The following is a 221,844-nucleotide window of genomic DNA, read 5'->3' on the forward strand; positions in this document are numbered from 1 at the left end:
ACGTTGGCGAATTTGTCGTCCGAAATCACCTCGTGGATCATCATGTCGCATCCGGGCATACGCGAGTGCTTCCTTCCCATTCAGCGACAGTTCTCCTTTTGGGAATTGCATTTCATAGTACGAAAAGTTGATATCGTTCTTGACGGTAACGCCATCGACCGCATTCACGAGATCTGTAAAGCCTGCTAAATTAATTTCTGCGAAGTAATCGATTCGGATATCGAGCAGATGACTCACCGTATCAAGTGCCATCTGTGGACCACCAAAAGCATAGGCATGATTGATTTTATCATTCGATCCATTACCGATGATTTCCGTCTTTAAATCACGCGGAATACTGATCATCTGACTTTTATTCGTCTTCGGATCAATCGTCACGACGATGATCGTATCACTACGTCCTGTCTCGTTTTTTCGTTGGTCAACGCCCAGTAAAAGAAACGAGAGTCCTTTTTTCTGTTCGACGGCTTTCTCTGTCTCGACACTCGCCTTGACTGGCACTTGGACTTCTTTCATCGTCTGACTCGCTTTTTGATAGACGTATCCGCCTGAACCGAAGAGAAGGAGCAGGCATATCCCCGTTAGTGTCAATACAATCCATTTCCACTTCTTCATCATCCATTCTCCTTTTCTTCGGTTTGAATTCAAGACGGTCGTTGTGCTTCGAGTACAAGCAAGGCATTGCGCCAGCTACCGAACAACGCGGTAATGACGCCGATACTTGGTGTATCACGGCCGATACTGAATCGTTGGTAACTCGCGATTGTCAGATGTTCTGTTTCTCGCGCGGCTTCGGCGAGTACATCAAGTACCTCCTCTTCCCGCCAGCGTTTTCGTGGGAATTCGATGCCGATGATTTCCAGTGCATTTGACCAAGAGCCGTACCGGCGCGCAATCGTTGCGACGGTTGGGCGATTTTGACCAGCCGCCCACTTCGTGTAGGTCTGGCTCGTCAAGACCGGCAAGGCACCTTGCGCTTCAAGTAACGACTCGATGATCCGTTGTTCCATTTCCTGTACGCGTTCCTTCAAGATATCTGCTTCTGACAATGCTTGCTGCCACGAGTTGAATTGATGGACGATATCCGTCAGGCTAGGTGCTTGCTTTCGCTGAGCCCATTCGCGGTACGTCGCGCTCGTGAAAGGATCGAGTTCCTCTCGTGCCTGACGCAAAGCGTCGATGATTTCCGATTTCGTGAACGTCAAGCGGGCATGTCCGATGCCAGCTCGTTCCAAGGCGATTTGCCACGATCCAAATAGCATCAGGATTTCCGCAACGCTTGGATGCGTAGTATTCAGTTGCCAGCGGAAATAGGTATTGGCCGTCAATTCATTCTTCCCGTTCGCAGCGAGACGGAGTGCGTGGATCGCTTCCTCCATATCGCGCATGACGATGTCCCCTTCCCATATATTCATGACTGGACGTTCCGGCGTACGGTCGTCTGCAAGGCTTGACGAACGTTTCGGATGACGACGGCTTGTTCGGTGAACGTCATTTGTGAAGCAGACGGAAGGCAGATACCGTCTTCAAACAAGTGACGGCTGACATCCATTCCTTCTGCTGTAACGAATGGTACGTCTCGGTAAACAGGCTGCAAGTGCATCGGCTTCCAGACCGGGCGGGATTCCGCGTTCACTTGTTGCAGTGTCTGAATCATCGCATCGCGTTGCGCTTGACCACCCGGTAAGAGAAAGGCACTAAGCCAGCGGTTAGCGAATGTTCCAGGCTGCTCGACTTGTGACGTGACCGATTGCGGTGCAAAGGCACGGTCGTAGCGATTAAAAATCTTTCGCCGTGCGTCGACGCGTTGATCGAGAACTTCAAGTTGTCCCCGTCCGATGCCAGCAGCGACATTACTCATCCGGTAATTGTAGCCGACTTCCGTATGCTCATAATGCAAGACTGGTTGGCGCGCTTGTGTTCCAAGATAAAAGGCACGTTCAATCAAAGCGGGATCATTTGCGACAAGCATCCCGCCACCTGACGTCGTGATGATTTTGTTGCCATTGAATGAATAAATCCCGAACGTCCCAAACGTCCCTGTCATCCGTCCATTGACACGGGTCCCGAGCGATTCTGCTGCATCCTCGATCAACGGAACATCGTACTCTTCACATAAAGCGGCGATTTCCTCGATTTGTGCTGCGACGCCGTAAAGATGAACGACGATGACCGCTTTCGGAAGTCTTCCTCGTGTTGCTGCCTGCAACAACGCCCGACGGAGTGCAACGGGTGACATGTTCCACGTCTCTTCTTCCGAATCGATCAACACCGGCTGCGCTCCAACGTAGCGGATCGGATTCGTCGAAGCGATGAACGTCAAGGACTGACAGAAGACGTCATCTCCGGCAGTGACACCCAGTGTCGCGAGTGCCAAGTGAATCGCTGCCGTGCCACTGCTTGTCGCAAGTGTGGCGCTAGCTCCTGTATAGGTCAGCATATCGCGTTCGAAGGCATCGACGTTCGGTCCAAGTGGTGCGACCCAGTTCGTCTCGAGTGCTTCGGTAACGTAACGTGCTTCTTGACCACTTAAGTGCGGGATGGAGAGCGGGATGTGTTTCATGATGTTTCCTCCCTTCGAGGTGACAGATGACGGATTGGCGTTCGGTAGAGCGGAAACCATTGACCTGTTTCGACTTCTGGATGTTGTCGTTCGAATTGTCGCGTAAGTCGTTCGTAGATCGTCGCATCAAGAATCGATGTTCCGAGTCCGAAGAACGTCAGATTCGCTTCACCGAAAGAACGTTTGTAGGCGAGTAAGCTATCCTCGTCGGATCGTGTCGTTCCTCCACCGAGATGGAGGGCTTGAAAACCAGCTTGTTTCGCCCAGCGAATCATCTCCGCGAATAACAGATGATTCGGGCGAAGAGACAAGTATGCTGGATCCGAAGCACCGAGATGATAATGCGCGAATTGTCGACCCGTCAGTACGATACAGCCAGCGATGATGTGTCCGTCTTGTTCGGCAAGCAAGAGGACATTTTTGATCTGCCCTTCTGCGAAATAGTCGAAGTAGATCTGATCAAAGTAATACCGCGCATCGGCATGATGTTTATCCATTGTCATCTGATAGAGACGTGCGAAGTCGCGATATTCTTCCGGACGCCCAAGGCGAATCGTGACACCTTCGCGCCGCGCCTTCCGGATGTTGCGACGTGTCATTTGTGAAAATCCACCTTCGATCGTCTCGAACGGATCGGTCAGTTCGAGTGTCACGGTCGGCTGTAGAATATTCGTTTGATGACACCAGTATTGTCCGAGCTCTTGATTGTGCAAAAGTGGATGAAAGCGAACCGTCTCAGTGACGATCCCTGTTTCGTTGCAGTACTGTTCAAATCGCTCCCGCGCTTCGCGAACTTGATCAAGTGACCAGATGCCTGTGAAATAAGGACCACCGTATCCGTATGGTGTCGTAATGTCTTCAAAAAGTGTTCCTGGAACCCGTCGCCGCAAGTACGGATAGATCAACGTACCGAACTCTGTCGGATAATAAAAGAGTTCAGGAATCTCATCAGGCTCTTTTGCAAGTTCGAAGTAAGCATATTCGTAGTAACAATCGAGCTGGTAGGTTGCAACGAGTGCATCCCATTCGCGTGGATCCCGAATCAACCGTTCATCGCTTAGCGACATCATGGGGAACACCTCCGTCGAGACCCTTGAACTCACCCATGCCAGTCTGGTGAGCTGTCGAGTTCCCTTCTGACGAGATGACCATTTTGAACGTCTTGAACAAGATATAAAGATCGATTCGGAATGTATGATGTGCGGCGTACCATTGATCTTGCTCGAGACGTTGTTGCCACGTCGTTGCGTTCCGACCGTGAATTTGCGCCCAGCCAGTTAGACCAGGTAAGACGTCGTGGCGTGTCATCTGCTCCTTCGTATAGTGGTCCAAGTAGCTGACAAGTAACGGACGCGGTCCGACAAAACTCATCTGTCCACGAAGGATATTGACGAACTGTGGAATCTCATCGAGACTCAAGCGACGAATCCACTCGAGCGATGCTGGAATCCGGTCAGCATCGGGAAGGAGTTGTCCTTCGGCATCTGTTTCGTTCGTCATCGTGCGGAACTTATAGATTTTGAACAGCTCCCCCTTATAGCCAGGACGGACTTGGTTGAAGAAGATCGGTCGTCCGAGTTTCGTATAGATGAATAAGGCGACGACGACGTAAACAGGAATTAGGATGAGGATGGCAATGAGACTAACCGTGAAGTCAAATGTGCGTTTCATGATGACGTCCTCCTTTTACATAGCTGAAAAGAGATCAAGTTGTCGTTTGATGACGTCGGCTTCGTTGAAATGTTTCATAGCACGGTCAAATCCGTTCCGTCCCATCTCGTTGGCACGGTCAGGTTGTTCGACAAGTGTATTCATCCGTTTGGCAAGTTTCGCGATGTCGCGGACTTCGACGAGGTAACCCGTCTTCCCCTCAACGACCTCTTCGCGGCAGCCCCGGATGTTTGTTGCAATGACGGGTTTTGCACTCGCCATTGCTTCGATGATCGAACGTGGTACCCCTTCGCGATGCGACGGTAAGACGAAAGCATCGACTTGTTGGAACAAGTTCGGTACGTCTTCGACGAATCCAAGATAGTCGACGTTCGGGATCTCGCGAATCCGCCGTAAGAAGAGATGTTTTGTCGTCTGATCCCGTTCGCTTGCCATCATCTCACCCGCGATGACGAGTCGCGCTTCCGGGTGACGGTAGACAACATCTTCGAACGCCTCGAGGAGTTCGAGAATCCCCTTTTCTTCGACGATCCGACCAATGAATAAGAAGGTAAACGGTGCGCCTGCTTCGCGCGGCCGTGGATAAAAGCGCGTTAAGTCGATCCCATTTCCAAGGTGCATCAAGCGGGTATTCGCTTTGAAGCGTTTCCGCTGAGCGAGCTGATAATCTTCTTCACTTTGGAGGAGTAAATAATCGGTTGCGAAACGTGCCAGCCACTTCTCGACGGAATACGTCAGTTGATACGTCACCCGCCCCATCTTCTCGTGGAAGTAAAAGCCGTGTGCTGTATAGACGATGTGCTTCGTTCCTGCTCGCTTCGCTGCGACCCGTCCAAGGGCAGCAGCGACTGGTGTGTGAACATGAACGGCATCGTATCCGTCCTCTTTGAGGATGCGCGTGATTTCTCGGATCGTCCGCCAGTTACTCGTCCAGTCGATCCGTCGCTCAATCGGGATGTCGTGCATTCGGAATCCTTTGGCTGCGAGTTTGATTGAGGCTCCCGTATCAGCACAAGCGATGCCGACGTCGTGTCCAGCATTCTGTAAAGCCAGTAAGAGCGGCTGCAACATCGTCTCTGCCGTCGTATCAAGGGCACAGACTTGAAGAATTTTTAGAGGCGCCATACGTGGACCCCCTCAGGCTGTTCTGCTCGTGGTAACATCCCTTTGATGTCGACGACGATACCGCGTCCGACTTTGAGTAAGTGTTGTGCAAGGTTCCAGCCACCCTCGACGTATTCTTCGTGCGAGACGGCGAAGATGACGACGTCGGCTGGTTTAAGTTCGCTCATCTCGAGTAAGTCGATCCCGTATTCGCGTTTCGCTTCGCTCTTTTCGACGAGTCGATCCGTCACTTGGACATCGATCCCGAACTCTTCGATTTCGCGAACGAGATTCGCGACTTTCGAGTTACGGATATCGCTAACATTTTCCTTGAACGATAGACCGAGGATCGTGACACGAGCGCCGAGGACCGGCATGTTTTGTTTAATCAAGTTCTTAACGAGTGCTGTTGCGATGAAGCGCCCCATCGTATCGTTGATCCGACGACCCGCGAGGATGACTTCCGGGTGGTATCCGAGCGACTCCGCTTTCATCGTGAGATAGAATGGATCGACGCCGATACAATGCCCACCGACGAGACCCGGACGGAACGGGAGGAAGTTCCACTTCGTGCCGGCAGCTTCGAGAACTTCGAGTGTATCGATGTCCATCCGGTCGAAGATGATTGCTAGTTCGTTCATCAAGGCGATGTTAAGATCACGTTGTGTGTTTTCGATGATTTTCGCCGCTTCCGCGACCTTGATCGACGAGGCCCGGTGGACACCAGCTTCAACGACCGCTTCGTAGACTTCAGCAACGATGTCGAGCGTCTGATCATCCTGGGCAGAGACGATTTTTTTGATCGTCTTAAACGTGTGCTCATGGTCACCCGGGTTGATGCGCTCTGGTGAGTACCCGACGAAGAAGTCAACGCCAGCACGTAATCCAGATGCTTCTTCAAGAACCGGAATACAATCTTCCTCTGTCGCCCCTGGGTAGACTGTCGACTCATAGACGACGATGTCGCCTTTATTGAGTTGACGACCAACGAGATGTGAAGCCCGTAAGAGTGGCGTTAAGTCTGGTTGATTCTGGGCATTGATCGGTGTCGGGACGGCGATGATGATGAAGTCGCTCGCTTGGAGCGCTGCTGGATCAGAGACATAGTCGACGGTTGCGTTCTTCAGTGTGAACGGACTGAGTTCAAGCGTCGCGTCGATCCCTTCTTGTAGTTCTTGAACGCGTTGTTCCTTGATGTCAAAGCCGACGACGTCTGTTTTTTCGCCAAAGGCGACGGCGACAGGAAGACCGACGTATCCGAGTCCGACGACGGCAATCGAACGGTTGGCAATGGGAAGTGCACCGGTTTGGGCTGCTGTCGTATCTACGATGTGTTTGACTGCCTTGTTCATGGTGGATTCCTCCTATTTCATCGACTGTTTGACGATCAACGTTTTTCCGTTCGGTTCTTGTTTGACTTGTTCGACTGGCTCCAGAACGATTTTCATATCAGACCCAAGCAACTTGCGCATCTCGTTTAAGAGAATCTGCTCGTGTTTTGGATGGAAGCGTTTCGCATCTGGAATATACCGGAGTGTTACGTGATTGAGTGCATGCTGCTCGACTTGGAGACGCAAGACGGAGTTCGGAAGTTCCCGAGCAATCGTCGTGATATCCCCTTCGAAGACTTTGCCACGCTTCTCGCTGACGATGTAACTCGTTCCCCGTCCATCGATTGAAGCGATGACTGGTCCGTTCAATCCACAGCTACATGTCTCGTCACTGAGTGTCATCCGATCACCGATCCGGTAACGAATCAGCGGTGTCCCGCGTGTCGTAAAGCAGGTGACGACGACTTCTCCGTCCTCTCCATACGGTTCGATGATGCCTGTCTCATGGTGGAGATGTAATTTTCGATGACTACATTCCGAGATGATTGGTGCACCTTCCGAAGAACCGTATTGATCGAAGACTGGGACACCGAATGCTTCCTCAAGAATCGAGCGCATCTCTTCTGTTACCGTTTCTGATGTCGGGAAGATAGCGATCAGCGGGATATCCAGCTGGATGTGATGCTTCAACATGTAACGAGCGATTTCGACCATCGCTGTCGGTGTTCCGTCGAGCGCTCTCGGTTGAAAACGATTCAGTTCTTCGAGATATGCCGGGAAGTTCTCTTCTTTCATATGAAAAATCGATAGTAACAACTGATTGAGTGGTCGATTCATCCGCCAGAAGATCGGTTTCTTTTGATCGACGGCGGTCAGCGTCCGTCCAGTAAAGCTCGCCCGGCGCATCCCAGCGTGGAATCCATGACGTTCTTTGAAGTAATCGAGATGCGCCATTCGTTCCTGGACATCATCACGCATGAAGGCAACTTGAAGTGACTTCCCGCTCGTTCCACCCGTTCTCCCTCGAACCGGCGCATCGACGCGGGACATGAAGGCATCATTGTTTTGACGAAGTGTTTCTTTTTCAAGGATTGGAATCGTCTTTAGCTGCTCCAGTGACGTGAACGGTAATTGGATATCATGTTCGTGAAAGAGTTGCGCGTAATATGGCGTATGCGTTGCAACGAAAATGAGGAAGGCATTCAAACGATCAAGTTGCTCCTCTTTATAATCTTGCGTCCGGTCCTTCTTCCGAAGCTCCTTCATCTTCTGTTCATAGAGAGGGCCGTATCGTTCTTGCATTAACTTCCGACCGTATAAGGAGGTCAGCCAATTTTGGATGAAGATTGGAGAGCGATAGTAGAATTCCTCTTTAAGCGCCATCTTGAATTTCCTCCTTCAGCAAGTAATGACTCTCATACCAATCGATAAATGCATTGACCCCCGCTTCGACCGTCGTCTGTGGTCGATAGCCGATCGTCTCAAACAAGGAAGTGACATCAGCGAAGCTTTCCGGAACGTCGCCTGGTTGAAGCGGCATCCCGTTTTTAATTGCTGTCTTCCCAAGTCGCTGTTCGATCAAGGCAACGAATTCATTGAGTCGAATCGGACTGTGGCTACCGATGTTGTAGACACGGTACGGGACGTTACTTCGATCCGGTAAGGGCTTTGAAGCGTCGAACGTTGCGTCGACTTCCGGTTCGGTCTGGAAGAGACGGTAAATGCTTTCGATGATGTCGTCGACGTAAGTGAAGTCCCGTCCCATCTCGCCGTAGTTATAAAGATCAATCGGTTCGCCTTTTGCGATCGCTTCCGTGAACTTAAACAGTGCCATATCCGGGCGTCCCCATGGACCGTAGACACTGAAGAAGCGAAGGCCCGTCGTCTTGATCCCGTAGAGGCTGCTATAAGTGTGTGCCATCAATTCGTTCGCTTTCTTTGAGGCGGCGTACAGGCTGAGTGGATGATCGACGGCGTCCGTCGTCGCGAACGGCATTTTCGTATTCGATCCGTAAACGGAACTTGAAGAAGCGTAGATCAGTTGTTCGACTGGGTGATGGCGACAGGCTTCAAGAATCGAGAGAAAACCGACGATGTTTGATGTCATGTAGACATCCGGTCGATCGATGCTGTAACGCACCCCTGCTTGTGCTGCGAGATGGAGAACGAGATCAATCGATTCTTGTTCGAAGATCTGCGCGACTGCTGCTGTTTCTTCGAGTGAGACCCGGTAGAATGTATAGTTCGTTCCTAGTTCAGCGAGCCGTGCTTCCTTTAACGTCGGGTCATAATAGTCATTCACTTCATCGAGTCCGATGACTCGGTAACCCTCTCGGATGAAACGACGTGCGGCGTGAAATCCAATGAAACCAGCGATACCAGTGATTAAGATTGTTTTATTCGGCACGGTGTTCGACCTCCTCGAAGTAATGGCGCGCTTGTAAGCGCATGTAGTGGACGGATGTGTAGACGATGAGTATCATCGGGAACAACTTATACCGGTGTCGAATGGCCGTTCCGACGTTGCCGGTTCCAAGACCGAAGATGACGGCGTTGAGAGCAAAGAGAAGGAAAAAGAAGAAGAGGACGCTGCCGAACGGGTGCTGACGGATCAATTTGAACGACCGGACGATTGCAAAACAGGCGATGAAGTAGAAGATCGCGTCAAGGAAGAAAATCAGGATGTTCATGACACTCGACCATTGCCACGGGAACGGTGAGAATAAGAAGTAAATCGTTCGGATCGGTGCGTAGAGAATCATGTCCGCTGGACCCGTTACCGTCAATCCGTTTAGATAAGCCGAGCCGCCACGATCGTAACTCATCCCGCTGAACAACTGTCCGTTTTCTGAAACGTGGGTGAACTTCGCGAACAAGACGTCTTGGAAGCTATAGACGATGAAGCCGACGATGAGCACTTGGAAGATTAGTCGCTGCACCTTGGTCGGTTCAAAATCCATTCGTCGTGTCTCATGACTGTAAAACGAGAAGTAGACGAGTAAGACGATGATTCCGACGGCAAGACCGGAGTGGAACATCGTACTGACGAAGTAGCCGAGATACGCGAGAATCATATACGATCCGGATTTCTCTTCCGTCCAGCGCACCATGTAGTAGAGCGTATAGACGATACCGAGTGCAACGATTTGGTCGCGTAAGAGAATCGGTGAGAGTAACAATCCTTGTGGGAAGAACGCGAAAACTAGTGTCGCTCCGAACACGTATCGTTCTGGTAAGCGTAACCGTTGAAGTGTCTTCGCTAGGATGACGACGGCGACGACGCCGAGGATGACGTTGAAGAACTGAGCGAGTATCCGTTCTGGACCAAACATCAGGTAGAAGATCCCAAGAAACTTGGAATAGGTGCCACGGACGACATCATTGAAGGTCGACGGATCGGTGAAGATTTGGACACCTTCGAGATGAAAAGCCTCAGTATCGTCACCACTGTGTGGCGGTAAGCGAAACAACTCGAGATCGATGAACATCAAGACCAGTCGGACGAAGAAGGCGGTGATGAAGATGAGAAAGAGTGGTGTTGTCTTTGACTGGCGAAGTAGGTAGTAGAGAAACAGGACTGAGTTCAGGAGCAGTAAGGCGGTCACGTACGTGTCCGGGAAGAGCGACCGGGCGAATTGACAAACGAGCGCTTCGAGCACGATGAGTAGTAGGATTGGTCGCATCTTCTTCCCTCCTTAGCTGCTTTGTTCGACGACGAGAGCGACGTCCCGTGGATATAAGGACCGATACAGTGCTGGTAAAAGTAGAACGATCTGAGTGACGGCGCAAAGTGTGTACGCAATCGTTGCTCCGTATAGACCGTACAGCGGAATCAATAAGCTACAAGCGATCAGATTGACGACGACACTACCGAAGATTGAGATCGTCTGGATCCGAAACTGTTGGAAACCGGTCAGGAGTGCTTGGATGACGGTCGAATTGTAGAAAAAGAGTGAGGCAACCATCATCAAGACGAAAATCAGATGGTATTGAACGAACGACGCGTTGTAGAAAATCGTCAAGCCCCACTTTCCGAAGAAAATGGCTCCGATAATCAACAAGATACCGACGATATTCGTCATGAGTAACATCGATCGGGTCAGCTTGCGCAACTCTGGCAAACTTTGTCGTTCACCAGTCTCAGACGAGAAGTTCGGTAGCAAGACGGCAATCAAGGAGTGGATGAATAGACTACCGAGTACGAGTAGATAGGCGATACTAGCGTAGTACCCGAGCTCTTCTGTTCCGATTGCGTGCCCGACGAACAATCGCGGAATGTTCGCGTTCAAGGCAATCAAGAGAGCAACGAATCCGAGTGGCATCGCTTTGAGGAATAATTCCTTGCCTGACCGGTATCGTAAGTCGAGCGCTTGATTGTCAAAGCCACGACCCACACGGCGAATCGTCGGTAAGTCGTATACGAGTAGCATGATCAAGTTCCCAGCAATCAAGGCGAGCACGAATCCGTGAATGGAATGGGTCGTAAAGAGGACGAGTGCTGCACCCGAGACATTCAAGAGACTACGAAAGATCTTCGAGACAGCAACTTCCTTGAAGGCGGTGTGTCCTTGCAAGAAGCCGTATGCGAGGTCCGCGAACGATTCCATATATTTATTGAGATACACGAGTAACGTTAGGAGTAAGATGTCCGCCTCACCGAAGAAATAATAGATAACGAGTAACACGAATACGCCTGCTGAGAGAAGCGAAAAACGGGTCTTGATGAAGAGCCAGAAGTTCGTCAGTCCAGCCCGTTCTGCCGTCAGGATCGTACTGGCGTTCAGCCAACAGAACATGACGATCGGTGCGGTGATGGCAAGGGCGTAGTTGAAGTAACCGATGTTGAGCGGTGTACTCCATTTGATCAAGAGCGTCAAAATCATCCATTGATGTAGCGAATACGCTGTATCAGCAATGAAGATGAGATTGAAGCGGGACAGTCGGGCCGTTTTCATCGTTCTCCCTCCTCTCTATTCACGAGCGATCCGCATCGTCGGTGCGACTGGGTCGACGTCGGTCTCATTCGTAATTCCTAACAAATACTGGCGAAGGACCTCATCCTGCCCAAGCGCTTGGGCAATCTCACGCAAGTACGGGTCGACGGATCCGAAGGGGCGTGTCTTCCCGACGAGGATTTTATCAAAGACAAGTTCGTCATGGACCTCATCTTGAGCGAGCAGTTCCTCGTACAGTTTTTCGCCTTTTCGAATAGCGCTATAGACGATTGGGATTTGCTCTTCTGTAAAGCCACTCAAGTGAATCAAGTTCTTCGCCAGTGTCGTGATGTGGACCGGTTCGCCCATATCGAGCACGAACACTTCGCCCCCTTTTGCGAGAACACTCGCTTGAATGACGAGCCGGCTCGCTTCTGGGATCGTCATGAAATAGCGTGTCATCCGGGGATCCGTGATCGTAATCGGTCCGCCTTTCGCGATTTGTTCTTTAAAGAGCGGGATGACGGAACCACGGCTACCGAGGACGTTCCCGAACCGGACGACGGCGAACGTCGTCTCGCTGTTACGAGCCATCTGCTGGATAACCATCTCAGCGATTCGTTTTGTCGCCCCCATCACACTCGTCGGATTGACGGCCTTATCGGTCGAGATCATGACGAATCGTTTGACACCAGCTGCTTCTGCTGCTCGAGCGACGTTGCGTGTGCCGTAGATGTTGTTCTTGACAGCTTCGCTCGGGTTATCTTCCATCAGCGGCACGTGCTTATGGGCTGCTGCATGATAGACGAGATCCGGTTCGAAGCGTCGCATGACCTCAAGCATCCGGTCACTATCTTGCACATCAGCGATGACGGATTCGAACTGGATGTCCCGGCTGAGACACTCGAGTTCTCGACGAATCAGATAAATGCTATTTTCGCCGTGTCCGAGAAGAACAAGCCGTTCGGGACGAAAACGAATCAACTGTCGGCAAATCTCTGAACCAATCGAACCACCAGCACCGGTGACGAGGACGGTCGCCCCGTGGACACTTCGTTCGATTTCCGTAATATCGAGCTCGACGGGTTCGCGACCAAGTAAGTCAGCGATTGAAACTTCACGGATTTGTTTGATGGAGACTTTTCCAGATGCCAGTTCGACAAGCATTGGTAACGTGTGCGCTTCGACTTGGGTCTGCTTAATCCGGTTCAGCAATTCAACCCGTTGTGGATACGGTAAAGATGGAATCGCTAGGACGACCGCTTCGATCTTCTGCTCTTCGATGATGCATTCGAGTTGATCGATCGCGCCGATGACAGGAACACCATGAATCCGCATTCCGCGTAGTTCGAGCGAATCGTCGAGGAGTCCGACGACGTTTAAGATATGCGACTTCTTTTGCTTCAGCTCTTTTGTGATCATCTGACCGGAAGCACCGGCACCGATGATCAGTGTTCGTTTTCCGAGCGTCTTATGGTCCGGAACGAGTCTTAAACTACGTCCACGAATCAACAGGCGGACGAATAAGAGACCGTTTAGGACAAGTCCTGTCTGTAAGAAGATCGCCCGTTCGACGGCAAAGTCGAACAACGCGTATTCGAGACCGAGTAAGACGAAGCTACTAGCAAGAACGACGACGAGTAAGACGGCAAGATCACGTAGACTTGCGTAGCGCCAGATGATTTGATAGAAGCGCATCCAATGTGCGACGAACGTAAGGGCGACCCACTGGATGAGGGCGATTTCGAGTGCATCCTGCAACTCGAAGTTGACAGTGAGATGGAGTGGATTAAAGAAATAGAACGTCACTACGGTCGCAAGTGCGATGATTCCGGCGTCGATCAGGCGAAGGAGTCCGATCTTCAACTGCCGACGATACGGGGTGAGCGGGGAATGCTGCATGACGGTGTCTCCTCTCCTCTCTCATGAATGGGTGCGGGGAATGGCTTTCGGATAACTGTCTGTCGCTTCACGTGTCACTTCCTTTTTGCTTAACGATCGAGAATAGACGATCAGAAGTCCGAGCATCAGACCAAGAACACCACCGATACCTGTATTCATTAAAATGTTCGGAGATACGGGGTTCGTTGGGATCCGTGCACTCGAGAACACTTCCGTTTTACTCGTGTTGATTAGTTGTGGTAGATAGTCCTGGAAGACTTCCGTCATCGTGTTCGCCTGGATTGCTGCCTGCTCCGCCGAACGATCCGTGACGGATAAGGCGATAACTTGCGAATCTAGATTGCTTGAAACCGTTAGACGATCCGTCAAATCGAATAGTCGCTTATCGGTAACGTTCATTTTTTGAGCAACCTGATCAACGACCTCTGGGCTTCGTAGAATATCTTGATAGGTACTGACGAGTGTCGGCGTCGATGTCGCCTCTGTATTCTCTTGAGGAACGACGAGGATGTAAGCCGTCGCCTCGTATGTCTTCGGAATGACATACGTGCTGAGAGCATATCCGGCACCTGCGAAGAGAATCATGAAGAGTGCGAGTAGCCACCAGCCGCGTCGGAGTGTCGTCAGATGATCTCCGAAAGTTTTTCTTTGATGCATCGAGCTCACTGTTGTTCACCTCTTTCTGGCTTGACCGAATGGATGGACATTGGTTATGTCTACACCTTATTTCCAATCGACTCCCAAAACAATTAGAGCTTGGTGGAAATGATTATATTTTTTTCGGTAGCTATCTCGCTTGCGTGACGCTAGTTCACAGCATGAAATCATGTCACGAAAAAAACGCGATTCACGAAAAAATGATCACGTTTTTCTTAATATTGTTTCATTTATCTGCATGATATTTTGAAAGATAAGGGTAAATACAAATTTGATGATTAAAAAGTTCTCAAATCGGTAATAAGTCCTATATGAAGGGTGGATAGACTTTAGAAATCATGTTAAAATCAGCCAATATACCCACATCGTTTGCCTTATCCATCCTAGTCGTTTGGATCATGCTCGATGCTTGGATTCGTCCCTTATCCTTCACGGACGAAGTGTTGCCGAAACAGTGGTCCTTTTGGTTGCTTCCCGTTTACACCATTCTATTTAGCGTCTGTTGGTTCATCTTACAACCGTTCTATCGCGTCAATCGGGCGGCTGGGCATCAAATCGTACTCATTTTTCTGATTTATCTGACTTTTCATATCGTATTTTTCTTTTTCAACGCGAATACGGATCGTATTCTTGCTTCGCTTTACCTCATCTCGACTTGGCTTTTCGTTGGCATCGTCTCTTCGCTCTCGCGTACATCGATTAACCAATGGCATCGTCTTCTATGTTATTTCCTTTACGGGCAAGCCGTCTTTCTTGCTTCCTACGCCCTCATCGTCTCATTTGGATCAGAGTATGTCCCGGTCGAAAACCTGCAATGGCTTCGAATCGGTCCTTTGTCGTTTCCTCAGTTGTACGTAGGGGAACAAGGCTCATTCCTTCGTCTCGCTGGACTGATGAACAATCCGAATACGTTTGCAGCTTGGCTCGTTCCAGGAGGACTATTTGCTTGGTTTTATCTGCTCAAACAGTTTCCTCGTCGGCACAGCCTTCTGCACGCCGTCTTTCTACTTCTGATCATCATTGCTTTACTCAAAAGTGGTTCGCAGACCGGGATCTATTCTTTTATTCTCCTCGCCCTTTTGACGAGTATTCGAATGGTTCCGGGAACGAGACGTCGGTTGCAAGTAACGGCCTGTTATGTGACGGGAAGCCTGATTCTCCTCATCGTCTTTTCGTTTCAAGGTCTGTTTCCCCGTTTGCTGAGTCTCAATGGACGATTTACGCTATGGGAAGCAGGTTGGCGGGCTTCCGCAGATGCACTCTGGTTCGGTCACGGCATCGGGAGTGCACCACGCGGACTACAAGAACAGCTAAACGAACAAGTTCTCTATACGTTCCACAGTACACCGATCACCTATCTCTACGAATTCGGACTCATCGGTTGTCTGCTATACATCGCGGTTTTTCTTTATCTGTTTTACCGATTCTTTCGTATTCAAATGACGGATTTCGCTTTCCTCGCGCTGTTGCTTACCGGCTGGCTCGGGTTGCTCCAATTCACGGAAAGCGTTCTCGTCCGACCGAGCGGATTTTATTTTATTTGGCTTAGCCTTCTCGCTTATACGTCGCTTCGTCGACTTCCACCTCACGACAGTACCCACACCTAGAGCACCTACACGAAAGGGGTATGACATCATGAAGAAATGGACAGAACAACAAGTCATCGATAGCCTAATCGAAGCTAGTATCGAATATCCCGCTCTCGACGCAAAGACGTATGCGCGCTGGTCGATTGGAAAAGACATTCCATCGATCACGACGATCATTAATGTATTTGGCTCTTGGCGTGAAGCACTCCAAGCCGCTGGTCTCTCATCAATCCGTCCTTATTTCTCTGATGAGGAAATCCTTGCTTTCATCAAGGAAGCATCAACGCGTCTCCACCCTTTCCATAGCAACAGCTACCGGGAGTGGGCAAAGGCGAAACATGGACCCTCCTTGACACTGATCAACTTACGCTTCGGTTCTTGGTCACGTGCACTCGAAGAAGCACACATTGAAATGACACGTTCTATCTCGATGACAGAAGAACGCATTATCACGGCACTGCTCGAAGCTTCAGATGTCCTTCCACGCCTGACGACACAGACGTATGCGATTTGGGCACAAGAAAACGGACATCCGACAGTCGCGACGATTGCCCGTAAATACGGTTCATGGGCAGATGCTCTTGCTTGCCTCGACATCGCACCTCCTCGCCGAAAATGGGTCGAAGAAGATGTCCTTGAAGCACTACGACAGGCACAAGAAGAATTACCTTCCCTCAGCATTATTCATTACCGAAAATGGGCAGAAGATCGCTCGGTTCCGAGCACTTCAACGATTAACGCTCTCTTCGGTAGCTGGACCTCTGCCGTGCAGTGTCTCAAGCGTGCACGCGTCTCTCTTTCCTGATCATCCCCTTCCACCTAAAAAGAGTGATCCGGCATCACACCGGATCACTCTTTTTTCGTATGCCTACGGTTTTTTGATTTGCTTAAGCAGAGATGCCGGTAAGAGCGTCAACGTGTCGTGCTTCAATAAATAGATGTCTTCCGTATATGCACCGATGCGTCGGGGATTACGTTGCCCTTGCAAATTGTTTCGGATCGCTTTCGGAAAGTTGACGCCACATTCGTAAGCATGTGGATATCCACCACCGAATCGCGGATTGATTTCTGATAAATACAGCGTTCCGTCGACATCGAAGAGATCAAAATCAAGCGGACCGACGAGACCTGTTCCTTCTAAAACGTGCTCGATCAGTTCAAAGACGTCGTCGCGTTTGATGGAGCGACTCTTGTCGGTTTCTCCAGCGCGCATGACGAGTTTCTCCTTGATGAAGATATCAGTGACTTCATGCGTTAGCCAGTCGACATAGACATCCACCCCAAGCTCTTGCCCTCTTAAGTATTCTTGAATCAATAAATCCGAATGGACGGCAAACAATCCTTCGACGACTTCAAGTGAAGAGACGACCTGGACATGAAGACTAGCACTCCCGTTACGTGGTTTTACGAAGACCGGAAACTGGACTTCCCCTAGCGTAAGTGCACTTCGAAACGCTTCGAGCGTCACATATGTCCGCGCATGCGCGATACCTTCCGTAACACAGTACGTATACATCGCGTACTTATCAAAACAGAGATGACACGCGTCCATCGGTGAGACGAGTACGGTGACACCGATTGCTTCAAACCGTTCTGTTGCCGCTGCAAGTAACTCGAGTTCAGGATCAATCAATGACAATAACGCTGTCACTTGTTCCCGCTGGCACAGTTCAAGTAAATGCTCGATATAGTCCGGTGCATCGATGCGTGGTACGAGATGATGGCGTTCAGTCATATAGAGACCCGGTGCGAGTGGACTACAATCCGCGGTACTGACATGACCGTTTGGCATCTCACGGACGAAATACTCGACCAGTTTCGTCCGGCGCCCGACGCTCGTCATCAACAAATGGGAAGTCTTCATAAGGCAGTCTCCTTCGTTAAAAGTGATGCCTTCTCTTTTCGTGCCGGAAGGAAAGACTTCCTGCTTGGCGTCGTACTTTTTTCCTATAGACGAGTAGATAACATCCGATTCCAATCAATGCCCCGGTTCCATCGAGTAAGACATCTTGGATGAGTCCCGTCCGATCTCCCGTCAAAATCTGATGAAACTCATCAAAGACAGCCACCATGATTGCTAACGAATAAGCGAATAAAACAGCAAGTCCTGTTGTCAGGCGGCGACGTGTCAAATCAATCAATGCCACACCTAACACGAGAAACGTCGAGACATGCGCGGCTTTTCGGATGAAAAATTCAATGAAGCCACTTCGTCCGAGTGCATCAACACTGACTTCTCCGTGATACGAGAAGGAGATGAAACGCAAATGATCGACAAATCCTAACGGGATATATCGAGATAACCCTGGCTTGATGGATTGTGCCTGGTATGGCATCGAACTTGAGATAAAGAGAACCAATAGAACAGCGATGACAACGTAGCCGGACCATGTAATTTTTTTCATGAAGACACTCCTTTTTTCACATACACCTTAGAATAACATGTGGTATCCAAAAGAATAATACCACCTTGAATAATCCACTTTTGGAATTTCAATCTTTCTTTATTTCCTTATTCAAACGCTTTTTTACAATCAAAAGGTTTCTTCTATACCATAAGTGGTTAATTAGTACTATACACGATGACCTGAGGAATAGGAGTGAAGCGCTATGAATCGCGCACTTGGAAAAAAAATCATGCAACTACGAAAACAGCATAAGTACACCCAAAAGTATCTAGCCGAAAAATGCGGTGAAACTGCGACGACGATTTCCGCATATGAACGCGGACAACGGATGCCGACTCCCCAATCCCTCGAACGCTTAGCACTTGCTTTAAATACGACGATCATTGATTTGATTGATCCAAAGCATGTTCAGCACCCATCTCTGAATGAATTCATACAACAGGCGCTCGAACCGACGAAACCTCTTGATTTAAAGCTCGTATTAGAGGATTTACTCGTTCACTTGAGTTTATCTAAAGAAATTTATTTCGATGGTAGACTGATCTCAACTACAGTTCGAGAAGAGATGGCGACTTCGATTGACCATGCGTTAAAACGTGGATCAGCATCGATTGAAGCTTAAAAAGAGAAAAGGCATGGGGCGTAATCGCTCCCATGCCTTTTCTTTGGATTAATCGGTTTTTACGACATGATCGATGTACAATTGATTTTCTTCATATGTTGCCTCCAACAGCCTTCGAAAAAAAGTGTTTTGTTCGGTTTTCTCCGAAACAAACACGCGATCGTATCGTTGATGTGTCTGTTTGAGAAGACTGAATTTTAGCGTTCGAAGTTCTGAAGAAAAAAACAATTGAATACCGTGATGTCCGAAAGCATCCATTGCTCTCGATTCTTCTAAGAAGTGAAAGGATTCGTCTGGAAACAAAGTCTCAATGAACGATAGACAGCTTTTTTGAAAGGTAGTTTCGTTCTGATTTTCCATGATGGTCCGGCTCCTCTTTCTCATGATGTACTTTGAATCGTAATACAAAACTTCTGTATCTCAATACCCTGTCTTTAGACCCATTCAAACTAAACTAGGAGATATATTTTAAAATTACTCTCCTTCTATTCTATCAAAAGCTTATTGTTTATTGAATTCAAGAACGACGATTGTTTTTCCTTCATATATTGATTGCCCTTCATAACGAGAGAGTTTCGCGAATTCAAACAAGGTTTCAGGTTTGTATAAGTAATCGATCGCATAGCTTACTTTTTCTTCGCTACCTGATTTTAAATACGCATTAAATAAGAGTCGTTCGCTATCTACATGATGACCAAAGAACATTAAAGTATCATGAATCCGTCGAGTCGAAATGGACTGCTCTGATTCTCTTAGATAAGGAATATCGTGCAACGAAACGAGAAGTCTTCCATGTACACCTAAAAGTTGACGTATGTTCCGAAAGAATAATAGCAGTTCCCCACGGTTGTAATGCATGATGGTCGTACCAGGAAGAACGATCCGATCAAAGAATTCAGGACCTACGACGTCTGTCACATCATGGCTCCAGCCATATACTTTATGACGGTACGGTGTATCGATTTGATGTGTCCGAATCATTTCTGACTCGATCAAATATAAATCGTACCCCTCGTCGGATAACAGATTAAAGAGTTTTGGATCGAAGGTGCCGTAAAACAGAACCGTCTCTTCTTTTTGTAGATAACGTCGATAAAACGTCAACTCATCAATTTCTGTGATTTGCTTCGCTTCTTGATACAGTTGTCCAAAACGTTCATCTGCATAAACGTGATCGAGTACTTCAACACGTGAGTAGCTTCCTTTTCTTAAAAACGGACCAAATAATACATCACTCATGATACATCAACTCCTTGTAGTATCGAATCGCTTCCGCATAGTCTGCTCCAAGTCGTTCTGGTAACACATCAAATTGTTCTTTTTGATCGGCTTCAAGAATCCACAAAAATGCTTCGTTCGTTTCGAATAGTTGCATCGATGTTAAATCGAAAGCGAAATATCCTTCTTCATTTTGAATACCAATCAACGTCAGTGGACCGATACGTCCGATCGTTCGTGGTAATTCTAAATCTGAATAGGGTGTAACGAATCGACTTTCACCTGAAAATGATCCTGCGAGTTGATAGAGTAACGGAAATAACTCAAGTTCCTTTGGTGTGGCAAGTGCCTCAAACTGTCCTACTCTTTTCTCAATCATTAGAGAAATGTCCGAACTCAACCGATCAGTTTTCTGACGATCCGCATAGATACCATCTTCAAAGAAAAAAAGACGATATGAGCTGTTTGAGCCAACTTGTGTCGCATAATCCAATATACCGGCGAATCGTTCGTTCTGAATCCATCCGGTATCCTTCCAGCGATCCAACTGACGAGCGAGCTCTGCCCGAGATAACACCTCTAGTCGTGCTTCAAGCGGAGGGGACAGGGTATCAACGAAAGCAAGAAGGACTGGTGTTCGACTCATTAATTCAATGATTGGTAAATCGTGACGCATCGGGTGATCGAAATACACGATACTATTCACTGTCATCGATGTGAAAAAGGATGCTGGAATACGATTCAAAAGCGAACTATCTTCGATATAGACATGCCGCAACGGTTGCGGTTGGAATGGTGAAGCATACCGATGAACACCAGTCATCAAAGACAATAACTCGTTTTGAATGATGGGTAGCACGGACTTTTCATCTTCAAATATGAGAGGTAGTTCTAAACCATTTAGAAAATCGGGTTGTCCAAATACGATACCACCTTCCGATCGAATTAAATGAAACTGGACATGAAGCATCTGCTGCTGCAAATAAGCAACCAAGCGTAATGTCCGTTCTCCTTCACCCTGTAGAATAAAGAGATAATGTTCATATTCTTGAAAATCCATATAATCCAGTAAATCCTCAAACGTATGCATATCATAATCAAAAACATCTAAAGAAAAACGATGGGTTTCACAAAAGTGTCTCATCGCTGAAGAGGGACGTGAACGTTGTAACCAACCATCCTGTTCTGATACGATCGTAATTCCTATCATATGATTACTCCTTTCTGGTGAAAATCATGCAAAAAGGACTTCATCCCAAATACGAATGAAGTCCTTAGAATGATTCAAGCAGTCTTGTTTCTATCTTTCTTAGACTTAGCAATGGTTTGATCCATTTCCCGATGAGCCAAGGGGGCGACTGAGACGGTAGCAGCATTGAGACACCAAGCGCACGAATTCATGTTACGTCGCGTTTCTTTTAAGATGAGTGTCATGGGTGTACCCCTTTCTGAATCAAATACGGCGGGCAATGAAACATTGATATGAAATCAAGTAAATCTATGGTATCCCTCTGCATTCACTTCTATAATAGAAATGGATACTGAGTAACAGTTCAATTTTCATGAAAGGACGAGGATCCAATGGATCATTTCACGTCACCACAAATTGGTTTAGCGTTACGTCGTCTGCGAAAAAAACATAATCTAACGCAAAAGGATTTAGCAAACGGTATCTGCAGTCAAGCAGAAATCAGTAAGATCGAGAGTGGCACGCATTCCCCAACGATCGAATTGTTATATGCGCTATCCCGAAGGTTACAAGTTCCGATTTCTGCATTTTTAGATCCCAATCGTCAACAAGATTCATTAAAGACGATCGATGAAGACTTACTACATCGTTTTAGAAATCAAGACTTTGAGTCGATCTATAAAGAGAGTCAAAAGATTTTAGAGCAACATGATTCTTCTTTTGAGTTTGTACTATTGTACAAATACTACTATTACCTTTGTTCGTATCGGCTTCAAAAAATTGATTATCGAACCTGTATCGTTGAACTTCAAAATTTATCAGCAGATTATCTAACTTCTCATTATTCACCCAGTATGCTGATTCGTATTAAGTCAGCTATCGCGAATCTATACTCTGAAAATAAAAGTTATCAGCATAGTATTAATGTTTATGAGGAGATCCTCAAATTAAATTTTGATAGCGATGATTTAGTAACAGAAAAAATTAGAATCACCTATAATTTTTCTAAAATCTTATTAGATTTCTCTAAATATGAACAAGCTCTGCAATTGATTGATGAAGCAATTGAAGAAAGTCTTAATTTTAAAGACATGTCGGTATTAGGACAGTTATACGCTCAAAAGGGAGATTGTCTTGAGAAGTTGGGCGCGACTAAAGAACAAATTATCGGTGCGTATGACAAAGCGTATTTTTTGTTCGAACTACTCAACATGAATCAGTATAAAAAAATCATTTCTTCTATTCGAAGTGACTTTTTAAAAAATATTGTTAGTCAAAATAGTTAATTATGCTCGTGTTGTAGAGTATTCAAGTGGGATTCGCTCGATCGCTACGTCACGTTTAACTGAGTATTCAAGTGGGATTCGTTCGATCGCTACGTCACGTTTGACTGAGTACTCAAGTGGAATACGCTCGATCGCTACGTCACGTTTAACTGAGTATTCAAGTGGGATTCGCTCGATCGCTACGTCACGTTTAACTGAGTATTCAAGTGGGATACGCTCGATCGCTACATCACGTTTGACTGAGTACTCAAGTGGGATACGTTCGATCGCTACGTCTTTATGTCCAATTTGATTTGCAGCACTTACACCGAAAGTAGCAGTCAATGATAAAGCAGCAATTGCTAAACCTAGTTTCTTTTTCAAGTTCATATAAATAACCTCCTAATTTTTTTCGTCTGGCTTTGTAACAACATCATATATCCTTAGACCCCCTCTAAATATTCGAATACGAATATTTATGTTATTTTACACATTATTCATTATAACTATTACTTTTGACACGTATCATATGTCCTGAATACTGTTCTTTTTTTACAAACTATCCATCAAAGTGTTGAATTTGTGTATGAAAATAGATTCTTTTGAATATTCTATCGCTTCATTTCTTCAAATCTAAATAAAAATGCTCGTTCAACTCATTAGAGTCGAACGAGCATTTTTATTTAGATGATTGTCGCAACGCAACGACATAAAATATTCCGAGTATTAGAATCAATCCTAGTAATATTGAACTAATCGTCGTCCGAGTCGATGTATCGGGCATCCATATCCCAAGTCCTAAATTGATTGCTGCGATGATTAGGACGAGCCAAACAATTGTACGTGGTCGCATATCGATCTCCTTTCTATTCTGCCTTCCCATCGTCGAATATGCTATGGTTGAAACAACGAAGGAGGTTCTTTCATGAATAGACTTGCTGTATTCTGTGGTTCCAAAGATGGTGCCGGTCCACTCTTTCGAGAGGCGGCAGGAAAACTCGGTCAAGCGCTCGCCGCGCGCGGCATCGGACTTGTTTATGGAGGATCACGCGTTGGAACGATGGGAGCAGTCGCAGATGCTACGCTCGCTACTAAAGGTCAAGCAATCGGTGTTCTTCCCCACTTTCTTCAGGAAAAAGAACTTGCGCATCCTGGACTAACTGAACTGCATCTCGTCCACTCGATGCATGAGCGAAAAGCCAAAATGTCAGAGCTCTCTGACGGATTCATCATTCTCCCAGGTGGTCCAGGAACGATGGAGGAATTTTTTGAAGTCTTCACTTGGGCTCAGCTTGGACTTCATGAAAAGCCATGTGGTGTACTGAACATTGATGGCTACTATGATGCCTTGATCGCCTTGTTCGATACGATGGAACAACAAGGTTTCCTGATTCCAGAACATCGATCCATGTTGATTGTCGAATCAGATGCTGAACGTCTTTTAGAACGTTTTGCAACGTATGAAGCACCACGCGTCAAAACCTATATGGATCGTTCACAAACCTGATGAAAACGGAGTCTTGGACTCCGTTTTTTTTATGAATACATTTCTTGAGTTACGATGATTCCTTCTTTTTCCACTCACCTTTAGCATTCTTCATTCCTTTTACTAATTCCTACTTACATGATACAAAAAGCCAGATACCGATTGGTACCTGGCGCAGAGAATCAAAAGAAATTTAAGATAGCGTCGCTTAAATTCGCCAAAGATGGCGTCTCATCAACGACCATTAAGCTACCTGCTGCAAGTACAAGAATACCTAGCGCAGATAAGATCAATGCCGGATGTTTGATGTTTTCATCTGAATCCGTGTTTTGTTTCCCGGAACGAGCATTAGCAGCCTGTGCTTTTAAACGGTCACGCCGAAATTGATGTTGTTCCTCTTTCGACCATTTTTTATACTCCGCAAGAAACTTTTTGTATTCCGGTAAGACATCTTTCGTCGTTCCGTCGAGTCGGACTTGACCGTATTCGAGCCAAATAACGCGCTCACAAAAACTCTTAATTTGTGACAACGAGTGACTGACGAAGATAATCGTCTTGCCTTCATCCTTAAACTCGTTCATCTTATCGATACAACGATTATAGAAAGTTTGGTCACCAACGGATAGGGCTTCGTCAACGATCAGAATGTCTGCGTCGACATTGACGGCAATCGCAAATCCAAGTCGAGATTTCATCCCGCTCGAATACTTCTTGATTGGCTGATCGATGAAGTCGCCGATATCAGCGAAATCGATGATTCCTGGCATACGACGCTCGATTTCCGCATCATCCATCCCAAGCATGAGACATTTCAATCGGATATTCTCCCGCCCTGTCAGGACATTCTTTAACCCTTGTGAGACGGCGATGATCGCGACTTCACCATTGATGGCGACGTCTCCTTCGTTTGCGTAGATGATTCCTGAAATCAAGTTCGAAAGTGTGGATTTACCGGAACCGTTGATTCCGACGAGTCCAACGACTTCACCCGAGCCGATTTCAAGCGAGATATCTCGCAGTGCAGTGAATGTTTTAACGCTCTTGCTTTGATTCTTGAACAAGAGCTTGAATTTTTCTTTTGTAGTCGTAACCATGTCGAAGCGTTTCGTGACATGGTCGAGTTTAATCATAGACATGGCGATTTCCTTCCCTTAGACGAGCTCAGTGAATGATTTACGGAATTTGATATGCAAGAATGTTCCAGCTGTGAACAACAAGAGCGTGACACTCCAGAAGTATAATCCAGTTGGCCATTCCTGCCAGACCCAATGGCCACCAAGCAAACTTGCCCGGTATCCCTCGACGAGATAGTAGACCGGATTCAGGCGAAGAACTCCATGCAGAGAATCTGGGAATCGCTCGATATTCCAAAGAATCGGTGTCATATAAAAGAGCATCCGCATCATCGATTGTAAGAAGAGCTGAATATCTTTAACGAGCGTGATGAGCGTTGAAAAACAAAGTGAGAATGCGTAGACGAAAATGTACGTCGCAATCATATAGTAAGGTAACTGAAGTAGTTTCCATGTAATCGGAATCCCATTTGCGAGGATGACGATGAATACAATCACAAGCATTGCGAAGTGTTGATACATCCGTGACAAAATAACGTACGACGGAATGGCACTCATCGGGAAACGCATCTTCGTCACCATCGCAAGTCGACTATTGATCGAGTTCGATCCACGTAATAAAGCATCGTTGATAAAGAACCAAACGACGATCCCGCATAGAAGCCAGACGATGAATGGAATGTTTCCATCCACATTTTCATTCCCTCGAAGACCGATACCAAAGACGAACCAGTAGATGAAAATTTGGAGACCCGGATTGAGGAGCTCCCATAAGAGACCAAGGCGTTGTTCTGCGTGCGCGGACTTAATTTCATATCGCGCGAGCCGGCGAATCAAAGGAAAGTTTTCAACCTGTTCCCGGATGATACTTTTCATTTCTTTCAACATAAGTGTAAGTTCCTTCCGATTTCATGGTACATGTATTTGTAATTCAATGAATTCTGGATCAAATTCAAACAAAAAAACGGGTTCTGTTCGCGATTCCTCAAACGAACATTCCTCCGATCGACATGATGTATCATGTCTAATTATCCATCCCCCCTCGTTTATCTTTTAATTGTATATACACGAAGTACACTTAATCAATTCTAGCCATCCGTAAAAAGCGTGTCAACGTATAGCGTGAACCGACACCAAACTGTAGCTTTCCTAACTAAACAAATAAGAATCGACAAGGGATGCTTGTCGATTCTTCATTAAAATTAAGTATGAGTAAAATAGGGGAACTCAATTGTCGTTGGTGGAGAGGCCAGCCCCCAAATAATCAAGAAGCCCATTATACAAAGAATACCTACGAGTAGACTACCGCGCATCTTTTCATTCATTTAAACTCTCCACCTCCCCATCGCATGTGTTTTATACAATAAATTATACAATATCTTGAAAATGTTGACTATGGACTTATCTCAAAATAAGGGCAATATGTGTGCTTTCTTCATAAATAAAGTTTCCTTTGATAGAATAAAAAGATATAATGTAAGCGCAATCATTTTCTATCTTTTTTACTTTAAAGAAGAAAGCAAACGACTTGCTGGGGTTGTCTTGTCGTCGGACCTAAGAATTTACGCATTTTACAAAAGGTTCATGACACGATTGTCCGTTAAGCATTTATAGTAGAAGAAGAGGTCATCGATCGCTAGTCGACCTCATACCATCTCGAGGGAGGATTTTTATTTATGTACAAATCAAAACCGCTTTACGCGGCAGCTGTAGCTGTCGCATTGACGACATCGGCAATCGTGCCGGCTGCACAAACGACCGTATCTGCTGCTACTCATGTCAAAGTCAAAACGGTCAAATTGAAGTCACTCACTTTCACAAAAGGTGAACCCGTTAAGCTTCCGGCTACATATAAGGGAGAAAAAATTTCATGGGGTGCATACAACAAGCACATCTTCAATCGCTACCAAACGGTTCATGGCACATATGGTAAGAAAAAGCTCCCAATCGAAGTAAAAATTCACGTCGAAAACTATGTAATCAAAATCATCGAATCCGTAAAGGAACAAGTGATTTCAGTCGATCAAAAACCAGTCCTTCCAAAAAAACTAGCTGTTCTTTACGCAAACGGTAAAGTCTACAATAAAGAAATCAAATGGAGTAAAGTCGATACAAGTGAGTCAGGTACTTACTACGCGACAGGTAGCTTAACGCATAAAGGTAAAACAGTCACAACAAAAGCAAAAATCATCGTCCGTGACATCAATACAGATGATTTCAGCCTCGCCTTACTCCATACGAACGATACACACGCTTCACTTGATAACGCTCCAAAACGTGCGACTGTTATTAAGGAACGCCGTGCCGCTTACCGTGCAGAAGGAACACCGTCTCTTCTTCTTGATGCCGGTGACGTCTTCTCAGGATCACTTTACTTTAATGAGTTTAAAGGACAAGCTGATCTCGAACTCATGAACTACATGAAATATGACATGATGACGTTCGGTAACCATGAGTTTGATTTGGGTGACCAAGATCAAGGCGCCGCTTTGCAAGCCTTTGTTGCTGGCGCTGACTTCCCATTCATCACAGCCAACGTTGATTTCAGTAAAAATCCGCTCTTCAACGGAATGCAAAAGAAGACAATCACGTCTGGTCCGGAAGATGGACACATTTATCAAGGTGTCATCAAAAAAATCAACGGTGAAGAAGTCGGATTCTTCGGCTTGACGACGGAAGAGACGGTTGGAATTTCGAGTCCTGGTACAATTGCGTTCTCGAACTACATCAAGAGTGCTCAAGCGACAGTTGATAAATTCAAGGCTCGTGGCATCAACAAAATCGTTGCGTTGACACATATCGGTTACGACGATAATCCAGAAATTGACAACGACCCATTACTCGCTCAAAATGTTGACGGCATTGATGTCATCATCGGTGGTCACACACATACGAATCTCACTAAACCTGTATTGATTCCTGCAAGTGAAGAAACAAAGAAAAAAGAACCAACTGTCATCGCCCAAGCATATCAATATAGTGAATTTCTTGGTGATGTCAACGTAACTTTTGACTATAAAGGAAAAATTAAATCGTTCAATGGTTCGACAATTGAAGTAAAACCTTATGCAGCAGATCCTGGAGCAGCTGCTATTCTCAAACCTTACGCGGATAAAATTACGGCAATCAAAAACCAAGAAGTCGGTGTTGATGTTGTATCTGCACTTCCAAACCCACGTACAAGTAGTACAAATACAGTAAGTGTTCGAAACAGTGAAACTGCCCTTGGTAACTTAATTACAGACGGTATGCTTGCAAAAGCGAAATCAATTAACCCAGAAACCGTTATTGCTGTTCAAAACAGTGGTGGTATTCGCGCTGCTATCGATGCAGGTCCACTTACGACTGGTGAAATCTTAACTACTTTACCATTCGGTAACACACTTGCCTTGGTGACAATGAATGGTTCACAACTTAAAGACCTCTTTGAAATCAGCGTTGGACTTGCACCACTTGAAAATGGTGGATTCTTACAAGTATCAGGCATGAAACTTGAGTACGATGGTTCAAAAGCGAAAGGTCAACGTATCACGAAAATGACGCTTACGAAAGATGGCGGTGTAGAAGAGGCCATTGATCCAGCAAAAACGTATACAGTTGCTACAAATGCTTTCACAGCTAAAGGAAGCGACTTCTTAACACCGTTTGAAGATGCTTACAAATCAGGACGTGTGAAAGACCTCGGTCTCTCTGACTGGGAAACGTTCCGCGACTACGCGATTTCTAAGAAAACAATCGATTATAAAATTGAAGGACGTATCCTTAACGTAGATCCGGCTCTTCAAGGTAAATAAGTTCATAAAAAATGCTCCTCCCCGACGCGGGAAGGAGCATTTTTCTTATAGTGTTTGAGACGTATGTTGCTTTAACAATCGAATGATATCGTCTAATTCATATTGTTGCGCCAACATTAAAGGCGTCAAACCATCTTTATTCTTGATTGAGACGTCTGCCCCTTGTTCTAGCAATACTTTCACGGTCTGAACGCCTTCTCCTTCTACTGCATGGTGTAAAGGCGTATATTTTTGATCATCAAGCTGATTGATGTTTTCCCCATGCTTCAAATACAGTTCTACTAATTCATTATTGTTACTATATACTGCTGTGATGAACGGTCGTTCTCCAAAGTCATTGATCGCGTCCACATCACTTCCCTGCTTAAGTAACGTATCAAAGATTTCCTTCAGTCCTTCACTTGACTTCCGATACCCTAAATAGTGAAGTGCTGTATCACCATCTGCATCCACGGCTTTCATATCTCCGTCCGGTAACTCCTTCTGGACTTCTTCTAACGTGCCTTTTTGGATGGCAGCCATCAATTTCGTTTCCTGCAATCCATTCACCTTTGACTCATCCGATGAAGTGACGACAGCTTTTGCGGTTTCATTTGAAAACGAAACGTTCTGGACACTCCAGCCAATCAAAACGAATGCTACTATACTTGATGCTACCAACAAGAAACGAACAGCATGCTGCCCAGTAGGAGTCTCGCGTGACACCCAGCCTAATTCAATCAATCGTCTTTCTGTCGTTGGTGTCGCGTAGACCATTTCGCTAACGACTTCAGCTAGCGTGATCTGCCTCTTTTCAGCTAAGTATGCTGGTACATCGATTTCATCGATCAATTGATGCCGCCCGTTTTCTTTTAGAATACTCCGTATGATACTATCTGGGTCATCTACAAGATGCATAGCTTGACGATCCCGATACAAGGATACAGCCCGCAAATAAGCTGGTCTTAGAAATGGAATCCAACTGCCTAATAATAATGCGAATCGTTTTTCCTCGTCATTGTGTTTCAGACGAAGCAACTCCCGAACTCGTTCGAACTCATTTCGCTCTCTCATGGCTTTCTCTGGTAAGAAAAACACGTTCGTTCGGAACAGACTGACTCCTCTAGTGGGCGATACGTTGTCTCCGACGATGTAGATGCGTGGTGTCTTTAAATTCAAACGTTCCGATAACGCTGCGATATCATGATACAGTTCCGGAAAACGATGTTCAGTTACCTCAATTCCTTCTTGTTGCAATCGGATCACCGAAGAAAATAATCGTAATACTTTCCAAGCAAGCCAGACGACTGTTAGCCCCATTAAGACAATGCCGAAAGCGCCCAGTTCAAAAGACAGGTAGACAAGCGCCCCTACTGTCGCAATCGCATTTAAAAACAGAAGCCAGAAGTATATTTTCCCTTTCATACTAGTCCTCCTCTCTGCATATATCTATTCTCTATTCTTTAGTTTAGAATAACATTTCCAAATTTGTCGTGCCTATATTTTTCCATTCCTTACTCATTATCGGTCAAGTTTCTGTGAATTCAACGAAAAAAGCACCTTATCTTAAAAAAGATAAAGTGCTGCTGATTCAAAGTGATGATGGTTTCGGTTCACGCAGGAGATGCTTAATATCCTGGAATGTGACAAACGTCTTATTTTTAGCATCGTACAGTTTATAACGTAAAGATTTTAAGCTAGAGAACAAGCCGATCGTCGTCGCCTTTTGAAGCGGTGGCGTCGAGACGTGTGCCTTCTCTAGATGATAGTTCGGTACACGTGGACTCAAGTGATGGACATGGTGGAAACCAATGTTTCCTGTCACCCACTGTAATACTTTAGGTAGTTCATAATACGAACTGCCTTCAATTGCAGCCTTGACGTAATCCCATTCGCTTTCATCTTCAAAGTAAGAATCCTCGAATGTATGCTGGACATAAAATAACCAAATACCGAGTACGCCTGCTGTAAACATCGTTGTCCCTTGGATGATCAAGAATGCTTGCCAGCCAATCCAGTAAATCAAGAGACCGTATAAAACGATCAGTGATACGTTAATCAGATATGTGTTGAGACGCTCTTTCTTCCGTGCGTCTTTCCGATTAAAACGACTTGTCACCAAAATCAACAGTAGCGGACCCAGTCCGAACATGACGAGTGGGTTCCGGTAGAGACGATATTTCAATCGCGTCCATTTTGATGACTCGATGTATTCTTCGATCGTCATTACCCAGATGTCACCGACGCCTCGCTTGTCCAAATTACCACTTGAAGCGTGATGAATCGCATGTTCTCGTTTCCACTTTTCGTACGGAAATAGAGTTAGCACACCTGTGATGGTTCCTACGATCGCATTGGCTTTTTTATTTTTGAAAAACGAACCATGTGTACAATCATGGAAGATGATGAACATCCGCACGACGAATCCAGCGGCAATCATCGCGAGAGGTACTGCGAGCCAGACTGAAATATGAAGTGCTTGATACGCCAAAAACCAAATGACGAGAAACGGCAGGATCGTATTGATCATCTGTCGAATGCTGGCCTTGATATCTGCCTTTTCAAAAGGCGAAACATGTTTGCGCAGCTGTGCGATTTTTTCTTTACTCATGTATTACTTCCTCCTCGAGTTGTTCCAGCGTTCACGACGCTAATGATGATGATGCCTAAAAAATGAAAGAATTGAGCGGCGTACGTGACGATGTCCTCGGAGATTCGAACGTAATCATGCCCGTATTGATTAATCGCTTGAATATTTTTAGTACCAAGTAATGATATCATATCACATATTGTCTTGGATTTTGATTTATTAAAAAAGTTTTTAAAAAAATAGCCTTTCCGATTGGAAAAGCTACCGTCGTGTTTTAGACAATTGGCGGTGACACCAAAATCTGTTCAGCATTCCATTGTAGTCGATCGACGACACTTGCTCCACACCGTTGTTCAATCTGATGATACGCTGGCATAAGCCCAAGACGATCTGTTGCTTTTTTAGCATTCGATGCAATGAAATGGGCCCATCCCTCTTGCAGCGCACGCTGACAAAACAGCCTCTTCTCTTCTCCGTGATGTCCAAGAATACTGTGTGTCGCTAGTTGACAGCGTACACCCTTTTCCATCAATCGAATCAAACGTTCTGGATTTTGAAGAAGTTCCGCGTTATCTTCCGGTTGCGCAAGGATCGGCAGGTATCCGTCTTCGAGTAGTCCTAGCATGATTTCTTCTGTATATATGGGTAACGGATCATCCGGACAATCCACTAGTAGATACGCCGTATCCGCTAACGTCAAGACGTGACCTTGATGAACAGCATCACGTAAACCAAGTGTTAAGCGGACCTGATGTCCCGGATAGACTAGAACGGGAATCTGTCGCTGGGCGAGTAAAACATTCAACTCCGCTACGATCAATTGCACTTCTTCTGCTGTCGCATGCGTCGCATAAGGTGTCGCGATGATTCGGCGCACCTCTTCCGCAGCAGCACGTTGTGCCATCCGAATCGTCTCTTCGACATGAGTCGCGCCATTGTCCGTCAGCGGTAAAAGATGGTTATGAATATCGAGCACCGTCCTACCTCCTTTTCCATTCGTCTCTACAGAAAAAATGATATCATAAAAGCAAACGGAAAATTCATACAAATCTTGACGTTAGAAGGAAGGAGGCCGTCCTATGCATCGTGCCTTATCCGCTTTACAATTTTATACCTCTCATACGGAAGTCGAGATCAAGCGCCTCCATGAACGCATCCTGCTGTCCTTATCTTCATCTTCTTCACTTCATGCGACCTGCCTTCATCTTACAGGTACAGCCCCCTCTCGACATTTTCAACAAGATACGGTTCGGCCGGAAGAGTGGAAACGATTTTTAGAAGGTCATCCAAACGAGAGTATCGCTGACTTTTATGGATTCATCACCTCTGTTCCTTTACTCGATGAAGGAGACGAGATGCCACTTCCTCAGACGGAATCACCTCTTCAGGTGTCGAAAAAACGATTCTTCTCCTGGCGAATCGTATATCTCGCGCTCGCTTGCTTTTGTTTTGGTGCGCTTGCTACATGGGGGTACCAGACATGGATGAAGAAAGACGTGATCTATCATTTTGTATCAACAGAATCGAGTCCGATCTATCGCCATGCTGACTCTTCGACCGTTCTTCAATCCGCAGTATTTGGTGATGCGTTCCCTGTCCTAGATATCGTCAAGGATCGCGCGCGTATTCAGCTTCCTGATCGGACACAAGCTTATATGAAAGTGAGCGACCTGTCCGAAAAAACGATCGGTTCGATGATGACGGATCAAGCATTGTTGACATGGACAAACGAATACATGGCGCTCCCGAAACAAACACAAGCGACAGATCTATTTGACGATCCTGCTACGACATGGGCGGGTCTCGGATCTCCGAAACAAAAAATCAAAACGGCTTTGGACGAAACGTGGACGTATGATTCATTTACCGTACACATCATCGATGATCGGGCATACGCCATCGATTGGAAGAACCCTCGTCTTTCTCAAAAAGAATTGGCGCGTCTTGGAACGTTCCAGCGGACGAATACGGCGGGACGACTGCGGTTAAGCACCCATTATCATTTACAAATCATCGAGTCCGAGTCGCGTATTCAACTGATTCGTTTAACGAAACGGATGTAAAGCAAAATCCAGAAAAAACCTCTCTGTTTATGCTATTATTAGATAAATAATGGAATTAATCGGAGGGTACAACATGAATATTTTAGTAACAGGAGGCGCTGGCTATATCGGAAGCCATACCTGCCTCGAACTGCTGCGAGAGGGTCATGAAGTCATCGTCGTCGACAATTTAAGCAACAGTCATCGAAGTGCTCTTGAACGCGTCGAGCAGATCGCGAAACAGACGGTCACATTCTATGAAGCAGACGTACGGGATGAATCGGCACTAGAGCGGATCTTCCAAAACCATGCGATTGACGCCGTCATTCACTTTGCTGGTTTAAAAGCAGTTGGTGAATCGGTATCTCGACCACTGTTCTACTATCAAAACAATCTGATCAGTTCCCTCGTCTTACTCGAAGTAATGGAACGTCATGATGTCAAGAAGCTCGTCTTCAGTTCATCTGCGACAGTTTACGGTGTGCCTGAGACGACACCAATCACCGAGTCTGCTCCGCGCTCTGCGACGAATCCTTACGGGGCGACGAAACTGATGATCGAGCAGATGCTTGAAGATATCGCCCATGCTGATCCGACCTGGGACATCACGTTACTCCGTTACTTCAACCCGATTGGGGCGGATATGAGTGGTCTCATTGGTGAGGATCCAAACGGTATCCCGAACAATCTGATGCCTTACGTAACACAAGTCGCTGCTGGAAAACTCGATACCCTTCAAATCTTCGGCAATGATTACGATACGGAAGATGGTACAGGTGTCCGCGATTATATCCATGTCGTCGATCTAGCAAAAGGACACATCAAGGCGCTCTACCACGATCATTCCGGTATCGAAGCGTTCAATTTAGGAACGGGTCAGGGAACGAGTGTGCTTGAACTCGTTGCGACGTTCGAAGACGCGACGTCTTTGCAAATCGATCGAAAAATCACGGTGAGACGTCCGGGAGATGTTGGTTCGTGTTATGCGGACGCTTCCAAAGCAGAACGTTTACTCGGATGGAAAGCAGAAAAAAACTTGTATGACATGTGTAAGGATGCTTGGCGCTGGCAGTCTAAGAATCCGGACGGCTATCAAAAATAATAGGTATGGCAAACTGTTTTATCTGCAAGCTAAAAAGGGCGATCCATTTCCGAATTCGTATCGGAAGTGGATCGCCCTTTTAAATTTAACGACATCCTCTTTCTCTGCTTAAAAGAAACCTTTCATTACTTCACATCCAGGAGCGATTCAATCGTTCACTCCATCGTGTAAAGCGCATCGAGCGTTGCGGTAAGACCATTCGACAAAACGTATGATAATCAATGTCTGAGACGTACTGGATGAGTCGAATCAGCGCAAATGCAAACGTTAGTGTCGATCCGATCGCAAAGCTGAGACCGTACCCGGAAAAACCGAACGGTGCGATCAACAAGGCTAAAATCCCGTTAGAGAAGAAGAACACGCATGAAATCCATGCTGCCCCTTTTTGATCTTCAAAATACAGTAACAAGAGTGTCAATACGAGAACCATCGCATTCGAGAACGCACCAATCGTCGTCATTTGGAAGATACTGATCGTTGCTTCCGGTAATGCGAGATAACCGAGTAACGTCGAGGCGAACAATAAAGTGAACAGCGTAAACAATCCTTGATTTCGAAACAGTCGTTGTAACTCCTGACGTAAGACAAGCAACATGGCGTCCCGCGCTTTTTCGACTTGATCCAGCGTTCCGCCTTCATTCGCGTATCCATAAAAAATGCGATATCGTTCATAAAAACGCGTCTCGACGGAAACGACGAAAATCGTCATCGTCGGAATGACCGTCAAATAGGATAAGAAGATGGCCGTATCGTATAACGGATGATAACGGAATGTCCCAAGATGAACAGCACCTCCATCTGAGAACCAGATGACCCAGTTCCCGACCCACACACCGATATTGTAGAGAAAGCTCGTCCAAAAGAGTGCTGGGTAACGATCAAAGTAACTCAAGTAGGTAAACTGATTTTTCGTCCCGCGTTGCGGGAACGTCAGCAACATCGAGGTGAATAGACCGAATAACGTGACGACCATACCGAATGTAAAGCCTGCTGTTAAGGCAAGACTTGGTGTAACGAGTCCCGTTACATACTCCATCAAATATCGATCAATGAGTAAGACCGATCCGACAGCTACGATACCGCCAATCAAAAAACTGTACGCGACAGCTTGATAGAACTTCGCGGCACTTAAGAACAAGAAATGGACCCAAATCAGATTAATCGTCATGAACAGAATGAAAATCAGTCCGTTCAACAAGAACGGAAGTTGTGAGAAACTGAGGAAGATGAGAAAGACGATACTGCCTAACGCCATCGTCATCTTTGTCATTCCTAAAAATGCAGGAAACAGATCTTCATATCGCTTCTCATAAAAACAATCTGCTAAATATCGAGTGACGACGAGTTGCTGAATACCGAGCAACACTTGTGAAAAAATGAAGCTATATGAGACGACCAGATTGAAGGTCGTCCGTTCTTCAAAAGAAGCAATCGACAGGAACGTCGTCAGCCACTGGGTCACAGCGATGGTCAAGATGACGATTAACCATGGACCGGACGTGACGAGCCCCGCAAAGGCGTATGCTTTTAGTCGTGATGAGAAATAGTCTTCTTGAAATAATTTTTGAAGCTTAAACCCGATGCCCGCCATACGTCAGCCCCCTCTCTTGATACAATGTTTGATACTCTGAGATGAAACGGTGCGTCTGATAATATGCAAGCGCGCGCTCTTTCCCATTTTGGCCGAAACGAATCGCTTCTTCGGGATGTGACTGGAACCACGCACACCGCTCCGCGATCCGACGCGGATTGACTGGTGGTACGACGAATCCAGCCGGACCGTAAGGATCATCCTCACGTCCATTGATCAGCTCGGAACATGCACCGACATCCGTCACGACCCACGGTATCCCTGCAGCCATGCCTTCTAAGACAGCAAGCGGTTGACCTTCTGAAATACTCGTCAATAAACAGACATCAAACGATGGCAGATAACTCCGAATATCGACCTTTCCGACGAGTTTTACACTCGCAGATAGTTCAAAGAGATCGATTTGTTCTTGGCACTCACGGGCGTATTCCGGATCCTCTTCGAGCGGACCCATGATCGTCATTTCGAATGGAACCTGCATTTCCTGTAAGACCTTCGCGGCATGAATCATCGTCTTGATATCCTTGATCGGAACGATACGGACGATCGCACCGATTCGGAGTACATCTTGCTTCGGAGTATGTCCTAATGCAGCAAGCCCCGTCGCATCGATTCCATTCGGGATAACACGAATTTTTTCAGCAGGCGCACCAAGTTCGCGTTGCAATTCTCCATTTCGGTCAAAGAGCGTAATGATATTGTCTGCTCCCGCGTAGGCTTCGCGCGATAAATGATGAAAGAACTGGACCCAGTGCATGCGGTATTCTTGTGGAATCCACATCGCTTGGACGAGTTCTTCCTCCCGTTCTCGTGAATAAATCCCATGCTCCGTCAAGACGAACGGAACATGCTGTCGCTGTTTGATCGCTGCTGCGACGAGTCCTGCATATCCAGTCGATGCGGAATGGATCAGATCGACAGTTGGTAAGTCGGCTTGTAACAGTTCAAGAACGGGTGCATACATGCTACGCCACATCCATAAATAATCGATGAAGGAGCCGGCTTGTCGTTCTTCCCGGTAACTCGTCTTAACGAGATCAAAAAAGAGACGGCTTGAGAAAAATTGAGTCGACGTGCCGATCGCTTGACCAAAAAGCGGGAAAATCGATGTGTTCGTCGCCTGAAATCGCATCCATCGTTTAATATCTTCTTCCTGTTCCGGCGTCAACGTCTGTTTTAACGGACGTGTCTCATGCGTTTGATCAAGTGCAAGATTCGTCACACCGACGACGTTCGCAGGAAGGGTGTACCGAAAGTCCGCTTCGGTCATGCGTGTAGGTGTAATCGTGATCAGTTCAAACTCATGCTCTGTCATTTGTTGGATCAACATATGTGCCCAACTGGCGACGCCACCACTGACATAGGGATAACTCCCTTCTAACACTAAACCAATCTTCATTGGGATCCCTCCAGTACCGGTATGCGCGCGAAGTTCTTCTTGAGTTCTACTTCGTATAAATCGTCCGCATCTCCAAGTTTTCGCACCTGCCCGTATGCGAAGGACCCGGTCTCAAGTTTTCCTTCATTGACACGAACAACCATCTTCGAAGGAAGAAGCATTTGACTACCTGAAATCTCAATCGCTGTTTTAGAATAACGAACATCGATTTTCGATTCTTGATACAGCTTCATTTTTTTGTATCCATCGTACTGCGTCATACTCTCGAGATACGGATAATCCGTATGGATCGTTTTGAACATCTTTTCAATCGAACGTTCCATCTTCGGCCACCCTTGCCCTTTTGAGCGTCGTTCATCGAGGACGTCATCCGGGTGAATGAAGTGCGAGACAAGTCCGAAGTTCGCGACAGCATCCGCTAAGACAAACATGTCTTCAGGCGATTCATTATATCCACTTGTGATCCGTGGGAAGTTATAGAGATTCTTATAAGTCGAATCTGGCTCGAACTCTTGAATGTAACTTCCTTTTGAGGGGTCTCCGATATAAAGAGACGCGATGATCAATCCATCAGGAAATGCTTCATTTAAGACGGATAAGCCCGTTGGACCGATAATGTTCGAAGGTGGTACATAGCTACGCAGTTGCTCCTTCGGGAAGAAATACTGATGTGCTGCTTTTACTTTCTCGATGCCTTTCACCATCTGTTTACGGTTCACCCAGGTGATATATCCGAGACTTGGATCCATCGTCTCACCGTTAAGAACGAGCGGTTGGTGGTTGTATCCGTGTAACCCAAGTTCTCCACCCATCTTCAATAATCCCCGTCCGAAGTTCAGCATCGGAAAACGAATATTTTCAATCAATTGTTTTTCCGTATCATAAATCGCATTTTTATAGCTTCCGATAATAAATCCAGAATAAATGAGATCTTGTTCCTTTGCGATCCGTTGCATGTCTTTCCACCAGACTTCTGCAAAGAAATCTTTGACGGTCAAATCATAGTTTTTCTGAATCGCTGGATTGGAGGCATCCGGTACGGGTGCCGGGAAATCATCGAAGTGCGCCAGCTTCACAGCGACTTGCTGACTGACGAATGTCGGAAATAGCAACGAAAGTGACTGAACGAGTAAACCGCGCGAGTTTTTTTCGAGCAACGAAGAGGTATTCCAGAACAAGACCTCTCCTTTTCCATATTCATGGGTCCATAAGATCGGATTCCCGTCTGCCTCGATTTTGACATCGGCATCTTTTAATGTCACATCCGCGATACTATGGACGAACAAGTTAGAAGTCTTCGGTAAATCGATATACCCGGGAAATAAGTCTTTTTTAAACGTCATCCCGTTGACATCCTCTTTAAAATCACCAAAGCGCTTTACCCCTACTAAGTCGCCCCATTTCGGATCAATGAATCGACCAGCGATGTATAAGCGACCACCTTGTTGGACGAATTTCCGAATGGTCTCGTACGGCCATTCCTTCGTATGTTCGCCGGATAAGACAAGCACTGTCCGGTCACTTGGTTGAAGTGTCTTAATGTCTGATGTACGAATCCGTTGGTGATCGATTTTCGCATATTTCAACGCGTACGAGAAATTTTCGATTGCGCCTTTTGACAGGTCACTATCGTTTTGAAGCAAGTAGACACGAAGTGCCTCTCCTTTTGCTTCAGTCGTTTTCGTATTTGCCGTCTCGAATGAACGGACCTTCGTTTCTTCAGAAGGAATCAGTCGATGCGGGTAATCGAGACGAAACAGCTGTACGATACCCATCGTCACGAATAACACGGCAAATAATCCAATGAGATAGCCGTAAGGTTTCTTATTCATTGGTCTCCTCCCTCCAAACGTTCCAATATGAAGCGATGTTCTTCTAAAATATCTTCAACTGCTACTTCTGTTCTTAACTGACGGAGCACTGGTCCGATCGAAGTCCAGTCATTTCGTCGAAAGTAATAGCGGATTAACGCGAGATATCCGTCTGGCAACGTCGGATGGATATGAATCATCTCTTCATACGACGCGATCGCCTTCTCATTTTTTCCGTGTCGAAGCGCCAACTCAGCTTCTGCTTCGATCCGAGTAAGGTCAGTCGGATAAAAGGCTCTCATTTGCTCAAGTACAGCATCGAGCCTGTCATCCAAACGATGAATACCACCTTCGTCCAATAAACCGCTCTCGAGGAAGGTTCGACATTCTTGAATGAAGAGATGATACGTCGTCACGTCTATCGGATTGAGTTGTTGTTCCCGTAGCCGAAGATTAGCTTCATAACGGTCGAACAGAGAGTTTCGAACCGTTGCTGCGTAGTGAACGGTTTCCGAGTCGTCATGATCGAGTCCGTATTGCAAATACTTTCCGGTCTCCTTCAAGGATGATGTCGTCAAATGAATCATCGATTGCTTCCGGCGTTTCGCATCCATGTTCAATGCCTCCTTGATCGGAACCATCTCCATATTGTCTGCTGCTTGCTGTTGAAGTCCTTCGAGATTCATCACGTCGAACTGCACATATTCATCGTAATCCAGTAATGTATCGGAAGAAGCAAAACGACGCGAAATCAGATACGCGAGTCCCCCTAGTAGTTCGCCAAGAAGCGGTAGGACGGCACTGAACAAGCAAATGAATGTTAAAATCCCTCGCTCTTGCTCTGGCAATCGAAAGACGAGTACGCGATAAGCCAACACGATCAGCAAAAGATGAAGGACATAAAGAACGAGTAGGAGTGTCGTCATTGGACACGTCCTCCTTTTTGAACGTACACAGCCTTGATTCGTTCGAGGAATCGGTTCGCATGTTCTTGAGGTGTTCCAGGTAATAAGAACTGAAGGTGTTCCGTGTCTTCATCAAAACCGATTAGATCAATTTCACGCATCGATTGCCGCAAAATCAATTCTAGTTCAATCAGAGAAAACGGTGTATTTCGAATATCAAGCTGAACGAGACTATAGGGCTGACCATAATGTTCGCGTCTATATTCTTGGTATTTCACTTTTTCATCAAAGTGCTCTCGCTTGAAAATATGCGTCCCTTCAATTAATTCGTGTCGTGTCTCGATCCATTCCATCAGCATCGCTTTTTCGATACGCGATCCTGTCCAATCAACGATCAATTGCATGACGTGCATCTCATAGTTCGTCAAGCGCTCAAAAGCAATCGATTGAATAACGACGACTTCCTGGATGCGTCCATCATAACGGATCGGTGCTAAGAGTAACGGCACATCCGTCTCATCAATTGTTCGGATGGCAATCGCCTGTTTTTGGAACATCCGTTGGTAGATGCCTTGTTCTGGGTCGATGAACATTGTTTGTGGCAACAGTTCCTTATCACCGAAACGAATATGCAACCGAAGCGTACGACGTGACGCATCAACGTGGTAGATTGCAATTTCCTTCGCATCAAAGGAGTCTTGTAAGATTTGCACGAGTTTATCCCGTACAATGTCCGCAACGGATTGATCAAGTTCTGTTCCAATCCGGTAAATGTTCGTCAACGTGTGATTGGATTCAAGTACTTTGTTACGCATTGCCTCTTGCGCAACGCGTAATTTTTCGAGCGTATCGCGCAACCGTTCGTTCTCTTCTATCACTTCCTCTTGGCGTAAACGTAAGGATAGATAACGTTCTTGGAAAGAAGTACTGAACATACCGCAAGAAATCGCGACTAGGAAGTGCAGGATGATCCATGACAATTCACCTCGGTCATAAACGAAGAGTAAGACGTCTTCGCCCGCCCAGGCGAGAGAACTCAAATGATAGATCATCGTAAATAGGAAACTCGCGAAGGCCCCGAGGAGTCCGTAGCGGAGAGAAAAAAGCAAAATATAAAAAATAAGTGGGTCAATCGTCCATTTTAAGATTGAAAGGTTAAACATATAGTCTAAAGTGCCGATAATAAGAATACTAACGATCATCTCAATCCACTTTATGCCTTGTCGGTGCTGAGTATATATCATTTTATTCACTCCTTTTGTTGTTTATCGGTATGAAGATGGAAGAAATGTATCGTTGGAACACTACAATTTCATATCGAGAAGGGCAAACTTACTGAAAAGTAAGGGCGCAAAGACATGGGTCGTCGATCTTCGGATACCGATCGCCAGTCTGCAATGCCGCAGCCGCTCTCTGATAATTAATCAGGAGGCTATCAACATGGGTATTATCTCACTCAAGCGCATGACGTCTATTTTGTGCATTCTTTTATTAGGAGTGTTCTTCATGTCGTCATTAGACGCAAAAGCAGAAAAATCCAATCCATTAGACACTGCGAAGTCGTACAAAGTCTACTACGACGCACCGTCAGCAGCGAAAATCAAAAAGATGCAACAGTACGATGTCATGATCATCGAACCGGTCTTCTATTCCGCTGCACAAATTAAACAGATTCAACAAAACGGTACAAAAGTATACGGCTACATCAACACGATGGAAGCAGATAACTGGAATACGGATTTGATGGGGCAACTCGTCGAGTCAGACTTTTTCCACCGCGATGGTCAGCGGATTCATTACGCTGAATGGGATTCGTACTTAACGGACATCACATCGAAACACTACCAAGCTGTTTTAATGAAAGAAGTCGAGAAACAAATCGTCCAAAAAGGGCTAGATGGCGTTTTCCTCGATACAGTCGGCAACATCGATAACGAACATGCCGATCAACCCGTCATTCTCGAACAACAACGGGTAGGAATGACGAACTTCTTAAAATCACTTAAAACAAAACATGCGTCTCTTTCGCTGATCCAGAACTGGGGATTTGGAACGTTGAAATATCATACGTATCCTTATATCGACGGTATCATGTGGGAGAACTTCAATTATTCAACGGTCGCCAACGATCAGTGGTCAAAGGATCGGATGACGGACCTCCAAAAATTGAGTCAATCTCAAGACATTAAAACATTGACGATTTCTTCTGTACAAGGAGCTAAAAGTGCGACACTCGCTCAAAAAAATGGATTCCTTCACATGAAATCAAACGTCGATTTGAATTACAATAAATTCTAAACACTTTCATATACCACCTTATAAAATGACAGTGACTCCCATCACTTGTCAAGTATCTGGCATATGCTTTACTTCGAAGATGAAGGACCATTTCCCTCTAAAATCTGAGGAAAATGGTCCTTTTCGTCTCCACAAAAATCCATTATGTCAAATACTGATATACAGTATTTGACACTAGCTGTTTTTAATTATATATTTTAGAAAACTATTTGTATAGATTGGATGTCTTATATATGATTCAAGATTGGATGATTCAAGGGTGCATGATTTTCGCACTGACGTATCTCCTTTTAGCCACATACCAACTGATTCGTAGTAGAAATAGTGAACGTGTGGGTACCATAATCCTCATCCTCTGGTTCGGGACTTACATGTTAACGATTGATGTTTTACTTTCATCACAGTCTTTGATTTGGCAGGTCATTCCTTTCGTTCTATTAGCATATCATCGAGAAAAAGGACCGTTTCTTAGCCTGACGCTCATCACGCTTATCCATACATGGATCAACGCAAACATCGATGCTGTACTTCTTGTGTCAGCAGGGATCGTGATCCTCACGTTACTTTTACGTCAAAAGACACATCTCGCTTTACGCTTTGGTGTACTTCATCTTTTCATCGGAAGTACACTACTGGTTTTGCTACCGGATCAAACACTACCACTCGTCGTTTTTCATGGGAGCCTTACGCTTTTGATGTACGGCATATTCCTTTATCTATTGCCACTCCAACAACGTCACCGGAAGCAGCTTGAAGTCTATCAACATCTAGCGGAGTATGACGCGTTGACAGGTCTTGCTAATCGACGGGCATGGGAATTACGCGCCAAGACGCTAGCCGGTCAATCTTCGACCTATCACTTGATCATTCTCGATTTGGATCAATTCAAGCAAGTAAACGATCAGTACGGTCATTCGAATGGCGATGCGGTCTTAGAACAATTTGCAAAAATCCTTGAGCGCAATACCCGTCCGGAAGATTTGGTCGCCCGTATGGGTGGAGAAGAGTTCATCGTACTCCTAACGGATTTGACGCCAGAACAAGCGACTACCATCGCAGAACGAATTCGCCAAGAAGTCGAACGGCATACGTTCCGTCTATTAGATGGCTCTTCGATTCATGTTACGACGTCAATCGGACTGTCTTCCGGAAAGCGAGACATCCCTGTCCAGCACTCGATGGAACTATCCGATAAAGCCCTGTATCAAGCCAAAAAATCGGGACGAAACATCGTTCGAATCGCTAGTCATCTGTTGTGAAAAGACCTTTAAGGGGTCTTTTTTTAGATTCTCCTCTAAAAAATTCAGCTATGGAGACCATCTCATACTTTCTTATACTTTTGTAACTATCAAAAAAACGTGTACACCAACTCGGGTATACACGTCTGATTCACTGGAATCGTTTCAGAAATTCTTTTAATTCTTCATGCATTTCAGGATCCTTCATTGCATATTCAATCGTCGTCTTGACGAAACCGAGTTTCTCACCGACATCATGACGGCTCCCTTCAAAATCAAACGCATAGACTGCTTGATCCGCGTTCAATCGTTCGATTGCATCAGTTAATTGGATTTCGCCTCCGGCTCCTTCTGATTGATTTTCTAAATAATCAAAGATATCAGCCGTCAAGACGTACCGTCCCATGATGGCAAGATTCGAAGGGGCGGTTCCCGGCTCCGGTTTCTCGACGAATCGGCGAACCGGATAGAGTCGTCCATCTTTATCGACCGGATCGATGATCCCGTATCGGTGTGTTTCACGCGGTTCGACTTCTTGGACACCGATGACGGACTGACCGGTCTCGTCATAGGCATCCATTAATTGACGAATCGCAGGTGTCTCCGACTCGACGATATCATCGCCGAGTAAAACGGCAAATGGTTCGTCCCCGATGAATTGACGAGCTGTCCAAATCGCATGACCGAGTCCTTTTTGTTCTTTTTGGCGGACATAAAAGATATTTGCAAGATTCGTCGAGGCACACACTTTCTCGAGTAAATCTGTTTTTCCCGACGCCTGAAGCGCAGCTTCTAGTTCATATTGATGATCGAAATGATCCTCGATCGCACGCTTGTGTTTTCCGGTAACGATGATGATATCTTCGATTCCTGCAGCCGCAGCTTCTTCGACGATGTATTGGATCGTCGGTTTATCAAGAATCGGTAACATTTCTTTCGGCATGGCTTTCGTTGCCGGTAAAAAGCGTGTGCCAAGCCCCGCAGCTGGAATAATGGCTTTTTTAATTGGTTTTTTCATTGTATTCGCTCCTTCGATCATTCAGTATGCAGCCAGTTCAGCAGGTTGCGGTAATTTTCAATACCCTTCGTCTGATATAACGTAGGTTTCGTTTGTACGTGTGTGAGCGGTCGTTCGACGATGTCGACCATTTTTTCTGCAAATCCCGTGACATCCCCTTCAGGTACGAGGTATCCGTTTTGACCATTTTCGATGATTTCACGCGGTCCGTACCGAACGTCATAGGCAATGACAGGACAGCCAACATTAATGCTTTCCATGACGGTTAGCCCAAATCCTTCAAATCGACTCGTCAATAACGACGCACGGGAAGAAGCAAAGACTTGGTCCGGTGTCGACGTAAAGTCATGAATCAGAACATCTTCTTCGATGTTGAGCAAGTACATCATCTGTTTCATCAAGGCGAGTTGTCCATCCTCATCTGCTCCGTAAAGCGCAAGTTTCGTCGGGTGACCCGATCGTTTGAAGATGGCATAACTGCGGAGTAAATGCTCGAGTTGCTTTTGTTTTCCAAAACGTCCGATGAAACAAAACTGGTCCTCTACATGCGTTCGATCGATTTCAACTGGTTCGATTGAATGCGGAATGACTGCGAACTGATCATCCGGTATCGTAAAACGCGCTTGAATCTCGTCTTTTTGATGTGTCGTCAAAACGAGATACTTCGATACGCGTGCCGAACCTTCGAGCGCAATCTGATAGGATTTTTTGATTCGTTGCTGATTCAATTCCAAATGGGAATTATGGAACACGAGGATATTTTTCGTCCGCGCCTGACAATGGAGTAAAGGCCAGTCAAGCAAGCGCGCATCATTGAAGACGATGTCCCCATCAGTCAAACGATGATTAAAATAGTGCAAGAACAGATCCTTTTCAGTCTGAAATGTATGGACGGGACGTTCGTGTTGGTAGGTTTGAATCGAAATCAATTTATTAGATTTTTGCTCCTCATAATGCTTTTCACAATAGATGCGACCTTCTTGGTCATAAAATTGTTCATGAATTTTTTTGTGTGTTCTCGGCGAGTATCGAATCTTGCGATGTAGTCGACCGTTATCGTTATATTGCCAGCGTTCGACTTTTTTCTTCGATGCAGGACTCATGAAGTCTTCAAACGAAAGACGATCACTCTTTTCGTGATACTTTCGGTACAAAACGTACGTCTCATCCTCATAATAACGGACCGTATTGACGTCGCTCTCTACTGCGCGTAATCCTTCAATTTCTCGAGGGGTTACATCGGATACCTGTTCATCGAATAATCGATTGCCAGAAAGCCATTCGTATACATTCTCAATTCGCGTCGTCTCGCTTAAAATATTTTTTTCTCTAAAGGTTTGTACGATACGATCGTATGCTGCATCATAGTTAGTCGTAAGGATCGTCGTCGCATAGCCAAGGTGTTTTTCAATCATTGCAATTCGACTGAGGAGCGACTTCGTGCGTCCCCCATGTTGCGCCGGCAATGTCGAAGTCATCGTATACAGCATGATTCACACTTCCTTTTTTCCGTTCTCCGAACTACTCTCTGTTAAGACAGACAATCGTCTGTTTCTTGCTAATGTTTTAGCATCTTTTATTATTTCCAATCCGCCTCTCTCAGAAACTTCAACGAGCATATTGCTTACTCTTCCCTCTTTTTCAACGGTTTGACAGCCGGTCCTTCCATCACTGACCCGTCGTGCGCAAAGCGCGAGCCATGGCAAGGACAGTCCCATGAGCGTTCGGCCGCATTCCACTTCGTATCACATCCCATATGGGTACACGTCGTTGAGACGAGATGAAGCCTTCCGGCAGGATCACGATATCCCCCGACTGTCTTTCCATGATGTCGAACAAGTCCTCCTTCGTCAGGCTGAAGATCTTTTGCGTCACGGTGTGCTTTTGATAATTTCCCTTTTACGAGTTCGATTGCAACATCCGCGTTATTCTTAACGAATTGGGTCGCATCCACTGCTTTTAGTTTTGATCGTGTAGGATCAAACAAATGTCGAAAACGATTCGGTGTTCCGGTTAAAAGATCACTGAGTAACAGTCCTGCCGCAATACCGTTTGTCATGCCCCATTTTGCAAATCCAGTTGCGACAAAGACATTCGGATTATCTGCTGTCATTTGACCGACATACGGGATGTGATCAAGTGTAATTAAGTCCTGCGCCGACCAAAAGCGGTCGAACGTGTCCACTTGAAAGGCGTTCGTTGCAAAATCGGCTAAGTGCTGATAACGTGCCATCGTTTCCGTTTCGTGACCCGATAAATGATTTTCACCACCAAACAGTCCTAATTGACGACCGTCCGAAGTACGTGTATGTCGTAAAGAACGACTTGGTTGATCGGCACTCATGAACATACCGTCAGGAAACGAATCGTCGACGAATCCTGAGACGATGTACGATCGATGAACTTCAAGCTTCGAAAAATATAATCCTTTAAAGTCGTGAAACGGAAAATGGGTTGCGATTACAACCTTCTTAGCTTCAATACGATGTCCATTCTCAAGGACGATTGTCGGTGTTCGATTACTTTCAATCGTTGTCGCCCGTGACTTTTCATACAGTGTCCCACCTTGCCGGACAAAATGTTCTGCTAAGCCCTGTAAGTACTTGACGGGATGAAACTGTGCTTGATTGCGCAAAACGACCGCTCGTTTAACGGTGTACGGCAACTTCTTCTGTACTTCGTCTGTCGCATCGCCACCGTTCATCTCAAGACGAGCATACGCTTTGATTTCGCGATCCAGTGCACTCTCTTTTGAAGAAGAGACATACAGATACGCGTCTTGGGTTTCAAGCTCACACGCTAGATCAAGACGTTCGACTTGATGACGAAGGAACGTAATGGCTTCTTCATTTGCTTGATAGTAGAGTCGCGCTTTGTCCTCTCCTACACTTTTGATCAATTGATCATAGATCAGACCGTGTTGAGACGACACCTTTGCCGTCGTGTATCCAGTCGTACCAGCGGCCACCTCTTCTGCTTCAATAACACCTACGTCATACCCTCGTTCTGCGAGTTGCAAAGCGGTGACTAAACCGGCAATGCCAGCTCCAACGATGACGACATCGTGTTTTGTATCTGTCTCAAGGGATGGATACGATACACAAGCAGATGATGCTTTCCAATACGATGACGGGAAACCGGATAATTCAGACATACAAAAACTCCTCTCTCGAAACAAGCACAACGATCAACTTCGATAGTATTAGTGCTTCCCTGTCTGCGATAAAACATGCACAAAAGATATTTTTTATATGAGAGAGTAGTCCGAAGTTTTTGGATCTTAAAGATGAGCAAAGAAAAACAGCCCCTTTTTAATTAAGAGGCTGTCCATATTCATGAGCTTAATTTATCCGCTTGACGTTCCAGTAGTCCAAGGCGACGAATCTTTTTCTCTTCGACGACCGCGACAATTGCGAGGGCAATCAATCCGAACAGTAACGCGGCATTGAAGATAACGAATGTGTCACTCCAGCCGTGCAACGTAACGGAACCGATCGTTAGACCGTTCGTTTCCGGGTCAGCGATTTTTGCTAGACCGACTTTCGCGATTGAATCACCAAACAAGTAGCCGAACGTTCCGACCATCCCGTTCGTGACCGTTGTCGCTTGTTTCGGTGCGAAGCTGATGACCGAGACACCAATCAAAAGCTGTGGTCCATAAATGAGGGCACCAAGAGCGAACAGTGACGCATAGATAATGACTTCACTCGTACCGTAACGATAACCGAGGACCGCGACTCCTGTCAGCAAAAGACAGATCGCTGCGACGAGTGCGCGACGTCCTTTGAGTAAGTCGGACACGTAGCCCCAAATCATACTGCCGCATAATGCACCGATTTCAAAGAAGAAAATCGTATTAACGGCGCTCTCCGTGCTGAAATGCAAGTGTTCCGTGACATAGAGTGGTGCCCAGTTATCGATCCCGATCCGGACGATGTAGACGAAGACGTTTGCGATACAGAGCGTCCAAATCCATGGGTTTGAGATGACGTACGTCTTGAAGATTTGCCACTTCGTCATGCTTTCAGCAGCGATGTTCTCTGGTTCGATCGGTTCCTCAAAAATTTCCTCACTCCGGTTCCACCCGAGTTCCTCCGGATCATCCTTCCCGATGAACAGACCGACGATCCCGATGACGAGTGCGATCACTGCCGGGAAGATGAACATCCCGACGACACTTCCGTTGAAGAAAACGTTTGCTCCCCAAAGCGCAAGACCCCCGGCAATCGCTCCACCGATGTTGTGCGAGACGTTCCAGAACCCAAGGTAGCGTCCACGTTTTTCAAACGGTGTCCAGCGGGCAATCGTCGAATACGACGATGGTCCCCCGACCGATTGGAAGAAACCACTGAGTCCCCAAAGGACCATCAAGAGACCAACCGGACTTCCACCAGCGCTCATCAAGAGTCCCATCGCGGTGACGATCAATGAAGACAAAATCAATAAGAACGAGATGACACGTTTCGTATTTTTCCCGTCAACGAAGTACCCGAGTAACGTTTTCCCGATCCCGTACGTAATCGAGAAGGCAAAACCAATATATCCGAGTTCTGTCGTCGTAAAGCCGAGTTCTTCCTTCAAGAGCGGTTGTGCTGCCTTGAAGTTGTTCCGGATGAGGTACATCGCCATATATGAGAAGAAGACGACTAAAAAGGCCTTTAAGAATTGCTGTAACCACTGTTTGCGTTGTACTTCGATTGGTATGCCGGCATTCGGCAATTTTTTGATGCTGAAGAAGCCCATCTTCCATTTCCCCTATCCTGAATCAGAGTCTTCGCATCATTTGTCTTGAAGCTGATTGAATCGACGGAGATAGTCCCGGTAATCGGCGACGATATCCTGCCCGATATTTTGCTGGATCGGTTGTGTCTTCGCAATCGCATAGGTCGGCGTACCGAACGAAACTTTCCGCAGGATGGCTTGACCGTCAGTCGAAAGTACAAAACGCATGAAGGCATTCGCCTGCTTCTGTTGCGTCCGTCCTTTAAGCTTTGAGATTGCGTTGATCGAATACGTATCGAGCGGGATACTTTTGACCGGATAATACTTTTCGCGTAGCGATTGTTGATCGCCGATGAAATTGACCCCAAGCATGGCTTCCCCACTGGCGACATACGACGTTGGTGCAAAGCCGTTTGCCGTGAATAGTCGCGTTCGCTCGATTAGCTCGCGTAAGACATCTTCCGCCTTCGTCCCGTATCCGTCAAAGACCGCTTGTAGAATCGTCGCGCCGGTACCGGAATGGTTCGGGTCCGGCAAAATCAACTCGTCCTGATACCGCTTTGCCGTTAAGTCAGCAAGCGTCTTCGGATACGGCTCTGCCCCGAACCGATCGTTCCAGACGTCGGTATTGATGACGATCGCTAAGCGTTCGACTTCATAACCGATCCAGTAGCGATCCGGATCCTGCAGTTCCGCTTGATCCATGTCGCTCGGAAACGGTGTCGACAAGCCGCGTTGTTTGAGCGTCTGGTGGGCATCCCACGTTCCCCCGATGATGACGTCGGCGCGCGGATGATCCGCTTCCTTCGTCACGCGACGAACGAGTTCTTCCGTCGAGAGACGCACGAACTCATACGTACACCCCGCCTGTTCACAATATGACGATAGCAAGGCCCGACCAATATCCTCTTTCGCGGAAACATACGCCGTCAAATGCGGAACGGTTTCTCGCGCGGCTGTTCCTTGCTTCGTCTGTTCATTGTTGCGGACGATCCAAGTACTCATGAGACAAATGATACTCAGCAAGAAGAGCATTCCTTTTCTCATCGTTTCGCCTCCTTCCCTGTTGGTAGGAGTTGTCCTTTCAAATAGAAGGTGTTCCCATTGTCATCATCCATGTACTGGACACTAAACAACGTCTCGTATACCGTGATGTTCAGCAGATTGGCACGCGTGTTCTGCTCATCCTTGAACCGCTGGAGCTTGAGAATGCGCGGCTGCCCCTGACTCGCATCAAGTGCCTGACCGACTTCTTCATAGTCCGTCATCGGCTCTGCTTGCGCCAGGCGACGCTTGACGTCTTCACGCTCGCGAGCGGTTAAGGTACGCGACCGTCCCGCTGCATACCATGTTACGACTTCCGCCTCAGCAAACTGACGCGCGAGCTGTTCCGGTTCGTGGTAGGCGTTTAAGAACCGTGCTTTTAATGTTGTCGTTTGGGTGCTGGGACGTTTTGCGACACATTGTCCATTCAGTGTCATGCTTTCCCCGAGCGAGAACGTCCACGTCGTTCCGTTCAAGAAACGAAGCGTCCCGTTAAATGTCGCAGTATCCGCTGGACAGGTCCCGTTTGTCGCCGTCTTCATTTGCTTCAATAGCGTCGTGATGCGCTGGACTTCCGTTCCGTCTTCTACCGTCTGCTCCCCCCATGCCCGGTGACGTAACGTCAACTCGGTCGGGAGCGAGTCATCGGAAGCATTCAGTCGTTTTGGTCCATCGAGGACATGTAAGCGTCCGAAGACCGTCTGCTGAAGCAAAAGAAGACCGAGGGCAAACAAGACCCCCATCAGGAAGAGATAGGCAATGGTCGATGCTTTCATGATTCCTCTCCTTGCTTGATTCTTAGATTACGGGGCAATTGTTTCGTAAATCCGGTCGAAATGTTTCGTAAATGTATCATTTGTAAGCGATTACATCATGTCTGGTTCGCTAACCGGAAGGTCAATGTGATACGTGTTCCGCTTACATCACTTTCAAGTGTGAACTCACCGCCTTGTTCCTGCATCAAACGCCGACAGAGCGGTAGACCGAGTCCATTCCCACTCGCCGTCGTCAGACTATGTTGCTCCTTCTCCCATTCGGCAAGCACCGCTGGATCAACGCCGATCCCGTCATCCGTCATGATAAGTCGGAGGGTCGTATCCGTACTGACTACTGCGAACGTCACCGTCATCGCGTCACTATATTTAACGGCATTCTCGAGAAGATTCAACAAGACTTGCTTCGTCTGATCCGGTTGCCCGAGTACATAAATCGGCGGAACATCCTGTTTGACTTGAACCCCTTGTCCGTCAAGACGCAACTGCATGATGAATAAAGCGTCTGCGAGTAGAGCATCGAGTGCGAACATCGTCGACGTCGCGTGGCGTTCGTTGCGTTGTTGTTTCGCCTGTTCAAGATTATGTGAGACGAGTCGCAGCAAGCGCTGACTCTCGACTTCGATGTAGTGATAGCAGTGTGCCGCTTCGTCCGGTGGCAGTTTCGGGATCAACTCAACATAGCCCATGATCGCCGTCATCGGCGTTCGCAGTTCATGCGTGATGTGATCGATGAACGTTTGTTGGTCATTTCGTTGTTGCTCGAGCTGTCCGATATTGTGCTGAATTGCGTCAGCAAGTGTCGAGAAGTCTGCTGCTAGCCGGTTCAGTTCCTCATACGGATAAGCTGGAAGTGCGTTTGCGTAATGTCCTTTCGTCAAGGCATGCGAGACGCTACGTAAATCGTCGATCGGTCCGATTAACGTCTTCGCCATCCGCCGCGCTGTCCAAACGGCAATCACGATTAACATCAGAAAGACGCCAGTGAAGACATAGGTGAATTGCCGCAGCAGTTCAGCTTCCGTCCGAAGATCGACGAGAAAGCGGACGGACCCGATGATATCGGTCTTGCCGTACAGTGGACTCGAGAAGAACAGTATGGGAACATCAGTCTCCTTGAGGAACAGATAACTCGATTTTCCTTTTAAGGCTTGATCGATGTCTCCTGCAAGTAACGGCAATTGATCGCGCTCTGAATCCGCGAGCAGTTCCGCGTTTGGTCCGAACAATTGAACGCGTGCGTCAAACCGGTCTGCTAAGTAAGAAGCAATCGGCACCGCCGTATCGGCGAGCGAATCCGTCTCTTCGCTTGCGAGGTAATTCGTTGTATAGAGCTCCGCTTCCCGACTCAGTTTTTGGACCGACTCGACGGCGTTCTCATAAAGATTGGATTGGATGAAGGCATAAAGAATCAAAAACAGAACGAGCAGTGCCGGAACGAGAAGCAGGACGAAGTTTTCCGTGATGACTTGGCGTAGCTTCATGCGTCGACCCACTTGTAGCCGACACCGTAAATCGTCTTAATCCGCTCTCCTTGTGTTCCGAGTTTCTTGCGCAAGCGTTGGACCATGATGTCGACGGCACGGGTCTGACCAGAGTAGTCAAAGCCCCAGACCTGTTCGAGCAATTCGTCACGCTCGAAGACCCGTTTTGGATGTGTTAGGAAGAGTGCGAGCAACGCATACTCCCGGTACGTCAGCGGCAACGGTTGTCCGTCGAGACGAATGACTCGTTCTTCCGAATCAACAGATAAGAATGGATCGGTCACGACAGGCACAGGTGGTGCGACCGTCTTCGCGCGTTTCAATAAATTTTTGACGCGTAAGACGAGTTCCGTTCCATTGAACGGTTTTGTCATGTAGTCATCCGCTCCGAGCTGCAGACCGATGATCTTATCGTTCATTTGATCACGTGCCGTCAGCATCAAGATCGGTAAGTCAGGCGTCTTTTCCCGAAGCCGAGGAATTAAATCGAAGCCGGTCGTATCCGGTAGCATCAAATCGAGGACAACCAAATCAAAGGTCTGCGTCGCCTGCAAGGTGAGTGCCGCTGCGCCGTCGGCCGCCGTCTCAACCGTTTGACCATCGAGCTCGAGTTGGAGTTTGACGAGATGCCGGATGCTTGCCTCATCGTCAATGACAAGAATGTGCATAGGAATTCCTTCTTTCTGGACAGGTTTTTCTGTTCCCTAGCGTATCATGGAATCGCTTGCAATCACACCGGATGGACAAACGACTCAAAAAAGAATGACGCGTCTTTTCACACCCTTTCCTCAGGCGAAACACAAGCCAGTTTTCCTGCTTCATTCAAGCAGAAAAGCGGGTCTTGTTTGTCTCTGATAGCGCAAACATGCGTTTTTCCTGTAGGAGTTGTGTGAACGCGTCATTCTTCTTGTTACGAGATGAGGGTGGCTCATGATCTGATATGCTCTCCAAAAAGTATACAGTTGAAATAACAAAAATTAGCTACTTTAATCAATAATCGACTAAGAAAGTGTTTGGATTGGAAAACTGCATACGAGGTCTTTTCTAAAGAGTGAAAGGAGGGAGCGAAGCGGTTCCACTCGACGTTCCGCAATACGGTAGCAATCTTCAATTCATTTTTTTTAGATATGCTTCTTCGAGAATATCTTTCAAGTTTTCACCTCTTTTAGAAATAAAGGAAGTCCAAAATTTTTCTCCAATTTCAGCTAGTTGATTTGGAGAGTATGTTTCTTTATCGAACTTACCCCAGCAACCATCTTCGGTTAATTTATCCCAAAAAATATAGTCAGCAAATTTTCTGTTTTCTGGAGGCACATCAGAACCCATAGATTCCAGCTTAACTAATTCCGGACATAGCCACATTGCAGCACAAACAGATAATAACCCTGCGTGCATCTCATTGTGACCTTCTAAATTTACTTCTTCTAACGCTTCTTCCCACGCTAAATAACGATATGTAGTAATTACAAGTAGTTCTGGATATTTGTAGTTCATATGTTTAACGAATGAAGATTCCCAATATGCACCTCCGTGTCCATTACAAAGGACGAACTTTTTGAATCCTTGTCTGCTCAAATTAACGATTATTTCTTCTAGCATTGTTGTTAAGACTGTTGGACTTACTGTAACAGTACCTTTGCAATTGGCATGTTCTTCTGAAGTATTAAATGGAATAGTTGGTAACACATAAGCGTTTAATACTTCTCCATAGTGCTCAGCATATTTTTCTGCGACCAATGTATCTAAATGCATTGGCAGGTATGGTCCAAATTGTTCTGTCGCTCCAACTGATAAAATAGCAATATCTGTTCCACTGTCACTAACTTCTGTTGTTGAATTTTTAAAACTTAGCATAAGTACCCCCGTTGATGATTTTTATAAAAGTCCTATTTAGAAAGACTGAATAATTCGACTATACCATCAAAAAACCATTTATTGTTAATACGATGTCACACCAATAGTATGGTGTTCTTACATATCCAAATAAAAAATCATCATCCTTGCATGACGATTTCTCACAACGTTACCGTTGCTGCAGAGCTAAGCACGAAAAAACGGTCGATTCCGACCGTTTTCACAAACTTTAACTGATTGATTTGTAGTCATTTGCAATTTTATATTTCCATGCTCCTGATGCATCATATTCTTTGTAGATGACCCCTGATAGGTCATTAGGGAGATCTACGTTTCCTTTTTTAATGCAACCACATTCTCGATACCAAGTTTTGCTACAAAATATCAATGTTCAAAAATGACATCTTCTCGTGCGCGTGGTCTTCCTTCTTGGACACTTAAAGCTCTTCCTAAATCGCATAGAGTGTATAAAACAATAGCAAATCTTACATCTGAGTGAATGGAAAATTGACTTATAATTGTTTGACCTCTATCTGATTCTTCATGACAACGAGAATGCCAATTTCCAAAGAAGTGTTGCGCTTAATTTGACAAACCGTCGTAAAAACGAGTCAACTCAGCCGCAACAAGGCTTCGATGTCTTGATTCATCCCTTTGTACAACTCATGGATCGAAGTGACGATTTCATCGTTGCTTGAAAAGGAGTCTCCAATGATTTGATTCGTATTATAGGAGTTCGCTTGAAGATGATTTTTGAATGCAATCAGATACGATCGCTGCTTTTCATTAAAGTACTCCGGTTGATATCTGACGTGATGTCCTATGCTTTTCACTAAACCGTTCATGTCATTCAATAATTGTAGTACATCCGCTTTACGTACATCTTTCTCATTTAATGCAGAAGAAGCGAGAACGTTCTCCACCTGCGCCTTTATTTTTTCATTGTATTCTTCATCTTCCGACAGAGTCGGAACGTGTGAAGACAACTTTTGAAGGTTGTTGTGATAACGACTCATTGTTTGGTCCGAATCCACTTCAACTTTTTTGTTGATGCTGAGAGTGCTGTACGGATACACATAACGAATGGCTATGGCAGCAACAAACAGTACGATGATTGCAATCACCGTATACCTCATCATATTCTTTTTCAAAATTTGCACCATCCTTGTTGATATAACTGATAGATTATTCAAAAATATACCATTCTTTCACCACTTTATAAAGCTAACCATATTAATTATTCAAGAAACTATTCCTTCAAGAAATAAGCCTATTTTCACCTCGTTCACTACAAAAAAACTACCGAACACCATTGATAGATGGTATCCGGTAGTCTGAATAAGCTATATTGCAGTATATCGCTTATTCCCCTTCATCGATCCGTCGCTGAAACACCAAATGCGCGGACATAGCCTTTAGTATCGTAATCAAACCACAGCAAAGCTTTTTTACTTACGTTGTAATAGTACGTACCCTTTTGGTCGAATCGGAGATATTCTTCTTTTTTAATTTGGAAGCGCATCTTTGCTGGAACTTCATCCTTTTGTAGCGTTTCGTGTTGACTCGGTTTCCCGAGCGTACGTTTGACTTCACTCAGCTTGATTTTACGGTCGTTAAGTTGCGGCAATGTCATCAAGACTCCGACATGTTCCGGGTACTTCGCGCTAAACCGAAAATCGGAATACAGATACGTTCCTTTCAACTTCCCAAAGACGCAACAATCAGTCTGATCGACCCCATAGCTAGCGTCTTTCCCTTTGATCGTAAAACGATCATACAGCTTCGCCTTCGCATCAAGCAGTGTTCCTTTTTCTGCTGCTGCGAATTGTTTCTTCAAGTACGCGGCATTCGACATCGTTTTCGCATCAACCGTCATTGGAACAAGTAATACAAGCACTAGTAGTAGCGCCATACATCCTTTCATCCATTTCATTCGATGTTCCTCCTTTGTCGTGGATTACCGTTACCCTAACACAACTTCTTCATTTTTCCAAATCCATCCATCTGTTTAATTCACATGAATCAAACGTGCTACTCCTTTCGCGTCAAAAGCGAATTGGCAGGTCACTTGTCCGATACGATATTCGTAGACGCTACGAATAGCGTACGTCGCGCGTGTCGTTTTGCCTTCGATGACGCGTTGCGAGTAGGACGTCGCATACGTTTCCTTGAACGTTAGTTTCCCGAATACGGCGCTGACTTCTGCTTTCGTCAGCGTCCGTTTCTCAAGCGATGGTGCGAGCGTGACGAGATCGATCCGATCGATTTGACTGCCGAAGCGCGGATAACGGGCTACAAAATGACGACCTTTCCACTTTCCGTTGAGGACCTTTTCTCCTGTTTGAACGAGGCTACCGGACGTACCTGTCCACGAGACATAACTAGCTCCAACGCGTGGTGATCCTTCAAACCCTTGCTTCTCTTGCATCGCTTGCTTTTGACGTTTCAACCAACTGCTGTCGGAGACAGTCGAGAGCTTCGGTAACGGGATGACTTTTCCTTTGAGTGTCGCAGTGTAGCCCCCGTAAGATGCTCGTAACGTGTAGACTCCCGCTTTTTTCCCATACAGTTTTCCGGACGAGACGCTCGCGATCGTTGGTTGATCCGAGACCCACTTCACTTTTGCCGTGACTTGTTTTTTCTTGCCGTCTGCTTGCGTGACATTGAGAAGAAGCGGCTCAGGTGATCCGACCTTCACTTCTTTGAAGGAAGACGGGATCGAGAGCGCGACCGGTCGCTCGACTAACAGGCGACCATCGTACATGTTCGTCCGCTCACCACCATCGGCATTCGCGATGAGGTAGCGGGCTCCTTTCGTCATGCCGAGCACAGACGAGTAACTGACGGAATCATCCCGATCCAGCGATGTCTCGATCCGGTGACCGTTTTTCTCGAACAAGGAGAAGTAACCGTCCCGTCCCGTATACAAGGCACCGATGAACTTCCCACTCTCATCGACCGCGATATCTTTATACGTTCCGGTCATCCCCGTGATGAACTGTGAGGAGGTGCTTTCCTTAAATTGATGCGCTCCATCATAGACATACAGACGGCGGTCATTCGCCTTCGCGAGTACGAGTGTGCCCTCGCGTCCCATCTCATAGGCGGCGTAGCCGGATGGATGCGTGAGACGTTTTGCGAGCGTTCCGTCTTTCTCGTAGACGTCAACGCTTGTCTCGCTGATGATTGCTAAATAAGCAGTCGACGTCCGGATCGCTTTTGCCCCTGTCGTCTCCTGGACAGAACGGACGGTTGCTGAATCTAAATCGTAAACGGCTGTCTGCTCGACGCCCTCTTGTTTCGCACTCACTGCAAGGAGATGTGAGTCTGGGAAGAAGCGAGCACGAGTGAACGACTGGAGCGTTCCTGCAGGTGTCTTGATCTGGTCGATGACGCGCAGTACGTTCCCCGTCGCATCGCGTACCTCAAGCACTTGATCCTTCACAAAGACGAATCGTTGTTGATCGTCCGATACCGTGAAGTCTTGTATCGGTGCTCCTTCTTCAGTTGACAGTACCTGTAAGTCACGCGCTTGCTCGAAATCGAAGAGTCGTGGTGCTTCATAAGTCCCCCAGCGCCAGACACGCGACTCATCCGGTACGACTTGAAAAGCGGATGACGGAGTGAGTGACGTGACGAACGGGATTTTGACTTCTGCCGACGAATGGATCGACGTCGCAGAATACAATACGGTCGCAGCAAGACCGACGATGATTTTTTTCATATGTAGCTTCTCCTTTTTAGTAGCGTCTTATTCATAAGTATAATGAAATTCTCAACCTTTTCCTTCTTTTTCCAAAAATAAATCTTTTTTCGAACACGTTCGAGGATAAGTAGAGTTATCCGATACAGCCGTCTGATTTCATGCGGTTTTTCTCGATTAAAGAAGAGGATTTTTTCTGTATTTAAGGGTGAACGCATCGTAAAAGATGAGAAAACCGTTGGCACGATTCAAAAAAGTGACGTTGAAAGCCGAGGATAACTCTACTTATACTGAAACTACCGCGGAATACATAGCAGATATGCATATCTCGTAAAAGGACTCCCTCCGATGAATGAACTTCTTCGCAACTGGCTCCCCCTCATCAACTCCCTACTCTCCCGCCTGTCGATCCACCCGAATGAACAGGATGAATGCCGGCAAGCCGCTTTGCTCCGTCTCTGGAAATCGATCGAGGATGGCAAGACGTTGACCGTCACTTTCGTTCGGATTCGCGCGAAAGGCGCGATGCTTGATTACCTGGCAACTCGTAACCGGACGCTCGCAACAGAAGTCGTCTCCGACGCGTTACCGGAACGCCCGCGCAACCCACATTTGTCGTTCACTTACCTGATGAATGAACTCAAGCGTGACTTATCGACGACCGAGTTCACGTTTCTTGAGTCCTTGATGAATGGGACGGAAGAGACGCTCGGGTACTCGCACGCCCGGCTCCGGTCCTTGAAATCCGAACTCCGTAAGAAAGTCGAGTACTTGCTCGGATGATGGTGTTCTATGAAGAACGATTATTAACGTTGATCGAACAAGGACCCTACAGTCCATTGACGAAAAAAGCTTACCGGAGCGACGTCCGTCATCTGTGTCGTAACGTGAGCCGAATCGATGTTCCTTCGTTGCAACGGTACGGCACCTTACTACGAACGTCGTATGCTTCGACGACTGTCGCCCGTCGTCTCCACGCCCTGTCGACACTGTTCGACCAACTCGTTACTGAACGCGCCTTAGCACACAATCCCCTCGCACAAACGAAACGTCATCCCCCGATTGCCCGTCGACGCCCCCGCTTTTCGTATGATGATGTTCGGTCCGTCCTCGAACGGATTACGGACGAGACCGTCTACGCGTTCTGTTTCTTACTGCTCCATACGGGACTTCGTTTCGCCGAGGCACATGCTTTACGCCTGACGGATGTCGATTGGGACACGAAGCAACTATTTGTTCGACATGGAAAAGGAGGACGCATGCGTCATCTGCCGTTACATGACGAATTGCATCGCGTCTTATTGCGTTATCTTGAGACGACGTCCGTCTCTTCGCAGGAATTGTTTTCAACGGAGACGGGTCGTCGCTTCCCGGCAGAACGAATTCGGTCGACGTTACGCGAAGCGAGTCTAACGCAGCTCGGTCGGATTCTTCGTCCGCACGATCTTCGTGTGACCTTCGCGACCACGCTCTACCACGAACATGAGACAGACGTATTGACGATCATGCGTCTACTCGGTCACCGGGACGTCCGGACGACCCAACACTATATCTTGCCTTCCAGCGATATCGATCGTGCCTCGGTCAACCGACTCAAGCCGACAACGTATTGAGGATCTCTCGGATTCGGTTCGTACGACTCCGGATATAGCCGACGGTCGTCGTCGGATGCGCATGACCGAGTAAGCGCTGAATCTCAACGATCGTACAACCTCCTTCATGATGCAGATAGGTCGCATATGCGATCCGGAGCGCATGTGGTCGGAGCGGTGCACCGCTCAAGCGCAGGGCGGTGTCCCGAAGAATCACACGTGCCGTCTGTTCATGCAGATAGCATCCGGTCACAGACTGAAACAGAATGCCCTCTTTACGCTCACCGAGGAAATGCAGTAGACGATGCGACAACATGATCCCGATTGGAATCGTACGTAGGCGGCGTCCCTTGCCGTAACGGACGAACAGCGTATGCGTTTTGAAATCAATATCCGCAACGGACAACAGACGTGCCTCAGTGAAGCGGAGACCGGTCTGGCAAATCACTTCGAAAAACAAACGATACACCGGGTCTTCGATGCTGCGGACAATCGATAGTCCTTCTTGTAAATCGTGATAGGTCTCGTCCGGAAAACGTTGATGCGTGATCGGTGACACGTCATGCAGTGGATTCCGTTGCAACCTCCCGGCTCGGACAAGCACATTCCCGAGTGAGCGCAAGGCATGGAACCGTCGTAGAATCGTCGACGGCTGATAATTCAGACGCATCTGATCGAAGTAGTGCTGGAGCGACGCGATCGACCACGAGACACCGGCACGTTCCATATGCCGGACGTCACTACGGTAGGCTTTGATCGTCGGTTTTGCGAACGTCGGATGTGAGATGAGATATTCGTGCAAGTACTCGTCGTGTTGCATGGAAATTCCCCCTTCAGCCAAGTAGTTTCATCTGCTCAATTGCATCAGTTTCTGACCTGCTTAGACAACAGGAGTCCATCTTTTGCTAGATGGACTCCTGTATGTATTCATAGTGACATATGATCTGCGACTTTGAAGGTTTTTTTCTTATAGTCGTAACTCATGAGGACCATCTTCCGTCCACCCGTCGAAGTCGGGAAAACATACGTCTTATACGATGACTTCTCTGCACCGATCGTAGCGAGGTCCGCTTTCGATTGAATCGACGACCAATCCGTCGCCTCGAGTCCTGTCCACTCCCCAAGTCCTGTTCCAGAAAGAATCGCATCGAGTTGCTTCGCTGTCATTCCTTTTTTAACCTTTGCGCCCCTTGCCAGCTTACGTGTGCTTTCACGTGCAGCAGACTTCGTATTTTCACGATAGATATCAAATGACTTTCCGATCAACCGATAGACCGAACTGTTCTTTTTCGTCATGAAGATGAGTGACGTATCGCTATCTCCGTTCTTGCCATTCGTGAAGTAGTAGAACTTCGTTTTTTGACCGTACGAGATTTCCGTCGACTCGGCTTGTTTCTTCAAAACCGTACTGCCACTCTTTTTCACCAGTTGTTTTTTATAATCTTTACCGTATAAGACTTTTGCCGCTTCCGTCATCGTCATACCGGTCTTTAAGTTCGTATACTGTGTCGTGTACTTCGTTTCCTCTTTCGTAGCAGCCGATGCACTTCCAGCACATACTGTTGCGCCTGCAATCATTGCTGCAAGTAACGTTGTTGTCATGCGTTTCATTCAATCATCCTCTTTCTTCTGTTCATTTCATGAATGCATCATTCACACCTCATCTCATTATAATGGATTTAATGGTTTTTTCTATCTATTTTTCCTTTTTAGTTTTTATTTTTACATTTTTATTCAATTTTTATCGTTTTTTCATGACCTTTATTTCAAAATAACACTCAATTCATACGCTGGATGATCGAATTTAGTACTTTTTGAAAATAAAAGAAACAAGTATGTCATATATTTGAAATTTAGACCAAAATTACTATTCACTGAAACTTTATGAGTATATGTTCCTTAAATTGTTGAATATTAATTACATGTTTTAAACTAACCTATACCAATGATTCAGAACTATAGACCTACATAATATACCTAATAAATACCATTTAATATAACTATGTTAAAAATATTACATATTTTCCATAATAAAAGGGTAATTTTATTTTATACACCTGAGATGCACGTTCATCCATGCACACTTTAGTCTATTGATTTAGAGGAGGTTGTATTGATGAAAAAAGGGTTGGCGATTGTTCTGAGTCTTCTTCTCATCTTGTCTTATGGGTTGACCCCATTGGGTGCTTCTGCCGCTTCTTCGAGTAGCGTCAAGACCGTCTACTCACCGAAGTATCTCGTTCACTACGGTGGCGTGAAGTATGCCAAGAAAAAATTGACGTATCCAAAATCCGTCAAGGTCAAGCTCTCGAACGGGAAGTATGCGTATCGATCCGTCAAATGGAATAAGGTCAGCTTTGATAAGAAGTACATCGGAAAGAAACAGAAGATCAAGGGAGATGTCTACGGTACATCAAAAAATGCGTACTGGTATGTCAAAGTCAAAAACTATCCAGCGAAGGTACTTGCTCCGAATGTCATGACCGTCGGAAAGAATCAACCAGCGAACTTGCCGACACGTCTTTCAACGATTTTCGAGGGTGGACAACGCTACTCGTATCCGCTCAAATGGAGTAAGGTCTCAACAGCTTCATTCGGTACGAAAAATCTGACGTACTCGACAGTCGGACGCAACCTCGAAATCTACGGGGCTGCCAAGCTGAAAGTATCCGATGTCGTCCAGTCGATGCAGAAGTACTATCTCGTCTCGTATGGGAAAAAGATTCGGGCAACCGGCAAAATTCTCTATGAAGCAAAAGGTATGAAGAGCTACCTCGTCATTATGGATAAAAAGACGGGTGAGAGCACGAAGATGTATCTCAAGCTCGACAAAAAAGGTCACTACTACGTGACAAGTCAGGAACTCGCACCAGGAGACTACACGGTCTACATCCTGTCGGGTTCGAAAAAGACGAAATCCGTCACGATTACGATCAAAAAACCGATCACGGAACCAACAGATGAACAAAAACGGGAACTGCTTCAAAAGTTACTTCTCGTCATCAACGTCTCGAATCCCCTATTAAGTGACATCGAGTTCCCAGAAGTCGATGGTGTCACGTTCGCGGTCGATTCAGACAATCCAGCCGTCTCAAGTAGCGGAAAAGTCACGCGTGGTGCGACCGATCAAACCGTCAATTTTGCGATCAAGGCGACATTTGGCGGTGTGACGGAAAGTAAATCGTTCTCGAACATCCTCGTTCCACGAAAAGATCTATCGGACGAAGAGTTGATCGACTTTACACTTCAGAACTTCACGATTGCCAATCCACTCAAAACGAATATCACATTACCAACGGCTGAAGGAATCTCGTTCTCGCTGATTTCGTCGAATGAAGCCGTCGTCTCAAGCAACGGAATCGTCAAACGCGGAATGGAAGATAAACAAGTCGACTTGACGTTACGCGCGACGAAAGGCAGCTTGACAAAAACGAAGAGTTTCCCGAACATCCTCGTCCCGAAAGTCGACAATGCGACAGATAGCCTGTTGCAAGACTACCTTGATAAACTCGATATCAAGAGTCCGGTGACGAAAAATATCATCCTTCCAGCACTTCCGGGTGCTACAGTATCCATCACATCAACTAAACCTAGCGTCATCTCAGACACAGGTATCGTCACACGCGGTATGACGGATCAAACCGTCTCGATCGTCGTCTCGGTCACAAAAGACGGTATCACGAAATCACGTGATTTCTGGAACTTAACGGTTCCAAAACAAGATGCAACGACAGATGAATTACTTGATCTTTACTTGTCTGGTTTGACAATTAGCAGTCCGTTGACTACGAACTTGTCGCTCACTCCACCAGCTGGTGTAAACTTGTCAATCAGTGCATCAGATCCAAATATTTTATCGAACACAGGTATTTTGACGCCACCAGATGTCGATAAGACGATTTCTGTGACAGTTAACGTCTCTAAAGACGGCATTACGAAATCACGTACGTTTACGAATATCCTGGTACCGCTCAGTCTTTCAGCAGAGTTAGATGCTGCACTAAATGCAATCAATCTGAATCTGTTGAACTTAACAGGTAACGTCAATCTGCCAAGTAGTTCAAAAGGTATTGCCGTTCAATGGACATCAAACAATCCAGATGTCATCTCGAACGACGGTGTCGTGAAAGGTGCATTGAACTTACAAAACTTCACGCTCAAAGCAAGCGTCACAAAAGGTGGCATTACAAAATCGAGAACGTTCTCAGGAACAGTCGCAGCCAATCTTGGACTATCGTTTAAAAACGATATCGCAAAAATCAAGTCGAGCGTCGGTACGCTGAACGTTGGCTACAACCTCAACCTTCCGACTTCACTGAATGGTTCAGCGATTACTTGGACTTCAAGTGCACCATCGCTATTAAGTAGTACAGGCGTCATCTTGAACGACTCTAGTTCAACGCCATTTACTCTGACAGCGACATCTGGAGGGACGTCAGAAACGTTGAATCTCGCTATCCAACGCCCTTCTGGTGGTTTGTTAAGTGGCGTCGTTGATTTACTTGGGAATGTATTAAATCCTGTCGTCAACACTTTAGCTAGCGGTCAAGGAACAGCAACACTTCCGAAAAGTTACGGTGGTCTTCTTGGTATTGGAGCACGTGATATTACGAATTGGAGTAGTTCACACCCAGATCTCGTGACGATTCAAGGTTATAACTTAACTGTAAAACGTGACGATTTTGACCATCTCGTCGTGCTCTACGCAGACTATGAGGGTCTCGACAAACCCGTTCCGGTTCTTGTCAAAATTCCTAAACGTTAATTTTCAAATCTGTTTTTCTGAATTTCATATGCGATGAACCTAGATTTCCTATCAGGTTCATCGCATATTTTTCTACTTTCTTTTATCTACATACAACATGGGAATTTCAACACCTGAGAGCCATTCATTTGCCTGGACACTATACTTTCTAGGGAGGTTTGGTCATGCGAAAAAGTCTTATCGTTCTTCTCTGTCTGTTGCTTTCCTTCCCCGCCTCGTTCCAATCCGTTACTGCCGCTAAATCAAGCAGCGTTAAAAAGGTATACCGCCCTACCTCGACCGTACATTATGGCGGTGACGTGTTTGCGGTCAACCCCCTTTCTCCACCCAAGACCGTCCGTGTCAAACTTGCGAACGGTAAAAAAGTAAAACGATCCGTAAAGTGGAATAGTGTTCGCTTCGATAAAAAAATGATTGATCGAAAACAAAAAATTAAAGGGAATGTTTCGGGAACCTCTAAGAGTGCCTATTGGTACGTCACGATTAAAAATTATCCGAAATCGATTCTCCCTCCTGTCGTCAAGACGGTCGGGAAAAATCAATCGACCAAACTTCCAGAACGGCTATCAACGATTTTCGCTGGTGGGCAGCGCTATTCGTATCCACTCAAATGGACACGTACGACGACGGCGTCCTTCGGCAAGAAAAGTGTCAAGTACACAGCGGTTGGACGAAACGTCTTGATTACTGGAAAAAATACATTACGCGTCTCAAACGTCAAGCATGAAAACGTGAAGTATACGACGTTTGAAAGTGGTCGCCGAATGCTCGTCACCGGTCGTATCCTTTATCCGGCAAAAGGTATGACACATCATCTGTATCTGATTGACGATAAAGACCGTGTATCCATGTATCCGTTAAAGCGTGATCGACAAGGGTACTTCCGGATTGAAACGAGCGTATTACCAGTCGGTCGCTATGATGTCTCGATTTTAAGTGGGTCGCAAAATGCAGCGTCTTCGACCGTAACGATTCGAAACGTCGTCACACCTCCATCACCAGACGATTCAAGAAAACTCTTAAAGGTATTACTTGCCGGCCTCACGATCCCAAGTCCACTCCTTCAAGATATCCATCTGCCACAAGTGGAAGGTGCTACATTTAGTATTCGTTCCACCGATAGTAATTTGTCGCCTACCGGACAAGTCACTCGCACGGATCAAGAACGTGATGTCGCATTCACAATCGTAGGGAAATTAAATGGTCTTGAAGAAACACGTTCCTTTTCAGGTATCACGGTTCCAAAACGTGATCTGACGGACGAGGAACTGATCGATTTCACACTCGACAAATTCAAACTGGCAAGTCCGTTGACGAAGGATATTCAGTTACCACAAACAGAGGGCATCTCGTTTCAATTGTTGTCTTCAAACGAAAAAGTCGTCACGTCTGATGGTAAAGTACGTCGTGACCTGGCGGACCAACTCGTCACGCTGACATTGAAGGCTTCAAAAGGCAGTCTCGAAAAAACACGTCTCTACTCGAATATCACCGTTCCGAAAGTCGACAATGCAACGGAATTGTTCTTAGACGACTACTTGAGTCGTCTGACATTCCCGAATCCTTTAACAAGAGATTTAGTCTTACCTGCCGCTACGGGAACGACACTTTCTCTGACGTCTTCACTTCCGGATGTCCTCTCATCGACCGGGAAAGTGACACGCGGTCTGACCGACCAATCCCTTTCATTCCTCGTCTCTGCAACAAAGAACGGTGTGACACGCACACGCAGTTTTTGGAACTATCAAGTCCCAAAAAGAGATACAGCAATCGATGAATTATTGACAGACTACTTGAATAAGCTCGACATTCCAAGTATATTGACGCGTGATGTAAGTCTTCCAACAGTAGAGGGAATTCAAACGACTCTTTCTTCAACCAATACCTCTATTTTGTCAAATACAGGTCAAATCACTCGTGGTTTGACAGATAAAGTCGTTTCGTTTACAGTCATCGCCACGAAAGACGGTGTCACTAAATTGCGTACTTTTTCGAACTTGACGATTCCAAAGAAAGAGAATGCGACAGCCGACCTGCTTGATGATTACTTGAAAACGGTCGAAATCCCGTCACCTTTGACGGCTGATTATTACTTGCCGACCCCGATGACACCGGGAATCGAAACATCTCTCTTTTCAACGAACACAGCTGTCCTTTCGAATACAGGAAGCGTGACGCGCGGTCTGACTGATCAGCTCGTATCCGTGATAGTGACAGCGTCAAAAGACGGGGTCATTCGCAAGAAGGAGTTTCCGCTGATCACGGTCCCAAAACAAGATGTATTACCGGATGCTTTGATTGACACTTATTTAAATCAAGTCGAGATTGCTAGTCCGTTGAATCAAAACATTCAGTTGCCTCTCGCACCGGAAGGAATGACCGTATACCTGACCTCTTCTCAACCTGATGTCGTGGCAACATCAGGCGTGATTAAACCTGCAGACACTGATCGATCTGTCACAGTCAGTGTGACTGCTGTGCTGAACGGTGTTTCAAAGACGAGGATGTTTTCAAATCTTTCAATACCCGCACGTCCTCTGACAGTCTTAGAAGAACTGACGACTTATATAAATAGCCTTTCCCTACCGACATCACTCGTAAATAATCTTTCATTGAACCCACCTTCAGGTATCACCGTTAGTGTCGAGTCCTCCGCTACTTCGTTGTTATCGAGTACCGGTGTTCTCACACGCGATATCGTAGATCGAACGACTGATATTACGGTCCTTGCTTCAAAAAATGGTTTATCGCTCTCTAAACAATTTGAAAATATTTCAGTACCGAAACGTGCATTGACAGATACCGAAGAATTACAAAAGTATCTCAACCAACTGTCAATTCCTTCTTTAATAACCGAAAAGCTTAAATTAATCGACGAAGCGAATGCAGAAGGAATAAAAGTCACTTTGTCATCCAGTAATCCGACTGTACTTTTAAATGATGGATCTATTGCTCCAGCTGCAACCAACACTACTTTATCGTTAACAGTGACTGCTGAGAAAGGAACTGCTACGGAGATCAAAACCTTTAATCAGCTAACGGTTCCGATGAAAAATCCATCTCCTGCTGACATTGTCCAGTCTTATCTTGATAGCCTGAGCATTTCAAACATTTTAACGAATAATCTGGTTCTTCAAGCACCAACTGGAATCACTGTTTCGATTAAATCCGACAAGCCTTCCGTTGTAGCAAGTGGCGGAGTCGTCACTCAAGGTATCGTTGACGAAGTCGTCGATATCACAATAACTGCGACGAAAGACGGCATTACTAAAGATCGAACGATTACAGGTATCAAAGTTCCCTTGAGTCCAACAAAATTAGTAGATAAGGCGTTACAAGATCTATCCCTCAGTTCACTAACAGATTTGACGTCTTCACTCAGTTTGCCGACTCAAATCAATGGATTACCAATCACGTGGAAATCGAGTAATACGAATATCATCAGTAATACCGGTACTATCATTCCAGCCATTTCGTCACAGGCGTTTTCTTTGACGGCATGGATTACGAAAGACGGTATCCTAAAGAGCAAGACATTCGATGGAACGCTTGCCGGGAATCTCAGCCTCATCCTTAAAGAAGATCTCGCTCGCATCGCAGCTGTTAGTCCGACATTGAATGTCTACCTTGACTTAAAGTTACCGACGACGTTGAACGGGATACCACTTACGTGGAAATCAAGCAATGAAAGTCTTTTAACGAGTCTCGGGATCGTTAAAAATCGATCACAAATTATGCCTTTCACGCTTTCTGCGACGACTGGCAATACTTCAAGTATCCTGTCGCTCGCTACGCAAGATACTCAGATATCCTTACTTTCAAGCTTACTGAATGTCCTCGGAGGCATCGTCAATCCGATCGTCGATTCACTCTCGATAGGCAAGTCAGCGTCACTTCCTCAAAGCTATGGTGGCCTCCTTGGTATTGGTGCAAAACCAATCACCAATTGGACATCTTCGCATCCTGACATCGTGACGGTTCAAGGAAATCAAGCCGTCGTGACGCCAGACAAATATGAACACCTCGTCGTCTTGTTCGCAAAGTTTGGAGACGTTCCTAAACCGGTACCATTCATTATCAAGGTCCCTGCTAAAAAATAAGGCTTCCTCTCCCTCTGTACATTTTCAGTACAGAGGGGTTTTTTTTTTGAACTCTCTGTATGTTGACGTTTTTTAAAATCTCATTTCTTTATCATTTAAAACTGAAAATATATCCAGTAATTTCCTTGCTATACTACAGAAAAAGGAGGCATTCTGCGATGAAAAAAAGTATGACATGGACGGCACTCGTGACGCTTGGTCTCAGTAGCGCGGTCTATCTCTCGCCTGTTGGAGCGGCGACGGACGAATTCACAGTAGAAACGAAAAACATCAACACACGGACGGAAGTTTTAAAAGGGAAGGCACCTGCTGGATCAATCGTTGTCTTACAATCAGATGACACAGAGGAAGAAGACCTACAAGAAGTCGCCCATGCAAAAGCCGATACGAATGGGAACTATTCAATCGAATTGCCTGAAGAAGGATTGATCGGCGAGGATTTCTATGACTATCATCAATCCGACTCGGATGAATACGACTATGACGATGAGGATGAAGACAGCTCTTCAGACGTCACACCAAACTATTTCCTTGAAGTCGTAAGTGTCGATGATTATACGGGTGATGATGATGGAATGAACGACGGGTGGGACGAGTATTACGTAACACGTGCTGATTCTTACGGAGATGACGATGGGGGCGACGAACCCGGTGATGGTGATGATGACGGGTATGATGATGGAGATGAAGGGGACGAGCCGGGAGAGGATGATGGCGATACAACGGAAGAGCCACAAGATCCGATTTCGTACGACTTCGCTCCAATTGACCTCACAGTGCGTACGTTCATTCCAAAAGCAGCAACGGTCGATACGAAAACACTGACACGTACGACTCGAACCGTAACTGGATCTGTATCTAATAAAGATGTTCGCGTCGAAGCGTATGTCTATCATAAGTCGAGCAAATCATGGAAATTGCTCGGTAAGGCGAAGCCGCGCAGCAATGGTTCATACAAGATGTCGATCAATAAGAAATTGTACAAGAAAGATGCGAGCGTCGACTTCTATGTCGTCGGAAATCGTGATGCGGATGGTTTTAGTAAAGCGCTTCGTAAAAAATACAAGTAATCAAACTATAAACAAGTAATCAAACTATAAAAAGGAAGTGCGACATCGATATGTCGTGCTTCCTTTTTTGATACCTCTCCTCTTATTTTCTCAAAACTCCAATTCTGTAATCTCTCAATTCATAAGTCATAATCTAAAAAATTTTCTTAAATTTGAATTAATCTAAAAACACATTTCCATAAAAAGTTAATCAGAGCCTATAACGAAAGATTTTTTCCTTTAAACTAAAGAAGGTTACATTATTTGGTTTTAAACCGAATTTAATTCCTCAATTTTCTAATTAAAAGGAGCTACTATTCATGAATCGTCTCACGCGTTACCTACCTTCTTTAGCTGTGATTATCTTTAGTATCCTTGTCTTCTTATTACCCTTCCGTTGATCAATCTTTCCCTATGTCAGATACAATGAAAAAGCTGTCTCGACATACGTCGGGACAGCTTTTTGTAATCCTATTCTTATCTTTCTCTCTTTATCCTTCGCGTTGACTCTTTTTTCTTCTATTTAGAGACAGTAGAAGAATTCCGAATACCGCAAGCAAGAATCTAATAGGCTGAGTACTGAATGGCTCGGACTCACCCGTTTGAGGAAGACCGCCTGAATTCGATAATCTTGTCCCATCATCATTTGGTGTATCTGTTCCTCCACTTGGTACGTGAGGTGTTTTCGGATCATCAGGTTGTGTAGTGTCCTTTGGGTTACTTGGATCTTTTGGATCACCTGATCCACCTGGAGTATCTTCATCTTCAAATTCATAATCCGGATCAATCGTGTTCGTTACCGTGACACGAACGACGGCTTCCCCTCCGCTTTTCAGACGAATGATACGTGGTTCAGAATCTAACAAATAACCGACAGGTGCTTGCGTCTCGATGAGAGTATACTCACCGGAAACAAGATTCGGAATACGTGCTTCACCCTTCTTGTCTGTTTTAAAACGAGCAACACGCTTTCCTTGCGCACCCTGTAATTCAAACGTTGCATCTTTCAAGGCTTCACCGGATTCATCATCCACTTCATGAACAAGGAACGGCTTGAGTCGTTCATTAATGAGGACGAGTTGCTCCGCATCAGCTTGATTCTTCTCGATCACGACATCATGTGGTGTAGGGTCGAGCTCATATCCTGCAGGTGCTTTCGTTTCGATGAATCTGTATGTTCCTGGCGTCAGTCCTGTTACTAGGATTTCATCAGACGCATCTGTCACGAGGTTCGTCAGAATCGCCGTCTCGTTCGAATCATAGAGTGTAAATTCAGCACCCGCAAGAGGTTGGTTCGTGTTCTTAGACTTTTTGATCAACGTGACGTCTTGTCGAATTTTTTTTTGGTGATACTTGCACTTGATTCCAGCTGAGACACCGTGATCGCTTTATCAGCTTTGTCGATAAGATATCCTGGAGGTGCACTGATTTCACGTAACGTGTACGCTCCATATAAAAGACGACTGAAGATTCACGAGGCTCCATGTTGGATTCTTTGCCCTTAAAATGTTCTATATAAATGCTGTGAAAAATAAAGGTACGATGAACTTATAATGAAACGATATACATTACATATTATGAAATAAACTGACGATTTTTCATTTTTTAATTTACACATAACCCTTTATATTCCATTTTTTTATTTCGAATTAAATAATAATACATTTTCGGAGCATTCATTAGTTCTTATTCTTTTATCATTATACATTATGGGAAACAATGTGATTATGCATGTAATCCAAATACCATTATTTGCTTCCAATTCGGTATGGTGTTCGTGTACTCCAATTCTTGAAAGGACGTGGCAATATGTTAGTCAAAAGAAAAACCATTTATAAGTTCTCTATGATTATGATTGCGTCTATCCTCCTTCTCTCGTTGGTTACGACACTTCCGAAAAAATCATCTGCTGCTAGTGCCGTCATTACAATTGGTTATGGAGGCGCAAAAGATGTCGGAGACAAATTTAGTACGACTGAGACTGTTTCAAGAAAAGAACTCGTCAGTTTCTTGGAACAAATCAAAAAAGCCGAAAAAAGTGATAACGATTTAAATAATATCCGGTTTACGATCGCAGGTACGCTCGTGACGCACCCTATTGCGAAAACACTAAAAGCAAGCCTATCTTCTGGTCTTGCTTCTTATGTCATTTCTTCACTGGTCATCGATAAGGATTTGGGTTCAAAAAAAATCCAACAAATTTTAAATGCTTCGACGGCAAAGAAATTCAAGGTGAAGATCAGATATGAAAAACACACACGTGGTGCTTGGGATAAATGGTATGAAGCATATAGCTCTACCGTGGCTCCTGTAAAATAAGCTATAGCGATGATTGTTTGATTCTCAATTAAATCGTATAAATATGTTATACTAAATATTGTAAAATTAGTGGTTATGCCAAATCTTTAAGGAGTGAACGTATGTCGAATCGAAAAAAAGACTATCTGATTTCTTTATTGATCGTCATCTTCGCATCCATTGTCATCTTTACACTCGACTTACCAAAAGGAACTAGTTTTGCTGCGATTCTGATCGTCGTGATTCTTTCCGTTTTCTTGTACGAATTTCGCTTGCTCACTCAAGATAAAGCAAAACATAAAAATTAAAATTCCTATTAATGACTAACGACCTAAATCCTTTTCTATAAAGGGTTTAGGTCGTTTTTTAGTTTCATCTATCTATAGTTACGAGAAGACTTTCATTATTTCAAATAGAAAACTCACTCAAGTAAGCTCGGAGTATTATTTTTTCTTTACCTTATAATTAGATTTTTCGTTTAAATTTTTCAGACGCTTGCTTACTCACCGTCATGAACCGTACCGTACCCTTTTTGTCAAAATAGACTTCTATGGAGAGATCGTTCAATCGATAGCGATCGACAAGTTTGATGGTGTATTTCGCTAATGTCTTATCTGATTTTGAAAACTGATGCGAAATAGAAGGAGCGTACGTTTTTGAGGTAACTGGTTTACCAAAGACGGCCTGCATCTCCTTTTTTGAGATCGAGCGCTGTTCGAGTGCCGGGAGCATCGTCAGCAACTCAATCCGATTCGGCTGACGTTCTAAGGGGCGTGGATACCGTGAAGCAAGGACACTCCCCTTCCATTTCCCGTTCATGTTCATTTTCTCTTTCGGAATGAGCATCTTCCCCTTCGTTCCTTTGAGCTTCGAATACGATGAGGATAGGAGCGGTAAGCCTTCAAATGATTGGTGATCGAGTAGTGATTGTCGATGACGCTCTAACCACGGTATATCTTTTAGCGACGACAACTTCGGCGGTACGGCCTTACCCGTGACAGTCGTCGTGAATCCCTCGTAGGTCGCGGTTAAGATGTAGTCGCCTTCTGCTGCACCGTACAGTTTCCCCGATTGAATGAAGGCTGTTTCTGGATGATCCGTCTCCCAGGTGACTCCATTTTTGACGAGGACTGTCTTTCCGTCAGCTCGCGTGACTTCAAGTGCTAACGTTTCTGAAGAGCCCTTATCTACACGTTGACGAGCTTTTGGTATCTGAATCGCAATCGGTCGTTTCGATAGTTCTTTTCCACTGTAAATGTTCGTCTGGTTCGCGCCTTCAACAATGATAGAATGCGCTTCGTTGCTAAGTTCAACACCTGATTGATAAGAAAAATCCTGATTTTGATCGAGAGAGGTATAAATACGCTGTCCGGTCTTCCGTTCAAATAACGAGAAGGGTCGATCACTTCCGGACGAGGTGACCGCGATGAATGCCCCTGATTCGTCAATCGCGATGTCACTATAGGACACGTCACTTCCCATTACAAACTGCTCACTCGTCTGTGTCTTTTCAAGACCATGATTCAAATCGTAGACGTCAATCTGCGGTAACCCCTGTTCTCCGATGACGAGAAGTCCCTCATCGTTCATGTCAAATGCCTCGATACCATCTTCTTCTCTCGCATGGATGACGCCTGTATACGTCAAGTCAGAGGTGTAGAGATATACAGTAGACGAATAGACGACAGCAACATGATCGCGTGCGGTTAACAATTGACCGTATGGACTTGTTCCACGACTACTAATGAGTTGCTCCGCATCCAAATCATATGAGAGAAGTTTAGCGCTCCCTCCATTCTTTGCCAGCAACACGACCGTGTGCGTATTCGGAATGAACTGGACATCAACAAACTCGGAAAACTTGTTTTCGTTGTCGACAATCATCGATATTTCTTGAACTTTTGTTCCAAAAGCATTATAGACATGAAGCACTCCCTGCTTTACCACGACACGTCGTGTTTGATCGTCCGAGACATCGAATCCTTCAATCGAAGATTCCCTACCAGAAAGCGACTGAATGCGTTCCCCATTTTGAAGATCAATCAGACTGAGTTGTTGATAGGAAGACCACTCCCAAACACGTTCTTGTCCTTTGACGATTTGAAACTGTCCTGCTAATCCGAACGATCCTGTCAATGGTAGGGTGACTTCTGCTGCGACAGGTAATGCCCCTCCAAAAGATATGATTCCCCCAAGTAAAGCCATCATTATTTTTCTCATGCCTATCATCCTTTTTTATCTAACTTTCATTCATAGTTTAACGTATTCAAGGATAATAAAATTCCATTTTTTAAAACAAAAGAAAATATTTACAAGCATTTAAAATGATTTTGTTGATAAAGCTCTTTCCTTTTATTTGTTAAATAGAATGCATTAAAAACGTACATATTAAACGAATAGAGACAAGTATGTAATCATTTTCAACTCAATTTTTCTAACCATTCTATTTTGACATGACATACAATAATGGTAATACCATGAAATATTTTAAAGGAGTTGAATTGTATGATCGTTTTATTCAACAACGTAAAATCACCTCGCATGATTCTACCAAAAGAACGATTACATTTTTACATCGAATATGCTCAGCACTTAGAACAACAGGTAGCCAGTTGCACGATCGAAGATGTTGATTTTGATGCTCAAGTCATTCAAGCAGAAGTATATGATGGGGAGTGGCATCAACAATCGATTCCGTTTCCGTCTTTACTCTTAAATGAAAATTGTGTTGTTCCTTCACAGTCAGCGCATCCCGAAGAGGATCTACGCCTTCAGCAAGTCATTCCTCATTTCTTTCACCTGATTGATGATAAGTATGTCCTTCAACAAAAACTCGAAGACGCTGGATCATGGGGAACCTTATTCATCCCGACCGAACGATTAACAGGATTCGATCTATTCCTAACAAAGTTGAAAAAACATAATGTCACCGTCTTAAAACCAACGAACGCTTCTAAAGGAGCAGGGATATACAAAATCACCAAAGCGGCGGGGGTAGGCTATTCTGTAACCATTCAAGATCAGCGTCATATCTATACATATCAACAATTAAGAAAGTTGATTCTATCGTTGGTCGAACAAGGCAACTACATCATCCAACCATTCGTGACATCACGCACAGCAAGTGGCGAAACTTTTCATCTGCGCACACACTTAGTTCGAGACGCCTCTGGTCAATGGACGGTGCTCGCTTCCATTGCGGACGTTGCAAAAAAAGGACGGTTCATCACGAACTTAAGTGGCTATAAGACAGAACGAGCTGACGCGTTTCTTCAAAGGTTACATCCAGACGGAGACTTCATACATCGTGCACTCGTTGAGCAAAGTCTTTTACTAGCGAAGGCCATCGATGCCTTATATCCTTTCACCTTGCCGGAACTGGCTCTTGATTTTGCATTAGACGAAACATATGCCCTTCGATTCTTTGAAGCCAATACAGGACCAGAGATCATAGCTTATAAGGAAGAACGGGAACAATGTCGAGCAGAAGCCTTGATTCCTTTTGCTGACGCTGTATCGAAGGCGATCGAAGGAGTTCCTATCGAACAACGATTTGGACGATATTTTAAAGTGGGACAATGAACTTTCATTTAAAATTAAAAGACCTGAATCCTCTAAATCAGATTCAGGTCTTAAGCCAGTTCTGTTTTTTTACATAAATCATCATTGTAAAAAGATATAGGTATTCCATCTACCTTTTACATACAACAGCTAACTAAAATTTATAGTAGATGTCGAAAAGCTTTATAAAATATCTATAAAAAGCATCAATTTGAACTGCCCTATAAAAGGTGGATATGAAAATCCAATTTTTATAGAGCAGTTTTTAAATCAAGTTCAAAGCAAACACTTCGTTTCCGCTTCATTACACAGTCTTTTATACCGGACGTTTTTTCTGATCGAAGAACAAGTTCAAATCTGTCTTGTCTGTATCAGCAGCCAAGGCGTTCTGAATAATTCCGTTTAAGGCTTGCATTTTTGATTTTTCGAAGAACGGCACCTGGATTTCATACGGCGTACCTGATTTCTCAATTCGTAATGTCGTCTGAACGCTACTCAACACGATACACACACCAAACGCAAACACAACTAAACCAGTCAAAAACGAACTAGCAATCGTTGAAAATCCAAAAAGCGCCACAAACAATCCCACAATCATCGGCTTAAAGCGATATTTAGTCGATAACATCGAACCCGAAATGTTTTTTAATGGAATGCTTTGCTGATCGCGACCAGCAGGAATAATTCCGAGGATTGTGTTCGTCAAGTTCGTTTTAACGAAACGAGAATCGACTTCAACCTCACCTTTTAACCAAAAGAAGATGAGACTGATGGAAAATACAACTTTGTTCATAATTTTCTTACTCCATTTCTTTATTGAACTTTTATTTGAAAAAACAATGATTTCATATAATCAGAATACCATTTCCATTTTTTTCTTTCTTCAATAATTTTATTAATATAGCAAACTGTTTTATCACAATCCAATTTCCCTTTTGTTTAGAAACGATAGACTCGTTTACAGCACACTGATAACTCTTAAACCAACTCAACAGAAACAATTTTTCTAACTCGCGCTCTAATCTGCGATGAGTCATCTTATCTTTTTTCCCTAAATAAATGAAGGTGATATCAATTGCTCCCCTCGTTGACTCAAGAAGACATACGGACTCTCTGACGCCTGACGATGTTTCGTTCTATCTTCTTCCACATACTGACGTAGACAACGTAATGTATCTTCGCGTAATGGGACTTCACGGACCTTATCTCCCTTCCCATGGACCTCGATGCTTCTTCCTATCCAGTCGATTTGCCATAAGCATAACTCGACCAACTCACTTGCTCGAAGCCCTGCATACAATAAGAGATGAATCAGCGACTGGTTCCGATAAGACAGGGACGGTAGGACTTGTTGGACCCGATGCAATTCTTCTTCCGTCAAGACGTCGACCTGATGACTTCCCTGCGCTACCTTGATACGGTCACTCCAGTAAATCCATCGTCGATCCAGCTTGCCTTGTGCCATCAGAAAGTCATTGTAGGCAGTCATCGCATTGAGAAACTTATTGATCGTCGCCGCCTTTCTCCCATGGTCGAGTAGATGTTGTTTATACGACAGGATGTCCTCACGTGAAGAAAACGTCCCTCTCTCACTGAACTTCTCGACTTCTGCGACATAGCTATCAATCGTACTCAGTTGCCGTCCTTGTTCATAGAGGAATCGTCGGAAGGATTCGCGTTCCCCGTTTGCTATTCCCGATGTCATTGGTCCATCCCCTCTCGATTATTTTCGGGGTTTCGGGGGTAAGAAGACGAAAATCCCCGAAACCCCGTTTTTTTACGCGGAGATACATCTCTATATCTGGTGAAAACAGAATCGGGGAACGGGAAATCTCCCCACCGTTCTACTAGGCGTCTCTTCGAAACTCCCGGCAGTTCTACTTTTGTCTTCTGTTCCTTGACTGAATATCTACCGAAACCGTTGGTATACAACACTTCTGTTCCTTTCTTTACTCCTAGCAGTCTTAATGAACAGTCAGGAGTCACAGACCACGACACTTGCACGCGACACTACGTCTAGTCCTGAAATAGGACAAATAAAAAAGACCTTCTCACTCGAAAAGCTCTACGACTCGTTCTAGATATTCGACGTAAGACTGGATGACCAGCCGGTCATCTTCGTCCATGATGTTCTTGATACTTCGTTGGACACGTGACCGATCGACATGAATGACGTCTTGTACGACATCCTCTAATACCTGTTCGATGACATCTTCTTCGGTCAATAATTCTCCCTCATAACAATCTAGCGTCTCATCATATTGACGATAATAGTCCTTTCCTTCAAGCACTACTCGATGATATTTTCGCATTCTGATTTCCTCCTTTGTTATTCTCCACGACATCGCATCTTTTTACATACACTTAGTGTCGTCATACCTAATCAATCCTCATCATGACTTCTATTCGTCGTATAGTTCATAGGCAATCGTTCTTCCATCACATATCCATACCTCATAGACCAGCCGATACGTATGCGGATCATAACCCATTCCAGCAATCCATTCCTTTCCTCCTTCATCGACATAAACGAACGTATCGAACTGTATAGGATCAGGAAGCGACGAAAGATGTTCCGACGGAACCACAGACGGATCAATCTCCGAATGCTCGAACAGGTAAGATTCCATCCCGAATTCATCGACGGCTACTACCTTACCAAATAGCTGCTTGATCCGAACGACAAACCCGATTCTTTTATCCAATGCAACCTCTCCTTTCTCAAAGTAAATGAAAAGAGCATTCACTCCGGATTGGAATGAATGCCCTTTATCGTTCTTACAAGGTAATAATATATATTTGAAAAGATAATAAAGACCCATCAAAATTCGATGGGTCTTTATTATCGAATAACAGAATCACAAGAAGTAGATTCTTATATTCGAGGAAAGGAATTAGTTGTTAGAAATAACAACTTTATCGCCAACTGAAAGTTTGTTTCCAGCTGCATCAACGATGTCAATTGTTCCAAGAGCTTTTAATGCAAGACCTTTTGTTAATTGGTCTGCTGTTACTACAGCTCCTAATTCAATTGTAGCTGTTTTTCCATCAACTGCTAAAGCAACATCTTCGTTAGATGCTAATGAAGTAGTCTCAGAATAAACATCAAAGTCAGCTGCTGTGCCTGTCTCAGATACAACTTCACTGAAAGTAAGTGTAATTGTTTTGAGATTTGCGCCTAATTTAGCAGTTACAGTAGGTGCAACGTTCTCTTTCAATGTGATTGGAAGAGTTGTAGTGTTCATAGCAACAGAAGATCCAGCCGCTTTTACGTTCTGAACAGTTACGTTACGTGCTCCAGTGAATGTGTTTGAATCTGCTTTCAATTTCAGCGTAACAACTTTAGTGTTAGCAGAGTTTACTGTAGCCGATTCAACGATTGCGCCACCTACGATGTAGTTCGCTGCGTTTGTTGCAGTAGCTGCATCAACGTTTTCAGCAAATGCTACAGTGATTTCATTGTTGTTTGTAAGTGATTGAGCAATTGGAGTGTATCCAGGTACACCTGTATCATTAAGTGCTTGAACTGTCGTGTTAGCTGCAACACCGTCTTTTCCGCGTGTGAACGAAGAAGTTCCAGAAGTGACAGCTACGCCGAACTCACTTGTTACTCCAGTAAGTGCGAAGTTCAATGCATATTTTGCACCTTCTACATCACTCGTTGCAAGTAATGTATCTAATTTAACACGAAGGACTTTTTTGTTGTCTGCGTTTTTATAAGCAATAGCAGTTGGGTCAAACGCAGCTACATCTCCGTCAATTGAAGTTGTTACGAAATCTTTTACATAAGAACTATCTTGAACATCGATAAGTGGAGTTACAAGATCAACATTTTTATCGAATGTTAATTCGAGATATTCTGCTTTATCAGTTGCATCAACAACTACAGCAGAAGAAACGATTTTAGGTGCAACAGTATCGCTGACAAACTTGACAACACGGTTAGTCGCAGCTTGTACTTCGCCACTTCCATCGACAGCACCAGAGATTGTGACAACTTTATCTCCAGATAATACTGCGCTAGCTTCTACAACAACTTTCTTAGCATCTTTAGAATCGATTGAAATTTTACCAGCAGCTACAGGAGCGCCATCGATTGATACAGAAGGTTTAGTTGAAAGTGCTTCAGAGAAAGTGATTTCGAACGTTTTAGCGCCAGACTGAACTACAGAAGAAACAGTTGGAGCGACGCCATCTTTATCACCTTTTTGGATTGATACTGTAGCTGGGTTTGGAGTCAACAAGTTACCCGCTTTATCAGCTGCACCGATGATTGTAGCGATGATCTCTTTACCAACTGGAACAGATACGTTCGAGAGGTCGAGCTCAACAGCCATACCGCCATCAACTAGTACACCTTCGCCAGTGATACCAGAAACAACAGTACCGTCAGCAAGTTTGAATGTAGTTGAACCAGCACTTGTCATAGGCTCAGAGAATTTTAATTTTACTTTTGTAGCAGTAATACGTTCAGTGCCAACGATTGAAGGTGCGACAGCATCTTTTTCAATTGTTAAGATTTTACCGAACTTCTCTACAGATGCGCCAGTAACAGTTTTTACTTTATCAACTTCTACATCGTAGCGTTTTTCAAGCAACTGAGTTGAAGTAACAACCAATGTCTTACCATCTTCACTCAACTTACCAGTTAATGTACCGTCTGTAACAGAGTCGATCGAACGGAATTTAAGAACTCCAGTTGCTAATGTACCTGATACGCCATCAGCGAATACTGATTTAGCATCTACAGCTTTATTGAATGCAACTTCAAGTTGAGTAGCGTTAATCGCCTAATCTCCAGAAGATTACCCCAACTCGTGTGATACTACGATTTCTGAACACCCCCAACGAAACCCGTCCCCTATACGCTTTCCACTCGTACGATTCCTGAACGAATCCTCTAAGAATCGATCTCCTCTCTGACAGATTCCCATATGAAATACTTACGAGTCGCGTCATCTTTTATCAGGGTAATACACTATCTCTGAAGATTACTTACAAGTAACGAGTTTCTTCTATAGTAATAGTTTTTCGTACCATGCCTCTATTCGGGTCAAATCACCGGCTTATCCGCGTTTGATGCATTCGTCCTCCCATTTATACCTTTCTGACTTATCTCCGGCTTTCCGCGCCTATTTGATACCAAATTGACGGTGTTCTCTGTCTCTCGACAAAAAAAAGGAGCGACTCTCCGCTCCTCCTAATCTTGTCTTCTATTTTTCTCTGGGAGTGATGTTCGATAGGTCGGCGCATAACGCGTGATGAACTCGATCAATCCGATCGTTACGATCTCTCCTTGGGTCATGTTCATGTCTTTTGCCAAGAGCGGAATCAGTTCCGACATGGACTGGGGCAACGTGACCGTCTTATTTTGCCGAAGAGGTCCGAAGCTATACCGAGGGACTGGCTGTCCTATCTCTTCCTCTTGCATTTTTTCTTCGAGCAATCGGCGTAAAGGACCTACATGTTGGAGCAAGTACTGGATGAGGTCACGTCCTGCCTCGCTCGTAACGAGCGCATCAGGTGTCGGTATTCCCTCTTCTTTTGCCTTAAACAGGACGGAAGAATCTGCTTCTTCTACAACGGGGTTCGTATGTGTAACCGAAGGAAGGGCTACCGGACAATATGTCTGCTCCTTATCCGACCAGACATAGCCTGCTTGCCGCATCATTTTTCCGAGTGCTTCCATCGTCTCGAAACCATATTTCTTGGCTACTTGATCGACTCGAACGTTACTACTCCGAAGAGACTGGATAACTTGTTTGGGAAGATTCGTCTTTTCCCATGTCTTTAGTCGTTCTTCGGATTGTTCCTCTTCTTTGACGAATTGATCGTTCTTCAGTCTATATCCTTCCCGACGCATGAACATGTCGATGCTGGAGAAGCTCTTATACCCATACCGTTCTGTGATCTCCGTCCGGGAGACACCCTCCTCCATCATCTGTACAATCATTGCTATCTTTTGTTCCTTTTCATTCATCAGATGCAACTCCCTTCTCAGGTAAGAATCGAACATTGGAAATCGCCTCTTGAAGGTCGTCTTGATAGACATGCATATACCCGGAAGTCGTTCGAACAGACTCATGACCAAGTACTTTCTGAATATGGACGATGTTGACGTTTTGTTTGACCAACCAGCTGGCATAGCTGTGTCGTAGAATATGCGACGTCACATGTTTGTCGATTCCTGCTTGTTTCGTCGCTCGTTCGAGGACCAAGTTGATGTAAGCAATCGAGATCGTTCCGGTTCGTTTAGTAGCGAAGAACAACAAGGACTGTGTAGCAGGGCGATGATGCATCAGATAATCTTGCAACGCGCTCATCAGTTCCTCATTGATCGGGACGGTTCGCGCTTTGTCCCCTTTTCCATGCCGGACCCGAATGCATTGACCATCGAAGTCCACATCGTCGAGTGTCAATTGGATCGCTTCGGATACACGTAATCCGGCAAGAGCTTGGACCAAGGCAATGTATCGGACGATGGGGATATCAATACACGACACGAACAAATAGAACTCATCTTGTGTCAGGTGCTCCCGTTCCGTTTTCCGGACACGCGGCAGTTGGAGGCGTGCCGTCGGGTCTTTTCCGACTACATCTTGAATCTCAAGGAAACGGAAGAAGCTACGCATGGCAGAGACATATCGTTTTGCACTTGCAACTTGTAGCTTTCGTTCTTGGAACAAGTGGGTGAAGTAAGGCTGGATGTGTTGATGAAGCGTAATGTCTCGGCAACGAATCGGTCCATTCATCCGTTCTGAGAAGTAGCGGTTGGCATCGAGTAGTGATAAGCGATATCCCCGAATCGTCTCACGACTTTTCTTTTGGAAGGCAAGAGACTCGACGAACGCTTCGATGGCTTCTTTCATTGTGATATTTTGATCCAATCCGTACTGAGTAAGAATATGAGCATCCATTGGTCGAATTCCTTTCATGACGCGTACTTTACGCCATTTGTTTTGTATTTTGGACTAGAAGACCAGACCGATAATAAGGAGCGGACTCCTTCTCAATCATCGGAATGGGTACAGCTATAGCAACAAGCGATTGGGTCTCGTACACTGGATGGACTGCATCCATCTGATCCAGATGTGTTCGGGATGCGTGATGCCATGTAAGAAAAGGTGTATGACTCTATCCATCAGTTGTCGAACTCGAATTCATCTTCATCCGGTGGCGTTTCGAGTTTAGGCTTCTTCTTAACAGTGGAATGCACAACGTTACGCCGGATTTCAGGCTTTTTACGGATGACCGTATGGGTGACTCCTGGTGGATTCAGTTCACCTAACGTCATCTCGGAAATATATTCATCCAGAATGTCTTCTTCGATTTTAAATAAATAGCACGAATCTTCTGACTTTTTTACCTTCTTTTCTGTCATCTTCTCTCGTAACTCTTCTTCCATCTCATCAAAAATCCGAATACGACGTTCGTTACGATCACTCTCTCCGATGATCCACCCTCGTTCTCGCCATTCACGTCCTAGTACGGTTATACTTTGATACCCATCGGTTGTCATCCAGTTCTGGACAATATTACGAAGAATCGCTACTTCATAATGCTTTCCTTTTTTGATGACTTTACCGTAGATGGCTGTCCGATCTGGCGTCTTTCCTTTGATTTTGAAGTGGTTCAAGTTCTTAATCACCAATTCCTGAATCGTATGATAAGCGTTCTGGGCAATATCGAGATCCTTTGTTTGTTCCAAGAAAGAATCAATCAACATCTCATCGATTCGTGTCATCCCTTCGTGCAAACTCTTACGCGCAACATCAAAGGTATCCGGCATCGCTTCTGCCAGGAGTTCAAGTGCGAGAGAGACGGCTGACAACATGTTCGTTGCTCGGTCCCGATAAGCGGAAGAAGGCAATTGGTTCCGGAACTGCTCCCGTCGTTTGTCAAAACGTTCGCTCACCTGAATCGGATTTTGACGGAGAAGATAGACGGCAAGCGTCACACCGAGGTGTCCATGATAGGACTGAATCATCCGGGAGACCTGTTCGGCAATCGCGGCATTCGGCATGAAATCGAGATTGATAAATTCGAGGTAACGGATACTAACACCAGCACTCTTGAGTTCGGTCTTCTGCGCTACATTTTGTCGGATACCTTGCTCACCTGTTGATAGGAAAACGGTACTCCAATCTCCTCCTTGTCGGGTTTCCATGTCACCGTTCAGTCGAAGACGTTCCTCCCCTTGTGAAAACTCATAGATGATATTCGTCATGCTGCCTTGGAAGATACTTGCCTCATCCAGAACCATCGCTAGTCCATAGTTCCGGTTCGCAAGATTGATGATGGCATTCTTCGTCGAGACCCAAGAGACGGATAACGGTTGCTGATACGGATTCCCATTCATGGAGACAGCGAACCGAGCGGCGGTCGTCTTCCCACGGGACGAGTTACTGTGCAAGTGAATCAGAAAAGGCATCAGGTCCGGTCGTGTCAGACGAAGGTAACCGAGTAAGATGCTTGATACACCAGCACCCATCATCAGACGGATCGTATCGTATTTCAGGAGTGGAGTCAGTTCTTCCATATACGCGGATAGATCCCCTTTGATGGCAATCGCCTTCTCATACTTCTTCGAGAGCATACTTGGCTTAAGAACGATTTCCGTTTTCTCCTCATCATTTGTAAATCGACCAGGAGCATGACCAAATTCGTAGCGTGCGATGTTGTTCTCCTCTCGAATGAGCCAGCCAACAAAATCATGACGATACATGGGCTGGAAGCGAGTAGCTGATAGCATTAGATAAAAAGCAACAGCGCTGCGTGTATGTTGGTTCGGATACATCACGACTCCTTCAGAAATCAGCTTTTCTATTCCTTCCTCTACCAATTTACTATTCGAGATTCGTGTTTCTCGATATCCATGGTTCACTGCATAAATGATGGATAATTCTCGTGCGTTAGTACCTGCCATTTCCCGTACTTGACTGACGAAAAGGCAACTGCATAAAGAATTTTTCTCACGAACATATTCGCTAGCCTCTGTGTCCCAGCGTAAACTATACACGCCATCTTCTAGAACGACATATAAAGGAGATCCATCAGCTTTTCGGATGAGATATTCTTTTTTCGCACGCAACCCCTCGATCGTGATAGAGTCACCTTTATTCTTCCGCTCTGTTTCGGAATCGATATCCTCCACTCGATCAATCAAAGAAAGGACAGTTGGATACCGTGATTCTAGTGTAGAAGACCAAGAAGATAGCTCATCATTCCGATCATTGGCATCAACATCTCCTTCTGAAGAAAGATCATCTTCTTCCGAAAGCATATGCTCTTCACATTCATCATAAGAAGCATGCTCTGTTTCGTGTTCAGGTCCCGCTTCTTCATGATGTAAGTCATGATTTACGACTTGATTTGTTTCTTCTGAGGATTGTGATTCTTGCAACTCGTTGTAATTTTTATCCATATCATTCTCTCCTTGATTCATCTACTCAAAGATGAATTAGAGCTTTGAATTACTCATTCGCTTCCGATGAGTTGGCTCATGCTAAGGAATATACAGTAAAAATTCTTTATTATGCAAGCCCCTAAATCCCATCGTAGAGGCATTTTATGAGTTATTGTAATTCCATTAAATATAAATTAATTGAATATATATCAATTTTAGAAGCGAAGGGTGCCCTTAGCTTAAAGCATCAAAAAATATTTTAAGGGAAGGTCTTCCTAGGGTAAAATTTTAGCTATTTGGACCCCTAAAAAGCGAAAAAAGGAATAAATTACTAGTAAATATGCTCGAAAAAAAAGTTAATCTTTTTTTGAAAATGCCTATTTTCATCTCGATTAGACCTAAAAAAGAGCGAATCATCCGTACATTCGCTCTTTTATTTCTACTTATTTTTTTCATCCGTCATACTTTAGCGACGAATTTGTTTAATATTAACGACAATACGAATGACGACACGCACGATAGGATGCATCTTCTCACGTCCTTTCTCTTTAACAGACTTTGTATGTTGTAATACAAATACAGATACTTCTCTTACGATTTACAATCGCTCTACTGCCTGTTGCTTCTCTTCTTTCGAGGTCTGAATGTAATAACGATTCGTTTGCTCGATCGAATGATGACCGAGTAGGCGACTAATAACGGTGATATCCACGTGCTTCTGTGTCAATCGTGTCGCGAATGTATGACGAAAAAGATGCGGATAGAGATGACGACCAACAGTGTCATCAAGCGTCTTTAGAATGTCTAATAGACCACCTCGTGTTAATCGCTCGCCTCGTTGACTCAGAAAGACATATGGACTCTCTAACGCATGACGATGTTTCGTTCTATCTTCCTCCACATACTGGCGTATACGACGCAACGTATCTTCACGTAATGGCACTTCACGGACCTTATCACCCTTCCCATGGACCTCGATGCTTCTTCCAATCCAGTCAATCTGCCACAAGCGTAGCTCGACCAACTCACTGGCTCGCAGCCCGGCATACAACAAGAGATGAATCAGTGCTTGGTTCCGAAAAGACAAGGACGGTAGGACTTGTTGCAAACAGAGGACTTCCTTTTCCGTTAAGACATCGACCTGATGACTCCCTTGCGCTACCTTAATCCGATCACTCCAGTAAATCCATCGTCGATCCAGTTTACCCTTTGCCATCAGAAAGTCATTGTAGGCAGTCATCGCATTGAGGAATTTATTAATGGTCGCTGCCTTTCTCCCCTGGTCGAGTAGATGTTGTTTATACGACAGGATGTCCTCACGTGAAGAAAACGTTCCTCTCCCACTGAACTTCTCGACTTCTGCGACATAGCTAGCAATCGTACTCGGTTGTCGTCCTTGTTCATAGAGGAATCGTCGGAAGGATTCGTTTTCCCCGTTTGCTATTCCCGATGTCATGGGTCCATCCCCTCTCGATTATTTTCGGGGTTTCGGGGGTGTGAAGACAAAAAATCCCCGAAACCCCGTTTTTTTACTCAGAGATACATCTCTATATCCAGCGAAAACAAAATCGGGGAGCGGGAAATCTCCCTACAGTTCTACTGGACGTCCCCCCGAAATTCCCGGCAGTTCTACTTTTGTCTTCTACTCCTTTGCTGAATAGCTACCGAAACCGTTGGTATACAATACTTCCTTTCCTTTCTTTACTCCCAGCAGTCTTAATGAACAGTCAGGAGTCACAGACAAGAATATTTCCACAACGTGCTACGTCGAGTCCCAAAACAGGACAAATAAAAAAGACCTTTTCACTCGAAAAGCTCTACGACACGTTCTAGATATTCGACGTAGGATTGGATGACCAGCCGGTCATCTTCGTCCATGATGTTCTTGATACTTCGTTGGACACGTGACCGATCGACATGGATGACGTCTTGTACGACATCCTCTAATACTTGCTCGATGACATCCTCTTCGGTCAATAATTCTCCCTCATAACAATCTAGCGTCTCATCATATTGACGATAATAGTCCTTTCCTCCAAGCACTACCCGATGATACTTCCGCATTCTAATCTCCTCCTTTGACATTCTCCACGACATCACATATTTTACATACACTTAATCAATTCTCATCACGGCTTCGTTTCGTCGTATAGTTCGTAAGCAATTGTTCTTCCATCACACAGCCATACCTCATAGACCAGCCGATAGGTGATCGGATCATAGCACATTCCAGTAATCCATTCCCTTCCGTCTTCCTCGACATAGACGAACGTATCGAACTGTACAGAATCAGGAAGCAAAGAAAGATGTTCCGACGGAACGATAGACGGATCGATTTCTGAATGCTCGAACAAATAGGATTCCATCCCGACTTTATCGACGGCTACCACTTTACCAAACAGTTGCTTGATACGACTAACGAACCCGATTCTTCTATCCATCACATTTTCTCCTTTCTCCAAATAAAAAAGAGCATTCACTCCGAAGTGGAATGAATGCTCTTAGTAAAATCATACAAAATAATAATATATATTTGAAACTAATTCAAAAACCCTCTCATGCATAAGCATAAGAGGGTTGAATGGAATAGGCAAATCCATTCTATATTAATCCTTTATAGGGAGGATTAATTACTTAGAGACCGTAATTTCTTCTTTTTGAGCAACGTTGTTAGCATCAAAGATGTTAGCTACGCCATTTTCACCCAATTTAACTGTAGATACGCTCTTAACAGCAGTAGCATCAGTTACTGTAAGAACAATTTTACCGTCTTCAGTGACTGTGTAGTCAGAGAATGTAACAACATTTCCTTTAGAATCTAACAATTTCAATTCATCAGCGATAGCAGCTGCAGGATCTACATTTTCCTCAGGAACTGCAGGAATATTAGGCATTACTTTTACAGCTTCAGAGTAAGAAAGAGTTAACTTAGTCAAATCAGTTGCTACGATTGATTTAAGTTCTGGAGCAGTGTTGTCCTTGATATCTACTGTTACAAATTTAGATTCAGAAGTTTTACCATCAAGTGATTTAACTCCAGTGATACGGAATCCAGCTTTCGCATCATTAGCTTTTACGAATCCTTTAGGTAACTCGATTTCTACTTTTGTTTGGTAGCCGTTGTCACCTACATTACCAGCTAAAGTAATTTTTGTATCAGCAGGTAATGTAACACCGTTGATTGTGTAAGCTGAAGGGTTGAGAGCAGAACCATCACCGACAACAGCAACTTTAGTACCGAAGTCTACAGCCAGCGTGTTAACTTTGTTTTCAACGTTAGTTGCTGAAACAATCGCAAATGAAGTTTGAGCTGGTGGAACGATATCGTTAATTGTTACAGAGAAGCCATACTTAGCAGATTTATTAGCAACTAATGCATTATCAGTTACGAATCCTTCTGGTAATTCAAACGTATACTTGCTAGATACAACATTCGCTTTGAATGAGAAAACAACTTTCTTAGAGTCTTCTTCATCAATTGTAGGAGCGTTGACTACATCATTAACAGCAAGGATTTCACCTTTAGCATTAACTACTTTTAATCCAGTCAAAGATTGTCCTTTTACATCTTCAGTATAAGTTAAAGCAAATCCAGTTACTTTACCGTCTTTGTCTTTTACTTCTTCTACTTTAGAGACTGCTGGTGCAGTTGCATCTTTAGTTACTGTAGCTGTTTTTTCGATTTTAACGAGGTTAGTGTTACCAAGTGAATCTACAAGTGCTTTTTCAGCAAATTTCAATGTAACAACGTCAGAATTTCCTGTTTTGAATAGGTACTGATCGTTAAGAGTGATGATGTATTCTCCATCTTTCTCTCCAGCGTCTACCGACTCAATGATTGATGTAGCAAAAGTTCCTACTGTTGCAGATAGCATAGAAGATTTTTTAAGCTCAGCGATATCAACTTTTTTAGAAAGTGTCAATTTAAGCTTATCTTCTGAAATAGCTACAACGCTAGAGACCTCTGGTGAAACATTATCTACCGAAACTGAAAGAGGAGCAACTTGTACGTCTTTGATGTTTCCAGCAAAGTCAGTAGCATTGATTACTGTAACATCATACTTTTTCGAAGCGTCAAGTGGTTGTGCGAAAGTAATAGTCGCTTCTTTACCGTCTAGAACAACATTGTAGTTAAGACCATCGATTTTGATCGTATCTACAGATTTAACATTCTCATCGAAAGTAACAACTACTGATTTGATACCATCTTTAACGTCTTTAACAAGAGTAGTAGCTTTGACAAGTGCAGGTGCAACTTTATCATCTACAGAAACTTTAGCGTTAATAGGCTTAACGAAAGTACCTTTTACATCTTTAATCATTTCGAAAGGAACTTTGACTGTGTAGTCACCTTTGAAAATTTTAGTGTTAGCTGTAGTAAGCGTTAAAGTCATACCATCAGTGCTAAGTTCTTGCTTGATAGCACCAGTTTCGACAGCGCCTGATCCAGCTTCAACTTTAATCAAATCTTCGTTATCAACTTTCAACGTTTTAGCATCAATAGCCTTGTTGAAGTGTACTTCAACTGTTTGAGCGTTAATCGCCTTAACTTCTTTAACCATTGGAGCTTCGATTACGAAGTCTTTAGCAGGTGAAACAACATCACCGACTTGAACTGCGAATGCGTGAGTTCCAGCTGGAAGTACGCCTGATTTAGCAGTCAATTTGCCGTCTTTAAGTTCAGCAGCAACTTTGATTGGCTCTTTAGTCATGTCTTTGAATGCATAGACAAGAACTTCAACTTTCGCGTCTTTTGCTGGGTATTTAACGTCAGCAGAAACTGAAAGCATATCGTCTTTGATTTCGTTCATGACGTTTGTGATTTCAGCAGCTTTGACTTCATAAGCGATTGAACCCTTGATTGAAGAGTTTTTGCCCATGTAGTTGTAAGACAATTTCATCATGCCAGCTTTGTCTGTTTTTTCAGCCGTGAGGTTGAAAGATTTAGCAGAACGAGCAATGACTTTACCGTCTTTGTATTTCACGTCGATTGTTGAAGGAAGGTTGAGTTTCTCACCAACTGCGACAGGAGCGAGCTTTGGCTCAACAACGTCAACTGGATAGTTGTTCAACTTCACTTTGATCGAAGCTTTTTTCGTAGTACCTGAAACAGTACCAGAGATCGTTTGGTATTTACCGATGTATTTTTTGTCGTAAGAGACTTTGCCCCATTTGACTGAACGGTTTTCGTATTTCTTGTTTGAAAGCAATACTTTGACCGTTTTTGGAAGTGACAATTTTTTCACTGCGAATGTGTAACCACCGTAGTGTGAGATTGAAGCTGGGTTTGTAACAGATTTAACTGTGACTTTCGATGCAGCATCCGCCGTAAGGCCTGGTGCTACTGCTGAAGCTGTCACTGCAAGAGCAGCTGCTGCAGCGTATAATTTGTTCGATTTCTTCGTGCCCATGTGTAAAAATCCTCCCTTAATTAAACTACTAGTTGACTTGACGACTTGCCTCCAATAAAAGACAAAAGACAAACTTCAGGATCTCCTTCATCTATCCTTTTCTCGTCCATACAATGGTAATTGAATTGATATTTCTACCATAAAAATTTCAATTGTATTTCAGATCCAAGTCAGATAAAGGAAGAAGTCTTACGTCCTGACGAAAATTGATAATTAGATAAAACAGGTAATATTAGTAACCTAATTTTTCCTTTTCTATCGAATCAGTATGTAATCGTCATTCCATATTCCTTATCGACACCTGATACTCCAATGTTTAACGATTTCTCGAAGAAAAATCGTTTTTCATGAATTTGCAGGTTAATCCCACTGTTTACCAGTTGTCTCGACCTACAAGAATAAATATACCGAAAGTGTTTCATTTCAACAACCCTAAATTTGTAACTAAAATGCAATCTAATGGTCTTATTAAAAATTTTTTACATGGTGTCTTATGGAAAATGATTTTCCGGTTACCCTACTGTTAAAAAACACCTTTTTTTCGACAAAAAGTGACACAATTTAACGACTGGGTGTCGAATGATTTTTTTATCAAAAAAGCTAGACTAACTTCTCTGCTTTTAGTCTGATTTTAAAAAACGCGGAAATGATTCGAAAGTCACGCTCTGATTTTCGATCCAAAAGAGATCAAAAAATTTTTTTTTAGATGTTTTTTGGTCCTTTCATCGCTTTTCCTCTGATTGTGCCCACACACAATTTGTGTCGAAATTATGAAAACGCATTCCTCAAACAATAAGGAATGCGTTTCTTCTATAGATGACAAGCCTAGTTTATTACTTCACGTATACCTGCTCCGTCGTTTTTCCGTATCGGTTCTCAGAAGAGACGGTGATCGTTGTACCACGCTTTGCTTTAGGGATTGAAAATGTATAGCGACCTGTTTGATTCGATTTTTGGGTATACGTCCGCTGATTGATCGTTAATCGTACGGTTGCGTTTCTCTCCGTCGTTCCGCTAACCTGTCGCGCTCCGACTTTCACCGAGTTGATCTGTAAGACTGGAAAGAGGTGACTCGCTGTCAACCGGAAGTGATAGTATCCACTATAGTACGTACTCCCAATCCGGAAGTAGTAAGTCCCTTTCGGAAGCTCAAGACTGTCCTTCCATCTCCCTGGCGTTTTCTCATTTCCGCTCAGACTCCGGTAATAGAGTGACTTGTTCATCGGGTCCGTCCATTCAATCGTCATGGACGGATCGATCATCGCCGTGACGTCGAACGTCACCCGACTCTTTTTCGGTAGCGTCACACGGTAGTAATCGTGATGATCCTGCCAAGTCAGCAGACCACTGTAGTCTTGTGCAAACAATAAACGTGTTGCCTCGAGCACTCCGTCATTCGGTTCCTGTTCATTCGTCGTTATCGGTTGCATCGCTGCCTGGACCTGATAACGACCAGTTTGTGTACTCGTCCGTGACAAGGTCAGAAAGTAGTTTCCCGCTTCTACATAAACGGAGCGACGAAATTTTCCAGGCGACTTCTCTTCACTGACGAGGTAGCTCGAGAAGACGTTCTCGTTTAAACTGTCTGTCAGACTGATTATTGCGTTGCCACGCAGGTATGTATCGATCGCTAGTGACAGCTTGCCGCTTTTCGGGACATTCAGTTGATAGATGTCTTTTTCATCTTGCGCAGACAGCATGCCACGGACCGTTTTTTGAAACGGTAGGACCTGCGCTTCTAGCGTACCGTTATTCGGTTCCCGATCATCTGTCGTGATGGTCTCTGCTGTCGCGCTCAGCGTATAGGCTGCCGCTCGTTTACTCAAGATGTATTCCGATACGATCAGACGGTAGTTGCCCGGCTCAACGTATTCAGACAGAACAGCTTGTTCCGGTCTGACGCCGTCACTAGTTAAACTCTGATAGAGAACTTGTTTGCTGCGTTCATCCTGTAAGGTCACGCGTGTATTTTCACCGAATCCACTGACGTCGAAGGTCAACTTACTCGGGCGCGTCACGGTGAGATCGTACTTCTCCGCCTCATTAGGTTTTAGTACACCGGATACCGGTTGATCCCATACGAGTGGACCATCTGCTTCGACCGCACCACCTAAGCAGATGATTAATAGTAGGCTCAACACACTGGCTCGTCCGATCATACGTATTCCGTTCATCGCCTTCACTCCTTGTTTTTAGGTCATGCCTTCCTCAGTATACGAAACCACCTGCTGGAGAAGGTTTGTGCTTTTGGGGAGAACGGAAATCGATTCTTGAAAATCAGCGATATGATACAAAAAAAAGAAAGCCACGTGGGCTTTCTTTTTCAAGTCGAGCTGCTATTGTCCGTCCGAGCACAGCCTTCTTCTCCGACGCGTTGGCTACTTTCCACTAGATCCTTTCTTATAAAACTCATGGTAAGGCATATATCGACTTTTCCAGTGCTTCGAGAAACGGACGCTCGGCAAAGGCATGGCTCCGTTCTGCTGTGACGACGATTGTCTCCTTCTCGCGCCTAAAACGAACCGGTAGCCCTTCCGCGATCCAGTCGAGCTGGGCTTGCATCTTTTGGCGGATGCTGCCGCCCTTGCGTTCGGCTTCCATGAACTGACGTATGTACTGCAGGACATAGCCGAATCCGAACTCGATCGGAATTCGGAGTTCCGTCCCCCGTTGACGGATCCGGATCAGTCCTGCCCCGTAATGGACTGCCCGTTCCCACTCTTCGTTCTGTCGTTGATTCCATCCGGGATATAACACGTGTGCCTCGAGCGCTCCTTTTGGACCGCTCGGTTGAACCGCGAAGTAATCGATCTGCATGTCGCCTCGTCCTTTCGTTTATCAAAATAGGGATGACACCATGACTGGTCTCATCCCTAATGACAGGTCGAACTTAGCGTTTGTTCGAAAATTCTTTTCCCGGACGTCCGATTGCTTCATAGGCGACGCCTGCTGGGGCATCGACATACTGCCAACAGTTTCGTCCGTCAATCAAACGCGGTGTCTGCATGACGCGCGTCAACAGTTCTGGCGCCATTGCCTTCATCTCCGGCCACTCCGTCATGATGACGGCTACGTCCGCTCCGCGCAACGCTTCTTCAAGCGTCGGCTTCTGATCGAGCAATGTCCGCGCTGCTGGGTCATAGCCGACAACGACGACACCGAGTTGCTCGAGCCGTTCCGCGAGGCGTAAGGCTGGCGCATCCCGTAAGTCGTCCGTGCCCGGCTTAAAGGCAAGCCCGAGTAGCGCGACACGCATCCCCCGCTCCGGCCGGACCTTCGCTAGGACGTAGTCGAGCTGGGCTTCGTTCGTCCGGTCGGCTGCTTCGATGACGTGCAGCGTCGTCTCGTGCGTCCGCGCAAGCGTCGTCAATGCGGCGATGTCTTTCGGGAAACAAGATCCGCCGTAGCCGGCACCGGCTCGCAAGAAGGCAGAACCGATCCGGGGATCGAGTCCGATTCCGTGGGCGACTTCCGTCACGTCGGCACCGACTGCGTCTGCGAGGCGAGCGATCTCATTAATGAAACTAATTTTGACAGCGAGGAAACTGTTCGCCGCATACTTCGTCAATTCTGCTGTCGTCGAATCGACGACAACGACCGGGGCTGTCGTCTGAAACAGCTGTTCGACCGTTGCTGCAAGAGCAGGATCACTTGTCCCAATGATCAAGCGGCTCGGCTGACGATTGTCGGCGAGTGCCGTTCCTTCACGCAGAAACTCCGGTACCATCGCGAAGCGTAACGTCGGGTGCGCTGCTTGCAGACGTGCCGTCGTTCCCGGTGGCACCGTCGACTTGACGATGACACTCGCTCCAGGGTGTGTTTCTTCGATTAAGCGCGCGACTGCTTCAACAGCCGATAGATCACAACTGCCGTCTGCCCGTTCCGGTGTCCCAACGGCGATCAAGTATAAGTCGGACGCCGGATAGTCCGTCGTGAACGTCAACCGTTCTTGATTGAGACGAAGTGCGTCTTCAATTCCTTCTTCGGTGATCGGTGCGATTCCTTGCGCTAACCGTTCCATCCGTTCTGCGTTCAAGTCGACACACGTCACCTCGTGCCCGTTTTCTGCGAGTCCGATCGCGGTGACGAGTCCGACATATCCTGTCCCAATCACTGTTGCTTGCATCTCCATCACGTCCTTGTCCATTTTTCTCTGTCTTCACTATACGGGAGTCCAGCCGATTTGTGCATCGAAAAAGCTTTCCGAATACGCTATACTGAGTACGGAATGGAGGAATGCATGTGGCGATCATCATTTTTAGCCTCATTTGTCTCTTCGCGTATCGGATCCGTAAGCTTCCAGAAGTCCTGCGGTCGATTTTACTCGTCCTCGGTTTAATCAGTGGATGGTTCGCGTTATTTGAGATCATTGGATATATCGAAGCCAATCCGTACTTGGCGGCGATCCCGATCGCACTCGGGCTCGGCTATTGGTACTGGAAACGTAAGCAACGTTCAGTCAAAAAGACGCCTTCGGATCAGTGAAGGCGTCTTTTCCTGTGACATAGGAAAGCGCACGAGGGAGATGTCCCTACGTGCGCTTTGTTTTAGGATTGTTGTTTGCGTTCCATCGACGCGATTTGTTCCTCGATATCGAGCAACTTCAATTCGTGTTCGAGCTCAAGGCGACGTTTCTTCCGTTTCAAGCGGGCGAGTTCCGCTTCCATCGAAGCTTTCGAGGCTTCTGGTGTGGCTGTCGTCTCACTCGATTGCATCGTTGCTTGAAGTGGATCAAAGACGTTCGACTTCGCGAACTGGGCTGCTTCCGGTCCGAACATGTCTTGGATGATTGGGAGGATTTTGTTCAATGCGGTTCCTGGAATCTGTGATTTCTCATCGACTAACCGTTTCAACGCTAATTCATCGACACGGTAGCCTTTGCCGTCCTGCTCCGCGTGCAATTCCCCTGTCCGAATCCAGCGCCGGACCGTCTCTTCTGATACCCGTAACAATTCACTGATCTGTTTCGTCGTCAACATCGAATCCCTCTTTCCTGTATTTTGATACTACTATTATGCGCATATGTGTGCGTGTGTGTCAATCAACACACATCATTCCATAAAAAGAACGCCTCCGCTCGGGAGACGTTCTGTTGTATTCTAATCCTTATCGTTTTCGAATGAGCAACCATAATCCGGCAACAGCACTCATACTACCGACGATCGCGAACGGAAACGGCTTATCTTCCCCTGCTTGCGGTAGACGTTCTGCTGTAACGGTTGGAGTCGATGGAGCAGTGTCCGCTTTTGTTGCGACCGGTGCTGTCGATTTTACTGGACTGACGACTTTTGTCGGTGTTTCTACCGGTTTCACAGGTGGAGCGAGTTCGACGGCAACCATTGTTCCGCCACCATCGCGTGTTAGATCAAGGACAGCGTCAACCGATTGACGTTTTAAATGCTTCAAGAGATGCGCCTGAGCATCCTTTGCCTCACTCATATCCTCTTCAAAGGCGATGTAATCAAGGTGATGCATCGCTTTGACCGTATAACCAGCAGGCGCTTTGACTTTTAAGATGTACGTGCCGACCGGGAGGCTATCTCCCGATAGAATCTGATCATCACCTTCGTCTTCGAACGTCCATGCTGTTTCCCCTGTTACTGTATCCAGTAACGTGTACGTCATCGGGACGGTCTCTTCTTTGTCCTGTGGCTGTTGATCACCATTTGCATCAACGAAGTTCGTCAGCGTCAAGAAGTGCGATGGTTCCGTCATCTCGTCACCTTCCGTCATACCAGCATCGATGACACGAACATCTCCAGCTTGAATTGTCACGTTCGTTGTCCCGAACGTGTTGACGTCAGAATCCTGATGCGGCTTCGTGAACGTATACAAACCGATGTCATAGCCATCAATCTTGACTTGATACGTGCCTGGTGTCACCTGTTCGAATATGTAGTTTCCTTGCTCCGTGATTGCCATATCCGTGACGTCGCCGCGCGGCGTGATCAAGAAGACACTGACGTCATCAAGAAGTGCTTCCGTCTCTTGGCGAATCCCGTCATTGTTCGCATCATACCAAACCGTTCCCGAGATTTGCCCCTTCGTCGCTTTAGCGTTCGTCGCCGGAGCCGGTTTTGCTTCCGTGATTGGTTTCTCCTTCGTTGGCGTCGTCGGTTTTGATTGATTTGGTGTGACCGGTTTTGTGTCCGGCTTTACGTCTGGTTTGACTTCTGGTTCCGTGACCGGCTCTTCCGGTGTCACGAGATCGTCAGTTGCTGGTTCCTCTGCGTCAACTTTCGGAAACTCGAGGATGGTCGATTGCTGTGTCGTTGGTTCCGTGACGACGATTCGTGGTGCTGTCTCTGCCGTGAATGTCACGGTCGGATGCGCAGCGATGTCGATGCCACTTCCCGTCAGCCCGTCTGAGAACGTGAGCGCCGTCTCACTCGTCACATCAACGACTCCTTCGCCTGTGAAGGTCAACGTATACGGTCCTGTCCCGCTTGCTGTTACGTCCCATTTCGATTCGGCTTGGACCGGAGCGATGCCCGTCCCACTCCACATCAGGAGTAACAAAAAGATGATGATTTTTTTCATGATGTCTCATTCAGCTCCGTTTCTAGTAAGAAAAACATATCTAAATTTTAAACAACAACGTAAAATTAAACCAGATAATTTTGTTTGAACTGTTCTTTTTTTCAACTTTCCACCATTTTCCGTAAAGGTCGTGATTTTTGATGAAACGTATCCTTCCACTCCTCCTTGGTGTCAGTCTCCTGACGCCGTCCGCTGTTTCCGCTGCGACGACACCACTTCCGGTGACGAGTCAGACGTTACGCGGTACATACGATGCTTCCGGACGCGCTGTCTTCACCCTGCCGTCCGCTCTTTATATCGAACGGGCGACGCATCTCGAATTCGATCTAGATCGCTCAAAAGGTTCCATCTATACCTCAAAGACGAATTTCAATAAAGGGGCCACTTACAGCCGGTATCGCCAATTGCAAGACGAAGCGTTGATCTTCCCGCTCAGCTGGTCCGATACACAGTACGTCGTCTTTGAAGGAAAACCCGGTACCCGCTACCAGATTCCCTTCATCCTCCGTAAACTCCAACCGCTCTTACCGATGAAGCCGAGTGCAAAAACATCAAAGAAGGCGAGTCTCCTCGTCAAGATGAAACACGGTAGTCTGAAACAATCGGTCTCGACGTCCCTAAATGCGTCACGGTCTTCGCTTTCGGCCCTGTCACTTGAAGAATGGACGTTCAAGACGAAAGCAGCCGCAACTCAGGCAAAACGTTACTTAGAACGATCCGCTGCCGTTGACTACGTCGAATATACGCAAACCGTCCGGACAGCAAAGGATATGTATCGTCCGTACCAATGGTCGCTTCAAAACACGGGACAACGAAAAGGAAAAGTCGGGGCTGACATCCAGTATGCGGGTGCAATGAAACGCCTCTCAGGAAAGACGTTACATCCGACACTCGTCGCCGTCGTCGATACCGGCATCAACTCGACCTATGCCGATTTCGCAGGACGCGTCCGAACCGATCTTGGATACGACTTCGTTCGCGGAAAGACATCGGTCACGGATCCGGATGGTCATGGTTCTCACGTCGCCGGCATCATCGCTGCAAATGCCGATAATCTGTACGGCATTCAGGGCATCAATCCATCCGCTTCCTTGATTCCGATTCGTGTGCTCGATGCACATGGGCAAGGCTCTACATCGGACGTCGCACGCGGAATTCTCCATGCTGTCAAAAAAGGCGCCCGCGTCATCAACCTCAGTCTGGAAATGGACGAAAAATCGCGCGCCATCGAGGATGCAATTGCATATGCCTATCAGAAAAAGGTGCTCGTCGTCGCCGCTTCCGGTAATGACGGTGCAACAACGATCAGTTATCCTGCACGCTATGCGCATGTCCTATCTGTCGGGGCAACGGACCGAAAAGATGTCCGCGCTCCGTTCTCAAATCGTGGAAAAGGACTCGACCTCGTCGCACCAGGCGTCGAGATCCCCAGTTATATCGGTGATGGCGAACTCGCCTATTCGAGTGGTACATCGATGGCGGCTCCTCACGTCGCTGCTGTCGCAAGTCTCTTGATGAGTTTGAAGCCGAGCTTGTCGCCGAGCGCGACAGAGAAGCTTTTAAAATCGTCTGCCCGAGATCTCGGAACAAAAGGCTGCGACACCTCATACGGATACGGTCGACTTGATGCAAACCGTGCCGTCTCGCTCGTCAAATAAACGACAAAGCGCCGATTCCTGTGACAGGAGTCGGCGCTTTGTCGTTCATCGGATAATTTCGAGCGGAATCTCAATCCCGCGTCCTGCTCCGGCGTCAATGACGAGGACAGGCAGGCGATTTTCGTTGAAGACTTCATCTTCAACGGTCGTATCTGAGGTATACGTGCGAATCTCACCCATTTTTTTAGCGGAAAACGACACGAATGGGAACGGAATCGATTGATTCGAGACTTCAAGACGAATGTCGACTTGTTGATCGTCAAGACGAATGTCGTTCGTCGTCTTGATCGTTAAACGCATCCGATCCTTACTCGTCAAGGAAATCTGGGCGGAGATGTTCTCTGTCTGACCAGCCCGTTTGATCGGATCGACGATGACCGATGGGGAAGCGGTCTCGACCTTTTCAGCACGCTGGCAGCCAGGAATGATCAATAAGGAAATCGCGAGAGGGAGCAACCAGCGTTTCATCTGGTCGTCACTTAATTGCGAATGTCAATTCGGCAGTGCAGGCGACTTCCCCGTCTACCGTCGCTGTGGCACGACCTTTTCCAATAGGTCCACGTAACTTCGTCAATTCGACTTCAAGGCGCAATTGATCGCCCGGCACGACTTGACGTTTAAAGCGGCAGTTCTCGATGCCAGCAAAGAAAGCAAGCTTTCCTTGGTTCGCTTCCATCTTGAGGACAGCGAAGGCACCGACTTGCGCGAGCGCCTCGACGATGAGAACGCCGGGCATGACGTTATAGTCAGGAAAGTGTCCATTGAAGAATTCTTCGTTCGCAGACACGTTTTTCATTCCGACCGCACGTTTGCCTTCTTCGACCTCTAAAATCCGATCGACGAGCAAAAAGGGATAACGATGCGGAATGACTTCCTTGATTTGTTCGATTGTATACATATTAAACAGCTCCCATCACTGACAAATTAAGATTTCATCCAAAAATCGGTGATGCGGGTCCATGTGTCGAGCTTTAACACATCCAATGCCTCGCCACCACCAAACGTTGCATACCCTACCATTGCACCGACGACCAGTGCGACGATGACGAGAACGAGAACGATCAACAACCGGACGAGAATCGGGACACGTCGCGTCGTGTACTGACGAAGACGTGGTGTTTTCTTTTCAGATGCTCCAGCGTCCTTGCCTTGTTGATGTCGCTTTGAACGTTCACGCGTTGGCTGTTCCGTACCTGCTTGGTCTTGTACCATTTTGATCACCTTTCATTGATTCAGTCTAAGCGTAGTATAGCACATTAGTACCAGGTAACAATATCAGGAATGACTTTGTTTTCTCCCGGCTCCTAGCTAGTGTAACACGAGCAATCGTCAAACATTTAAAAAAAGTTTTCTTTTGTTATATAAGGAAGTAAAAAATTCGCAACACATTATTTCCGTAAATCTCACATTTTTTTAAATCCAAATGCCAACCGCCCGCGTAAGCCTTACAGATTCACAAGCAACACTTACAAGCACAGGATGACACGGGCCCGGTTTCATCCCTCTATTCAAGTTTAGATCAACGCTTCCAAACGTTTTTCATATTAAAAACCAAAGCAAGCGCTCCACTACCTTAAAATCGAGAGGATGGATTCAACATGAAACACACTAAAAAATTCGCAGCATCAGCAATGGCAGCAGCACTCGTACTTCCAGGAACAGCAGCATTCGCTTCTGGTGGCGCAGATGACATGAAACAAGAAGCACCGAAGAACGTCACGGTCAAAACAAAAGCCGCTGACCTTCGTGCAACACTCGATCAGTTACTTTCAGAGCACTTCGTCCTCGCTGTCATGGACATGAAAAAACAATATGACGGTTCAAAAGACGCAGAATATTACGAAGCAGCACTTAAACAAAATGCACTCGATATGACACCAGCCATCGCTTCAGTCTACGGCGACGAAGGCGCAAAACAATTCGAGAAAATTTTCGTTGATCACAATAAATACACAACAGACCTCGTCAAAGCAGTTAAAGCGGACGACCAAGACGGCATCAACGCTTCGAAGAAAGAAACAGAAGAGTTCGTACAAGATCTCTCAAGCTTCCTCGATACAGCAACGGAAGGTAAACTCCCGAAAGCAGCAGCTGAAGAAGTTCTCCGTGCTCACGAAGCAGACGTCTACAAAACATTCCAACAATATGCAGCAGGTGACTACGAAGGATCGTACAACACGTTCCGTGAAGGATACAGCCGCATGTACGATATCTCTAAAGCACTCTCTGTTGCGATCACAACACAGATGCCTGAGAAATTCGACAACACGAAAGCTGATTCTAAAGCAGCAGATCTTCGTTCAACACTCAACAGCCTTGCAGCTGAACACGTTGCACTTGCGAACCTCAGCATGACAGCTGGTGTGGATAAAGCGAAAGATTACGATGCAGCAAACTGGGCTGAAGATATGCACACTGCTGACTTCAAAGCAGCGATCAAATCAATCTACGGTCAAGCTGGTGCAGATCAGTTCGAACAAGTTTGGACGAAAAACCACATCGAAGCACAAGCAAACCTCGTCACAGCAGCAATCAATGACGACAAGAAATTGATGGGTGACGCACAAGACATGCTCAAAATGTTCTCGAACGATTTCGGTGCATTCCTTGGTGCAGCAACAGAAGAAAACCTTCCAACAAAAGCAGCACAAGAAGCCGTATCAGGTCACGAGACTTACGTCCAAGATACGTTCATGCAGTATGTTGAAGGCGACTACAAAGGTTCTACCGACACATTCCGTGAGTCTTACGCTTACATGTACGGCGTAGGTGAAAACCTCGGTGAAGCAATCGTTAAACAATCACCTGAGAAATTCATGGATGGTACACCAGGCTCAATGCCGAACACTGGTAACGGTGGTATGAGCGACAACAACACAGCTGCAACAACAGGTGCAATCGCAGTATTCGGTCTCGCACTCGGAGCAGTTGGTCTTGTCCTCGCACGCAAACGTCAAAACGCCTAAGAAATTGGGTATACTCATAACAGGATAGCGCCATGCTATCCTGTTTTTACATAGAGAGATCCTTCTCTCGGAAAGGAGTTACACGTCATGCGAAAATGGTTATTGCCGACAAGCATCGTTTTGATGGTTGCTTCCGTCGGAACGCTCTTGTTCTTACTCTTTAGCACACCCGAACAAGCAGCATCTAACATCACCCAAGGAACGGCGTCACCCAAGACGGTGACTTCTTCCGAGAACAAGAAGGAGGCTCCAGCAGAGGATCCGTTAAAACCATCTGATATCTTCAAAAAAGAGTTCAAGGATCTTTCGACGAATGAAGTCGAATTACCAAAGACCCTCTCGATTCCGACGCTTGACGTCAAGACAAAGGTCGAGCAAGTCGGTCTCGATAAAAATGGTGCCATGGCGACACCTAAAAATGAACAACAAGTCGGCTGGTATAAGTTCGGTCCACGTCCAGGGGATGTCGGCAATGCTGTCATCGATGGTCATACCGATACGAAAACAGGTCCTGCCGTCTTCTATGAACTCCGAAACTTGAAGAAGAACGATCAAATTAAGATCAAGGATGCTTCCGGACGGACACTCGTCTTCCGCGTTAAGAAGCTCGTTCAATACGACCACTTGGATGCACCACTCCAAAAAATCTTTGGTGCTTCTGAGAAACGCAACCTCAACTTGATCACGTGTATCGGAACGTTTGATCAAAGTGCCGGCACGTACGACAACCGACTCGTCGTCTTTACAGAACTCGATGAGAAAGCCTCTGATCCCGTCAAGACACCACCGAAACCAGCCACGAACGTCCGTGTCAGTGGCGGATTCGTTAACTGGTATGCTTCTACGGATAAAGACGTGACATCGTATAACGTCTATCAAGAAAAAGACGGGAAACGGAAAAAACTCGGTTCAACAGACGTCATCGAACGGAAAGCTTTCCCGCTTCCGGAAGATGCGACGGGTCGCTTCATCATTACAGCTGTCAATAAAGCAGGTATCGAATCAGAAGAAGCTTTCAGTGCCGTACGTCGCTAATGTCCACACAAAAGCCAGAGTCCAATTGCGACTCTGGCTTTTGACGTTCCTCAATAACGAATATGCTGTTTGCTCCAGCGAATCGATTCCTTGAACTGACGGACGAGGTCTTCTGCTGGTGCCGTTAAATAATAGGCTAGTCCGTGCACTTTTTCTGACATCTGCTGGATGACGAGTCCATCTTCGATCAGCTCCTGTAACTGTTCGAGGATTTGACCGTGTGACTGATCGATCCGTTGTTCGAGTTCCCCGATCGTCAACGCACCATCACGCAAGAGATAAATGATGCTCGACTTGAGGCTATTCTCGAAGTTGTGCTGAAATTTCTGCAATGCGAGTAAGTCGGCTTGTTCTTCGGTATGACGTGAATCCATCTGATTCCTGCCCCCTTTTTCTTAACTACTTCTTCAGTATGACGCACTTTTACGTGAATTTCAAAACTCAATCGCGCTCGGTGATGATCGTATCGAATGTCTTCTCTTCTTCCGTGATGACCATCTTCTTCTGTGACCGGAGATGATACAGACGACGGATATTCAAGATGACGACTTTCATGACGGCGTAGAATGGAACCCCTAGCAAGACACCAAAGAAACCAGCGATGTTCCCTGCGACGAGTAAAACAATGATGATCGTCAACGGGTGGACATCGAGCGTTTTCCCTTGAACGAGGGGTGACATGATGTGTGAGTCAATTTGTTGCGCGACCGTCATGACGATGATCGCATAAATCGCAAGAATCGGATCTTGAATGAAGCCGACGATCAACGCTGGAATGACACCGAGCACCGGGCCGAGGAACGGAATGATGTTCGTCAACGTCGCAAACAAGGCGAGTAGCAACGCATAATCAATCCCGATGATCAGATATCCGATATAAGCGATGATCCCGACCCCGATACTGACGATGACCTGCCCCCGGATGTAGCTCATGATTGTCAAGTGGACGTCGCCAAGGATTTTTTTCGTTTCCTTATGATACTCGTACGGCATCAGCTTGACGAGATTGCCTTTGAGCTTATCCCCGTCAAGCAACATATAGATCAACATGATCGGGATGATGACGATCGTCACGACCGTCGTCGTCACGACACTGACGAAGCCACCGACACCCGTACCGATGTTCTTTAAAAATGTCGAAGCGTATTCCGAAATGTTACCGGAAAACTTATTGAACAGGTTATCCGGTCCTGACAAGAAGCGTGAGAAAACCGAACTGTTTTCGAGTTGCTCCCGGACATCGATCAATTGACGCTGGAACTGTGTCGCAAGCGTCGGAATCGAGTTGACGAACTGTGTGATTTGCTCCGACAGCATCGGACCAAAGATGAAGCCGAGCGTCGTCAAGATCCCGATTAGACCGACGAGGACGATCAAGACGGCAGGTCGTCGCTTCATCTTCTTCTCGAGCAACTCAACGATTGGTAGCAGGACATAATAAAGAATCCCCGCAATCGCAAGCGGTGGGACGACCATCTGAAGCAAAATCGCGACCGGTCGGAACAAGAACGTGACATGATCGCCAATCCAGACGATGATGAGTAACGTCATGATCCACCACGCGAATCGGTACCATTTGTTTTCGAACATTTTTTGCATCTAACCACTTCCCTATTTAAAGTATAAAGTTCCATATCCCCTATTGTTTTCCTTAAAATAAAGCTTCTTAATCCTTATTCTCAGAAAATATATAGTTCGTTATGCAACTAAGAAATATATGATATATTTGTTTTAGTGATTTTTGCAGATTCAAATTTGATGATGTGTCTGTTTCTGCGTAAGATGAATATACTCGGACTTAAGCAATCTTTTTGATACATGTAAAAATAGAATACGGAGGATACCCCAGTGAAATGGATCAACCATACGATCGGTCGCCAATTGATGTTCGCCTTCTATATGGTGTTTGTCGCTCTCAGCATCACGTCTGCGATCGTTTACTTCTATACGGAACAGAAGATCGATCAAGCGAACGCCACGTTTGATGATTTGCGCGAACGCCGTACAAATGCGAATGCCCTTGCTAATGAGTGGACCGTCGCGCAAAGTAACGTCAAATCTTACTTATTGACGGGCTCACAAGAAACTCTTGATGCCGTCAAGACGAATCAACAGGAGATCAATCGTCTCACGTCATGGTTCGAGAAATACGCCATCTATGAGCAAGGAAAAGAATATGCAACGGCAACCCGTCAAATCTATGACGATTATTTCGGAACGTCACTTCCCCTCCTCAACGAATACGTTGAAGGAAAGAAGGACGGAAAAATCAATGAAGACTTCGTTGATCCAAACACACTTGCTGCTCTGTCGAACGGAAAAGATCTGTTCACGACGAACGGAACGTTACGCGGATCAGTCAGTCTGTCAGACGCCGATGTCGATATGACACGGATCGATACATTGCTTGGTGATTATCTGACCTTGATCCAAGGGAAAGAAGTCGATGCAAAGAATGATCTTCTAGGCGAGATGCGCGTTGCGCAGTTCATCTGGCTCTCAAACCTCGTTGTTTTAATTCTTGTCCTCTTCTCACTTGTGCGCCCATTCATCAGCCGGGTGACGAAGCAGGTCAATACGTTATCTCGTGATAGTGCATTACTCGCAACAGGTGAAGACATACACGCGATTCCATTGCCAAAACGTAAGGACGAACTGCATACGCTGACGGCATCATTCAATCAGATGGCGGCATCGATTGCCGACAATAAGGTCCATATGCTCGCGAAAAACGAAGAGCTTCAGGCGCAACAGGAAGAACTCGTTGCTCAGCAAGAAGAACTTCAGGCACAGCAAGAAGAACTCGAGGAAGCACTCGAGATCACGCTTCGGAGTGAACAACACTTGAAGTACCGGAATGAATTAACAGAGACGCTTGCCTCCCGCGAAACGCTGACGGCGTATCCGGAAATCATCGAAAAACTCGTTTCGATTACGCATTCTGAGATCGGTGCCCTGTTGTTCCTTGATCAACAAGAAGTCCGCTCGACGATCGATTACGGAATGACGGAAGAGATGGTCGGTCGTCTCGTCTCTGACGATCAATCGCTCTTGCACCGGGCGCGCCTCTTAAAGCGTCCCGTCCATTCATCGAAACAGGTTGCACACGAGAGTCCGCTTCCGTACCCATACTATATGTATGAAGTCGCAGTACCGGTACTTGATCCGACGAAAGAGCATATGATCGCCTGTATCTATCTCGTTCGTTATCGCGATGCCTTCACGACGGAGCAGATGAACGACATCCTATCGTTCTCGCATCAATTGTCTCTCTCGCTCTTACGGATGGGGATTTATGAGGAAATGATTCGCGAGAAGAACAAAACGACGCAACTGTTGAACTCGATTCGCGAAGCTGTCGTCTATATCGAACATGAGACAGATGAATTGCTCGTCAACGAACCGTTAATGACGTTGTTCCCGGAAGTTCCGACTCAGTTCGAAGACGAAGAGCGCTCTGCTTTTGAGCAAGCAATGCAGGCATTGGCTGACATCATTGATGAACCAGCACCGTTTGAACGCTATATCGAACAGATCGTTGAGCTGAACTTGCCAAAAGATAGTTTGATCGTCTCGATTCGGAAACATAGTACCTATATTCAGATTTATGCCGAGAAGATCGAAGTCGACGGTATGTGGGTCGGTACAATGCTCGTTCTGCGTGACGTCACGAAAGAAACGGAAGCTGAGCGGATGAAGGAAGAGTTCGTCTCAACCGTCTCGCATGAGTTACGAACACCACTCTCTTCCATTTATGGTTTCACGGAATTGATGCTCAATAAACGGTTTGAAGAAGAACGGCAACGGAAGTATCTCCAGACGATTCACTCGGAGACCGGTCGCCTGACGACACTCGTCAATGACTTCCTCGACGTTCAGCGGATGGAGTCGAGTGAGCATCGCTATGAGATGTCGACGTTTGATGTCGTCGAGCTCGCACAAGACTTGATTGAGTTCTATGATGTCTCGCATGAAACGCACAAAATTGATTTTGATGCACGAGGTCCGATCATGATCGATGGGGATGCAGAAAAGATGAAGCAATTGCTGAACAATCTGCTCAGTAATGCCGTCAAGTATTCGCCGAGTGGCGGTACGGTCTTGATACGAATTTCAAACGAACTCGGTTTCGCTCAAATCCGAATTCAGGATGAAGGTATCGGGATTCCGCAAGAGGCTCTTCCGAAATTGTTCGATAAATTCTATCGTGTCGATAACTCCGAGACACGAAAAATCGGCGGTACCGGTCTGGGTCTGTCGATTTGTAAGGAAATCGTCAAGCACCACAATGGAACGATTGATGTTGAATCGGTCGTTGGTGTCGGATCAACCTTTACGATTCGTTTCCCGATTGCTGTCATTTCGACGATTCTCATGTATGAAGATTAATCATTCGACCGTTCACATCACGTGGACGGTCTTTTTTGTCGTTAGATTCGGGATCGCGTGGGGTATAGTCAAAAGCGCATTATTTTAAGGAGGAATCGACATGCAACTTGGATGGATTGGTTTAGGACATATGGGTGTACCGATGGCAAAACGTCTACTTGATGGCGGTCATGATTTGATCGTCTACAACCGGACGTATGAAAAAACAGCTCCTTTAGTAGAGAAAGGAGCAACAGCGGTTGAAGAGGCACGAGATGCGGTCCGTCAGAGCGATATTCTATTCGTCATGTTAGCCGATGGACCGGCTGTTGCGTCCGTTCTCGAAAATGTGAAAGAGGACCTCAGTGGTAAGACGATCGTCAATTTGAGCACAATCTCACCAGACGAAACGAAGGAGATGGCTCGTCTCGTTGAAGACAGTGGCGGTACGTATCTCGAGTCTCCTGTTTCGGGATCCGTCCCGGTCGCTGAAAACGGACAGCTCGTCTTGCTTGCTGGTGGTGACGCAGAAGTCCTTGCAACTTGTCATCCATATCTCGATTTACTCGGCAAGGAAACGATCCACTTCGGTGCACACGGTACAGGAAGTGCCGCGAAACTTGCGATTAATCTATTGCTTGCTGTCGTCGGTCAAGGAGTCGCGGAGACGTTACTTCTTGGTGAAGGTGCGGGTCTTGAGAAAGAGAAGCTGATTCAGATGATCAGTGCTTCCGGTATGAATACGCCACTCTTCACCGGGAAACGGGACATGTACAAGAAGAACGATTTCCCGTCTGCCTTTCCGCTCCGTCTGATGGCGAAGGATCTCGGTCTCATCACGGCAGAAGCCCGACGTCAGCAACTCGATTTGCCGCTCGCTCAAGCAGCAAACGCCAGTTATGCAAAAGCGAAGCCGGATCATGGGGACGCGGATATGGCTGCTATTTATAAATCTCTACAAGACTAAACGTAAAAAGCAGATCCGCACTCTGATGAGGCGATCTGCTTTTTCATGTTATTTCAGTGATGTGACGATTCCCATCATCTGATCGGTCGTCATTAGCGCTTTTGAGTTGAATTGATACGCCCGTTGAATCTGCGTCAGATTCGTCATCTCCGTCGCCATATCGACGTTCGACGACTCAAGTGTACCGACCGTCAATGGATTCCCACCGACTGCTTGATATTGTTCCGGCGTCGTAAACAAGCCGGATCCATCTTCCGTCAACTGATTCGGATTGTCGATATACCCGACACCGATCCGTGCGAGGACACGGCGCTCTCCATTCACGATTCCCGTGACGTTTCCGTCCTTGTTCAACTCGACACCTGTTGCATCCGCAGGTAAGAGAATCGGTTCGTTTTGACCGTTGATGACAGATCGTCCTGTATCATCCGTCAATCGAATACGACCGTCCGCTTGCGGAGATAGCTGAAAGTTCCCATCCCGCGTGAATTTCGTCACGCCATCCTGGTCGATGATACCAAAGAAATGATGCGGATCTGATAAAGCGGCATCAAGTGCCCGGTCCGTCCGTTTGAACGTTCCCATCGAAAAACGCGTCGCTTCATTGGCGACATATCCACCAACACCGATGCGTAAGCCAGCTGGTGTCGATAAGGGACCCGTCTGTAAAGAGGCCGGTTGGTTCTGGATGTTACGTGTCAACAACTCTTTGAACTGGGCGTCGCGACGTTTATATCCATTCGTATCGACGTTCGCTAAGTTATGTCCGGTCGTATCGAGTTGCTTTTGTAATTGTGCCATCGTACTAGCTGACGTATAGAGTGATTGCATGGTGCTCCCCTTTCATTATCGGACGCGACCGATTTCAGAAACTGCCTTTTCGGCAGTCCGGTCATAGGCTTGAATGACTTTTTGATTCGCTTCGAATTGGCGAAGACCTGCATTCATCTCTGCCATCGTCTGTTCGATTGCGACGTTCCCGAGTTCAAGCACTCCTTGATCGACCTTGACGTTTCCTTGTACCAGTGCTTCAGGTGCCCGGTAGAGGCCGTTCTCGACCCGTTCAAGCTGTTCCGTATTATTCGTCGTCACAAGTCCAAGTCGTCCGACTTGCTCTCCGTTCCCACGTGTTACGACACCGTCTGCTGAGACTTTGAAATCATCATTGCCGACGTTCATGAAGTTACCTTCTGTATCGAGCACTTGATCACCGTCGGTCGTCCGTAAGATTCCATCCCGATCGACTGCGAACTGTCCGTTCGTCGTATACAATGTTTCTCCTTCGATTCCTGTTCCTTCTCCCGTATTATGGAAAATCGTAAACATTGGCACACCTTCCGCCGAACTGATCTGTAAATCCGTCGCATTTCCCGTCTCCGTAATCGATCCGGGCGCGAAGTTCGGTGTTGCTGCCTGCATGAACACACCTGTTGCGAGCGTACCGACGTTTCCAGCAGGTCGAATTCCCGTCCGTTCATTCGTCGCCGCTTGATGGATCATCATCTCCGGAAACGTACGCAGGGATGCTTGATCGGCACGAAAGCCGGGCGTCCGTGCATTCGCTAAGTTATTACTCAGCATCTCTTGTTGGCGTTGCAATGCCTGCATAGCACCGGATGCCGTATACATTCCGCGTAACATCTATGGTTTCATCTCCTCATTGACTTCATGTTCAATTCTATCTTTTAGTATATCGGTCCGTTTGCTTCAGATTATGAGTTTTTTTCAAAAAAAGGGAATAAAATTCTGAGTTGCATCTAAAGTACTACAATTACTGTCAAAAAATCATTCTCCTTCTTTTGAATTCGCTTCATATTCATAATTATTCCAATTCGGTATAATTAGAAGTAGTTCATATCGACCAGTTGAAATGAGGTGATAACGATGTCTTTCTTTAAAAGACGTACGAACCCATCGACCACTCCTTCTTTGGATTTCACACTGTTGACAGACATGACCCACTTCCTTGAAAATCATCCGGATGCCGTCTATACGATGGATTTGAAAGGAAATTTCATCGCATTTAATAATAAGCTACCTCTTTTGCTTGGTTATCATACCGACGCGATCCGTGGTATGCATTTCAGCGAGTTGCTTATAGGATCAGAAGCTGAACGCATCGCCCCATTGAAGCATCGTGTTCACGAAGGCGAAACGATTCATTTCACGACGGATCTTCAACGAAAAGACGGTCAAATTCTGACCGTCAATGTCACGAACATCCCCCTCTATAATCAACACGTCATCATCGGACTGTATGGGATTGCGCGTGATGTCTCCCAACAAAAAGAATTACGTACTGCTTATAATCGTCTACTTGCAAAGGAACAGTTGACGACGACGCTTGAAGGTGTCACATTCCTTGAATACATTCCTTCGACGAAACAATTGACCGCAGATGCCGCACTCAGCCAGTTGCTCGAATGGTCACAGCGCCATGTCGCACAAATGGATGCATATGAATTGCTCGATGAAATTCATCCGGAAGATCGTGATCAATTTTTACAACAGAGTACTGCCTTGTGTGACGAGCACATCACCGAATTCTCGATGTCACTTCGGATGAGCAAACGACGTCACTATACGAAAGTCGTTCGTTGTGATGCTTTGCTTCAACAAGATTCTTCGCCTCGTTGTGTTAACTTCATCCTGCACGATGCAACGGAGCTGACGAGTCTTGAACGCGAACGGGACCATGCCATTCAGTCCTTAAAGGATGTCTTCGGCTCACTCGATACGTCTATTTACGAACATATCTATCATCCACAAACCGTCACGTTTCAATCAGCCGGTTTTTTAGCTCCTTATCAGCACATCCTGAATCGCATCGAAAAGGAACCTCAGTTATGGCGAACACTGATTCACCCAGAAGACCTACCCCATTTAGAACTCTCCTATCCTGAGATTCGTAACGGTAAGGTCGTCCGTCACGTCTATCGTCTCCAACTCCTCGACAATGTCTTTTGGATCGAGGAAATCTGTATTCCGATTCGTGATCGCAATGGAGAGGTCACGGGTCATTACGGGGTCTCGTCTGATATTACGATCTTAAAAGAGCAACAACATACGATTTGGCATCTCTCCATGCATGATTCCTTGACACAGTTACCGAATCGCGCCTTTTTACTCGAGGAAATCACGAATTTATTGAAAACACGAACATCGTTTACATTGCTTGCCGTCACGTTTAAGCAATACAATGTCATTCATGAACGTTTCGGACACGATGTCGGAGATGAATGGATTCGCCAGACAAGTGCTGCAGTTCGTCGTTTTGCAGATCAAGATCATTTCGTCGGTCATCTGTTTGGTGACAAGTATCTATTCATCATCAAAAAACCGATCGATGAGACCGCCATCGTGAAATTGAGCCATCAGCTACTAAAGCTGTCTGAAAAACGTTTTGATGTCTTATCCTATGAGTTGTTCACGAACGTCTACATCGGTATCACGTACGTCGTCAACGATAAACAATCAGCCGATGAATTATTGAAACAAACGTATACAGCACTTCGGCGTGCGAAGTCACGAACGAAGAGCAATTATCAGTTTTACTCGTCGACGCTCGACATCGATATGTATCGCCGTTATGAACTCGAACGTGATTTACGGTACGCCATTCAAAACGAGCAACTCGTCCTCGAATATCAGCCGAAAGTTGACGGTTGGAATGGGAATATTCAAGGAGCCGAAGCCTTGATCCGCTGGAATCACCCTGAATGGGGACGCTTGACACCAAAGGACTTCCTGTCCTTGTCGGAAGAAAGTGAGATGTATCTTCATATTGGCGACTGGGTGCTCGATCAAACATGTCGCTTTCTCCATGCGCTTCGTGAGCAGCACCATCCGAACATCGTTCCGATTTCCATCAATGTCTCTCCGAAGCGCCTCTTTTATGGCGATTTCGCAAAAGTCATTGAAGAGTACCTGCAGCAGTACCGGATACCGGGACACCTCCTCGAGATTGAATTACTTGAGTCCGACATTCTTCTCGAAAGCGATAAAATTCATGAGATTCTAGCGCGTATTTCTGCACTAGGGGTCCATATTTCGTTAGATGACTTCGGTACCGCCTACTCTTCGATTTCTCACGTCCAACGCTATCCGATCAATTGTCTGAAGATTGATCGTTCTCTTGCACAGCTGATCGAGCATGATTCAAAAAGTCGTTCCATCGTCAAAAGTATTCTCTTCATGGCAAAGGAGTTTCAATTGACTGTCGTTGCAGAAGGTATTGAAACGATTCCGCAGCTCGATTTTTATCGCGAATTACAGTGTGACTTGATTCAAGGCTATTTGTTTAGCAAGCCCGTGTCAGAGAGCACTTTTGAAAAACTACTGACAAAAGGGATGTTATATCCACAACACACCGGTACAGCTGCTCCTGTTGAAGCGATCGTATCGCTGTTTGCCCAAGTGACGATCACAAAATTGAACGGTCGGGCAATCCAAGTCGGGTCCTCTGATATCCTAATCAATCGGTGTACGAATAAGACGTTGTTCTTCTACTCCTCGATTCGTCTCCCGATTCATCAAAAAATTGAATTAAGCATTACGCTCTCGTCCTTGATACACCCGGAGATTCTTCTCGTTCCTGTATCCATTACCGAGCTCGATAACGGTCTTTTCCATTACGCTGCGGACTTCAACATCCGTGCGCTCTCCACTCTTGTGCAAGAACAGTTGAAACATTCACAACCCTCTTTCTTAGAAGAAGTCCTTGATCCACCCTCTTGATACAAAAAACACGCCGACTCTTTCGCTCGAGTCGGCGTGTTTTGACTTACCCATTATTTTTACTTAATACGGCTGTTTGTGTCCGTTCGAGTACGGCATTCGTGATGACGATCAATCCCGTGAACAGGAATAAGGCTTCAAAGCCGAAGTGCCCGGCAATTTGACCACCTGCAAGTGGTCCGAGGAAGTTCCCCATGAACTGCGCGGATTGATTGTATCCGAAGATCCGTCCCGACGCATTGGCTGGTGTATTCTTCCGAAGCAACGTTTGAACAGATGGCATCAAAGCAGCTGTCGCAAATCCGATTCCCATCCGTAAGACGATCAATTGACTCGTATCCGTGACGAATGCTTGCGGAATCAAGAAGGCAGCAAAGACGAGCAAGGCAAAGAACAAGACGCGTTCTGCCCCAATCTTATCTGAGAGACGACCGAGTCGTTGCGCCGCAATCAACGCTGCAATCCCAGGTGCTGAAGCAACGATCCCGGACAGTAACGCGAGACGTTCTGTCCCTGGACTAAGTTCCCGGACGTACAACGATAGAATCGGACTAATCGATTGTGCTGCGAACTGAATCAGGAACGTCGTCAAGAACAAACTTAAGATGAGTTCCGGATGACGAAGCGACTGGATGATTTCTTTCGCGGACGCCATTTTTTTAACTTCCATTGGGACGAATTCTTCTTTGACTAAGAAGTAAGTCACGAGGAAGGTAATGAAGAGCGGAACGCTCGTAAAGAGAAAAACGGGTCGAAGCCCAACAACGTCGGCGAGGAATCCTCCAATGAGAGGTCCTAGCAATCCACCGGCAATCCCACCGGTCGACAGGGTGCCGAGCGCCCAGCCACTTTTCTCTTTTGGGGTTTGAGAAGCAACGAGTGTAATACCGGCTGAAATGAATCCGGATACGGCTCCCATGACAAGACGTAAGAATACGAGTTGATAAACGTCTTGGACGAAACTGATTAAAAACATGACGATCGACATACCAAGGCTTGCTCGAAGTAACATGAGCTTACGACCTTTTCGATCGGCGAGACGTCCCCAGATCGGTGAGACGATCGCAGCGACGAGGAACGTTGCACCAAAGGCGATACCGGACCAAGTCGTAATATCTTGTCGGCTGTCGACACCGAGTTCTTCAATGAATAAGGGCAAAAACGGTAAGACGAGACTGAGGGCTGCAGCGGTCAAAAAACTACCGAACCAGACGACAACTAAATTTCTTTTCCACAATGGCATTGTGGCATCACTTCCTTTTATTTGACAATTCGTTTCAATACAACAACTTCTAATATACACTTCACAATGTGAAATGTCTAGCGTTTGAATCGTTTAAGTGTTTCTTCCATTTGTCCTCTACTCTTTTCTTTATTGATAAGCAAAATGAATGCTACAAAAAAGGGAAGCATTCTCCCATGAGAATACTTCCTTCCTATTATCACTTGCCTAGATTATCGAGCATGATGCCTGTACCGCGTGCGACACATAGCATTGGATCCTCTGCGATCAGAACCGGTAATCCGAGTTCTTTTGCAAGTAATTGATCGATTCCATCAAGGAGTGCGCCCCCACCTGTCAAAATAATACCGCGGTCAATGATATCCGCTGCAAGTTCTGGTGGTGTCTTCTCGAGCACACGCTTCGTTGCTTCGACGATTTCCATCGCTGCTTCCGCCAGTGCCTCATGCATCTCTTCGGATGTCACCGTGATGTTATGCGGTAAACCCGTCACAAGATTGCGTCCGCGGATGTCCATCTGTTCACGACGTCCGTCTTCTGACACTGTTGCAACTGTCGTCTTAACGGCTTGTGCTGTCCGTTCCCCGATGATCAACTTATGCGTTTCCTTGATTGAACGAATGATGTCATGATCAAAGCGGTCACCCGCGACCTTGATCGTCTCACCGCAAACAATATCACCCATTGAGAGAACAGCAACATCCGTCGTTCCACCACCGATATCAATTACCATGTGTCCGGCTGGCATCCAGATGTCCATACCGGCACCGACTGCTGCGACCTTCGGCTCGACTTCGAGGAAGACCGTCTTCGCGCCTGACTTCTCACCGGCTTGGCGAATCGCCTTCGCTTCAACCGTCGTGATGCTTGCTGGCGTGCAAATCAACATGCGTACTCCACCGAACATCTTCCGGACGTCAATCTTATCGATGAAGTGACGTAACATCGCTTCCGTCATCTCGAAGTCCGCGATGACTCCATCTTGTAAGGGACGAATCGCGACGATATTGCCTGGTGTCCGACCTACCATCAAGTGTGCTTCTGTTCCTACTGCATGAATCTTACCTGTTGCCTTATCGATCGCGACGACCGACGGCTCATCGAGGACGATGCCTCTCCCTTTGACATGAATGACGACATTCGCCGTCCCTAAGTCGATTCCGATATCTTTTGAAAACATCTCGTGTGCTCTCCTTTACCCGATGGCTATTCTTCCAAAATATAGAACGTCGTTTGGACGTCTAACCCATTTATGTATACATACTTTTCAATTCTAGCATACGCCTCATAACGAAACGACTTTCTTTTACGCTTTTCTCATTTCATTGTCATCTTTTTGAAAATACAGCAAAAAAGCATCATCTCAGAAACCTGAGATGATGCTTGGAATGATAAGAATTAAAGCTTTGTTGCTGCCGTTTCTTCGACGACTGCTGATTCTTCTGTCACACGTTCAACGTCTGCACCAAGCGCTTGAAGCTTGAGGTGGAAGTCAACGTATCCACGATCGATATGGTGAAGTGCGCCAACGCGTGTTTCACCTTCAGCAATCAATCCTGCTGTGACGAGTGCTGCACCTGAACGAAGGTCTGTCGAAAGAACTTCTGCCCCTTGCAACTGTACGCCACCGTTGATGATCGATGAACGACCTTCAATCTTGATGTCAGCATTCATGCGACGGAATTCTTCAACGTGCATGAAGCGGTTTTCGAAGACTGTTTCCGTGATGACGGATGTTCCGCCTGCTTTGAGGACGAGTGCCATCATTTGTGCTTGAACGTCTGTTGGGAAACCTGGGTGTGGCATTGTCTTCACGTCAACTGCTTCGAGTTTCGCTGGACCAACGACACGGAGACCTTCTGCTGTATCCGTAATCTTAACGCCCATCTCTTCCATCTTCGAGATGAGTGGACGAAGGTGTTCACGTTCTGCGCCGATGACTTCAACGTCACCTTCTGTGATCGCTGCTGCGATCATGAACGTACCTGCTTCGATTCGGTCAGGAATAACGTAGTGTGTTGCACCGTGAAGTTTTTCGACGCCTTCAATGCGGATTGTTTCCGTACCTGCTCCACGGACTTTCGCGCCCATCGCGTTCAAGAAGTTTGCAAGGTCAACGATTTCAGGCTCTTTCGCAACGTTCTCGATGACTGTTGTTCCTTCAGCGAGTGTTGCAGCCATCATGATGTTTTCCGTCGCACCGACAGATGGGAAATCAAGATAGATTTTAGCGCCTTTTAAACGACCATCTACGTGGGCTTCAACGAATCCGTTTCCGATGATTGTTTTCGCTCCCATCGCTTCGAAGCCTTTCAAGTGGAGATCGATTGGACGTGATCCAATTGCACAACCACCTGGCATCGCAACGCGTGCGCGACCGAGACGTGCGAGTAATGGTCCCATGACAAGGATTGATGCTCGCATTTTACGAACATACTCTAATGGTGCTTCATCTTTAAGGTTCGGTTCTGCATTGACCGTCACTGTATTTGCTTCTGCATCGAAATCAACTTCTGCATTTAAGTTGCGTAACACGTTATTGATCGTGTAAACGTCCGCTAAACGTGGTACGTTTTGAAGGACTGATTGTCCTTCTGATGCAAGCAATGTTGCAACGAGTGTTTTTAATACGGCATTTTTTGCACCTTCTACTTTGACTGTGCCAGCTAATTTACGTCCGCCCCGGACAACGATTTTTTCCATTCCCCATACTCCTCTGCTTCGTTTCTGTTCTATTTATAATGGCGTGATAAGTGCGTATGCGGTTCATATACGAACCGATAGAAGAGAAACTCCCAATAGTTAAACTACTACGCGACTGTTTCGATGATTGATCAATTGACTGTGTTCTTTCATTAAAGAACAGTGTCCTTTTCCATGGTAATCCAGTTTCACGATACAAGGTTTACAATGAAGTTACAAGTTCAGCTGAATAAGAATTTCAAACGTTGCGCAAAACCAGCATATTCAAGTAAAAAGCGCGCCAGACTGGAACCAAGAGCAACAGCAAGCAGGACACGTAGTAAAACCGCCTGTGGACCTCTAGGATGTTGCAGGAATTTATCCCATTTGATTGGTAACATCACCCACCAAGCAAATAAGATGGCGATCACATACATCAGCATGCTGATTAAAGCACTTATACCAATTGACGTCACTACCCTTGCACCTCTTCTTCATAATTTCTTCAACTTTACCATGATTTCATAAAATGAATGATTGCGCAAACAAAATGACACAAGCTGCATTTATTTTATCGCATAAAATATATTTATTGAAGAGCAAATGAGGAAAATCATGAGCTTTCTGTTGAAGAAATCGTGAAAACAAGGCATATATTGTTCTTTTACATATTTTTCGCTTCCTAAACCTGATTCCAAGCGCCTCGCTCTAAAAACGCTTCTTCGCACTCATTCATTGATGCGCCGTACAAAAAAAAAGACCCGATTCCATAAAGGAATCGAGTCTTTTATCGAAATCAGTCGCGACCGTAGTCTTTCAAGCTGAGACGGTTAATTGCTCGTTTCAGTGAAAGTTCAGCACGCTTGAATTCGAGTTCTGATAATTTCGTGTCCTGGAGACGACGTTCTGCACGAACTTTCGCAGCTGCAGCACGGTCGTAGTCGACCTTGTCTGCTTGCTCCGCAGTTTCCGCAAGAACCGTTACAGTATCCTGGCGCACTTCCATAAAGCCACCGCTGATAGCGATCAACGTGCGTCCGCCATCTTCGTGGCGCAACTTCAAGATGCTGATATCGAGTGGTGTTACGAGTGGGACGTGGTGCGGGAGAACCCCGATCTCACCAGAAATCGTCTTCGCAACGACCATACGGATATCGCCATCATACACTTCGCCATCCGGGGTGACGATATTGACATGAAGTGTGTTCATCTCAAGTCCCCCTTATGCTTTGTCACTTAGACAAGCGCCTTCGCTTTTTCAATCGCATCTTCGATCGGACCGACGAGACGGAATGCTTCTTCCGTTAAATCATCGTGTTTACCTTCGAGGATTTCTTTGAAGCCGCGGATCGTGTCCTTAACTGGGACGTACGATCCTTTTTGTCCTGTGAACTGCTCAGCTACGTGGAAGTTCTGCGACAAGAAGAACTGGATACGACGCGCACGGTGTACAGTCAATTTGTCGTCTTCTGACAACTCGTCCATACCGAGGATCGCGATGATATCTTGAAGTTCTTTATAACGCTGAAGTGTTTCCTGAACTTGACGAGCGATACCGTAATGCTCTTCGCCGACAATTTCCGGTGAAAGGGCACGTGATGTCGAAGCAAGTGGATCCACGGCAGGATAGATCCCCATCTCAGAGAGACGGCGCTCAAGGTTCGTCGTTGCATCTAAGTGAGCAAACGTCGTCGCAGGAGCCGGGTCAGTATAGTCATCGGCTGGTACATAAACCGCTTGGATCGATGTAACCGAACCTTTGTTTGTTGATGTGATCCGCTCTTGAAGCATACCCATCTCTGTTGCGAGTGTTGGCTGGTAACCAACGGCAGATGGCATACGACCAAGAAGGGCTGATACTTCAGAACCTGCTTGTGTATAACGGAAGATGTTATCGACGAAGAGAAGAACGTCTTGTCCTTGCTCATCACGGAAGTATTCTGCCATTGTCAAACCAGTCAAGGCAACACGAAGACGTGCACCTGGTGGTTCGTTCATCTGACCGAAGACCATCGCTGTTTGTTTGATAACGCCTGAATCCGTCATCTCGTGGAACAAGTCATTTCCTTCACGCGTACGCTCACCAACACCTGCGAATACCGAGATACCGCTGTGCTCTTGAGCGATGTTGTTGATCAATTCCTGAATGAGGACGGTCTTACCTACACCGGCACCACCGAAGAGACCGATCTTACCACCCTTGATGTAAGGAGCGAGCAAGTCGACGACTTTAATTCCAGTCTCAAGAATTTCAACTTTCGTTGAAAGGTTATCGAAAGTCGGTGCTTTTTTGTGGATCGGAAGACGTTCCACGTCAGCAGCGATTTCTTTTTCATCAATTGGGTTACCGAGTACGTTGAAGACGCGACCAAGTGTCGCTTCTCCGACGGGTACCGAGATTGGAGCATTCGTATCGATTACTTCAATTCCACGGCGTACTCCATCCGTTGAGTCCATCGCAATGGTACGGACGACGTCGTCACCAAGGTGCAGGGCGACCTCAAGCGTCAAGTCGATAGCCACTTCTTCTACAGTTTGCGGCGTATATTGAATACGAAGCGCGTTGTAGATGTTCGGTAAGTGTCCTTCGAACTTAACGTCGATGACAGGTCCCATGACCGCGACGACGCGGCCTTTTAAACCGAGTTCGTTCATCGTGTTTCCTCCTACCTATCGTTACGTCAGTCGGGATTACTGCTGCGCAGCAGCCCCACTGACGATCTCTGTGATTTCTTGCGTGATTGCAGCTTGTCGAGCTCGGTTGTAGACGAGAGTCAATCGACCGATCAAGTCATCTGCGTTATCTGTCGCACTTTGCATTGCTGTCATACGTGACGCATGTTCTGCTACTTTCGCGTCAAGAAGCGCACCGAAGATCAAGCTCTCCGCATAACGCGGGAGGAGTTCAGCAAGGATTTGTTCCTCACTTGGCTCGTACTCATAAGTCGTCGAAGACGAAGCTTCGATTTCTCCGAGTGGGAGAAGGGTTTCGACTTTCACTTCTTGGCTGATGACAGATAAGAAGTGGTTGTAGCACAGCTTGAGCTCGTCGATTTCGCCGAGCGTGAACGCACTCACTGTGCGCTTCACGATTTCAGCGACGTCGACATACGAAGGAGAATCGTTCAAGCCTGTGATCGCATCCGTGACCGTAATTCCGCGTGAACGGAAGAACTGGACACCGACTTTACCGACCACGAAGAGAACGTAACTGTCCGCAGTATGCTTTTCTTTGATTTCCCGGTAGACTTCACGCAGCACGTTGGCGTTATATGCACCAGCTAAGCCGCGATCCGATGTGATGACGATATATCCTGTCTTTTTGACGGGACGTTTCTCGAGCATCGGATGGCTCGCACCTGTCGTGCCATTCGCAATGGTTCCAAGTACCTCTTGCATTTTCAGCATATAAGGTTGGAACTTCGCGCTATGTGCTTGAGCGCGGTTCAGTTTCGACGCCGAAACCATGTTCATCGCTTTCGTGATCTGTTTCGTACTTTTCGTCGAGTTGATCCGCGTTTGTATCTCGCGCAACGATGCCATTTCGATTCACCACCTTGTTAGTTTCAAGAGCGTTCCGCCGGATTAAACCGTCGCTTGGAACGTTTTCTTAAATTCTGAGATTGCTGCTACGAGCTCTTCGTCTGCTGGAAGGTTACCTGTCTTACGGATCTCATCGCAAAGTTGTTTGCGGTTTTGATCGAGCCAGAGGTTGAGTTCCTTTTCAAAACGACGAATATCCGTTACAGCAACATCATCAAGGTGACCACGAGTCAAGGCATAGATGATGATGACTTGCTTATCGACAGTAAGTGGTTGGTTCAAGTCTTGTTTTAAGACTTCAACTGTCCGCTCACCACGGTTAAGCTTCGACTGAGTCGCTTTATCAAGGTCAGATCCGAACTGTGCGAATGCTTCAAGCTCACGGTAGGATGCGAGGTCAAGACGGAGCGTACCCGCTACCTTCTTCATCGCTTTTACTTGAGCCGAACCACCTACACGCGATACCGAGAGACCCGGGTTGATCGCGGGACGGACACCTGAGAAGAAGAGATCCGATTGAAGGAAGATTTGACCATCCGTGATCGAGATAACGTTTGTCGGGATGTAAGCTGAGATATCCGACGCTTGTGTTTCGATGAACGGAAGGGCAGTCAAACTACCTGCGCCAAGCTCGTCATTCAACTTCGCTGCACGCTCAAGAAGGCGTGAGTGGAGGTAGAAGACATCCCCTGGGTAAGCTTCGCGGCCTGGTGGGCGTTTCAAGAGAAGTGAAAGCTCACGATAAGCAGCTGCTTGTTTTGAAAGATCATCATAGATGACAAGAACGTGTTTGCCTTGGTCCATGAAGTGTTCACCCATCGCGACACCTGCGAATGGTGCGAGGTAAAGAAGTGGCGCTGGCTGTGAAGCCGCTGCCGAAACGACGATCGTGTAATCGAGGGCACCGTTTTTACGGAGCGTCTCGACGACGCCACGGACTGTTGATTCTTTTTGTCCGATTGCGACGTAGATACAGATCATGTTTTCTTCTTTTTGGTTGATGATCGTATCGATTGCGATCGACGTTTTACCCGTCTGACGGTCACCGATGATCAACTCACGCTGTCCACGACCGATTGGAACGAGGGCATCGATTGCCTTGATTCCTGTCTGAAGTGGTTCGTGTACCGATTTACGCGCCATGACGCCAGACGCCTTACGCTCGATCGGGTTGTAGTGTTCTGTTTCGATTGGACCAAGACCATCGATTGGCATACCGAGTGGGTTAACGACACGTCCGAGGAGTGCGTCTCCCGTTGGTACTTCCATGATGCGGCCCGTACGGCGAACAGAGTCGCCTTCTTTGATTTCAAGGTAGTCACCGAGGATGATGATACCGACGTTGCCTTCTTCTAAGTTTTGCGCCAAGCCCATTGTGCCGTTAGCGAATTCTACGAGCTCTCCCGACATGACGTTGTCGAGTCCGTGTGCACGAGCGATACCATCACCGATTTGGATGACCGTACCTGTCTCGTTCACTTCCATCGTAGAACCGTACTGCGCGATACGCGCTTTAAGCAGGGCGCTGATTTCTTCAGCTCTAATGCTCATGCGTTTCACCCCTATTTTCTTACGCTTTTAACAGCTCACGCTCAAGGCGCGTTAGTTTAGTTTCGATCGTACCGTCATATGTCGTGTAACCGATTTGGACGCGAAGTCCTCCGATGACACGCGTGTCGACGACGTTCTCGACTTCAAGCGTTTTACCTGATTTTTGGCCAAACGTCTCTTTCACTTTCGTGAGTTCCTCGTCCGACAATTTGTATGCACTCGTGACGATTGCCGTCGCGACATTGCGGTGTTCATTCAACAATGCAATGAAGTGTTCCGGTAATGTAACGATTTCTGCTGCCCGGTCATTTTCGACCATGACGAGCAGTGTGTTTAAGACGATCGAGTTGAAACCAGTGAAGCTTGTTTGAAGAACTTGCTTGAGCTCTTCAGCAGAAATCGATGGGTTATCTAAAACCGAAGCGAGCTCTGGTGTTGCGTGGAGCACTTCGCCGAGCGTCCGCACATCAGCTTCTGCTTGCTCGAGCACATGGTGCTCAAGCGCAAGATCGAAGAGCGCTTTTGCGTAGCGTCCCGCTACGTGATCACGCATTAGTTCGTGCCCTTAGTATCAGCAAGGAATTGATCGACGAGTGCTTTTTGAGCAACTTCGTCCGTCGCAAGCTGTGTTTTCATGACGTGGCGTGCTGCAGCGATTGCTTGAAGAGCGACATCGTTCTTCAAAGCAGCTTGTGCTTCAGCGCGTTCACGTTCGATTGCACGGCGAGCTTCTTCCTTACTCATTTCGGATTCAAGACGTGCCTGCTCCATCGCACGTGCTTGCTCTGCTTCTGCCTGACGGCGTGATGCTTCTAAAAGGTCGCGTGCTTCCGTACGCGCCTTGTTTAATTCTTCGCGTTGTTGTTCTACGTAGACTTCAGCGTCTTTACGGCTCTTTTCAGCCGAGTTGATCTCGCTAGCCACATGCTCTTCCCGCGCTTTCATCATGTTGACGAGCGGGCCCCATGCGAATTTCTTCAAGAGGATGAGGAGCAAGAGGAAAACGACGATCGTGACGATCATGTTGGCTAATAAGAGATGGTTGCTTTCGCCACCAGCCTCTGCCGCAAGATACGTTAGATTCATTCGATTACACTCCCCTCGTGGTTGGTTCAACTTCAATATCTACATAAGGGAGCCTAAGCTCCCGTGACGGTTCACTCAAACGTTGAACGAATAGCGCCCTATGTAGTCCGTTCTCGTTAATCGTGGATTAAGAGTTGAGAAGAAGGAAACCGACCGCTACACCGATGATTGGAAGTGCCTCAACAAGACCGATACCGATGAACATTGTTTGACGAAGTTCGTTTTTGAGTTCTGGCTGACGTGCTTGACCTAATACTGTACCGTTTACGATAAGACCGTTACCGATACCTGCGCCGAGTGCGCCGAGTCCGATGATGATCGCTGTTGCAATAAGATTCATGATAAATTGCCTCCCTAGAGTATGTTCATTGATTTGTCGTGCTGTTATCGGAAAAGCGGATGCTTTACCTTCGAATTAATGGTCGTGCGCTGCCTTATGTCCGATGTAAACCATCGTCAGGATAAGGAAGATATACGCTTGGATACCACCGATGAAGAGTGAGAATCCTTGCCAGATCAACATCGGGATACCCGAGATGATCGCGCCGAGTGGTCCGGCGAATTGGAAATCGTTCGTACCAGAGACGATACCGATCGAAAGGATGATTCCGATCATGATTTCACCAGCGAAGATGTTTCCGTAAAGACGAAGACCGAGTGTCAACGTGTTTGCGAACTCCTCGATGATGGTAATGATAAACATCGGCGTCATGAATGTTTTCGCATAAGCGCCGAAGCCGCGCATCTTCACACCGTAGTAATGGCTCATGACCACTACGAGAGATGAAAGTGCTAGTGTCACGTAAGGATCTGCAGTTGGTGAGTTGAACCAAATGTAGTGTCCCGTCACGACGTTGAATGGGAGACCCATGATGTTGGACACAAGGATGAACAGGAATAATGTCATTCCGAACGTAAGGAAGCGACCCCCTGTTTTCCAGTCCATCGTGCTGCTGATGATACCGCGAACGAATTCGAGGAACATCTCCATCACGTTTTGAGCACCGGTTGGCTTCATCACAAGACGTCGCGTACCGGCCACGGCAATCAAGAAGACGAGAGCAGCAGCAATCAATACTGTGATCAAGTTCGTCCAGCTACCGTACAGAACGAAGTCACCCCAGAGTGGGATTTCGTAAAGTGGCATTTCGTGGTTCATTTGACTATTCACCTCTTTTCCCGCTTGAGTTCGTGAGTCAAGAACTCACAAAATTGTATGACGTGGCCGGCGAGAAGGCCTATTACCACCGCAGTTAATGACAATTCAGTTTGATATTTCAAACCGATCATCACACAGAGTACCGCGACCGCCATGCGTGAAACGGTCCCTCGAGACATTGGCTTACGCCCCGTCTCAATTACACGATACATACGATCGACGCTTAATCGTTGAAGCGTCAAAATCAGAAAGCTGCCAGTTCCACCAAGTGCTAGTCCATAGATGACTGGATCACTCGGGCGTCCGATGAGCAGCAGGACAGCCAGGATTCCGTAAAAGAGTCCAAACCATCGTAAGTACGCACGATACAACGCATCTTGAAGGATGATGTTCATGTCTTCTCCCCTAACAAGTGCCTGATCATGGCGATCATGCAAAGAATGCCGATGAAAATCCCGATGAACACGGCGAATGTCGCACCCATTTTTTCCCACCATTGTTGTTGTTCCCCATAGTTCCCAACCAAAAAGCCAATGACGATCGGTGCAGCCAGTGCCGTCGAAATTTGCGAGGCCATGACCATACTCTTCGCGAGCCCACTTTGGCGCACTAGAGACGACCCCCTTTTTTCCCAATTGCGAGTTCTTTTTCTTTCCCACAATTTGCGGATTTTCATACTAGTCAAGAATACAATGAAGCAGCTTTCATAGTCAAATGAATTCACAATAAAAACAGAGCCGAAAAACCTATACATATCAACGAATGATAAGGTTTTCACAGATGTCATCCGTGCAAGTCATTTCACGAAGATGTGAAGAAAATATGTAGTACTATCAACGGTTATAGAGATTGTTCATATGGTGAACAAAACCGTTGAATAGTAACGTTATATCGTGCTACCTCAACCGAAACAAGACCTCTAAAATTGATTTGTGTCGATTTTGTGAAAAAACATTTTTCGTTCACAATTGTAAACGCTTCCGAATCGGGACGCAAAAACGGCTCTGACATCTGTTTGTAACAATAGATTTCAACGATTTCCAGTTTTTCAATCGTGAGGTGCGTCACAGCTTAATTCGTCATTGTTTATCTTCCAGTTTCAAGGTCATCTGGTTTTACATTTTCTAAACAAATGGGTTGATTTTAGTGGAATTGGTAAGATTTAAAGATATTATCCCTCTAAATCAATCGTTCCGATACGATGGATTCCACGACATGAAAAAGAATCGCTTTCTTCACGCGACACCTCAGGAAAAACACGAGTCTTCGTGCTGTCAGAGACAAGTGATCCTGAGGCGAGCATGTGAATATCAGCGATTCGAATGATAATAGTAGCTTATTGCGTGAGTAACGGCGCAGGAGCTTCCCCTTGACCGAAATGATGCAAGATTGCTTGAACGATTCGTTCTGATGCATGACCATCACCATATGGATTTGAAGCATGTGACATCTCTTTATAGAGTGTCTCATTCGTCAAGAGTTCTGTTGCCATTTGATAGATCGTCTCTTCTTCCGTTCCGGCAAGTTTCAACGTGCCAGCAGTAATTCCTTCTGGACGCTCCGTCGTATCTCGCAAGACAAGAACCGGAACACCGAGTGACGGTGCTTCTTCTTGTACCCCACCGGAATCCGTCAAGATTAAATGAGCACGGCTCGCGAAATTATGGAAATCAAACACATCGAGTGGAGCAATCAACGAAATCCGGTCATGCCCTTCAAAGACGGTCTTCGCTGCTTCCTGAACGACTGGGTTAAGGTGGACCGGATAGACGATATGGGTATCCGGGAACGCGTCGACGAGGCGACGAATCGCGCGGAACATCTGATGCATCTTCTCGCCTTGGTTCTCACGACGATGTGCCGTCATCAAGATTAATTTTCGGTTCCCGACCGTCTCAAGCATCGGATGCACGTAATCGGTTTGAACAGTCGTCTGCAACGCATCGATTGCCGTGTTTCCTGTGATGTAGACGCCAGCATGTCGATTCTCAGACGCAAGGTTCGCTGCCGCTTGTGCGGTTGGAGCAAAGTGCAAGTCGGCAAGCGTCGACGTTAACTGACGATTGACCTCCTCCGGGAACGGAGAGTATTTATTATAGGTGCGTAGCCCCGCCTCGACGTGACCGACCGCGATTTGGTTGTAATAGGCAGCAAGGCTTCCGACGAACGTCGTCGTCGTGTCGCCATGGACGAGGACAAGATCCGGCTTGACCTCTTTCATGATGGCATCGAGTCCTTCGAGACCACGCGTCGTGATATCGACGAGTGTCTGACGTTGTTTCATGATATTCAAGTCGTGGTCTGGTTCGATCTCAAACAGTTCAAGCACTTGATCAAGCATCTCGCGGTGCTGGGCAGTAATCGTAACATGAACATCGAATGCAGGGTGTTGCTTCAGGGCGTTGACGAGCGGTGCCATCTTGATGGCTTCCGGTCGTGTCCCGAAAATCGGCATGACTGTAATCGGCATGGTGACTTCCTCCTTTTTTCCTTTTTTCATTAAAGCATATTTCAGCAGTCTTGCGCAGTTTACGAAATAGCAACGAAAAGACCGCAGATCATCGTCTGCGGTCTTTTTTATATATCTTACTGTTTTTACTTCGTTCCGAAGAGACGGTCTCCTGCATCACCGAGTCCTGGGACGATGTATCCGTGGTCGTTCAACTTCTCGTCAAGTGCCGCGAGATAGATGTCGACGTCCGGGTGTTCTTCTTGAACGCGTTTAACGCCTTCAGGTGCTGCACAGAGACATGCGAGCTTGATGCTCTTTGCCCCTTGTTTTTTTAACGAGGAGATGGCGTCTGCCGCCGAACCACCTGTCGCAAGCATTGGGTCAACGACGACGAAATCACGTTCTGCGACGTCTGTTGGAAGCTTGAGGTAGTATTCCGTTGGCTCGAGTGTCTCCGGATCACGGTACAAACCGATGTGACCGACTTTGACGTTTGGCATCATGCGAAGCATACCATCAACCATACCGAGACCAGCGCGGAGAATCGGGACGATCCCGAGCTTCTTGCCTTCGATCATCTTTTGCGTCGTCTTCGTGACCGGTGTCTCGATCGCGACATCTGTGAGTGGAAGGTCACGTGTGATTTCATATGCCATCAATGAAGCCACCTCGTCGACAAGTTCCCGGAATTGTTTCGTTCCTGTTTCGACCTTACGCATGATCGTCATCTTGTGCTGAATCAATGGGTGATCAAATACATGTACTTTACTCATTGTTTGCATCTCCTCTCCATTCTCTTTTCGCATTGTACTCTAAAAGCGTACTGCTTGGGAACTGTTTTTTCGTCAGTCCCCAAGCGTGCTCTTGCCAGAAAGAATTGCCTTCGCTGCATAAGACCATTCATTCTCGGGTTGTTCTGCGAGTTCTTGAAGGGTTGCTCGGTAGTCGCCTTTTTTATATTTTTGTTCATAGACTGCTTGCATCCATAACACGTCACTCATATAACCCGATTTCGGGAAGTCTTCCCGGTAAGCGATATAGTCTGCTTGTGTCGTCTTTTTCAATTTTCCAGCTGCGATCAATTTATAGAATCTTGCCATACCTGCCGTCTCTTTATTTTTTAAGACATCTTCACTCAACAGGTCATCGGCTTCTTTATAATCCTTTGCTTGTACGGCCGCAACTGCTTCCTTCAATGCGACTTCTGGCTTCAGATTACTCGTTTTCGTTGTTTTCTTCTCTTTAACTGGTGTCGCTTCTTTTTGCTTCACTTCTGTCTTTTGCTTCTGATCCGTATTCAATTTTTCATTTTCTTTTTTCAACTGCTCGACTTCTGTTTGTAAAGCTGCTAACTGTTGCGCAACTTTTTGGTCAGTGTCTTCTTTTGGTGCAGCATTCTCTGAAGCGGGAGACCATGCTTGAATCCCTACGAATAAGAGACCGGCTGCCGCCACTCCTGTTGCCGCCATCCACCATTGATTTTGATTCACCGCTTGCCGCCACGGTTTTAATTTGGCATGTTTTTGAATCGCTTCTGGCAACGCTTTGAACCGTTTCTTTGCAAGACGGCGTCCCCCTGCCTTAGAAGCAATCGCAAGACGATATGTATAATATTCAACCGGCATCGGTAGATGTTTCCATTGTAGAAGCCGTGCATCTGCTTGTTCGTAAAAACCCGCTTGTTGCATGATGATGATGGTTTTGAAATCTTCATATAGTCGTTTGTATTCTGATTTCGTTGTACTCTTCTTCTCCAACCATTTCACCATTTGGCTTCCTGTCGTCGACGCGAGCTCGGCTTGGGTCAACTTCGTAATATTCATAACGCGTAAACTCCTTCATTTCCTTTTTTAAAAAGTATAGCAAATTTTTGGAATGACATCGCCCTCTCTTATTAAGATCAAAAAGAAAAAAATCGCTTTCCCTTTACCCGAAAGCGATTCCTCTAATTTTTTATTTTGAAAGGATTTTTCCATCCTCGATGCGCCAGATGCGATCACAAACATCAAGCATCCGTTCATCATGGGTGATGACGATGATCGTTTTGTTCCCATTGTGTGCTTGTTGCTGCAATAACTCCATCACACGGCGCCCATTCGTATAATCGAGACTTGCGGTCGGTTCGTCCGCTAGGATGAGTTGCGGATCGTTGACGAAGGCTCGGGCAATCGCGATTCGCTGGCGTTCACCACCCGATAAGGCATGCGGTAAATGATCTTTTCGATGTTCAAGTCCGAACATGGCGAGCGCTGCGACCGCATCGACTGTTCGTCCTGCTTCTTTCGCGACCAGTTCAAGTTGCTCACGAGCTGTCAAAAATGGAACGAGGTGGGATTCTTGAAAGATGAATCCGACTTCCTCGAGTCGTAAACGCCGACGTTCTGCGTCCGACGCTTCACTGACGCAAGTGCCATCAAAATAGACAGCACCGTGCGTCGGCGTTTGCAATAAGCCAAGTAATTGCAGCAACGTACTTTTCCCGCTCCCACTTGGTCCGACGAGGGCAATCAGTTCCCCTGCTTCTGCCTGTAAGTTGATATCATGCAAAACGGTCATCTCGCCATAACTCTGTTTGATCTGTTCTAACTGAATCATCCGTTCATTCCTCCCATCGCATCTGCCGCCTCGAGTTTCTTGACCATCCGTAACGGAACGAGTGCACCGAGGATCGCCGTGACGAGTAGAATGCCGCCGTACATCAGACTCGTTGACCATTCAAAACGGAAGGGAAGATCCGTCGGTAGGAAACGACTCGTCACATAGGTGATGGCGACACTGACTCCAAAGGCAAGGCTCGTCAGAATGATGACTTGAACGAGGAGACTCGCTCCCATCGTCCGGGTCCGGATACCGATTGCTTTTAGGACACCGAGCTGTTTCATCTTCTGCATCGTCAAGATATAAAAGAATGCTGTCAGAATCAATGCCCCGATGACAACGAGTGCGATGCGCATCATCTGAAAAGAATTTTGCTCTGCTGCATAGCCGGGTACGTTCTGAACAATCTCTTGTTTTGAAAAGACGGCTTGATCGGTCTGCAGTGATTGTCCGATGTACGCCGAGACATACGACGCGCCCATCTTTGACTGCCATGCTTGCCAGGATTCATCCGTCATCCAAAGAACAGGGGCATGACTATAACGACCGTCTGTTACCGTTCCAGCAATCCGAAACGTCTCTTTCGTCCGAAAATCTGTGATCGTATCGCCGACACGTGTTCCCCGTTGTTCCGCGTATGCGGCATCGACGAGCACCTCACCTTTTTGCAGCGCTTGAAGTTGTTTCGGACCATATCGTGTCGCTTGCGGTAACGCAAAGACCGTGACATCGTCCTTCGTTCCGTTCTTCTTCTCAAGCACCATGTTCTGGACACCGAGTGCTTCCGCTCCCTTTGGTGTCTCGTCAGCTTTTAAAAAGGAGCGTGTCAATTGTCCTTCTGCGTCTTTGCTCAGCGCAAACTGTTCGACCGGCAGATTACGGACAGCAGCACCATTATCATAGGCAAGTCCGTCCGCAAGACCGGTAATCATTAAAATCAATAAGACGATCAACATCGTCACGATTGTCATCCAACTGAATCGTCCTTTCATCCGGACGAGTTCTTTCCATCCTAATTTCATTGCGTATCCCTCCTGTATGTTCGCTACAGGATAGATGATACAACCGCAATATGAACGGAACATGAACGCAGATGTCACGCGCGTAAAAAAGTTAACGTTACGGTCAGACCGGATGTGTCAGTCGACAAGCTTGCATCCCCACCGAGTTGACACATCGTCTCTTTGACGATGGCGAGACCAAGTCCCGTACCGCGTGACGACCGGGCAGCATCCCCTTGATAAAAACGTTCGAAGGCGTGTGCGATCTGTTGTTCGGTCATGCCCGGTCCTTCGTCCTGGATTCGGACAATGACCTGATTTGCTTGTTCTCGCGCTTGAATGTGAATCGTCGCTCCTTCGACTGAAACCGAGATGGCATTTCGAATGACGTTCTGGAAGATATGTTCAAGCGCACCAGCGTCTGCTTGAATCTGTAATGTTGCTGGTACATCAAGCGCGACCGCAATCCCTTGCTCATCAAGTTGAAAAGCAAGTGTTGTTAGTGTCGTTTCAAGACTCGTTCGTAGATGAAGGGCTTGTCGTTTGAAGCGTCGTCCTTCATCGAGCTTCGCTAAGATCAACAATTGACGCGTCAACTCTGACATCCGCTCCGCTTCTTGTTGAATGATCGTCCGTTTCGTGACGTCTTCTCCGGTCACATGGAGTTGCCCTGCGTACCCTGAGATTGTCGTCAGTGGTGACTGAAATTCATGTGAGACGTTCGCAACGAACCGGCGTCGTTCTGTATCGGACGCATCGACTGCTGTTGCCATCTCATCAAACCGGCGAGACAGTTCACCGATCTCATCGCGCGCTTTCGTTCCGACGCGAATTCCGTAGTCCCCGTCCGCCATCTGTTCCGTCGCTTTTGTCAGTCGACGGATTGGACGAACGAGATAACGAATGGAGAAGACGAGCAAGAGGAAGCTAATGACGACAAGCAGTGCGAGAAACAGACCGACGAACAGATGCAGTTCGCGGATTTGTCGACTCAAGTCCGGGCGAACGAAAATCGCATCCGTTCCTTGCGCCGTCTTGACTGACGTCCCGTACGTATTGATGACTTCGTTATCAAACAAACCGAGTAAGAAAAGATGAAACGGGTACTCACGCATGCCGTAGTACGGTTGTCCCTCCTTCACTTGCTTGACGACTTGATTCGAAAGAGCTTCATCACGAAACGTATTTCCATACCGCTCGATTCCGTCGTCGGTTCGCACATACAGTTGAAAGCCGGTCGCTTGCAACATCTGATAAAACGATTCCGTTTTTCCATCCCCGTGCGTCTCGTAATAATCGATTGCTGTCTCGACCGCTTCCTCGACTTTTTGGCTATAGCTGTCCTGCCAGAATGAATAGTAGGCAATGTTACTGATTAAAAGTGCGAGTAGTGCCGACACGAGTAAGACGACGCAGACGAGTCCAACAATCTTCGTATAGAGGGATCTCATGCGTCGACCTCCAACCGGTACCCGAGTCCGCGGACCGTTTCGATCTTCACTTGCTTCGTTTCTTTCAAACGTCCACGGAGTCGTTTGATATGGACATCAATCGTTCGATCGTCCCCCATGAAATCAAGACCCCAAACGTGTTCGATCAATTCCTCTCGGCTGAAGACACGTCCTGGAAAACTGGCCAACTGATGTAATAATTCGAACTCACGCCGTGGTAACGTCCACTCGGTTGACTGGATCGTGACGAGTTGGCTACGTTTATCGATCGTGACGTCCCCGAGATGTAAGACGGGTTGTGCCGCTTTTTGATAGCGCCTAGCAACAGCGTGGAGCCGAAACAGCAGTTCTTCCGGATCAAACGGTTTCGTGATGTAATCATCGGCACCTGCTGCAAAACCGTCCCGCTTATCTGTCAGTTCACCGAGTGCCGTCAGCATCAGGATCGGGATATCCCCGTTTTGCCGCAACTGCTTACATAGAACAAGACCGGTCTGACCCGGAATCAAGACGTCGAGCACTGCTGCTTCAAACGTCATCGTATCAATCCAAGTGAGCGCCTCGTTTCCGTCTGCTGTCGCTTGCACGGAATGACCGTCAGCTTGTAACGTCGATACGACGAGTGCTTGAATATGCGGGTCATCTTCTACGACTAGAATATGCATCGTGCTCCTCCTTTCTTTTAAGACAAATAAAAAATCCCCTTCCCCCTTCTCATAACGAAAAGGACGAAGGGGATGACAATCATCCGCGCTCTGGGTAGAGTGGGAAACGACCTGTCAAGGCAACGACACGCTCACGTGCTTGTGCGAGAACGTCTGCTTCTTCTGGGTGATTCAAGACGAGTTCAATCAACTCTGCGATTTCTTTCATCTCTGCTTCTTTAAAGCCGCGTGATGTCATCGCTGCCGTTCCGATCCGGATACCGCTCGTAACGAACGGGCTCGCTGGGTCGAACGGAATCGTGTTCTTGTTGACTGTGATACCTGCTTCATCAAGCGCGTGCTCTGCAAGTTTTCCTGTGATACCGAGTGGTTGCAAGTCGACGAGGAGCAAGTGATTGTCCGTTCCGCCTGAGACGATTCGGAGACCACGCTTCGTCAATTCTTCACCGAGAACTTTTGCGTTCGTGACGACTTGACCGATGTAGTCCTTGAACTCTGGTGCAAGTGCTTCACCGAATGCAACAGCTTTTGCAGCGATGACGTGCATGAGTGGACCACCTTGGATCCCTGGGAAGATGGCTTTATCGATCGCTTTCGCATGCTCTTCTTTACAGAGGATCATTCCACCACGTGGACCACGCAACGTCTTATGCGTCGTCGTCGTGACGAAGTGTGCATGCTCGACTGGGTTCGGATGCAGACCAGCTGCGACGAGTCCCGCGATATGCGCCATGTCGACCATCAAGTAAGCACCGACACTGTCCGCGATTTCACGGAAACGTTTGAAGTCGATGACGCGCGGATACGCCGATGCGCCCGCGACGATTAATTTTGGTTTATGCTCTTCTGCTAATTTCGCGACGACATCGTAATCAATCATCTCTGTCTCTTGATCGACACCGTATTCCACGAAGTTATACTGGACACCGGAGAAATTGACGGGACTACCGTGTGTCAGATGGCCACCGTGTGACAGATTCATCCCGAGGACCGTATCGCCTTGTTCAAGAATCGTGAAGTAAACCGCCATGTTCGCTTGTGCACCAGAGTGTGGTTGCACGTTTGCGTGTTCTGCACCGAAGATTTCCTTCGCGCGGTCACGTGCGAGATTCTCAGCGAGATCGACGTACTCACAGCCACCATAATAACGGCGACCTGGATAACCTTCTGCGTACTTGTTCGTCAAGACGCTGCCTTGTGCTTCCATGACAGCTTGCGAGACGAAGTTCTCGGATGCGATCAATTCGATGTTATCGCGTTGACGACCTAGTTCCTGGCGCATTGCCGAAAAGAGTGCCTCATCTTGTTGTTTCAGATACGTAAGCGGTGTTTGTTCCATCTGAATTCCCCCATTTCATTTCGATAGACCTATCTTAACACGAATGTTTCGTTCCCGGCATCCCCTAAAACAACATCAAAAAAGCAAGGGGTGCGCAACCCCTTGCATCAATCATTCGTATTTAGCACGTGCGCCACCGATTAATTTCGGTCGTGTCACGGCTGCCGTCACGTGTGCCTCACCAATTTCCTTGTGCGGCAAACGCACCGGAATCGCAACAGCCTTCAAGTGCATCCCGATGAACGTGTCACCAATATCAATCCCGGCATCTGCCTGAATCGTTTCGACGACGACCGGTGCCGAGAACCGCTGATAGGCAGCACTCGCCATCGATCCACCGGCTTCTGGTACGGGAACGACGGTTACTGGATCGAGTCCGAGTCGCTCTGCCGTTTGCCGTTCTAATGTCAACGCCCGGTTGATGTGCTCACAACCTTGGAAAGCGAGATCGACTTGATGCGACCGACGGAAGGCATCGAAGACGTCAAATAACGCGTCTGCGACTTCTGGTGAACCGGCTTTGCCGATCTGTTTACCGATGACCTCACTCGTCGAACAGCCAATCACGAGCAATTTTCCTTTTAAGGAAAATCGTTCATCCAGAGCGTTCAGTGCTTCTTCTAAATCGTGCTGGATGCGTGTTACGTCCATTACTTCACCTCATAATCTGAGATTTTGCAAACGCGGTTCTCATGACGACCGCCTTCGAATTCTGTTTCAAGCCAAAGTTGTGCGATCTCACGTGCCAGTCCTGGACCGATGACGCGTTCGCCCATCGTTAAGATGTTCGAGTTGTTGTGTTGACGCGTCGCTTTCGCACTGAACGTATCATGGACGAGTGCTGCTCGAATGCCCTTGACCTTGTTCGCTGCGATACCGATTCCGATTCCTGTGCCACAAATCAAGATGCCACGATCAAACTCTCCGTTCGCGACTGCCTCAGCGACGGGAATCGCTACATCCGGATAATCAATTGAGTCGGACGAATACGTACCGAAGTCCGTATATTCGATGCCGAGCTCTTGTAAGAGATCGTTGATTTCTGCCTTTAACTTAAAACCGCCATGATCCGCGCCGATTGCTACTTTCATCTCTACTATTCCCCCGTTTGTTTAGGTTGTTTTTTCGGAAGTTTCCGTGTATCCGGAGCTTTTCTTCCGTTTCCGTTCTGCGTCAATTTTAACACAAGACGGTTGACGAGGGGTTCGAGTTCATTGCGTACTTGACGATAGACGTTCATCGATCCGCCGTACGGGTCGTTGATATCTCGTTCAAGCCCTGTCACGTATTCGTATAAGGTAAACGTCCGTTCTTTCAGTTCCGGATACCGTTCACCGACTTCTTGCTTGTGCTGACGCGTCATCGTCAAGATGATGTCGGACCAGCGTCCGAGTACATCATCAAAGACTTGCGTATAGTGCTCGAGTTCGATTCCGCGTTCGCGTAACACTTGTAATGCGTTCTCGGACGCATCGAACCCTTGCATCGAACGTAGTCCTGCTGAACGGACGTCAAATTCCTGATCAGCGACTTTCGAGCGTAGTAACGCCATCGCCATCGGGCTACGGCATGTATTTCCTGTACAGATGAATAAAACGCGACGTGTGCTCATCTCCGTATCCTCCTTCTTCAAGGGCGAATGACCCGACCACCTGCTGCTTTATGGAGGCGGTTGCGGACCGCAAGCCCCACCCCTTCTTCTGATAGGTCTCGTACAAAAATCTGATCCACCGTCGTCTGATCAAATCGCCGTAAACAATCGTAAAGACGTTGTGCCGCCGTCTCCATCGAATTACCAAGGGAGCAGCGAACATCTGCGTCGACGTCCTCCCCATCAAACAAAAGAACGCCCGTCTTGTGTCCGGTTTGTCGTGCATCATCGATGAGTTGCTGTAAGAATGAGAGATCCCCTTCAACGACGGACAGTGTGGCTTCCGGCGCATAGTGGGTATATTTCATCCCGGGTGCCTTCGGTGTAACATCTTTCATCGATAAGGCAGGATCGAGTGTGACAGGACCGATGATTGTCTCGATTTGTTCGCGTGTCACGCCACCCGGTCGTAAAATCGCCGGCGGCATCATCGTACAATCGATGACAGTCGATTCGACCCCGATGCCCGTTTCCCCTCCATCGACGATCGCAGCGATGCGTCCCGAGAGGTCATGTGCGACATGCGCAGATGACGTCGGTGAAGGTTTTCCGGAACGGTTGGCACTCGGTGCTGCGAGACCCAACCCTGTCGCTTCAATTAACTGAAGCGCGAGCGGATGGTCTGGCATCCGTAATCCGATCGTATCTAGTCCTGCTGTGACGAGTGTGGATGCGGTGCCGTTCGATTCAAGGATGATCGTCAAGGCTCCTGGCCAAAACGCCTCCATCAAACGTGCCGCGACATCTGGAATGTGCGTGACGAACTGATGTGCCTGTTCTACGGATGCGACATGGACAATCAACGGATTGTCAGAAGGTCGACCCTTCGCGGCGAAGATTCGCCGAACAGCCGCTTCGTTCGTGGCGTCCCCTGCGAGACCATAGACGGTCTCGGTCGGCATCGCTACGACCTCTCCTTCCTGCAATAACCTCACTGCTTCATCCATTGTCTGTAAGTCAATCATTTCCGTCTTCACGCTGTACAATCCTTTCGTTCCGCATACACGATACGGTCTTTACCGTTTATATCTTTTAAAATACCCGTTTCCGCATTTGGATAACGTTCTTTTAACATCATTTGCACTTCTGGTCCTTGATTGTGTCCAATTTCAAACGCAATCAGTCGAAAATCATGGCGTAGGACCCGTCCACTCTCTTCGACGAGACGTCGGTAAAAGACAAGACCGTCTTTTCCGCCGAACAGGGCGAGATGTGGTTCATGGTCGAATACGACCTCACTGAGTAATTCTTCTTCCTCGATATAAGGAGGATTCGAGACGAGTACCCGCACGGAATCGTCCGCAAGTGGTGCTAGCAAGTCTCCTTCAAGGAATGTCACGTCTCCACCAAGCGTTGCTTGATTTTTCTTTGCGACCGCGATTGCAGCTGGTGAGATATCGACGGTCGTGACCGGTTGTTCGAGTTCAAGCGCAAGCGTGATTCCGATCGCGCCACTGCCCGTTCCGATATCGACGATCTGTCCTGTCGTGAACGTCTCATCTTTCAGACGCTCCGTGACGAAGACGATCAATTCTTCCGTTTCCGGTCGTGGAATCAAGACATCCGGTGTGACACTGAAGTCTCGTCCATAAAAGGGTTGATACCCGATGAGGTGTTGGACGGGAACCCCGTGGACATGAGCGAGCAAGTATTCACTGAATCGTAAATCCTGTTTCGGCGTCAATTCATCCGATAGACGGACAAGGAGTCCCGTCCGGTCGACTTCTAAGACGTGCATGAGTAACCATTCGGCACTCGAACCCTCGCGTCCTGCTTGTTCCATCATCGTTTTTGCATCATTTAAACGTTTTGCAATCCGCATCAGTTTGCCGCCTCCGATGCCCGCGCCTGATACTCCATGACGAGCGTATCGATGACTTCATCCATCTCTCCTTGCAGGATCCGGTCGAGCTTTTGGATCGTCAAACCGATCCGGTGATCGGTCACCCGGTTTTGGGCGAAATTGTACGTCCGAATCCGCTCCGAGCGGTCACCTGTTCCAACAGCCGATTTCCGTTTTTCATCGTATTCGGCTTGTTGTTCACGTTGAATTTTATCGTAGACACGCGCCCGTAAGACCTTCATCGCTTTTTCCTTGTTCTTGATCTGCGACTTCTCATCCTGACAACTCGCGACGATTCCAGTCGGCACGTGCGTGACACGGACAGCGGATTGCGTCGTATTGACAGACTGTCCACCCGGTCCACTCGATGTGAACGTGTCGACGCGGACATCCTTATCGTGGATTTCGACTTCAACGTCTTCTGCTTCCGGTAAGACGGCGACGGTCGCCGTTGACGTATGGATCCGTCCACCGGATTCGGTCGACGGGACACGTTGCACGCGATGTGCGCCGTTCTCGTACTTCAGCTTCGAGTAAGCACCGGTTCCTTTAACGATGAAGATAATTTCTTTATAGCCACCGAGCTCCGTATAGCTCGCATCGATGATTTCGATCTTCCAGCTCTGTTTTTCCGCGAACTTCGAATACATCTTGAAAAGATCCCCGGCAAACAAGGCTGCTTCGTCTCCACCTGCTGCACCACGAATCTCAACGATGACGTTCTTATCATCATTCGGATCCTTCGGTAAAAGTAACGCTTTCAGCTTGGCTTCGAGTTCTTTAATCTCCGGCTCAAGCATCGCGACTTCTTCCTTTGCAAGGTCGCGCATCTCCGGATCCGTCAACATTTGACGTGCTTCTTGATAAGCTTCCATCTTCTCGCGATAGATGCGGTACGTTTCGACTGTCGGAGCAAGTTGCGACTGCTCTTTTGAAACCTCACGCAATTGATTCGTATCATTAATGATGGCTGGATCAGCCAACATATCATTCAGTTTTTCATAACGGTCCTCTAAGGCACTCAATCGATCCAACATCTCGGTCATCCTTCCTGGCGATTCTTCTGTCGTCAGTATAGCAAATATTATGATAGAGGGTGTCATCGTCTTCTCGAAAAGAAGCATTGACAGATTGGTATCCACTTCCTATAATTGGTGTATTAATTGAATTAGTACACTTAAGGAGGTGAAGAAATGTTCACCGTCGATCCGAAAAGTCCGTTACCGATCTATGAACAGTTGGTCACGCAAATCATCCGCTCGATTGCCCGTGGTCTACTCCGCTCTGGCGAACAGATGCCATCCGTCCGTGAACTTGCCGGTACACTCCTTGTCAATCCAAACACCGTCTCCCGTGCCTATCAGGAACTCGAGAGCCGCAACTTCATCGTCACGATGCGCGGCAAAGGCTCGTTCATCTCAGACATCCCCCTCAGTGAAGTCAAACAAGCCGCTATTCAAGATCCACTCATCCGTCTTTGTTCCGTCGCCGACGAACTCTCTATTTCAAACGAAGAACTATACCAACTCATCTTACACATAAGGGAGGATTCCTCATGTTGACCGTTTCTCATTTAACGAAACAAATTGACCGTACCATGATTTATGAAAATGCATCCTTCACCCTTCCAGCAGGAACAATTACTGCTTTGATTGGTCGTAACGGTGCTGGAAAAACGACATTACTCAAGACACTCGTCGGTGCTCTTGAGCCGACACGTGGAAAGGTCGAATGGAGTGGCGAGTCGATCCACCACGTCCCAAAGACGCGAGAGCATCTCTTTCTCGTTCCGGACTCGGTCTCCGTCTATCGTCAGATGACGCTCGGCGAATTAATCAACTTCTACAATGCGTTCTATCCGAACTTCGAAAAGACGTATATTGAAAACTACTGTCGTTCCTCAAACCTTGATCGTGGACGTCGCGTCACATCTTTATCGAAGGGACAAGCACAATTGTTCCTTCTCCAACTGGCGTTCGCGACGAATGCACCCGTCTTATTGCTCGATGAACCGACGGACGGACTTGACCGGATCAACAAACGGGATTACTTAAAGCAGCTTGTCTCGTTACTTGCGGAGCGCCAAACTGCCGTCTTGATCGCCTCACATCAACTCGAAGAGCTCGATTCACTCGCTGATCGCGTCATGACGATCGAAAAACATATCGTCCGCGAACCAAAGGCACTCGACGATGCTAAAGCCAGTATGCAAAAATGGCAAGTCGTCTATGAAGATGTTCCAGAACTTACGCACGCCGATCTCCATGTCTTATCCCAAACGGGTCGCGTCGTGACATTACTCGTCTTATCGGATGAAGGCGCACGTTATCTTGAAACGACGGATCCTTTATTAAAAGATGCACTACCGGTACAGATGGAAGATTACTTCTTAGGGACATTTGGAGGAAAACGACATGGTTAAGCAATTGATCCGCTATCATATCAAGCAAGGCATTTGGCCACTCGCTTGTTTCATTTTGCTCGCGATCTTCAGTTATGGATTTGGTAGTTATACCGTCATTAATGAGTTCGAGAAATACGACCCGTCTCAGCAACCTGATTTACTCAACACTGTACTCGTCAGTCCATTTTTTGCTGGATTCGCAGCAATTCTGATTGCCGTCTTCGCCATCCTGATGCTCGGGTCGGAGCGCGGAAGTGGTCGGAGTGTGATCTTACATGCGTTGCCATTCCCAAAGGTCTGGCTCTTTTGGATCAAATGGGCGATTGGTGTCGTGACATTGATTGTTTTCCCACTCATCGGCTTCTTCATCAGTTGGTTATTGCTACAAGCATTCGGCGATATCAATCCGTTTGATTACGTCACATGGTCGTCACTCTTCCAAGATTTTGGTCTGTTCCTTCTATTTGATGTGACGATTCTAACGATTTTCTTATTCGCAGGAACAATCGCAGGTGATATCATCGGACAACTATTACTCGGAACGTTTTTCTTATTCTTGAACTATTTTACGTATTTCAGCGTCTATGCCGTTGCCTTGCTCGGTTTCGGAACCAAAGAGACCGATTTATCGAAACCGCTCGATTTTCTGATGACGATTACAGCACCGTTCGCCTTACTATTCCAGTATGAGAATACCCTTTATCCTGTCTTGTTCAATTTTGCTTTAACGATCGTTTTACTCTTTTTCGGAAGCCGGTTGTATGTTCGCGGAGCAAACGAACGGCTCGGTCGTTTCACGATTTTCCCAAAGCTTCATCCGGCACTCATCATCACGTTCTCCATTTACACGACGATCTTGCTCGCAGGTATCATTGGTCTGATCGCATCCGAGAATCAATTGCTTTACTGGCTCGCCATCGTGATTCTTGCCTGGCCAACATTCAGTTCCTACCGTCGAATGATCGGGTGGAATCGCTAATAAGACATATGCCTCTTCTGAAACGACTTTTCAGAAGAGGCATTTTTTGTCATCGTTTCTTCACAAAGCTTTACACACGATAAACATGGTTTTCATATTTCACCCGTAATGTGGAGTTTGTAGGTCGTATCGATTATCAAACCCCATCACCTTTCGAGGAGGAACCTGTATGAAATTAAAACGTATCATTCCGATTTTTGCCTTATCGACTCTTTCCCTCAGCACGATGTTCTCGATGCCAGAAGCAGAAGCAAAGACAAAACCTGTGAAATCACCGGAAATCCGTAACGTCATCTTCTTGATCGGCGACGGAATGGGTGTCTCGTATACATCCGCTCATCGTTACTTAAAGAACGATCCATCGACACCAGTTGCTGAAAAAACAGCGTTTGATCAATATCTGGTCGGTCAACAGATGACTTATCCGGAAGATTCAAAGGAAAACGTCACCGATTCCGCTTCTGCAGCGACGGCGATGTCTTCTGGTGTAAAGACGTACAATGCAGCGATTGCGGTTGATAATGATAAATCGGAAGTTAAGACCGTCCTCGAAGCAGCAAAAGAACGTGGTAAATCAACAGGACTCGTCGCAACGTCTGAAATCACACATGCGACACCTGCTTCGTTTGGTGCCCATGATGAGAACCGGAAGAACATGAACGCCATCGCAGACGATTACTTCAAGGAACGCGTCAACGGGAAACATAAAATCGATGTCATGCTTGGCGGCGGAAAGTCGAACTTCGTCCGTCCGGATGTCGACTTGACGAAAGCATTCAAGAAAGACGGGTACAGTTACGTCACGGATCTTGATCAATTGAAAGCCGATAAAAATAAACAAGTCCTTGGTCTGTTCGCAGATGGCGGGTTACCAAAACGGATCGACCGCGAAAACTCGGTCCCATCGCTGGCTCAAATGACGAACTCTGCGATCAAGCGACTCGACACGAATAAAAAAGGATTCTTCCTAATGGTTGAAGGAAGTCAAGTCGACTGGGCTGGTCATGACAATGATATCGTCGGTGCCATGAGTGAAATGGAAGACTTCGAGCGCGCATTCAAAGCCGCAATCGCCTTTGCGAAGAAGGATAAGCATACGCTCGTCGTCGCAACGGCTGACCACTCAACTGGTGGATACTCGATCGGCGCGGACGGCATCTATAACTGGTTCGCCGAACCAATCAAAGCGGCAAAGAAAACACCAGACTTCATGGCGCAAAAAATCGTCGATGGTGCGGATGTCCGTAAGACGTTGACGACGTATATCGATCAAGACAAACTCGCCTTAACGGATAAAGAAATCGATAGCGTCTCTCGCGCTGCTGAATCGAAAAAATTACTCGAGATCGATAATGCGATCGAAGAAATCTTCAACGAACGTTCGCACACTGGCTGGACGACAGGTGGACATACAGGTGAAGACGTACCCGTCTATGCGTTCGGTCCTGCTAAGGAACGTTTCGCAGGACAAGTCGATAACACCGATCACGCGAAAATCATCTTCGATCTCTTGAAATCGAAAAAATAAGGGGAATGTTCATGAAACAGATACTTGCTACTTTGATGCTCGGGACGGTGCTCGCAGGTTGTGGCACTTCCGCATCACAAGACACACCGAAAGAACCATCGTCTGCGAAACAGGAGCAGCCGGTATCGCTTGAAAAAACAAGCGCCTATGTCCCGAACCCACAAATCCCGGACGATCGTGAACTAACGAAAATCGACCAGACCGTTACGGATGATAAGGGTGAATTGACGCTTAAACAATTCAAACGGGTGAATAAAACGCAAAAGATTGGTCCGATTGAGATGACGATCGAAGAAGTCAAAGTTTTTCATGCTCGTCCAAGCTACGGCATGATTGATTTCTTCCATGGTTTCACGCACGATGAATCCTTCGATTTGATCAAGACACGTGTCACAATCAAGAATACAAGTGATGAACCGGTCACGTTCAATCCGGTCGCCCACTTTAAACTCGATGCTACGACCGAAAAGACACTTGAAGACGACGTCTATTTAGAGTCGCTCGCAAAGACGTATGCTCCGTCCGAATCACGAAGCGGTAACTTCGGCTTCATTTTGGAACGACCGGTTGATTCGATTGAGCTTTTGACAAGTGACGTTCTCGACGAAAAACAAGATGTCATCCAAAAAGGAACAGCGTTTTCGACATCCCTTCGTTGACACTCATTCCTACTTCTACGCTCCATCTGTTTTCCGGATTATGCCCGGACGACAGGTGGAGCTGTTTTGATGCCTGCAATCGTTCCATGCTACACTAAAAGCACTATTTGAATGCAAAGGACGGATGATATGCCGAAGTATTTAACCATCTACCATGAGCTCGCGCAGCGTATTCAGGAAGGGACACTTCCTGCTGAGACAAAGTTGCCGTCAGAAACAGAGCTGATGCAGGAGTTCGAAGCAAGTCGCGGGACGGTCCGAAAAGCGATTGATGCCCTGCAAGAGAAAGGCTTCGTCCGCAAACACCAAGGGAAAGGTGTCTTCGTTTTGTCGCAAGAAGCGATTGAGTTCCAGTTCAATGGCATCGTCAGCTTTTCGGAAGCCCATCGCCGGATGGAGCGTCATACCGTCGAGACGGATGTCATCTCGTGTGAGGTCCTCTCCGCCTCTGCTGAGCTCGCTGCGTTATTACATGTGGCACAAGGAACAGACGTGACACGCGTCGAGCGGATTCGTCAAATTGACGGTGAACGCGTCATTCGTGATATCAATCATTTCGTGACTGATCTCGTTCCTGGATTAACGAAAGCTATTGCTGCTGGCTCGATCTATCACTACATCGAGGAGACACTCGGACGCCAGATCAGCTACGCGAAACGAAAAATCGAGGCTCGCCCGGCTACAACTGAAGACCAAGAACGACTCGATCTTCACGATATGACACATGTCATCGTCGTCACGAACGATACGTATTTCTATGAAGGACAGCATTTCGAACGGACTGAATCACGCCATCGTCTCGATAAGTTTCAATTCACTGATATTGCTCGTCGTTGAATATCCGCTGCTAGATGAGGGAATCCGTACATGACGGGTTCTCTCTTTTTTCATTCCATTCAACTTATCTATATAAGTTCTTGACCAACTTATATAGATAAGTTAAGATAAACATGCGCAGATAAGAAAACGTTTTCATTTCAAAAGTGGTCGAGTATGTCACTTCCAAAAAGGAGCATCGAGATGAAACCAAACTATCGTCAGATTGCAGAGCAAATCATTGAGAACATCGGGGGCAAGGAGAACGTCGAACAGGCAGCTCACTGTGTCACCCGTCTTCGTTTAACGCTTAAGAACCAAGAGCTCGTTGATCAAGAAGCCTTACTTGAAGTCCCACTCGTCAAAGGGGCGTTCTTAAACGCTGGTGTTTATCAAATCGTCATTGGAGCTGGAGATGTCGACCGAGTCTATGCCGAATTCATTCAATTGACCGGCTTACAGGCGACGACGATCGCAGATGTCAAATCGTCTGGTGCCGCAAAAATGAATCCATTCCAAAAATTGATCAAAGTCTTTTCTGATGTCTTTATGCCAATCATTCCTGCTATCATCGTCGCTGGTCTCTTGATGGGGATCAATAATCTGTTCGGCATCGAATTTGGTGGTAAGACGATGATTGATCGGTACCCGAATCTGCAAGGATTATGGGACCTCATTAATATGATGGCAAATACTGCTTTCGTCTTCCTCCCAGCACTCGTCGGCTGGTCAGCAACGAAACGCTTCGGTGGAAGTGAGATTCTCGGGATTGTCATGGGTTTAATGCTCGTACACCCAGACCTCTTAAACGCTTGGAACTACGGACAAAGTGCCCTAAAAGGTGAAATCCCGACGTTCAATATCCTCGGTCTCTTTGAAATTGAAAAAGTCGGCTATCAAGGACAAATCCTTCCGGTTCTCGCAGCTGCTTATGTTCTCAGTACGATTGAACGGTGGCTTAAACAACGGGTACCGAATGCGATTCAATTACTCGTTGTACCGATTACGACGATTACGTTGACAGGATTCCTCGCTCTTGCCGTCATCGGACCGGTCACGCGTCAAGTCGGTGACTGGATTACGATCGGAGTCGTCAATACGTTCGAAGCTGTTCCGTTACTTGGTGCCTTGCTCTTTGGTGCACTTTATGCGCCACTCGTTATCACCGGCATGCACCACATGTTCATCGCCGTCGACTTACAATTAATCGGACAAAGCGGAACGACGTTCATCTGGCCGATGATCGCGATTTCGAACATCGCCCAAGGTTCAGCAACACTCGCGATGCTTTTCCTTGCGAAAAACGTCAATGATAAGAACATGGCATCGACATCTGCCCTATCCGCCTACTTCGGAATCACGGAACCCGCCATGTTCGGGGTCAATCTCCGGTTCAAGTATCCGTTTTACGCGGCACTCGTCGGCTCAGCCATCGCGTCTGCCTTCATCGCTGTCAGCGGTGTTCTCGCTCCTGCGATTGGTGTCGGTGGGCTACCCGCTTTCATCTCGATCGTACCAGGCTCGATTTTATCGTTCATCGTCGGTATGGTGATCGCGATCATCGTTCCTGTCGCCTGTACGTTCTTGTTCCACTATGTCTCAACGAAACGCGCAAAAAAAGCCGCCCTAAATAAAGCGGCGTAATTCTAGAAAGGTGTGTATCTGATGATCACGACAACCGATTGGCGCAAATCCGCCGTTTATCAAATCTATCCAAAGAGTTTCTACAGTCCGGAAGGCAAAGCGACCGGTACGTTACGCGGCGTCACTGCTAAACTCGATTATTTGGCGGATCTTGGTGTCGATTACCTCTGGTTGACGCCGGTCTATGCCTCACCGCAAAACGATAATGGCTATGATGTCAGTGACTACTACGCGATTGATCCGTCTTATGGAACGATGGATGATTTTGAGACGTTACTCGCTGAAGCAAAGCAACGTCATTTGTCCGTCATGATGGACATCGTCGTCAATCACTGTTCGACGTCGCATGTCTGGTTCGAAGAAGGACGTCATCCGGATAGTCCTTACCATGACTACTTCATTTGGCGCGATACGCCGAACGACTGGGTCTCAAAATTCGGTGGTCCTGCTTGGTCATTCGACGAGACAGCTGGCAAGTATTACTTGCACCTGTTCGACAAAACGCAAGCGGATCTGAACTGGGAAAATCCACGTCTTCGGGAAGACATTTATAACATGATGCGCTTTTGGCGCGATAAAGGCGTCAGCGGCTTCCGACTCGATGTCATCAATTTGATTTCAAAGACACCAGGTCTTCCGAACGACCCTAGTGGAGACGGACGTGCGTATTATACGGACGGACCGAACGTTCATGACTACCTGCAAGAGATGAACGAACAAGTCTTTGCTGGGCACGACCTCCTGACCGTCGGTGAGATGTCGTCGACGTCGCTTGAGCACTGCCTTCGTTATTCATCGCTTGAGAATCAGGAACTGAAGATGACGTTCAACTTCCATCATTTGAAGGTCGATTATCCGAACGGCGAAAAATGGGCGGCAGCACCGTTTGATTTCAAGCAACTGAAACAGATTTTCTCGGATTGGCAATCGGGTATGAACGGACAAGCCTGGAACGCGATCTTTTGGTGTAACCATGACCAACCACGCGTCGTCAGCCGGTTCGGTGACGACGTCACGTATCGCGTCGAGAGTGCGAAGATGCTCGCGACGACACTTCACGGCTTACAAGGTACACCTTATATCTATCAGGGAGAAGAGATCGGGATGCCAAATCCGGACTTCACGGATCTGTCTGACTACCGCGATGTCGAGACGTTAAATGCCTATCAAGAAGCTCGGGACAAGGGTGTCGCGGAAGAAGAGATTCTTGCCGCGATTCGTCAAAAATCGCGTGATAATGCGCGGACGCCAATGCCGTGGTCGGATACACGTAACGGTGGTTTCAGTACGAGTGAACCGTGGATTCCGGTCTCGCCGACGCATGATCAAATCAACGTTGAGACGGCTGTAGCGGATCCGGACTCGGTCTACCACCATTACAAACGGTTGATTCAGCTCCGAAAACAGTATGACGTGCTCACGGACGGTACGTACCGGCTGTTGACACCAGACGATTCGTCACTCTGGGCGTACGAACGCGAAACGGACGAGGAAGAATTATTCGTCGTCTCGAACTTCTACGGGACGGAGACGACGTTCACGTTACCTCGTGATGGATCGGATTATACGGTGTTGCTTCATAATTATAAGCAGATGCAGACGGACGAACAAAGACTCATGTTACGTCCATACGAGTCACTCATGCTCTATCGCAAGAAATGATTCGGTAAAGCTGAAGAATCAATGGTCTCACCGCTAGTTTTTACAATGAATGTCTCATCCTCGCTTTACACTAAACAAAAGAGGCACGCTTCCGAGTCTATCTCCACGGAAGCGTGCCTCTTTCTTTTAATTTAGTTGAAACACTTCCTGCATAGTTGTGCTTCTTCTATCCATACGATACTACGAAACTTTCCGATTCGCTTCTTCTCGTTTCAACTGTTCGCGGAACAGTCGTGTCTCAGCAATGACGACGCCAGACAATCCAATCAAGCCGATCAAGTTCGGAATCGCCATCAAACCATTAAAGACATCGGAAATCGCCCAGACCATGTTCAAGTTCGTCGTCATCGCACCTGCTCCAGCGACTAAAACGAATAAGATACGATACGGTAAGATCGATTTTTGACCAAATAGATAATAAATCGACTTTTCACCATAGTATGACCACCCGAGGACAGTCGAATAAGCAAACATAACGAGCCCGATCGTGACGATGTACTTTCCAGCAGGACCGAGGAAGACTTCAAAGCTTGCTGTCGTCAACTCAACGCCTTCTAGTTTCGTGTCCAACTGTCCACCCATGACGAGTGTCAGACCCGTGATTGAACAGACAACCAATGTATCAAGGAACACTTGCGTCATCGAGACGAGTGCTTGACGTCCCGGAAAGTCCGTTTTTGCGGCTGCTGCCGCAATCGGAGCGGAACCGAGTCCTGCTTCGTTCGAGAAGACACCACGCGCGACACCATAACGAATCGCCGCCCCGATTGCCCCACCTGTGATGGCTTCGTTTGAGAACGTACTGCTGAAAATCGTTGAGATCGCACCTGGAATCAAGTCATAGTTCATGACGAGAATCAGTAGACCACTTCCGACATAGAAGAAAATCATGAACGGAACGAACAAACTAACAACTTTCCCGATCGATTTGACCCCACCGAGAATAACGACTCCCGTCAGTACCATCAACGCAATCCCCGTCACGTAAAGTGGTACATCAAACGTCGATTTCATTGCGAGTGCGACCGAATTCGTCTGGACACCGTTCCCGATCCCGAATGCGGCGATCGAAGCGAATGCGGCAAATAAGACACCGAGCCATTTTTGCTTCAGTCCACGTTCAAGATAATACATCGGTCCCCCTGCCATCTGTCCTTTTTCATCAACGACGCGATATTTGACGGCAAGAATCGCTTCCGCATATTTCGTCGCCATTCCAAATAAACCGGACAACCACATCCAGACGATCGCGCCTGGTCCGCCAAGGACAACAGCGGTTGCGACACCGACGATATTCCCTGTACCGACGGTCGCAGCGAGTGCTGTCATTAATGCTTGAAAGTGACTGATATCACCTTCTGACTTGTCATCCTGATGTTTCGAAAACGCAAGCTTCAGCGCATACGGCAGTTTGGTAATTTGAATGAATCCTAAGCGAATCGTCAAGTAAATCCCCGTACCGACCAACAGGATGAGTAACGGTGGTCCCCAAACAAAATCGGACACCTTACCAATCCAGTCACTAAATGAATTTCCCATTCGTGTTACCCCCTCTATGTAATCTATAGTTCTTTACCATTTTTTCAGAATTTACTGATAATTGTCAAACTATTTTTTCATAAAACTATTTTGATACTTATTTTTTTCAATAATAAGTAAATTTTTTACTTGTGACGATATAATCAAGAAAATGAATAGTTCATCTCGCAAAACAAAGGAGCGAATCACATGAAGATTAAAACGAAGCTTATCTTATTGTCCTCCATCCTTTTGCTTAGCTTAATCGGGGTCGGATTGTACGGTGGATTCTCATTAAGTCGTGTCGATCAAGAGAGTCAAACGATTACTTCTTCCTGGATTCCTGGTCTGAACTTGTCGCACGAAACGAATACAGCGTTATCCGATTTACGGCGTGTCGAGTTGTTGCATATTCAAGAAAATGATCCAGAAATCAAAGCAGGCTATGATAAACGTGTCAAAGACGGTTTAGCGACCGTTGACGCGAATCTGGCGAAATACGAAAAAACGATCTATTTGAAATCTGATCGTCAATTATTTGATGATCTTGCGAAGAAATGGCAAACATTTAAAGAGACGACCGATCGTCTTCTTGCCCTCAGTACACCAGAAACCCAAAAAGAAGCTGTGACGTATTATGAAGGAGCCAGTCGTGATTCCTACTTCGCTGTTTCCGATCAATTGACGAAAATCGTGAAATTTAACAATCAACAGGCTAGCACAAATGGTGACACGATTACGCAAGCTGCTAATACTGCCCATCTAATGCTATTTACGATCATTGGTATCGTTGGATTGCTCGGTGTCATTTTTACTGTCTTGATTTTACGTTCGATTTTTGGTCCCCTTCGTCAATTGCAGGCAAAAACACATGAACTCGCAACGCAGGGTGGCGACTTCACATACGATTGAAAACTTATCGGCTGGTATGCAGGAGACAGCTGCTTCTGCCGAAGAGATGAACTCGTCTGCTGTCGATATGGAAGCAACGATTCATGAGATCGTCTCTGGCGCAGAAGCGAATGGAAAACGCGCCCAAGAAGTTGGTGGTCGCGCTGAATCGCTTCAAGTCGTCGCCACGGAAGCGAAACAGACCGCTACTCAAATTCTCTCTGAAACGAAAACGCGACTTGAGGATGCGATGACACGAGCAAAAGCCGTCAAGGAAATTTCCGTTTTGTCTGACGCGATCCTCTCAATCGCGGCGCAAACGAATCTATTATCCCTTAACGCTTCGATTGAAGCAGCACGAGCCGGCGAAGTCGGTCGAGGCTTTGCTGTCGTCGCGGATGAAATCCGGAAACTCGCCGAGAGTAGTCGGGACACTGTTGAACAAATCCAAGATGTCTCGTTATCGGTCATCGATTCCGTCGAACACTTGAATGCCGCATCCGGTGAGATGCTCTCTTTCATCGATACGAAGGTCGTCAAAGACTATGATTTGTTTGAAGATGCCTCGATTCAATACCGTGATGATGCGCAATTATTCGGTGATGCAGCAGAACATTTTGCTGCTCAAGCCGGTCAACTTCAAGAACTGACAGCAAACATGCTCGGTGTCATTCATGACGTTGCGGTCACCGTCAATGATGGGGCACAAGGGACACAATCGATGTCGGAACAGATCAATCATTCCGTCCAAGCGTTCCGGGATGTCCATCAACAAACTTCCGTCAGTCAACAGCAAGCAGAATCACTAAAAGAGGTATTACGTCAATTCCAAGTCTAAATAATAAGCCCCTCGCTTCTGGTTGGAAGCGAGGGGCTTATTATTTATTGTGCAGCACCTGTGAGTGGTTGCGCATCTTTTGTCTCTGCAGGGAGTTTGATTTCGTTGATTTCATTGAATTTCGAGAATGTTGATTGATTTTTCATCGTGAAGTCCGTATCTTTTTCAACTGCGAAGACCATATCCATATCGAGTGATTTCGGATAGAATGTCTTCGCATCATACGTCATCGTATAGTTCATTTTCTTATAATCAATGCTGTCCATGGCGTCTTTCATTTGCGCCATTTGTCCTGTTTGCTCTAGCGAATCCTTCATAAAGGCTTTGAGGTCGTCACCCTTTAGTTTGACGTCGATTTGATAGACGTCACCCTCTTTTTTCGCTGTCCAGTTGTCTTTGTACTTTTTCAACAGCTTGAGATTTTGATCCGTCGATGCCGATGACTCCATTGCTTCGACCATATCGCCTAGTTCCGAGACATCTTGAACGAGCCATTGTCCGTTTTGCGATAAATACATCTTATCGTCGACGATATAGCTCTCAATCGACATGTCTTTACCGTCCTGTGGATTTTTCATCGTCATCGTCTGGTGCATCGCAAGCGGTTTTTGAATGATATCAGCTGATACCTTTTGATCCATTGTCATCTCACCTGCTTTTGAGTTGACTGTCCCTTCCATGTGGAACGATTTAATATCTTTTTGAGCGGCTGTCGCTTTATTCAGTAATTCCGTATTCGAGAGTTCCCCCGACTTCGTCGAACCAGACCCACTGCCACTACCTGTATCTGTCTGTCCATCTTGACATCCAGCAAGCCCAATCGATGCTGCGACGATTCCGGCTGCTACCCACCTTGTTTTCTTCATATTCATTTCCTCCTTCATGCGCGTTACCCTGATTTACGAAAAACATTGGAAAATGTTTCAAAGTTTCTTTATTACACCATTACCGTTCTCCTTGAAAACGAATCCTCAAATTTCAAATCTACTATCCTTTTTTTGAAATTTGATTCATTATCCGCACGTTTTCCGCAAAAAAACAGGATGACGGAATATACCGTCACCCTGTCTCTGTTCCATTAGATCGTCCGTAAAAGATTTGCCATCTCGATTGCTGAAACTGCTGCTTCGTAACCTTTATTCCCAGCTTTCGTACCGGCACGTTCAACCGCTTGCTCGATCGAATCTGTTGTCAGAACACCGAAGATGATGGGAACGCCGGTGTCGCGTGACGCACTCGCGACACCTTTTGCGACTTCATTACAGACATAGTCATAATGCGACGTCGCCCCACGGATGACGGCACCAAGCGTGATGACAGCATCATATTTACCGCTTTTCGCTAACTTTTCTGCAACGAGTGGAATTTCGAATGCTCCAGGAACCCATGCTGTATCGACAGCATCTGCTGCAACACCGTGACGACGGAACGCGTCGTTTGCTCCTCCGACGAGTTTTGATGTAATCAATTCGTTAAAACGTGCAGCGACGATCGCGACGCGTAGTCCTTCTCCTGTTAAGAAACCTTCGTAAATCATGATGTGTGTCCTCCTTGGATGTCGAGCCAGTGCCCGAGTTTTGTTTGTTTTGTTTTCAGATAACGCTGATTTTCCGGCTCGACCGGTACTTGATGTGGGACGCGTTCGATGATTTCGATGCCTTCTTGTTCGAGCACCCGTTGTTTATCCGGATTATTTGTCATTAAACGGATCTTCGTCACGCCAAGATCACGTAACATGTTCGCTGCGACCGTATAGTCACGCATGTCCGTCGGATAACCAAGCGCATGGTTCGCTTCGACCGTATCGAGTCCTTGTTCCTGCAACTCGTAGGCTTTTAACTTCGCCATCAGACCGATGCCGCGGCCTTCCTGACGTAGATACAAGACAGCTCCGCCTTCTCGCTCGATCCGCTCGAGTGCCGCATCGAGTTGTGGACCACAATCGCAACGCTTCGAACCGAAGACATCCCCTGTCAGGCATTCTGAGTGCAGACGGACGAGCATTCCGTCGTGCGCTTCACCCGACAAGACGGCGACATGTTCCTTCTTGTCTTGTGTCGTATAGCCGATCATCCGAAACGCTCCGAACGTCGTCGGAAGTAACACTTCCGCTTCCCGTGTCAACGGGCGCTCAAGATAAGCGACGAGTGCCTCGATCGTGATTAGTTTTAAATCATGTTCTTCCTTATAAAGAAGTAAATCGTCAACGCGCGCCATCGTGCCGTCTTCCTTGATGATTTCACAAATGACGGCGATTTCGTCACTACCCGCGAGACGGGCAAGATCAATGCCTGCTTCTGTATGTCCGCGACGTTCTCGGACGCCACCCTCTTTTGCAATCAACGGAAAGATGTGTCCTGGTCGTTTGAAACGCTCCGGTCCATCCGTTAACATCCGTTGAATCGTCAGCGAACGTTCATCGGCACTGATGCCGGTCTTTGCTTCTTCATGATCGATACTGAGCGTGAATGCCGTACCGTGCGGATCGGTGTTGTTCGCCGTCATCGGTGCGAGTTCAAGTCGCTGGGCAATCCGCGGACTGACCGGTACACAGACGAGCCCTTTTCCGTATGTGATCATGAAGTTGATGTTTTCTGGTGTCGCATGTTCTGCGAGCATGACGAGATCCCCTTCATTCTCACGGTCCTCGTCATCACAGACGATGATCGGTCGTCCTTTTTTTAAATCTTCTATCGCTTCTTCAATCAAGTCGAATCCATTCATTACATGTCGCCTCCTAAGAATGCTGCCCAGTCCGTCTGCTTCTCGTGTTGCGTGAAATGATAAAGATGTTTCGCCATCATGTCACACTCGATATTGACGACTGCGCCGCTTGCCAATCGATCGAACGTCGTTACTTGACGGGAGTGCGGAATCAGTGAAATCGAGATCGTTTCCGGCGTGACACGTTGTAAGGTCAGGCTCGTGCCGTTGATCGCAATCGATCCTTTCGGAATACAATACTTTTGCCACGACCCGACATCAAACGTATAGACCATCGCTTCCCCGTCCGGTCGTCGACTGATCAGTCGCGCCGTCCCGTCGATGTGTCCACTGACGAAATGTCCACCAAAACGACCGTCTGCTGGCATTGCTCGTTCAAGTTGTATCGGGCTCCCGACACGATATGTGCCAAGTGCCGTTGAACGAATCGTGTCATGGACGGCATCTGCCGTGAAGCCAGTCGGACTCATGGACGTGACGGTCAAACAGATGCCGTCGACGGCGATGCTATCACCAATCTTCGTTCCTTCGAGCACCCGGTGTGCTTCAATTTCAAGCGCTAAACCGTTCGGTCGCGGAATCTTTCGTTTTAACGTCCCGACTTCTTCAATCAATCCGGTGAACATGGCGTCTCCTCCTTTCGGATATACGTCAGATGAAGATCCGGTCCAACCGTTTCGATCTGATCGATTTGAAAACGATCTTCGATATCGTGTTGACCGGTCCACGCCTCCCCTTCAAAAATCGATGGTGCCTGGTAAACTTCGATTCGGTCGACAAGATCTGCTTCAAAGAACGCTGCTTGGATCGTTGGTCCACCTTCAATCAAAATGCTCCGGATATCTTGTTCGTATAACCGCTTTAAAATCGCTTCCGGCGTCTCATACTCACCGACTAGAACGGTCACTTGATCGTGACTAATGCGCGGTACACTCGTTAGCCAATAGGTTGGATTTTTACCATCCTGGAAGACTTGTGCCGTCTCCGGAACCCGACCACGACGGTCAACGATCACTCGAATCGGTTCGATTCCCATTTCGGTACGTAATGTCAGTGCCGGATCATCGACGAGCACTGTCTCACTTCCAACGAGAATCGCATCATGGCGACCACGCATGGCGCGACCATGTGTCCGCGCCTGTTCTGATGTGATCCAGCGCTGTTCACCCGTCGCAGCGATCCCGTTCATCGTCTGAGCGATTTTGACGGTCACGGTCGGACGTTTTCGTTCGATCGTTTTCCAGAACGTGTCGTACAGTGCTTCCGCTTCGCGTCGTAATAATCCGACCTCAACTTCGACACCAGCATCCTGGAGCCGCTTAATTCCTGAACCAGCGACGATCGCATGTTTGTCTTCCGTAGCGACGAAGACACGTTTGATTCCTGCTTGCAGAATCGCTTCCGTACATGGCGGTGTCTTGCCATGGTGATTACATGGCTCGAGCGTCACATAAAGATCAGCGCCACGAGCAGCTTCTCCTGCCATCCGTAGGGCTTCGACTTCCGCATGTGGACCACCGGCAAATCGGTGTGCACCAAAACCGAGAATACGCCCTTGTTTGACGATGACACAGCCGACACTTGGATTCGGACTTGTTTGTCCGTTTAACATCTGTGCTAATTGCATGGCATAACTCATCATCTGTGACATCGCGTTCACTCCTTTCAAATGAAAAAAGACGCCCCTTGAAAAGGGGCGTCTGTATAGAAGGGTTCACGAAATACACGGTTCGCTTTCTGCTTTTTTGCATGCAGAAAGAGACCATCTCCTGAAAACATTTTTTCAGAAAACAGCTTGAATCGCGTCGTTTCGTTCTTCTCCCATCCGGACTTTACCGTCGGCCTTGGAATCTCACCAAGTCAGCCATGATGCGTACATCACAGGTCGCGGGCTCATCGATCAATCGATCGCATCACCGCCGGTTGGGATTTTCACCCTACCCCGAAGAACTGGATTATTGAGTTATACAATTTTAGCCTAGCATATCTTTTTCAAGAAAACAAAGCGGAAATGCTTCTGTCTTGTCACTTTTTTGATTTCGTTCCACTTCTGTCACCCATCGCCAATTCCTGATCGACTACATCCCAAAAACGACTGGAGCACTTGATATCAGTACGTCCAGTCGTTATTTTTTACTTACAAATAGCCGTTCTTCCGGTCATGGAATTCTTGGGCAATCGCCCCGCGCGTCCGTTCATCGGCAAGGACACGAAGTGCTGTTCGAGCAAGGATTTTCGCTCCTGCAATCAATGCCTCATCCCCTGCTTCTGAACGAGCCGCTTCTTTGAACGCTTCCGTATGGGCAACGAGATCGTCTGGTCCAATCTTGATGTACGGATGGATCGTTGGGATGACTTGACTGATGTTGCCAGCGTCCGTCGATCCGAGACCTGGTCGTTCGTCGAGGTGCACGACTTGGCCAAGCGCTTCTGCTTCTTCTTGGAAGAGACGATCAAACGTCCGGTTGAAGACGAGGTTGTCGACTTCATTTTGGAACGCGATGACGTCAAGCGTCGCCCCAGTCGCAAGTGCCGCACCTTGTGCGACCGCTTTGACTTTCTCCGTGACGGCATTGAGTCGTTCCCGTGTCGTCGCCCGGATGAAGAAACGTGCTTTTGCATATTCTGGAATGATATTCGGTGCATCGCCGCCATGGGTGATGATCCCGTGGATCCGGACATCGTCCGGCAATTGTTGCCGCAGAGCATTGATCCCATTAAAAAGCTGGATGACCGCATCGAGTGCGTTGATCCCTTCTTCCGGTGACGCCGCTGCGTGCGCCGGACGACCGGTAAAAGCAAAATCGAGTGGATCGACCGCAAGGGAAGAACCGGTGATCCGCGTTTGTCCCGACGGATGAACCATCAAGGCTGCATCGATCCCTTCAAGCAACTGATGTTTGACGAAACTGCCTTTCGCACTGCCGTTTGGTCCCCCTTCTTCAGCCGGAGTCCCGAGGACGACGACACCCCCACCGACTTCATCGAGTACTTTACTGAGCGCAATCGCTGCTGCGACACTCGTCGTTCCGATGATGTTGTGCCCACATGCATGACCGATGCCTGGCAACGCATCATATTCGGCTAGAAAAGCAATCGTCGCACCTGGTCGGTCACTCGACTTTTTCGCAAAGAACGCTGTCTCGTGCCCAGCGACGCCAAGTTCTACCGTAAAGCCTTCAGCCGTCAGGCGTTCTGCATGTAGTCGCGAAGCAAAGAATTCTTCGTTACCGATTTCCGGTGTCGCATGAATCCGGTGACTCGTCTCAAGATAGGATTCCCGTTTTTGTTCGATGTCCTGTTCAATCGTCTCTACCCATGTCGTGCGTACTGGTGTCGTCATACTGTCCACTCTCCTTTTGAATTTATTCGCCGATGTCACTTAGTGGAACGAACGTCGGGATTGAGCTGCCTTTATACTCTTTTTTAATGAAAGCCGCGACATCTTTTTGTTGGTAAAGCGACGCGATCTTTTTCAGTTCTTTTTTGTTCTTGTCTTCCGTCCGTGTTGCAATGATATTGATGTATGGTTTGGCTGTTTCGTTCTCATGGACAATCGAGTCCTTGATCGGATTGAGTCCTGCGTCAACAGCAATACCGTTATTAATGATCGACGCAGCGACGTCCGGTAAGACGCGCGGTGTTTGCCCCGCAACGATTGGGACGATTTTCAGTTTCTTCGGATTTTCGACGATCTTATCGACTGAACCATTGCCGTCAAAGTCGTCCGGCAACTTGATTAGACCTGCTTCTTGCAGTAATAAGAGGGCGCGTCCCATGTTTGTTGCTTCGTTCGGAACAGCGATTTTGCCACCGACTGGAATGTCTTTGACGTCCTTGTATTTATCTGAGTAAATGCCCATCGGTGCAATGACAGTCGTTGCGATCGGTGACAGCTTCAACTTATGTTCCTTCTTGAATGCGTTGAAGTAAGAAATCGTCTGGAAAGCATTGGCGTCGATCTCGCCCTCAGCCAGTGCCATGTTTGGCTGGACATAATCAGAGAACTTGACGAGCTCGATTTTGATGCCCTCCTTCTCTGCTTTTTTCGCGACGTAGTCCCAAACTTGAGTATCCGAACCGCTGACCCCGAGTTTGATCGTCTTTTCGTCTTCTCCCGATGCTGAGCACCCGGCAAATAAAATCGTCGTTAGTGTTGCTCCAATCGCTACTGCTTTTTTCATGGCTGAATCGCTCCCTTGATTAATGTCTTCTAATTTTTCGTGCGACGATGTTACCTGTCGTCTGTAAGCCTTGAACTAAGATGACGAGAATCCCGACCGTGATGATCATGACTTTCGTGTCGAATCGTTGATAACCATACGTGATTGCTAAATCGCCCAGTCCACCGCCACCGATCGCGCCTGCCATCGCTGACGCCCCGATCAACCCAACCGTCGCGATCGTTAAGTTAAGAACGAGTGAACCGAGTGCTTCCGGTAAAAGGAAGCGGAAAATCGTTTGGAATGGCGTCGCGCCCATTGCTTCTGCTGCCTCAAGGACACCTTTATCGACTTCAAGCAAGGAACTTTCGATCAGCCGTGCCATGTACGGTGCGGCGTAAAAGACGAGTGGGACGATGGCGGCTTCGGTTCCGATCGACGTCTGAACGATCAACCGTGTCAATGGGATGATCGCGACGAGTAAGATGATGAACGGAATCGAGCGGAAGATATTAACGATGCTATTGAAGAACGTGAATAGCGGGACGTTCTCAAGTAATGCGCCTTTTCGTGTGACGACGAGCAAGATGCCAAGCGGTAAGCCGATCAAGGTCGAGAATAAGAGTGAGACGGATACCATCGTCATCGTTTGCAAAAATGCTGTCCAGATATCACTGTAATTAACTAGCATCAGCTAGCACCTCCTCGACCGTCACTTGTGCTTGATCAATGTACTGTAAGGCTCGTTTCACTTCAGTCGCTTCACCAATTAATTCAACGAGCAAAGTGCCGAACGGCGTCTCCTGCAACTCCGTGATGCTACCGTGCAAAATGTTGACATCAACATCAAAACGTTTCGCAACTTGTGACAAGAGCGGCTGCCCTGTGTGATGACCGAGGAAATGAATCTTATAGATTGGATTCGCATTCCGTGATTCGATCAACTGGCGAATCGATGCTGGAATCTCGTCATGCATGACGGACCGGACGAAGTTTTTCGCTGTCTCAGTCTGCGGGTTTGAAAAGACATCAAAGACTGTTCCTGACTCGATCAGCTTCCCGGCTTCGATGACGGCGACGCGGTCGCAAATCTCCCGAATGACGCCCATCTCATGGGTGATCAAAAGAATCGTGATCCCGTATTCGGCATTGATTCGTTTCAATAATTGCAGAATATGATGTGTCGTCTGGGGATCGAGCGCTGACGTCGCTTCGTCACATAAAAGGACGGATGGTTGCGTCGCTAGTGCCCGAGCGATACCGACACGTTGCTTTTGTCCGCCGGATAATTGATCCGGATAATGATCCGCCTTGTCCGCGAGATCGACGAATTCGAGTAACTCCGTCACCCGGCGGCGAATCTCATCTTTTTTGATGCCTGCGAGAACGAGTGGCTTCGCGACATTCGTAAAGACCGTGTTCGCATTCAATAGATTGAAGTGTTGAAAGATCATCCCGATCCGCTGTTTTGCTTGACGTAGTTTCTTCGGTGATAGTTGTGTCAAATCTTCCCCGTCGACCGTCACGGTTCCTGACGTCGGTCGTTCTAAGAGGTTGACGCAGCGGAGCAATGAACTTTTCCCGGCACCGCTAAAGCCGATGACACCGAAGATTTCGCCTTTCTCGATCGTCAGGTCGACACCGTCGAGCGCTGCGATCGTCTGATCCTTCGTGACGTACATTTTTTTGACTTGATGAAATGCAATCATTCCGTTTTCCCCCTTCATTCAACAAAAAAAGGTCCCTTCTTGAGAAACAAGAAGAGACCTGGATCCGCACAGTGGCAGAATCCACTCCACTCATCTCTCAGACATTTGTCTGATGGAATTGGCACAGTGCTCATAATGAGTCTGTTGCCGAGGTTTCGCAGGGCCAGTCCCTCCACCTCTCTGGATAAGTATTGCGGTATGAAATTCGTATGTGTGTTGTTGCGTTGTTGCTTATGTCGTAAAACTAATTTTTACATTACGGGTCGAACCTTTAAAAGTCAACCAACTTTTCAAAAATAATCCATTTGGCGCATATCGATTGATTGACAAGTTATGGATTAGCTTAAAGAACGAATCATGATTCGTCAAGAACGATTTGACAAGTCATTTTCGAACGTGCTACCATCGTTTCAATGATTAATCCGACAATTCCAATATGATATTTATCAAGAGTGAACGAGAGACCTGGCTCTATGACTTCACGGCAACCTGCAATCTGTAAGGTGCTCCGACCAGCAAAGCGCGGCTTTGGATGATACGGTGAAAAACTCGTGGGCGTCCAAGCAGTGACGTCGACGAGTTTTTTTCATGAATGGAGGAAAAATAGTAATGATGAACTATCCTGTATTGACTGGTGCTGAAGCATTTTATCTTCAAGGTGGATCGATCGGAATCCTGCTCTGTCATGGTTTTAACGCGACTCCTCAAAGTGTTCGGGACGTCGGTGAGGCATTTGCTGCTGAAGGTTTTACCGTCTATGCGCCGCGTTTGCGTGGTCACGGAACGAACGTCCGCGAGTTCGAACAATCGACTGCACGATGTTGGAAACAAAGCCTGCAAGACGGTTATTCACGTTTACAAGAAACATGCGACCAAGTTTTTGTCATCGGTCAATCGATGGGGGCGACGCTCGCGTTATCGCTCGCTGCTGACGGGATTCCGTTTGCCGGCATCATTACGATCAACGCCGCACTTTCCGTTCCGTCGTATGAAGCACTCTCGTTTGATGACGGTCCTCAGTACTTACCGGAAGGGGCACCGGATATCAAGCGGTCCGCCTTTGAAATCATCTACGATCTCGTTCCAAGTCGTTGCGCGTTCGAACTCGTCCGCTTGATGGATGAGACGAAAGGACGCTTGGGATCGATTCTCCTTCCGACGTTGATTCTTTATTCCGCAACCGATCACGTCGTTCCACCGTCGAGTTCAGATTACTTGCACCGTCATATCGGAACGAATGATAAACGAAGCTACTGTCTACTCAATTCATACCACGTCGCGACACTTGATCATGACCAAGATGTAATCGTCCGTGAGACGATTCGCTTTATCGAACAATCGTGTCAGTTTTCGCAAGAAACAGGATAAATTAAAAAGCAGCTATTCGTTTCCGGATGGAATTGAACAGCTGCTAAATCAAAGGACGACCGCAAACGGTCCGTCTTTTTTTAATTTTCTTGGTGTTGCACAGATTGAAGTGGCTTCGGCTTTCCAGGTACCTCATGGCAATGGCGACACCGTGGCTCATACGACTCTGAAGCACCGACTAGGATGATCGGGTCATCATAGTTCGCTGGTTTTCCGTCAATCAAACGTTGTGTCCGAGAAGCCGGATCCCCACAGGAGAGACAGATTGCCTGTAGCTTCGTCACGAATTCTGCACGTGCCAGTAATTCAGGCATCTTGCCGAATGGCTCTGCCCGGAAGTCTTGATCAAGCCCTGCACAAATGACGCGTTTTCCGTCTTGTGCGAGTGCTTCGATGACTTGTACGATTTCATCATCAAAGAATTGAACTTCATCGATACCGACGATCTGTGTCTCTTCTGCTACTGCTGCGTAGAGATCACGACTCGTCGCCATCGGAATCGCTACGACGGAATTACCAACGTGAGAGACGACATGTTCTTCGTGGTATCGGTCGTCGATCGCCGGCTTGAATACTTGAACAGGCAGTTTGCCGTACTGCGCCCGTCTGACACGACGAATCAACTCTTCCGATTTCCCGGAAAACATACTGCCACAAATTACTTCGATCCAGCCGTACTGATTTATTACATGCATCATCGTCCGACACCGTCCTCTAAAAATAGTCACTTTAACGAGTATAGCTCGAAACGGTATTGAGAAAAAGGGTTGACTTCCGGAAATCAAAATTCATTTTTTCTTTCCCTAGAATTTTTGTCCTTTCATTCCAACGGTCCCCTATTTCCTGTACACTGAAGAAGAAGATTCTCACGAAAGAAGGTGTCCCCGATTCATCATCTCTTACATGACATCCTGCACCAATATGGTGCCCTTGGTCTCTCCGTTCTTCTCGCAGGTGGTATCGTGGGATTACCGGTTCCCGATGAGACCCTACTCGTTTTGTCCGGATTTTGGATGCATCAAGGTAATCTACCGCTGTTCGGTACGATTCTTGCCGCTTACGCAGGAAGTTGTATCGGTATGACGATTAGTTATTTACTCGGTTTAAAACTCGGTATGCCACTACTGCACCGCGTCGGACCGAAAATGCGTATCTCAGAAAAACATATCCTTTCCGCTGAAGCTGGATTTCGACGTTACGGAAAATCCGTTTTGATCATCGGTTACTACATACCTGGTCTCCGTCAGCTTTCTGCCTTTTTTGCAGGTGTCTCGAAAATGCCGTTTCGCGTGTTTGCGAGTTACGCGTATACAGGTGCTTTAATCTGGATCAGCGTCTTCTTAGGTGCCGGTTATTTCGTCGGTCGTCATCTCTCGTTCCATAAAGTCGTGGATTATATCTTGGCACATCCTGAAGTTATGCCGTATCTAATTGGGATCGCTGGTGGAATCGCCTTCTCATTTGTCTTGAAGACATATCTCGCTTACCGTTCACAATTCAGTCTATACAAAAACAGCCTGCTTCCGTAATGGAGGCAGGCTGTTTTTTAAGAACCGACAAGTCATTACTTGCGGCCGTATTTTTTGTTGAAGCGATCGACACGACCATCTGCCGCGTTGAACTTTTGACGACCTGTGTAGAATGGGTGCGAGTCTGAAGACACATCCACACGGATGAGTGGGTACTCGTTACCATCTTCCCAAGTGATTGTTTCGTTCGAAGAACGAGTAGAACCGCTTAAGAATTTGTACTCAGTCGTTGAATCCATAAATACTACTTTGTTGTAGTTAGGGTGAATTCCTTGTTTCATGGTTGATTTCTCTCCTTCCGCCCTGGTTCATTTGCTGAGCCAGAGTAAGTTACCTTCCTATACTAAACGATTTTTTTATGCGTCGCAATAGTTATTTTTCGGTCGGTATTTCCTTCTTGACGGTACGCGGTTTTGCTGGTGCGCGTCGGACCGCTTTCTTCTGTTCTTTCTCAAGTTCGACGAAAAATTCTTCATTATTTTTCGTATCACGAATCTTACGCAGGAACGTATCGACAAACTCGTTCGACTCGTTCATCGTCCGGCGAATCGTCCAGAGCGCATCAAGCTGCTCTTTTGGAAGCAACAGTTCTTCCTTACGTGTACCCGATTTCCGGATATCGATCGCTGGGAAGATTCTGCGTTCCGACAACTTACGATCGAGATGAAGTTCCATGTTCCCCGTCCCTTTGAATTCCTCATAGATGACATCATCCATACGGGATCCTGTCTCGACAAGTGCTGTTGCAAGAATCGTCAAACTACCACCATGCTCGATGTTTCGCGCCGCACCAAAGAACCGTTTTGGTTTATGGAATGCAGCTGGGTCAATCCCGCCTGAGAGCGTTCGTCCGCTTTGCGGCACCGTTAAGTTATAGGCACGTGTCAGACGCGTGATTGAATCCATCAAGATGACGACATCTTTCTTATGTTCGACGAGTCGCATTGCCCGCTCAAGCACGAGTTCTGAAATCCGAACGTGGTTGTCTGGTGTTTCGTCAAACGTCGAGCTGACAACATCCGCTCCCGGAACCGAACGCTCGATATCTGTCACTTCCTCAGGTCGCTCATCAATCAAGAGAATGATCAGTTCGACATCAGGATGATTCTCTTGAATCGAGTTCGCGATTTCTTTGAGTAATGATGTTTTCCCTGCTTTTGGTGGTGCGACAATTAAACCACGTTGACCAAATCCGACCGGTGCGATCATATCCATGACACGAACAGATAGATGACGCGGTTCGGTCTCAAGACGCATCAAACGATCCGGATAGATTGGTGTCAGTGCCGGGAAGAATAAACGATTACGCGCTGTATCCGGTGCTTCACCGTTAACGGCTTCCACGCTAAGTAGTCCTTGGAAACGTTCGTTTTCCTTCGGTGGACGGACTTTACCTGTAACGACATCACCATTACGTAGATTAAAGCGTCGGATTTGAGAAGCTGCGATATAGATATCTTCAGAGGATTGGGAATAATTGATAGGACGAAGGAAGCCGAAGCCACCATCGTTTTGCATTTGTGGATTGCCAGGGATGACTTCGAGTACCCCTTCGAGGAAATAAAGACCAGTCGATTCAGCCTGTGCTTTGAGAATCTTGAACATCAACTCACGTTTACGAGCTTCCCGATATTGTGGGACATTTTTCGTCTTTGCGATTTCATACAGTTCTTTTAGTGTCAGTTGGCTTAATTGAGCCAGTGTATAGGAACGTTCTGGTTTATCTTTTTTATCAGTTGTTGGCATGTTCTTCACCTATTCTTTATAAATTCAACTGCATTCAGTATACTTCCATACATACATTAGGAGGTATCTAATTTCTTTCGTGAACTAAAGGTATCATATTTTTTTTGATTCGTCGTCAACAATCCTCTGCGTTTCTTACTTTGTAATATTCGAAGATATTATTTCAGTTATGTTACAAAAACATCTATTTTGTCTTCTAACTGAAAAAACGTTTTCAAGTGCGCACATGCTAAGATATTCCTGCAGACAAAATTCTTACACAGTTGTAAGGTTTACTGCTTAATCACACACTTAATGATTTCATCATATAACTTACGGACGCAACACACTACATTAAACGGAGGAATTCTTAACATGAAACGTTTTCTAGCATCGATCGCGACAGCAGCCTTAGTGGTTTCAGGTTTTACATCAGTGGGTACAGGTAAAGTTGAAGCAGCGACAGTCACAAAGGTCAAGATCACGGACAACGGTCTTCGTGTTCGAACAGCACCTTCTACGAAAGCAAGCATCGTTGGAAAAGTCAACGCTGGTCAAGTCTTTACATATAAAGGCAAGTCAGGTAGCTGGACTAAAATCTCATACGGTGGTAAAACACGCTATGTCTTCTCACAATACACAAAGACATATAAATCATCTTCAAGCGCTAAAAAAACAACAAGCACATCTTCTAAACGGACGAAAATCTTAAGCGAAGCAGCGAAGCACAAAGGAACTCCATATGTATGGGGTGGAACGACAACTCGTGGATTCGACTGCTCTGGTTTCACAAGCTATGTTTACAAAAAAGCAGCAGGTAAAACATTGCCACGTACGTCGTCTTCACAATATTCTTCTTCTAAGAAAGTCAGTGTTTCTAAAGTACAACCAGGAGATCTTGTCTTCTTCTCACACGGTAGCGGCATTCAACACGTCGGGATCGCAACAAACAAGTCAAGCATGGTTAACTCAGAAACAGGTGGCGTTAAATACTCAAGCTTCAAATCAGGGTACTGGGGTTCACGCCTTGTCGGCGCAGGATCTTACCTTTAATTCATCATCTCAAAGCGGTTGAGCATTGGCTCGATCGCTTTTTTTCATCTAATCGATTACACGAGGAGGAAACATGATGCATGTCTTAATCACAGGTGCTTCAAGAGGTCTTGGTCGCGAATTCGCTTATCTTCACGCTCAGCAAGGTGATCACGTCCTGCTTGTCGGACGCGATGCGACGTCTCTATTTGAAACGAAGTTCCATGTCGAACGACTCGGCGGAACGGCAACGGTCTTCCCTTACGACTTAACGAAGCTAACACATCGTCTCGCACTGTTTCGTGCAACAGAACAGATTCCGGTTGATTGTGTCATCAACAACGCTGGAATCGGCGTCTTCGGCTCCTTCCTTGAAACTTCGTTCGAAGACGAATCACGGATGATTACCTTGAACATCGAAGCGTTGACACACGTGACGAAGGTCTATGCCTCTCGCATGAAAGAGTATGGCATCCAAGGACGCATCATCCATCTCGCGTCAACGGCTGCGTTTGAAGGTGGTCCATGGATGAGTGTCTACTATGCAACAAAAGCCTACGTGCTTCACTTCTCGGAAGGATTAACGGAAGAGCTCGCGCCAGACGGCATTCAAGTCAGCGTCGTCTGCCCAGGTGCGACACACACCGGTTTCGAATCGGCAGCAAAACTCGAACAGTCACGTCTTTTCTTGCGACCAGGCATCATGGACGCCCCAACAGTCGCGCGGATTGCCTATCAAGGCTACATGAAGGGAAAAACGTTCATCGTTCCTGGTTTCGGAAATGCCTGGTATATCTTTTCAACACGTTTTCTTCCCCGTCGATACGTCACGAAACAAGCAGGAGAAGTCCAGCGTCCTCGATAAAAAACATACAAAAAAGCGGAGCAATAGACTATACGTCTGCGGCTCCGCTTTCGTTTTACTTAATGACGAGCTTCGGTTTTTTCTTGAACGAGTGAATGCCTTCGACGAAACGTACCGTTCCGGACTTCGCACGCATGACGACAGAGTGTGTCTGACCGCCTTGTGCTGTGAACTGGACACCTTTCATCAACTCGCTGTCTGTAACGCCTGTTGCAGCAAAGATACAATCGTCTCCTGCGACGAGATCGTCCATCATGAGAATCTTCGATGGATCTTCGATGCCCATCTTCTTACAACGCTCGACTTCTGCCTCGTCTGCTGGTAACAAGCGTCCTTGGAGCTCACCACCGAGACATTTCAAGGCAACGGCAGCAAGAACACCTTCTGGTGCACCACCCGAACCGAGGAGGATATCGATCCCCGTATGCGGGAAGGCTGTGTTGATTGCACCCGCAACATCACCGTCACCGATCAAGCGAATCCGCGCCCCTGTCGCCCGAATCCGTTGAATGATTTCTTCATGACGTTCACGATCAAGGATCGAGACGACGACGTCTTCGATTTCCTTGTTCTTCGCCTTCGCGACTGCTGCGATGTTTTCTTCAATTGTTGCGTCTAAACTGATGTGTCCTGCTGCTTCTGGACCCACCGCGATCTTATCCATGTACATGTCCGGTGCGTGAAGCAAATCGCCCGCATCCGCGACAGCGAGGACAGCAAGTGCGCCCCATGTTCCTTTCGCGACGATGTTCGTTCCTTCAAGCGGATCAACAGCGACATCAAGTCGTGGTCCATACCCATTTCCTAGCTTTTCTCCAATGTAAAGCATCGGTGCTTCATCCATCTCGCCTTCCCCGATGACGACGGTTCCTTTCATCGGAATCGTATCGAAGACGTCACGCATTGCGCTTGTTGCCGCATCATCCGCTTCATTCTTCAATCCTTTTCCCATCCAGCGTGCAGAGGCAAGTGCCGCTGCCTCCGTGACGCGTACCAGTTCCATTGATAGACTTCTCTCCATGTGTATGTCCCCTCTCCCTTGTTACAAATCGGTCAAATCGTTTCACGCCATACGAGGGCGCCAAGTTCCTTCAACTTCTGATCAAATCGTTCGTAACTCTGGTCAAGCATTTCTGCATGGTGCAACGTCGTCTCCCCTGAAGCGAGAAGTCCCGCCAAGACAAGTGCTGCACCACCGCGTGGGTCTGGCGCCTCAATCTCAGTACCAAGTAAGGATTCACCGCCACGAATGATAATCGAGGCATCTTCATGCGTAATTCGAGCATTCAAGCGTCGTAACTCTTGCACATGCCGGAAACGTTGCGGATATAACTTGTCAACGACGATACTTGCTCCCTTCGCTTGCAACAACGCTGCCGAGATGACAGGTTGGAGATCGCTCGGGAAACCACCATAGTGGAAGACACGAATATCGACAGGCTTCGTTTCGTGCAACGTCGCCGTGACGGAATCATCTGTTGCTTCAATCACAGCACCGTATCGTTCGAGCTTTTGGATGACACTCTCGAGATGAAGGGGAATGACGTTATCGACGGTGACACGTCCAAGTGCTGCTCCCATCGTCAAGAACGTTCCTGCTTCCATCCGGTCGGGAATCAAAGTATGCCGGCAACCACTTAGTTGTGCAACCCCTTTGATGCGAATCTCATCTGTCCCTGCTCCTTTGACGTTTGCCCCCATGTTCGTCAGCATCGTACTGACGTCGATGACTTCCGGGTCATAGGCGGCATTTTCAATGACTGTCGTTCCTTCGGCAAAGACGGCGACGAGTAAGGCACTAATCGTTGCTCCAAAAGACGGAAGATCAAGATAAATCCGATTTCCAACGAGACGTTCGACACGCATGTAATGGACGCCTTGCTCATTGCGTACGGAAACACCGAGACGTTCGAGTGCTTTAATGTGTAAATCGATCGGTCGTGGTCCGATGGCATAACCTCCAGGCAGACCGACGACTCCTTGTTTAAATCTAGCTGCCAGAACGCTCATGAGGTAGATCGATCCGCGTAACTTGCGCGTTTCCGCACCTGTCAACGGCATCGATTCGACCCGACTTGGATCAATCGTCACCATATCGCCTTGACGTGTCACGACAGCGCCGAGCGTCTCCAAAATCTCGATCATCGTCGCGACGTCGCCAATCTCCGGCACGCCTTCAAGAACGACCGTCTGATCCGTCAGGAGGGCTGCAGCAAGACACGGAATGGCGCTTTGCTTCGAACCACTGATTGATACGGTTCCTTCTAGGCGTTGTTGCCCTACGATATGCAAAATGTCCACGTTCCATCAACCTTTCTCTTCGCTACGATTATTGCTGCGTTTTTTCCCAGTCTGCGAGGAATTTTTCAATGCCTTGCGTCGTGAGTGGGTGGTGTGTGAGTGATTCGATAACCGAGAATGGAATCGTCGCGATGTCCGCGCCTGCAAGAGCAGCGTTCGTCACGTGTACCGGGTTCCGAACTGATGCGGCGATGATTTGTGTCGGAATATCATGAACGACGAAAATTTGGGCGATCGTCTCAACGAGTCCCATTCCATCTTGCCCGATGTCGTCTAGGCGACCGAGGAATGGTGATACGTATGTTGCACCGGCACGTGCTGCAAGTAATGCTTGGTTCGGGTTGAAGATCAACGTGACGTTCGTCGTGATCTTTTCTTTCGAAAGTGCTGCGACCGCTTCGAGTCCGGCTGGAGTCATCGGGACCTTAACCGTAATGTTCGGTGCGATCTGAGCAAGTTCCTTCCCTTCGCGGATCATTCCTTCTGCATCAAGCGCGATGACTTCGGCGCTGACAGAGACGTCCCCAACGATTTCACAGATTTCACGAAGTCGTGTGTGGAAATCGACGCCTTCCTTAGCGACGAGTGACGGATTCGTCGTGACACCGTCTAAAATCCCCATTTTATGTGCTTTCTTGATATCCTCTACGTTTGCTGTATCAATGAAAAATCTCATCTTTCTCGTTCCCCTTTCATCCCTTGAAATCGCTTACGACTCTATTATAGGTTTTTTTCACGAGAAGTCCTACTGTTTTCCATTGAAGCTACACTGATACGATATGAAAAAAGCACGGTAGACCGAGGTCTACCGCACTTTAAAGAGAAGTCGATTAAGCTTTGTTGCTTGAACCGAACTCACGCATCTTACCGATGACAGTTTGTTTGATTGCTTCACGACCTGGTGCGATGAATACGCGTGGGTCATATGCTTCTGGTTTCTCAGCTAACACTTCACGAACGACTTTCGCGAATGAGATTTGGTTCTCTGTGTTAACGTTGATTTTTGAAGTCCCGAGTGAGATCGCTTTTTCGATATCGTGTGTCGGAATTCCAGTTCCACCGTGAAGAACGAGTGGGAGGTTTGTAGCGTCACGGATTTCTTCCATCTCTTTGAATCCGAGGTTTGGTTCACCTTTGTATGGTCCGTGAACAGAACCGAGTGCAGGAGCAAGCGTGTCGATTCCAGTTTCTTTGACGATGCGTACACACTCGTCAAGTTTCGCGTACATGACATCACCGATGACGTCGTCTTCTTGTCCACCAACTGTACCAACTTCCGCTTCAACTGAAACGCCTTTAGAGTGTGCGTATTCAACGACTGCTTTAGTTGTTTCGATGTTTGTGTCGATCGGGCTGTGCGAATCATCGATCATGACAGATGTAAATCCAGCGTCGATCGCTTCTTTACATTTTTCAACGCTCGAACCGTGGTCGAGGTGGATTGCAACAGGAACTGTTACTTTCATGTCGTGTACGAGACCTTCAACCATTTTCACGACAGTGTAGAATCCGCCCATGTGGCGTGCTGCACCTTCAGATACTCCAAGGATAACTGGTGACTGCTCTTCTTGAGCCGCACCGAGAATCGCTTGTGTCCACTCGAGGTTGTTGATGTTGAATTGACCTACTGCATACTTACCTTCGAGAGCTTTGTTTAACATGTCTGTCATAGATACTAATGGCATAATGACATCCTCCTCTGTTTTGATCGCTGCTTACACGAACTCGTGCAATTTCAGACTGATTATAACATACTGATTCATCGGAACGTACAGCATTTCGCTCGGTTTTTTGGTTTGTGACGGCGACGTGAAAGATTAACCGCTTACATCGTGAGAAATTTGCACAGTCACTTCTTTTTTTAATTCGAAGATGTCAAATGGCTTCCCGAAGAAGGCGACGACCCCTAATCGTTTCGCTTCTTCCATCGCTTCTTTTTCGCCGAGTGCCGTCATTAAAATCGTCCGGACGCGTCGTCCGATCCGGTCCTGATGACGCAATACTTCGATGCCGGTCCGCCCCGGCATGTTGACATCCATCAACAATAAATCATATACCGCTTCTTGTAAGTAGACGATCGCTTCTTCTCCATCGACGGCGACGTCCGTTTCATACCCTTCCGCCCGGAATAATTGCGCAAGCAAATTCCGGATTCCCGGCTCATCCTCGACGATCAACAATCTGCCTTTCATCTCTGCCACTCCCCCTCTAGTTATTTCCATTCTACACTAAAGCAAAACTTGCTTTATACTGTCCTTGAGAGAAACATAGAAAGGATGAAGAAAAATGATGAAAATCTTAGCTACACAATTCAACGGAAAATTGCAAACGCTTGCGAAACAGGAAGAAGAACTGTTCGATGTCGTTCGTCTGCTCGCACAGGCACTCGTCGGGGAAGGGACGGTCTACGTCGACGCCTATGGTGAATGTGAAGGACTCTACCCGATGCTATCAGAAGGTCCAGACCAGATGAAACGTGTCACGAAGATCAAGGACCGAAAGACACTGCATGCTGTCGATCGCGTCTTAATCTTCACACCAAATACGGAACGCTCAGATCTGCTCGCTTCCCTTGCGCGTTATGACGCATGGCATACGCCTTACGCCATCATTACACTGAGTGACGTGACGGAAACACTCGAACGCTCGATTGCTCCACTTGCGCTGAAGTTCAATAAAGGATTGCTTCCGGCAGAAGATGGTTCACGTCACGGACTCCCGAGTCTTGCGCTATGTGCATTCTTGTTAACGCATATCTTGACGCAACTACAAGAGATGACGGAAGAGTGGGATTGACGTTTTTCTTCTATAGTATGTAGTTCCTAAGATAACGAATAAAAAAACGCGGTGACCTTCATGATGTTGAAGGTCACCGCGTTTTTGATTATCTTTCTCTTCATTCACCAAGTGATGCTTGGATGAAGTCATGGAAAAGTGCTTGTGGACGTTCTGGACGCGAAATCAATTCTGGGTGGAACTGACATGCGACGAACCATTTGTGTTCTGGAATCTCGATGATTTCAACAAGACGACCGTCTGGGCTCGTACCTGAGAAGACCATGCCGTTTGCTTCGAACTGCTCACGGAATTCGTTACCGAACTCATAACGGTGACGGTGACGTTCGTAGACAAGCTCGCTTGAATAAGCGGCACGCGCTTTCGTTCCGTCTTCGAGTTTACATGGGTAAAGTCCGAGACGGAGCGTACCACCGAGGTCCTCGATGTCTTTTTGTTCTGGCAACAAGTCGATGATCGGGTATGGTGTCGCTGGGTCGATTTCCGCTGAGTGTGCGCCTTCAAGGTTGAGGACGTTACGGGCGAATTCGACTGTCGCGAGCTGCATACCGAGACAGATCCCGAAGAACGGTACGTTGTTTTCACGTGCGAAACGTGTCGCTTCGATTTTCCCTTCGATTCCGCGTTCGCCGAATCCACCAGGAACGAGGATTCCGTCTGCTGAACCAAGTAATTCGTTGACGTTTTCACGTGTCACGTCTTCTGCGTTGATCCAGTCGATTTCGATGTCACTGTTGAAAGCAAATCCAGCGTGTTTTAATGCTTCTGCAACTGAGATATATGCATCACGCAATTCAACGTATTTCCCGACGAGTGCGATCTTCGTCGTCTTCTCGAGGTGCGTCACTGTGTGGACGAGTTGTTTCCAAGCCGTCATATCAGCAGCTGGTGTATCAAACTTGAAGTAGTCACAGACGAGTTGGTCCATGCCTTGACGTTGCAAGTTGAGTGGTACTTCGTAGAGTGTTGATGCATCTTGTGCTTCGATGACTGCTTCCGGACGTGTATCACAGAAGAGTGCGATTTTATCTTTCATCTCTTGTGGGACTGGGTGTTCCGCACGTAAGACGATGATATCTGGCTGAATTCCGTAGCTACGGAGTTCTTTGACACTGTGTTGTGTCGGTTTCGTCTTGAGCTCACCTGCAGCCGCAAGATACGGAACGAGCGTACAGTGAACATACATGACGTTTTCTTTTCCGATATCGTTTTTCACCTGGCGAATGGCTTCGATGAACGGAAGCGATTCGATATCCCCTACTGTTCCACCAATCTCAGTGATGACAACGTCAGCGCCCGTTTCTTTTCCGGCACGGAAGACACGGTCTTTGATTTCGTTCGTGATGTGTGGAATGACTTGGACCGTTCCACCGTTGTAGTCTCCACGGCGTTCCTTCTTGAGGATCGTCGAGTAGATGCGTCCAGACGTGACGTTTGCGTTCTGGCTCAAGTTGATGTCGATGAAGCGCTCGTAGTGACCAAGGTCAAGGTCCGTCTCTGCGCCGTCATCCGTGACGAATACTTCCCCGTGTTGATACGGGCTCATCGTACCTGGGTCGATGTTGATGTATGGGTCAAATTTTTGGATCGTGACGTTAAGACCACGGTTTTTTAAGAGACGAGCGAGCGATGCAGCGGTGATCCCTTTACCGAGTGACGACACGACGCCACCTGTTACGAAAATATACTTTGTCATGATAAATATTGCCCCTTCCCTAATTCACAACTCAACAAAAACAAACAAAAACAGAGGTGGTAAAAACAAAAAAGCAAAAGTGCCCCCATTGGAATAGGAGACACTTTTGCTGAAATAAGCACGTTGCTTAAAGAAGCCCATGACTAACTTACGTCATTCCGAAAACTTCGTCAAGCCTAATTTTTCAGAGAAAAATTTTCGTGCTCGTTCGTCAGCCGTCAACGAAAAAACTGCCATTTCTATAGGGAAATAGCAGCTGTACAGTTGTGGTTGATCGTGCTTAGACTTCCTCTTCTTCTTCTTCGAAGTCTTCTAAATCTTCTTCGTCAAGATCGTCATCAAGATCGTCGATCGCTGCGACTTTTTTGAACGTATCGTCGTCTTCGCTGTCGTCAGCTGAATCATAGTCCGCTGTCTTCGCGAATGTATCGAGATCATCTTCGATCGTCTCGAACTCATCTTCTTCTGCATCGTAGTTGAACTCTTCTTCAAACTCATCGAGTTCTCCGCGTTGACGTGCTTCGATGACGAGATCCTCATCCGACTTATCGAACGGATACCAAGCGCGGAGTGACCAACGATTTGCTCCGACGTTGACGAAGTTTCCGTCGATGTTCATGTCTGTATAGAGTTGAGCAAGTTTTTCGAACTTGTCTTCTTCATCTGTAAACGTATGATACTTTTCGATTTCTGACGTGATGTCATCGAACGTGATTGGCTGTTCGCCAGCTTCTTGCAACATTTCGTTGACGAATTCGATCAGCGAAAGATCAGTAATCTCTTCTTTACTTAAACGGCTGAGGCTCATTGTGACGGCCACTTCCTTTCATTTGCGTTCAATCCATTACTTCTCATTATACGCAAAACGGCTTTTAAAAATCCAGTCTCTATTTAAAAAAAGCTCGAATTGATTCTCAAATCGTGTTTTTTCCGCTCTCGAAAAAGGAATATGCAAGGGAGAAGAAGGAGGAATGACAGATGGAGATGACAATCGAACGGGTAAATAATTTTGATGACTTCAACTGGTTACCGATCTTATCAAAAAGTACACAAGAAGGCTATCCCTTCATCGAACGGATGTTACGCGAACGCCGGAATGAGACGTTTCGAGAAGACGGGGAAGCGTTGTTTGTCGTCTTATCCCTCTCTGGGCACGTCATCGCGTGCGGTGGTTATATGAAACAAACCGGTACAGACGACGTTGGTCGGATTCGTCATGTCTATGTCTTACCGGAAATGCGCGGTCACGGTGTCGGTACGCATCTGCTTGAGAAAATCATCCCAGAAGCACTGTTGACGTACTCCGAGCTCTGGCTTTATACGGATGACGCTAGTATGTTTTATGAACGATTCGGCTTTGAGCCTTATACGGCAACCAAGGTGACACATCGACTTCTGAAGCATGCATTCGTTCAACCGTAAGTGTCTTGGATTGACATATCGAGAATCATCGATTAGTTTAAGCGTATGACAAACCAAGTGGATCTGTTCAAGGCATTATCGAACGAGGTACGACTTGATATTTTACGCTGGCTCAAAGATCCCGAGACTCATTTCAATAAGCCGACGGCCCATCTCGCGACGAACTTGTCGGAAAAGGGAGGCATTTGTGTCGGAGATATCCAGGAGAAGGCAAACTTGTCCCAATCGACCGTCTCCCAGTATCTTGCGATGTTGCAAAAAGTCGGATTGCTCGAATCCGAACGTCACGGCAAATGGACGTATTACCGGCGAAATGAAGAAAAAATCCAAGAGCTCGCAACGTACCTCAAGGGAGAACTGTGATCCGTTCTCCTCGCCTTACATATCGACATTTCTCGATATTTAGATTCATGAAAGGATGAATTGTGTTGAAAATCATTTATTACGTACTGGCATTACTCGCCGGTATCGCACTCAGTGTCGAAGGGGCCATCTATGGTGAGCTGGGCAACTTCGTCGGAAAACTCGAAAGTAGCTTTTATAATTTCTTCGCCGGTACGATCATCATCGGATTGATCGTTCTCTTCTTTGGAAAAGGCTCACTCGGCTATACATTCCGTGCTCCGAAATGGACCTTGCTTGGCGGTCTACTCGGTAGCATCTACTTGACGATCCTGATCATCAGTATCCCGCTCGTCGGTGTCGGTCTCGCCATGATCAGCGTTATTCTCGGTCAGATGGTCGCTAGTATGGTCATCGAACATTTTGGATGGCTCGGTAGTCCAAAACGCCCAATCAATCGCGACAAGCTGATGGCTTCCGGTTTGATGGTCGTTGCCCTATTTCTTATCTTTTAAGGAGGTTCGCTTGTGAATATTCTATTACTTGGTTTTACATTACTCGGTGGCGTGATGCTTAGCGCACAGTCGTCCATCAACGGTGCCTTTAGCCAAAAGGCAGGTGCCCTTGAAAGTACGTTTCTAACCTTCTTCACGGGGATGCTGATTCTCGCTTTAGCCATCCTCTTCTTCGGACAAGGAAACGTCTTACTTTTACTTGAAGCACCTCGGTGGCAACTAAGTGCCGTCCTATTTGGTGTCAGTTATCTATTCCTGACGATTCTTGCTGTTCCTCAAATCGGTGTCACGGCAGCTAGTATTGCGACCGTCATCGGTCAACTCGCGGCGGGGATGGTCATCGATCACATCGGTGCGTTCGGTGGCGTCGTCGTGCCACTCGACGGAAAACGTCTACTTGGTTTGCTTGTCATGTTAGCCGCCCTTTACTTCGTTTACCGCGGGAACACACGTAAAGACGTATCGGCTTCTTCTGATTCGATGGCATCGTGACGATCGTTCTCACGATTCGTTCACGCGCTTTTCTCAGGCGAGACACAAGCCCGTCTCGACTGTCACGGACATTCGAGTCGGGTCTTGTTTGTCTCTGACAGCGCAAGATCATGCGCTTTTTCCTGTAGAAGTCGCGTGAACAACGTGAGTCCTACTATTTCTTAAAATTCATTCGAACAAAACAGAAAAATCCGAAATACTGAAGTAGATGCACTTCGGTATTTCGGATTTTTTAGTGTAGAACAATTATTTGATGAACGTGAAAAGCGAAATAGCTAAGACTCTATAAGTGCGATACTTGTCATAGGAAAGCAATTCGAGACAAATAGAAAGTGTACTTTTTATTCAGTCAACCGGCTTATCAATAACGACCTTACCTTCCTTGTCTAGTAGCGGTGTCATTCCGTTTAACCCAAGCCCACTTGTCATTAAATAATTTACACCTGTTTCAGTATCTACAACAATTTTGATAATACCACCACTTAGGTGTTGTTTTGATTTAAGTATGAATCGTTTGCTCATTATTTTCTATGACCCCTCGTTCTTTCCGATTTCCATGCAAAATCACAACTTACTGTATAAGGATAGGTTTAACGCTTTTTTTACCAAGGTGTTGCCTATCTACCTAGTACAGTCCTCACATTCCCACACGACTCCTACAGGAAAACGCATGATTCATCGTGCTGTCAGAGACAAACAAGCCTGATAAAAGCGGGTAGGAAATCGTGAGGACGTCTTATCAAGTCCAGTACTTCACTGCTCCAACTGTTGTCTTTTAAGTAAACGCAATGCTTCCGTCGCGAGGCGATGATCGGCTTCCTGAGATAGACCGGAAACGGTGATCGTACCGACGACACCGACTCCTTCAATCCGGATCGGAAACGACCCACCTGCATCAGCATAATCGGCTGGAGAAACAGCATACATCGTATGATACGAGCGATGCTTACTCTCATTATAACGACGCATGTAGAGCGAACTATAGCCATGTCGTAAGACGACGTTCGATTTTCGGCGGATCCATTCTTCCTGATCGGGTGCCGTACCGTCGAGCGCCGCGTAATACAAGCGCTGTCCGTTTCGTTTGATCTCAACGGCAATCGAAAGATTCTCTTTCATCGCCCGACCGATCAATTCGTGCCCCATCCCGATCGCTTCCGTATTCGTCAGTGACGTCAGGACGAGTTCTTCTTCTTCAGCCAGCAGTACCTTCAGCTCTTCCATTCGTCCCATTCCTTTCGCACGAGGCGTCGTCCTTCATCACTACTGACGCGAACCGCTTCAATCAAGCGCATTGTTTTTTCAGCATCTCGTAAATTGACAGGCACTTGTCCTTTGCGAAGTCCTTCCGCCAATTGTTCGTAAAACGTCGCATAACTGCCTGGAAGTGTCGCGAGACGCTCGACAGGCTGATCCGCGATCTGGAGGTAGCCATAGGAATCTACTTCATCTTCTCCGAGTTGCGTATCAACAGGATATCCTTTCGCAAGCCGTCCTTCCTGCGGATCCATTCCGTATTTGATGTAACTGCCACGCGTTGCATGGAACTCGAAGCGTGGTGTTGGTCCTTGAATGAAGGACGTCGAACGGAGAATGACGCGACGTGTTCCGTAGTGCAACGTGACGTGGAATCCGTCATCGACGACCGCTCCGTCGCGTTGTAGATAGACATCTCCTACCAACGCATCCGGTTCTCCGAACAAGGCAAGTGCTTGATCGAGCAGATGTGACCCGAGATCAAATAGGATGCCAGCACCACTACCCTCTTGTTCCCGCCATCGTTCGCGAACGACCGGACGATAGCGATCGAAGCGTGACTCGATGACTTGCCAATCGCCAATCTCGTTCATCTCCATCAGCTGTTCGAGTGTCAGGAAGTCACCGTCAAAGCGACGATTCTGATAGACCGCGACTTGAACACCGTGCTGTTTCGCTAAATCTTGCAGCGCGAGTGCTTCTGCGATTGTTACGACCGCCGGCTTTTCGAGTAAGACGTGTTTCTTTGCCTCAATCGCTTGTTTCGCCATTTCGAAATGCAGTGCCGTTGGTGTCGTAATGATGACGAGTTCCGTGTTGTTGTCTTGCAACGCCTCAGCGAGTGTTGCGACGACCGTCGCTTTACTGAAATGTCGCGCTACTTGTTCTGGTCGGCTCGAGACGACCTGTGTCACTTCAAATGCTGGTAACGCTTGTAAGAACGGGACATGGAACGTCACCGCTGAAAAGCCGAAGCCGACGAGTGTCGTTTGAATCGGGTTCATCCTTTTTCCTCCTCTGTCACGTCGAGTTCGACGTTGTAGTGGTGTAGTCGTTCCTTCCATGATGCGTCTGGTGCCTGATCCGTGACGAGCACATCGATTTGCTCCCAGTCACAGACCTTATGCAAAAAACGCTTATTGAATTTGGTATGGTCTGCGAGGACGATGACACGGGTCGCACTTCGAATCATCGCTTTCTTTACGACCGCTTCTTCGAGCTGTTCTGCAAAAAGTCCTTCCTCCGTTAATCCACACGCTCCGAGAAAGACACTGTCGACTTGATAATTCAAGATATCGTCTGCCGTCTTGATCCCGCTCAGACTGCGTGCATGCCGATCAAAACGTCCACCTGTAACGTACAGTTCAATATCCGTTCGAGCTCCGACATAGTCTGCGATATCGAGTGAGTTCGTGATGACTTGTAGCGGATACGGTGGAAGTGCCCGAGCCATCTCAGATACCGTCGTTGCCGCGTCAAGCAACAATCGATCGTTTGCGTGGACGTGCCGTGCCGCGCGCTGTCCGATCCGTCGTTTTTCCGGTTTTTCTGTCCGCTGTTCGTAGGCAAGCGTTCCACCAGCACGGACCAATCCGTTTTTGACACGGATGATTTCCCCTTCTTGTTCGAGCAAAATGACATCACGCCGTGCAGTATCTCGTGAAATCTGATATTCCTGCATTAGCTGGTCGAGCGAAATTTCCGGACTCGTCTTGATCCATTCCCGCATCTGTTGCAATCGTTCCATTTGCCCCATCGATCCATGCCTCCTTTTTCTTTATTTTAAGTTTTTTCATTACAATACGCAATTTTAACGCAAATAGTTCTACTGAATTCGGGTAAATAATAATAACAACTATTTTTAGAACGGAGGAATCTGTATGCAAACGATGTTGATCACTGGCGCCTCTTCCGGTATCGGTCTTGCGACGGCGCGTCGGTTTGCAGAAGCCGGTTGGTTCGTCTACGCGGGAGTCCGGAGTCCGGACGAGATGACTGTATCGTTACCGACGCTCATCTTCTTACCGCTCGATGTGACCGATGAAACAAGCGTTAAAGCAGCAGTCCGTCAAATTGAACAGGAAGTCGATCATCTTGACGTCGTGTTCTGCAATGCTGGTCAGGGTTTATTGCGTGCACTGGGACAAGCGACGAGTTATGAAATCAATCGCTTGTTCGAAACGAATGTCTTCGGTGTCATCCGAACGATTGAAGCTTGCCTTCCCCTACTCAAACAAGCACCGGAAGGTAGTCACTTACTCGCGACATCAAGCGTCAGTGGGCTCGTCGGTCAACCAATGAACGAACTGTATTGTGCCAGTAAATTTGCGATTGAAGGGCTGTTTGAAAGTCTTGCCACCTACTACAAACCGTACTTCAATATCGACGTCACCTTGATCGAACCAGCTGCTGTCGAAACGAACTTTACGGCGAATGTTCTCGATCAACTCGAACAGACAGGTGGCTTACACGAAGACGACTTCAAACCGATCATCAGTGCCTATTTGCAGACGTACCGAACACGTCATGCCAATCGCCAATCGGCAGAAGCTCTAGCTGAAGTAATCTTCGAGGTCGTCCATGGTGATGACCGTCCTTTACGCATTCGAACGACAGAAGCCGATGAACACTTCGTCGCGCATAAAACCCGTCATGATCCATCAGGACTCGAGGGGGTCGCTAAAATACGGCGTCTGACATTAAATCTCGATTGATTCCCCTTCTTTTAAAATTTCGTTCCGTCTAACGAAGGTACGCCTACTATACTGAGACTATCTACCTAAATCTCAAGCAGAAGGACGGAACGCTATGCCATCTTTATTTCTTTTTACGATCGTTTATCTGATTCCGACCTTCATCATGTTTTACATGTCGGTCGATATTTTTTTACGCAACCCATCACGCCCACAACATCGACTGCTCAGCTTATTCACATTCGCATACGGGATGTTATTCCTCGGTGAATTTTTCCGAAACGCCTCCCCAATCGAGTCGAGTCCAGCGTTCGTGACCTACTGGTTCGGTAATGCTGGTCTGATCGTCTTTAGTACGTCGCTTCACTTTATCTTTCGCATCTCGAACTTGTGGAAACGGATGCCACGACTCCTCTATCCGTGGCTCTTTTATTTACCGATGGGGATCGTACTGGCGACATATCTATTTCAGACGAACATCATCAACAGTCAACAATTCACGCAAGTCGGACAGTTCATCTATCCCGCCTTCAACACACAGTATTTAGTGACGATGACGGTCGGAAACGTCTTCCATCTTCTCGTCATCGGTCTGCTCGTGTACGCTCGGACTCAGTTGAAGGATGCCCGTCGCGGCATCATCAACGTCTTGCTGAGTGTCGCCGTTCTCGTCCTTGCGTGGGATGTCATCTTCGGCTACTGGTCGTTCTATGGCATCATGCCACCGTATGCTTATATGTATGGTGGTTTATTCTGGGCAGGAGCACTCGCGATCGCGATGCGTCGATTTGATTATCTCGCTTCCTATCAAAAGCGCTTCGCGACGCTTTACAACTTGAATCCTTCTGCCATCCTCTTACTCGACCGGGAAGGAAGAATCGAGAGTGCCAACCCAGCTGCCCATCGCCTGTTCGAAACAGATGATCTGACGGCGTGTACGTTTTCGACCTACTTACCAGAGAAAAAACAAGCCGATTGGACACTGCACTACATGACGCACTTTTTATCACACCGTAAGTTCAACGAATTCGAGACGAAGATTTTGACGGCACAGCAACAAGAACGCTACGTCGTCATGGACGCTGATTTCGTCTTCATCGAACAGGAACTGCACGGGATGCTGTTGATTCGTGATATCCAGTCCTTCAAGGAAGCGGAGCAGACGATTCGTTTTTTCGCCTATCATGATCCGCTAACGAAGATTGCCAATCGCCGGAGCTTTTACGAACGAGCGGCGCAAGAATTACTCGAGCTTGATCGCGTGGCGATCATCGTCGTCGATCTCGATGGTTTCAAAGCAATCAACGATACGTACGGGCATCAGATTGGCGATGCCTTTTTAATTCATATCGCTCGCCTTCTTGAAAAACATGCAGAACAACATGGTTTTGCTGCCCGAGTTGGGGGAGATGAGTTTTTCTTACTCTATCGTCATCCGACCGTTGCTGCGCTACATGCGTATGCGACAGATCTATTGATCTACTTGCACGACAATCCTTACCGGTTCGCTGAAGAAATCATTCAAATCCGAACGAGTATCGGACTCAGCTACTCACCGGATCATGGTGTTGACCTCGATACGTTGATTCAACATGCTGACCAAGCGATGTACCGTGTCAAACATGACGGAAAGAATGATTATTTCATTCATGATACGATGGACTCGACGCAACGATCCTAAAGGAGAGATTCCATGATTTCTGTACTGACGATTTTTTCACGCTTATTCAAGGGATTGCGCCGCGCCTTTCATCTGTCTTACTTTCGGGGACTATTGATTCTTTGCCTATTGACGCTCGTCTCCGGTACGATTTTCTACAGCACCGAAGAAAATCTTTCAATCGTTGATGCGCTTTACTTTTGCATCACAACACTGAGTACGGTCGGGCATCCTACTTTCGTTCCGACGACGACGCTCGGTAAGGTCTTTACAATGGGGTATATCACGATTGGTTGCGGACTATTTTTAACACTGATCGCCACGTTATCTTACGTTCTGATTAAACAACCGGAGGATGAATAAGGGGGAAACGACTTATGCGCCAAGCTGCCATCCAAAATAATTTTGACTGGTGTCGCCTCGTCTGTGAGTTAGCGGGCTGTCAGGTGACGGAAACCGAGGCGACCTGGCTTGCTCAAGGCAGCGTACCAAGCTATTATCCGGAACTGATGGTCCGGATGCCTCATCAGCGGATTGGTGCTACGGATATCTACAGCATCAAGGACTGCACAGCGAGCTATGATTTCTCGAGTGCCGGCCTCAGTCATCTGTTCACAGCAGAATGGATGACACGTCCTGCCATACTTGATCGTCGCGCCCTTCCTGTCGATTGGTCCGTCGTGACGGATCCGGTACAGTTTGCACGCTTTCAAGCCATTCAAGCGACAGCTGAATTACCAGATACCCTCTGGCAACACCCCGACGTTCGGTTCTTCTATTCCGAAGCCCAACAAGCGAGTTGCATCGCTTATTCGAATCAAGTAACGACTGGTTTAACATACGTCAGTTCTGATTATCTTGACGAACGATTGTGGGATGACATTGCGCGCTTGAGTTCAGCACACTTCCCCGGTCAACCGCTTGTCGGGTATGAGTATGGCGATCATTTGATCACAGCGCTCGAAGCTGGCTTTGACGACGTCGGTCCACTCGCCGTCTGGATTCGCACGACAAATGATCACGCATGAAAAAAACCGAACCGATTTCCTTCTTCTTAGCGAAGGCGAATCGGTTCGGTTTTTTTTACATCAAGCGACTAATGAACGCTGTCGCAATTCCGAAGTAGACAAGGAGCGACAGGATATCGTTCAAGGTCGTGATGAGTGGTCCGGATGCAATCGCTGGGTCAATCTTTAAGCGATGTAAGATGAGCGGAATGATCGTTCCAGCTAACGTTCCGAAAATCAACGTAATGACGAGCGAACTTCCGACGACAAGACCTAAAACGGCACTACCTTGCCAGACGTAGGCAATGATTGCAATCAAGATACCACAAATGACACCAATGATCAGACCAACCCAGAGTTCCCGCAGGATCAACCGTGTTGCGACCCGTTTATCGACTTCACGTGTGATTAACCCACGGACGACGACCGCCAGTGATTGGGTGCCGGTATTCCCGGTCATTCCGGCAATCATCGGCATGAAAAACGCGAGCGCAACGACTTTTGAGAGCGTCTCTTCGAACTGACTGATGATTGATCCGGAGACGAGGCCGATGAAGAGTAGCAGGACGAGCCACGGTAAGCGCCGCGTTGCCGCAATCCACGGCTTCGTCTCGAAATCGATCGATTTACCGGAAGCCGAGAGTTTCTCGATGTCTTCGTTCGCTTCCTCCCGTAAGACGTCAAGCGCGTCATCAACCGTAATCAGTCCGACGAGAACATCCCCTTCGACGACTGGTAACGAGACGAGGTCATAACGTTCGAATAATTGCGCGACTTCTTCCTGATCGGTCTCCGCTGCGACGCGAATCACCTTCGTCTCCATGACGTCACTGATTCGTTCCGTATTTTCAGCTAAGATGACATCCCGATATGAGATGACACCGACGAGTTCACTGAGTTGATTGACGACGTAGACGTAGTTGATTGTCTCTGAGTATTCGATGTAGTCACGCATCTTCTCGACCGTCTCGCCGACCGTGAAGTCCTCACCGACCCAAATGAATCGATTCGTCATCAAGCGTCCGGCCGTTTCCGGTGGATACGTCAAGAGATTACGGACAATCAGCGCCTCGTCCGTTCGCATGCTACCAAGCAACTGGTCAGTCTCTTCTGGTCCGAGTTCCTCAAGTAAATCCGCGACATCATCGTTCTCCATTAAATCAAGAACGTGTCCGGCGCGTTCGACATCTAAGCGACGTAAGACGGCTAGGCGTTGCTCCCCTTCGAGTTCCTCGAGCACATCCGCTAACCGTTCGTGATCAAGATAATCGAGGAGTCGTGCCTGATCGTCTTCTCCTAATTCTTCGTACACTTGCGCGATATCGTACGGATAAACTTCTTCGATGACTTGCTGTGCCTGTTCGCGTTTTTCCTTCGCGAGCGCATCGAGCAATAGCCACTTCCATTGTTGTTCTGCTGTCTGACGCAAACTCCTCACCCCCTGCATTCTGCCTTTTCATCTTAGCACGAGTTGATTCGCGATCGATATCGAAAAACAGTTGACATCTGTTTCCTATGGCTTTAAAGTTTGCCTTAAGGAAACATTATTAGTAGACCGAATCTTTCTCCATCGACATGGAGATTAAAATTTTTACACTATTTTTTGCCCTAAGGAAACTTTTCTTCTATATACCACAAATTAAAGGAGTGATCATTCATGTACGCCCTTGATGTTGAACGCCTCACGGTATCCTATTTTGATACGCATGCACTCGACGGGGTATCCGTCCGCATTCCAGTCGCTTCTCTGATTGGCGTCATCGGACCGAACGGCGCTGGTAAATCAACATTCTTAAAAGCCGTCCTTGGTTTAATCCCAGCTCGAATCGAGCAGTTACGTGTGCTCGACCAACCACTTGAAACGGTTCGGTCGCGTGTTGCTTACGTTCCACAACGAAGTGCCATCGATTGGGACTTTCCTGTCCGTGTACAAGATGTCGTTCTAATGGGATGTTATCCGAAACTCGGACTCTTCAAACGACCATCAAAGGCACAAAAGACCTTCGCCATGGAGTGCCTTGAGCGCGTCGGGATGGTCGACCATGCCGAGCGACAAATCGGTGAGCTGTCAGGTGGACAACAACAACGAGTCTTTCTCGCGCGTGCTCTGGCTCAAGAAGCAGAGCTCCTACTTCTTGACGAACCGTTCGTTGGCATCGATATCGCCAGTGAGCAGATGATCATCGAACTCTTACGGACTCTTCGCGCTGAAGGACGGACAATCATCGTCGTCCACCATGACTTGCATAAAGCGGAGGATTATTTTGATACCTTGATGTTGTTGAACAAACAACTGATCGCTGTCGGTCCCCCGTCTGATATCTTGACGCCAGAATGGCTCGAACCCGCGTACGGCTTACCACTATTTGAACGACGGAAGGAGGGACAAGGATGACATTCATCGAGGCATTACTTCACTATGACTTCTTACAAAAAGCGATGATTACGGCCGTCATGGTCGGCATCATTTGTGGTGTCATCGGCTGTTTCATCATCCTCCGCGGCATGTCGTTGATGGGCGACGCGATCTCGCACGCCGTTTTGCCTGGCGTTGCGATTTCTTATCTACTTGGAATCAACTTCTTGATTGGCGCTGTCGTCACAGGACTCGTGACGGCACTTGGAATCGGCTTCGTCAGTCAAAACAGCCGCATCAAGAACGATACGGCAATCGGTATCCTATTCACGTCCGCCTTTGCCCTTGGAATCATCCTGATTTCGTTCCTGCGCAGTAGTAGCGATCTTTATCATATCTTGTTCGGAAACGTCCTCGCGGTCCGACCGAGTGATATGTGGATGACCGTCGTCATCGGACTTGTCGTCCTTGGTGGAGTTTTCTTGTTCTACAAAGAGTTGTTGATCAGCTCGTTTGATCCAACGATGGCGCAAGCTTATGGTCTGTCGACACGCTGGATCCATTATGGACTGATGACGCTCTTGACGCTCGTCACGGTCGCTTCCCTTCAAACGGTCGGTATCATCCTTGTCGTTGCGATGCTCATCACACCAGCGGCGACCGCGTATTTACTGACGAACCGCCTCTCGCGGATGCTGTTCCTCGCGGCTGGCTTCGGAACATTGTCCGCTATCGTCGGGCTGTATTTCAGCTTTACGTATAACTTATCTTCCGGTGCTTCAATCGTCCTTGTCGCGACGACGCTGTTCGCACTCGTTTTCGTCTTCTCACCACGTCACGGTCTGATGCGTCACCGGAAACGAAAGGAGTCTACTGTATGAAACAAAAACTATTGCTATTCGTTCTCCTCAGCACCGTCTTACTCGCTGCCTGTTCGACGCCAGCAGAAGATAATGGCAAGCTGAAAGTCGTTGCGACGTATTCGATCCTTGCTGACCTCGCGCGCGAAGTCGGGGGTGAACATGTCGACGTCCACAGCATGGTCAAGATCGGGGCAAATCCGCATGAATATGATCCACTCCCGGCAGACGTACAAGCGATGGCGGATGCGGATGTCGTTTTCTATAATGGTTTGAATCTCGAAGCCGGTGGTGCTTGGTTCGATAAACTGCGGGCAACGACCGGCAAAGACGCGTCTGACGCACCGGTCTATCGTTTAAGCCAAGGCGTTGAACCGAAGTATCTGACGACAAAAGGCAAGGAATCCGAAACCGATCCACACGCGTGGCTCGATGTAAGTAACGGCATCCGGTACGTCGAAAACGTCAAGCAGGCATTAGTCAAGGAAGATCCAAAGCACAAAGCGGACTACGAGAAAAATGCCGATGCTTATATCAAGAAACTGCAGACGCTTGATCAGGAAGCGAAAAAACAATTTGCTTCCATCCCGAAAGCAGAACGTCATCTCGTCACGAGCGAAGGAGCCTTCAAATACTTCGGGACTGCCTATGACGTCAAAGCCGACTACATCTGGGAAATCAACTCGGATAATCAAGGGACTCCGGCACAAGTTCGCCGAATCGTCGACACAATCAAAAATCAAGATATCCCTGTCTTATTTGTTGAAACGAGTGTCGACCGCCGGAGCATGGAAACCGTTTCCCGTGAGACGGGTGTCCCGATCGGTGGTACGCTTTTCACTGACTCACTCGGTGCACCTGGTAAGGACGGCGACACGTACTACAACATGATGCAAGCAAATATCGAGACGATCACAACAGCCCTCGCAAAGTAAGCGTCAACAAATCGTCAAGCTTTCTAGGTGCAGCTTTCCTTATAATGAAAGCAAGACGATGAAAGAGAGGCTTACTATGCAGACACGACTGTATCGTTTCGCACTTCCACTCAGTCTCAGCCTGCTCCTTGCCGCGTGCGGAACAGCTGAGCAAACCGATGCGCCGAAAACGAAAGAAACACAACACGCAGACCACACCGATCACGCGAGTCATGGTGCTGGTGATCAACTCGAGAAAACAGCAGGACCGGACACGTTACCCGCTTTTCTCGATGAGCAGGATCAATCGATTCAAACGATTTATCACTCCGTCGCTAAATATCCCGATTTGTTGAAGAAGATGCCATGTTATTGTGGTTGCGGTGAATCTGCTGGTCATACGAGCAACTATGATTGTTTCATCGAAGAGCAGACTGCTACGTCAACAACTTGGACGACACACGGCATTACGTGTGGTACGTGCCTTGATATCGCGGCACAGTCAATCGTTGCCTATCAAAAAGGCAGTTCCGTCAAAGAAATTCGAACCGCAATCGATCAAGCTTATGCAAAGACTGGTGTCAAGCCGACGCCAACACTTTAACAAACAGTCCGCCCTTTCTCGCGATGAACGCAAGAAAAGGCGGACTGCTTTTTTCTGTCTTATTTTGCGCGCTCTTGACTTCGAGCGCGTAAGACGAACGGTCGACCCGACAATAACTCATCGAGTTGATAATACGTATGTGCTCGAATCGGTCGATCCGTTCGTGGAAGATGACGGAGTTCATACGCCACTTCGAGTAAGTAGAATTTATATTCCTCTGCCTCATCAAAACCGAAGCTCGCTCGCCGTTCCTCGATATACGCTAGAACACGTTCTTGTTGCGAGAAGGAGAGCCGCTGGACTTGAGGTGCGAGTGCTTCGTGCACAGAGAGCACGATTTCCCGTTCCGTTCGGTACAGCCGATGCATGACGCCACCGCTTTGACGTAAGGCAATCAAACGCGCGGGTCGATACGGACGTGGGTGCGGATGCGCATGGACGAGGTAACGTTCAATGGTCACTTGAGTCGGTCCTGCCGGTAAAGAGATGACGTCATACATACAAAATCGCTCCTTCTAAAAGTGATAGCTACTCTCATATGCTACCATATATATCCATGATTCTTACGTTGACGACAGAAGGGGAATCCATTTTCAAAGTTTCGCAACTGGTTTTAAGACGAAGCGAGCGTGGAACAGATGGAGAGAACCGATTCACATACAGAAAGGATGATTGTCGATGTCGAACATGTCCGCTGTTGGTTTCCACCGACACTTACCGTTAACAGAACAAGAGAGTCTGATTGATTTGGAACTGCCACGCCCGAAAGCATCCGGATACGATCTATTAGTTGAGATCAAAGCCGTCTCCGTCAACCCAGTCGATACAAAAGTTCGTGCCCACGGGAAAGATGAAGATGCCCCGAAGGTCATCGGGTATGACGCATCAGGAGTCGTCGTTGAGGTCGGTGATGGTGCTTCCCTCTTCCAAGTTGGTGATGAAGTTTATTACGCCGGTGCGATTCAACGTCCTGGCTCAAACAGTGATTTTCAACTCGTCGATGAACGAATCGTCGCTAAAAAACCGGAACGGTTGACCTTTAGTGAAGCCGCCGCTCTGCCTTTGACGACACTAACCGCCTACGAAGCATTGACTGATCGTCTCGGATTGACGTTTGATGCTAAATCGAATCTCGAGAAAACGATCCTCATCATCGGAGCAGCTGGCGGTGTTGGTTCGATCGCGACGCAACTCGCGAATCACGCTGGACTGACAGTCATCGGAACGGCGTCGCGTGACGAGACGATCGACTGGGCGAAAGAACATGGTGCACATCATACGATCAATCACCACGAGGCATTCCGTCCGCAGCTAGAAGCACTCGGTTATCAATATGTCGACTACATTTTCTGCTTGAATGCGACAGACCAACATTTCGAGACGATGGTCGATGTGATTGCACCGCAAGGGAAAATCTGCAGCATCGTCGAGACAGATCAAAAACTCGATTTGAGTGCGCTGCAACAAAAGAGTGCAACGTTTGTTTGGGAGTTCATGTTCACCCGTCCGCTGTTTGAGACAGATGACATGATTCGTCAACATGAAATCCTAACGCAAGTCGCAGCTTGGATTGAAGAACACACGCTCGAGACGACGGTAACTCAGACATTGATCGGCATGAACGCCGAAAATCTAAAAGAAGCACATCGTCTCGTCGAGAGTGGAAAAACGATCGGGAAAATTGTCGTTGAACATCATTAAATGAATTAAAGCAGGATGGGACGATGCTCTCGTCCTGTTTTTTGTCGTTCTTTGTGAACATGAATCTCTTACTTTGAAGATAATTTTGACATTATGACTATATTTATCCGTCTAAAAAATGTACGATTACGGTAACAAAATATTCTAAAGAAATACATCTAATTCGGATTGACTCTAATATATAAAGGGGCATCGATAATCTATATGAAAAAATGGTTCAACCAAAAAATCAGTCGACAGATCATGTCGTCGTTTTATCTGATTCTCATTGCCCTATCCATCTCATCCATCGCCGCCTATTTTTATACAAATCATCAGGTCGCACAGGCAAAACAAGAACTAGATGCGATTAGTGTGCGCGAAGACCGGGCGACGAAACTTTGGGACGATTGGCAATCACTTCAGTACGAAATGCGCGGTTATATCGTCTTTGGAGATGACGCGGTACTTGACGTCATCGATGAGAAAAAAGTGTCACTTGAACAACAGACCGCTTGGTTCGAGAAAAATCGTCTGTACAAAGCTGATGAAGTCTATGCGTCGGATATTCGGTCGCTCTACAACTCTTACACGAATTTCGTCATGCCAAGCTTGATTAAATACGTCCAGGCAAAACAAGAAGGAAAGATTGACGAACGCTTTCTGCAGATGCCAAGTCTGAAAGCGATGATGCCAGCAGTACCACGAGACCCAAATCGGAAGTTCAAGATGAATGCCTCGAACAGTGAGACGATGCGTAAAAGCGTCAACACGATGGAGAGTACGTTCACAAACTATCGGAGCAGTCTCCGCGTGAAAGAAATCGGTGCGAAAGAGCAACTCGTCACGCAGACGAAGTATGCCGAGTGGATCTGGCTCGTCAACCTACTCGTCCTGTTCCTCGTCATCTTGTTGATCGTCCGCCCGTTCATCGAACGGACGACGCGACAAATTCATCTCCTCAGCAAGGAAAGTAAACTACTTGCGAGTGGTGAGCATACGTTACCTTTGATTCCACTCAATCGTGCTGATGAAATCGGTGAATTGAGTAAATCGTTCCATCAAATGGCGACAGCCTTAATCGAAAATAAACACCAATTGATGTCGACGAACGTCAATTTGGAAGATGCCTTGAAACTGACGCAACGGAATGAATCTCACTTGCGTCTACGGAACCAATTGACGGAAACACTCGCATCACGTGATAGCATCAGCGCTTATCCTGCCGTCATCCAAAAGATGGTCGAGATTACGAATGCGACGCAAGGCGCCTTGATTTTCAAGGATGGTACGAAAGTAATCGATATCGTCTTTTATCCGAAGACGAACCTGACGATCGACGACTGGATGCCGACGATCGAACCGTTACTACGTGAAGCACGACAAGACAAACGACCGCATACGCAATTCGAACACGAAGTCGCACGCGCCGTCACACCGGTCCTAGATCCGAGTCAAAACGAAATCATCGCCTATATCTTCTTATCTCGTGGTCAAGCTCCGTTTGATCGTTACGAACAAGAAGAACTAGCAGCCTTTGCGCGCCAGCTGGCGTTATCCCTACTTCGGATGCGGACGTTTGACGAGATTGAACGCGAACGAGAGAAAACGGCACGACTGCTGAACTCGATTCGTGAATCGATCGTGTATATCGAACCAGACGGTGACATTCAGTTGATCAACCGACCGCTCCTTGATCTGTTTGATCATCCAATTGATGAGAGTATCGATGAGAACGGACTGATGAACATCACATCGTCTGTCGTTCAACTTAAACATCGCGTGGATCAACTACCGGAATTTGAACGTTACTTGAAAAAGACATTCGTTCAGCGGGAAATCGGCGAAGGCATCACCTTCTCGATTGATCACGAGCGCCGCTTCATCAAGACATACTCAGAGAGTATCCATTATGGCGGGCAGTTCCGCGGCATTTTGCTCGTCTTACGGGACGTGACAAATGAAGTCGAGATCGACCGGATCAAAAACGAACTCGTCTCGACGATTTCGCACGAACTCCGGACACCGCTCTCGTCGATCTATGGCTTTACCGAGCTGATGATTCAGCGCGATTTGCCACCGAAACGTCAAAAGACGTATTTAGAAGCGGTCCACTCGGAAACAGAACGTTTATCGCTGTTGATCAACGACTTCCTCGACTTGCAACGGATGGAAGCGAACCGTCAGGAATACGAAATGGCACCATTTGATATCGTTGCGATGATTCGTGATTTGAAACAGTTGCATAGCCTATCATCTTCGTCCCACGTGATTCAGATTTCACGGAATGTCGAACCGTTGATCGTCGAAGGAGATGCGAAGAAGATTCGCCAACTGTTCAGTAACCTGATCAACAATGCAATCAAATATTCACCAGCTGGTGGAACGATCCAGATTCAGCTGACGCAACAAGAGACTCGTGTCACAGTTGCGATTCAAGACAATGGAATCGGTATCCCGGCTTCAGCAATGAGTAACCTGTTCCAAAAATTCTATCGTGTCGACAACTCGGATACTCGCCAAATCGGTGGTACCGGACTTGGACTCTCGATTTGTCGCGAAATTGCTCGTGGACATGATGGGGAAATCCATGTCGAATCAATCGAAGGACAAGGCTCGACGTTCACGGTTGAACTTCCATTAACACAACATACATGATGCATACGAAAAAGCGCCAGAATGCGAATCAGCATTCCGGCGCTTTTTGAGTTAGGTAATTTTATGAGTTGAGACGGCTCGCGACTTCCACCGTCCGTTTCGCTTGATGGCGCACAGCTGGTTCGACCGATTCGACCATGTTGCCTTCTTGGTCGACCGTGACCGAGGTACCATATGGATTTCCGCCTGCAGCAAACAAGACAGGATCCGAATACCCAGGTGCCGCAACGATTGCGCCCCAGTGGAACATCGTCGTATAGACCGCGAGAACCGTCGCTTCTTGACCGCCATGCGGGTTCTGTGCCGACGACATCGCACTGACGACTTTATTGACGAGTTTGCCTTGTGCCCAAAGTCCGCCTGTCGTATCAAGGAACTGTTGGAATTGTCCCGGAACATGACCATAACGTGTCGGAACACTAAAGATGATTGCATCTGCCCAGTCGAGTAGATCCGGTGTCGCTTCTTCGATATCACGCGTTGCATCCGTATGTTTTTGCCACAATGGGTTCGAAGCGATCGCTTCTGCTGGGGCTGTCTCCTTGATTTTCGCAAGACGGACTTCTGCCCCTGCTGCTTCTCCTGCTTCTTTTGCCCATGAGGCAAGTTGGTGGTTCGTTCCGGTTGCGCTGTAATAAATGACCGCTAGTTTCACGTTTGACATGACTTCTCTCCTTTTTTAAAAGACAGTGACGGACGATGGACGTACACGCTTTCTATTCCCGCTTTCCATTTAAATTAACGCCAATTGTTTGAATTCAAGAGAAAATTTAGACCAATTCTTTGTCTACATCATGGAACGAGCAAACATGACTGTCCACATCCGAACGTTCCGTCATCAAACGTTTAGGGTAAAGAACGTGTGACGACACACGTAAGGAGTACTGACCATGGCGATTCGCTACACCCTTTATCTGTTACTCGGCATGCTGAAGTTCATGCTGTTTAGTTACTTTACAAAGACCGATCTTTCGCTCCATTTAACACTCATGAACCTGGCCGGGATACTGATCCTGTCGAGCTGGACGTTACTGATTCCGTGGAATAAACGCCGCTGGGTCTGGCTCGGTTTGCTGCTCGCTCATAGTTTCTTGCTTGCTTCCGACATGTGGTACTACCGTTACTTCGAGGACTTCCTCTCCGTCTCGCTCCTCTCACAGATGACGCAGATGAGTGACGTCAGCAGCGGCTTTACCGCCTTGATCGTACCGCAAGATTTCCTCTTGTTCGCTGATAGTTTGATTTTCGTACTACTACTCTTTGTCTTCCGCAAACGACCAGAAGTGACGACGAAGCAAACACGACGCCGGACGGCTGGGCTACTCGCAATTAGTGGCATCGTCTTGTCTGCTTCACTGCTGACGTACCGGACGCTAACGGAAGATTGTCAACCAACGGCAACAATCTCCGATATGCGTGACTACTACCTGTTTGGTTTCTGGGGATACCACGGGTGGGATGTGTTCAAAGGTGTGACCGGACGACCGAGCGACGGACTAACGGCACAGGAACAACAGCGCATCAATCAAAAGGAGAAGACGAATCCGACCGGTGCGAAGCAGACGCCGAATATCATTTTGGTGCAGCTTGAGTCGTTCCAGGCTTCTGTCATCGACCAGACCATCAATGGCGAGGAAGTAACGCCGAACCTGAATCAGTTGAAGAAGGAATCGCTCTACTTTTCGTCGCTCTACCACCAGACGCATGAAGGACGAACTTCGGACGCCGAGTTCATTACGAACACTTCACTTTATCCATTAAAATCAGGCTCTGTCTATACGCAATATCCAACGAATGAATTCGAGCCACTTCCTGCATTGCTTGAGAAAAACGGATACGATACGGCCGCGATGCATGCCTATGAAAAAGGCTTCTGGAATCGTGACGATGTCTACAAGAACATCGGTTTTAAGCACTTCTTCAGTCAAAAGGATTATTCAAAAGAGAAGAAAATCGGGATGGCGCTAAACGATCAACAATTCTTCCTCGAATCGATTGATCACATGAAGACGCTGCAAGAACCGTTCTTCTCGTTTTTAGTCGCGTTGACGAGTCATACGCCGTATGAGATCGACAAGGAAGACCAGAAGCTTGATCTGTCCGGCTATGAGGATCCGATGCTGAAACGGTATTACCAAACCGTTCATTACGTCGATACTGGTATCGGAAAGATGATCGACGAGTTGAAACAACGCGATCTTTGGGATCAGTCCCTCGTCATCTTTTATGGCGATCACGATAGTGGACTCGTCAATGAAGGCAGTGAGATGCGCAAAAAAGCAGATGTCTCGTCTCCAGTAGCAGCTTTCGAACTCGAACGACGCATCCCACTCTTCATCAAAAAACCCGACCAGCAAACCGGTCGGGTCATGAAAGAGAATGGCGGACAAATTGATATCGCACCTACGATCATTGATCTGTTGAATCTCAAAACGTCCTATATGATGGGACAATCCCTCATCGACGACAAGCCGAATCTGACAGGTTTCCGTGATGGTTCGTTCCGCTATAAAGACTATTACTATGAAGCGGATTTGACGAAAGCATCAGGCGAAGGCACTTGTTATGATGTACAGACTGAGAAAAAGGTCGAGATGAAGTTCTGTCGGAATCAGGTCAAAGATGTGAGTAAACAGTTAAAACTGTCGGATAAGATCATCGAAGAGAACGAACTGAATTAATCACATCGTGTCTAATTTTCATAATAAACAAGCCTGACTTCGTTCATGTCTCATGATTAGTCAGGCTTGTTTATTCGTTGCGTTACTTTTACGAATCCATCAGTAGCAAGTAAAATGATCTTCGAGCCATTGCCATTCTTCGTCAAACAAGACCCCTCTTTTTGTTTGAATGATCCAATGAAATAGTTTAGGAATCGTCTGACAGGAATGCTGATAGCGATATAAAAATCGAAGAGCGATCAGGACTTCATCCGTTTGTATTTGTCGCGTTTGCTTCAACAATGTTTGTAAACGTTTGATTACCGGTTCAATCGCTACTTCATTACCATGTCGCTCAATTGCGACCAACGCATACTCTCTCACATTGCTGGATCGATCTTTTAGTCCATGCAAAAATATCGAAAGATCTAATCCATTTCCAAGTTCACTCAGTGCAGCTAGAGCCGAATGCCTAACGTCGCCTCGAGAATGATCTAACAAAGGAATCAAATAAGGAACGGCTCGTTCTGTTCCAATCGTTGCTAAAACAAAATTAGCACTCACGACATCAAAAGAGTTATTTGATGTCGTAATCAAACGAATTAATGCATCCTCTGCTACTTCACCTCGACACACTCGTAATGCTTGAATCGCAGCCTCTCGAACAGACGACCGAGAATCGTCTACGTATTTTACAATTTGTTCTGCATCATAGATGTATTGTTGTTTTGCTAGTTCTTCTAAAATGCTTTCGAGAAATATTGGCTTTGTCTCCTGCTCTAGTTTCTCAAGTAATAACATACCTGCACGAATATCTCTCGAATTCACACCAATCGTTCCAATCATAAAATAAAGATGTTGTTTTTTTTCTGCTTGTTTTACTTTGTCGAGTAAAGTGTTCAATATTGGAAGCATATTCGCACCCTTCAATTGACTCACTCTTTCATACGCTAAGTCAGATGGTGAGCCTTCGTTCGTATAGCACTTCAATTCTTCATTGTAGAGGTACTCTTCTTCAGACATTTGTTCAACTACATTTAGAATCTCATCATCCTTCATATTTTTCAGTTGCTCCTTATTCCGTTAAATATCTTTTTAACTTTTTTCTAAAGCAAACTGAATCAACTGATACGATAACCAAAACATCAAACATCCTATTCCAAAATCTAATATTTTCCAAGCTTTTGGTTTTTTAAAGATAGGAATTAACCATCTCGCTCCGTATCCTAAACTGAAAAACCAGACAAATGAGGCAATCAGTGCTCCGATCAAGAAATTAACTTTTTGATCAAATGTCAAAGTTCCAGCTATTCCAGCTATTCCACCTATCACGACGACTGTATCTAAATACACATGTGGATTTAAAAGTGTAATTGCTAATGTGAGTAAGATCGTTTTGTGAATGGGGATGACTTTAGGATTTGTTGAAATATCAATTGTATGTGATGACGATAATGCACTACGGAAAGATTTGAATCCGTATAAGAGTAAAAATAGTCCTCCGATAATCGCAAGACCAACATTTGCAAACGTATTATTCTTAATAACAGTACCGACGCCTAGTACACCTGTACACATCAACAACACATCACATAAGAAACATACTAGCGCTACCCAGAAAATATTATTTTTCAGTAAACCCTGTTTAAGAACAAACGCGTTTTGGGCACCGATTGCGACGATGAGCGTACCTGACGTTACTATGCCTTTTAAAATTTCATTCACTTAATTGTCGACCTCTCTTCTTATTCTTAAATGTGAGGAATACGCTGTATGTAATTCTTCCAAATATTAAGTATACTATTGCAAACAAAAAGTACCGAACCCTATTTACTAGGATTCGGTACTTAAGACGAAAATAGCTTACATCATTCCGCCCATTCCACCCATACCGCCCATATCAGGCATTGCAGGAGCAGATCCAGCTGGTTCTGGTTTATCAGCGATGACTGCTTCCGTTGTTAAGAACATCGCTGAAACCGATGCTGCGTTTTGAAGTGCTGAACGCGTCACTTTCGCCGGGTCGACGATTCCTGTCTCGATCATGTCGACATACTCGTCTGTTGCCGCATTGTAGCCCATTCCTGGTGCTTCGTGCTTGAGACGCTCAACGATGACCGAACCTTCTTGACCCGCGTTTTCCGCGATTTGACGAAGTGGTGCTTCAAGTGCACGAAGAACGATGTTGACACCTGTCGCTTCGTCGCCTGTTGAAACCGACAGAATCGATTCGACAGCTTTCGTGACATGAATGAGAGCTGTTCCCCCACCTGCGACGATACCTTCTTCGACCGCTGCACGTGTCGCGTTGAGTGCATCTTCAATCCGGAGCTTACGTTCTTTGAGCTCTGTCTCCGTTGCCGCCCCGACTTTGACGACTGCTACGCCACCTGCGAGTTTCGCAAGACGCTCTTGTAATTTCTCACGATCGAAGTCACTTGTCGTCTCTTCGATTTGCGCACGGATCGTACCGACGCGTGCTTCGATCGAATCCCCGTGTCCGTGTCCTTCGACGATCGTCGTGTTGTCTTTTGAAACGACGACTTTTGAGGCGCGACCGAGTTGCGTGATTTGTGTTTCCTTCAGATCAAGACCGAGGTCTTCTGTGATCAACTCTGCGCCTGTGACGATCGAGATGTCCTCAAGCATCGCTTTCCGACGATCACCAAAGCCTGGTGCTTTGACCGCTACCGCGTTGAACGTACCACGGAGTTTGTTGACGACGAGTGTTGCGAGTGCTTCACCTTCGACGTCTTCCGCGATGATCAAGAGTGGTTTGTTTTGTTGAACGACTTGCTCAAGCACCGGAAGAATCTCTTGAATGTTCGAGATCTTTTTGTCCGTGACGAGGATATAAGGGTTCTCAAGGACCGCTTCCATCTTATCTGAATCCGTGATCATGTATGGTGACGCGTAACCACGGTCGAACTGCATCCCTTCGACGACGTCGAGTTCTGTCGTGAAGCCACGTGATTCTTCGATCGTGATGACACCATCTTGACCAACACGTTCCATCGCTTCTGCGATCAATTGACCGACTTCTTCGTCTGCTGCTGAGATGGCTGCGACTTGTGCAATCGCTTCTTTACCTTCAATCGGTTTAGCGATTGTATGCAACTCTTCGACAGCACGACGGACCGCTTTTTCGATTCCTTTACGGATGACCATCGGGTTTGCGCCCGCTGTGACGTTTTTGAGACCTTCCCGAATCATCGCTTGTGCGAGGACTGTCGCTGTTGTCGTACCATCCCCTGCAATCTCATTCGTTTTTGAGGCAACTTCTGCGACGAGTTTTGCACCCATGTTCTCGAAGTGATCTTCGAGTTCGATTTCTTTCGCGATCGTCACACCATCATTCGTGATAAGTGGTGAACCGAACTTCCGCTCGAGGACGACGTTGCGTCCTTTTGGTCCGATCGTGACTTTGACTGCATCCGCTAATGCGTCGACCCCGCGGAGCATTGCCCGACGTGCTTCTTCACTGAATAAAATCTCTTTTGCCATGACTGAAATCCCCCTTTAGATGATTGACTGAATTACTCGGCTACTGCCAAAATATCGCTTTCGCGTAAAATTAAGTATTCATTGCCGTCGACTTTGACTTCCGAACCGGCATATTGTGCATAGATGACGTGATCTCCGACACTCACTTCAAGTGGTACACGTACGCCTTGCTCTGTCACACGGCCTGTACCGACAGCGACGACTTTACCCTCTTGTGGTTTTTCTTTCGCTGACCCAGGAAGAACGATTCCTCCGAGTGTTGTTTCTTCTTTTTTAACGACTTCGATCACGATGCGATCACCAAGTGGTTTTAACATGCGAAACATCCTCCTTGAAAATGACTGTTTTTTAGCACTCACTTTCGTTGAGTGCTAACATATTTTTATCTTATACGCTTTCTCTCCTGAATTCAAGCCTGAACCTTTATCCGTTTTCCCGAAATCGACACCTTTGAATCATCGTCAATCGTGCGCCCGGACCGTTTGTTTGTTACAATCGGGACAGTACCTTCATTACAAAGGAGTTGTGTCCTGTACGATGAAAAATCCAATCAGTCTGCCTTTCCTGATGGCGGAGAAATGGCAAAAGCGTCACGTCATTCCGATCATCATCTATCTGATCGTCCAATTGGTTCCGGGTTCGTTCCAGTATTTCCTGCCGAAGAACATCATTGCTGACGTCGCCGGCTGGTGGCTTGCAATCGGCTTCACGGTTGCCGTCATCGTCTCCTACTACTGCTTACGCCCTGATTGGCAGAAGTGGAAGGCAGAAGGACGTCAAACCGATCCGATGGATACCTTAAAATGGATCGGGATCGGGATTGCGCTCCTGTATGCACTCTTGATCAGCGTCAACTTAATCGATGCCTGGATGGCAGGTGGAATTGAGAATGTCGCGAAATCACAAAATACGGATCAGATCATCCAAGCAATCCAAGTCATCCCACTCTTACAAGTCATGGTCGTCTTGCTAGGACCCATCATGGAAGAGTTCTTGTTCCGGCACATCATGTTCGGCAATCTTTCATCGAAGCTCGGCTTCTTCTTTAGCTTCATCCTGACGGGTGGCTTATTCGCCCTGATCCACCAAGATAACAAGTTTTTGATCTATGTCGCGATGAGTTTCGTCTTCTCGCTCGTCTTCGTCAAGACGCGCCGGATCCTTGCTCCAATCGCCATTCATGTCTTTAACAACGGAATCGTCGTACTCGCCATCTACGCGATGTCTTAATTTACGAAAGGTCGTGTTTTCATGCGTCAAAGCTCGAACTTCATGGCAGTGTTCTATGCCATCTTCGGTGTTCTCTTTATGTTCCTCGCCTACAACAACTCAGTCGAGGCAGGAACGGTCTTCAACTTCTGGACGATCCTCCTGACGTTGTTCGCCGCAATCGACTTCTATCGTCTCTACCTGATTTTCCGCTTCCGCTCAGCAGCAAAGAAGATGATCAAGAAGGAACAAGATAAAAAGAACGATAAGCAATAAAAAAACGAGGTTTCCGTCATGCGGAAATCTCGTTTTTTGGTTTATTCTTTCGCTTGTCCTTTGCGGTAGGAATCGATGATCGTTTTCGCCACATCGAGACTTAACCGCTCATCGAGGACCAAGTTCTTGATCATATTGACGAATTCGACATCTTCCTGTTGCACCGAATCAATCCGCTCGATCAACTGGTTCAACTTCGCCCGGACGGTCGGATAAGACACTTGATAGGCGCTTGCCATGTCCTTCAACGAACCGGAGCTTAAGACGAACTTCCGGATGAACTCGAGATGCTCCTGTTCAAGTGCCAGTACCCAGGCAGGTACGTCTTGTCGTTCCATCGTGTTCCCTCACTTCTCTTACAAATCTTGAATCTCCATCCGCTCTTTCTCACGCTTCAATTGTTTGCGACGCGAATCGACGCCCATCTCAGCCATTGAGATCATCAAACATATGCCGGCAAACGTCCCCATCCGAATCACTGATTCTCGATCCGATGTGTGTGGTCCTGTTCCGTAATACCAGTAAATTCCGAGACCGATGATGATGGCTGGAATGATGAGACTAAAGAGTCTTCCACGTCTCGCCAAGTAAAATTGTACGATACAGACTGTGACAATACCAATGACGATTCCTACCATTTGCATCCTATCGCCTCTTCTCTATGATTATATAAATAATATTGACTTTAAAATTAATAATATTAAATATAAATTTAATTATAATCAAAAATAAGAAGTTTTCTTTAAAAACAATCTACTTTAATCTATTTTTACATACGAAAAAAAGAAGGACTGACAAGTCAGTCCTTCCCAATACCTACGACGATCACGCACTGCGGACGTCGTCTTTCTTATTTTCTGTCGACATGAACGTATCGAGTTGGTCTTCATCAAGAACACCTTCCCACTTCGCGATGACAAGTGAAGCGAGCGTGTTTCCTGTGACGTTGACAACCGAGCGCATCATATCCATGATTCGGTCAATCCCTGCGATGAAGGCAAGTCCTTCTGCCGGGATACCGACCGTACCGAGTGTTGCAAGTAACACGACGAATGAGACGCCTGGAACGGCAGCCATCCCTTTTGATGTCAGCATCAAGACGAAGACGAGTGTGATTTGAGTCCCAATCGAAAGATCAATGCCGTACATCTGCGCGATGAACAAAGCTGCGAGCGCTTGATAGAGTGCTGATCCATCGAGATTAAACGAATAACCCGTCGGTACGACGAAGCTGACGATTGATTTCGGAACGCCCATCTTCTCCAATTTTTCCATGATTCGTGGAAGAACTGTTTCTGAAGAGGCTGTCGAATACGTCAGTAGCAATTCATCTTTGAAAACTCGGACGAAGTCCGATACCCGAACACCAACCCACTTCATGATGCCACCGAAGACGATGACCATAAAGAGAAGAGCAGTGACGTATAATGTCGCGATAAGCTTAAATAACGAACCAAGCGAGTCAATCCCAAACGTCGAGACTGTCACACCGATTAAGGCAAAGACACCGATCGGTGCGAACTTCATAACGATGTTAACGAGATTGAACATCGCCGCTGCGACACCTTCAAAGAAACGAATGACCGGTTGACCCTTCTCTCCTGCAAAACCGACACCGAGTCCGAATAAGACTGAGAAGAAAATAATAGCAAGCATATCCCCGCGGACCATCGCATCGAGAATGTTCGTCGGCACGATGTTGACGATTTTTTCGACGAGTCCTTCGTCTTTTGTCGTTTCTTCTGTTGCGACATACGATGAGATATCCGTTTTATCGAGTGTCGACATATTGATACCAGCACCCGGTTCAATCAGATTTGCTGCAAATAATCCCGTGAAGATGGCAATCATCGTCACGATCGTGAAGTAACCGAGCGTCTTAACACCGAGACGTCCGAGACTTTTCGGGCTACCGACCGATGAGACACCGAGGACGATCGTCGTGAAGACGATTGGGACGACAATCATTTTCATCATCCGGATAAAGATGTCACCGATTGGCTTGAGCCACTCCGCGACATGGGGATTCCCATAAAATACACCACCGACTGTGATCCCGAGAATCAAGCCGATTAAAATCTGCCAGGCAAGGCCAATTGGCTTACGTTTCGTAGTTGTCATACTCTTCCTCCTTATACATCCGTCTTACTTGTATCCTACATGTAGTGGAACATAACTAGAATTTTGTCTTAAATACAGCACATTGTCAAATCCTCCTGTTATAGTACAAAAACGAAATATATACAAAAAAACATCCAAAATCCGCTTGTTTCCAAGCATTTTGGACGTTTTAACATTATTCAATATTATTGATTGACGCGTTCCTCAATCAACGCGCGGTTGCGTTTTTTAAAGACTTCATTGTGTGACGAGACCATCGCTACTTTTGGTGCTTCCGGTTCGATGAAACGTTTCGCTCGGTTGACGGCGTTTGCCGCATCTTGGAAGGCACCCGAGATCAAATGGACTTTCCCGTCGTGCGAAAGAATATCTCCTGCTGCATACAAACCCGGTACACTCGATTCACTCGCCGCATTTCCAGCGATGTAAAAATCATCAGCCCGTGCGATATCTAGATCACAGGCGTCAAGCAAGGCCGCATCCTGTTCATACCCATGATTGATGATGACTTCATCAATCGGAATCTCAACGATTTCATCCGTTTGACAGTCGATCAATTCAACCGACGCGATCCGTTGATGATCGGGACTTGCGATCAACTTGTGAATCGTCGTGTTCAAGAGGCAAACAGCTGAGCTTTTGACGAGCTGGTCGACTTGCGCCTCGTGCCCTGAAAAACAATCTCGGCGATACGTGACGTAGACTTTTTTTGCGACCGGTTCGAGCTCGTTCGCCCAGTCAATCGCCGAGTTCCCACCACCTGATACGATGACGGTCTTTCCTTTAAAGCGTTCAATCGATTTAACGGTATAGTTCAAGTTCGAGACTTCAAAGCGTTCCGCGCCCTCGACTTTTAATTTTTGTGGATTGAGGATTCCCCCACCGACTGCGACGATGACCGTCTTCGAATAATGAATCCGACCCGATTCGGCTTCTAAGACGAAGTTTCCGAAGACGTCTTTTGCAATCGAGATGATCTTTTCATTCAATTGAACAGTTGGTTGGAACGTCAATCCTTGTTCGACGAGTTGAGCCATGAGTTTTTCACCGGTGATCGGCGGTTGTCCACCGACGTCCCAGATCATCTTTTCCGGATAGACGTGCAGTTTTCCTCCGAGTTCTGCTTGATACTCGATCAATTTCGTCTTCATACCCCGAAGACCACTATAGAACGTCGAATATAACCCTGCTGGTCCTCCACCGATGATCGTTACGTCGAACAACTCTTGTTCCCTCATCTCACTCACTCCTCATCCTCGATTGTTATTGATTATCATTCTCACTCCCTCATGATAACGTGAACATCTCTTGAACACAAGAAAAAATGTTGACAGCGTTTTTATGGGACTGGTATGGTTAGTGAGACGATAGTGATAATCATTATCAGTGAAAACGGAGAGAAAACGAAGGAGTCGTCGCTCATGGTACGTCTAGCAACAGAAGAAATCAATATCGGCTACGGTGATCGTCCCATCGTCAAAGACTTATCCGTCCAGATTCCCGATCGTCAGATTACGACGATCATCGGTGCGAATGGATGCGGTAAATCGACTTTGCTGAAAGCGATGACACGGATTATTCCCCATCAATCGGGACGTGCGTTGCTCGATGGTCTCGATATCGCGAAGGAAAGCACGAAGCTGCTTGCTCGGAAAATGGCTATTCTGCCACAAACTCCGGAAAGTGCAAGTGGTCTAACGGTCGCAGAGCTCGTCTCATACGGTCGTTTCCCTTATCAAAAAGGATTCGGACGCTTGACGAAACACGATTACGAGATCATCGATTGGGCACTCGAAGCAACGGATACGATGGCGTTCAAACATCGTCCGGTCGACGCGTTGTCGGGTGGTCAACGTCAACGGGTCTGGATTGCGATGGCACTTGCCCAAGAGACGGACATCATCTTCCTCGATGAGCCGACGACTTACCTCGACCTCGCCCACCAACTCGAGGTGCTCGAGCTACTCGAGCATCTCAACCGGACCGAAGGACGGACGATCGTCATGGTCTTACATGATTTGAATCAAGCGGCACGCTTCGCCGACTACATCATCGCCATGAAAAACGGCGAAGTCGTCAAAGCCGGGACGTGCGAGGAAGTCATCGCAAAAGATGTCTTACAAGAAGTATTCCATATCGACGCTGAAATCGGACGCGATCCGCGGACGAACAAGCCGATGTGTATCACCTACAACTTAATTAAGGGAGATTGAATCATGAAGAAACTACTTTTACCGGTTTTACTCATTCTCACACTCGTCATCGCAGCGTGTGGCAATACAGAGAAGAAGAACGATGCAGCATCTGGTTCGAAAAACGAGACAATCACGTACAAGTCGGAGAACGGCGACATCAAAGTTCCGGCTAATCCAAAACGTGTCGTTGTCCTCGCAGGGTTCGCCGGCAACGTCATGGCACTCGACGTACCTGTCGTTGGTGTCGATTCGTGGTCAAAAGCGAATCCGAAGTTCGACAAGCTCAAAGATGTAACGGAAGTTTCGGAAGAGAACGTTGAAAAAATCATCGAACTCGAGCCAGACTTGATCATCGGCTACTCGACAACGAAAAACCTCGATAAAATCAAAAAGATTGCGCCGACGGTCACGTACACATACGGAAAAGTCGACTACTTGACGCAACATATCGAAATCGGTAAATTGCTCAACAAAGAACAAGAAGCACGTGACTGGGTCAAAGACTTCAAAACACGCGCTGCTGCTGCCGGTAAAGACATCAAAGCAAAAATCGGTGAAGATACAACCGTGTCTGTCATCGAAAGCTTCGATAAACAACTTTACGTCTTCGGCAACAACTGGGGTCGTGGAACAGAGATTCTTTATCAAGAGATGAAGTTGAAAATGCCAGATAAAGTTACGAAGATGGCATTAAAAGACGGATACTACGCGTTGTCACCAGAAGTCCTTCCTGAATACGCAGGTGACTACCTCGTCTTCAGCAAGAGTGCGGAAGCAGACAACTCATTTACAAAAACGGATACGTTCAAAAACATTCCAGCTGTCAAAAACGATCGTGTCTTCGAAGTCGATTCGAAGGAGTTCTACTTCAACGATCCTCTCACGCTCGAACGTCAACTCGAGTTCTTCAAGAAAAGTTTCCTTGGCGCATAATGAATAAGGGAGGGAACCTGCGGGATCCCTCCCTTTTTTTGCGGCTTACTCCCTGAATCAGAAATGGAGGCGACATTCATGTCAGCTGGTCGAATTCCGTTCGGCATTAAAATCACACTCGGTCTCGTCCTCTTTTTAGGGATGTTCTGGATCGCGATGACGTTTGGCGCTGCCGATACGACAATACGCGAAGTCTGGAATGCCTTGACGTTCGGACCGTTAAATGAAAAAGCAAAAATCGTCCAAGAAATCCGTTTACCTCGCGAACTGGCAGCCATCCTCGTAGGGGCAGCTCTTGGTGTCTCTGGTGCCATCATGCAGGCGATGACACGGAATCCCCTTGCTGATCCCGGTTTGCTTGGTCTGACAGCAGGTGCGAACGCGGCACTCGCGCTCGTCATCGTCCTGTTCCCGAAGATTGACTACTTCGGCATCATGCTTGCGTGTTTCGTCGGAGCAGCTCTTGGAGCAGCACTTGTTTTCGGAATCGGGGCTTCAAAAAAAGGTGGTTTCTCGCCGCTCCGGATCGTACTTGCTGGTTCCGCTATCTCCGCTTTTCTATATGCAATTGCCGAAGGGGTTGGGATCTATTTCAAGATTGCTCAAGACGTCTCCCAATGGACGTCTGGCGGACTCGTCGGTTCGACCTGGGGACAACTCCAAGTCATCGCTCCGGTCATTGCGATTGGAATCGTGATTGCGTTCATCTTCTCACGACAATTGACGATTCTTAGTCTATCGGAAGAAGTCGCGCTCGGACTCGGACAGAATATCCAGCGCATCAAGGCGGTACTTTACGTCGTCGTCATCCTGCTTGCGGGTGCTGCCGTAGCACTCGTCGGCAATATGGCGTTCATCGGGCTGATGATTCCGCATATCGTCCGCGCAATCGTCGGGACGGACTATCGGTTCATCCTGCCGATGACCGCGATCTTCGGTGCGACATTCATGTTGCTTGCTGATACGATCGGACGGACATTATATGCGCCCTATGAGACTCCGGTCATCGCAATCGTCTCGATGCTCGGACTACCGTTCTTCCTCTTGATTGTTCGGAAAGGAGGGCGTGCTTTCTCATGATGGAATCTCGCTTACGACGTCGCCAGCAACTGACGTTTTGGACGTTACTGGCACTATTGATTGCAACACTCATCGTCAGCATCGGTCTTGGACCCGCATCGCTATCGTATGATCGTCTGCTCCCGACGTTACTTGGAAACGGGTCGTTCAAAGAGGAATTCGTCCTCTATTCGCTCCGTCTACCACGCTTGCTCATCACCGTCATGGCCGGGATGGCACTCGCCTTATCGGGTGCGATCTTACAAGGAATCACCCGAAATGAACTGGCTGACCCGGGTATCATCGGTATCAACACGGGTGCTGGCGTCGCCGTCGCCTTGTTCTTCCTTTACTTCCCGACCGATGTCGGATCATTCATTTACCTGTTACCGATTGCTGCCTTTCTCGGCGCACTCGTAACCGCAACAGCAATCTATCTTTTCTCGTACGACCGTGTCCAAGGACTCCAACCGATCCGCTTGATTTTGACCGGTGTCGGCTTCTCGATGGCGTTATCCGGCATCATGGTCATCCTGATTTCATCGACGCGTCGGGAAAAGGTCGACTTCATCGCCAAGTGGCTTGCCGGTAATATCTGGGGCACGGACTGGATTTTCGTCTACTCGCTCTTACCGTGGTTACTCGTCTTGATTCCGCTGACGTTCTATAAGGCGAATAAGCTCAATCTGCTTGCCTTGAATGAACCGGTCGCGATCGGTGTCGGGGTCGCGATTGAAAAAGAAAGGATCCAGCTCCTGTTGACGGCCGTCGCGCTCGCTGCTGCTGCTGTGTCCGTGACAGGTGGGATTTCCTTCATCGGTCTGATGGCACCACACATCGCCCGCGCCCTTGTTGGACCACGACATCAATTTTTCCTGCCAATTGCCCTGTTGCTCGGTGGCTGGTTGCTTGCATTCGCTGATACGATCGGACGCAACATCGCTGGACCGGATGGCGTACCAGCGGGTATCGTCGTCGCCTTGATCGGCGCACCGTACTTCATCTATCTTTTGTTAAAAAAATAATCAAAAATCCGCATCAAACAGCGTCTTTCGCTGATTGAGGCGGATTTTTTGCTTTACCGTTTCCACCACGCGCGTTCGATTTCCCCCATCGTGACGTACGCCGGATCGATTTGTTTGGCTAACCGGTTCAGTCGAGTGACGCCAAGACTGACTCCACCAATCCAAAAAAGGAAGACGACGAATAAATACCCAGGGGCACTTGGAATCGACAGCATGACGACGGCGATCAGCCATGCCACGACATAACCGATGATTGTCAGACGGGCGACCTTTTGAACAGTCTGTTGATAGATAGATGGTGTTAAATACGACTTCATGAGTCGTAGCCGAACGATTTCCCGAGCGACTGCCGTCGCGCAGAGAAAAAAGAACATGACTGGGAGAAAGACGGATGAACTTTCCGGCATAAACCAAGCAGGTACCGCAAAAATCAATCCAGGAATCAAAAAGAAATAAGCGATGACACGCACAGGACGTACCAATAGATTCAGACGTGCTTGTCGCTCGAATAAGTGTTCCATTGCGAAGTTCCTTTCTGTCTGACGAAGCGGGCAACTTCAACGTCACTGATATAATCTGGATCACGTTTTCCGTCGCGTCGGATGATCCATTCACTGATCAAGTAAAGCGGTGTTAAAATCGTAAAGATTGCCACAAACATCTGCCAGAATGGTCTATCGATCGTCTGAATGATGACGATCGTCAATACGGTATACAGCAAGACGTGACTACCGATCCGAAGTAGAAATTGCCGGCGAATCTGTGCTTTTGATGAGATATAACCTTCTAAAATTTTTCGTTTTTTTAATTGATAACGAAAATCTGATCCGAGAAAGACAGCGGGAATCAATAGAATCAAAGCTCCAATATTGCTCCACTCAATCAAGATACCAACCGTCACGAACATAAATACGTTCCAGTACCAGCGTACTCCCAGCCACTCGACGTCCCGGTACGCGAGGGCTAGTTTTTGTAGACGTTCTTCACGAGCCGTTTGCATAAAACCATCTCCTCTAACGGGCTTGATTAATTTCTTTTTCCGTCACATATGTTGGATCGATTTTTCGTGAGACGAACTCTAGCGTTTTTCGACAAATCCAGTAGAACGGGATGACAACGATGATCAGTCCGATCAAGAAGGATGTATTCGGTCGATCGACTGCCCAAACGATTAACCCGGCGAGTGCCCCATATTGTAAGATACCGATTAACACATGCACCTGATAGAGCCGTCTTGCTGAAGCCTGTGAGGTATACTCTGCTACAAGCGCGAACCGCTTGCGTTGTACGAACATGTCATAGCTAAAGTACAGTAATGGAACGATCATGGCGTAGACTGGTTTTTCCAGTGTGTTGCTAAGTGCTAGAAATGCCGCAAGCATGATCCACATGCCGGTCTTCGTCTTCTGGTGCATCTCTTCGTATAGCGTCGCTAATGCTTCCGTTTGTGTATGTACGTGTTCCATGATCTCCCGCCCCCTATACTGTCATATACTTACATTTTACTGCATCGGTTTCATCTTTAGTACGATTTCCAAAAAAAAAGACGTCCTGCCGCTTCGGACAAGACATCTTTCATTAGAGACTACGCACTGACCTGGATGATCAGATAGATGACGCTATAGGCAACAATCGCGAGCGGTATCATCGCGACGCCAATTAACCAGCCGTTTCGATCACGGATACCAAGATATAAGACGAGACACCCTACGATGAAGGCGATTAAGGTCGTAAACGGATTCATGGTTGTTCCCCCTCTGACTTGTTTCTGTTTTTAAAATTCCCCCTCCGCTCGTCTGATAAACCCGTCAAAGCGCTTCGTTACACAAAGAAAAGCCAGACGGATCCCCACCTGACTTTATCTTCAGTTACTTATTTTTTCGTAATGACGACTGTTTTCGTAACAACGTGTCCACCGAGATCCTTCAGTTTCAAGTTGTACGTGTTTTTACCTTTTTTGAGCGTCACTTTTTTCGTGATCGTCTTTTTAAAGGCTCTCATCTGATATGGTTCCTTGAATGTATGACGATATACGGCATTATCATTCATATCAAATCGAATCTCATCATAGTTATCTTGGAGAACAATTTTAAGGGATGCTGTCTTTGTTTTGGCTGATACTGTTTTTGGTGCTGTCACTTTTAATGTCGGTAATGTCGAATCCAGAATGACTTGGCGGCTAAATACTAAGCGATTTCCTTTTCCATCATAGGCTTCAACCTTAAACGATTTGACACCATCTTTCGTATAGGTCACATCGTGGCTGAACACATACTGCTGTTTTGCTGCGTCAAAACGGAGCTGAACCGTTTTTCCGTTAATCTTGAATGATTTGATGCCTGACTCATCTGATACATGACCGGCAATATTAACCACTTTAGATGTCGAAAGACCGAGTGCAACTGGTGTATCAATTTGGACAGTCGGTACTGCTTTATCGATTCCTGTCGTGTTCACGGACTTCATCACTGTGTTTCCAGCGTAATCCTTTACGACGAAATCAATCTTCGCAGACTTTGAGAGACCTTTGAGTTCATATGCTTTTTCTGTCGGTGCAAGCGGCTGTTTTAAGACACTTGTTCCATCGACGAGAATATCATACGACGCTACACCGGTTCCTTGATCGCCTGCTGTCCACGAAAGTGTTTCTTTCGCAGTATCCCATTGAACTGTTGCTGCTGGTTTTTTCGTATCGATATAGACTGGGAAGAGATTCGACTGCCACTTCGCATTCGGATAATCGATGACTGATTTAACTTGGTAATAGTAAAGACCGTCTTTGACTGATTTTCCGTTGACTGTCCCATCCCAAGCCGCACTTGTGACTGGTGTGAATCCATCTTCCGAACCGCTATCATAATAGTTCTTCACGACGTCTGTTTGTAGATCTAATTTACGGAGCGTTGTTTTATTACGATCAAGAATCGAATACTCGACTTTTCTTGCATTACGCAGGAACGAGAGAACTGGGAACGCTTCATCCACGCTTCCATCATTGTTCGGCGAGAACGCTACCTTGTTTTCAACGACTTTTCCTGCTGTATTCGTTCCGAGAAACTCGAAATCATCTTTTACTTCTGTCGCTAGCCCGGTTAATCCGTAGAATGTTTTCTCTTCGTCATAACGCGGCGCATCGACGATTGGTGCTTGATCCCATTTTCCTTTGAATCCGACGTATGGAACCGTCAATTCTGGATTTTTACTCTTCGTATCGATCAAGCGAACGAAACCTTCAACGAAGTACCCATTTTCAAAGACTTGCTCAAGTGGAAGACCGTTTGCCCAATCGACTGTATCTTTCAAATCGACCGATACGCTTACTTTCGTTGAGCTCTTAGGATTGATGGAGACAGAACTTGCTTTCTTCGAACCGACTACGAATGAGATTGGGAATGTTCCTTTATTCGGATCGACTGCATCCACTGAATTTTTCTTGAAAATACCGTTTGCTTCAAGGAAGTTTGTTCCTTCTGCACCGAGATCCGATTGAACCGTACCGGCTAATTGATACGTCACTTTTTCGCTACTGTAGTTTTTCAAATCAAGCGTAAACGTGAATTTCTCACCGACTTCTTTGAGTGCAGCCTTTCCTTCACCTGATTTCGTTTCCGTGACGACGACTGGTGTTTTCATCGCAGCATGAAGATCCATTAAACCAGCGCCTTCGCGACGTGGCGAATAGAAACTACCTGTTTTTGCTTCAGCGTTATATTGCCCTTTATCAAGCTGTGGACGTGATGTGTTCATGAGAATATTCTTCGCTAATTTCACGCGTGTCGCGCCATTGACCTTAAAGTCTTTTGCGATTCGCTGCATGACGAGTGCTGTTCCTCCTGCGACGTGCGGTGCTGCCATCGAAGTACCACTCATGACACCATACTCGTTATCGTTAAGTGTCGAGTAGATTTTCCCACCTGGTGCCGTGATTTCTGGCTTGAAATCAAGGTTCGGTGTCACACCCCATGACGTGAAATCAGACATCTCGCCCGCTACTGGGTTATCTGCTGAGACTGCTTTTCCATCGAACGTCACAGCAATCGCTTTCCCTGCTTTTGCTTTTGCTTCAAGATCGTTCCCGTCCGCGATACTGAGCGTCACCATCGGAATCGTCGGATTGTTGAGTGCCATACTGACATAATCCCCGTGATCAACTCGTCCACGAACGATGACCCCAGCTGCCCCTTGCTTCTCCGCTTCTGCTTGGATCATGCCGTAGTTAAAGCTGCCATTACGCACGACAAAGACGACTTTGCCTTTGACATCTTTTCCTTCGTAGTTCGATGCTTGACCATCACCGACATAGATGACGTCTTGCTTCTCCTTGTTGAACACCTTAATCGGATTCGGCGAGTCCTGCTTTTGATACGCCAAGTAACCAGCATCCTGTCCGTCGATCGTCAGTGCCATGCCTTCAAGCGTCAATTTCGTATTCTCTAGCGATGCGACTTGTAACGCTTGGCTGATCAGCCCTGGAGATCCTACGACACCGATGTCAGGATTCGCTGTATACGGATTGCCTGCACCATGTCCTGTAAATGCCGAGTTCCCGGCAGAGATCGCGCATAAAATCCCGTTGTTCATCGCGTTGACGATTGCGCGTTGTTCCGGATCATCCGCATTGACGAACGATGCCGTCGATCCGAGACTCATGTTGATGACATCCGCACCGAGGGCAATCGCATCATCGATTGCTTTGATGTAGATATCGCTAAATGTAGATGGCATTCCTGGGTCGTTTCCGAATACCTTCATTGCTAGCAATTGTGTCTCAGGAGCAACCCCCTTGATACCACCGTTTGCTTCATCCCCGTTTGCTCCGACCGTACCCGCAACGTGCATCCCATGCATCGATGCGCCTGCCCCTAAATCACGGATTTCACTATCGTGATCAGCGTAGTTATAGCCGTACGGTACTTTTTCCGTAAAATACTTTCCCTTTAGTCCTTTTGTTTCTTTGGCACTTTCGACTTTAGAAGATGTCAAATCCACATTCGTCTCCGGGCTCAAGACCATATCTTTATGCGACGGATCAATCCCCGTATCGATGACAGCTACGATCGTCCCTTCCCCTTTGAAGCCGTAGTCCTGCCATGTTTCCTTTGCATTAACCATATCTTTGCTGTATAACATGTCTGGTTTTGCGCCTTTATCGACTTTCGGGCGCGCATATTCGTGCGCAATATGTACATCCTTGACCCCGTCTAACTTTTTAATATCTTGAATATCCCCGAACTTTACTTCTCCACTAAATCCATTCAAAACAGTCGTGAAGCTTTCTTTATACGTCACCGGAATCGCTTGTTTCGCGATGGCAGACTTGACTGACTTCTGAACGGTAACAAGACGATCCTTAATCGACTCTTTTTCGGCATTGCTCAATGTGCTATACCGCTTGTTTTGTGCCTGTGCGATTTGAATGGCTGGCTTCTGCTCCATCTCGATGACGACACGAACCTTATCGGACTGCTTATACACCTTCTCCTGTCCTGTTTTCTTTAGTGAGAGGGCTTGAGGTTTTTGACCGCTTGCCTTGTCTTGCGAAGACAGTGCTCCTTGAGCACTGACTAAGTTGGAAGACGTCATCAAGACGGCTGCCATAAGCGCAATCTTCTTCTTCATGCTTCTTTTCCCCTTTTCTGAAAAACCATAATAGTACTACTCACAAAACAGTTAAACGAAAATTCTGTATATTTAGTTTAATGAAATAGATGGAAATAAACAATTCAGTTTTGTCTGTTTTATATAATTATTTGTTTTTATTGTCATGTTATATTTCATTTCCATATTTCGAGAGCAACAAAAAAACTCTTGAATCCTCAAGAGTTTAAAGTGTACGAATTTGGTGGAGACTATCGGGATCGAACCGACGACCTTTTGGCTGCCAGCCAAACGCTCTCCCAGCTGAGCTAAGCCCCCATGAATTATCTTTAGTATACGCATCACTAACTGCTTTATCAATATAAAAATAACGCTTTCATAAAAAAGAATTCCTCCCAAAATCGTCGGAGGAATTCACGATTCATTTATTCAGTTCACGCATCAAATCCGCCTGTCGTTCAAGCTCTGCCTGTTGCTCGAGGATCAAGACCTTTTTGTACGTTCGCGCAGAAATCAAGATGCTGATCTCATAGAGAACGAACAATGGAACCGAGATCATCAAGTGTGACGTCACGTCCGGCGGTGCAATCAATGCTGCAACGACGAACAGCGCAAAATACGCATATTTCCGATTCTTTCGCATGAAATATGGCGTCACGAGACCAAGACGTGTCAGGAACATTGTCACGACCGGCAATTGGAAAAGAAGACCGAATGGCATTGTCAGCCGGATCAAGAAACTGAAGTAGTTTTCAACCCCGATGACTTGTTCGATCCCTAACTCTTTCCCGAGATCCGTTGAGACTTCAAGCAAGAAGGGCAGCAACCAGAAATACGAGAAGGCTACGCCAGCCAAAAACAGAAAGAAGATGACTGGAATATACGTCAGTGTCGCTTTTTGCTCCTTGTCATAAAGTCCTGGTCGGACGAATGCCCAGAGTTGATACATCCAGAACGGTGACGCTAAAATCAACGCGATGATGAACGCTAGATTCAAATACAACATTAAAGGATCGGCGACGTTGAAGGCATTCAAACCGATGCCGAGCTCTTTTAAGTCCGCTTGTAGAAAACGAACGAGCGGTCGGACGAGCGGAAATGCGACAGCGAACAGGACGACGACGATGATAAGCGACCAGACGATCCGTTTCCGGAGTTCGTCAAGGTGCGACGTCATGCTTTGCTCTTGATCAACCGTCATGATTCAATCACTTCTCTTTCGGTTCGTCCTTTTTATCGTCGTCCATGATACCGTTCGTGGCATTCTTGAACTCTTTCAATGTCTGACCAGCAGCACGTCCGAATTCTGGTAACTTCTTCGGTCCGAAGATGATCAACGCGACGACTGCGATTAATCCGATGCTCGCAGGTCCGATACCTAATGTGAGCGGGATAAGGTTTTCCATTATGATTTCACTCCTTCAGCTGATTGCGAATAATGCTTCATGAAATAAACTAACGACTGCAACTCGATCGATAAATCGATGTGATGGACCCGGACGCTCGCTGGCACGTTCAACCGTGCAGGCGTAAAGTTCAGAATACCTGTCACACCATACTCGACTAACTCATCCGCTACTGACTGTGCGAACTGCGATGGAACCGTCAAGATGGCAACATCGACCTGATTCGCTTCGATTTGTTCTTTCATGTCCGAAACATGATAGATTGGAACGTCATGCGTCGTTGTTCCGACCTTCTCTTCGTCCGCATCAAACGCAACGACTATCCGAGTACTATTATTCTTTAAAAAGTTATAATTTGCAAACGCTGTTCCGAGATGACCGACCCCGATTAAGGCAACATTCGTCACCTCATCTTGATTCAAGGTTTTCCGGAAAAACGTTAAAAGATGTTGAACGTTATATCCATACCCCTTTTTCCCTAGTGCCCCAAAGTAGGAAAAATCGCGACGAATCGTTGCTGAATCAACCTTCACCGCCTCGCTTAACTCAGCAGAAGAGACGCGGAGCTTACCTGAATTGTATAAACTTTGGATGAAGCGATAATATAGCGGCAACCGTTTTGCTGTCGCTTGTGGAATTTTTGTGTCTGGTCCATTCATCCTGCAGTTCCCCCTTCGGCCACATCCATCGTGGCACCCAAATCTTTGCAAAAAGCTTTCTACTCTTCTTGATTGTAAACCACTTCACATAGAGTCACAAATAATATATTCCGCACGACCTCGTGCTTTTGTTCGTGATAGACTAAAGGGTGGAAGGATGGATGGAAATGATACTCTTACAAGTCAACCAACTCTCGAAATCATTCGGCGTCGAGCCGATTTTAGAAAATATCAAACTAGAAGTACAAGAACGCGACCGAATTGCGCTTGTCGGGCGAAACGGTGCCGGAAAATCGACCTTGCTCAAAATCATCGCTGGCGAACTGAGTCACGACTCGGGCGACATCATGAAGGGCAAGGACGTCAAAATCGGTTATCTCGCGCAAGACAGTGGTCTTGAATCGAATGAATCGATTTGGAACGAGATGCTGACCGTCTTTGAACATTTACAAGAACAAGAACGGACACTACGCCGGATGGAAATCGAAATGGGGATGGAACATATCTTGAACGACCCTGTCGCTTACGATCGTCTCTTGAAGACGTACGATCAAGCACAGCACGACTTCTCAGAAGCTGGTGGTTATCAGTTCGAAGCGAATATTCGCTCTGTCTTGCACGGAATGCGCTTTTATCCCGACGATTACTCACGCCGGATCCAGACGTTATCTGGTGGTCAACGGACACGGCTCGCTTTAGCGAAGATGCTCTTGCAAGCACCAGAACTCCTCATTCTCGATGAGCCGACCAATCACCTCGATATCGATACGCTTGCTTGGCTCGAAAGTTATCTCGGTGGTTATCGTGGTGCCGTCCTGATCGTCTCGCACGACCGGTACTTCCTCGACCAAGTCGTCAATGTCGTCTATGAGCTCTCCCGCAATGTCTGTCGTAAGTTCACGGGGAACTATACGAAGTACTTGGAACAAAAAGCGGCATTGTACGATCAAGAAATGAAACAGTTCGAACAGCAACAAGAAGAGCTCGCGAAGATGCAGGACTTCATTCAACGAAATATCGCCCGGGCGACGACGACAAAACGTGCGCAAAGCGTTCGAAAACGACTCGAGAAAGTTGATCGGCTCGATCGACCGGATGGGGATGAGCGTAGTACGGTCCTCTCCTTCCCGATTGAAAAACAAAGCGGTAACGACGTCCTGCAAGTCAATCAACTGGCGATTGGTTATGAAGAAGCTGTCTCAAAAGATATCACGTTCCGTTTGCAACGTGGCGAATCGCTCGCACTCGTTGGTCCGAACGGAATCGGGAAGTCGACGCTCTTAAAAGTCCTCGTCGGTCGCTTACGTCCCCTCGTCGGTGATTTCCGTTTCGGAACCGGCGTCTCGATCGGATATTACGATCAAGAGCAAGCAGAACTCAATGACCGAAATCGTGTCATCGATGAGATTTGGAACGAATGGCCACTGATGCGCGAACAAGAAGTTCGTTCTGTCCTTGGACAATTCTTGTTTAGCGGTGACGACGTCTTCAAAATCGTCCATGAGTTATCAGGTGGAGAACGCGGACGTCTCGCGCTCGCAAAACTGAAATTACGCAAGACGAACGTCCTCGTCCTCGATGAGCCGACGAACCACTTGGATCTTGATTCGAAGATGGTTCTTGAAAATGCACTCGTCGACTATGAAGGGACGCTACTATTCGTCTCCCACGACCGTTACTTCATCGACCGGATCGCGACACGCGTTATCGAGATGAGTGAGGCTGGTGTGACAGAGTACCTCGGCGATTATTCGTACTACACGGAGAAGAAGGCGGAACAAGAAGAAATCGCTCGCCTCGAAGCCGAGGAAGCAAAAGCGGCAAAAGTCATAGCATCGAAGACGATCGATAAAGAAGCACAAAAGGAAGAAAAGAAACGCCGTCAGCAAATCGAACAAATTGAACAAGACATCGAGCAGCTTGAACAACGTTCGGCGGAAATTGAACAGTTGCTGTGCGAGCCGGAAGTCTTCAATGATATTCCGAAAGCGACGGCGCTTTCAGCAGAACGTGATCAGATTGATATCGATTTGCTCGAATTGATGGAACGATGGGAGAATCAACACTGATGCGAACGAAAAGCTTTTTCATCAATCTCATTTTAGGATTACTATCCGGTGTTCTTTATTTCGTCCCTTTGTATGCAGATTATGTGTCCGTCTTTATCCGACCAGATGCCTTTAATGCTGCACTTCCTTTGTTCCTCTTGATTTCCTGCATGATCGGACTCGTCATCCAGACATGGAGCGGTCTTCTCGTCAGTCTGCTCTCCGGACTTTGTTGTACGCTCCTGACGACACAGCTATTCGTTGAACTTAATGATCCGTTGATCTTATCGTATTATGGGAGTGTCTCACCGATCATCGCTTTCTTGATCAGCTGTGTCGGCATTTGGGCACTGGCCATTGTCTTTTATTTGCTCGATGGCTACCAATACAGTAAACGCCACGGACTAGAGACTTCTTCAAATGAAATCGATCCGCAACCTTGAAGTCCGACCAACTAATTAGATGAACGATATGAGAAAAAGGAGTTGAGATTCCGGGAGATAAACCGGAATCTCAACTCCTTTTTGTTGGAATCGAAACCTTCGTCTTCAAGATGGGTCGTACAATGTATCAGGTATTCATGCTTCTATCATTTTGTCGGTCGGGCAATCGTAAACGTCTTCCCGATCGTCGCATAATCGTTCCCTGCTAAACGCGCGACAGCTTTTAATCCTGCCGCATCGATCCGGAACGACTCGACGAGTTCATCCGCGACGTGATAGCGCAGTACTTCACCAATCAAAAGATCGGCACCTTCTAGCTCGACGTGTTGCGTCAAGCGCATCTCGAACCGAATTTTTGCTTCCGCGATTCCTGGTACTTCGATCGCGTCGCTATCAACGAGTGTTAAATCCGTCCGCTTCAGCTCACTTTCACCGTAAGCCAGTGGTGCAGCTGTTTCATTGACCGCATCGACGATCTCTTCGCTGACGATGTGGATGACGTAGCTTTGTTTCGCCAAAATGTTACGGGCCGTATCTTTCTGTCCTTGATCCGTCCGTTGTACGGCGATTACGAGTTGTGGTGGACTGCTCGATGCGACGGTAAAGAAGGAAAATGGTGCGGCATTGACCGTCCCGTCTTCCCCTTGCGTCGTCACGAAAGCAATCGGACGTGGAATAATACTGCCAATCAATAATTTATAGTTGTCTTTTGCGCTAAGCGTTGATGCTTCAAACTTCATGAATGACCCACCTTTTTTCCTCACCCGATGAGTGCAGCGAGTGAATAGTCTCCAGCACCGATCATCGCTACGCCAAGGGCGATGACGATCAATGCCATGTTGTATTCGTACCCGTTCTGCGTCACCCAGTAACCATTCGTACCGTGTACTTTAACAATTGCGACAAGCATCGAACCGATGATGAGGATGGCAGCGATCCACAGAAAAGCACCACCTGCGAACAACAAACCACCGATCAATTCAGCAAGACCCGCTGTAATTGCGAGTGCTTTTCCTGGCTTCATGCCGATTGATTCGAACCAACCGCCTGTTCCAGCGATGCCATGTCCACCGAACCAACCAAATAATTTTTGTGTACCGTGTGCAGCGAATGTTAAACCGATGATTAAACGAATAATTAAAAGTCCTGTATTCATCATTGCTATCTTCTCCTTTTACCTAATGTTTTTTAGTTACTTTAAGTAACTCAATAAACAGACTATATCTTATCACTTACTAAAAGTAAATAGATTTGTTTTAGTTCTTTTTGTTACATTAAGTAAAATGATTCGATTTTTTTAACAGAAGCGGGTATACTACAACTATAGAAAGGATGAGTGCTGATGGAAGAAGTCGCAATCCAACCGGCTCTTTGTCCCAAAGTCGAACATGCCTTTGAAATCTTAGGTAAGAAATGGACAGGTCTGATTTTACGTCACTTGTTGACGAAGACATGCCGTTTCAATGAGATTCAAGATGCCATTCCCGAATTATCAGGTCGTATGCTCACGGAACGTATGAAGGAGCTCGAAGCGGAAGGCATCGTCATCCGGACTGTCATTCCCGATCGTCCGATTAAGATTCAATACAGTTTGACCGACAAAGGACGCCAACTCGAACCGGTCATTCGTTCCATTGAAGAATGGGCCGAACTACAAGACTAATGTATAGAAAAGCATCTTCTTCGGGAGGTGCTTTTTTATATGACCTTTGACATTGATAATCATTATCAATTAAAGTGAAGAAGTACAACGAAAGGAGGAAGATGCATGCATATCGCGATTGGATTCGTCAGCATGTCCGGTAATACGGAAGATATCGTCTCGATTATAAAGAGTGAGCTTGAGCAACATGAGGTCAACGTGACGATTACAGAACTAGATCAATTCGTCGGGGAGGACTTATCGCGTTTTGATGGTCTGCTGCTCGGCTCATATACATGGGGAGACGGTGATTTGCCATATGAAGCAGAAGATTTCGTCGAGGAGCTACGGGAGCAGTCTTTAAACGGGATACCGGCTGCTGCTTTTGGCTCGGGGGATCTTGATTATCCAAAGTACTGCGCAGCTGTTGACTTGATCGAAGAAGCACTAAAAGAAGCCGGGGCGACTATCGCCACGGATGGCTTAAAGATTGAGTTTGATCCGAATACCCCGGAAAAACAAGCGGCTTGTCGTGCATTTACGCAGACATTTCATCGTTTTTTACAGCACGTCCTTTCATAAATATCGTTTGAATTTACTACGTAAGGGAATCCTTAAAACAGACTTTATGAAAGTGAGATGAATGTTTTATGACGATTCAAGCACTCGTCTTTGACGTCTACGGTACGTTATTCGATGTCCATTCCGTCAAAGAACAAGCAGAAGAGCTGTATCCGGGACACGGAGAGGCCATCAGTAAACGCTGGCGGGAGAAACAACTAGAGTACTCTTTCCTCCGGCAATTGAACGGACAATATGTGCCGTTCAGTCAAGTGACGCAAGACGCTCTCCGCTACGCATTACTCGAACTGAAACTCCATGTGACGGAGGAGCAGATCACGACTCTCATGGAAACGTACCTGACACTTGATGTCTACCCAGAAGTCAGCTCCGTTCTCGAGACGATGGCGGATAAGCGCCTCGTCGTCTTCTCGAATGGTTCGCACGATATGCTCGATCCATTGATTGAACAATCAGGTTTAGCCGATCGGTTCGAACATCTTGTCAGTGTCGATGACATTAAACAATACAAGCCGGCACCTGCTTCCTATATGCACGCCTTAAACACACTCGGTCTGAAACGAGAAGAGGTCTTATTCATGTCCTCGAACGGTTGGGATATTACCGGGGCGAAAAGCTTTGGCTTCAAAACAGCATGGATCAACCGAAATGGACTTCCGGTCGAGGAATTGAACCTCGATCCGGATCGCATCTATGACGACTTAACCGGCATCACAGAATGGCAATGAACGAACAACAGCGGACTCCTGTTTAGGAATCCGCTGTTTTCATGGATCAGTAATTCGAAAGACGCGAGTAGCCCTTCTTGAATAGATCGAGTTTCAATCCGCCCTCTTTTTCGATGAAGAAGAGGTATTCGTTTTGATCCGTATCTTTGTAGAAAACCTTAAATAACGTTAAGGTCCGCTCTTTATTGTTTTCAACAGCCGTCACCTCGTGCTTCGAGATCACCTCTGCTTGAACTTGTTCTGCATCCAGCTTTTGAATCATCGGTTCGAATGACTTCTTTTCTTGGTCCGTCACCGGTGTTCCGGAAGCAATCATGAAATAATCATCACTCACCTTGTTCGTTAAACCATACTTCCGATCGACGATGACGACATTACTGAGCTTCCCATTGACTGTCTGATCAAAAGCATACAACTTTTGAATCCGGGTCTTTTCCCCTTCTGCTCGTCCGATTTCGTAAAGTGGACGTTGTTTCGTGTTCGTCTCGACCGCTTTCTTATCGGGTACGAGTTCTTCCTTATAGGCGACTTGGTATGCGTTGACGATTTCTCGGACCTGAAGTCCGATTGCGACGATGACCAGTACCGCTAACAATGCGATGATGACTTTTTTCATTCCATTTCCCCCAAGTTGTTCGGATTCCTTACTTTAAATCTAGCCCAGGTTCTGCATTCATGGCAAGTGTCGAATAGCGTAACGCACGATATGGATGAATCGCAGCTGCTCCGATCATCGCTGCATTGTCTCCACACAGGTGCATTGGCGGAATGACGAGATCGATTCCTTCCTTCGCACATGCTGCTTCAAGACCGTGGCGTAATCCTTTGTTGGCGGCGACACCACCGGCAAGTAGCAGTTGGCGTCCCCCTTTATCCTTCACGGCACGGATCGCCTTCGTCACGAGGACTTCGACGACACTCGCTTGGAAACTCGCAGCTAAATCTTCCGGAATGATCACTTCTCCCCGTTGCTCAGCATTATGCACGGCATTGATGACCGCTGACTTCAAACCGCTGAAGCTAAAGTCATACGAATCCTTCTCGAGCCAGACGCGTGGAAAGTGGAACGTATCCTGCCCCGTCTGTGCCAACTGATCGATCCGTGGACCACCCGGGTACGGTAACTTCAATGTCCGAGCGACTTTATCATAGGCTTCCCCTGCTGCATCATCTCGTGTTTCGCCGATGACTTCATATACACCATCTTCTGGCATGTAAATCAGCTCCGTGTGCCCACCTGATGCAATCAAACAGACGAGCGGGAACTCGAGTTCTTGCACGAGACGATTGGCATAGATATGACCTGCGATATGATGAACACCGATCAACGGCTTATTATGCGCAAAAGCAAGTGTCTTTGCCGCACTAACGCCAACGAGTAATGCGCCAACAAGTCCTGGTCCTTCCGTAACGGCAATCGCGTCAATGTCGTCGATCGTGACGTTTGCTTCCGTCAACGCATCATCAATGACATAGGTGATACGCTCAACGTGATGGCGTGAGGCGACTTCAGGCACGACGCCACCAAAACGTTTATGACTCTCGATTTGAGACGAGACGACGTTTGATAAGACATCCGTTCCTCCACGGACGACGGCAGCCGCTGTTTCGTCGCAGCTCGATTCAATTGCTAGAATCAATGGTTGTGTCATAAGTCTTCTCCCTCCAGCTCCAGCCAGTAGATGGCAGCATCTTCATTGTTATCTTGATAATATCGTTTTCGAACGCCAACATACTGGAATCCAAGTTTTTCATATAAAGTCCGCGCCGGTGTGTTCGAGACACGTACTTCGAGTGTCATCGCCCGTAAACCAAGTGTTCGACCGACTGCGATCAATGCCGTTAGCAGATCTTCCCCGAGTCCTTGTCCGCGATGTGACTGCTTGACGGCGATATTCGTAATATGACCTTCATCCGCGATATGCCACAGACCAGCAAATCCAACGATGCCGTCTTGATCGGCAACGACATAATAGGCATTCGGATTTTGTGTCATTTCTGCTTTAAAAGCATCAAGCGTCCAGGGTGTCGCAAACGATTCAAGTTCGACGGCATGGACACCTGCAGCATCATGTACGGTCATTCGGCGAATGATTTTACTCATGACGTTGTGCCTCAATCCATTTCGCTTCTGCTTCGGCAAGGCGCAGGTACCGCGGCTCAAACGCATGTGCTTCTACTGCCGGGCGTGTTGCACCAAGTAAAGCGAGCACTCCAGCACGCGGTGTTTGAAACGCAGGAGCAGCCTTTTCGAATGGTTGAAGAAGTTCTTCAAACGCATCGACGTCTCCCGTAACGAGCGTATCTGGCGTTAACGTCTTTACAAAAGAGGCGATTTCGACATGTTGTTCTTCACCGATTCGTTGTCCAGCGTCGTATACTCCGACAAAACCTGACCCGCGTCGTGCATCTTGAATCGCTGCAACACGTCCAGTATGACCTGTCGAAGCCGCCATCAACTCAAGTGTCGAGACCGCAACCAGTTCGATACCGAGTGTATAGGCAAGCGTCTTCGCTGTTGTCGCACCAATCCGTAACCCAGTATAAGAACCTGGTCCATCGGCAACAACGACCCGTGTCAGTTGGGAGGGTGTCCATTTCGCTTCCGCCATCAAGCGCTCAAGCAATGGCATGAGCTTCGTCGCATGGTTTAAAGAAGTGACATACGATGCTTCTGCTACGATTTGTTCCCCATCCGAAAGAGCGACCGATAATTGTTTCGTCGATGTATCAATAGCTACAATTTTCATGATTTCAATCCCTCACATAATGTAATGTATCGTTCTCCAATCGGTGTCAGCTCAAAACGACGGCTATCGTCACCTGTTCGTGTAATCGAGATTGCTAATCGTTCCGGTGGAAGGCTGTCCGCAATCAACTCAGACCACTCGACGACAGCGACACCTTCACCGTTGAGATACTCTTCTAGTCCAATGTCGTCGCCTGAACCTTCGAGGCGATAGACATCCATATGATAAAGAGGAAGACGTCCTGTATAGACTTTCATGATCGTAAACGTCGGACTGTTGACATGACGTGTCACACCTAATCCTTTAGCAAAACTTTGAGTGAATGTCGTTTTCCCAGCACCTAAGTCTCCATCAAGCGTAATGACCATTCCTGCTTCAGCACGTCGTCCAAGTTCAAGGGCTAAAGCAGTCGTTTCTTCCAAGCTGTTCATTTCCAGTTCTATCATACGATGTCTCCTCCTTTAATACGTACTGTTCATCCTTCTCTATTGTACCGGACGAAAAAGGCAAAAAAAAATACGAAACGCTGAACGTTTCGTAGTAAAGTTGAAGTTAAGTTTAAAATTGGTTGCGGGGGCCGGATTTGAACCGACGACCTTTGGGTTATGAGCCCAACGAGCTGG

At 46.8% G+C, this 221,844-nt stretch carries 216 protein-coding genes, 1 tRNA gene, 1 pseudogene and 4 riboswitches (1 of these 222 cut by a window edge); of the genes and pseudogenes, 66 read left to right on the plus strand and 152 right to left on the minus strand.

All coding sequences use genetic code 11. The features are described 5' to 3' along the window. The 13 genes in view from ADM98_RS15750 to ADM98_RS15810 are tightly spaced (at most 29 nt apart) and all read right to left on the minus strand, a layout consistent with a single transcriptional unit that may run on beyond the window. On the minus strand, positions 1-615 hold the 5' portion of the coding sequence (locus ADM98_RS15750) for an LCP family glycopolymer transferase (RefSeq protein ID WP_053454307.1). Its footprint begins 276 nt before the window's first position; the window shows 615 of its 891 coding nt (coding positions 1-615); its start codon is at positions 613-615; its stop codon lies off the left edge, out of view. A gap of 29 nt (positions 616-644) precedes the next feature. After that, positions 645-1,415 carry a hypothetical protein gene (locus ADM98_RS15755; protein WP_235504912.1) on the minus strand — a complete coding sequence of 257 codons (771 nt, stop codon included), beginning with the start codon at positions 1,413-1,415 and terminating at the stop codon, positions 645-647. After that, positions 1,412-2,563, minus strand: a complete 1,152-nt coding sequence (locus tag ADM98_RS15760) for an aminotransferase class I/II-fold pyridoxal phosphate-dependent enzyme (protein ID WP_053454309.1) — start codon at positions 2,561-2,563, stop codon at positions 1,412-1,414. The genes ADM98_RS15755 and ADM98_RS15760 overlap by 4 nt, the downstream gene beginning before the upstream one ends. Continuing rightward, positions 2,560-3,633, minus strand: coding sequence for a lipid II:glycine glycyltransferase FemX (locus tag ADM98_RS15765; protein WP_053454310.1), 1,074 nt, complete (start codon positions 3,631-3,633; stop codon positions 2,560-2,562). The genes ADM98_RS15760 and ADM98_RS15765 overlap by 4 nt, the downstream gene beginning before the upstream one ends. Continuing rightward, positions 3,614-4,234, minus strand: coding sequence for a sugar transferase (locus tag ADM98_RS15770; RefSeq protein ID WP_053454311.1), 621 nt, complete (start codon positions 4,232-4,234; stop codon positions 3,614-3,616). The genes ADM98_RS15765 and ADM98_RS15770 overlap by 20 nt, the downstream gene beginning before the upstream one ends. A gap of 15 nt (positions 4,235-4,249) precedes the next feature. Beyond that, the gene (locus tag ADM98_RS15775; RefSeq protein ID WP_053454312.1) at positions 4,250-5,359 is read right to left on the minus strand and encodes a glycosyltransferase family 4 protein; all 1,110 of its coding nucleotides are present in this window, start codon (positions 5,357-5,359) and stop codon (positions 4,250-4,252) included. Further along, entirely contained in the window at positions 5,347-6,690 is a 1,344-nt protein-coding gene (locus tag ADM98_RS15780; protein ID WP_053454313.1) for a nucleotide sugar dehydrogenase, read from the minus strand. The genes ADM98_RS15775 and ADM98_RS15780 overlap by 13 nt, the downstream gene beginning before the upstream one ends. 12 nt (positions 6,691-6,702) lie before the next feature. Next, entirely contained in the window at positions 6,703-8,052 is a 1,350-nt protein-coding gene (locus ADM98_RS15785; protein ID WP_053454314.1) for a phenylacetate--CoA ligase family protein, read from the minus strand. Next, entirely contained in the window at positions 8,042-9,076 is a 1,035-nt protein-coding gene (locus tag ADM98_RS15790; protein WP_053454315.1) for an NAD-dependent epimerase, read from the minus strand. The genes ADM98_RS15785 and ADM98_RS15790 overlap by 11 nt, the downstream gene beginning before the upstream one ends. Continuing rightward, positions 9,066-10,352 (minus strand): glycosyltransferase family 39 protein, encoded by a 1,287-nt coding sequence (locus ADM98_RS15795; protein ID WP_053454316.1) that lies wholly within the window; start codon positions 10,350-10,352, stop codon positions 9,066-9,068. The genes ADM98_RS15790 and ADM98_RS15795 overlap by 11 nt, the downstream gene beginning before the upstream one ends. Positions 10,353-10,364: 12 nt before the next feature. Beyond that, a complete protein-coding gene (locus ADM98_RS15800) occupies positions 10,365-11,624 on the minus strand; it encodes an oligosaccharide flippase family protein (protein ID WP_053454317.1) in 1,260 nt (419 codons plus the stop codon). A gap of 15 nt (positions 11,625-11,639) precedes the next feature. Next, a complete protein-coding gene (locus ADM98_RS15805) occupies positions 11,640-13,505 on the minus strand; it encodes a polysaccharide biosynthesis protein (protein WP_053454318.1) in 1,866 nt (621 codons plus the stop codon). Positions 13,506-13,526: 21 nt separating this feature from the next. Continuing rightward, positions 13,527-14,162, minus strand: coding sequence for a YveK family protein (locus ADM98_RS15810; RefSeq protein WP_235504913.1), 636 nt, complete (start codon positions 14,160-14,162; stop codon positions 13,527-13,529). Between the two features lie 338 nt (positions 14,163-14,500). Here ADM98_RS15810 and ADM98_RS15815 point away from each other — a divergent pair, with 338 nt between their 5' ends. Next, entirely contained in the window at positions 14,501-15,769 is a 1,269-nt protein-coding gene (locus ADM98_RS15815) for an O-antigen ligase family protein (RefSeq protein ID WP_053454320.1), read from the plus strand. Between the two features lie 28 nt (positions 15,770-15,797). Then, a complete protein-coding gene (locus ADM98_RS15820) occupies positions 15,798-16,556 on the plus strand; it encodes a homing endonuclease associated repeat-containing protein (protein WP_053454321.1) in 759 nt (252 codons plus the stop codon). Between the two features lie 63 nt (positions 16,557-16,619). Here ADM98_RS15820 and ADM98_RS15825 read toward each other — a convergent pair whose 3' ends face one another. Both ADM98_RS15825 and ADM98_RS15830 read right to left on the minus strand, forming a co-directional pair. Beyond that, on the minus strand, positions 16,620-17,615 hold the full coding sequence (locus tag ADM98_RS15825) for an ATP-grasp domain-containing protein (protein WP_053454322.1): 996 nt from the start codon (positions 17,613-17,615) through the stop codon (positions 16,620-16,622). A gap of 16 nt (positions 17,616-17,631) precedes the next feature. Then, positions 17,632-18,156, minus strand: coding sequence for a VanZ family protein (locus ADM98_RS15830; protein ID WP_053454323.1), 525 nt, complete (start codon positions 18,154-18,156; stop codon positions 17,632-17,634). A 205-nt stretch (positions 18,157-18,361) separates the two neighbouring features. Here ADM98_RS15830 and ADM98_RS15835 point away from each other — a divergent pair, with 205 nt between their 5' ends. Further along, positions 18,362-18,781: a helix-turn-helix domain-containing protein gene (locus ADM98_RS15835; protein WP_053454324.1), complete on the plus strand. Its 420-nt coding sequence runs from the start codon at positions 18,362-18,364 to the stop codon at positions 18,779-18,781. Between the two features lie 48 nt (positions 18,782-18,829). Here ADM98_RS15835 and ADM98_RS15840 read toward each other — a convergent pair whose 3' ends face one another. From ADM98_RS15840 to ADM98_RS15850, 3 genes are all read right to left on the minus strand, one after another. Beyond that, a complete protein-coding gene (locus ADM98_RS15840) occupies positions 18,830-19,141 on the minus strand; it encodes a hypothetical protein (RefSeq protein WP_053454325.1) in 312 nt (103 codons plus the stop codon). 141 nt (positions 19,142-19,282) lie between these two features. Beyond that, positions 19,283-20,020, minus strand: a complete 738-nt coding sequence (locus ADM98_RS15845; protein WP_053454326.1) for a hypothetical protein — start codon at positions 20,018-20,020, stop codon at positions 19,283-19,285. Beyond that, positions 20,013-21,209 (minus strand): hypothetical protein, encoded by a 1,197-nt coding sequence (locus ADM98_RS15850; protein ID WP_053454327.1) that lies wholly within the window; start codon positions 21,207-21,209, stop codon positions 20,013-20,015. Before ADM98_RS15850 ends, ADM98_RS15845 begins: the two co-directional genes overlap by 8 nt. A gap of 371 nt (positions 21,210-21,580) precedes the next feature. Here ADM98_RS15850 and ADM98_RS15855 point away from each other — a divergent pair, with 371 nt between their 5' ends. Beyond that, entirely contained in the window at positions 21,581-22,474 is an 894-nt protein-coding gene (locus ADM98_RS15855; protein WP_035396046.1) for a helix-turn-helix domain-containing protein, read from the plus strand. Here the strand turns inward: ADM98_RS15855 and ADM98_RS15860 are convergent, their stop codons facing one another. Both ADM98_RS15860 and ADM98_RS17505 read right to left on the minus strand, forming a co-directional pair. After that, positions 22,475-22,843 (minus strand): hypothetical protein, encoded by a 369-nt coding sequence (locus ADM98_RS15860; RefSeq protein WP_053454328.1) that lies wholly within the window; start codon positions 22,841-22,843, stop codon positions 22,475-22,477. It abuts the gene before it with no gap. A gap of 289 nt (positions 22,844-23,132) precedes the next feature. After that, a complete protein-coding gene (locus tag ADM98_RS17505) occupies positions 23,133-23,306 on the minus strand; it encodes a hypothetical protein (RefSeq protein ID WP_200904904.1) in 174 nt (57 codons plus the stop codon). A 72-nt stretch (positions 23,307-23,378) separates the two neighbouring features. On the opposite strand from ADM98_RS17505, the gene ADM98_RS15865 reads away from it, so the two are divergent. Next, on the plus strand, positions 23,379-23,960 hold the full coding sequence (locus ADM98_RS15865; protein ID WP_053454329.1) for a TIGR00730 family Rossman fold protein: 582 nt from the start codon (positions 23,379-23,381) through the stop codon (positions 23,958-23,960). Positions 23,961-24,121: 161 nt separating this feature from the next. Here ADM98_RS15865 and ADM98_RS15870 read toward each other — a convergent pair whose 3' ends face one another. Beyond that, positions 24,122-25,075 (minus strand): ABC transporter ATP-binding protein, encoded by a 954-nt coding sequence (locus ADM98_RS15870; RefSeq protein WP_053454330.1) that lies wholly within the window; start codon positions 25,073-25,075, stop codon positions 24,122-24,124. 15 nt (positions 25,076-25,090) lie between these two features. Beyond that, positions 25,091-25,888 carry an ABC transporter permease gene (locus ADM98_RS15875; RefSeq protein WP_235504914.1) on the minus strand — a complete coding sequence of 266 codons (798 nt, stop codon included), beginning with the start codon at positions 25,886-25,888 and terminating at the stop codon, positions 25,091-25,093. Between the two features lie 800 nt (positions 25,889-26,688). On the opposite strand from ADM98_RS15875, the gene ADM98_RS15880 reads away from it, so the two are divergent. Then, on the plus strand, positions 26,689-28,806 hold the full coding sequence (locus tag ADM98_RS15880) for a 5'-nucleotidase C-terminal domain-containing protein (protein ID WP_053454332.1): 2,118 nt from the start codon (positions 26,689-26,691) through the stop codon (positions 28,804-28,806). Positions 28,807-28,851: 45 nt separating this feature from the next. Here the strand turns inward: ADM98_RS15880 and ADM98_RS15885 are convergent, their stop codons facing one another. The 3 genes from ADM98_RS15885 to ADM98_RS15895 all read right to left on the minus strand — a co-directional run bounded on the left by ADM98_RS15885 (position 28,852) and on the right by ADM98_RS15895 (position 32,351). Continuing rightward, entirely contained in the window at positions 28,852-30,210 is a 1,359-nt protein-coding gene (locus ADM98_RS15885; protein WP_053454333.1) for an ankyrin repeat domain-containing protein, read from the minus strand. A 166-nt stretch (positions 30,211-30,376) separates the two neighbouring features. Continuing rightward, a complete protein-coding gene (locus ADM98_RS15890; RefSeq protein WP_053454334.1) occupies positions 30,377-31,396 on the minus strand; it encodes a fatty acid desaturase in 1,020 nt (339 codons plus the stop codon). A gap of 253 nt (positions 31,397-31,649) precedes the next feature. After that, entirely contained in the window at positions 31,650-32,351 is a 702-nt protein-coding gene (locus ADM98_RS15895) for a tyrosine-protein phosphatase (RefSeq protein WP_053454335.1), read from the minus strand. Between the two features lie 103 nt (positions 32,352-32,454). Between ADM98_RS15895 and ADM98_RS15900 the strand changes: the two genes are divergently transcribed. After that, positions 32,455-33,438, plus strand: a complete 984-nt coding sequence (locus ADM98_RS15900; protein WP_053454336.1) for a hypothetical protein — start codon at positions 32,455-32,457, stop codon at positions 33,436-33,438. Positions 33,439-33,511: 73 nt separating this feature from the next. Then, a complete protein-coding gene (galE, locus tag ADM98_RS15905; RefSeq protein WP_053454337.1) occupies positions 33,512-34,519 on the plus strand; it encodes a UDP-glucose 4-epimerase GalE in 1,008 nt (335 codons plus the stop codon). Positions 34,520-34,649: 130 nt separating this feature from the next. On the opposite strand, the gene pelG is transcribed toward galE, so the two are convergent. From pelG to ADM98_RS15930, 5 genes are read right to left on the minus strand one after another with little or no spacing between them, the layout of a single operon-like run. Continuing rightward, positions 34,650-36,110 carry an exopolysaccharide Pel transporter PelG gene (gene pelG / locus ADM98_RS15910; RefSeq protein WP_053454338.1) on the minus strand — a complete coding sequence of 487 codons (1,461 nt, stop codon included), beginning with the start codon at positions 36,108-36,110 and terminating at the stop codon, positions 34,650-34,652. Beyond that, complete coding sequence (gene pelF, locus ADM98_RS15915) at positions 36,091-37,509, minus strand: GT4 family glycosyltransferase PelF (RefSeq protein ID WP_053454339.1); 1,419 nt, start codon at positions 37,507-37,509, stop codon at positions 36,091-36,093. Before pelF ends, pelG begins: the two co-directional genes overlap by 20 nt. After that, positions 37,506-39,341, minus strand: a complete 1,836-nt coding sequence (locus ADM98_RS15920; RefSeq protein ID WP_053454340.1) for a DUF2194 domain-containing protein — start codon at positions 39,339-39,341, stop codon at positions 37,506-37,508. Before ADM98_RS15920 ends, pelF begins: the two co-directional genes overlap by 4 nt. Next, entirely contained in the window at positions 39,338-40,246 is a 909-nt protein-coding gene (locus tag ADM98_RS15925; protein ID WP_053454341.1) for a hypothetical protein, read from the minus strand. The genes ADM98_RS15920 and ADM98_RS15925 overlap by 4 nt, the downstream gene beginning before the upstream one ends. After that, the gene (locus ADM98_RS15930) at positions 40,243-41,469 is read right to left on the minus strand and encodes a GAF domain-containing protein (protein ID WP_053454342.1); all 1,227 of its coding nucleotides are present in this window, start codon (positions 41,467-41,469) and stop codon (positions 40,243-40,245) included. Before ADM98_RS15930 ends, ADM98_RS15925 begins: the two co-directional genes overlap by 4 nt. A gap of 71 nt (positions 41,470-41,540) precedes the next feature. Next, a riboswitch (cyclic di-GMP riboswitch) is annotated at positions 41,541-41,625 on the plus strand. Between the two features lie 106 nt (positions 41,626-41,731). Here ADM98_RS15930 and ADM98_RS15935 point away from each other — a divergent pair. Continuing rightward, complete coding sequence (locus ADM98_RS15935; protein ID WP_235504915.1) at positions 41,732-42,523, plus strand: endo alpha-1,4 polygalactosaminidase; 792 nt, start codon at positions 41,732-41,734, stop codon at positions 42,521-42,523. Between the two features lie 371 nt (positions 42,524-42,894). Continuing rightward, on the plus strand, positions 42,895-43,782 hold the full coding sequence (locus tag ADM98_RS15940; RefSeq protein WP_160315952.1) for a GGDEF domain-containing protein: 888 nt from the start codon (positions 42,895-42,897) through the stop codon (positions 43,780-43,782). 130 nt (positions 43,783-43,912) lie between these two features. On the opposite strand, the gene galU is transcribed toward ADM98_RS15940, so the two are convergent. The 13 genes and pseudogenes from galU to ADM98_RS16000 form a co-directional block, all read right to left on the minus strand. After that, entirely contained in the window at positions 43,913-44,779 is an 867-nt protein-coding gene (gene galU / locus ADM98_RS15945) for a UTP--glucose-1-phosphate uridylyltransferase GalU (protein WP_053454345.1), read from the minus strand. 17 nt (positions 44,780-44,796) lie between these two features. Continuing rightward, on the minus strand, positions 44,797-46,269 hold the full coding sequence (locus ADM98_RS15950) for a glycosyltransferase (protein WP_053454346.1): 1,473 nt from the start codon (positions 46,267-46,269) through the stop codon (positions 44,797-44,799). Between the two features lie 134 nt (positions 46,270-46,403). After that, on the minus strand, positions 46,404-47,933 hold the full coding sequence (locus ADM98_RS15955) for an FAD-dependent oxidoreductase (protein WP_053454347.1): 1,530 nt from the start codon (positions 47,931-47,933) through the stop codon (positions 46,404-46,406). A 179-nt stretch (positions 47,934-48,112) separates the two neighbouring features. Beyond that, on the minus strand, positions 48,113-49,522 hold the full coding sequence (gene uhpT / locus ADM98_RS15960; RefSeq protein ID WP_053454348.1) for a hexose-6-phosphate:phosphate antiporter: 1,410 nt from the start codon (positions 49,520-49,522) through the stop codon (positions 48,113-48,115). Positions 49,523-49,558: 36 nt separating this feature from the next. Continuing rightward, on the minus strand, positions 49,559-50,548 hold the full coding sequence (locus ADM98_RS15965) for an ABC transporter substrate-binding protein (RefSeq protein WP_053454349.1): 990 nt from the start codon (positions 50,546-50,548) through the stop codon (positions 49,559-49,561). Further along, a complete protein-coding gene (locus tag ADM98_RS15970; protein WP_053454350.1) occupies positions 50,545-51,321 on the minus strand; it encodes a DUF3919 family protein in 777 nt (258 codons plus the stop codon). Before ADM98_RS15970 ends, ADM98_RS15965 begins: the two co-directional genes overlap by 4 nt. A 95-nt stretch (positions 51,322-51,416) precedes the next feature. Beyond that, the gene (locus ADM98_RS15975; RefSeq protein WP_053454351.1) at positions 51,417-52,802 is read right to left on the minus strand and encodes a sensor histidine kinase; all 1,386 of its coding nucleotides are present in this window, start codon (positions 52,800-52,802) and stop codon (positions 51,417-51,419) included. Beyond that, the gene (locus ADM98_RS15980) at positions 52,799-53,470 is read right to left on the minus strand and encodes a response regulator transcription factor (RefSeq protein ID WP_053454352.1); all 672 of its coding nucleotides are present in this window, start codon (positions 53,468-53,470) and stop codon (positions 52,799-52,801) included. Before ADM98_RS15980 ends, ADM98_RS15975 begins: the two co-directional genes overlap by 4 nt. Before the next feature lie 439 nt (positions 53,471-53,909). Further along, positions 53,910-54,656 carry a creatininase family protein gene (locus ADM98_RS15985; RefSeq protein ID WP_053454353.1) on the minus strand — a complete coding sequence of 249 codons (747 nt, stop codon included), beginning with the start codon at positions 54,654-54,656 and terminating at the stop codon, positions 53,910-53,912. Between the two features lie 384 nt (positions 54,657-55,040). After that, positions 55,041-55,190, minus strand: a pseudogene (locus ADM98_RS17750) (TIR domain-containing protein); the annotation flags it as partial. A 77-nt stretch (positions 55,191-55,267) separates the two neighbouring features. Further along, positions 55,268-55,795 (minus strand): hypothetical protein, encoded by a 528-nt coding sequence (locus ADM98_RS15990; RefSeq protein WP_160315953.1) that lies wholly within the window; start codon positions 55,793-55,795, stop codon positions 55,268-55,270. Between the two features lie 233 nt (positions 55,796-56,028). Next, positions 56,029-56,589 carry a hypothetical protein gene (locus ADM98_RS15995; protein WP_053454355.1) on the minus strand — a complete coding sequence of 187 codons (561 nt, stop codon included), beginning with the start codon at positions 56,587-56,589 and terminating at the stop codon, positions 56,029-56,031. A gap of 75 nt (positions 56,590-56,664) precedes the next feature. Then, entirely contained in the window at positions 56,665-58,380 is a 1,716-nt protein-coding gene (locus tag ADM98_RS16000) for a hypothetical protein (protein WP_053454356.1), read from the minus strand. 327 nt (positions 58,381-58,707) lie between these two features. Between ADM98_RS16000 and ADM98_RS16005 the strand changes: the two genes are divergently transcribed. After that, positions 58,708-59,142, plus strand: a complete 435-nt coding sequence (locus tag ADM98_RS16005; protein ID WP_053454357.1) for a sigma factor — start codon at positions 58,708-58,710, stop codon at positions 59,140-59,142. Then, on the plus strand, positions 59,139-59,972 hold the full coding sequence (locus tag ADM98_RS16010; protein ID WP_053454358.1) for a tyrosine-type recombinase/integrase: 834 nt from the start codon (positions 59,139-59,141) through the stop codon (positions 59,970-59,972). The genes ADM98_RS16005 and ADM98_RS16010 overlap by 4 nt, the downstream gene beginning before the upstream one ends. On the opposite strand, the gene ADM98_RS16015 is transcribed toward ADM98_RS16010, so the two are convergent. Both ADM98_RS16015 and ADM98_RS16020 read right to left on the minus strand, forming a co-directional pair. Next, positions 59,953-60,771, minus strand: coding sequence for a tyrosine-type recombinase/integrase (locus ADM98_RS16015; protein WP_053454359.1), 819 nt, complete (start codon positions 60,769-60,771; stop codon positions 59,953-59,955). The genes ADM98_RS16010 and ADM98_RS16015 overlap by 20 nt on opposite strands. Positions 60,772-60,878: 107 nt before the next feature. Further along, complete coding sequence (locus ADM98_RS16020) at positions 60,879-61,562, minus strand: hypothetical protein (RefSeq protein WP_053454360.1); 684 nt, start codon at positions 61,560-61,562, stop codon at positions 60,879-60,881. Between the two features lie 505 nt (positions 61,563-62,067). Between ADM98_RS16020 and ADM98_RS16025 the strand changes: the two genes are divergently transcribed. From ADM98_RS16025 to ADM98_RS17415, 3 genes are all read left to right on the plus strand, one after another. Then, entirely contained in the window at positions 62,068-64,716 is a 2,649-nt protein-coding gene (locus ADM98_RS16025; RefSeq protein ID WP_053454361.1) for an immunoglobulin-like domain-containing protein, read from the plus strand. 164 nt (positions 64,717-64,880) lie between these two features. Next, positions 64,881-68,816: an immunoglobulin-like domain-containing protein gene (locus tag ADM98_RS16030; RefSeq protein ID WP_053454362.1), complete on the plus strand. Its 3,936-nt coding sequence runs from the start codon at positions 64,881-64,883 to the stop codon at positions 68,814-68,816. Positions 68,817-68,974: 158 nt separating this feature from the next. Continuing rightward, positions 68,975-69,886 carry a hypothetical protein gene (locus ADM98_RS17415; protein WP_053454363.1) on the plus strand — a complete coding sequence of 304 codons (912 nt, stop codon included), beginning with the start codon at positions 68,975-68,977 and terminating at the stop codon, positions 69,884-69,886. A gap of 470 nt (positions 69,887-70,356) precedes the next feature. On the opposite strand, the gene ADM98_RS16040 is transcribed toward ADM98_RS17415, so the two are convergent. After that, on the minus strand, positions 70,357-71,184 hold the full coding sequence (locus ADM98_RS16040; RefSeq protein ID WP_053454364.1) for an MSCRAMM family protein: 828 nt from the start codon (positions 71,182-71,184) through the stop codon (positions 70,357-70,359). Then, positions 71,181-71,336: a prealbumin-like fold domain-containing protein gene (locus ADM98_RS17755; protein WP_160315955.1), complete on the minus strand. Its 156-nt coding sequence runs from the start codon at positions 71,334-71,336 to the stop codon at positions 71,181-71,183. Before ADM98_RS17755 ends, ADM98_RS16040 begins: the two co-directional genes overlap by 4 nt. Positions 71,337-71,674: 338 nt before the next feature. Between ADM98_RS17755 and ADM98_RS16045 the strand changes: the two genes are divergently transcribed. After that, entirely contained in the window at positions 71,675-72,184 is a 510-nt protein-coding gene (locus ADM98_RS16045; protein WP_053454365.1) for a hypothetical protein, read from the plus strand. Positions 72,185-72,285: 101 nt separating this feature from the next. Continuing rightward, entirely contained in the window at positions 72,286-72,471 is a 186-nt protein-coding gene (locus ADM98_RS16050) for a hypothetical protein (protein ID WP_053454366.1), read from the plus strand. Between the two features lie 157 nt (positions 72,472-72,628). Here ADM98_RS16050 and ADM98_RS16055 read toward each other — a convergent pair whose 3' ends face one another. Beyond that, a complete protein-coding gene (locus ADM98_RS16055) occupies positions 72,629-74,383 on the minus strand; it encodes a hypothetical protein (protein WP_152910988.1) in 1,755 nt (584 codons plus the stop codon). A 285-nt stretch (positions 74,384-74,668) separates the two neighbouring features. On the opposite strand from ADM98_RS16055, the gene ADM98_RS16060 reads away from it, so the two are divergent. Beyond that, on the plus strand, positions 74,669-75,745 hold the full coding sequence (locus ADM98_RS16060) for a YheC/YheD family protein (RefSeq protein WP_053454368.1): 1,077 nt from the start codon (positions 74,669-74,671) through the stop codon (positions 75,743-75,745). Positions 75,746-76,040: 295 nt separating this feature from the next. On the opposite strand, the gene ADM98_RS16065 is transcribed toward ADM98_RS16060, so the two are convergent. The 16 genes from ADM98_RS16065 to ADM98_RS16145 all read right to left on the minus strand — a co-directional run bounded on the left by ADM98_RS16065 (position 76,041) and on the right by ADM98_RS16145 (position 94,667). Next, a complete protein-coding gene (locus ADM98_RS16065; protein WP_053454369.1) occupies positions 76,041-76,517 on the minus strand; it encodes a hypothetical protein in 477 nt (158 codons plus the stop codon). Between the two features lie 258 nt (positions 76,518-76,775). After that, complete coding sequence (locus tag ADM98_RS16075) at positions 76,776-77,429, minus strand: tyrosine-type recombinase/integrase (protein ID WP_053454371.1); 654 nt, start codon at positions 77,427-77,429, stop codon at positions 76,776-76,778. 346 nt (positions 77,430-77,775) lie between these two features. Then, positions 77,776-78,036, minus strand: coding sequence for a hypothetical protein (locus ADM98_RS16080; protein ID WP_053454372.1), 261 nt, complete (start codon positions 78,034-78,036; stop codon positions 77,776-77,778). Between the two features lie 90 nt (positions 78,037-78,126). Then, on the minus strand, positions 78,127-78,429 hold the full coding sequence (locus ADM98_RS16085) for a hypothetical protein (protein WP_053454373.1): 303 nt from the start codon (positions 78,427-78,429) through the stop codon (positions 78,127-78,129). A 189-nt stretch (positions 78,430-78,618) separates the two neighbouring features. Beyond that, positions 78,619-80,364, minus strand: a complete 1,746-nt coding sequence (locus ADM98_RS16090; protein ID WP_160315954.1) for a hypothetical protein — start codon at positions 80,362-80,364, stop codon at positions 78,619-78,621. A gap of 560 nt (positions 80,365-80,924) precedes the next feature. Then, positions 80,925-81,704, minus strand: a complete 780-nt coding sequence (locus ADM98_RS16095; protein ID WP_053454375.1) for a hypothetical protein — start codon at positions 81,702-81,704, stop codon at positions 80,925-80,927. Next, on the minus strand, positions 81,697-82,659 hold the full coding sequence (locus ADM98_RS16100) for a tyrosine-type recombinase/integrase (RefSeq protein WP_082318579.1): 963 nt from the start codon (positions 82,657-82,659) through the stop codon (positions 81,697-81,699). The genes ADM98_RS16095 and ADM98_RS16100 overlap by 8 nt, the downstream gene beginning before the upstream one ends. Positions 82,660-82,669: 10 nt before the next feature. Beyond that, positions 82,670-82,804, minus strand: a complete 135-nt coding sequence (locus ADM98_RS17670; protein WP_268760726.1) for a hypothetical protein — start codon at positions 82,802-82,804, stop codon at positions 82,670-82,672. 61 nt (positions 82,805-82,865) lie between these two features. After that, positions 82,866-85,148 (minus strand): DUF927 domain-containing protein, encoded by a 2,283-nt coding sequence (locus tag ADM98_RS16105; protein ID WP_053454377.1) that lies wholly within the window; start codon positions 85,146-85,148, stop codon positions 82,866-82,868. Positions 85,149-85,728: 580 nt separating this feature from the next. Further along, a complete protein-coding gene (locus ADM98_RS16115) occupies positions 85,729-86,586 on the minus strand; it encodes a tyrosine-type recombinase/integrase (RefSeq protein ID WP_053454379.1) in 858 nt (285 codons plus the stop codon). A gap of 347 nt (positions 86,587-86,933) precedes the next feature. Then, complete coding sequence (locus ADM98_RS16120) at positions 86,934-87,194, minus strand: hypothetical protein (protein WP_034817787.1); 261 nt, start codon at positions 87,192-87,194, stop codon at positions 86,934-86,936. Positions 87,195-87,259: 65 nt separating this feature from the next. Beyond that, complete coding sequence (locus ADM98_RS16125; RefSeq protein ID WP_053454380.1) at positions 87,260-87,571, minus strand: hypothetical protein; 312 nt, start codon at positions 87,569-87,571, stop codon at positions 87,260-87,262. Positions 87,572-87,760: 189 nt separating this feature from the next. After that, positions 87,761-90,541 (minus strand): Ig-like domain-containing protein, encoded by a 2,781-nt coding sequence (locus tag ADM98_RS16130; RefSeq protein ID WP_053454381.1) that lies wholly within the window; start codon positions 90,539-90,541, stop codon positions 87,761-87,763. Between the two features lie 833 nt (positions 90,542-91,374). Further along, the gene (locus tag ADM98_RS16135) at positions 91,375-92,715 is read right to left on the minus strand and encodes a hypothetical protein (protein ID WP_053454382.1); all 1,341 of its coding nucleotides are present in this window, start codon (positions 92,713-92,715) and stop codon (positions 91,375-91,377) included. A gap of 235 nt (positions 92,716-92,950) precedes the next feature. Next, entirely contained in the window at positions 92,951-93,358 is a 408-nt protein-coding gene (locus tag ADM98_RS16140) for a hypothetical protein (protein ID WP_053454383.1), read from the minus strand. A gap of 73 nt (positions 93,359-93,431) precedes the next feature. After that, positions 93,432-94,667, minus strand: a complete 1,236-nt coding sequence (locus ADM98_RS16145) for a UDP-glucose dehydrogenase family protein (RefSeq protein WP_053454384.1) — start codon at positions 94,665-94,667, stop codon at positions 93,432-93,434. Positions 94,668-94,777: 110 nt separating this feature from the next. Here ADM98_RS16145 and ADM98_RS16150 point away from each other — a divergent pair, with 110 nt between their 5' ends. Next, positions 94,778-95,026 (plus strand): hypothetical protein, encoded by a 249-nt coding sequence (locus tag ADM98_RS16150; protein ID WP_041255214.1) that lies wholly within the window; start codon positions 94,778-94,780, stop codon positions 95,024-95,026. 62 nt (positions 95,027-95,088) lie between these two features. On the opposite strand, the gene ADM98_RS16155 is transcribed toward ADM98_RS16150, so the two are convergent. Both ADM98_RS16155 and ADM98_RS16160 read right to left on the minus strand, forming a co-directional pair. After that, positions 95,089-95,520 carry a helix-turn-helix domain-containing protein gene (locus ADM98_RS16155; protein ID WP_023469473.1) on the minus strand — a complete coding sequence of 144 codons (432 nt, stop codon included), beginning with the start codon at positions 95,518-95,520 and terminating at the stop codon, positions 95,089-95,091. 127 nt (positions 95,521-95,647) lie between these two features. Then, entirely contained in the window at positions 95,648-97,081 is a 1,434-nt protein-coding gene (locus tag ADM98_RS16160) for an SdrD B-like domain-containing protein (RefSeq protein WP_053454385.1), read from the minus strand. A gap of 140 nt (positions 97,082-97,221) precedes the next feature. Here ADM98_RS16160 and ADM98_RS16165 point away from each other — a divergent pair, with 140 nt between their 5' ends. Beyond that, positions 97,222-98,739, plus strand: coding sequence for a S8 family peptidase (locus ADM98_RS16165; RefSeq protein ID WP_235504917.1), 1,518 nt, complete (start codon positions 97,222-97,224; stop codon positions 98,737-98,739). A 45-nt stretch (positions 98,740-98,784) separates the two neighbouring features. Here ADM98_RS16165 and ADM98_RS16170 read toward each other — a convergent pair whose 3' ends face one another. The 3 genes from ADM98_RS16170 to ADM98_RS16180 are packed head-to-tail and all read right to left on the minus strand — an operon-like array spanning position 98,785 to position 99,951. After that, positions 98,785-99,207 (minus strand): hypothetical protein, encoded by a 423-nt coding sequence (locus ADM98_RS16170; RefSeq protein ID WP_053454386.1) that lies wholly within the window; start codon positions 99,205-99,207, stop codon positions 98,785-98,787. Between the two features lie 7 nt (positions 99,208-99,214). Further along, positions 99,215-99,637 carry a 3-hydroxyacyl-ACP dehydratase FabZ gene (gene fabZ / locus ADM98_RS16175; protein ID WP_053454387.1) on the minus strand — a complete coding sequence of 141 codons (423 nt, stop codon included), beginning with the start codon at positions 99,635-99,637 and terminating at the stop codon, positions 99,215-99,217. A gap of 26 nt (positions 99,638-99,663) precedes the next feature. Beyond that, complete coding sequence (locus tag ADM98_RS16180) at positions 99,664-99,951, minus strand: DNA-directed RNA polymerase subunit beta (RefSeq protein ID WP_053454388.1); 288 nt, start codon at positions 99,949-99,951, stop codon at positions 99,664-99,666. A gap of 386 nt (positions 99,952-100,337) precedes the next feature. On the opposite strand from ADM98_RS16180, the gene ADM98_RS16185 reads away from it, so the two are divergent. Both ADM98_RS16185 and ADM98_RS16190 read left to right on the plus strand, forming a co-directional pair. Then, the gene (locus tag ADM98_RS16185) at positions 100,338-101,705 is read left to right on the plus strand and encodes a hypothetical protein (RefSeq protein WP_053454389.1); all 1,368 of its coding nucleotides are present in this window, start codon (positions 100,338-100,340) and stop codon (positions 101,703-101,705) included. An 87-nt stretch (positions 101,706-101,792) separates the two neighbouring features. Beyond that, on the plus strand, positions 101,793-102,740 hold the full coding sequence (locus tag ADM98_RS16190; protein ID WP_053454390.1) for a class F sortase: 948 nt from the start codon (positions 101,793-101,795) through the stop codon (positions 102,738-102,740). 50 nt (positions 102,741-102,790) lie between these two features. Here the strand turns inward: ADM98_RS16190 and ADM98_RS16195 are convergent, their stop codons facing one another. Together ADM98_RS16195 and ADM98_RS16200 are read right to left on the minus strand one after the other, a co-directional pair. Next, positions 102,791-103,114, minus strand: coding sequence for a winged helix-turn-helix transcriptional regulator (locus ADM98_RS16195; protein WP_029342725.1), 324 nt, complete (start codon positions 103,112-103,114; stop codon positions 102,791-102,793). Positions 103,115-103,181: 67 nt separating this feature from the next. After that, positions 103,182-104,339: an AI-2E family transporter gene (locus tag ADM98_RS16200; RefSeq protein ID WP_053454391.1), complete on the minus strand. Its 1,158-nt coding sequence runs from the start codon at positions 104,337-104,339 to the stop codon at positions 103,182-103,184. 249 nt (positions 104,340-104,588) lie between these two features. On the opposite strand from ADM98_RS16200, the gene ADM98_RS16205 reads away from it, so the two are divergent. Together ADM98_RS16205 and ADM98_RS16210 are read left to right on the plus strand one after the other, a co-directional pair. Then, a complete protein-coding gene (locus ADM98_RS16205) occupies positions 104,589-107,129 on the plus strand; it encodes a HAMP domain-containing sensor histidine kinase (protein ID WP_053454392.1) in 2,541 nt (846 codons plus the stop codon). 100 nt (positions 107,130-107,229) lie between these two features. After that, on the plus strand, positions 107,230-108,075 hold the full coding sequence (locus tag ADM98_RS16210; RefSeq protein ID WP_053454393.1) for an NAD(P)-dependent oxidoreductase: 846 nt from the start codon (positions 107,230-107,232) through the stop codon (positions 108,073-108,075). 48 nt (positions 108,076-108,123) lie between these two features. Here ADM98_RS16210 and ADM98_RS16215 read toward each other — a convergent pair whose 3' ends face one another. After that, positions 108,124-108,906, minus strand: a complete 783-nt coding sequence (locus tag ADM98_RS16215) for a flagellar hook-basal body protein (RefSeq protein ID WP_053454394.1) — start codon at positions 108,904-108,906, stop codon at positions 108,124-108,126. A 15-nt stretch (positions 108,907-108,921) separates the two neighbouring features. Beyond that, the gene (locus tag ADM98_RS16220; RefSeq protein WP_053454395.1) at positions 108,922-109,716 is read right to left on the minus strand and encodes a flagellar hook-basal body protein; all 795 of its coding nucleotides are present in this window, start codon (positions 109,714-109,716) and stop codon (positions 108,922-108,924) included. Between the two features lie 243 nt (positions 109,717-109,959). On the opposite strand from ADM98_RS16220, the gene ADM98_RS16225 reads away from it, so the two are divergent. Then, on the plus strand, positions 109,960-112,812 hold the full coding sequence (locus ADM98_RS16225; protein WP_082318581.1) for a sensor domain-containing protein: 2,853 nt from the start codon (positions 109,960-109,962) through the stop codon (positions 112,810-112,812). Positions 112,813-112,858: 46 nt separating this feature from the next. On the opposite strand, the gene ADM98_RS16230 is transcribed toward ADM98_RS16225, so the two are convergent. From ADM98_RS16230 to prfA, 28 genes are all read right to left on the minus strand, one after another. Beyond that, a complete protein-coding gene (locus tag ADM98_RS16230; RefSeq protein WP_053454397.1) occupies positions 112,859-114,055 on the minus strand; it encodes a multidrug efflux MFS transporter in 1,197 nt (398 codons plus the stop codon). Positions 114,056-114,254: 199 nt separating this feature from the next. Beyond that, positions 114,255-115,235, minus strand: a complete 981-nt coding sequence (gene mreB, locus ADM98_RS16235; protein WP_053454398.1) for a rod shape-determining protein MreB — start codon at positions 115,233-115,235, stop codon at positions 114,255-114,257. A 218-nt stretch (positions 115,236-115,453) separates the two neighbouring features. Beyond that, positions 115,454-116,758 (minus strand): UDP-N-acetylglucosamine 1-carboxyvinyltransferase, encoded by a 1,305-nt coding sequence (murA, locus tag ADM98_RS16240; protein WP_053454399.1) that lies wholly within the window; start codon positions 116,756-116,758, stop codon positions 115,454-115,456. Positions 116,759-116,979: 221 nt separating this feature from the next. Beyond that, positions 116,980-117,180 (minus strand): DUF1146 family protein, encoded by a 201-nt coding sequence (locus ADM98_RS16245; protein ID WP_217448997.1) that lies wholly within the window; start codon positions 117,178-117,180, stop codon positions 116,980-116,982. A gap of 353 nt (positions 117,181-117,533) precedes the next feature. Beyond that, complete coding sequence (locus ADM98_RS16250) at positions 117,534-117,947, minus strand: F0F1 ATP synthase subunit epsilon (protein WP_053454400.1); 414 nt, start codon at positions 117,945-117,947, stop codon at positions 117,534-117,536. Positions 117,948-117,973: 26 nt separating this feature from the next. Beyond that, positions 117,974-119,392, minus strand: a complete 1,419-nt coding sequence (gene atpD, locus ADM98_RS16255; RefSeq protein WP_053454401.1) for a F0F1 ATP synthase subunit beta — start codon at positions 119,390-119,392, stop codon at positions 117,974-117,976. Positions 119,393-119,428: 36 nt separating this feature from the next. Then, positions 119,429-120,280, minus strand: a complete 852-nt coding sequence (atpG, locus tag ADM98_RS16260; protein WP_047394533.1) for an ATP synthase F1 subunit gamma — start codon at positions 120,278-120,280, stop codon at positions 119,429-119,431. Positions 120,281-120,322: 42 nt separating this feature from the next. Further along, positions 120,323-121,831, minus strand: coding sequence for a F0F1 ATP synthase subunit alpha (gene atpA / locus ADM98_RS16265; RefSeq protein ID WP_035395863.1), 1,509 nt, complete (start codon positions 121,829-121,831; stop codon positions 120,323-120,325). 19 nt (positions 121,832-121,850) lie between these two features. Continuing rightward, positions 121,851-122,384, minus strand: coding sequence for a F0F1 ATP synthase subunit delta (locus ADM98_RS16270; protein ID WP_050676947.1), 534 nt, complete (start codon positions 122,382-122,384; stop codon positions 121,851-121,853). Continuing rightward, positions 122,384-122,917, minus strand: a complete 534-nt coding sequence (gene atpF, locus ADM98_RS16275; protein WP_053454402.1) for a F0F1 ATP synthase subunit B — start codon at positions 122,915-122,917, stop codon at positions 122,384-122,386. Before atpF ends, ADM98_RS16270 begins: the two co-directional genes overlap by 1 nt. Positions 122,918-123,044: 127 nt before the next feature. Continuing rightward, entirely contained in the window at positions 123,045-123,257 is a 213-nt protein-coding gene (gene atpE / locus ADM98_RS16280; protein WP_023469499.1) for a F0F1 ATP synthase subunit C, read from the minus strand. Between the two features lie 75 nt (positions 123,258-123,332). Next, the gene (gene atpB / locus ADM98_RS16285) at positions 123,333-124,076 is read right to left on the minus strand and encodes a F0F1 ATP synthase subunit A (RefSeq protein WP_053454403.1); all 744 of its coding nucleotides are present in this window, start codon (positions 124,074-124,076) and stop codon (positions 123,333-123,335) included. A gap of 8 nt (positions 124,077-124,084) precedes the next feature. After that, complete coding sequence (locus ADM98_RS16290) at positions 124,085-124,471, minus strand: ATP synthase subunit I (protein ID WP_053454404.1); 387 nt, start codon at positions 124,469-124,471, stop codon at positions 124,085-124,087. Further along, positions 124,468-124,686 carry an AtpZ/AtpI family protein gene (locus ADM98_RS16295; protein WP_023469502.1) on the minus strand — a complete coding sequence of 73 codons (219 nt, stop codon included), beginning with the start codon at positions 124,684-124,686 and terminating at the stop codon, positions 124,468-124,470. The genes ADM98_RS16290 and ADM98_RS16295 overlap by 4 nt, the downstream gene beginning before the upstream one ends. Positions 124,687-125,412: 726 nt before the next feature. Further along, complete coding sequence (gene wecB, locus ADM98_RS16300) at positions 125,413-126,546, minus strand: non-hydrolyzing UDP-N-acetylglucosamine 2-epimerase (protein WP_053454405.1); 1,134 nt, start codon at positions 126,544-126,546, stop codon at positions 125,413-125,415. Between the two features lie 125 nt (positions 126,547-126,671). Next, a complete protein-coding gene (upp, locus tag ADM98_RS16305) occupies positions 126,672-127,301 on the minus strand; it encodes a uracil phosphoribosyltransferase (RefSeq protein ID WP_023469504.1) in 630 nt (209 codons plus the stop codon). Between the two features lie 72 nt (positions 127,302-127,373). Beyond that, complete coding sequence (locus ADM98_RS16310) at positions 127,374-128,351, minus strand: hypothetical protein (protein WP_053454406.1); 978 nt, start codon at positions 128,349-128,351, stop codon at positions 127,374-127,376. A 130-nt stretch (positions 128,352-128,481) separates the two neighbouring features. Next, complete coding sequence (locus ADM98_RS16315) at positions 128,482-129,123, minus strand: ABC transporter ATP-binding protein (protein WP_053454407.1); 642 nt, start codon at positions 129,121-129,123, stop codon at positions 128,482-128,484. Then, on the minus strand, positions 129,120-130,148 hold the full coding sequence (locus tag ADM98_RS16320) for an ABC transporter permease (RefSeq protein ID WP_053454408.1): 1,029 nt from the start codon (positions 130,146-130,148) through the stop codon (positions 129,120-129,122). Before ADM98_RS16320 ends, ADM98_RS16315 begins: the two co-directional genes overlap by 4 nt. Before the next feature lie 74 nt (positions 130,149-130,222). After that, positions 130,223-131,578: a sensor histidine kinase gene (locus tag ADM98_RS16325; protein WP_053454409.1), complete on the minus strand. Its 1,356-nt coding sequence runs from the start codon at positions 131,576-131,578 to the stop codon at positions 130,223-130,225. After that, positions 131,575-132,243: a response regulator transcription factor gene (locus tag ADM98_RS16330; protein ID WP_053454410.1), complete on the minus strand. Its 669-nt coding sequence runs from the start codon at positions 132,241-132,243 to the stop codon at positions 131,575-131,577. The genes ADM98_RS16325 and ADM98_RS16330 overlap by 4 nt, the downstream gene beginning before the upstream one ends. 79 nt (positions 132,244-132,322) lie before the next feature. Continuing rightward, positions 132,323-133,582 (minus strand): serine hydroxymethyltransferase, encoded by a 1,260-nt coding sequence (gene glyA, locus ADM98_RS16335; protein ID WP_050676955.1) that lies wholly within the window; start codon positions 133,580-133,582, stop codon positions 132,323-132,325. 111 nt (positions 133,583-133,693) lie between these two features. Beyond that, entirely contained in the window at positions 133,694-134,233 is a 540-nt protein-coding gene (locus ADM98_RS16340; protein ID WP_050676956.1) for a TIGR01440 family protein, read from the minus strand. Next, positions 134,233-134,673 carry a ribose 5-phosphate isomerase B gene (gene rpiB / locus ADM98_RS16345; protein ID WP_050676957.1) on the minus strand — a complete coding sequence of 147 codons (441 nt, stop codon included), beginning with the start codon at positions 134,671-134,673 and terminating at the stop codon, positions 134,233-134,235. Before rpiB ends, ADM98_RS16340 begins: the two co-directional genes overlap by 1 nt. Before the next feature lie 5 nt (positions 134,674-134,678). Further along, positions 134,679-135,194: a low molecular weight protein arginine phosphatase gene (locus ADM98_RS16350; RefSeq protein ID WP_023469513.1), complete on the minus strand. Its 516-nt coding sequence runs from the start codon at positions 135,192-135,194 to the stop codon at positions 134,679-134,681. Between the two features lie 17 nt (positions 135,195-135,211). After that, a complete protein-coding gene (locus ADM98_RS16355; protein ID WP_053454411.1) occupies positions 135,212-136,210 on the minus strand; it encodes an L-threonylcarbamoyladenylate synthase in 999 nt (332 codons plus the stop codon). Continuing rightward, positions 136,207-137,055, minus strand: coding sequence for a peptide chain release factor N(5)-glutamine methyltransferase (gene prmC, locus ADM98_RS16360; protein WP_053454412.1), 849 nt, complete (start codon positions 137,053-137,055; stop codon positions 136,207-136,209). Before prmC ends, ADM98_RS16355 begins: the two co-directional genes overlap by 4 nt. Then, positions 137,055-138,113: a peptide chain release factor 1 gene (gene prfA / locus ADM98_RS16365; protein ID WP_053454413.1), complete on the minus strand. Its 1,059-nt coding sequence runs from the start codon at positions 138,111-138,113 to the stop codon at positions 137,055-137,057. Before prfA ends, prmC begins: the two co-directional genes overlap by 1 nt. Positions 138,114-138,269: 156 nt before the next feature. Between prfA and ADM98_RS16370 the strand changes: the two genes are divergently transcribed. From ADM98_RS16370 to treC, 8 genes are all read left to right on the plus strand, one after another. After that, positions 138,270-138,638: a GntR family transcriptional regulator gene (locus tag ADM98_RS16370; RefSeq protein ID WP_023469524.1), complete on the plus strand. Its 369-nt coding sequence runs from the start codon at positions 138,270-138,272 to the stop codon at positions 138,636-138,638. Then, positions 138,632-139,498, plus strand: a complete 867-nt coding sequence (locus tag ADM98_RS16375) for an ATP-binding cassette domain-containing protein (protein WP_053454414.1) — start codon at positions 138,632-138,634, stop codon at positions 139,496-139,498. Before ADM98_RS16370 ends, ADM98_RS16375 begins: the two co-directional genes overlap by 7 nt. Further along, positions 139,491-140,459: a hypothetical protein gene (locus ADM98_RS16380; RefSeq protein WP_053454415.1), complete on the plus strand. Its 969-nt coding sequence runs from the start codon at positions 139,491-139,493 to the stop codon at positions 140,457-140,459. Before ADM98_RS16375 ends, ADM98_RS16380 begins: the two co-directional genes overlap by 8 nt. 169 nt (positions 140,460-140,628) lie before the next feature. After that, positions 140,629-141,987 carry an alkaline phosphatase gene (locus ADM98_RS16385; protein WP_053454416.1) on the plus strand — a complete coding sequence of 453 codons (1,359 nt, stop codon included), beginning with the start codon at positions 140,629-140,631 and terminating at the stop codon, positions 141,985-141,987. 11 nt (positions 141,988-141,998) lie between these two features. Beyond that, the gene (locus tag ADM98_RS16390; RefSeq protein ID WP_053454417.1) at positions 141,999-142,646 is read left to right on the plus strand and encodes a DUF4352 domain-containing protein; all 648 of its coding nucleotides are present in this window, start codon (positions 141,999-142,001) and stop codon (positions 142,644-142,646) included. A 129-nt stretch (positions 142,647-142,775) separates the two neighbouring features. After that, complete coding sequence (treR, locus tag ADM98_RS16395) at positions 142,776-143,483, plus strand: trehalose operon repressor (protein WP_053454418.1); 708 nt, start codon at positions 142,776-142,778, stop codon at positions 143,481-143,483. A gap of 183 nt (positions 143,484-143,666) precedes the next feature. Beyond that, entirely contained in the window at positions 143,667-145,106 is a 1,440-nt protein-coding gene (gene treP / locus ADM98_RS16400; protein ID WP_053454419.1) for a PTS system trehalose-specific EIIBC component, read from the plus strand. A 21-nt stretch (positions 145,107-145,127) separates the two neighbouring features. After that, positions 145,128-146,768, plus strand: a complete 1,641-nt coding sequence (treC, locus tag ADM98_RS16405; protein WP_200904905.1) for an alpha,alpha-phosphotrehalase — start codon at positions 145,128-145,130, stop codon at positions 146,766-146,768. Between the two features lie 180 nt (positions 146,769-146,948). Here treC and ADM98_RS16410 read toward each other — a convergent pair whose 3' ends face one another. Next, positions 146,949-148,307: an alanine/glycine:cation symporter family protein gene (locus ADM98_RS16410; RefSeq protein ID WP_053454420.1), complete on the minus strand. Its 1,359-nt coding sequence runs from the start codon at positions 148,305-148,307 to the stop codon at positions 146,949-146,951. A 189-nt stretch (positions 148,308-148,496) separates the two neighbouring features. Here ADM98_RS16410 and ADM98_RS16415 point away from each other — a divergent pair, with 189 nt between their 5' ends. Further along, on the plus strand, positions 148,497-149,198 hold the full coding sequence (locus tag ADM98_RS16415) for an MCP four helix bundle domain-containing protein (RefSeq protein ID WP_053454421.1): 702 nt from the start codon (positions 148,497-148,499) through the stop codon (positions 149,196-149,198). Further along, positions 149,176-150,015 (plus strand): methyl-accepting chemotaxis protein, encoded by an 840-nt coding sequence (locus tag ADM98_RS16420; RefSeq protein ID WP_053454422.1) that lies wholly within the window; start codon positions 149,176-149,178, stop codon positions 150,013-150,015. Before ADM98_RS16415 ends, ADM98_RS16420 begins: the two co-directional genes overlap by 23 nt. Positions 150,016-150,059: 44 nt before the next feature. On the opposite strand, the gene ADM98_RS16425 is transcribed toward ADM98_RS16420, so the two are convergent. From ADM98_RS16425 to ADM98_RS16465, 9 genes are all read right to left on the minus strand, one after another. Beyond that, entirely contained in the window at positions 150,060-150,881 is an 822-nt protein-coding gene (locus ADM98_RS16425) for a DUF6612 family protein (RefSeq protein ID WP_053454423.1), read from the minus strand. 212 nt (positions 150,882-151,093) lie between these two features. Then, positions 151,094-151,552 (minus strand): 6,7-dimethyl-8-ribityllumazine synthase, encoded by a 459-nt coding sequence (gene ribH / locus ADM98_RS16430; RefSeq protein ID WP_035395821.1) that lies wholly within the window; start codon positions 151,550-151,552, stop codon positions 151,094-151,096. Then, positions 151,549-152,739, minus strand: coding sequence for a bifunctional 3,4-dihydroxy-2-butanone-4-phosphate synthase/GTP cyclohydrolase II (locus ADM98_RS16435; RefSeq protein WP_053454424.1), 1,191 nt, complete (start codon positions 152,737-152,739; stop codon positions 151,549-151,551). Before ADM98_RS16435 ends, ribH begins: the two co-directional genes overlap by 4 nt. Further along, a complete protein-coding gene (gene ribE, locus ADM98_RS16440) occupies positions 152,739-153,365 on the minus strand; it encodes a riboflavin synthase (protein ID WP_053454425.1) in 627 nt (208 codons plus the stop codon). The genes ADM98_RS16435 and ribE overlap by 1 nt, the downstream gene beginning before the upstream one ends. Beyond that, positions 153,350-154,390, minus strand: a complete 1,041-nt coding sequence (ribD, locus tag ADM98_RS16445) for a bifunctional diaminohydroxyphosphoribosylaminopyrimidine deaminase/5-amino-6-(5-phosphoribosylamino)uracil reductase RibD (RefSeq protein WP_053454426.1) — start codon at positions 154,388-154,390, stop codon at positions 153,350-153,352. Before ribD ends, ribE begins: the two co-directional genes overlap by 16 nt. Before the next feature lie 158 nt (positions 154,391-154,548). Further along, a riboswitch (FMN riboswitch) is annotated at positions 154,549-154,693 on the minus strand. A gap of 183 nt (positions 154,694-154,876) precedes the next feature. Continuing rightward, positions 154,877-156,082, minus strand: a complete 1,206-nt coding sequence (locus ADM98_RS16450; RefSeq protein WP_053454427.1) for a M20 family metallopeptidase — start codon at positions 156,080-156,082, stop codon at positions 154,877-154,879. A gap of 22 nt (positions 156,083-156,104) precedes the next feature. Continuing rightward, complete coding sequence (locus ADM98_RS16455) at positions 156,105-156,923, minus strand: MetQ/NlpA family ABC transporter substrate-binding protein (RefSeq protein ID WP_053454428.1); 819 nt, start codon at positions 156,921-156,923, stop codon at positions 156,105-156,107. A gap of 19 nt (positions 156,924-156,942) precedes the next feature. Next, a complete protein-coding gene (locus tag ADM98_RS16460) occupies positions 156,943-157,593 on the minus strand; it encodes a methionine ABC transporter permease (protein ID WP_053454429.1) in 651 nt (216 codons plus the stop codon). Beyond that, positions 157,583-158,611 carry a methionine ABC transporter ATP-binding protein gene (locus ADM98_RS16465; protein ID WP_053454430.1) on the minus strand — a complete coding sequence of 343 codons (1,029 nt, stop codon included), beginning with the start codon at positions 158,609-158,611 and terminating at the stop codon, positions 157,583-157,585. The genes ADM98_RS16460 and ADM98_RS16465 overlap by 11 nt, the downstream gene beginning before the upstream one ends. 87 nt (positions 158,612-158,698) lie before the next feature. Continuing rightward, positions 158,699-158,802, minus strand: a riboswitch (SAM riboswitch). 249 nt (positions 158,803-159,051) lie between these two features. After that, positions 159,052-159,153: riboswitch (SAM riboswitch) on the plus strand. A gap of 70 nt (positions 159,154-159,223) precedes the next feature. On the opposite strand from ADM98_RS16465, the gene ADM98_RS16470 reads away from it, so the two are divergent. Next, the gene (locus ADM98_RS16470) at positions 159,224-159,979 is read left to right on the plus strand and encodes an alpha/beta hydrolase (protein ID WP_235504918.1); all 756 of its coding nucleotides are present in this window, start codon (positions 159,224-159,226) and stop codon (positions 159,977-159,979) included. 80 nt (positions 159,980-160,059) lie between these two features. Here ADM98_RS16470 and ADM98_RS16475 read toward each other — a convergent pair whose 3' ends face one another. Next, positions 160,060-160,674: a thymidine kinase gene (locus tag ADM98_RS16475; RefSeq protein WP_041255579.1), complete on the minus strand. Its 615-nt coding sequence runs from the start codon at positions 160,672-160,674 to the stop codon at positions 160,060-160,062. Positions 160,675-160,857: 183 nt separating this feature from the next. On the opposite strand from ADM98_RS16475, the gene ADM98_RS16480 reads away from it, so the two are divergent. Then, complete coding sequence (locus ADM98_RS16480) at positions 160,858-161,508, plus strand: DedA family protein (protein ID WP_053454432.1); 651 nt, start codon at positions 160,858-160,860, stop codon at positions 161,506-161,508. 35 nt (positions 161,509-161,543) lie between these two features. Here the strand turns inward: ADM98_RS16480 and ADM98_RS16485 are convergent, their stop codons facing one another. Together ADM98_RS16485 and rho are read right to left on the minus strand one after the other, a co-directional pair. Then, the gene (locus ADM98_RS16485; protein WP_023469546.1) at positions 161,544-161,789 is read right to left on the minus strand and encodes a type B 50S ribosomal protein L31; all 246 of its coding nucleotides are present in this window, start codon (positions 161,787-161,789) and stop codon (positions 161,544-161,546) included. Between the two features lie 91 nt (positions 161,790-161,880). Continuing rightward, entirely contained in the window at positions 161,881-163,254 is a 1,374-nt protein-coding gene (gene rho, locus ADM98_RS16490) for a transcription termination factor Rho (protein ID WP_053454433.1), read from the minus strand. A 354-nt stretch (positions 163,255-163,608) separates the two neighbouring features. Between rho and ADM98_RS16495 the strand changes: the two genes are divergently transcribed. Both ADM98_RS16495 and ADM98_RS16500 read left to right on the plus strand, forming a co-directional pair. Further along, positions 163,609-164,286 carry a C40 family peptidase gene (locus ADM98_RS16495; protein ID WP_053454434.1) on the plus strand — a complete coding sequence of 226 codons (678 nt, stop codon included), beginning with the start codon at positions 163,609-163,611 and terminating at the stop codon, positions 164,284-164,286. A gap of 76 nt (positions 164,287-164,362) precedes the next feature. Beyond that, complete coding sequence (locus tag ADM98_RS16500) at positions 164,363-165,130, plus strand: SDR family NAD(P)-dependent oxidoreductase (RefSeq protein WP_053454435.1); 768 nt, start codon at positions 164,363-164,365, stop codon at positions 165,128-165,130. Between the two features lie 55 nt (positions 165,131-165,185). Here ADM98_RS16500 and glpX read toward each other — a convergent pair whose 3' ends face one another. The 5 genes from glpX to ADM98_RS16525 all read right to left on the minus strand — a co-directional run bounded on the left by glpX (position 165,186) and on the right by ADM98_RS16525 (position 169,623). Further along, positions 165,186-166,151 carry a class II fructose-bisphosphatase gene (gene glpX, locus ADM98_RS16505; protein WP_053454436.1) on the minus strand — a complete coding sequence of 322 codons (966 nt, stop codon included), beginning with the start codon at positions 166,149-166,151 and terminating at the stop codon, positions 165,186-165,188. Between the two features lie 32 nt (positions 166,152-166,183). Further along, positions 166,184-167,431, minus strand: a complete 1,248-nt coding sequence (gene murA, locus ADM98_RS16510; RefSeq protein ID WP_053454437.1) for a UDP-N-acetylglucosamine 1-carboxyvinyltransferase — start codon at positions 167,429-167,431, stop codon at positions 166,184-166,186. Between the two features lie 28 nt (positions 167,432-167,459). Further along, on the minus strand, positions 167,460-168,107 hold the full coding sequence (gene fsa, locus ADM98_RS16515; RefSeq protein WP_023469552.1) for a fructose-6-phosphate aldolase: 648 nt from the start codon (positions 168,105-168,107) through the stop codon (positions 167,460-167,462). A 154-nt stretch (positions 168,108-168,261) separates the two neighbouring features. Then, positions 168,262-169,116 carry a class II fructose-1,6-bisphosphate aldolase gene (gene fba, locus ADM98_RS16520; protein ID WP_053454438.1) on the minus strand — a complete coding sequence of 285 codons (855 nt, stop codon included), beginning with the start codon at positions 169,114-169,116 and terminating at the stop codon, positions 168,262-168,264. A gap of 132 nt (positions 169,117-169,248) precedes the next feature. After that, complete coding sequence (locus tag ADM98_RS16525) at positions 169,249-169,623, minus strand: response regulator (protein WP_053454439.1); 375 nt, start codon at positions 169,621-169,623, stop codon at positions 169,249-169,251. Between the two features lie 94 nt (positions 169,624-169,717). On the opposite strand from ADM98_RS16525, the gene ADM98_RS16530 reads away from it, so the two are divergent. Then, a complete protein-coding gene (locus ADM98_RS16530) occupies positions 169,718-170,227 on the plus strand; it encodes a DUF2529 family protein (protein WP_053454440.1) in 510 nt (169 codons plus the stop codon). Positions 170,228-170,327: 100 nt separating this feature from the next. On the opposite strand, the gene ADM98_RS16535 is transcribed toward ADM98_RS16530, so the two are convergent. Further along, complete coding sequence (locus ADM98_RS16535) at positions 170,328-171,923, minus strand: CTP synthase (protein ID WP_023469561.1); 1,596 nt, start codon at positions 171,921-171,923, stop codon at positions 170,328-170,330. Positions 171,924-172,203: 280 nt separating this feature from the next. Continuing rightward, a complete protein-coding gene (gene rpoE / locus ADM98_RS16540; RefSeq protein WP_053454441.1) occupies positions 172,204-172,731 on the minus strand; it encodes a DNA-directed RNA polymerase subunit delta in 528 nt (175 codons plus the stop codon). Positions 172,732-172,901: 170 nt separating this feature from the next. Here rpoE and ADM98_RS16545 point away from each other — a divergent pair, with 170 nt between their 5' ends. The 4 genes from ADM98_RS16545 (at position 172,902) to ADM98_RS16560 (ending at position 174,694) form a co-directional block, all read left to right on the plus strand. Further along, positions 172,902-173,345 carry a GNAT family N-acetyltransferase gene (locus ADM98_RS16545; RefSeq protein ID WP_053454442.1) on the plus strand — a complete coding sequence of 148 codons (444 nt, stop codon included), beginning with the start codon at positions 172,902-172,904 and terminating at the stop codon, positions 173,343-173,345. A gap of 45 nt (positions 173,346-173,390) precedes the next feature. Further along, positions 173,391-173,708, plus strand: coding sequence for an ArsR/SmtB family transcription factor (locus ADM98_RS16550; protein WP_053454443.1), 318 nt, complete (start codon positions 173,391-173,393; stop codon positions 173,706-173,708). A 65-nt stretch (positions 173,709-173,773) separates the two neighbouring features. Next, positions 173,774-174,202: a DMT family transporter gene (locus tag ADM98_RS16555; RefSeq protein ID WP_053454444.1), complete on the plus strand. Its 429-nt coding sequence runs from the start codon at positions 173,774-173,776 to the stop codon at positions 174,200-174,202. Between the two features lie 12 nt (positions 174,203-174,214). Further along, a complete protein-coding gene (locus ADM98_RS16560; RefSeq protein WP_053454445.1) occupies positions 174,215-174,694 on the plus strand; it encodes a DMT family transporter in 480 nt (159 codons plus the stop codon). A gap of 345 nt (positions 174,695-175,039) precedes the next feature. On the opposite strand, the gene ADM98_RS17510 is transcribed toward ADM98_RS16560, so the two are convergent. The 4 genes from ADM98_RS17510 to ADM98_RS16575 form a co-directional block, all read right to left on the minus strand. Next, positions 175,040-175,216 (minus strand): DUF6440 family protein, encoded by a 177-nt coding sequence (locus ADM98_RS17510; RefSeq protein WP_200904906.1) that lies wholly within the window; start codon positions 175,214-175,216, stop codon positions 175,040-175,042. Between the two features lie 231 nt (positions 175,217-175,447). Further along, the gene (locus ADM98_RS16565) at positions 175,448-175,918 is read right to left on the minus strand and encodes a heme-degrading domain-containing protein (protein WP_053454446.1); all 471 of its coding nucleotides are present in this window, start codon (positions 175,916-175,918) and stop codon (positions 175,448-175,450) included. Next, positions 175,906-176,955 (minus strand): Gfo/Idh/MocA family oxidoreductase, encoded by a 1,050-nt coding sequence (locus ADM98_RS16570; RefSeq protein ID WP_053454447.1) that lies wholly within the window; start codon positions 176,953-176,955, stop codon positions 175,906-175,908. The genes ADM98_RS16565 and ADM98_RS16570 overlap by 13 nt, the downstream gene beginning before the upstream one ends. After that, positions 176,952-177,707 carry a DeoR/GlpR family DNA-binding transcription regulator gene (locus tag ADM98_RS16575; protein WP_053454448.1) on the minus strand — a complete coding sequence of 252 codons (756 nt, stop codon included), beginning with the start codon at positions 177,705-177,707 and terminating at the stop codon, positions 176,952-176,954. Before ADM98_RS16575 ends, ADM98_RS16570 begins: the two co-directional genes overlap by 4 nt. Positions 177,708-177,831: 124 nt before the next feature. Between ADM98_RS16575 and ADM98_RS16580 the strand changes: the two genes are divergently transcribed. From ADM98_RS16580 to ADM98_RS16595, 4 genes are all read left to right on the plus strand, one after another. Further along, positions 177,832-178,665: an SDR family oxidoreductase gene (locus ADM98_RS16580; protein WP_053454449.1), complete on the plus strand. Its 834-nt coding sequence runs from the start codon at positions 177,832-177,834 to the stop codon at positions 178,663-178,665. A 94-nt stretch (positions 178,666-178,759) separates the two neighbouring features. After that, the gene (locus ADM98_RS16585; RefSeq protein ID WP_053454450.1) at positions 178,760-180,325 is read left to right on the plus strand and encodes a sensor domain-containing diguanylate cyclase; all 1,566 of its coding nucleotides are present in this window, start codon (positions 178,760-178,762) and stop codon (positions 180,323-180,325) included. A gap of 12 nt (positions 180,326-180,337) precedes the next feature. Beyond that, positions 180,338-180,667 (plus strand): potassium channel family protein, encoded by a 330-nt coding sequence (locus tag ADM98_RS16590; RefSeq protein ID WP_053454451.1) that lies wholly within the window; start codon positions 180,338-180,340, stop codon positions 180,665-180,667. 14 nt (positions 180,668-180,681) lie between these two features. After that, positions 180,682-181,332, plus strand: a complete 651-nt coding sequence (locus ADM98_RS16595; protein WP_053454452.1) for a hypothetical protein — start codon at positions 180,682-180,684, stop codon at positions 181,330-181,332. Positions 181,333-181,387: 55 nt separating this feature from the next. Here the strand turns inward: ADM98_RS16595 and mgtE are convergent, their stop codons facing one another. Then, positions 181,388-182,740 carry a magnesium transporter gene (gene mgtE, locus ADM98_RS16600; RefSeq protein ID WP_053454453.1) on the minus strand — a complete coding sequence of 451 codons (1,353 nt, stop codon included), beginning with the start codon at positions 182,738-182,740 and terminating at the stop codon, positions 181,388-181,390. A gap of 228 nt (positions 182,741-182,968) precedes the next feature. Here mgtE and ADM98_RS16605 point away from each other — a divergent pair, with 228 nt between their 5' ends. The 4 genes from ADM98_RS16605 to ADM98_RS16620 all read left to right on the plus strand — a co-directional run bounded on the left by ADM98_RS16605 (position 182,969) and on the right by ADM98_RS16620 (position 186,045). Then, the gene (locus ADM98_RS16605; RefSeq protein ID WP_053454454.1) at positions 182,969-183,706 is read left to right on the plus strand and encodes a metal ABC transporter ATP-binding protein; all 738 of its coding nucleotides are present in this window, start codon (positions 182,969-182,971) and stop codon (positions 183,704-183,706) included. Continuing rightward, positions 183,703-184,548 carry a metal ABC transporter permease gene (locus tag ADM98_RS16610; protein ID WP_053454455.1) on the plus strand — a complete coding sequence of 282 codons (846 nt, stop codon included), beginning with the start codon at positions 183,703-183,705 and terminating at the stop codon, positions 184,546-184,548. Before ADM98_RS16605 ends, ADM98_RS16610 begins: the two co-directional genes overlap by 4 nt. Then, positions 184,545-185,462 carry a metal ABC transporter substrate-binding protein gene (locus ADM98_RS16615; protein WP_053454456.1) on the plus strand — a complete coding sequence of 306 codons (918 nt, stop codon included), beginning with the start codon at positions 184,545-184,547 and terminating at the stop codon, positions 185,460-185,462. The genes ADM98_RS16610 and ADM98_RS16615 overlap by 4 nt, the downstream gene beginning before the upstream one ends. Positions 185,463-185,538: 76 nt before the next feature. After that, complete coding sequence (locus tag ADM98_RS16620; protein ID WP_053454457.1) at positions 185,539-186,045, plus strand: PCYCGC motif-containing (lipo)protein; 507 nt, start codon at positions 185,539-185,541, stop codon at positions 186,043-186,045. A 59-nt stretch (positions 186,046-186,104) separates the two neighbouring features. On the opposite strand, the gene ADM98_RS16625 is transcribed toward ADM98_RS16620, so the two are convergent. After that, entirely contained in the window at positions 186,105-186,545 is a 441-nt protein-coding gene (locus tag ADM98_RS16625; RefSeq protein WP_053454458.1) for a hypothetical protein, read from the minus strand. A gap of 187 nt (positions 186,546-186,732) precedes the next feature. Between ADM98_RS16625 and ADM98_RS16630 the strand changes: the two genes are divergently transcribed. After that, positions 186,733-187,746: a zinc-binding alcohol dehydrogenase family protein gene (locus ADM98_RS16630; protein ID WP_053454574.1), complete on the plus strand. Its 1,014-nt coding sequence runs from the start codon at positions 186,733-186,735 to the stop codon at positions 187,744-187,746. 204 nt (positions 187,747-187,950) lie between these two features. Then, entirely contained in the window at positions 187,951-190,383 is a 2,433-nt protein-coding gene (locus ADM98_RS16635; RefSeq protein WP_053454459.1) for a HAMP domain-containing sensor histidine kinase, read from the plus strand. Positions 190,384-190,444: 61 nt separating this feature from the next. On the opposite strand, the gene wrbA is transcribed toward ADM98_RS16635, so the two are convergent. Further along, positions 190,445-191,047: an NAD(P)H:quinone oxidoreductase gene (gene wrbA, locus ADM98_RS16640; protein WP_053454460.1), complete on the minus strand. Its 603-nt coding sequence runs from the start codon at positions 191,045-191,047 to the stop codon at positions 190,445-190,447. Positions 191,048-191,273: 226 nt separating this feature from the next. Between wrbA and ADM98_RS16645 the strand changes: the two genes are divergently transcribed. Then, entirely contained in the window at positions 191,274-193,064 is a 1,791-nt protein-coding gene (locus ADM98_RS16645) for an LTA synthase family protein (RefSeq protein ID WP_053454461.1), read from the plus strand. Between the two features lie 99 nt (positions 193,065-193,163). Here ADM98_RS16645 and ADM98_RS16650 read toward each other — a convergent pair whose 3' ends face one another. The 4 genes from ADM98_RS16650 to groES form a co-directional block, all read right to left on the minus strand. Continuing rightward, entirely contained in the window at positions 193,164-194,102 is a 939-nt protein-coding gene (locus tag ADM98_RS16650) for a HEAT repeat domain-containing protein (RefSeq protein ID WP_053454462.1), read from the minus strand. 36 nt (positions 194,103-194,138) lie between these two features. Next, complete coding sequence (locus tag ADM98_RS16655; protein ID WP_053454463.1) at positions 194,139-194,768, minus strand: LysE/ArgO family amino acid transporter; 630 nt, start codon at positions 194,766-194,768, stop codon at positions 194,139-194,141. Positions 194,769-194,906: 138 nt separating this feature from the next. Then, positions 194,907-196,547, minus strand: coding sequence for a chaperonin GroEL (gene groL / locus ADM98_RS16660; RefSeq protein ID WP_029342811.1), 1,641 nt, complete (start codon positions 196,545-196,547; stop codon positions 194,907-194,909). 32 nt (positions 196,548-196,579) lie between these two features. Beyond that, positions 196,580-196,864 carry a co-chaperone GroES gene (groES, locus tag ADM98_RS16665; RefSeq protein WP_023469587.1) on the minus strand — a complete coding sequence of 95 codons (285 nt, stop codon included), beginning with the start codon at positions 196,862-196,864 and terminating at the stop codon, positions 196,580-196,582. A gap of 220 nt (positions 196,865-197,084) precedes the next feature. Between groES and ADM98_RS16670 the strand changes: the two genes are divergently transcribed. Together ADM98_RS16670 and ADM98_RS16675 are read left to right on the plus strand one after the other, a co-directional pair. Beyond that, the gene (locus ADM98_RS16670) at positions 197,085-197,777 is read left to right on the plus strand and encodes a CPBP family intramembrane glutamic endopeptidase (protein ID WP_053454464.1); all 693 of its coding nucleotides are present in this window, start codon (positions 197,085-197,087) and stop codon (positions 197,775-197,777) included. A 21-nt stretch (positions 197,778-197,798) separates the two neighbouring features. Next, the gene (locus ADM98_RS16675) at positions 197,799-198,032 is read left to right on the plus strand and encodes a DUF4305 domain-containing protein (protein ID WP_053454465.1); all 234 of its coding nucleotides are present in this window, start codon (positions 197,799-197,801) and stop codon (positions 198,030-198,032) included. Between the two features lie 41 nt (positions 198,033-198,073). On the opposite strand, the gene ADM98_RS16680 is transcribed toward ADM98_RS16675, so the two are convergent. The 4 genes from ADM98_RS16680 to ADM98_RS16695 all read right to left on the minus strand — a co-directional run bounded on the left by ADM98_RS16680 (position 198,074) and on the right by ADM98_RS16695 (position 201,391). Then, positions 198,074-198,370, minus strand: coding sequence for a DUF2089 family protein (locus ADM98_RS16680; RefSeq protein ID WP_053454466.1), 297 nt, complete (start codon positions 198,368-198,370; stop codon positions 198,074-198,076). An 18-nt stretch (positions 198,371-198,388) separates the two neighbouring features. Further along, positions 198,389-198,676 (minus strand): hypothetical protein, encoded by a 288-nt coding sequence (locus ADM98_RS16685; protein ID WP_053454467.1) that lies wholly within the window; start codon positions 198,674-198,676, stop codon positions 198,389-198,391. A 181-nt stretch (positions 198,677-198,857) separates the two neighbouring features. After that, positions 198,858-200,153, minus strand: a complete 1,296-nt coding sequence (locus ADM98_RS16690) for a cation:dicarboxylate symporter family transporter (protein ID WP_053454468.1) — start codon at positions 200,151-200,153, stop codon at positions 198,858-198,860. A gap of 185 nt (positions 200,154-200,338) precedes the next feature. Next, the gene (locus tag ADM98_RS16695; RefSeq protein WP_053454469.1) at positions 200,339-201,391 is read right to left on the minus strand and encodes an NAD(P)/FAD-dependent oxidoreductase; all 1,053 of its coding nucleotides are present in this window, start codon (positions 201,389-201,391) and stop codon (positions 200,339-200,341) included. 183 nt (positions 201,392-201,574) lie between these two features. Here ADM98_RS16695 and ADM98_RS16700 point away from each other — a divergent pair, with 183 nt between their 5' ends. The 4 genes from ADM98_RS16700 (at position 201,575) to ADM98_RS16715 (ending at position 205,365) form a co-directional block, all read left to right on the plus strand. Beyond that, positions 201,575-202,366, plus strand: a complete 792-nt coding sequence (locus tag ADM98_RS16700; RefSeq protein ID WP_023469594.1) for an ABC transporter ATP-binding protein — start codon at positions 201,575-201,577, stop codon at positions 202,364-202,366. A 3-nt stretch (positions 202,367-202,369) separates the two neighbouring features. Continuing rightward, a complete protein-coding gene (locus tag ADM98_RS16705; protein WP_053454470.1) occupies positions 202,370-203,281 on the plus strand; it encodes an iron-hydroxamate ABC transporter substrate-binding protein in 912 nt (303 codons plus the stop codon). A gap of 78 nt (positions 203,282-203,359) precedes the next feature. Continuing rightward, positions 203,360-204,361, plus strand: a complete 1,002-nt coding sequence (locus ADM98_RS16710; RefSeq protein ID WP_053454471.1) for a FecCD family ABC transporter permease — start codon at positions 203,360-203,362, stop codon at positions 204,359-204,361. Beyond that, the gene (locus ADM98_RS16715; protein WP_200904921.1) at positions 204,361-205,365 is read left to right on the plus strand and encodes a FecCD family ABC transporter permease; all 1,005 of its coding nucleotides are present in this window, start codon (positions 204,361-204,363) and stop codon (positions 205,363-205,365) included. Before ADM98_RS16710 ends, ADM98_RS16715 begins: the two co-directional genes overlap by 1 nt. A 53-nt stretch (positions 205,366-205,418) precedes the next feature. Here the strand turns inward: ADM98_RS16715 and ADM98_RS16720 are convergent, their stop codons facing one another. From ADM98_RS16720 to ADM98_RS16755, 9 genes are all read right to left on the minus strand, one after another. Further along, entirely contained in the window at positions 205,419-205,886 is a 468-nt protein-coding gene (locus ADM98_RS16720; RefSeq protein ID WP_053454473.1) for a hypothetical protein, read from the minus strand. After that, complete coding sequence (locus ADM98_RS16725; RefSeq protein ID WP_053454474.1) at positions 205,853-206,365, minus strand: hypothetical protein; 513 nt, start codon at positions 206,363-206,365, stop codon at positions 205,853-205,855. The genes ADM98_RS16720 and ADM98_RS16725 overlap by 34 nt, the downstream gene beginning before the upstream one ends. Positions 206,366-206,378: 13 nt before the next feature. Then, the gene (locus ADM98_RS16730; RefSeq protein ID WP_053454475.1) at positions 206,379-206,831 is read right to left on the minus strand and encodes a hypothetical protein; all 453 of its coding nucleotides are present in this window, start codon (positions 206,829-206,831) and stop codon (positions 206,379-206,381) included. Between the two features lie 119 nt (positions 206,832-206,950). Then, positions 206,951-207,109 (minus strand): hypothetical protein, encoded by a 159-nt coding sequence (locus ADM98_RS17515; RefSeq protein ID WP_200904908.1) that lies wholly within the window; start codon positions 207,107-207,109, stop codon positions 206,951-206,953. 128 nt (positions 207,110-207,237) lie between these two features. Further along, positions 207,238-210,984 (minus strand): S8 family serine peptidase, encoded by a 3,747-nt coding sequence (locus ADM98_RS16735; protein WP_053454476.1) that lies wholly within the window; start codon positions 210,982-210,984, stop codon positions 207,238-207,240. A gap of 221 nt (positions 210,985-211,205) precedes the next feature. Continuing rightward, positions 211,206-211,281, minus strand: a tRNA-Ala gene (locus ADM98_RS16740). Positions 211,282-211,384: 103 nt separating this feature from the next. Next, positions 211,385-212,164, minus strand: coding sequence for a twin-arginine translocase subunit TatC (gene tatC / locus ADM98_RS16745; protein ID WP_029342824.1), 780 nt, complete (start codon positions 212,162-212,164; stop codon positions 211,385-211,387). Between the two features lie 7 nt (positions 212,165-212,171). Continuing rightward, on the minus strand, positions 212,172-212,369 hold the full coding sequence (locus ADM98_RS16750) for a twin-arginine translocase TatA/TatE family subunit (protein ID WP_029342825.1): 198 nt from the start codon (positions 212,367-212,369) through the stop codon (positions 212,172-212,174). After that, entirely contained in the window at positions 212,369-213,028 is a 660-nt protein-coding gene (locus ADM98_RS16755) for a redox-sensing transcriptional repressor Rex (protein WP_023469604.1), read from the minus strand. The genes ADM98_RS16750 and ADM98_RS16755 overlap by 1 nt, the downstream gene beginning before the upstream one ends. Before the next feature lie 167 nt (positions 213,029-213,195). On the opposite strand from ADM98_RS16755, the gene ADM98_RS16760 reads away from it, so the two are divergent. Continuing rightward, positions 213,196-215,097: an ATP-binding cassette domain-containing protein gene (locus ADM98_RS16760; protein ID WP_053454575.1), complete on the plus strand. Its 1,902-nt coding sequence runs from the start codon at positions 213,196-213,198 to the stop codon at positions 215,095-215,097. Next, positions 215,097-215,519, plus strand: coding sequence for a hypothetical protein (locus ADM98_RS16765; RefSeq protein WP_053454477.1), 423 nt, complete (start codon positions 215,097-215,099; stop codon positions 215,517-215,519). Before ADM98_RS16760 ends, ADM98_RS16765 begins: the two co-directional genes overlap by 1 nt. Before the next feature lie 146 nt (positions 215,520-215,665). Here the strand turns inward: ADM98_RS16765 and ADM98_RS16770 are convergent, their stop codons facing one another. Together ADM98_RS16770 and ADM98_RS16775 are read right to left on the minus strand one after the other, a co-directional pair. Continuing rightward, the gene (locus ADM98_RS16770; RefSeq protein ID WP_023469607.1) at positions 215,666-216,259 is read right to left on the minus strand and encodes a flavin reductase family protein; all 594 of its coding nucleotides are present in this window, start codon (positions 216,257-216,259) and stop codon (positions 215,666-215,668) included. Between the two features lie 20 nt (positions 216,260-216,279). Beyond that, a complete protein-coding gene (locus ADM98_RS16775) occupies positions 216,280-216,678 on the minus strand; it encodes a DoxX family protein (RefSeq protein ID WP_053454478.1) in 399 nt (132 codons plus the stop codon). A 183-nt stretch (positions 216,679-216,861) separates the two neighbouring features. Between ADM98_RS16775 and ADM98_RS16780 the strand changes: the two genes are divergently transcribed. The 3 genes from ADM98_RS16780 to ADM98_RS16790 all read left to right on the plus strand — a co-directional run bounded on the left by ADM98_RS16780 (position 216,862) and on the right by ADM98_RS16790 (position 218,471). Further along, on the plus strand, positions 216,862-217,182 hold the full coding sequence (locus tag ADM98_RS16780) for a winged helix-turn-helix transcriptional regulator (protein WP_023469609.1): 321 nt from the start codon (positions 216,862-216,864) through the stop codon (positions 217,180-217,182). A 105-nt stretch (positions 217,183-217,287) separates the two neighbouring features. Continuing rightward, positions 217,288-217,743 (plus strand): flavodoxin, encoded by a 456-nt coding sequence (locus ADM98_RS16785; RefSeq protein WP_053454479.1) that lies wholly within the window; start codon positions 217,288-217,290, stop codon positions 217,741-217,743. A gap of 68 nt (positions 217,744-217,811) precedes the next feature. Next, positions 217,812-218,471 carry a haloacid dehalogenase type II gene (locus ADM98_RS16790; protein WP_053454480.1) on the plus strand — a complete coding sequence of 220 codons (660 nt, stop codon included), beginning with the start codon at positions 217,812-217,814 and terminating at the stop codon, positions 218,469-218,471. A gap of 46 nt (positions 218,472-218,517) precedes the next feature. Here the strand turns inward: ADM98_RS16790 and ADM98_RS16795 are convergent, their stop codons facing one another. Genes ADM98_RS16795 through tsaE form a run of 5 tightly spaced genes read right to left on the minus strand, consistent with a single transcriptional unit; the run spans position 218,518 to position 221,667 of the window. Next, positions 218,518-219,087, minus strand: a complete 570-nt coding sequence (locus tag ADM98_RS16795) for a hypothetical protein (protein ID WP_053454481.1) — start codon at positions 219,085-219,087, stop codon at positions 218,518-218,520. Between the two features lie 28 nt (positions 219,088-219,115). Next, positions 219,116-220,123, minus strand: a complete 1,008-nt coding sequence (gene tsaD, locus ADM98_RS16800; RefSeq protein WP_053454482.1) for a tRNA (adenosine(37)-N6)-threonylcarbamoyltransferase complex transferase subunit TsaD — start codon at positions 220,121-220,123, stop codon at positions 219,116-219,118. Continuing rightward, positions 220,120-220,575, minus strand: coding sequence for a ribosomal protein S18-alanine N-acetyltransferase (rimI, locus tag ADM98_RS16805; RefSeq protein WP_053454483.1), 456 nt, complete (start codon positions 220,573-220,575; stop codon positions 220,120-220,122). Before rimI ends, tsaD begins: the two co-directional genes overlap by 4 nt. After that, positions 220,568-221,221: a tRNA (adenosine(37)-N6)-threonylcarbamoyltransferase complex dimerization subunit type 1 TsaB gene (gene tsaB / locus ADM98_RS16810; RefSeq protein ID WP_053454484.1), complete on the minus strand. Its 654-nt coding sequence runs from the start codon at positions 221,219-221,221 to the stop codon at positions 220,568-220,570. The genes rimI and tsaB overlap by 8 nt, the downstream gene beginning before the upstream one ends. Continuing rightward, positions 221,218-221,667 (minus strand): tRNA (adenosine(37)-N6)-threonylcarbamoyltransferase complex ATPase subunit type 1 TsaE, encoded by a 450-nt coding sequence (gene tsaE / locus ADM98_RS16815; protein WP_053454485.1) that lies wholly within the window; start codon positions 221,665-221,667, stop codon positions 221,218-221,220. Before tsaE ends, tsaB begins: the two co-directional genes overlap by 4 nt. Between the last annotated feature and the right edge of the window lie 177 nt (positions 221,668-221,844).

The organism is Exiguobacterium sp. BMC-KP, from assembly GCF_001275385.1.
Taxonomy (GTDB): domain Bacteria; phylum Bacillota; class Bacilli; order Exiguobacteriales; family Exiguobacteriaceae; genus Exiguobacterium_A.

Excerpts from the sequence above, each read along its gene's own strand:
- ADM98_RS15755 (WP_235504912.1), bottom strand. The coding sequence starts at position 1,415 with ATGAATATATGGGAAGGGGACATCGTCATGCGCGATATGGAGGAAGCG.
- ADM98_RS15760 (WP_053454309.1), bottom strand. The coding sequence starts at position 2,563 with ATGAAACACATCCCGCTCTCCATCCCGCACTTAAGTGGTCAAGAAGCA.
- ADM98_RS15765 (WP_053454310.1), bottom strand. The coding sequence starts at position 3,633 with ATGATGTCGCTAAGCGATGAACGGTTGATTCGGGATCCACGCGAATGG.
- ADM98_RS15770 (WP_053454311.1), bottom strand. The coding sequence starts at position 4,234 with ATGAAACGCACATTTGACTTCACGGTTAGTCTCATTGCCATCCTCATC.
- ADM98_RS15775 (WP_053454312.1), bottom strand. The coding sequence starts at position 5,359 with ATGGCGCCTCTAAAAATTCTTCAAGTCTGTGCCCTTGATACGACGGCA.
- ADM98_RS15780 (WP_053454313.1), bottom strand. The coding sequence starts at position 6,690 with ATGAACAAGGCAGTCAAACACATCGTAGATACGACAGCAGCCCAAACC.
- ADM98_RS15785 (WP_053454314.1), bottom strand. The coding sequence starts at position 8,052 with ATGGCGCTTAAAGAGGAATTCTACTATCGCTCTCCAATCTTCATCCAA.
- ADM98_RS15795 (WP_053454316.1), bottom strand. The coding sequence starts at position 10,352 with ATGCGACCAATCCTACTACTCATCGTGCTCGAAGCGCTCGTTTGTCAA.
- ADM98_RS15800 (WP_053454317.1), bottom strand. The coding sequence starts at position 11,624 with ATGAAAACGGCCCGACTGTCCCGCTTCAATCTCATCTTCATTGCTGAT.
- ADM98_RS15805 (WP_053454318.1), bottom strand. The coding sequence starts at position 13,505 with ATGCAGCATTCCCCGCTCACCCCGTATCGTCGGCAGTTGAAGATCGGA.
- ADM98_RS15810 (WP_235504913.1), bottom strand. The coding sequence starts at position 14,162 with ATGCATCAAAGAAAAACTTTCGGAGATCATCTGACGACACTCCGACGC.
- ADM98_RS15815 (WP_053454320.1), top strand. The coding sequence starts at position 14,501 with ATGTTAAAATCAGCCAATATACCCACATCGTTTGCCTTATCCATCCTA.
- ADM98_RS15820 (WP_053454321.1), top strand. The coding sequence starts at position 15,798 with ATGAAGAAATGGACAGAACAACAAGTCATCGATAGCCTAATCGAAGCT.
- ADM98_RS15825 (WP_053454322.1), bottom strand. The coding sequence starts at position 17,615 with ATGAAGACTTCCCATTTGTTGATGACGAGCGTCGGGCGCCGGACGAAA.
- ADM98_RS15830 (WP_053454323.1), bottom strand. The coding sequence starts at position 18,156 with ATGAAAAAAATTACATGGTCCGGCTACGTTGTCATCGCTGTTCTATTG.
- ADM98_RS15835 (WP_053454324.1), top strand. The coding sequence starts at position 18,362 with ATGAATCGCGCACTTGGAAAAAAAATCATGCAACTACGAAAACAGCAT.
- ADM98_RS15840 (WP_053454325.1), bottom strand. The coding sequence starts at position 19,141 with ATGGAAAATCAGAACGAAACTACCTTTCAAAAAAGCTGTCTATCGTTC.
- ADM98_RS15845 (WP_053454326.1), bottom strand. The coding sequence starts at position 20,020 with ATGAGTGATGTATTATTTGGTCCGTTTTTAAGAAAAGGAAGCTACTCA.
- ADM98_RS15850 (WP_053454327.1), bottom strand. The coding sequence starts at position 21,209 with ATGATAGGAATTACGATCGTATCAGAACAGGATGGTTGGTTACAACGT.
- ADM98_RS15855 (WP_035396046.1), top strand. The coding sequence starts at position 21,581 with ATGGATCATTTCACGTCACCACAAATTGGTTTAGCGTTACGTCGTCTG.
- ADM98_RS15860 (WP_053454328.1), bottom strand. The coding sequence starts at position 22,843 with ATGAACTTGAAAAAGAAACTAGGTTTAGCAATTGCTGCTTTATCATTG.
- ADM98_RS17505 (WP_200904904.1), bottom strand. The coding sequence starts at position 23,306 with ATGCGACCACGTACAATTGTTTGGCTCGTCCTAATCATCGCAGCAATC.
- ADM98_RS15865 (WP_053454329.1), top strand. The coding sequence starts at position 23,379 with ATGAATAGACTTGCTGTATTCTGTGGTTCCAAAGATGGTGCCGGTCCA.
- ADM98_RS15870 (WP_053454330.1), bottom strand. The coding sequence starts at position 25,075 with ATGTCTATGATTAAACTCGACCATGTCACGAAACGCTTCGACATGGTT.
- ADM98_RS15875 (WP_235504914.1), bottom strand. The coding sequence starts at position 25,888 with ATGAAAAGTATCATCCGGGAACAGGTTGAAAACTTTCCTTTGATTCGC.
- ADM98_RS15880 (WP_053454332.1), top strand. The coding sequence starts at position 26,689 with ATGTACAAATCAAAACCGCTTTACGCGGCAGCTGTAGCTGTCGCATTG.
- ADM98_RS15885 (WP_053454333.1), bottom strand. The coding sequence starts at position 30,210 with ATGAAAGGGAAAATATACTTCTGGCTTCTGTTTTTAAATGCGATTGCG.
- ADM98_RS15890 (WP_053454334.1), bottom strand. The coding sequence starts at position 31,396 with ATGAGTAAAGAAAAAATCGCACAGCTGCGCAAACATGTTTCGCCTTTT.
- ADM98_RS15900 (WP_053454336.1), top strand. The coding sequence starts at position 32,455 with ATGCATCGTGCCTTATCCGCTTTACAATTTTATACCTCTCATACGGAA.
- galE (WP_053454337.1), top strand. The coding sequence starts at position 33,512 with ATGAATATTTTAGTAACAGGAGGCGCTGGCTATATCGGAAGCCATACC.
- pelG (WP_053454338.1), bottom strand. The coding sequence starts at position 36,110 with ATGGCGGGCATCGGGTTTAAGCTTCAAAAATTATTTCAAGAAGACTAT.
- pelF (WP_053454339.1), bottom strand. The coding sequence starts at position 37,509 with ATGAAGATTGGTTTAGTGTTAGAAGGGAGTTATCCCTATGTCAGTGGT.
- ADM98_RS15920 (WP_053454340.1), bottom strand. The coding sequence starts at position 39,341 with ATGAATAAGAAACCTTACGGCTATCTCATTGGATTATTTGCCGTGTTA.
- ADM98_RS15925 (WP_053454341.1), bottom strand. The coding sequence starts at position 40,246 with ATGACGACACTCCTACTCGTTCTTTATGTCCTTCATCTTTTGCTGATC.
- ADM98_RS15930 (WP_053454342.1), bottom strand. The coding sequence starts at position 41,469 with ATGATATATACTCAGCACCGACAAGGCATAAAGTGGATTGAGATGATC.
- ADM98_RS15935 (WP_235504915.1), top strand. The coding sequence starts at position 41,732 with ATGTCGTCATTAGACGCAAAAGCAGAAAAATCCAATCCATTAGACACT.
- ADM98_RS15940 (WP_160315952.1), top strand. The coding sequence starts at position 42,895 with ATGTTAACGATTGATGTTTTACTTTCATCACAGTCTTTGATTTGGCAG.
- galU (WP_053454345.1), bottom strand. The coding sequence starts at position 44,779 with ATGAAAAAACCAATTAAAAAAGCCATTATTCCAGCTGCGGGGCTTGGC.
- ADM98_RS15950 (WP_053454346.1), bottom strand. The coding sequence starts at position 46,269 with ATGCTGTATACGATGACTTCGACATTGCCGGCGCAACATGGGGGACGC.
- ADM98_RS15955 (WP_053454347.1), bottom strand. The coding sequence starts at position 47,933 with ATGTCTGAATTATCCGGTTTCCCGTCATCGTATTGGAAAGCATCATCT.
- uhpT (WP_053454348.1), bottom strand. The coding sequence starts at position 49,522 with ATGGGCTTCTTCAGCATCAAAAAATTGCCGAATGCCGGCATACCAATC.
- ADM98_RS15965 (WP_053454349.1), bottom strand. The coding sequence starts at position 50,548 with ATGAGAAAAGGAATGCTCTTCTTGCTGAGTATCATTTGTCTCATGAGT.
- ADM98_RS15970 (WP_053454350.1), bottom strand. The coding sequence starts at position 51,321 with ATGAAAGCATCGACCATTGCCTATCTCTTCCTGATGGGGGTCTTGTTT.
- ADM98_RS15975 (WP_053454351.1), bottom strand. The coding sequence starts at position 52,802 with ATGAAGCTACGCCAAGTCATCACGGAAAACTTCGTCCTGCTTCTCGTT.
- ADM98_RS15980 (WP_053454352.1), bottom strand. The coding sequence starts at position 53,470 with ATGCACATTCTTGTCATTGACGATGAGGCAAGCATCCGGCATCTCGTC.
- ADM98_RS15985 (WP_053454353.1), bottom strand. The coding sequence starts at position 54,656 with ATGCTAAGTTTTAAAAATTCAACAACAGAAGTTAGTGACAGTGGAACA.
- ADM98_RS15990 (WP_160315953.1), bottom strand. The coding sequence starts at position 55,795 with ATGATGAGGTATACGGTGATTGCAATCATCGTACTGTTTGTTGCTGCC.
- ADM98_RS15995 (WP_053454355.1), bottom strand. The coding sequence starts at position 56,589 with ATGAAATGGATGAAAGGATGTATGGCGCTACTACTAGTGCTTGTATTA.
- ADM98_RS16000 (WP_053454356.1), bottom strand. The coding sequence starts at position 58,380 with ATGAAAAAAATCATCGTCGGTCTTGCTGCGACCGTATTGTATTCTGCG.
- ADM98_RS16005 (WP_053454357.1), top strand. The coding sequence starts at position 58,708 with ATGAATGAACTTCTTCGCAACTGGCTCCCCCTCATCAACTCCCTACTC.
- ADM98_RS16010 (WP_053454358.1), top strand. The coding sequence starts at position 59,139 with ATGATGGTGTTCTATGAAGAACGATTATTAACGTTGATCGAACAAGGA.
- ADM98_RS16015 (WP_053454359.1), bottom strand. The coding sequence starts at position 60,771 with ATGCAACACGACGAGTACTTGCACGAATATCTCATCTCACATCCGACG.
- ADM98_RS16020 (WP_053454360.1), bottom strand. The coding sequence starts at position 61,562 with ATGAAACGCATGACAACAACGTTACTTGCAGCAATGATTGCAGGCGCA.
- ADM98_RS16025 (WP_053454361.1), top strand. The coding sequence starts at position 62,068 with ATGAAAAAAGGGTTGGCGATTGTTCTGAGTCTTCTTCTCATCTTGTCT.
- ADM98_RS16030 (WP_053454362.1), top strand. The coding sequence starts at position 64,881 with ATGCGAAAAAGTCTTATCGTTCTTCTCTGTCTGTTGCTTTCCTTCCCC.
- ADM98_RS17415 (WP_053454363.1), top strand. The coding sequence starts at position 68,975 with ATGAAAAAAAGTATGACATGGACGGCACTCGTGACGCTTGGTCTCAGT.
- ADM98_RS16045 (WP_053454365.1), top strand. The coding sequence starts at position 71,675 with ATGTTAGTCAAAAGAAAAACCATTTATAAGTTCTCTATGATTATGATT.
- ADM98_RS16050 (WP_053454366.1), top strand. The coding sequence starts at position 72,286 with ATGTCGAATCGAAAAAAAGACTATCTGATTTCTTTATTGATCGTCATC.
- ADM98_RS16055 (WP_152910988.1), bottom strand. The coding sequence starts at position 74,383 with ATGAGAAAAATAATGATGGCTTTACTTGGGGGAATCATATCTTTTGGA.
- ADM98_RS16060 (WP_053454368.1), top strand. The coding sequence starts at position 74,669 with ATGATCGTTTTATTCAACAACGTAAAATCACCTCGCATGATTCTACCA.
- ADM98_RS16065 (WP_053454369.1), bottom strand. The coding sequence starts at position 76,517 with ATGAACAAAGTTGTATTTTCCATCAGTCTCATCTTCTTTTGGTTAAAA.
- ADM98_RS16075 (WP_053454371.1), bottom strand. The coding sequence starts at position 77,429 with ATGACATCGGGAATAGCAAACGGGGAACGCGAATCCTTCCGACGATTC.
- ADM98_RS16080 (WP_053454372.1), bottom strand. The coding sequence starts at position 78,036 with ATGCGAAAATATCATCGAGTAGTGCTTGAAGGAAAGGACTATTATCGT.
- ADM98_RS16095 (WP_053454375.1), bottom strand. The coding sequence starts at position 81,704 with ATGAATGAAAAGGAACAAAAGATAGCAATGATTGTACAGATGATGGAG.
- ADM98_RS16100 (WP_082318579.1), bottom strand. The coding sequence starts at position 82,659 with ATGAAAGGAATTCGACCAATGGATGCTCATATTCTTACTCAGTACGGA.
- ADM98_RS17670 (WP_268760726.1), bottom strand. The coding sequence starts at position 82,804 with ATGGATGCAGTCCATCCAGTGTACGAGACCCAATCGCTTGTTGCTATA.
- ADM98_RS16105 (WP_053454377.1), bottom strand. The coding sequence starts at position 85,148 with ATGGATAAAAATTACAACGAGTTGCAAGAATCACAATCCTCAGAAGAA.
- ADM98_RS16115 (WP_053454379.1), bottom strand. The coding sequence starts at position 86,586 with ATGACATCGGGAATAGCAAACGGGGAAAACGAATCCTTCCGACGATTC.
- ADM98_RS16120 (WP_034817787.1), bottom strand. The coding sequence starts at position 87,194 with ATGCGGAAGTATCATCGGGTAGTGCTTGGAGGAAAGGACTATTATCGT.
- ADM98_RS16125 (WP_053454380.1), bottom strand. The coding sequence starts at position 87,571 with ATGGATAGAAGAATCGGGTTCGTTAGTCGTATCAAGCAACTGTTTGGT.
- ADM98_RS16130 (WP_053454381.1), bottom strand. The coding sequence starts at position 90,541 with ATGGGCACGAAGAAATCGAACAAATTATACGCTGCAGCAGCTGCTCTT.
- ADM98_RS16135 (WP_053454382.1), bottom strand. The coding sequence starts at position 92,715 with ATGAACGGAATACGTATGATCGGACGAGCCAGTGTGTTGAGCCTACTA.
- ADM98_RS16140 (WP_053454383.1), bottom strand. The coding sequence starts at position 93,358 with ATGCAGATCGATTACTTCGCGGTTCAACCGAGCGGTCCAAAAGGAGCG.
- ADM98_RS16145 (WP_053454384.1), bottom strand. The coding sequence starts at position 94,667 with ATGCAAGCAACAGTGATTGGGACAGGATATGTCGGACTCGTCACCGCG.
- ADM98_RS16150 (WP_041255214.1), top strand. The coding sequence starts at position 94,778 with ATGCATGTGGCGATCATCATTTTTAGCCTCATTTGTCTCTTCGCGTAT.
- ADM98_RS16155 (WP_023469473.1), bottom strand. The coding sequence starts at position 95,520 with ATGTTGACGACGAAACAGATCAGTGAATTGTTACGGGTATCAGAAGAG.
- ADM98_RS16160 (WP_053454385.1), bottom strand. The coding sequence starts at position 97,081 with ATGAAAAAAATCATCATCTTTTTGTTACTCCTGATGTGGAGTGGGACG.
- ADM98_RS16165 (WP_235504917.1), top strand. The coding sequence starts at position 97,222 with ATGAAACGTATCCTTCCACTCCTCCTTGGTGTCAGTCTCCTGACGCCG.
- ADM98_RS16170 (WP_053454386.1), bottom strand. The coding sequence starts at position 99,207 with ATGAAACGCTGGTTGCTCCCTCTCGCGATTTCCTTATTGATCATTCCT.
- fabZ (WP_053454387.1), bottom strand. The coding sequence starts at position 99,637 with ATGTATACAATCGAACAAATCAAGGAAGTCATTCCGCATCGTTATCCC.
- ADM98_RS16180 (WP_053454388.1), bottom strand. The coding sequence starts at position 99,951 with ATGGTACAAGACCAAGCAGGTACGGAACAGCCAACGCGTGAACGTTCA.
- ADM98_RS16185 (WP_053454389.1), top strand. The coding sequence starts at position 100,338 with ATGAAACACACTAAAAAATTCGCAGCATCAGCAATGGCAGCAGCACTC.
- ADM98_RS16190 (WP_053454390.1), top strand. The coding sequence starts at position 101,793 with ATGCGAAAATGGTTATTGCCGACAAGCATCGTTTTGATGGTTGCTTCC.
- ADM98_RS16195 (WP_029342725.1), bottom strand. The coding sequence starts at position 103,114 with ATGGATTCACGTCATACCGAAGAACAAGCCGACTTACTCGCATTGCAG.
- ADM98_RS16200 (WP_053454391.1), bottom strand. The coding sequence starts at position 104,339 with ATGCAAAAAATGTTCGAAAACAAATGGTACCGATTCGCGTGGTGGATC.
- ADM98_RS16210 (WP_053454393.1), top strand. The coding sequence starts at position 107,230 with ATGCAACTTGGATGGATTGGTTTAGGACATATGGGTGTACCGATGGCA.
- ADM98_RS16215 (WP_053454394.1), bottom strand. The coding sequence starts at position 108,906 with ATGCAATCACTCTATACGTCAGCTAGTACGATGGCACAATTACAAAAG.
- ADM98_RS16220 (WP_053454395.1), bottom strand. The coding sequence starts at position 109,716 with ATGTTACGCGGAATGTATACGGCATCCGGTGCTATGCAGGCATTGCAA.
- ADM98_RS16225 (WP_082318581.1), top strand. The coding sequence starts at position 109,960 with ATGTCTTTCTTTAAAAGACGTACGAACCCATCGACCACTCCTTCTTTG.
- ADM98_RS16230 (WP_053454397.1), bottom strand. The coding sequence starts at position 114,055 with ATGCCATTGTGGAAAAGAAATTTAGTTGTCGTCTGGTTCGGTAGTTTT.
- mreB (WP_053454398.1), bottom strand. The coding sequence starts at position 115,235 with ATGTTTTCAAAAGATATCGGAATCGACTTAGGGACGGCGAATGTCGTC.
- murA (WP_053454399.1), bottom strand. The coding sequence starts at position 116,758 with ATGGAAAAAATCGTTGTCCGGGGCGGACGTAAATTAGCTGGCACAGTC.
- ADM98_RS16245 (WP_217448997.1), bottom strand. The coding sequence starts at position 117,180 with ATGCTGATGTATGTGATCGCCATCTTATTTGCTTGGTGGGTGATGTTA.
- ADM98_RS16250 (WP_053454400.1), bottom strand. The coding sequence starts at position 117,947 with ATGAACACACTTCATGTCAATATCGTCACCCCGGATGGCGAAGTGTAT.
- atpD (WP_053454401.1), bottom strand. The coding sequence starts at position 119,392 with ATGAACGAACTCGGTTTAAAAGGCCGCGTCGTCGCGGTCATGGGACCT.
- atpG (WP_047394533.1), bottom strand. The coding sequence starts at position 120,280 with ATGGCATCGTTGCGCGAGATACAAACGCGGATCAACTCGACGAAAAGT.
- atpA (WP_035395863.1), bottom strand. The coding sequence starts at position 121,831 with ATGAGCATTAGAGCTGAAGAAATCAGCGCCCTGCTTAAAGCGCGTATC.
- ADM98_RS16270 (WP_050676947.1), bottom strand. The coding sequence starts at position 122,384 with ATGCGTGATCACGTAGCGGGACGCTACGCAAAAGCGCTCTTCGATCTT.
- atpF (WP_053454402.1), bottom strand. The coding sequence starts at position 122,917 with ATGAATCTAACGTATCTTGCGGCAGAGGCTGGTGGCGAAAGCAACCAT.
- atpE (WP_023469499.1), bottom strand. The coding sequence starts at position 123,257 with ATGAATCTTATTGCAACAGCGATCATCATCGGACTCGGCGCACTCGGC.
- atpB (WP_053454403.1), bottom strand. The coding sequence starts at position 124,076 with ATGAACCACGAAATGCCACTTTACGAAATCCCACTCTGGGGTGACTTC.
- ADM98_RS16290 (WP_053454404.1), bottom strand. The coding sequence starts at position 124,471 with ATGAACATCATCCTTCAAGATGCGTTGTATCGTGCGTACTTACGATGG.
- wecB (WP_053454405.1), bottom strand. The coding sequence starts at position 126,546 with ATGCCGATTACAGTCATGCCGATTTTCGGGACACGACCGGAAGCCATC.
- upp (WP_023469504.1), bottom strand. The coding sequence starts at position 127,301 with ATGAGTAAAGTACATGTATTTGATCACCCATTGATTCAGCACAAGATG.
- ADM98_RS16310 (WP_053454406.1), bottom strand. The coding sequence starts at position 128,351 with ATGAATATTACGAAGTTGACCCAAGCCGAGCTCGCGTCGACGACAGGA.
- ADM98_RS16315 (WP_053454407.1), bottom strand. The coding sequence starts at position 129,123 with ATGATTCAGTTAGAACAGATCAAACAGAGTTATGGCGAGATGACCGTT.
- ADM98_RS16320 (WP_053454408.1), bottom strand. The coding sequence starts at position 130,148 with ATGAAATTAGGATGGAAAGAACTCGTCCGGATGAAAGGACGATTCAGT.
- ADM98_RS16325 (WP_053454409.1), bottom strand. The coding sequence starts at position 131,578 with ATGAGATCCCTCTATACGAAGATTGTTGGACTCGTCTGCGTCGTCTTA.
- ADM98_RS16330 (WP_053454410.1), bottom strand. The coding sequence starts at position 132,243 with ATGCATATTCTAGTCGTAGAAGATGACCCGCATATTCAAGCACTCGTC.
- glyA (WP_050676955.1), bottom strand. The coding sequence starts at position 133,582 with ATGGAACAAACACCGCTTACGTATCTGAAACAACAAGATGAGGCACTC.
- ADM98_RS16340 (WP_050676956.1), bottom strand. The coding sequence starts at position 134,233 with ATGGACGTAACACGCATCCAGCACGATTTAGAAGAAGCACTGAACGCT.
- rpiB (WP_050676957.1), bottom strand. The coding sequence starts at position 134,673 with ATGAAAGTAGCAATCGGCGCGGATCATGGCGGTTTTAAGTTAAAGGCA.
- ADM98_RS16350 (WP_023469513.1), bottom strand. The coding sequence starts at position 135,194 with ATGAGCACACGTCGCGTTTTATTCATCTGTACAGGAAATACATGCCGT.
- prmC (WP_053454412.1), bottom strand. The coding sequence starts at position 137,055 with ATGCGGATTGCAAAACGTTTAAATGATGCAAAAACGATGATGGAACAA.
- prfA (WP_053454413.1), bottom strand. The coding sequence starts at position 138,113 with ATGTTGGATCGATTGAGTGCCTTAGAGGACCGTTATGAAAAACTGAAT.
- ADM98_RS16370 (WP_023469524.1), top strand. The coding sequence starts at position 138,270 with ATGTTCACCGTCGATCCGAAAAGTCCGTTACCGATCTATGAACAGTTG.
- ADM98_RS16375 (WP_053454414.1), top strand. The coding sequence starts at position 138,632 with ATGTTGACCGTTTCTCATTTAACGAAACAAATTGACCGTACCATGATT.
- ADM98_RS16380 (WP_053454415.1), top strand. The coding sequence starts at position 139,491 with ATGGTTAAGCAATTGATCCGCTATCATATCAAGCAAGGCATTTGGCCA.
- ADM98_RS16385 (WP_053454416.1), top strand. The coding sequence starts at position 140,629 with ATGAAATTAAAACGTATCATTCCGATTTTTGCCTTATCGACTCTTTCC.
- ADM98_RS16390 (WP_053454417.1), top strand. The coding sequence starts at position 141,999 with ATGAAACAGATACTTGCTACTTTGATGCTCGGGACGGTGCTCGCAGGT.
- treR (WP_053454418.1), top strand. The coding sequence starts at position 142,776 with ATGCCGAAGTATTTAACCATCTACCATGAGCTCGCGCAGCGTATTCAG.
- treP (WP_053454419.1), top strand. The coding sequence starts at position 143,667 with ATGAAACCAAACTATCGTCAGATTGCAGAGCAAATCATTGAGAACATC.
- treC (WP_200904905.1), top strand. The coding sequence starts at position 145,128 with ATGATCACGACAACCGATTGGCGCAAATCCGCCGTTTATCAAATCTAT.
- ADM98_RS16410 (WP_053454420.1), bottom strand. The coding sequence starts at position 148,307 with ATGGGAAATTCATTTAGTGACTGGATTGGTAAGGTGTCCGATTTTGTT.
- ADM98_RS16415 (WP_053454421.1), top strand. The coding sequence starts at position 148,497 with ATGAAGATTAAAACGAAGCTTATCTTATTGTCCTCCATCCTTTTGCTT.
- ADM98_RS16425 (WP_053454423.1), bottom strand. The coding sequence starts at position 150,881 with ATGAAGAAAACAAGGTGGGTAGCAGCCGGAATCGTCGCAGCATCGATT.
- ribH (WP_035395821.1), bottom strand. The coding sequence starts at position 151,552 with ATGATTTACGAAGGTTTCTTAACAGGAGAAGGACTACGCGTCGCGATC.
- ADM98_RS16435 (WP_053454424.1), bottom strand. The coding sequence starts at position 152,739 with ATGAATGGATTCGACTTGATTGAAGAAGCGATAGAAGATTTAAAAAAA.
- ribE (WP_053454425.1), bottom strand. The coding sequence starts at position 153,365 with ATGTTCACCGGATTGATTGAAGAAGTCGGGACGTTAAAACGAAAGATT.
- ribD (WP_053454426.1), bottom strand. The coding sequence starts at position 154,390 with ATGTCACAGATGATGAGTTATGCCATGCAATTAGCACAGATGTTAAAC.
- ADM98_RS16450 (WP_053454427.1), bottom strand. The coding sequence starts at position 156,082 with ATGACGACACCAGTACGCACGACATGGGTAGAGACGATTGAACAGGAC.
- ADM98_RS16455 (WP_053454428.1), bottom strand. The coding sequence starts at position 156,923 with ATGAAAAAAGCAGTAGCGATTGGAGCAACACTAACGACGATTTTATTT.
- ADM98_RS16460 (WP_053454429.1), bottom strand. The coding sequence starts at position 157,593 with ATGCTAGTTAATTACAGTGATATCTGGACAGCATTTTTGCAAACGATG.
- ADM98_RS16465 (WP_053454430.1), bottom strand. The coding sequence starts at position 158,611 with ATGATTGCATTTCATCAAGTCAAAAAAATGTACGTCACGAAGGATCAG.
- ADM98_RS16470 (WP_235504918.1), top strand. The coding sequence starts at position 159,224 with ATGAACTATCCTGTATTGACTGGTGCTGAAGCATTTTATCTTCAAGGT.
- ADM98_RS16475 (WP_041255579.1), bottom strand. The coding sequence starts at position 160,674 with ATGCATGTAATAAATCAGTACGGCTGGATCGAAGTAATTTGTGGCAGT.
- ADM98_RS16485 (WP_023469546.1), bottom strand. The coding sequence starts at position 161,789 with ATGAAACAAGGAATTCACCCTAACTACAACAAAGTAGTATTTATGGAT.
- rho (WP_053454433.1), bottom strand. The coding sequence starts at position 163,254 with ATGCCAACAACTGATAAAAAAGATAAACCAGAACGTTCCTATACACTG.
- ADM98_RS16495 (WP_053454434.1), top strand. The coding sequence starts at position 163,609 with ATGAAACGTTTTCTAGCATCGATCGCGACAGCAGCCTTAGTGGTTTCA.
- ADM98_RS16500 (WP_053454435.1), top strand. The coding sequence starts at position 164,363 with ATGCATGTCTTAATCACAGGTGCTTCAAGAGGTCTTGGTCGCGAATTC.
- glpX (WP_053454436.1), bottom strand. The coding sequence starts at position 166,151 with ATGGAGAGAAGTCTATCAATGGAACTGGTACGCGTCACGGAGGCAGCG.
- fsa (WP_023469552.1), bottom strand. The coding sequence starts at position 168,107 with ATGAGATTTTTCATTGATACAGCAAACGTAGAGGATATCAAGAAAGCA.
- fba (WP_053454438.1), bottom strand. The coding sequence starts at position 169,116 with ATGCCATTAGTATCTATGACAGACATGTTAAACAAAGCTCTCGAAGGT.
- ADM98_RS16525 (WP_053454439.1), bottom strand. The coding sequence starts at position 169,623 with ATGAAAGGCAGATTGTTGATCGTCGAGGATGAGCCGGGAATCCGGAAT.
- ADM98_RS16530 (WP_053454440.1), top strand. The coding sequence starts at position 169,718 with ATGATGAAAATCTTAGCTACACAATTCAACGGAAAATTGCAAACGCTT.
- ADM98_RS16535 (WP_023469561.1), bottom strand. The coding sequence starts at position 171,923 with ATGACAAAGTATATTTTCGTAACAGGTGGCGTCGTGTCGTCACTCGGT.
- rpoE (WP_053454441.1), bottom strand. The coding sequence starts at position 172,731 with ATGAGCCTCAGCCGTTTAAGTAAAGAAGAGATTACTGATCTTTCGCTG.
- ADM98_RS16545 (WP_053454442.1), top strand. The coding sequence starts at position 172,902 with ATGGAGATGACAATCGAACGGGTAAATAATTTTGATGACTTCAACTGG.
- ADM98_RS16550 (WP_053454443.1), top strand. The coding sequence starts at position 173,391 with ATGACAAACCAAGTGGATCTGTTCAAGGCATTATCGAACGAGGTACGA.
- ADM98_RS17510 (WP_200904906.1), bottom strand. The coding sequence starts at position 175,216 with ATGAGCAAACGATTCATACTTAAATCAAAACAACACCTAAGTGGTGGT.
- ADM98_RS16565 (WP_053454446.1), bottom strand. The coding sequence starts at position 175,918 with ATGGAAGAGCTGAAGGTACTGCTGGCTGAAGAAGAAGAACTCGTCCTG.
- ADM98_RS16570 (WP_053454447.1), bottom strand. The coding sequence starts at position 176,955 with ATGAACCCGATTCAAACGACACTCGTCGGCTTCGGCTTTTCAGCGGTG.
- ADM98_RS16575 (WP_053454448.1), bottom strand. The coding sequence starts at position 177,707 with ATGGGGCAAATGGAACGATTGCAACAGATGCGGGAATGGATCAAGACG.
- ADM98_RS16580 (WP_053454449.1), top strand. The coding sequence starts at position 177,832 with ATGCAAACGATGTTGATCACTGGCGCCTCTTCCGGTATCGGTCTTGCG.
- ADM98_RS16585 (WP_053454450.1), top strand. The coding sequence starts at position 178,760 with ATGCCATCTTTATTTCTTTTTACGATCGTTTATCTGATTCCGACCTTC.
- ADM98_RS16590 (WP_053454451.1), top strand. The coding sequence starts at position 180,338 with ATGATTTCTGTACTGACGATTTTTTCACGCTTATTCAAGGGATTGCGC.
- ADM98_RS16595 (WP_053454452.1), top strand. The coding sequence starts at position 180,682 with ATGCGCCAAGCTGCCATCCAAAATAATTTTGACTGGTGTCGCCTCGTC.
- ADM98_RS16605 (WP_053454454.1), top strand. The coding sequence starts at position 182,969 with ATGTACGCCCTTGATGTTGAACGCCTCACGGTATCCTATTTTGATACG.
- ADM98_RS16610 (WP_053454455.1), top strand. The coding sequence starts at position 183,703 with ATGACATTCATCGAGGCATTACTTCACTATGACTTCTTACAAAAAGCG.
- ADM98_RS16615 (WP_053454456.1), top strand. The coding sequence starts at position 184,545 with ATGAAACAAAAACTATTGCTATTCGTTCTCCTCAGCACCGTCTTACTC.
- ADM98_RS16620 (WP_053454457.1), top strand. The coding sequence starts at position 185,539 with ATGCAGACACGACTGTATCGTTTCGCACTTCCACTCAGTCTCAGCCTG.
- ADM98_RS16625 (WP_053454458.1), bottom strand. The coding sequence starts at position 186,545 with ATGTATGACGTCATCTCTTTACCGGCAGGACCGACTCAAGTGACCATT.
- ADM98_RS16630 (WP_053454574.1), top strand. The coding sequence starts at position 186,733 with ATGTCCGCTGTTGGTTTCCACCGACACTTACCGTTAACAGAACAAGAG.
- ADM98_RS16635 (WP_053454459.1), top strand. The coding sequence starts at position 187,951 with ATGAAAAAATGGTTCAACCAAAAAATCAGTCGACAGATCATGTCGTCG.
- wrbA (WP_053454460.1), bottom strand. The coding sequence starts at position 191,047 with ATGTCAAACGTGAAACTAGCGGTCATTTATTACAGCGCAACCGGAACG.
- ADM98_RS16645 (WP_053454461.1), top strand. The coding sequence starts at position 191,274 with ATGGCGATTCGCTACACCCTTTATCTGTTACTCGGCATGCTGAAGTTC.
- ADM98_RS16650 (WP_053454462.1), bottom strand. The coding sequence starts at position 194,102 with ATGAAGGATGATGAGATTCTAAATGTAGTTGAACAAATGTCTGAAGAA.
- groL (WP_029342811.1), bottom strand. The coding sequence starts at position 196,547 with ATGGCAAAAGAGATTTTATTCAGTGAAGAAGCACGTCGGGCAATGCTC.
- groES (WP_023469587.1), bottom strand. The coding sequence starts at position 196,864 with ATGTTAAAACCACTTGGTGATCGCATCGTGATCGAAGTCGTTAAAAAA.
- ADM98_RS16670 (WP_053454464.1), top strand. The coding sequence starts at position 197,085 with ATGAAAAATCCAATCAGTCTGCCTTTCCTGATGGCGGAGAAATGGCAA.
- ADM98_RS16675 (WP_053454465.1), top strand. The coding sequence starts at position 197,799 with ATGCGTCAAAGCTCGAACTTCATGGCAGTGTTCTATGCCATCTTCGGT.
- ADM98_RS16680 (WP_053454466.1), bottom strand. The coding sequence starts at position 198,370 with ATGGAACGACAAGACGTACCTGCCTGGGTACTGGCACTTGAACAGGAG.
- ADM98_RS16685 (WP_053454467.1), bottom strand. The coding sequence starts at position 198,676 with ATGCAAATGGTAGGAATCGTCATTGGTATTGTCACAGTCTGTATCGTA.
- ADM98_RS16690 (WP_053454468.1), bottom strand. The coding sequence starts at position 200,153 with ATGACAACTACGAAACGTAAGCCAATTGGCCTTGCCTGGCAGATTTTA.
- ADM98_RS16695 (WP_053454469.1), bottom strand. The coding sequence starts at position 201,391 with ATGAGGGAACAAGAGTTGTTCGACGTAACGATCATCGGTGGAGGACCA.
- ADM98_RS16700 (WP_023469594.1), top strand. The coding sequence starts at position 201,575 with ATGGTACGTCTAGCAACAGAAGAAATCAATATCGGCTACGGTGATCGT.
- ADM98_RS16705 (WP_053454470.1), top strand. The coding sequence starts at position 202,370 with ATGAAGAAACTACTTTTACCGGTTTTACTCATTCTCACACTCGTCATC.
- ADM98_RS16710 (WP_053454471.1), top strand. The coding sequence starts at position 203,360 with ATGTCAGCTGGTCGAATTCCGTTCGGCATTAAAATCACACTCGGTCTC.
- ADM98_RS16715 (WP_200904921.1), top strand. The coding sequence starts at position 204,361 with ATGGAATCTCGCTTACGACGTCGCCAGCAACTGACGTTTTGGACGTTA.
- ADM98_RS16720 (WP_053454473.1), bottom strand. The coding sequence starts at position 205,886 with ATGGAACACTTATTCGAGCGACAAGCACGTCTGAATCTATTGGTACGT.
- ADM98_RS16725 (WP_053454474.1), bottom strand. The coding sequence starts at position 206,365 with ATGCAAACGGCTCGTGAAGAACGTCTACAAAAACTAGCCCTCGCGTAC.
- ADM98_RS16730 (WP_053454475.1), bottom strand. The coding sequence starts at position 206,831 with ATGGAACACGTACATACACAAACGGAAGCATTAGCGACGCTATACGAA.
- ADM98_RS17515 (WP_200904908.1), bottom strand. The coding sequence starts at position 207,109 with ATGAATCCGTTTACGACCTTAATCGCCTTCATCGTAGGGTGTCTCGTC.
- ADM98_RS16735 (WP_053454476.1), bottom strand. The coding sequence starts at position 210,984 with ATGAAGAAGAAGATTGCGCTTATGGCAGCCGTCTTGATGACGTCTTCC.
- tatC (WP_029342824.1), bottom strand. The coding sequence starts at position 212,164 with ATGACGGTTGATCAAGAGCAAAGCATGACGTCGCACCTTGACGAACTC.
- ADM98_RS16750 (WP_029342825.1), bottom strand. The coding sequence starts at position 212,369 with ATGGAAAACCTTATCCCGCTCACATTAGGTATCGGACCTGCGAGCATC.
- ADM98_RS16755 (WP_023469604.1), bottom strand. The coding sequence starts at position 213,028 with ATGAATGGACCAGACACAAAAATTCCACAAGCGACAGCAAAACGGTTG.
- ADM98_RS16760 (WP_053454575.1), top strand. The coding sequence starts at position 213,196 with ATGATACTCTTACAAGTCAACCAACTCTCGAAATCATTCGGCGTCGAG.
- ADM98_RS16765 (WP_053454477.1), top strand. The coding sequence starts at position 215,097 with ATGCGAACGAAAAGCTTTTTCATCAATCTCATTTTAGGATTACTATCC.
- ADM98_RS16770 (WP_023469607.1), bottom strand. The coding sequence starts at position 216,259 with ATGAAGTTTGAAGCATCAACGCTTAGCGCAAAAGACAACTATAAATTA.
- ADM98_RS16775 (WP_053454478.1), bottom strand. The coding sequence starts at position 216,678 with ATGATGAATACAGGACTTTTAATTATTCGTTTAATCATCGGTTTAACA.
- ADM98_RS16780 (WP_023469609.1), top strand. The coding sequence starts at position 216,862 with ATGGAAGAAGTCGCAATCCAACCGGCTCTTTGTCCCAAAGTCGAACAT.
- ADM98_RS16785 (WP_053454479.1), top strand. The coding sequence starts at position 217,288 with ATGCATATCGCGATTGGATTCGTCAGCATGTCCGGTAATACGGAAGAT.
- ADM98_RS16790 (WP_053454480.1), top strand. The coding sequence starts at position 217,812 with ATGACGATTCAAGCACTCGTCTTTGACGTCTACGGTACGTTATTCGAT.
- ADM98_RS16795 (WP_053454481.1), bottom strand. The coding sequence starts at position 219,087 with ATGAAAAAAGTCATCATCGCATTGTTAGCGGTACTGGTCATCGTCGCA.
- tsaD (WP_053454482.1), bottom strand. The coding sequence starts at position 220,123 with ATGACACAACCATTGATTCTAGCAATTGAATCGAGCTGCGACGAAACA.
- rimI (WP_053454483.1), bottom strand. The coding sequence starts at position 220,575 with ATGAGTAAAATCATTCGCCGAATGACCGTACATGATGCTGCAGGTGTC.
- tsaB (WP_053454484.1), bottom strand. The coding sequence starts at position 221,221 with ATGAAAATTGTAGCTATTGATACATCGACGAAACAATTATCGGTCGCT.
- tsaE (WP_053454485.1), bottom strand. The coding sequence starts at position 221,667 with ATGATAGAACTGGAAATGAACAGCTTGGAAGAAACGACTGCTTTAGCC.